The following is a 183,080-nucleotide window of genomic DNA, read 5'->3' on the forward strand; positions in this document are numbered from 1 at the left end:
AGAAGGCACGGCCGTGCATGCGGCACGGGAGGGACGGGTGGTCTTTGTCGAGCAGGGCAATTGGAGGGGGGGCGTCGGCCGGCGCTTTGTGGGCAAGGAGAATGCCATTGTTGTGCAGCACAGCGACGGCAGCTACGGTCATTACCTTCATCTGCGTTACCATGGCGCCTTGGTGGCACCCGGCGATTCGGTGCAACAGGGCCAGCAGATCGGTTGGAGCGGCAGCACGGGATTCAGTGCTTTTCCGCACCTGCATTTCGAAGTGACCGAAGGCCTGCAAAAAGCAAAAAAAGAAATACCGGTTCGCTTTTGGACAGAAAAAGGCGCCGTCTTTGTTCAGCCCCTTCGCCGCTACAAATCCATTTAAGGCAGATACGAAACCGCAACGTACAAACGGACTTCAGAGGTTCTGAACAGCTTTCGGTGAGGTTCCTGTTCATGGCAGATGGCGGATGATAGCGGGAAGCAAGGCGTACTTTTTTTCTTCAGACAATCGGTTCATTCTGAAGGCAGGGTGGTTTCGGATGTGAGGAACTGCTTAATTTTTCCTTTTGACGTTTGGATTTCGACTTCGCCTTAGGTTTGCGCTGCCATGCAGGAAATCATTCAGCACTTTATTGCCGAAATTCAAAAAACCACACTGCTCGAATACATTGCCGTTTTTACCGGCATCATCAGTGTCGTGTATTCCCGCATCGAGAACGTGTGGGTTTATCCCACGGGGCTGATCAATACCATCATTTACATTTATCTCAGTTTTCAGTACCATCTCATCGGCGAAGCCAGTGTCAATTTTTATTATACCGTGATGAGTATTTACGGCTGGTGGCTGTGGACACGCAAAGACCGGAAAGAACAGCCGCTGGTGAAAGTGACCTCTTCCAGCACCAACGAATGGATGCAACAGATTGTTTTTTTCCTGGCGTTTTATGCAGTCATCTTTTTTGCACTCACGTACCTGAAAAAGTATTTCTCCGGCGCCATTCCATGGGCCGATGCCTTTGCCTCCGCAACGGCCTACACAGGCATGTGGCTGATGGCCAAAAAGAAAGTGGAAAGCTGGTGGTGGTGGATTGCCACAAATATGGCTTCCATTCCGCTGTATTATGTGAAAGGCCTGGTATTTACCAGTGTGTATTACGTGGTGTTGCTGGTGCTTGCCATCTTTGGCTTGCTTGAGTGGCAGCGCCGCGGAAGAGCAACTGCGAATGCCGCTACTTTTGCCATGGAGAATACATGAAAAAAATTGTCGTCATAGGACCCGAGTCGACAGGCAAAAGCACCTTGTGCGAAGAGCTGGCTGAACACTACGGAACCGTGTGGTGCCCGGAGTATGCAAGAGAATACCTGCTGCGGCAGGGAACCGATTACACCTACCACGACCTGGCGGCCATTGCCAGGGGGCAACTGGCACTGGAGACAGAGACCCACGCAAACGCAAACGGGAGCCTGTATTTTGTCGACACGGATCTGTATGTGATGAAGGTCTGGTACGAAGTTGCTTTTGGACACTGTCCCTCCTGGATACTCAAAGAGATCACCCGTTCTTCCTGCGACCTTTATCTGCTGTGCAACATCGACCTGCCCTGGGCCCACGACAGCCTGCGGGAATACCCCGACCTGAAAATGCGGCAACGTCTTTTCAACATGTACAAAGACATCATGGTCAACAGTGGCCGTCCCTGGGTGGAGATTGGTGGAACAGAACGGCAACGCCTTCACAACGCCATCGGATCGATTGATACCTTCCTTCAAACTAAATAAGCGCACTTGACGACGTTTGTTCAAAAGCACCACCGGAAAATTTTTTACACTGCCTGGTTTTTATTGAACCTGTTTCAGGCTGTCTTTACAGAGCTGCAGGACGATGAAGCGTACTACTGGGTGTTTTCCCGTTACCTCGATTGGGGCTATTTCGACCACCCGCCGATGGTGGCCCTGCTGATCAGGATCGGGACCTTATTTTTTGGCGGAGAGCTGGGTGTGCGGCTGTTGCCGGTGATCCTGAACACGGCCACCATCTACCTTACCGAAAGGCTTACCGACAGGAAAAGTCCGTTTTTGTTTTACGCCATTGTGCTGTCGGTTGCGGTTTTGCAGATCAGCGGTTTTGTGGCCGTGCCCGACATTCCGCTCCTGTTTTTTACGGCGTTGTTTTTTTTGTTGTACAGAAAGTTTTTGGCGAACACTTCGTGGCTCAATATCCTGTGGCTGGGGCTTTCGGCTGCCGCACTGCTGTACAGCAAGTATCACGGCGTGCTGGTGCTTTTATTTGTCGTGCTGTCGAACCTGAAACTGCTGCGCCATCCAAAGATTTATGCGGCCGGATGCATTGCCTTCCTTCTTTTTGTGCCGCACCTTTACTGGCAGTACCAGCACGACTGGATCAGCTTTCGCTATCATTTATTCGAGAGCAATGTCAACCCCTACAAGTTTTCTTATACGACCGATTACATCCTGGGGCAGTTACTTCTTGCCGGTCCCATTGCTGGTTTTTTCCTCTGGCCCGCGAGTTTTCTTTACCGCACCAAAAACAGTTTTGAAAAAGCGCTGAAGTTCACGGCCGTTGGCTTTTTTCTTTTCTTTTTACTGAGTACCATAAAAGGAAAAGTAGAACCCAACTGGACCGCCCCGGCGATCATTCCTGTCATGGTGTTGGCGCACCAATTTCTCCTGCAAATGCAAGGCTGGCGAAAATGGCTGCTGCGCCTTTTACCGGTGACGGTCCTGCTGGTGCTGGCGTTTCGTGTGATCATGGTTGTTGACCTTGTGCCGGCCGAAGCCATCGTGGAACGCTACCATGCCTGGAAGGGCTGGCCACAGGCGCTGAAACAAAAAACAAAAGGCTACCCCGTTGTGTTCAACAACAGCTACCAGCGGGCATCCAAGTACTGGTTTTACACCGGGCAGATGACGTATTCGCTCAACAAATTCGATGACCGCCGCAACAACTACAACTTCTGGCCGGTGGAAGATTCGCTGCTGGGCAAACCTGTTTACATCCTCGATATCTTTAACCTTCCCAACTTTCCCGACTCTGTGAAAGCACCGCTGTTTACGGTAGGTTACCGGTTCGACAGCAGCCTGCATTCGTTTGCAAAAGTGCAGTTCCGGAGCAACGATTATCGTGTACGTCCCACCGATACCTTGCGCCTTCGCTTTACGGTAGACCTGCCGGAACAATACCGTCATTACTTACAAAATCATCCCGGTACGGATGAAAAGGTTGCGATCGTCATATTCAAAGACCGGGACCGCGTTGCGGTGACGGAAGCACCGTTTACCCTTCAGCAGGCCGTGCGGGGCCAGGTATCCGGATGGTCTCTTTTCCCGGCCCTGCCCAGGGGACATTATTTCTTCCGCTTTGGAGTTATGTCGGACAGTGAATTGTATACGCATAATAGCGAGAAGATCGGGCTAACGGTTGACTGACCTGCGTTTCAGGGGAAGAAGCCGCAACCGGAATGCGGTTGGCCATCCCATTTCGCAACAAATCCGTTCAGCAGTCGTTCCGCTGTTTTGCCCTACTTTTGCCGCGCAATTCTGGATTATGAAGCTGTCACATTTATCCGAAACATTGATCGGCTCAGAGATCGTAAAACTGGGTGGAGAGATCAGGGAACGTATCCGCAAAGGCGAACGCATTTACAACTTTACCGTTGGCGATTTTGACCCGAAGATTTTTCCCATTCCAAAAGATTTGGAAGACAACATTGTGGATGCTTACCGCAATCACTTTACCAATTACCCTCCCGGCGAAGGCAGCCTTGAGCTGCGGGAAGCGCTCAGCCGTTTCAGCAAGCAATACCAGGGCCTGGACTATGGTGTGGACGAGATCCTCGTCGCGTCGGGTGGCCGTCCCCTGATCTATGCCTTGTTCAGGGCTGTGGTGGACAAAGGAGAAAAAGTGGTGTATGCCGTTCCCTCCTGGAACAACAACCACTACACCCATTTTGTCGAAGCCGAACACGTTGTGGTGGAGGCCAAAGCGGAAAACGCATTCATGCCAACGGCGGATGACCTTCGTCCGTATATCGGTGAGGCTTCCTTCCTGGCGCTTTGCTCGCCGCAAAACCCTACCGGCACCACCTTCCGGAAAGAGGAACTCGCTGCGATCTGTGAAATGGTAGTGGAAGAAAACAAACGCCGCGGCGAAAAGAAAAAACTGTACGTGATGTACGACCAGATGTACTGGCACCTCACCTACAATGGCATTGAGCACTGCGACCCGGTTTCCCTGAATCCGGACATGCGGCCCTACACGATTTTTATCGATGCGATCAGCAAGTGCTTTGCGGCTACCGGTGTACGTGTCGGTTGGAGCATGGGCCCTGCCAGTGTGCTCAATAAAATGAAGGCGATCCTTTCGCATGTCGGTGCCTGGGCGCCGATGCCGGAGCAAAAAGGCCTGACCAAATTCCTCGGACAAACAGATTCGATCAATACCTACTTCACCCATTTCAAATCGGAGATTGAAGAAAGACTTCGCCGGATCTACGATGGGCTGATCTGCCTGAAGAAAGAAGGCTTTGCCGTGGACGCAGTAGCGCCGGAGGCAGCCATTTACCTGACTATCAAAATTGACCTGGCGGGAAAGAAAACGGCAGAAGGGAAAACGCTTGCCACGCAGGCTGATGTAACCGCGTATTTGTTGCAAAACGCAAGTCTTGCAGTGGTGCCGTTCTATGCCTTTGGAGCATCCAGCTCATCGCCCTGGTACAGGCTGAGCGTGGGAACATGTAAGAAGGAGGAGATTGATGAAATGCTGCAAAAATTAAAAAGCGCCTTGCAAGAGCTTTCTTAATTTTTGTTGATCAGAAAATGAAACGGTTTTAGTTCAGGCCATTCTACAGCTTTTAGAATGGCCTTTGCTTTTCTGGTGATCTTATAGCGGGTTACCAGTTCATGCGCCTGACAAAACACGTCATTCCGTTCCACTGTCATGAGGATACGGTGCAGACCTTCTACTTCGTTTTGAATTAAGTCGTCGTTATACACTTCTTCTTTGTACAACAGTAACAAATCTCGGTTATAGTTTTTCATGGCTCATCTTTTTTCCTAAACCTTGCCGGGACATCCGCAACTGCTTCCTTTACCCGTACCGGAGTAATAATTACGGGAGCAACCGGTCATACCAAGGATAGTCAAGAACAATGCCACATAGATAATCTTCTTCATACTGGGATTTTGAAAATAACTATTTTGCCTACGGGTTTCGTATGCACTTCGGTCAAACATAAAAAATTTAACGTGGATCAAGACGATCTTTCGCCTAAGATTCTGTTGGCCCCGCTGGACTGGGGACTCGGCCATGCCACACGCTGCATCCCGCTGATCCGTGAATTGCTTCGGCAACAGTGTGCCGTTACACTTGCCGCCGATGGCAAAAGCAAACGCCTTCTGCAACAGGAATTTCCACAACTGCCCTTTCTCGATCTGCCGGGTTATGACATTGAATATGCAGCAACCGCCTGGGGACTGGCCCTGAAAATTGTGGCGCAAATTCCCAAGCTGCTCGCCGCGGTCAAACAGGAGCAGGCCTGGCTGGAAAGCCTTGTCGCGGCGCAGCCGTTCGATGCCGTGATCTCCGACAATCGCTATGGCCTGAATCACGCCTCCATCCGGTCTGTTCTGATCACGCATCAGCTACGGATCAAAGCGCCGCTGACCCTTGCCGAAGACCTGTTGCAGGAGACCGCCTATCAATACATCAATCGCTTCAGTGAGTGCTGGGTGCCCGATGCGGAAGGAGAAAATAATTTAGCCGGCGAACTCTCGCACCCGCTTACCAAACCTTCCATTCCCCTGTACTATACCGGGCCGCTTTCGCGGTTCGGACAAAACAAGGCGGAGGAAAAGCCCGGGCAACTCCTCGTGCTTCTCTCGGGCCCCGAACCACAGCGCACCTTGCTGGAAGAAAGCCTGCTCAACGATTTACAGGAATACACCCGGCCGGTCGTCCTGGTACGGGGGCTGCCCGGCGAAACGGCACCGGTTGCCGTGCCCGAAAATATCACCGTTTACAATCATTTGCCCGCAGCAGAACTGGAGCAAACAATCAGGGAAGCCTCCTTGGTGATCGGCCGCTGCGGCTATAGCACCGTGATGGACCTGGCAGCCCTGCAAAAACGAAGCATCCTGATTCCCACGCCGGGACAAACAGAGCAGGAGTACCTGGCCAGGCACCTGATGCAGAAAAATTTCGCCTTCTGCGTGGAGCAAAAAAAATTCAGGCTAAAGCATGCACTGGAGCTGGTTGAACGCTTTCCGTTCAAACCTTTTGAAACAACCAACAACGAATCCTTGCAGCGTATTGTTGGCCGCTTTGTGTCTTCATTGAAAAAAACGGAAACACCGCGTGAATGAAACTCCTTTTTCCTTTACTCCTGTTCGTTGCAATGGCCGGTTGCTGTAAAGAGTTCTGCTCCGGCAACGAGATCATCCTAAGCTTTGAGAAGTTCAGGGCCGTCGATACAGACACGGTTTACGTGGTCCGGTATCAACCCGGTACGCAGTGGACAAAAATCATCGACACGGCCAGGCTGTATAGCAATGTGGCTGCAACGGATACAAGCCGTTCCCGGTTATTTCACACCATCACCGGCGATTTCGACTGGAAAATTCACCTTCCTTCCCTGAATAAATCATACACCATTGCCGACTTCAGCGTGACCAAAAAACGGTGTCCCTGCGGCGGCGATACCTACCGCTCCATCGAAGCATACAAAGTGAACAATGTTTCCAGGGAAGGCTTTTACCTCGCACTGGACTAGCCGCAGCCATACCGCAAAGCGAGGGACTTGCGCCAACAAAAACGCCCCAGTAAGGGGCGCTCTTGTTAACCTTCAACCATTTTTACGGCAGAACATTCAGTTATGCAGTATTCAGTAGACAACCAATAGACAGTAAAACGCTGCATAGGTTTAATAAGGCCTGTACACTGATCCCGGAAAAATTAAATTGTTTCGGCCGATAGCGAACCGGCTTCAGGCGCCGTATCGGTCTTGGTGGTAAAAAGGGCCGGTTGGCTGTAATCGAGCCGGAAGGATTGCCGGTGAAAACGGCAGGGGCCAAATTTCTCCAGGGCTTGCTGGTGTTCCCTGGTGGCATAGCCCTTGTTTTTTGCCCAGTTGTAGTGTGGATATTTTTCGTGCAGCGCCAGCATGTAATCGTCGCGGTAGGTTTTGGCCAGGATGCTGGCGGCGGCAATTGATGCATAGAGGGCATCGCCGCCAACGATGCATTTGTGCGGAATTCGTTTGTATGGGATAAACCGGTTCCCGTCAATGAGAAGCAATTGTGGCTGTACCGGGAGCGATTTCACGGCAAGATGCATGCTTTTGAAGGAAGCCTTTAAGATATTCAGTTTGTCGATTTGCCTGTTGTCGAGTTGGGCCACCGCATGGGCAATGGCATGACGTTCGATGAAAGGACGCAATTCGTACCGCTGCTCCTCGGTAATCAGTTTTGAGTCGTTCAGCAAGGGGTGCGAAAAATCCCTGGGCAAAATAACCGCAGCGGCAAACACAGGACCGGCCAGGCACCCGCGGCCTGCCTCGTCGCAACCGGCTTCCATCAGTTCTTCCTGGAAATAAGCGTGCAGCATGGATTCAAAAATACAGCAGCACCAACAAAATCGGGGACGGCTGCCTGATTTTATCATCCATTTAATTCTTTGTAACTTGACGAAGCAGCTTCCAACTATGCGCTCCCGCCGATCAACCTGGTTTCCTTTCTGGATCATCCTTTTGGTATGCATCCTTATCCTGGCCGACCTGTTTTATCCCCGCTTCAAATCCAGGCAATTTAAAACGCCTGCGCCAGCGGCCGCCGGTGAATGGAAGGCGCCCTCCGAAAGCGACCTGGCGTCGGAACCCAACAGCGCATTGATTCGTTATGGCAAGGATCTGGTGGAAAGCACCGCCCATTACCTGGGCCCGAAAGGAACAGTGGCACAACTCACCAATGGCATGAACTGCCAGAACTGTCACCTGCAGGGAGGCACACAAAATTTTGCCAACCCGTTTAGCGCTGCTGCCTCAACCTATCCCAAGTACCGCGACCGGAGTGGACAAGTTGAATCGATCCTGTTTCGCGTTAACGACTGCATGCAGCGAAGCCTTGACGGAAAAGTATTGGACAGTGCAAGTAAAGAAATGCAGGCCATGATCGCCTACATCCGGTGGGTGGGTAAAAGCGTACCAAAAGGAGAGACACCAAAGGGAGCCGGCACGGAAAAACTTAGCTATTTGCCGCGGGCTGCCAGCCTGGAAAAAGGAAAACAAATTTTTGTGTTGAACTGCACCCGTTGCCATGGTGCGAATGGGGAGGGAGTATACCTGCCGGATTCATCGGGTTATGTTTTTCCGCCCCTGTGGGGTAGCCATAGTTTCAACGTGGGCGCAGGCTTGTACCGGCTTTCGCTGCTGGCTGCTTTTATTAAGAACAACATGCCTTTAGGCGTCACGTGGAAAGCGCCGCAACTCAGCGCCGAGCAGGCCTGGGATGTTGCCGCTTACATTGCCTCTCAGCCGCGGCCGGTAAAACCGTTTCCAAACGACTGGCCCAATATCGCCAAAAAGCCCCTCGATTATCCTTTCGGTCCCTTTGCCGATACGTTCCCCGAAGTGGTGCACAAGTATGGCCCGTTTAGCGGGATAAAGAAAAAATGAACCAACACATAAAAAAAGGCAGTCTTCCCTTCGCAACAAGCAATGGCAAAGTGAAGACTGCCGGGTTTTCTGATTTTACACGCGGCAATACGCACACTTGTGTTCCTGTGCACGAGCTACGGCCCAAACACCCGAGGGAACAATCTGAATACCGGGGAGGATTGCTGCTTTAAAATCGTTGTACACTTCTTTCGGATCCATGTTCATCGACTGGCCTATCGCGGCGCTGTACACCGTCATGGCCATGTTACAAACACAAAACATAACACCGCTTTCCTGCAGCTCGTTAATGCCAATGGCCACAGGCCCGATGCCGGGCACCTGGAAATCACCGGAAGCCGGTTTGTAAAACGCATTGCGCATTGCCGATTCTTTTGTTCTGTCATCGGTAATCTTGAAGACTTTTCCGAAGTTATACTTCGTCCAGGCAGAATTGTTCATGGCATATGGAATGGCTTCGTGGCGCAGGATCACCACGACGCTGCTTTCTGCTTCGGGTGTTCCGGTTGCCGCATTGGTCAGCAAAAACACCCGTGGCCAGGCAAACGGAAAGATCCCGCTGGGCTCCACTACATCAAAGACAATCCGGTGCTTGCCTTTGATCTGGTTGAACCAGGCATCCGGGTCTTCGTCACGAGGGGCAATGGGCAGTTCTTCCCTGGCAAAGCCTTGAAGCGGCGTGGCCAATCCTGCCAGACTCATAGCGGCAGCGCCGGTGGCCAGTGTGCCCAGGAACGCACGACGATCGGTAGGGGGGAGATTTGACGGTTCCATACTAAATGTTTTGGTGAAGAAAAAAGGAGTGCCAAAAAGGTACGAAATCCAAAGCCCTGCAACAAGTTTTTTATCCCTGCAGCTAATCAGCTGGTTGCCGCTGCGGTGGTTTTGCGGTAAAAAAGCTGTAAATTTTAAAACCAAAATTGTGCAAACATGAAACGCCTACTCTTCTTCCTTGGCCTGATGGCCGGCAGTCTTTTTTCACTCGCCCAGTCAGTTCCTTACAACGTGGTGTTTGACCTTACAAGCAAAGACACCAACGACCACAAAATGGTGGTACGCTGGCTGAGCGAAATTTCAAAAGAGAGACCCGATGCCAAACTCGAAGTGGTGTTATACGGCCAGTCGCTCGACATGGTGCAAAAAGACAAATCAGCCGTGGCACCCGCCCTGCAGGAGCTTACGCAGAACAAAAACATCGCGGTAAAAGTATGCGCCGCGGCAATGAAGCGTCACAACGTGGAAGCTTCGCAATTGCTGCCCGGTATCACCATCGTACCCGATGGCATCTACGAGATCATCACCCGTCAAAAAGAAGGCTGGGGGTACATCAAAGCGGCACATTAAAGAGAAGATCGGATAAACGAACAAGGAATGTTGAATGATAAACTGGCTTCGGCGTATCATCCTTTCTTCACAGGGGCATCCTGCCGTTGAATAAAAAAATAAACAGCGGAAGAGCCTTCTACATTCTGCATTCTTTACTCGTCTGTTCTGCGGTTGAGTTTTTCTTTCGGTACGCTGCGATTTCCGGTGAATCCATTTTTCCTCCACTTTATCCGCGGTTAGCTTTGCACCGCTATGACAGAGGCTTTTCATCTGCAACAGATAGATGTGATTCGCAGTAAACGCAGCCGGCCGGTTGCCATCTGGCTTTTGGTGGGTGTGTTCATGATCGTTGTTCAAATTATTTTGGGCGGAATCACCCGTCTTACCGACTCTGGGCTTTCCATTACGGAATGGCAACCGATTTTAGGAACGTTGCCGCCGCTGAACGAGGCGCAATGGAACAAAGCGTTCGAAGGTTACAAGCAGATCGCCCAATACAAAAACCTGCATGCTTATTTTACGCTGGACGATTTTAAGTCCATTTTTTTCTGGGAATGGCTGCACCGGCTTTGGGGCCGACTGATCGGGATTGTGTTTGCCATCCCGTTTGTGCTTTTCCTGCTGCAGAAACGGTTCAGCAAGGACATGATCAACCCGATGCTCATTCTTTTTTTGCTCGGCGGCCTGCAGGGTGCCATCGGCTGGATCATGGTGAAAAGCGGCCTCAATGACGAAAACCTCTATGTCAGCCACATTCGCCTGGCCATTCATTTCATTACCGCTCTTGGCTTGCTGGTGTATACCTATTGGTTTGCCCTGCAGTTGTTGGTGCCACCCGGGCAGAAACTTGTGTTGCCTTCTTCCCGAACTTTTCTTTTTTGGATAATCGGGCTGCTGGTGCTGCAATTGATTTACGGTGCCTTCATGGCAGGGCTGAAAGCTGCAACAGCGGCACCAACCTGGCCTTCTATCAACGGTTCGTACCTGCCGGCCGGTATCGGTTCTTACCAGGGTAGGGAAGGCACATTCTTTTCGGCGCTTGTCAACAACCCGGTCACCATCCATTTCATTCACCGGAACCTTGCTTACCTGCTAAGTCTTTTGCTTTTGGTTTGGACGAGCAAAGTGGCCAGGGTGCAGGGCAGTCCCCTGTTTCGCCGGGTGCGATGGATCCCGCTTGCACTGGTGATCGTGCAGGTAGGACTCGGTATCGCTGCCGTTTTAACCAGTTTGCAAAAAAAGCCGCAACAGTGGGGGATATTCGAGTGGAATGCACAGTTGCACCAGGCCGTGGCCATGCTGCTGCTGCTTTCCCTGGTTACGGTTTTATTTCTGCACAAGGCCTCCGGGTCTTCCGAAGGTGCGACTCGTGATGCATAAGGACTGACTTAAGCAAGAGGCTTTTGTTTGCCGAAGAATTCCATCTCTTCAAGAGATGGAATTCTTTTTGCCCCACTTCGTTCCGAACGTTGAACGGAGCCCTTCCTTCGTCAGGATAAACTGTGCAACGGGGGCTCAATGGATATTCTATTGCTGGTTCCGTAAAAAATATATCGCTCCTTCGGAGCTTTATTCACTCTATTGTTCTTTCTTCTATTAACAGGATGCCCCTCCGGGGCAAAAGAAAAGCCGTTGGCGGGGACACCGAATGGCAGCAAAAGCCTCCACCAAAATGACTGATGAAGGCTATGGAGTATCGTACAAAAGCAAGGGTCTGTGCGATAGAAAGCCCTCCCTGGAGGGGTTTGGGTAGGTTACCACTTCCTTCTTTGGCGGGCGGGGAGGCCGTAGCCGTGTGCAGCGAAGTAACCGCCTGGATCGTCTTAAAAGAAAGGTAAAGCCGCTAACTATGGAATACTTTTCTTTCCTGCCCCGTAATCTACATAAGCAGTTTCGCAGTACTTTACAACCGTTGAAAAAGCACATCGCCCTTTTTGAATACCTGCGAGGCACGTTTTATTCCCTGCCTGTACAATTACTGTTTTTGCACTTTCGCAAGTACCAGGTGCTTCTGCTTTTTTGGGGAATGCTGTTTGCAACCGTTGGCGGTGCTTTCATGAAATCCTTTGGCGCGGAAGCGCTTTTCCTGGCACCCGAATACATGGGCGATGTCAATGCGCTGGGAGCGGCGATCGTGGGGATTGCCATCGGTATTTTTATCATGTGCTGGAATGTGACCACCTTTATTTTGTTCAGCCGGCATTTCACTTTTCTTGCGGCAACGCAGTACCCGTTTTTAAAATACTGCATCAACAACAGTGCAATCCCGTTTGGCTTTTTGTTTTTTTACCTGTTCAAAGCGGCTTCTTACCTGCATACCAAAGAACTGATCGCCACTATCGAAATCGCCGTCATAATCGGCGGCTTTCTCATTGGGCTGATCCTTGTCCTAACCGTTTCGTTTTTTTACTTCTTCAGTGCCGACCGAACGATTTTTAAAAAACTGGAACCGCTTTTCAGCAGTGCCAAAAACTATATCTCGCACCTGCAGCCCGAAAAAGCGGCCGGCCGTTCGCTGCTTCATTCCGAGTGGTTCCTGGATTCTTTTTACCGGGTGCGCCGTTGTCGCGATGTGTCGCACTATTCGCACGAGCTAATGGAAAAGATCTTCAAGCGCCACCATTTTGCCGCGGTGCTTTCCATCTTTATCGTCTACCTGTTTTTGCTGATGATCGGCTTTTTTATCGACTATCCGTTTTTTCAATTGCCAGCCGGGGCGTCCATCACTATGTTGTTTGCCATCCTCATTGGCGTAACGGGTGCCATTGTGTATTTTTTTCAAAGCTGGAGCGTACCGGCACTGCTGCTGTTTGTGTTGATCATTAATTATTTCTACAACATCCAGTGGATCGACCCCCGCAACAAGGCGTATGGCCTGAATTACGACAATAAAATTTCGCAGCCGGCCTACACACAACGGAATATCGATAGCATTGCCGCATCGCCTTCGGCGGAACAGGATAAGCATAATATGGAAACGATCCTGAACCGGTGGAAAACCAAACAGGGTGAAGAAAAGCCCCTGCTTGTGGTGGTAACGACCAGCGGTGGCGGCACCCGCAGCGCCACGTTTACCATGAATGTGCTGCAGCGGCTCGACAGCATCACCGGCGGCACCATGATGAAAAAAACATTTCTGTTTACCGGTGCGTCCGGTGGCATGATCGGTGCTTCGTATTTCCGCGAACTGTACCGCGAACGGCTCCGGAATCCTTCCGTCAATTTGCAGTCCAATGCCTATGTCAACAACATTGCATCCGACCTGCTCAATCCCACGTTTACATCGTTTGTGGCAAGAGATGTGTTTGCACCGGAGCGCAAATTTTCTGTGGGCCCGTATTCGTATTTACGCGACAGGGGACTGGCCTTTGAAGAAGCCCTGAACCGCAACACCGGCAAGGTACTCGATAAAAAACTGGGCGACTACGCAGCCGACGAATCGGCGGCTAACATCCCGTTGATGCTGTACCATACCCTCATCACCCGCGATGGAAAAATGATGACCATCAGTACGCAGCCGATGCGCTTTATGATGGAGCCGCCGAAGGACAGCACGCAAAGCCTCGCCGCCGCCGATGCCATTGACTTTACATCCTTCTTTGCCAAGCAGGATCCCTACAATCTGCGCATGCTCACCATCCTGCGCATGAACGCCACTTTCCCCGTGGTGTTGCCCAACGTGTGGATGCCGTCGGAACCGGTGATCGACGTGATGGACGGCGGGCTGAGGGATAATTACGGCGTGGAAACATCGCTGCGTTTTTTGCTGCACATGCAGAAATGGATTGAAGAAAATACGAGGGGCGTGGTGCTGGTGCAGATCCGCGACCGCATGGACGGCGGCTGGGACAACCCGTACGAGTTTGACGACCTGGTGCAAAATGCCACCAAGCCTTTCTTTCTGCTGCAGCACAACTGGTACAAGATGATGGAGTATTTTCAAAAAGACATGGCCACCTACTTTTTGAGCAACAGCCGCTTCCCGGTGCACAATATCTCGTTCCAGTATATACCCCGTAAAGAACAACACAAGGCAGCCCTGAGTTTTCACCTCACCAAGCAGGAAAAACTGGACATCGCCGGTTCGTTGCAATCAGGGCACAACCAGCAAAGTTTTAAACAGGTGCTGTCACTCTTTAACGCTACGGGTAAATCAGCAAAAAGCAGTCTTTCACAATAGCAAATCGCATTTCTTCCATGGTCTCCACCGGGTCGCCGTCAATGTGCAGCGGTGCGCCACGTTCGTTGCTGATTTTGAGTGTTTCAGTTTGAAAATAAATCAGGCTGCTTCGTTCATCGACAATGTCCACGCTCTTCACTTTGTTGAAACCGCTGATCTGTTTGAGTGTTTGAAACAACACGCCCAGTTTGTTTTGTTTGGTCATGATCACCACGTCCAGCAGGCCGTCGTTGAGCGATGCTTTTGGCGCAATGGTAAAGTGATTGCCAAACTGGTTGCTGTTGGCCACCGAAATAAAAAACGCTTCCGTACGAATTTCTTTTTCGCCGGTGGAAAGCGTAAACGGGTAAGCTTTGGATGTCAAAAAATTCTGTATGGTTTTCTTTACGTACGTCGTCAAACCCCGCTTGGGTGCATTGGCAAAATCGTGTGCCACCTGTGCATCAAAACCCAGTCCGCACAACATGCAGGCAAACTGGTTGTTGATAGAAAAGCCATCGGTCAGTTTGCTGCGGCCGTTAAAAACTGTGTGCAGTGCCTTTACCGGGTCTTTGGAGATCCCCGCGCTAAAAGCAAGGCCGTTGCCCGACCCGCAGGGAATGATTCCAAACTGCACCCCCAGTTTGCGAAGACTGTTGACCGCCTGGTTGATGGTGCCGTCGCCGCCGGCGATCACCACGTCGGTGAACTTTTGTTCTTTGATGATGGGATAAAGAAAGGCATAATCACCGCCGGCCACCGAAGGGTAGATGGCAAACGAAAAACCGGCCCGCCGGGTTTCCTTTTCAATGATTTCCTGTACTGACTTTTTATTTTTTGTTCCCGAAATGGGATTTACGATGTAAAGGATTTTTCGGTGCACTACACGTCCGTATTAATTGGCGCAAATGTAGGTTGCAAAAAAAACTCTGCCGCTCAAACAATTTGCCGAGGAACCGATTGCTGCAGGCGCTTTTGCAGTTCGGCTTCATCGGTCAGGTCGAGTCGCAGCGGCGTAATGGAAACATAGCCGTTTTCCACCGCCCACCGGTCCGTGCCTTCTTCGGCCGGTTCCAGCGGGATTACCGTAAACCAGTAGTGCTTTCGACCCATCGGGTCCATGCCCGGTTCGATGCGGTTGTCGTACAGCCGCACGGACTGCCTTGTCCACATGATGCCTTTGGGCTTTGCCGGGAAGTTAACGTTGTACAGTGCCAGGCGGTCGTCCTGCAGCAACATTGTCAGCGTTTCTTCCACGAAGGGCGCCAGCGCCTCAAAATCCGGCTCTTCTTTTCCCACGGGTGTGCTCAGCGCAATGCCTTTTACACCGAGCAACACAGCCTGCTTGGCGGCTGCCAGCGTGCCGGAGTGCCACATGGCGTTGCCCAGGTTCGGGCCCATGTTGATGCCGGAAAGCACCACATCGGTTTTGGCCAGGTGGGTACCTAGCGCGGCGCAGTCGGCCGGTGTTCCATTCACTTTGAAGGCCTGAACGCCATCCACGGGGATGTTGGCTTTTTTAAACGAAATGGGCAGGTGGGCCGTAATGGCGTGGGAGGCGGAAGAACGTTCTACATCGGGCGCCATGATGCGCACCTCGCCAAATTTTTTGGCCACCTGGGCCAGCGCAGCCAGCCCCGGGCTGTAAATGCCGTCGTCGTTTGCGATCAGGATATTCATGCAAAAACCTGCAACATTATTATGCCAATCTCTCGCAGGCCGGTCTTTCTGCGATCTGGTATGCTTTTGTTGAGCCTTGGTGCATAGAAGATAAATTATGCAAAGAGTAAAATTGATCCACAATCCAACGGCAGGCGATGAGGCGCATAGCAAGGAAGCGTTAATGGAAGAAATAAGAGTAGCAGGGTTTGACTGTAGATACGCCTCTACAAAGGTCAAGGGCTGGAAGGAGATAGAAGAAGACACGGAGTTGATCGCCATTGCCGGCGGCGATGGCACGGTGCGCAAAGTGGTAAGACAGGTTCTGAAGCAGAAAGCCCTGGCGAAAAACCTGCTGCTTGGTGTGCTGCCACTGGGCACGGCCAACAACATTGGCAAGACCTTTAACGTTAGCAGCGACACGGGGAAAACCATCCAGTCGTGGAAAGAGGCTAAGATCAAAAAAGTGGATATCGGGCTCGTGGAAAATGTACCCGACGTATCGTTTTTCCTCGAAGGCTTTGGCTTTGGACTTTTCCCCTACCTGATGAAAACCATGAAAGAAAAAGCCGAGGTGTACGACTCGCCGGAAGAAGAGCTGAAAGGCGCCCTGAAAGTGCTGCACAATATCCTTTTGTCCTACAAGCCCCGTTATTGCAAGCTCGAGATCGACGGCACGGACCACTCGGGCATGTTCTACATGGTGGAAGTCATGAACATCCGCTCCATCGGTCCCAACATGGTGCTGGCACCGCTGGCCGACCCGGGTGATGGCGAACTGGAAGTGGTGCTGGTACCGGAAGCCAACAAGGAAAAGTTTGCCGAGTTTCTGCTGCACAAGCTCACCGAAGGCGAAGATGCCTACCAGTTTCATACACTGAAAGGAAAAAACATCTCCATCCGCTGGGATGGCACCCGTATACATGCCGATGATAAAATGCTCAAGCTGCCAAAGGAAACAGATGTTCGCATTACCGTAAAAGAAGGAGCTTTGCAGTTCATTGTTCCGGCCGATGAACCAGCAAACGGGTAAATACATCATTGTACTTGGCGCCGTGATCGTTTTGATCGGCGCCATTGTTTATTTCTTCGGCAACAAGCTGCACTGGATTGGCCGGCTGCCCGGCGACATCCGCATCGAGCGGGAAAACATGCGTTTTTATTTTCCACTCACCACGATGATCCTTTTCAGCGTGCTGCTGACGCTGATCGTGAATCTGCTTCGGAAAATTTTATAAGGCGAATTTCTTTTTGTTTCGCCATTGCACCAGCAGCCAAATCACTTCGGCGCTGCACAAGGTCGCCAGCGCAAACAGGGCGGGTTTTAGTGCTTTTTCCATGTTGAGAAAGGCGCCGGTCAGCGCAAGGGCGTAGACGGTGAAGGGCAGGAGTGCCATCAAAGCCAGCCCGGCCCTGTTGAGCGGGATTTTAAACGGGCGGTGATCGTGTGCGGCAATTTTCCGCAGGCGAATTAGCGCAATGTATTCCAGGCAAAGGGCCGCGCCGTAAAGTGTGATATCGATGATGATCAGTTCGCCAAAGGTCCAGAACACCATGCCGCTCACGACAATGGAGCAGCAAAGGATAGACACGTAAGGGCTTTTGTATCTTGGATGAAGCGCATGCAGTTTGGCGGGCAGGAGGCCGTCGTCCGACATCACTTTGGGAATGCGGGAAACAGAAAGCAACACGGCGGAATACAGGCCCAGCGCACTGGCCATTCCGCCCAGGGCGATGATGGCGCCCAGGGTTTTTCCACCCAGTAACTGGCCCAGCGACGGAAAGCCTGTTTCGGAAAGGACCGTTGCATTAATGCCGGCATTGATGGCAATGAGTACGGCCAGAAAGTAAATGCAGAAAACGGCCACAAAGGCCATCAGCACCGAAAGCAGGTAGGAGCGGACCGGCTTGGCCACTTCTTCGGCATAGGTGGTGACGTTGTCCCAGCCAATGAAATTCCACATCACAGTGTAAAGCCCCAGGCTTACCATCGAAAAATTCGATTGCCGCAAAGAAGGCGTTGGTATGACCAGGTGCCCGTTGTGCTGCACCATCGACCAGCCAAAAAGAAGCACAAACGGTATCAAAACAAGCACGCTTAAAACAAGCGACGTTCTTCCCACCGGCACAATGCCCAGGATGTTGATGCCACCGGAGACCCAGATAACCAGCAGGCAAATGGGAATTTTATACGCTTCCGCTTCGGGAAAGAAAAACGACAGGTACTGCACAAAGAGCACCGGGTAGATGGCAAGATCTGCAAAGGTGTATAGCCAGGTCCACCAGCCCTCGTAAAACGCCCAGCGAAGGCCGAGGGCACGCTTTACCCACTGGTAGTACCCACCGGTTACCGGCATCATGCTATTTAGCTCCAGGATGGTGAAGATGGTGGGAATGTCCCAGGCCAATGGCGTCAGCAGCAACAGCAGCAGGGAGGCGTTAGCGCCGGTTTGTTCCAGCAGCGGTTCCAGGCCATAAGGACCGCCGGAAACGGTCAGGAAAATGACGGCAGCCAACTGGATGGGTTTCAGCTTTCGTTTTGCAGCAACAGACATGGCGGTAAATGTAACGGGAATTGTTTTTTGTAGCGGCCGCTTTCATTTATCGGAAAAGTGAGCGCTGGCATCCTTATCTCCGCAATCTGCTGTCTCACCGAAAAGTTTTTGTTAACCTTCCCCCTTCTTCTGGCTACCCCGGTCGAAAGGTGTACCTTCGCGCCTCCTAAAACAGCCGCAAGCTGTTGGCGACAAGCCGCAAGCTTTTTTGCACCGCTTGAAGCCGATGGCTTGAAGCTTGCAGCTTAATCGTTATGGATATCAGAAACATTGCAATCATTGCCCACGTTGACCACGGTAAAACAACCCTGGTTGATAAGATCCTGCACGCCACCAAGGTGTTCCGTGATAACCAGGAAACCGGTGAACTCATCATGGACAACAACGACCTGGAACGTGAAAGAGGGATCACCATCTTTAGTAAGAACGCAGCCGTGACCTACAACGGCGTTAAAATAAACGTGATCGACACGCCGGGCCACGCCGACTTTGGCGGCGAGGTAGAACGGGTGTTGAAAATGGCGGACGGCGTTTGCCTGCTGGTCGATGCCTTTGAAGGCCCGATGCCGCAAACCCGTTTTGTGCTGCAAAAAGCACTGGCACTGGGATTAAAGCCCATAGTGATCATCAATAAAGTAGACAAGCCAAACTGCCGTCCGGACGAAGTGCACGACGCGGTGTTCGAGTTGTTCTTCAACCTCGATGCCACCGAAGAGCAGCTGGACTTCCCCACCTACTACGGTTCGGGCAAGAACGGTTGGTTCAACGACAGCCTGACCGAGATCGATAACATTACACCCCTGCTGGATGGCATCATCAAGCATGTTCCCGCACCGAAAGTGAGCGAAGGAACGCTGCAAATGCAGATCACCTCACTGGACTACTCTTCTTTCCTTGGCCGTATTGCCATTGGTAAAGTAGCCCGCGGTACCATCAAAGAAAACCAGCCCATTTCCCTGATGCAGGCCGATGGCGTCATCAAGAAACAACGTGTTCGCGAACTGTATGTGTTCGAAGGCATGGGCAAGAAAAAAGTGTCAGAAGTCGTTGCCGGCAACCTTTGCGCCGTGGTTGGCCTGGATGGTTTCAACATTGGCGACACCATTGCCGATTTTGAGGCCCCCGAAGCCCTGCCGGTTATCAGCGTGGACGAGCCCACGATGAACATGCAGTTTTCCATCAACAACTCGCCTTTCTTTGGTAAGGACGGAAAATTTGTGACCTCCCGTCACCTGCGTGACCGCCTGATGAAAGAAACGGAAAAGAACCTGGCCCTTCGTGTAAAAGATACCGACAGCGCCGATAGCTTCATGGTCTATGGCCGTGGTATCCTGCACCTGGGTGTGCTGATCGAGACCATGCGTCGCGAAGGCTATGAACTGACCATCGGTCAGCCGCAGGTAATTACGAAAGAAATTGACGGCAAAAAATGCGAGCCCTTCGAAACCCTGGTGGTGGATGTGCCGCAGGAATACGCTTCCAAAGTGATCGACCTCGTTACCCGTCGCAAAGGCGAAATGCTGGTGATGGAAACCAAGGGCGACATGCAGCACCTGGAATTTGAAATTCCTTCCCGCGGTCTGCTGGGTCTGCGTACCAACATGCTGACCAACACCGCCGGTGAAGCCGTGATGAACCACCGCTTCAGCGAATACAAACCCTGGAAAGGACCGATCCCCGGCCGTAACAACGGTGTGCTGATTGCCAAGGAAGCCGGTACAACAACCGCCTATTCGATTGATAAATTACAGGACCGTGGTTTCTTCTTTGTCGACCCGGGTGAAGAAGTGTATCGCGGGATGATCATCGGTGAGAACAACAAGCCTGGTGACCTGGTGGTGAACCCGAACGAAGGAAAGAAGCTCACCAACATGCGGGCCTCCGGTTCCGATGGTACGGTCAGCCTGCCGCCCAAGCGCCTGATGACCCTGGAAGAATGCATGGAGTACATCCAGCAGGACGAATGCATCGAGGTCACACCGAACTACATCCGCATGCGGAAGGTGATCCTGGATGAGGAAGAAAGAAAGAAGCAGCAAAAGCGCATGAGCGCCGAAGCCGTGTAAATAGAAACGCCATCCCGCACTTGCAGGATGGCGTTTTTCGTTAAAGACCGAACAGGTTTCGAAACCTGTTCGGTCTCTTTTTTAAAAAGCCTTCGGTACCGCTTTTTGTTTTTCGATCTGCTGCCGGATTAGTTCCTTGTCCCCAACCATCACCTTGGTCATTTTATCATACTGGATATAGTTGCGAGTCATTTCCGAAACTTTTTCGGGTGTCACCGCGTACATGTTTTTGATGTAGTTGGTAAGGTAGCTGTCGTTGAGGCCATAGAGGTCGAGGAAATTCAGCTGGCTGATAATGCCGCCGGGCGAAGAGTTGCGCAACACGAAAATGCCGGCCTCGTAGTTTTGAATGCCCTGCAATTCTTCTTTTGACGGTGGACCCGCCTGCAGGCGGTTGATCTCTTTGTGAATCTCCTGCAGGGCATCGATGGTATGTTCACTGGTCACATCGGCCACTTCGTACCAGAGCGAGCTGCCTTTGCGGTTTTGCACCGTACTGAAAGGCGAATAGGTGTAGCCTTTGTTTTCGCGGATATTGCTGGTGATGCGGGAACCAAACGAGCCGCCCAAAAGCGAATTGGTCACCAGCAGCGGCAGGTAGTCTTTGTTATCGGGTGTTGGTACCGGCATGCCCACCATTACCGTGGTTTGCGGCGCCCCTTTCCGTTCCACCATCAGCGTGTCGCTCACCGGGCTTGCCGTCACCGGCGGGTATTGAACGGGCGGACCGGCCTTCCATTTGCTGAAGGCCGTTGCGATGGCAGCGTCCACGGCCGCCTCGTTAAACTTGCCAACGACGTAAACCACCGAGCGGCGGGCACCGAAATTCTTGTTGTAAAAATCCTTTACCATTTCCAGCGAATAGCTATTGATCATTTCTTCCGTCGGGAACATGCGTCCGTACGGATGATCTTTGTAGAGAGCCTGGAAAAACTGCTCCTGCGCCTGTGCCTGCGGCACCGCTTTTTGCACGGTCAGCTGTCGTTTCAGATCGCCCTTCAATCGCTCCAGCTCACTGGCCGGAAAGGCGGGGTTCATCACCAGGTCCGCTACCAGTTTGATAAAGGCCGGTGCAAATTCCGAGAGAACCGATCCGTTGATCGTGGTTTGGGTCATGCCCACACTCACGTTCAACTCACCGCCCATCTGTGCGGCTTTTTTTGAAAGGGCGGCAAAGTTCATCGCGGCCGTTCCTTCCTTTAGCAGGCGGCCTGTCAGGTCGGCCAGCCATACTTCATTCGCTCCTTCGTGCACATTGCCCGTTTTGATGATCAGACTGATGGTTGCTTTCGGGATGGCACCGTATTGCACAGTGGTGCTCTTTAAACCGTTCGGGTAGGACTTTTCTTTTTTTGCCGAAAGCTTAAAATCTTTGGCTGTGCCACCGGCTGGTGGCGTCTGCTTTTGCGCAAACAGGGCTTGAACAAAGAGCGTACAGACAAGTGCGGTAGTGATCGTTCGCTGTTTCATGGTTGTGCCGGTTTGGGTTCAATAATCAGGATCGTACGGTTGGTGGAACGCAGGTATTCGCTGGCCGTTTTACGTACCAGCGCCGGTGTGATTTTTTTGAATTCGCCTTCCAGCCTGTTGATCTTCGACGGGTCATCGTCGAAGAGGGCAAACGAGGCCAGGAGGTTTACCTTTCCCACACCAAAAAAAGAGCTGATTTCGTCGTAGAGACCCGAGCGCATTTTTACACTGGCCAGTTGTATGTCTTCTGCAGTAACGTGGCTGGCTACATCGGCAACGGCCTTGTCAAATTCGTGGATGATGGAATCGGCCGGCACTTTGGCATCGTAAATCAGGTTGGCCACCCAGAGCATGGGACCGTTGTAGTCGAACATGTTGCCCAAGCCAACGTTGATGCCGCCGCTGACATTGCTGGAATACCCTTTCTGTTGCACCAGCTGCTGGTACAATTTGCTGTTTTGTCCCTGCAACAGCATTTGGTCAATCAGTCCCATGGCATAGTATTCCGGCGTGTTGCGGGGCGGCATTTTGTAGGCCACCGCAATGGCTGGTTTTTTGGCCAGTTTGTCGTCCTTGGTGGCCCGTTTTTCTTTTTGCTGTGCCGGTTCGGTCAGGTCTGGTTTGGGCGGCAGCTTGGCCGCGGGAATTTTACTGAAATACTGGTCAACCCACTTCTTTGCATCCGGTATTTCAAAATCGCCGGCCACCACCAGCACCGCGTTGTTGGGACTATAGTACGTTTTAAAAAAGCTTTCCACGTCTTTCAGGTTGGCCGAATCCAGGTCGGCCAGGTCGCCGTAGAAGTTGTGGGCATTGTACCAGTTTTCATTGGCGTACTGCGGCATGTCCAGCCAGGGAAAACCACCGTAAGGCTGGTTCAGCACGTTCACCTTGACTTCATTTTTTACCACGCCCTGCTGGTTGGTCAGGTTTTCCTGGGTGATCTTCAGGCCCCGCATGCGGTCGGCCTCGGCCCACAAGGCCGTTTCCAGTTTGTGCGAAGGCATCACTTCAAAATAGTTGGTGAAATCAAAACGGGTGGAGCCGTTCAAAATGCCACCGTTTTCCTGTACCAGTTTGATGAATTCCATCTTGCCCAAATTCTCCGAGCCCTGGAACATCATGTGTTCAAACAAATGTGCAAACCCGGTGCGGTTTTTCGGCTCGATGCGAAAACCAATGTTGTAATAAACACCAACGGCCACCGTCGGTGCAGTTTTGTCGGGCGACAAAACCACTTTTAGTCCGTTGGGCAGTTTGTAATACGTAACCGGCACCTGCAGGCCCGTGTTGCTTTGCGCACACAAAGAGCCAAATGCCGCAAAGACGCCGAGCAGTCCACAGAGCGTTGTTCTTGCCGGGAAATAGCGAAGAAAGCGCATAGGCAGTATCGATTTAGTGGTTAAAAAACAAGGTGCTTGGTTTCCTTTCCGGGTCCGGATCAGGCAGTTCAACTCAATACACTGAATATAAGCAAGATTCCGAATGACTTGCGGGAAAGATGAAGAGCGGTTATAAAAATGGCTGGAGTTGAAAACACCTTTTTCCCGGCCAACGGGTCGCAGCAATTGATGAAGGAGGGATGGCAACTCATGGAAACAAAAAAGCAGTTGGTTCTTCCGGGACTTTGCAAGCATTGCCGGTACGTGTAGACTTGCACTGTCCCGTTACGCAAAACCATTTATTATGCAGTTGTCCAGCATTGCTTACAACGATAGCAAGCCGCTCCTTCACCTGGAGCCCGGCACCAAAATCCTCATTGCCAATTTCCCGGCCGACGGGCACTTCAACCCGCTGACCGGACTGGCTGCACACCTGAAGCGCATTGGCTGCGACGTGCGGTGGTATACTTCCGAACGTTACCGGGCCAGGGTGGAAAAACTGGGGCTTCCGTTTTATCCGTTTCGCCGGGCCATCGATTTTTTCACCGACCCTGCAGGAATGGCTTCGCCCAAGCGGGCCCGCTGTAAAACCGCAATCGGCCGTCTCAATTTCGACATCGTGCATGCCTTTGTGCTTCGCGGGGCCGAGTTCTACGAAGACGTGAAAGAGATCCGCCAGGACTTCTCCTTCGACCTCGTGATTGCCGATATCTGCTTTACCGGCATCCCGTTTATCCGCGAAAAAATGAACCTGCCTGTGGTGGCCATCGGCATCCTGCCACTCACCAAAACCTCGAAAGATTTACCGCCGAGCGGCCTGGCCATGACGCCGGACTACAGCTTTGCCGGCCGCCTGAAGCAGGCGTTTTTGCGCAAGCTGGCGAAAACGGTTTTGTTTGCCCGGTCCGACAAAGTGATGCACCGCGAGTTTGCCCGTTACGGCATTGACGTGGAAAATGAATTTTTGTTTGATGTGCTGTACACCAAATCCAGCCTTGTGCTCCAAAGCGGCTGCCCGGGCTTTGAGTATTGGCGCAGCGACCTGGATGCAAAAATAAAATTCATCGGCGCCCTGCTTCCGCGGCCTGTCAACCGCGCTGATACTAAATTCTGGTTTGATGAAAGACTGCTGCGCTACAAAAAATCCATCCTGGTCACACAAGGCACGGTTGAACCCGATGTGAACAAGATCATCGTTCCCACACTCGAGGCATTCAAAAATTCCGATGTGCTGGTAATTGCCACCACGGGTGGAAGCGGCACCGAAGACCTCCGCCGCCATTACCCACAGGCCAATTTGATCATTGAAGATTTTATTCCTTTTGCTGCCGTCATGCCGCACGTGCAGGCTTACGTGACCAACGGTGGTTACGGTGGCGTGATGCTGGGGATTCAGCACGGGCTGCCGCTGGTGGTAGCCGGTGTGCACGAAGGCAAGAACGAGATCAATGCCCGCATCGGCTATTTCGGGCTGGGAATCAACCTGAAAACCGAAACACCCCGGCCGGTGCAGATTCGTTGTGCCGTGGAAGCCGTTCTATCCAACCCTTCCTACAAACAGGGCGTGGAAAAACTCCGTGGTGAACTGGAAGGCTTCGATCCGGCTGCGCTTTGCGAGCACTATGTTGCCCGCCTTTTGCCGGCAAAAAGAAAAATGCCGGTCTCTGAAAAAGCACCCGATACGGAACCGGCACTGGAAGAATAAAGCGCAGGGAGTGGTCAGAATTGCCAAAAAGGTTTTTCCAGATGAGGGATGACAGGAGGAAAAAGGAGTGCTTTTCTTTGCAGGCAATGATTGCATGTTGATTGAGGTTTGGTTTGCGCAACGCATTTTGGCCGGTGCTTTGCAAAGAAAATGGTGATGAAAAGCCTGACCAGTTTCCTTGTGCTTGGCCTTTGTGCGCTTTCTGCCTGCAACATGGTGGAGAATGTCGACACGCCAAAAAGTTCGAAGAAGATGACGTATTCCTATACCTGCCTGGATAGTGCCGTCAGCGGCAGCAGTACCAGCAAGGCCGTCAGCCGCACAACCAGTTTTATCCGCGACCTTGCCGTCAACAAAAAAGAAATTACGGATGCCGTGCAAAACCAGTGGGGGGATGATTTCCACAAAGACGCAATCGAGTCAAAATCCTTCGTGTTGCTGGATGACCCTGCCATACATGCCCAGTTGCAAACCATCCTGAATGATTTGCTGGCCGCACGGGAAAATCCATCCGGCATTCAGTATTCCATCTACCTGATCGACGATAAGCAGATCAATGCGTTTACGTTTGGCGGGCACGTGTATCTCACCAAGGCCATGTACGACCGTTGCAAGAACAACACGGATCTTCTCTATTCGGTCATCGGCCACGAGATTGGCCACTCCGAAAAAGGGCACATCAAAAAAACGATCCAGGAAATGGAGTTGTCCGAAAAGCTGTTTGGACAGGAAGGCATGACTTATTTCCAGCTCAAACAATTGCTGGCCGGTTCCTTTAACCAGAAAAACGAACTGGAGGCCGACTACTACGGGATCGACCTGGCCAATCACCTGAACAAAGACCTTTGCGCTACGGTTAGTTTCTGGAAAGACATGTCGAAAGAAGAGAACAACTACAGCAAGCTCGAAGATTTTTTCCGCACCCACCCGTTCTCGTCGCTGCGGGCCCAGTGCCTGCACGATCATATCCTGCAAAACTTCGGCATCGATTGTAGCGCCAAATAGGTTTGGGTGCCAGATCGGCCTTTGTATTTGCTGCCAATGATTAGCGGAACTTTATCATTTTCTTTGCCGGCAACATCGTTCCCGGGCTACCTTTGCCGCAGGGCTCACGACAATGAAAAACAAACGTTTCTTTTGGTTTCTGCTGGTATGTGCACTGACAGTGGTTTCGTTTGCCGCCAGCGCACAGTGTTCCATTTGTACCCGCACGGCGCAGCAACTGGGCGACAAGCCTGCACAACACCTGAATGCCGGTATCCTATACTTGGCGGCCACACCGTTGGCTATTGCCGGCATTTTAGGCTACCGTTGGTGGAAGCGCAACAACGGCGAAGCATAATCTTTGTTTTTACCTTTCCGCCAAACACACCCGGTTCTCTCCTCTTTCTTTCCGCTTTCATTCTCTATCTTCCACCGCAAATATGAAAAGCAAAATCACAGGTGGCGATACAGCGTTGCTATTCACAGCAAGGGTGCTCGAAAAGTACGATGTAAGCTATTACCGTTGCAAGGATACCGGCTTCATTCAAACCGAAGAGCCGTACTGGCTGAATGAAGCCTATTCCTCGGCTATCACCAAGCTGGATGTGGGCATCGTGATGCGCAACGAAAACCTGATCAGGATTGCACAGCCGCTCCTTTCCCGCTATTTCGATCACAACGCTTTGTTTCTCGACTATGCCGGCGGTTATGGACTGTTCACACGGATGATGCGGGACCGGGGTTTTCGCTTTTATCACACCGACCCTTATTGCCAGAATATTTTTGCCGAATACCAGGACCTGAAAGAGCTGGAGGAGGGAACGAAGTTCGAGGTCGTTACGGCGTTTGAAGTGCTGGAGCACCTGGCCTCACCGGTGACGGAAATCGGGAACATTCTTTCGTACAGCGACAATTTCTTTTTCTCCACCGAGCTGGTGCCACCCAACGTGAACAAAGACTGGTGGTATTTTTCGTTTGAAACAGGCCAGCACATTTCTTTTTACACTAAAGAAGCGCTCCATTATATTGCCAAAAACTTCGGCCGCGAGTATTACACCGATGGCCGCTGGCTGCACTTGTTTACCCGAAAGCCGCTGGCTGAAAATCCCTTCGAGGCTTTGGGCCTGAACAGAAAAGAACCTTTCCTCATCCGGAAGATGCGCAAATTCCTGCGCAGCTACGACAACCGCAAGCAGTTCATGTTACCGAAAGAAAGCCTGCTGGATGCCGATGTAAAAGAGGCCCAAAAACGAATTCGGTAAAAAGTTATTCTTCCAACAGCCGCCTGACTGCGTATTCGAATTGTGGCTGGTAGATGAAATCATTGGCGCCACGGCCTTCCACCACTACGTTGGGAAGTTTGTAATACACTTCCAGCAGCCGCGTAACCTTCAGCGCTTCCGCCAGGGCAAAGGGGAAAGACTGGTTGCCGATAAAAAGCCGGCAACTGTTGATGATGGTGGCCATTTCCAGAAAGTCGTTCACCGGTTGGTACACCAGGTCGGGCAAGGCCTTTTTCATGTCCTCGTATTCTTCTTTTACACCGACGAAAAGCTTGTTGGGATAAGCCTTTAGAAAACTGTAGTCGATCAGCGGCGAACGGTAGCGATGGCTGCGGGCAATGACAATGTTGTTGGCATACTGCGCGTCTTTGGGTGCCCTGAGCCATGGCTGGCTGGTGTCGTAACTGATGCCGTACACATTAAAATACCAGCGGGTGATGCTGCCCCTGTCGAGGTGGAAGCTGTACTTTCTGAATTCATCCAGGTCGTAATCCACTGGCTCGCCTTTATAGATTTCGACCTTCTCGATTTGCGGCTGATACAGGAGCAGCGGTTTTAACAGGCTGATCATTTTTTCGCTCAGCATCACGTTGCCCAGCGGGTGGTAGTTGAAGCTGTACTCAGCCTGCTGCTCCACATGCAGGTAAAGGATTGCTTTGCCGTTTTTCGACAGTTCGAAAACAGCGGGCAGGGCGTAAATGATGTCGCCGCTGTTGCCGCTGTGTTTAAAGCTGGTGAGGGCTTTGTACGCATGCGCCAGGGAAGGGTGCTGGAGCTTAATCGTCTTGTGATAAAACGCATAGTCCTGCAACGATCGCTTGTACTCGATGTAGGCAGACCGGTTGGTATATTTCAAATACCACTTGTGTAATGTCGAAAGCTTTCTGTACGCCATTCACCTTTTTTTGCAAAAGAAACTATTCGGCTGCTATAATCCTGCACCGCCAGGGAATATTATTATCGGCTTTTCGTTCTGTTGCGGTAGAAACCGTTCTTCTGGCAAGCGGGAAATTTTTGTTGAAAAAAGAAAAACGATCACCTGCTCCTTTCTTCCCAGGCCTGTCCGACGGTTCTATCAATGTCAGTCCGATTTGGGGCACAGCCATCGTGTTGCCCGTTCGCTATCAAAAGAGATAACCATTTTGCAGGAAAAAAATGAAAAGGTGAATCTCGTTTCAAAGGCAGGCTTTAGAAAAAGATTTAGTGCTTTTTTGTTGGTAAAGTGAACGGCTGGATGAAACGGTAAAGATTGAAATGTGTGTTGTTCTCCTCCTGTGCCAGTTGTTTTTGTAAGACGGCTTTGTCAATGTCCTTCATGCGGCGGCGCTGAATTAAGTGGTAGGCTTTTTCTGCCAGGAGCCAAGCTTTTCGTTCATTTTTCAGACCCGCCTGCTGGTGTTTGCTGATGGCCTTCTTCAGGTCTTCGATCCCGGTGTGTGCGGAAGCAATCGTTTTGATCACCGGCACTTCCTGTGCGTGGGTAGCAAAGGCCGGCGCCAGCATCAGCCGCAGGTTTTTGACAAAGGTATCGGCATCGGGACGATCGCTTTTGTTTACCACGAAAATGTCGGCGATCTCCATGAGGCCCGCTTTCATCGTTTGCACTTCATCACCGGCTTCGGGCACTACGACCACAACCGTCGTGTCGGCCAGTCCGGCAATCTCGATTTCGCTTTGTCCCACGCCAACCGTCTCCACGATCACATCATCAAAGCCGGCGGCTTTTACCAGTTCGGTGATCTCAATGATTTTCGGGTGAAGACCGCCCATGGAACCGCGGGTCGCCAGGGAACGGATAAAAACATTTTCGTTGGTGTACCAGTCGCTCATGCGAATGCGGTCGCCAAGTACGGCGCCAAGATTAAAGGGCGAGGAGGGATCGATGCACAGTACGGCCAGCTTTTTTCCTTCCTTTACCCACTCGCCGATCAGTGCGTCCACCAGTGTGCTTTTGCCGGCACCCGGCGGGCCGGTGATGCCCGTGATTTTTGCCTGCGGCCGGTGGGGCAGTGCCTGCAGCAACTGCTCATAACCTTCCTGTTCGTTTTCTACGAACGATATGCTGCGGGCCAGCGCTCTTGTATCGCCGGCCAGTAAATCTTTCAGCAGTTGTTGCCACATGCGCTAATATTGTACGTTGTGATGACTGCGTGCAAAAATAGAGGGAATCACGGGAGGGCTCAGTGGAAAGACAAGGCCATTTTCGCTTCGATCCTCCTGATGATCGCGGGCCTGTTTCTGTCGAGGGCCGCTCTCTCCAGCAGTGTCATTCTTTTTTTGTTGCTGGCAATACTTGACAGGGATTTTAAAAAAGCCTGGCGAAGATTTTCTTCGAATCTTTTTTTTCCTGCATTCACCCTGTTGTTTTTTCTTCCTTTTTTCTCGGGCCTGTGGAGCGAAGACAAAAACCAGTGGCTCGACGTGGTGCGGCTCAAACTACCCTTGTTGTTTTTCCCCCTGGCCTTTGCCGGCTGCTGGCAGTTGACAAAGCGCCAATGGCAATGGGTGGCCCTGGTTTTTTTAGGCGGCGTTTTTGCCGGCTGCGCAGCCGGGCTGCTGCACTATGCTTTTCACCCCGATGAAGTGCATGCCGGCTATCTCAGGGCCAAAACCCTGCTCACGCCATTGGAAAATGATCATGTCCGTTTTAGCTGGCTGGTGAGTGTGGCCGTGATCGGCTGCTTTTTCTTTCGTTGTTTTTTCGAGACGCGCTGGATCAACACCGCCCTGCTGGTGCTGGCTGTTTTTTTTGTGCTCTACCTCCACATTCTTTCTGCCCGAACGGGACTGGTGTCGCTGTATCTTTTCGGGCTTTTGTGTGCGGGCAATTTCCTGTTGCGGAAAGAGAAGAAAGCAATGTCGTTTTTGCTGGTAGCGTTGCTCGTTTCCCTGCCGTTGCTGGCTTATTTTTTTGTTCCCACCTTTCAAAACCGCATCCGCTATTTCGTGTATGATTTTTCGTTTGTAAAAAAGGCTGCATACCTGCCGGGTGCCAACGACGGGGCAAGGGTCATGTCGTTAAAAGCGGGCTGGCAGGTGTTGAAAGACCATCCGCTTGGCGTGGGGGCCGGCGACATCATGCACGAAGCCGACAAATGGTATGCGGTCCACGTGCCGCAGGTGTTGCCTACCGATAAATTTTATCCCAGTTCCGAATGGTTGATCCATGGTGCCGTGGCCGGGTGGCCGGGTGTGCTGATTTTTACATTCGTAATGGCGCTTCCGTTTTTTTACCAGCCAAAACAACACCGTCTTTCCTGGACGGCGTTTCATGTGACGGCTGCCTTCAGCTTTCTGTTCGATATGGGGTTGGAAGTGCAGTACGGAATCTTTCTCTATGCCTTCATTACGTTCTGGTGGTGGAGGCTAGCAAGTGGCGAGTAAGAAGAAGCAAGTAGCCATTCAGCGCAACGGATTTCCTGAATGCAATTCTTTACCCAATTTAAGATAGAAACAGAGTGATGCGGTTTCGTTTACTCACCACTCGTTATTCACTACTCGCTTTCGCCAATCAGCTTTCGATAGATCGCATGATACTGCCTCGCGGCTTCGTCCCACGAAAACGAAAGCGCTCTTTTTTTCAAGGCCTGTTTTTGTGCTGGAGTGTTTTCGTAGCGCCGAAGACTCTCGTGCAGGACGCGTTGCATTTCCGCAGCGTCGAAGCCGGGAAAATAATCTGCTGCATCGCCGCCGATTTCCGGCAGCGATGTTGCCGTTGAAAGCAAAACCGGTTTTTCAAAATACATAGCCTCCAGCACCGGCAGGCCAAAGCCCTCGGCCAGCGAGGGAAACGCAAAAGCGGTGCAATGTTTCAGGTACCATTGCTTGTCGTTCTCCCAAACCGGCCCTGTAAAAACAACCCTGTTCTCCACGCCGTGCTGCCTGGCTTCGGCAAGAATTTGTTCCTTGTAGGCTTCGCTTTGTGTAACGCCGGCGATCACCAGCAGGAAATCGTTGCCCGGCAAAAGGCGTGGCAACACGTGGAAATTTTTTTTGACCGTGACGGTTCCCAGCGTGAACAGGAAAGGTTTTGGCGGAACGTACTGCGGCGGGTGCAGCGAGGCGATCTCCCGGATGGTGCAGCCGTTGTAGATCACCGATGTGTCTTTTCCCTGCACGTTCAGGTGCGCTTCCACATCGCTGCGGGTGTACTGCGATATAAAAGCCAGGTGATCCGCCTCGTCGATTTTGCGCTGCACGTCGGTTAAAAATGCCTTTCGTTTGGCGCTGCTTTTCCGGCTGTCGTGCAGGTAATTGAGGTCGTGAATGGTGAGAATTTTTTTCGGCTTTTTGCCAAACGGAAAATAATCCGAATCCTGGTGGGCACAGTGCCAAAGCGCCACCTTGCGGGTGGAGGGGAAAAAGAATTTGTGCAGCGACCGTTGGGGCAGGTAACAGGGCAGGTCGCCAAAGGGTTTGCCCACGGCCGGCGGGGTGTAAAAACACAGCGGCACACGTCCTCCGGTTTTGATCAGTGCCTGCGCCAGTTGCAGGCAAAAATGATAAAGCCCCGTATGCGGGTACTTCATCCGTTCACAATCAAACACAATCGATTTGCCGTCTGCTTTCATGAAGCTGCAAACTTATTTCAATCCCGCATGCCTGCAAGGCTGAATTGGAGGAGCCCGAAAAATGAACGTCATTTGCAGTTTCTTTTTTTGATCGAATCCGCTTCATGAGACCAGAAATTTCCGTGGTAATTGTGTGCAAGAACGAAGAGCACATCATCGGCAAAACACTGCAAAGCGTGCAGTCCTTTGCCGGCGAACTGCTCGTTTACGATACCGGCAGCACCGACGGAACGCTTGCCATCGCGAAGGAATTTGGTGCCCGTGTGGTGCAGGCGCCCTGGGAAGGCTATGGTCGTTCGAAGCAAAAAGCCATCAGCCTTGCCGTCAACGACTGGGTGATGAACCTGGACTCCGATGAAGTGGTGGACGAAGAAGCGCAGCAGCAAATTCGGCAGCTTCCGCTCACCGACGAAAAAATTTGCTACCGATTTCGCTTCCGGAATTTTCTGGGACAAAAGGCTTTGCGGTTTGGCGAGTTCGGATTCGATTCGCACATCCGTCTTTTTAACCGCCGGCAGGTGTTGTGGAACGATGCGCCGGTGCACGAGAAACTGCAGCAGGCCGCCGGTGTGAGAGAGCAAAGTCTAAAAGGACGGATTCTTCATTACACCATGAAGGACACGGCGGAGTTTGTGCAGAAATCGGTGAACTATGCCCTGGCCAACGCAGCCAGTTATTTTGAACGTGGCAAAAGAGCAACCTGGGTCAAGCAATATCTCAGTCCCCTGGTGATGTTTGTAAAATATTATTTTATCCGGTTGGGTTTTTTGGACGGCTGGGCCGGTTTGTTCTCCGCTCGCATGGCTGCCCTGTACACCTACCTGAAGTATGCACGGCTGCGGGAGCTGCAGGAACGGGAGAGGTGAGATGTCAAAGGTGAGACCGGAGAATCATTCGGCCACAGCCTTCTCACTGTGGCTGGTCAATGAACGTGTCAGTTCATAAACTTGCGGACCTATGAACGATTCCCCGTTTCACGTCTTACGTTTGACGTCTCACGTCTTTTGCCCCAAATTTGCAAGAGCTAAGCCATGACGAATTTTATTCCGATATTTCCTCTGGGCATTGTGGTCTACCCGGGTGAGAGCCTCAACCTTCATATTTTCGAACCCCGCTACAAGCAACTGATCAATGAATGCCACACCGGCAACAAGCCCTTTGGTATACCCACGGTCATCGACAACAAGGTGCAGGATTACGGCACCGTTGTTCGCATCAAAGAAATCACGACCGTGCATGAGAATGGTGAAATGGATATCAAGACCGAAGGCGAGAAGGTGTTTCGTGTGCTGGAAGTGATCAAAGAAATTCCCGACAAATTGTATAGCGGCGCCATTGTGAACTACCCGGTGAATCACGAAGCCGGCAGCGCCGAAGTCATGCGCCGCCTGCTGAGCAGCTTGAAAGAAATGTACAAAATGCTGAAGGTGGAAAAGGACTTTAAAAAAAGCGAGGAGCAGTTAAACAGTTATGACCTGGCCCACCACGTGGGCTTTTCCTTGCAGGAAGAATACGAATTCCTGAACCTGATGCACGAACGCCAGCGCCAGGAATACCTCAAGCGCCACCTGACAAAGGTGATTCCGCTGGTGGCCGAAATGGAAAACCTGAAAAAGAAAGTAAAGCTGAACGGCCACTTCAAAAATTTATCGGCCTTCAATTTTGAAGAATAGTTCGCCAGTTCACGGGTTGAATGACCGTTCAAAAAACGTGTGGACCTGCGAACTTGTGAACCCGTGAACTAATTTCGCCCCATGATCACGCTCTGCCTGGACTTTGGTAACACCCGTTTGAAAACAGCCGTTTTTGAAAATGATGATCTGACAGAAGTGATCGTGCTGCGCAGCGATGTTGTGGCGCACCTGCAGGAGATCATTGCGCAGCACCGGCCGCAACACGCCATTCTTTCTTCCGTGATCAACCACGACCCGGCCGTGGAAGCACTGTTGGCACAGCATACCGACTTTCATAAACTATCGAATACGTCGAAGCTGCCGTTTACCATTCCGGTAGGCAAGCCCGAAACCATGGGCGCCGACCGGCTGGCCATCGCGGCATCAGCCGTGTTTCTTTTTCCGGGCCGGAACAACGTGGCGGTAGGCCTGGGCACCTGCATCACGTTCAATTTTATCAACCAGTTCCACGAATTTTTGGGTGGCTCCATCTCTCCCGGTATGGAGATGCGCTTCCTGGCCATGCACCAGTTCACGGCCAAACTTCCATTGGTGAAAGGACACTGGAACATCCCGCTTATCGGCTACGATACAGCCACCAATCTGCAAACCGGCGTGGTGCTGGGCATGGCCAAAGAGATCGATGGCATACTGGATTTGTATCAAGAAAAGTTCGGGAACTTTAACGCCCTTTTAACCGGGGGGGATATCCAGTTATTCAGGCCGCATTTGAAAAATAAGATATTTGCAGACCCTCATTTAATTTTTAAAGGTTTGTATGCAATCAGTCGGTATAACAGTGTTTCGAAATAGAACGTTCCTTGCCGCTGCTCTTTGTTCCTCCATATTTTCCCAATCACTCCACGCACAGGATAACTCGCCGTATTCGCGTTATGGCATCGGTAACCTGTATTCGCGTATGAATGTGATCAACAGGGGCATGGGCGGTGTATCGGCTGCGTATTCGGATATCTTTTCCATCAATTACAACAACCCGGCTTCGTATGCCGGCTTCCAGGTATTCCAGGAGCAACGGTCCAAAAAAGTTTCGTCGGCCCGTGTGATTCTGGATGCCGCCGTGAGCTACGACAGCCGCAAGCTGGCCGAGCCCAACACCACCAGCAGCTTCACGTCGAACGACATCCTGTTTTCGCATGTGTATGTAGGTGTGCCCATTCGCAAGAACTGGGGCCTGGCCTTTGGCATTCGTCCGTTGAGCCGCATCAGCTACGATATTTTGCGCACAGAGCAACTGCATACGCCATCGGGCATGCTGATCGACAGCGCCTTTACCCAATACAGCGGATCGGGCGGAAGCTTTCTGCCTTCGATCGGTACGGGCTTTGGCACCAATAACTTTCGTGTCGGTGTGAACATCGGTTACCTGTTTGGCAAAAAAGAACTGGTTACCCGCCGCGGCTTTTTAAGTGATACGATCAGTTATGCTGCGTCCAACCACACGACCAACACCAACTTCGGCGGCCTGTTTTACACGGTGGGCACACAATGGTCGGTAGACCTGAGCAAGAAAGCGATACTGCGCCTCGGCGCCTCGGGCAACTGGAAGCAGACCATCAACGGAACACAGGACATTCACCGACAAACTTATACCCGCAACTCCTCGGGACAGGAAGTGCAGGTGGACAGTGTGTTTAGCCAAACTGATAGCAAAGGCTCCGTGATTTATCCCGGAACCTACACGGCTGGCTTTATGCTCGACCTGGCCCCCGGCCAGCGTACCAATGGCTGGAACATCGGTGTGGATTATGCTGCCGGCAAATGGAACGACTACCGTTTCTTTGGTGCACAGGACCTGGTGCAGAACAACTGGGAGCTGCGTTTTGGCGCACAGATTACACCGTCTGAAGACGCCCTGCAGAACGGCAAGCTGAAAAGCTACCGCATCGGCTTTTTCACAGGTCGCGACTACGTCAAAGTGGGCAACGACCTGCCGGTGGTTGGATTTAGCCTGGGCCTTGGTCTTCCGCTCCGCAACTACAGCCGCCTGAGCAACCAGGCCAGCGTGCTGAATTTTGGACTGGAATACATCAAACGCGGCAACGACCAAAACCTGATCAAAGAAGATTTGTTCCGTCTTTCGCTGGGCCTCAACTTTACGGACTTTTGGTTTGGCAAGCGCAAATATGACTAAACAGCTTTTGCAAACACATCCTCTCTCTTTCGTCAAGCGTCAAACGTCAAACGTCAAACAAAGGACACTCCTGTTTCACGTCTCGCGTTTGACGTTTTTCGTTTTCGCCTGCCTGGTCTTTTGGAGCTGCGAAAACGACGTGGAAAAAGTAAATGCCACCAACGAACGCAAACCCAATATCGAAGAAGCGTTCAAAATAGAGAGTTTTCTCAGCCAGGCCGGCCTGCAAAGAGCCAAGCTGGTGGCGCCTTACATGAAGCGCTACACGATGGATACGTCCTACCTCGAATTTCCGCGGTCGCTGCACGTGAATTTTTTCGACAGCACCGGCAAAGTGGAAAGCCAGGTAGAAGCGCTTTATGGCAAATACCTGGAAACCCAAAGCAAGGTTTACCTGCGCGACAGCGTGGTTGCCTTCAATGTAAAAGGCGATACCCTGCGAACGCCGGACCTCTGGTGGGACCAGAACACCCGGAAATTTTTTACCGATAAAGTGGTGCGCTTTAAATCATCAACGAAAGTGATCTATGGCGGAAAGGGCTTTGAAGCCGACCAGGATCTTTCGCACTACACCATCTTCCAGCCGACCGGCGTGCTCCTTGTACCCGACAGCATGACGGCACAATAGCCCCCTCGGTCCCCCAAGGGGGAAGTGGCATCCGCACAGATCCTTGCTTTTTCATGATAGTTCAAAGCCTTCATCATTCAGTTTGATGGAGGCTTTTTGCTGCCGGCCGGCGTCCTGCCAATGGCTTTTCTTTTGCCCCGGAGGAGCATCCTGTTAATAGAAAATGTTCATAGAAGAGATAATAAAGCTCCGAAGGAGCGACATATTTTTCTTTTGCTACCAGCAGCAGAATAGCCATGAAGCTTCCGTTGCACAATTTATCCTGACGAAGGAAGGGCCCGTTCAACGTTTGGAACGCAGCCGGACAAAAAGAATTCCATCCCTCGAAGAGATGGAATTCTTCGGCAAACAAAAGCATCTTGCCTAAGCGGGCCCTGTGCGTTGTGGCTCCCTCTTCTTGTGGAGTGGGCCGGGGTGAGGTGTTCTTTGCCTACCTTTAACCATCCTAAAAATTTTATTGAATGGAATACAGAAGAATGGGAAGAACAGGCCTGCAGTTGAGCGTTCTTTCGTTTGGCAGTTGGGTAACATTTCACAAGCAAATCGACGATTCAATTTCGGATGAACTGATGGGACTCGCCTACGACAACGGTGTCAACTTTTTCGACAATGCCGAAGTTTATGCACTGGGTGAAAGCGAAAAAATGATGGGCCGCGTTCTGAAGAAAAAAGCATGGGACCGCACATCCTACACCGTTAGCAGCAAAGCCTTTTTCGGCTGGCGCGGGAAAGAGAACAAACCCAATCAGACAGGTCTCAGCCGCAAACACCTGACGGAAGCCTGCCACGAAGCCCTGCAGCGTTTGCAAACCGATTATCTCGATCTTTTCTTTTGTCACCGGCCCGATAAGAATGTGCCGATCGAAGAGGTGGTGTGGACGATGAATTTACTTATTCAGCAAGGAAAAATTTTATACTGGGGCACCTCGGAATGGAGTGCGGCGGAGATCATGGAAGCCCACCGCGTGGCTGCACAACTGCACCTGCTCGGCCCATCGGTGGAACAGCCGCAATACAACCTTTTCGAGCGAACGAAAATGGAAAAAGACTATGCTGATATTTTTCGAACGGTCGGCATGGGCACGACCATCTGGAGCCCGCTTGCATCGGGCCTGCTCACAGGGAAATACAACGACGGCATTCCCGAAAACAGTCGCTTTGCACTGGAAGGATTCGACTGGCTCAAGGACCGCTGGATTGCCGAAGACAAACTGGGACGGGTAAAAAAACTCACGGCTCTGGCCGGAGACCTGGGCGTTTCGGTCAGTGCCCTTTCCATTGCCTGGACCATCCGTAACCCGAATGTGACCACGGCGATCCTCGGCGCAACGAAACGCGAACAACTCCTGCAAAACCTGGACGCCTTGCAGGCTTTGCCCAAGCTCACGCCGGAGATCATGCAGCAGATCGACGAGATCATGGCAACCAAACCTGCAACGCCGGAATACTAAAACATCCCGCTTATGCACCTGACAAACAAAACGGCACTGATCACCGGTGGCAGCCGCGGCATCGGCAAGGCCATTGCCCTTCGCCTGGCAAGGGAAGGTTGCAACATTGCCATTGCTGCCAAAACCACCGAGCCGCATCCCAAACTCGAGGGCACGATTTACACCGCTGCCAAAGAAGTGGAAGCGCTGGGTGTGCAATGCCTGCCGCTGCGTTGCGACATCCGCGACGAGGTCCAGATCCAGGCGGCGGTGGACGAAACCGTGAAGCAGTTTGGCGGCATCGATATACTGGTGAACAATGCCAGTGCCATCAGCCTTACACCCACCGAACACACGGAGCCCAGGCGCTTCGACCTGATGATGGACATCGAGATCCGGGGTACTTTTTTTATGTGCAGGGCCTGTCTTCCGCATTTGAAAAAAAGCACCAATGCCCACATCCTGAACCTGTCGCCGCCGCTGAATTTAAATCCCAAATGGTTTGCGCAACACCTGGCTTACACCATCAGCAAATACGGCATGAGCATGATCGTGCTGGGACTGGCCGAAGAGTGCAGGCGGGACAGGATTGCAGCCAATGCCCTGTGGCCGCAAACAACGATCGCCACGGCAGCCGTGCAGAATTTGTTGGGCGGCGATGCGCTGATGCAAATGAGCCGTACGCCGGAGATCGTGGCCGATGCGGCGTTTGCCATTTTATCGAAGCCGTCGGCAGAATGCACCGGCAATTTTTTCATTGACGAAGACGTGTTGCGGAAAGAAGGCGTTCGTGATTTCAGCAGGTATGCTGTCAATGCATCGCAAAAGCTGATGACGGATATTTTTGTTGATTAAGGAAAGACCCCGGAGGTTTTCAAAACCTCCGGGGTCTTTCTCGTGTGAAAAGAAACAAAGAAGCCGGCAATTGCTGTCGGCTTCTTTGTTTTTACGAATCTGCTTTTTTCCGGTCGCCCCGGTCACCGTAGCCAGGCTTTGCATCGGTCTTTGCTTTTTGTTTGCGATCCTGGCTCAGGGAGCGGCCCACGTCGTCACTTTCCCGGATCCTGCCTGCGTCATCGCGCCGTATGTACCGTTTATCACCGTTTGGCGCAATGGTCTCCCGTTTGTCTGAAGCATTTCTGCCCGCGGGTTTGTTTGTTTGCTTTGCCATAATTATCTGGTTTGTTGAAAAATGAGTACTATGCTACTGTGTAACAAACAGCGTGCAGATAAATCCCGGCAGTAATAATTTTTTTGGGCGGACTGTGTGTCGTCTTATACAAGGCGTTTGGCGCTATGCGATTGTTGCAAGCCAAAAAAAGAGAGTTGACTGCTTTCGGGTCAACTCTCTTTATCTTAAAAAAGTTCTGTGCTTATCCTTCTTTGATCTTCACCACATCGCCAGCATCTTCTCCACCAAATTTTTCCGGCCGCATTTGCGGGAACAGCAGCACATCTTGGATGGAAGGCTGATTGGTGAGCAGCATGCACAGGCGGTCGATGCCGATCCCGATACCTGAAGTTGGCGGCATGCCGTATTCCAGTGCCCGCAGGAAGTCGTGGTCGATGTACATGGCTTCCAGGTCGCCACGCTCCATCAGGCGCACCTGCTCTTCAAAGCGTTCACGCTGGTCGATGGGATCGTTCAACTCGCTGTAGGCATTGGCCACTTCTTTGCCGTTGATCATCAGCTCGAAACGCTCTACCAGCCCGGCTTTGCTGCGGTGCTTTTTGGTAAGCGGGCTCATTTCTACCGGGTAATCGATGATGAAGGTCGGCTGGATGTAGTATTGCTCGCATTTGCCGCCAAAGATTTCATCAATCAGCTTGCCCCGTCCCATCGTCGGGTCAACGTCAATGCGCAGTTGGCGGCAAACGTCGCGAAGGCCCTCTTCGTCCATAGCACTTACGTCAAAACCCGTGTGTTCCTGGATGGCATCGTAGATGGAGATGCGCTTGAACGGCGCCTTGAACGAAATGCCTTTATCGCCTACCGTCAGCTCCGTGGACCCGGTAACGTCTACAGCGGCTTTTTCCAGCAGCTTTTCGGTGACGTTCATCATCCACTCGTAATCTTTATAGGCCGTGTAAAACTCCAGGATGGTGAATTCCGGGTTGTGCGTCCGGTCCATGCCCTCGTTGCGGAAGTTGCGGCTGAACTCGTACACCCAGTCGAAGCCGCCCACGATGAGGCGCTTCAGGTAAAGCTCGTTGGCAATGCGCAGGTAAAACGGCACATCCAGTGCATTGTGGTGGGTGATAAAAGGCCTTGCAGCCGCGCCACCCGGGATGCTTTGCAGCACCGGCGTATCCACTTCCAGTGCACCGTGTTCGTTCAAAAACTCGCGGATGGAGTTGATCATTTTTGTACGCTTCACAAAGGTCTCTTTTACCGATGGGTTGATTACGAGGTCGGCATAGCGCTGGCGGTATTTGAATTCGGGATCGGTCACGGCATCGTAGGCATGACCGTCCACCTCTTTGACAATCGGCAGCGGGCGGAGCGACTTGGCCAGGAAGGTCAGCTCTTTTACGTGCACCGAAATCTCGCCCATCTTCGTGCGGAACACAAAGCCTTTGATGCCAACAAAGTCGCCCAGGTCAGTGAGCTTTTTCCAAACGGTATCGTACAACGAAGAGTCGCCGTCTTTGACCAGGTCGTCCTTGCGTACATAGATCTGGATGCGGCCCTGCGAGTCCTGCAGTTCGGCAAACGCCGCTTTGCCCATATCGCGGACACTCATGATGCGGCCGGCCAGGCACACATCGGTAAATGAATCTTTGTCTTCTTCCTTAAATGAATTTTTTATAGCGAGCGAATAGTGTGTAACGGGAAACAGGGGAGCCGGGTAGGGATCGATGCCTAGCCTTTGCAATTCGGCCAGTTTGTCGCGGCGAATGATCTCCTGTTCAGATAAATGTGTCGTGTGCATACAAAGTTTTATGGAAGCGCAAAATTAGGGCATTGAGGAGATGGATGGCACACGCCTTTTCGCGGCGGTTGGTTGCAGGACTGCAGTACTGGTTCTATTTTTACCACCATGAAACAAATCCTGACCCTGGCTTTTCTTGCGCTTCTTGCCGGTAGCGGTTGCAACAACGGCACGCACGGAAAAGACACCGGCACAACACAACAGATAACTGCAGCCGAAACCGAAACCCGCAGCACTTCCGGCGGCCACTGGAAGGGCTCTTTTTCCAACGGGCTAAAAGGCGCCAAAATCAGCTTCGACGTCGACGGTAAAGAACTAAAGGAGCTCACCTTCCAGGGCTACTGGCGGTGCAGCGGAAAGCTGGAACTGACCACGCTGGGCCCCAAAGAAGGCTTCGCGATCAAGGGCAACCAGGTGGATGGCATCATTAAAGAGCAGGGCTTTTATTTTGAGCTGCACGGCAATTTTAGCGGTAACAAAGCCAGCGGCACCCTGCGCATTGCGTTTGTAGCCGGCGGCTGCGATACCTATAAATTGAACTGGACGGCGGAGAAGGCGTAAGCGGTAAAAAGGTGGCGGTCGACAGCTGGCAGCCTGGAATAGGGTTGCAAACTGTCAACTGTTCACTGCAAACGCAATTCTGCGGTTACCTTTGCGCCACTATGAGCACAACCGCATTCCGCAATTTCAAAATGGTTGACTACGTGGTGTACGGCCGCGGATCTTTCAGCCAGCTCGATGAGATTTTAAAGCCGCATCGCAAGGACGATGCGCCGATGATTTTCCTGGTGGACCATTTCTTCGAAGGCAAACCGCTGGTGAACCGTATCCCGCTGCGGGGCGATGACAAGATCATTTTTGCCGACGTAACCTACGAGCCCAAGACCACGTATGTTGATTCGATCGCCGATAATCTCAAAGACGAATTCGGGATGGTCAGCGGTGTGATTGGCATTGGCGGCGGTTCTGCCATGGATCTGGCTAAAGCCGTTTCGCTGATGATGACCAACCCCGGTTCTTCGGCCGATTACCAGGGCTGGGACCTGGTAAAACATCCCGGCGTGTACAAAGCCGGCATTCCCACGCTCAGCGGAACAGGGGCTGAAGTGAGCCGCACTACGGTGCTGACAGGACCTACCCGCAAGCTAGGTATGAACTCCGACTTCACACCGTTCAATCAAATTGTCTTAGACCCGGAACTTACGGCCAATGCACCGGTAAACCAACGCTTTTACACCGGCATGGATTGCTACATCCATTGCATCGAAAGCCTGCAGGGTACCTACCTGAATGAGTTCAGCAAAAGCTATGGCGAAAAGGCCCTGGAGCTTTGCCAATACATTTTTCTGGAAAAAGACCACTGGGACGATGAGTGCGACGACAAACTGATGATGGCATCCTATGCCGGCGGCATGAGCATCGCCTATTCGCAGGTGGGAGTGGCGCATGCTGTGAGCTATGGCCTTAGTTATTTGCTCGGGACTAAGCACGGTGTGGGCAACTGCATCGTCATGAATCACCTCGAAGACTATTATCCCGAAGGCGTGGCCGAGTTCAAGCGCATGGTGGAGAAAAATGGCGTCGACATTCCCCGGGGCATTTGCCAGGGTTTGAGCGAAGACCAGTTCGACACCATGATCAACGTGGCGCTGGGCATGAAGCCGCTGTGGGAAAATGCCCTTGGAAAAGACTGGGAAAGGATCATGACAAGGGAAAAGTTGCGGGAGTTGTACGGCAAGCTGTAATTATGAAGAAGGGTCTTGAGATATTGGATAGTAGAAGATTGTTTTTACCTGTTCATAGGGTCGCTTAGAATTGAATAAGATGTGAAACGGAAACGGCTGTTGCAAGAACAGCCGTTTCCGTTTTAATTAATATCCCAATATCTCAATATCTCAATATTCAATATCTCTAACCTTCCTACTGCACCACCAGTTGCTTCACGCAGCTCGTTCGGGTGGCCGCATCGGTGATCTTCACCCAGTAAACACCACTTGCAAGGGGCGCCAGTGGAATGTAATCTGTCGACGCGACCATTGCTTCTTTCATCGCTACCTGCTGTCCCTGCGCATTGGAAACCTGGATAAGCAGTTTGCCTGGCCGCATGTTCACCAGCTTGATGCCCGCCGTGCCGGAGGAGGGGTTGGGATAAACGCCGGTGCCGGCAAAAAGCGGGTTGGTGAAGTCAACAGCCTTTACAGCCGTGTACCGCACATAGCCGTTGGCCCAGTGCTGCCGCACCCGGAAATAATAGCGTCCGTAATCGTTGTCGGGTACACGGAAAGCATAAAGAAACAGGGGGTTGGCGGTGTACTTCCGGTTGAGGGTGACCAGTGTGGAAAAGTGACGTCCGTCGCGGCTCACTTCCACATCGTACGTATACAGGTAGTCGTCATTCTCGCCTTCCCAGGAAAGGTTGGCGGTTTCGGCCGATGTCCTGTTCACGGTAAAGTTTTTCAGGCCGATGGGCAGGGTTACTTTGGGGCATTTGCAGTACTCGAATTTAAAATTGACCAGGGCCGATGTCAGCACCAGGCTTTGGCTGCTGCCGCCGGTGATCGTGGCCGCGGTGGACACGTCGATCTGGTAAGTATACGCCACGCTGTCGTGGCCGTAAAACTGGGCGATCTCCGTCGAATCGGTTAGCGTCCGGATGGTTGTTTTGCGTAGCACCGTATCTCGGGGAATGGCATGGTAATCTGTACCGGCAGTAAAGTCGCCGTCGAACTCCGTGATCGAGTAAGGCCCGTAATACCTGGAGTAGCTGTTGGTCAGCGCCGTCGTCAGGCCCGGCCCCGTCATCTGGTCGTTCCGCACATAGTCAAAACTGGCCGTCTGCGTTTCGGACGAAAGGTTCTGCATCGCCACCGTATCTACCACACCGATCATGGTAACCGTCAGCTTGACGCACCGCAGCATGCCATTTTCCGGGTCGAACTGGGGAAACTTGACAACCGTGGTCGTTGCACCGGTTTTAAATTTAATGGTGGTATCAATCAGCACAGGCGTCGGGTTGGAGCCATCGGCACATTGCGCAAAACTTTTTCCCGGAACGATCCACAGCACAAGGAAACAGATTGCAAATGCCACCAGGTAGTGATTTTTCATAGGATATCGGTTAGAAATTCCCTGCTAAAGTAGACCGGCAAAGCCGCCGCGTCAATTGTAAAAATGCCCTAATATATACGTGTTGCAGATTCGGAAACAACGCGGCCGTGAAAGCAGATTCACGCAACCAGGAAAACTGGTTTTTACGCGTCAAAACGCCCTGCCCGTTCGCAGGAGGCAGGCTTTTTCCTTACCTTTCTTCTTCATTCTTTTTTTATGAAGATTCTGCTGACCTCCGCCCTGGCGATATTTTCTTTTTCCTGCTTTGCGCAAAAAGTCGTTGACGTTGATAAAAGCGATGGTGTTCCAATCAATAGTTTTTACACGGTCAACGGTACGCCGGTTAGCAATGTTCGTTATGTGCGGGTTACCGACGGCACGCCATACTTCCGCGATAGCTGGATGAAGGGCGTGGCCATCTCTGCCAAGGATGCCCGTTACCAAAACCCGCGGGTCAAGCTTGATCTCATGGACAACGAGGTGCATTTTCTTGTCGACCGCGAGTCGGAGCTCATTTGCACCATCCCGCTGAAAGACATTACCCTGACCGACACCATCAACGGGACCTCATATCATTTTGTGTGGTCGCCGGCAGTACCGGGACTTTCATCTGTCAAAAAGGGCTGGTACCTGCAACTGGCCGAAGGGAAAGCTTCACTATACCAGGTCTTCAACAAAACCATCCAGGAATTCAAACCCTTCAATTCGCCGGTGGCCGAGCAAAAAATTGTCACGACCGAAGACTATCTTCTTGCATACAACGGCAGCCTGTTGCATCCCAAAAAATGGAAAGAGATCCCCGCACTGCTGGCGGATAAAAAAGAGGCGCTGGACGCCTTTTTGAAAACCGACCGGATGAAGGAAGGAAGCAATGCCGAACGGATGGCAGCGATCGTTTCTTATTACAATAGCCTGCAGTAAATCTTTGCGGCTTTTGTGTCCAGCGAAGTCTGCTTTTTCATTTTCTTCCCCGTGCGCAGCAGTTTCTTTACTTTGACTGAAATTTAGACTGGTGAAAGCGAAACGTTATATCCGCTACTTGATCCCTTCCTCCCTCTTTGGCACGCAGCGCACAAAAAAGATCGTGAACGTGAACCCGACGGTGCAAACACACCGCCAGGACGCCAAGGAAAGTTTTTTAACGGTATATGATTACAACGAAGAAGGATTTACGGAAGATAAACTGCAGACCGTAGAGGACAGTTTTCGCTTTCTCGACAATCAACACATCAGTTGGATAAATGTCGAAGGCCTGATCAAAGCCGACGTCGAAAAAATGGCGGCCCATTTTGGGATCCATCCGCTGATTGCCGAAGATATCCTCAGCATCAGCCAGCGGCCAAAGATGGATGAAGTGGAAGGTATTTTTTACTGCCTGCTGAATATGCTCTACTTCAACAAGGAACACGGTTGCGTGGAAACGGAACAGATCTCGATCGTGCTGGGAAATAAATTCATCATCACCTTCCAGGAAGATCCCGAACGGGATGTGTTTAATCCCATCAGGGAAAAGCTGCGCATGCACTACAGCAAGCTGCGGCAGCGCGGGGCCGATTATCTCTGTTACTCGATGCTCGATATCATCGTCGACAATTATTTCCTGGTGATGGAAGGACTTGGCGAAAAGATCGAAGAGGTAGAAGAAGAGGTCATCCGCAACACCAACACGCTGGCCCTCGCCAAAATCACCCAGTTGCGCAAAGAATTAATTATCCTCAAGCGAAACATTGCACCCGTGCGGGACATGATCACCAGCATCATCCGCAGCGAAAGCGAACTGCTGGACGAACGCACCATCAAATATTTTAAAGACGTGTACGACCACATTGTGCAGGCACATGATCTTTGCGAGAACTACCGCGATGTGATGGTGAGTATGCAGGATCTCTACATCAACAACGTCAACCTGCGCATGAACGAAGTGATGAAGGTGATGGCCATTGTAACCTGCCTGCTGGCACCGGCCACGGTGATCGGCGGCATCTTTGGAATGAATTTCCAGGAGATACCGCTGCTGCACAATCATATCGGTTTTTGGGTGGCCGTCGGCGCCATGTTGCTAATCCCGGTTTGGATGCTGCGGATGTTCCGTAAGCGGGGATGGTTTTAGAACAGAAAAACAGACGAACAAGAACCGATGAACAGAGGAATTTCTTCTTTTGTTCCTTGTTCCTCTGTCCCTCTGTTCAATTCCTCTCCCTTCCTATCTTTGCCCCTTATCTTAAATTTTAAATCTTAAATCTCATATAATCCTATGCCTGGTTTTGAATTGTGGAGTGATGCCGAACGCAAAGAGTTGATGGACGTAGTGGAAAGCGGCATCCTGATGCGCTACGGTTTTGATGCGCAACGCAAAGGCCACTGGAAAGCCAAAGAACTGGAACAGGCGATCTGCGATCGTTTTGGTGCCAGGCACGCCCAACTGGTTTCGAGCGGCACGGCTGCCTTGACGACAGCAATGGCCGCCCTTGGCATTGGCGCCGGCGACGAAGTGATCATGCCCTCGTTTACGTTTGTGGCGTCGTTCGAGGCCGTGCTCAGCACGGGTGCCGTGCCGGTGCTGGTGGACGTGGACGAAACGTTGACGTTAAACCCTGCTGCTGTTCGTGCCGCCATCACGCCAAAAACAAAATGCGTCATGCCGGTGCACATGTGCGGCAGCATGGCCGATATGGATGCGCTGCAGGCCATCTGCAAAGAGCACAAGCTGCTGTTGCTGGAAGACGCCTGCCAGAGCATTGGTGCTGCCTACAAGGGAAAAAGCCTGGGCACGATCGGTGATGCAGGAACGTTTTCGTTCGACTTTGTCAAAACCATGACCTGCGGCGAAGGCGGGGTGGTGATGACCAACCGCGAAGACGTGTACACAAAATGCGATGCCTTCAGCGATCACGGGCACGACCACAAAGGCGTGGACCGCGGTGCCGATCTGCATCCTTTTCTCGGTTACAATTTCCGCATTTCCGAACTCCATGCGGCGGTGGGCCTGGCGCAGGTGCGCAGGGTCGATGAATTTTTGGCGATTCAGAAAACGAACCACGCAGCCCTGAAAGGTTTCCTTTCTTCGGTTCCGCAGGTTTCGTTCCGTCAACTTCCCGATGCCGAAGGCGATAGCTGCACCTTCCTGAGCTGGTTTTTGCCCACGGAAGAACTGACCCGAAGCGTCGTGGCCGAACTGAAGGCACAAGGAATTTTGGGCGGCAATTTTTACTGGTACGACAACAACTGGCACTACATCCGCAAATGGGATCATTTGAAAAACGCGACCGCACTGTACCCGCTGAATGAAGCACAGCGCACCGCCTTGCTCCACCTGCGCGAACAGGATTTTTCCGCCTCCGACGCGGTGATGGGTCGTTGCATTTCCACGTCCATCTCGCTGTTGTGGACCGAAGAGCAGGTGAAAGAAAAAGGAGAGAAGATCGTCGCCGCCATCAACAAGGCTTTGAAAAACGCGGCCGTGCCCTCGCAGAACTAAATGACCCTGCGTTTTTGCAGGACGAATCCAGCGATAAAATCGTTTATACACAGCCGGTTCTTTTAAAAGAACCGGCTTTTTTTAGCGGTCAGAGAACATCGTAGGTGGCTTCAAAGATTTCTTTTTCGCAGGGATACATTTCGCCTTTGATGCCGATCATCAGGTAATCGCCTGCCTTCCCTTCCAGCGTGCCTTCCATTGTTTCGACCCGGAATGGTTCCTGTATTTGGATGCAGCGAACGGGGATGGGTTTCTTGATCGCTTGTTTGAAATTGTAGTGCGGAATTTCGCCTTTTTTGAAGGTGATCATAAGCTGTTGTTTTGTTTGTTCCTCTAAATTTATCACACCTGAATCAGCTTGTCAAAAAATTGCTTGTTGACTTTCTTCCTGCCTGCTGCCATCGTATGCGTCAGCCAACTTACTTTTGAAACCCTAAATGCATACGAATGAAACTGGTCTCTTACCTGTACGACGAGCATGACTACCTGGCCGTTCTGGTGAACGGAATGCTTTACAACCTCGAAGATGTACACCCGGACCTGCCAACCAACATGAGCATGTTCCTCAACTATTGGGAGGACTCCTTCCCGGTGGTGCAGAATGGCGTGCTGATGATCGACGACGAAAAGATTGCCCGTGGCAAAGGCATCCCTGTCGAAAGCGTGACCCTGCTGGCGCCTGTTCCATTTCCCACCTCCTGCCGCGATGCCTATGCCTTTCGCCAGCACGTGGAAGCTGCCCGGCGCAACCGCAAGGTGCCCATGATACCCGAGTTTGACCAATACCCTGTTTTTTATTTTACCAATCATCACAGCATCAAAGGCCCCGGCGATGTGCTTTGCATGCCCGATCAGTTGAAGAAGCTGGATTTCGAACTCGAAGCGGCCATTGTGATCTGCAAGCACGGACGCAACATCAGGGCCGAAGAGGCCGAAGAATATATCGGCGGTCTGATGATCATGAACGACCTGAGTGCACGTGCCCTGCAAATGCAGGAAATGCTCCTCAACCTGGGCCCTGCCAAAGGAAAAGATTTTGCCACCACCACCGGCCCCTGGCTGGTAACGCTGGACGAGCTGGAAGAATTTGCCGTAGAAGCCAAAGAAGGGCACGTAGGCAGGTGCTGGAACCTGAAAATGACCTGCCGTGTAAACGGTGTGCAGGTAAGCGAAGGCAACCTGGCCGACATGGACTGGACCTTTGCCGAGATCATCGAGCGGGCTTCGTATGGCGTTGATCTTTATCCCGGCGATATTATTGGCAGCGGAACGGTGGGCACCGGCTGCTTCCTGGAACTGAACGGAACCGCCAAGCTGGCCAACCCCGATGCGGAAGAGCAGTGGCTGAAAGCCGGCGATGTGGTGGAACTGGAGATCGATGGCCTCGGAACGCTAAGCAATACCATTGTGGCGGAAGAAACAGACTGGAGCATCATCTCTGAACGCGGATAATGGGGATGTATGGGATGAATTGGATTAAAATGAAAGAGCCGTTCATTTTTGAACGGCTCTTTTTTTATGACGAAACTGATTATTCCAAACTTCCCATGCATCTCACTCATCCCGGTTCAAAGACGGTTTAGATAACAACCTTGTTGTTTTTCCGCATCGGCGCTGCGCCTTTGTTCTTTACGCGGCTCATCATGTTGTCTTTTACCTTCAGTTCTTTTTCGGCATTTACGGTGGCGCCGCCCACGCCGTTGTTTTCAATGTTCATGGTTTGCACCACCAAGCTGCCGGCATCCAGGTTGCCCACACCGTGGTTGGTGAAGACGGCGTTTTGCGCCTTGCCCGCCAGCTTTACTTCGCCCACGCTGGTGTTGTCGAATTTGAGGGTGTTGGCCGAAAGCGCCAGGTCCACTTTCCCTACGCTGGCGTTTTTGATCTGCAGGTCGGAAAAGCTCAATTCCTTTTCGGCATTGACGCTGCCCACGGTGCTCAGGTCGAGCGACTGAAGCTTTTTGAACGAAACAAACACCCGCAATTTGCTTTTGTTTTTCATGTTCAGGTTTTTCAACCCTTTCATGTCAATGACCAGCGTATTGCCTTCGTTGTGCACGTTGAAATATTGCTGGAGATTTTCATCGGCTTCAATCTTCACGGTTTCTTTGTCGCCCTGCGACAACTTTAACTCGTACACGCCGCTTGCTTTTAAGGCATCAAACGACGAAACTGGAACATCACGGGTGACCAGTTTTCCGTTACCCTCGATGGTTTCACGATCGGATTTTTGTGCATTGACAGAAGCCGCAGCAAGAAACGCAGCCGCAGCCAGGAACAAGACTTTACTCATACAGATTGATTTTAGGTTTTGCAAACGAATTGCTTCGTAGAACGAAAGTAAGCCTGCTGTTGTTACACATCCGGTCTTTGAAAGTATGAATGGCAAATACGGTGTACGAGCGGGCAGCCAATCGTTCGTCAGTTCACGGGTTGTTTTTTAGTAGCGGTTTCATGCTTGAAAAGCCGGGCCGATCTTTTAGCACGTGTGAACCCGTGAAGTCGCACACCTGTGAACTATTTTTGTGTATATGATCCTGGATCTGAAAGAGCTTTCAACGGCGGAAAAACAGTATTACCTGCAGCACGTAGTGGCGCCCCGGCCGGTTTGTTTTGCGTCCACCATCAGCAAGGAGGGTGTGGTTAACCTGAGTCCTTTCAGCTTTTTCAATCTTTTTTCTTCCAACCCGCCCGTTGTGATTTTTTCCCCGGCACGGCGGGTGCGGGACAATACCACCAAGCATACCCTGCAAAATGTGCTGGACGTGCCGGAAGTGGTGATCAATGTCGTGAACTACGACATGGTGCACCAGACCTCTTTGGCAAGCTGCGAGTTCCCAAAAGACGTGGATGAATTTTCCAAGGCGGGCTTCACCAAGGAACCGGCGACTCTGGTACGGCCACCAATGGTGCGGGAAAGCAAGGCCAAACTCGAGTGCCGCGTGATTGAGGTAAAATCGCTCGGCAGCGAAGGCGGCGCCGGCCAACTGGTGATTTGTGAAGTGCTGAAGCTGCACCTGGCCGATGAACTGCTGGACGCGAACAAAAAAATTGATCCAACAAAACTGGAGCTGATCGCACGGCTTGGCGGTGACTGGTACTGCCGGGTGTCGAAAGAAAATTTATTCCTTGTTCCCAAGCCAAACGTAAAGCTGGGAATCGGCATCGACGCCCTGCCCGAAAGTATCCGCAACAGCAAACTGCTCACCGGTAATCACCTGGGCATGCTGGGTAACGTACACGAAGAACCGGTTGTCGATCCTTCTTTCGATGACGAACACCTCAAAACGATCTTCCAGTATTTCGCCGTCGATCCGTCTGAAATGGAGCGTGAGGTGCATGCCTATGCCGCGAGGCTTTTGGACCAGCACAAAGTCCACGAAGCCTGGCAGGTGCTGCTGGCAGCGGAGAATGTTGTATGAGTGAAGATGACGGCAGAAAAACCTTGCGCTTTCAACAGTCAGCCAACGCCTACAGGCCCGGCAACCACCCTGCTGGTTTTGCTTCCCCTGATGCATACCCGCGGAAGGCAGGGAAAAAGTTATCGCATGGGTTGACATCTTCCATCATTCTTTCTAACTTGTTAAGCGTTGCACAACCGTGCACGTTATTTCCGGAAACATGGAAATGCTCGGAAGAGCGGGTTTTGATCGTTGCAATTTGTTCCCTGCGAATCGTTCCAGTGTATTCAAACCGGTGTTCGATGCAAACGATAACCTTTTTACAATTTTTCCTGTTTTTGGGCCTTTCTTCGCGGCACCCTTCTTTTGCCTGTGTAAAACAGTGTGGGTTACAAAAAAAACAGCGACAGGCAGCGCCGGGTCTTTTTCACCTTTCTCTTTTTTTACTTTGCTTCTTCGGTGCCACAGACGTTGGGGCGCAACGTATCGGTGCCAGGCTGGGACTGGGCATCACATCGCCGGCTGTTACATATCAACCCAACCCCTATAGCGAACTCAGTGCGGAGAGCAATACCGGGCTGGTTTTGGGCATTTTTACACAGGCGACTTTATCGTCGAATTGGTTTCTTCGGCCGGCCGTGCAGCTTGCGTTTAAAGGCTATATGGAAAAATATGTCTCTAATTTTTCACCCAATTCGAGTCGTTACAGCAGCACCATCACTTACCTCGAACTACCCCTGGATTTTATTTACGCCGCTGGCGCAAAAGGCAATGGCTTTCAGTTGGGCGCCGGCCCGGTGGGTGGTGTGCTGCTGAACCGGGATGCGCAGCTATATGCCCTCAAAGCATTTGACCTTGGTGCCAACGTGCTCGCCGGTTACCAGACGCCGATCGGCTTTTCGGTGCACCTAAGCTATACACACGGCTTTTTCAATGCGGCAAAGGGCGACGCCTTCCTGACGAAGATGAAAAACCGCTTTACCGCATTAACGGTTGGTTACCTTTTTTGATCCGCCTGTTTGAACAACCGCCTTGCCCGCCGAAGGACTGCAATCACTCACCAAACCGATACATTGTATGATCCGCAAAACCGCTAATCTGCTGTTCGCCGTCTTCGGCAGCGTGCTGCTGCTTTCGTCTTGCAAAAACTATTACATGGCCCGCAGGGTGCAACCCGGTCAGGATGCAAACGGGGAAATCGACTCCCTCTACAATCAAGCCCGTTTTTTTGTGTTGCGCACCGGCAGCCAGGCTTTTTACATGAAGACCATGTCGCTGAGCAGCGACCAGAAGACATTGACCACGACGCTCGACACCCTGCCGCCGGAGCACCGGCTGCACCTGGTAAACGGTCGCGGGGGTGAAATGCGCTACAAAAAAGACGACTTCGCGGATGCCGGCGTGCTGAATGAAGTGCACCTGTATGTGCCGTCGATGGACGTCAGGGCAGGTGAAACGGTGAATCTTTCGCTCGACAAGGTGCAGAAAATCGAGGTGCTGGAAAAAGACAAAAAACGAACGACCAATAGCTATGTCCTTGGGGCAATTGGTTTTACCCTGGGCACCCTTGCAGTGGCGGGGGTTATTATTGCAGCGACCAAAAGTTCCTGTCCCTTCGTTAGTGCGTACAACGGACAGGAGTTTCTATTGCAGGGCGAAATATATGGCGGCGCCCTCTACCCGCAACTGGCACGCCATGACTACCTCCCGCTACGGATGCAACCGCTTGCCGATGGTACACTGCAACTCAAAATCAGCAACGAGCTAAAGGAAAAACAATACACCGATCTTTCCAGCCTGCTGGTGATCAAACACGATCCTGGCGTTAAAATTCTCCCGGATGAAAACGGGAAATTATACAGTGTGCGTTCCGCCGCGGCGCCTGTGTCGGCGAAACTTGGCAGCGGTAAAGACCTCCTGCCATTCCTCCTGAAAGAAAACGACCAGGCCGTTGCTTACCTCGATGATCAAACAACCGTTGACGGGAGCAATACCGTTTCCCTGCAGTTCACGAAAGCAAAAAAAGCGAAGCTGGCCAAGCTGGTGCTGTCGCTAAAAAATTCGTACTGGCTCGACCAGCTTTACGGCGAGCTGGCCCAGGGCTTCGGCCGCTATTACGCAACGTACCTGGACAAGCAATCCAAAAAGCCCGCAAGCCAGTTGGTACGATGGACAAAAGAGCAGCAAATCCCGCTCACTGTTTCCCTGTCGGCTGCAGGCGGATGGAAGAAGGTGGCCGATCTTACCACCACTGGTCCGCTGGCCAACCGTTCGGTGGTGGTGCCGGTTGACCTGAGCGGTGTGGAGGGTGACATCGTCAACATCCGCCTTTCCACCGGCTTTCTGTTTTGGGAACTGGATTATGCGGGTATTGACTTTTCTGCCAACGAGGCTTTCGGTGTGGAAGAACTGTCGCCGGCAGAAGCCCGCGACGAAAGGGGGCAGGATGTACTTGCGCCGTTGCAGCGCGAAGACAACCACTTTCTTGAACAACCGCAAATCGGCAATGTGGCCACGCTTGTTTACAAGCCTTCGCCGCGGGACGAATCAAAAAGCTATACTTATATCCTGCATGCAAAAGGCTGGTACCGGCACGTGCGGGACTTTACCGGTAAGCCCAATATTGCTTTTTTGAAACAGTTTACCAGGCCCAATGCTTTCCCGCTTTACGGGAGAACCCGCTTCCGGCAAATCGAATCGCAAACCCTGCGAATGATGGCCGCGAACAACTAACCACAAACAATTTTGTATGGAAACAATGCCCGTTCTTGCGAAATGCATCGTCCCTGCACTGGAAACAGAAATACAGGATGATCGTCTGTCTCCTGCCGGAAGTGTCGGTGCGCTGGAAAGAATCCTTGTCTGGCAGGCCATCCGGTTGCGGCTCTTTTATTTCGCCTGCATTATTTTAAAAAAACCATCGAAGGTGTGGCGGCTTTTCCGGACCATGCTCCGTTTGCGGACCAACGTTTGGGGCGGCGACCTGAAAAAGATCTACAGGCTCGATGGCAAATATTATTTCAACATGTACACACCGGGCTGGCCCTCGGCCGCCTACGATGAACTGATCAAAGCCGAACTGCGTCGTCATTCATCACCGCTGAATGTGCCCGAAAAACTCTCTTTTATTTTCCTGGCTATTACCCGCAAATGCCCCATGCGCTGCGAGCATTGTTTTGAATGGGACAACCTGAATCAAAAAGAGTCGTTTACCAAAGAAGACCTGTTGAAGGTTGTTGATCTTTACCGCAGGGAAGGTGTGCTGCAAATTCATTTCAGTGGCGGAGAGCCAATGGTGCGCTTTAAGGATTTGATCGAATTAATCGCCTATGCCAGTCCAGGTATTGCCTGCTGGGTGCTTACATCGGGGTTCAACTTCACCGCCGAAAATGCAAAGAAGCTGAAAGAGACAGGCTGCAAGGGCGTGGTGGTGAGCATTGATCATTACCTGCCGGAAATGCACAACCTGTTCCGCGGAAGGACAAATGCGTTTGAGGGTGCCGTAAACGCGGTGAAAGCCGCAAGGGAAGCGGGACTGGTAACGGCTATAAGCGTATGTGCGACCAAGGCATTTTTGAACGGCGGCCATCTTGTTCCCTACATGGATTTTGCAAAATCTCTCGGTGTTCAGTTTGTTCAAGTACTGGAACCGCGGGCCGTGGGGCATTATGCTGGTAAGGAAGTGTTGTTGGACAAAGCGCACATTGATTTGCTGGAAAAAACATTTACCCAATTCAATCATGCACCGGCTTACCGTGCGTATCCAACAATGGTCTACCACGGTTATCACCAGCGGCGGGTGGGTTGTTTTTCGGGAAGCCGAAGCGTGTACATCGACTCGGCCGGCGATGTGCATGCCTGCCCGTTTTGCCATACCAAATCATACAACATCATTCCCCTTGTCCGTGCAAATGAAACCGTATTGCCCCAAAAAGAAAACAGGTGCCCGCAGTTTGAAAAAATTGCCTGATCTGCCTTGTGAAGGATCTCCGTTTGCCTTTTTGAAAGCGCATTCTAAAACGTCAAACGCAAAGACATGAAACAACTGAAACAACACAGCAGCCGGCAAAACGGTTTGCCTGCCGCCGGCCGGTTTTTTATCGTCGCACTAACGGCATCGCTGCTGCTGGCAAGCTGCCAAAAAGAAGTGACATCGCCTGCAACAAGCGGCGATGCGGTCGTGAGCAAGGCCGCACCCAAAGCACCATCGGTAGTGGTGCACGCCGGTGGCTCCATCCAGCAAGCCATCAACAATGCCGATGCCGGCTCCGTGATTAAAATTGAAGCCGGTACCTACAAGGAAAGCCTTGTGGTGAACAAGCCCGGAATGACACTGGCTGGTGAAGATGGCGTGATCCTTCAAAACCCGGGCGACGAAGAAGACGGAATCACCGTGCAGGATGCAGGCGACGGCTTTACGCTGAAAAATATCACCGTTCGCGATTTTGAAGAAAACGGCGTGGTGCTGCAACATGTCGACGGCTTTTTGCTTTCGCATGTCACGGCCATCAACAATGGCGAATACGGTCTTTTTCCTGTGTTCAGCAGCCACGGGGTCATCGAGCACTGCACTGCTTCGGGCCATTCCGATACCGGTATTTATGTAGGCCAGTCAACCGATGTAGCCATCAATCAAAACCAGGCGTACGACAACGTGAACGGGATCGAGGTGGAAAACTGTTTGCGGGTGGTGGTGGATAAAAACCAAAGCGTTCACAATGTGGTTGGTATCCTGTCGGTGTTGCTGCCAGGCCTTGTTGCAAAACAAGCCTCAGACATCGTAATTACCAACAACCAGGTTCGCGACAACAACCATGAAAATTTTGCCGAAGCCGGCGAACTGGAGGCTTTTGTGCCCACCGGCTCGGGTATCCTGGTTGTGGGAACGGACAATACGCTTGTAAAAGACAATCATGTCAGTGGCAATCATTTCACCGGCATTGCGGTGGTGAGCACGCTGGTTTTGGGTGCGCTGGCCCACCTTCCGCCGGAAGCCTTTGCCGACATTGAACCCAATCCCGATGGTGTGCACGTTATCAGTAACGTGGTAAAAGACAACGGCGCCGCACCGCCTGTCGGCTTGCCTTTCCCGGGTGTCGATCTTCTTTGGGATGGTTCGGGCAGCAACAATTGCTGGAGCCGGAACAACTACAACACCTCCTATCCGCCGGTTTTGCCGGCTTGTCAATAACCTGAACGGGTAAGGCCAAAAAAGGCTGTCACAACGGGTGACAGCCTTTTTTCTTTCGCTAGGTGATTGTTTGGTATAAAGCAACCGGCCTTGTACGTCTTATGTTTTGTTGGCCCAGCCGAATACTTTTTTCAGGATCTCAGTTGTGCGGGCTACCGGGTTATTGCGGATGTTTACCTCTTCCTGTGCCACCTGGTCGAACAGGGCATTCACTGCTTTATCCACGACATACGAGGGAAGGTCGGGATTGATCTTGTTGAGGGTTGTTGGGAAGCCGTTGTAGGTATTCACCAGGTCTGCATAATATTTTGTTGCGCTGAATTTATCAAGCGAACTTTTGATAAGAGGCAGGAAGGCCGCAACCAGTTTATCGGTTGTTTTTTGGCGGAAATACTGTGTTGCCGCATCCCGCGGTCCTTTTACGATAGCGATGGCATCGGCAATGGTCATTTCCTTAATCGCATCGAGAAAGATGGGCCGCGCCGAACCAACGGCATCCTCGGCTGCACGGTTGATCTGCAAAATGGCTTTGTCCACGAGCGATGAAAAACCAACCTGGCGAAGGGTATTCTCGATCTTTTTTGCATCGGGGGGAAGAAAAAGCTTGTAGGCTTCATTACCGAAGAAGCCGTCCGGCTTGTTCAGGAAGCCAATGCCTTTGCCGGTTCCCTGGTCCAGGGCTTCGCGGATAGCCTGGGCAGCTTCGGCTTGGGTAATGGTGGTGGTTTGCGGAAGGTTGCTGATCACGTCACAGGAAGAAAGACCAAGAAAGAAAAAGCCGGCCAGCAGGATTTGTTTGCGCATCTTTTTACTGAACTCGTTGTCAAATAACCTGCCAAGCCCTCGGGTTATTGACCGAAGCCCGGAAAAGAATTTTGCCGCTGCCTGCAACGTTTGGCCCGGTGAGAACATCAATCCAAAACGGCGGTTGCTTTGGGTCATGCAGATTTGGGAGCAGAGACCGCCACGATGTTTTATCTTTAAGAGAATGCAGGAACAACGCACAGCTGGTTTTGTCCCGACACTGCTTTTGCGAAGACGGATTGGTTCAGGAGGAATCAAGATGGTACCGTTTTGCAGTGCCGTTTTGTTTTTCTGCCTGTTTTTGTTGTCGCTTTGTTCCGCGGCGCAGGAGCAAAAACTGGTGTATACGATCCAGCGCAACGGCGAAAAAGTAGGCGATCTGCATTTTCAAAAATTCAAATCCGGCACCAAAACGACCTACCATCTTCAATCGGAAGTGAATGTAAAAATGCTGCTGTCCATTTGCGTAAAAGCGCAGGAGCAGTCCGTGTACGAAAACGAGGTGTTGCAGTCGTCCGTTGTGTTGCGCCAGGTAAACGGAAAAGAAAAAGCCAACAAGCAAATTCACAACAACGGCAAAGGCCTAACGGTTTCGGATGATGGCGAAAAACGCGAACTCAAAAATTATCTTGTCCGCTACAACAGCCACTGCCTTTACAGCACAGAGCCGGTCTATTACACCAATGTGTTTGCCGACAACTACCAGCAGTTTGTTCCCATCCAGAAAGTGGCAGATCATCATTACCGGGTTACTTTTCCCGACGGCAACAGCAATGACTATTTTTATGAGAACGGCGTTTGCAAAAAAGTGAAAGTAAAGAGCCGTCTTTTCGATGCGGAATTCGTTTTGGTTTCTCTTTGACCTTGTGTAATGAAAACGCTCCAACGGTTAACGCAAAGATTGCGTAGCAGATAAAGAGTATTCCCACAGGGATATGCAACCTGGCGACAGGCAATAAAAAAGGCAGGACGTTCGCCCTGCCTTTTTCGTAAACCCTTCCTGCTTATGCCGGTGATGCGGCAGGAAGGGTTGTGTTGGTAAACATTTTTGCTGCCGTCTTCTGGTCATAGCCGTAAACGTCTTTGCGGAAATTCAGCTTTCTTTTCTTATCCATCCAGGCCGTGTAATAGGTAATCACAACCGGCACCGGGTTTTTTACCGTCACTCGTTGTTCTTTGTCACTGTTCATAGCAGCGGCAATTTTTTCCGGTGTCCATTCGGGCTGGCCACGCAACACGTAATGCGCCAGGGAATCGGGTTTGGCTACGCGGATACATCCATGGCTGAGGGCCCTGTTCTTTTGGGCAAACAGGTCTCTGTTCGGGGTGTCGTGCAGGTAAATGTCAAAGCTGTTGGGGAAAAGAAATTTCACACGGCCCAACGCATTTTCCTTGCCCGGCAGTTGCCGTACCTGTGGCAGGCTGTCGTTCTGCTTCACAATTTCCATGTTCTTTTTTTTCAGGTATCCCGGGTCTTTGTCCATTTCGGGTTTGATCTCCCGTTGCACGATGCTCGGGGGAATATTCCAATAGGGGCTAAAGACCACTTCTGAGATCTGGTCGCGAAAGGCCATGGTGCCTGTGCCTTCTTTTCCCACGATCACCGGCATGTGCATCACCGTTGCCGTATCGCGGTACACCACCAGTTCCAGCGACGGGATATTGATGGCGATCTCGCTGCTGTCCTGTTTTTGCGGCATCCAGAGCACCCGGTTCATATTCACCAGGATCTGCTGCATTCTTTGCTCCGCCGGCACGTTCAATTCTTTCACCAGCGAGTCGGTCGGTTTGCCGGTTGGCAGAAAGCCGTACTGCTCCTGCACCGCTTTAATGGCTGTTGCCAGCGAATCGGTAAAGATGTTGGAGGTATCGCCGGCCGGGTAATCGCCTGTTGCGGCAAGACGCTTTTTCAGCGCGGTCACCGACGGCGATTTGCTGCCTTTGTGCAAGCCGGTTGCCGCCGTAATGGCCGGCCAGCCGCCGTTCTTTGCAGCCGTGTAATACAGGTTCAGGCTTTGCTTCAGCGCGGTGTACTGCGGGTTGTTTTGCCAGAGCGCCGAGTCTTTCTGCTTGTTGAGCAGCGAGTCGGCCAGTTGGGCCGCGTCTACTTTTTTCCGGGGCACCAGCCACAAATAATTATCGGCGGTAACAATGCTGTTGTTCGCGGAAGCCAGTTCCACATACCGGGCTGTTAAGGCAAGTTCTGTCTGCACCAGCGACGTGTCGGCCGTGGAGAACTGCGTGGAGTCGTCGGCGATCAGCGAATCCATCTTTTGCTCGATGGATGCGGCCGGCTCTTTTTTAGTTTCTGCCCCAGACAGGCTCCAGAGACCGCGTCCCTGTTCGGTGATGCCATCCGAGGAAAACCAGGCAAACTGGTTATTGCGAACAAGGTAAAAGTCCCGCATTTTGTCGGCCCTGTCGGCCTGCAGGTTTTCTTTTTTGATATAGTTTTCCAGTGCGACGCTGTCGAGGAAAAGGTCGGAATAGGCATTGTCTTTTGTGATGCTTTCGTCCCGCATCACCTTAGCCTTGTTGCTGCTTTCCGACGTCATTGTCGTCTGCGTACTGTCTTTGCTGCTGTTTGTGCCAAACCACCCCGCCACTTGCTGGCAAGAGCTGAGAACGGCTACAGTTGCCATGCCTATGATCATCTTTTTCATGCCTAGACGGTTACAAAGGCTGTGCCTATCAGAAAGGCCGAGGCGGCCTGCCGCCCGGTGGCAGCAGCGCTGAAACCCCGATTTTAACAGGTTTTCAGAAAATATTTCTGCCTGTCGATCCCTGAATCTGGTCTTTGCACCTTACTTTTGCCGTCCTTTCACAAAATCGCATGGGTGTGGTGACCCGGTGATGAAACCTGAAACAAACCCGGTTCTCCACGGGTGATTTTAGAACGTGAAAAAACTCATTCAATGAAACGTACATTTCAACCCCATCGTCGTCGTCGTAAAACAGTTCATGGCTTCCGCAAGCGTATGCAAAGCGCCAACGGAAGAAAAGTGTTGGCCAGCCGCCGTGCCAAAGGCCGTCACAAGCTGACTGTCAGCGACGAAAAGAAATTAAAATAAATAGCCCCCTCGATCCCCAAAGGGAAGAGGCAAAGCACAGGGCTCGCTTATTTAGACTTCTTGAAAGCTCTCAATCATTTTCCAATGGTGAGAGCTTTTTTCATTACAGGTGATGGTTGAAGAAGCTGGCTGTGCGTAGGCCATCCCCTCCTTTGGGAACGGGGATGCAGTATTTTTATCCCATGGCAAAACGCTTTGGCCTCCCGAAAACCGAACGGCTGAAAAGCCGCAGGCAAATCGACGATCTGTTTGCAGCCAAAAAAGGCTTTGCTGTTTTTCCCATCCGGGTGATGTACCGGTTTTTCCCCTCGGGGGAAGGCGGCGTGCAGGTTGGGGTCACGGCCAGCAAGCGGACGTTTAAAAAAGCGGTTGACCGGAACCGGATCAAGCGTTTGCTGCGGGAAGCCTACCGGCTGCAAAAAGAAGAACTGCGCACGGGCCTGGACGCTGCCGGCAAACGTGGTATTGTTTTTTTCCTGTACACAGACAAGACCGTGGCTTCGTTTGACGTAATCAAAGCCGCCATGGCTAAATGCCTTAATAAATTAAGTGGAATCGCCAACAGTGAAAACCCTTCGTAAAATAGCCTCCTTTCCCTTCATTGCCCTGATAAAGCTTTACCAGTGGATCATTTCCCCGCTGCTGGGCCCCAAATGCCGCTTTACTCCCACCTGCTCGCAATACGGGGTGGAGGCGTTTCAGAAATACGGCCCTTTCAAAGGCTTTTGGCTGACGCTGAAGCGGGTTGGCCGCTGTCATCCCTGGGGCGGAAGCGGCTACGACCCGGTGCCATAATCCCCTGTAGGGTACAGAGGGATCACTTTATCACCGCCTGCACATCAGGGTCTTTTTCCAAAAACAGCATTTGCACCAGGATCCAGTTGCTTCGTCCTCGTACATAAGGGGAGGCCGGCTTTACCGTAAAGCGTTTGGGGTTGGGAAGACAGGCCGCGATCATCGCAGCTTCTTTGCGGGTGAGGTTTTTGGCCGGTTTGCCAAAATAGGCCTGTGAGGCGGCTTCGGCTCCATAAATGCCCGGGCCCATTTCGATCACGTTGACGTACACATCCAAAATGCGTTGTTTGCCCCAGATCCACTCGATCATTTTGGTAAAGTATAGCTCCAGGCCTTTGCGCACCCAGTCGCGGCCCTGCCAGAGGAACACATTTTTGGCCACCTGCTGCGAGATGGTGCTGGCGCCGCGAATGCGGTTGGGCTTCCGCTTGTTGTACTCCATGGCCTTTTTGATATTCTTCCAGTCGAAGCCGCTGTGGTCGGGAAAGATCTGGTCTTCGGAAGAAATAACGGCAAGCTTGAGGTTGGGAGAGATGTCGCCGGCGCCGACATAATCCCGCTTCAGGCCATCACCGCTGATCATGCTGCCGACCTGGGTCAGCGTCAGCGGGGGATTGATCCATTTCAACGCAACGATGTAAAGCAGGTGCAGAACAAACAGGAGCAGGAGAATTCGTTTTATCCGCGACCAGAGCCCTCCCCGGGAACCTTTCTTTTTTGCTTTCATCAATGTCCTCCTGCTTTGCCATAAACCAGCAATCCCCAAAGGAGAACAAGGCCAAATCCAATCAGGATACCGCCGTTGATACGGTTGATGCGGTGAATGTTTTGCGGTGTGAGCTTTTTGCGAATTTTATCGGCCAGCACCACCTTGGTGATGTCGGCCCCAACGGCGATCAGCAGGGCGATGCCAAAAATGATAATTCTCTGCTTGATGGTATGCGATACAAAGGCGGTGGCGGTGGTAAACCAGAACACGATGATGCCGGGGTTCAATAAATTCATCACGGCGCCCGAAAGAAATAATTTGGCGTAGTCGCCGGTATTGAAAATTTCGACCTCCTCTTTTTCCCGGGGCAGCGGCATTTTTTTAAAAAAGAGAAAATACGTGCCGACGGCCAGGAGCAGAATACTGCCGCTGATTCCCAGCGGTCTTTCGTAATGGGAGAGCGCCGTAAACAACTGCGAAAAGGCGTTGCAGCAGATCACCAGGAAAATGTCCGTGGCAAAAATGCCAAAGATGAAAGCCAGTCCGCCCCGGAGGCCGTTGTTCAGGCTTTGTTTGATGACGGTAAAAACAATCGGGCCTACCGAAATGGCGAGCCAGAATCCAAGCAACAAACCTTTGATAACCGCATCGAGCATAAGCAAAATTCCGGCTGCGAAGTTAGCCGGATGAGAGGAGAAAAATACGTTGTGTTGGCCAATTGATTACGTGCTTTTGCCGCTTTGTTCCCGGGCCGCCAGAAATTCGTCCCACTCCTTCAGCATCTTGCCTTTCAGCACCCGCGGAAATTTGTGCTGGCTACCCAGCTTGCCTTCCGCTTTCATAAAATTGAGAAACACCTCTTCGGGCAATACGTCGATGAAGATTTTTTTGAGTGCGGATGTCCGCTCGGTAGCATAATCGTCGTTCAGTTCGCAAAGATGCCGGTCAATTTTCCCGATGAGGGCCTCGGCATCGACAGGGTCGTTGCAGGCGATATACCATTTGTGGGCAAACCAATTTTCAAACGGGAACCCAACCACGGTAAATTCCGGGATACTGACATTGAATTCGTTGCTGACCAGCTCAATGGCCCTGTTCATGTTTTCCACGCTCAGGTGCTCACCCACCAGGCTGAGAAAATGCTTGGTGCGGCCGGTGATCACGATTTCGCAGCGCTCCTTGTCCACAAAGCGAAGCGTGTCGCCGAGCAGGTAGCGCCAGGCGCCGGCATTGGTGCTCATGAGCAGGGCGTAGTCTTTTCCTTCCTCCACTTCGTGGATCATCAGGGCCTGCGGCTTGTCGATCATTTTTCCCTCGCTGTTGAAGTTGGCATCGTCGAAGGGAACAAATTCAAAGAAGATATTGTTGTCGAGCACCAGGCGCATGCCCTTGGCATTCTCGTGGTCTTTGTAGCCGATAAAGCCTTCGCTGGAAAGATAGTTTTCGATGTACACGATGGGCTTGCCCAGCAGCTTTTCAAACCCTTTTTTGTAGGGCTCGAAAGCCACGCCGCCATGCACGAAAAATCCAAGGTTGGGCCAGATATCGTGAATGGTTTGCACGCCGTAGTGTTCAATCACCATTTCCATGCACATCTGGCACCAGGCCGGCACACCAACGATATAACCAATGTCCCAGTCCCTTGCATGCTCTACAATCTCGTGGAGCTTTTCGTTCCAGTCTTTGATCCGGGCAATGCGGCCGCCGGGTTTGTAAAATGTCTGAAACCAAAAAGGGCGGTTCTTGGCCAGGATGCCACTCAGGTCGCCGGCATACCAGCCGGCATTTCCTTTTTGCAGGTCGGTGGCGCCGCCCAGCATCAAAAAGCCTTTGGTCATCGCGTGGCGGGGCAGGTGGTGGTAGCCGAGGAGCGAAAGAAGCTGCCGGATGTAGTTGATGCGGTTGCTGCGCAACATTTCTTTCGTTACCGGGATGTATTTGCTGGCTGCTTCCGAAGTGCCGGAGCTTAAGGCGTAGTACTTGATCTTCCCGGGCCAGGTCACGTCGGGCACGCCATCGAGTGTTTTTTGCCACCACTCCGAATAGATCTTGTTGTAGTCGTGCACAGGAACGGCCTGCTGAAAGGCTTTTCCCGGGTGGCGGCTCAGCAAAATCGTGTCGAAACCATAATATTGACCAAATGCGGTGAAGCGGGCTTTTTTGAGCAGCTTTTTCAGCACCTTCAATTGCTGGCTGCGTGGGTCGCTTCCAGGCAACCGCAGGGCTTTGGCAATCGCTTTCGGAAGTTTAATATCAATGATTCTCGCCATCAGCACGTAATAGGGCAAACGAAGGTACCCCTTAGCTCCCTAAATCAGGATAGTGCAGAAAAATTGTTTTCAGGTCCTGCAGGGGCTCATAATTGCGGGCATACCAGTAGTCGAGCAACTGCCGGTTTTCAACTGCCGTTGACATGGCCTCCTTCCTGCCGCTGGGCGCCAGCACGCTGTTGCGCAAACGCGGCAGGGAGGCGGAAGAGCGGGAATAGCCGACCCAGGTTTTTTTGCCGGCCAGCACGTCGATGCAGTTGCGAAAAAAACGAAGCGGCCGTGACACCAGGAAGAGTTGCAGCGGGAAGGTGAGCAAAAAGAAAATTACCACACACACATCCATCAGCCGTTTGAGCCGTTTGTTCGCGGCCTTGGCCAGTGCAAAATCCGTATCGGCAGAAAGAATTTCGCCGCTGGCGGTGCTGGTGTCGCTACCCACAATGCTGCAACTGCCATAGGCATGAAAGCGGAACTTCAGCCCCGACCGCAGCCGTTCGGTTTGGGCAATTATTTTTTTATACGACAGGGTGCCGGCGCACCAGATCAGTTCGCGGGCATGCAGCACCTTGGCTGTTTCGTTCAGGTTCTCCAGGCCGGCCACGCGGTTCTCCGTGGAGCCGTTAAGGCCCACTCGTCCGATCACCCGTTCGCCCACGCCTTTTTTTTGCAAAAACTCCTGCACGCCGTTGAATTCTTCCTTGGTGGCGGCAATGAGGATGTGGGGATTGCGCGAGGCATCGGGTGGCTGCAGCATCAGGCCTGCCTTGCGCAGAACCGTGCGCAGTACCGCAATCAGGACAAAGGAAAGCAGGGCGCCAAAAACCACGATCGCCCTTGAAAAGCGGAGGGTTTCGGGCAGCAGGGAATAAACGGAGAGAAGCGTCACCGTTGCCACCAGCGTGGAGCGGACCAGATTGACCGTTTTGTAATAACGGTCGTACAGTCCTGCATAGTAGGCTGCCGTCAGATACACGGCTGTAAACGCCGGGAATGAAAGCAGGAGGAGACGGTTGGGATAAACAATGTCGGTGCGGACATAGGTTGCCCATGCCTGCTTTACCAGCCAAAACGAAAACAGGATGGTGATGGCGTCGATCACGGGAATGCCGAAAAATGAAATGACTTTGAGCAGCGCCGAAATCAGGGCCCGGATCCAGATGGCCAGTTGAATGGCAAAGGTGAAAAAGCTTGCCTGTACACCGCCATAGTGCTTTTTGACAAACACACTCATGGCGTAATAAAACATGCGGACATAATTAAAACTTCCCCGCTTGGTGCTTTCGCCCTTGAAGTGAATGATGGTGGTCTCGGCCAGGTAATAGTTTTTATAACCCGCCTTCTGGATGCGGTAACTCAGGTCCACGTCTTCGCCATACATAAAAAAGGCCTCGTCGAAACTGCCCACTTCTTTCAGCACCGCGTGTCGCACCAGCAGGTAAGCGCCGGCCAGCACGTCTACCTCGTGGTTCTGCTCTTTATCCAGGTGACCAAGGTGGTAACGGCTGAAGATGCGTGAATGCGGGAAGAGCCGGGCAAAGCCAAACAGCTTGAACAGCGACGTGAGCGGGGAGGGGAAGGCTCGCTTGCTTTCTTTCAGGAAGGTGCCACTGCCGTCGATCATTTTTACGCCAAGGGCACCACAGTCGGGATGCGACCGGAAAAATTGGATGCATGTGGCAAAGCTGTCTTCCGCCACGATGGTATCGGGGTTCAAAAAAAGAATGTACTCGCCCCTGGCTTCGGCCAGGCCACGGTTGCAGGCTTTGCCAAAGCCGCTGTTGGTGCGGTTCTTCAAAAATCTGACCTGCGGAAATTTCGGCGCGAGGTAGGGCAGGCTTTCATCGGTGGAGTGGTTGTCGATGACAATCACTTCTGTCTCCACTTCTTCTGCAGCCCGCAGCACGGAGTGCAGGCACTGCTCCAGGAAGTATTTGACGTTGTAATTGACTATGATAACCGACAGGGTCAAAGGCAGCCGTTTTTGGGAAATGGACAAATATAAGCACCTCACCCTAACCCTCTCCTCAAGGAGAGGGAATTTCTGCGTACCGGGCCCGCTTGGGCAAGATGATTTTTTATGTCAAGGAATGCCATCCCTCGAAGGGATGGCATTCCTTGACATCCATCTGTGTTCCGAACGCTGAACGGAGCCCTTCCTTCGTCAGGATAAACTGTGCAACGGCAGCTTCATGTCTATTCTGTTGCTGGTGACATAAAAAATATATCGCTCCTTCGGAGCTTTGATTTCTTTTCTCTTCTTTTTTCTATTAACAGGACGCCCCTCCGGGGCAAAAGAAAAGCAATTGGCAGGGACGCCAACCAGCAGCAAAAAGCCTCCACCAGCATGACTGGTGAAGGCTTTGAAGTATCGTGTAAAAGCAAGGGTCTGTGCGGTTGTAAGCCCCTCCCTGGAGGGGTTTGGGGAGGCTTTTGAGGGATCAAGGCCCGGGGTTCGGTTAATTCATCCTGATCACATTTCCCCGCGGCATGTTTTTGCGCATTTCCTCCATCATCTTGTCCCGCTCTTTGGAAAATTCGGCTGCCGTGAGGCGCTTGCCTTCACTGGGTTCCTTGATCTTGCCGGCAGACACCTTGGGTGAGAACTCGATGGCCCTGGTGATGTTCTGGCCTTTGTTGACGTCGAGCTCCAGAATCAGCCCGGGCAGCTGCCCCTGGAAATCGGGACCGGCCGGAACGGGAATTTCAGTGGTGTACCAGGCGACAACCGGAAGCGTGTCGGTGACGGTTTCGACTTTGAATTCACCATTTTCCATGGACCGGCGTTGCCGGGTCACAACGCTGGTACCCGTTGCTTTGCGGGCCGTAAAATTGAGGATTGGCTTGGTTTCTTCGCTCAGTCGCCACTGCAGTTTTGTGACGGTGTCGGTGACCACAAAGCTTTTTTCAAACATCTCCCGCTGGTCGATGCGGCTGCCTTTGGCATAGTCGACGTAGGTGGCTTCGCCGGCACCGCCGGCCATGCGGATCACCATCCCGCCTCCTGCAAACGTGTTTTGATCGTCGTTGGCCGCATTGGGCAAAAACTGCCAGAGCGAATGCTCCGGCGTAAAAAGAAGTTCGTATTGCATGGTGCGGGATTTGGGCATCTGGGCCTGCACATCAGGTGGCAGGTTGCCAAAATTTCGTGTCGGCATTTGCACGGTGCGTTCGTACACAATGCGGCCTTCTTTGGTTTGCGCCTGCGCCAGCAAGGCAACGGCGGAAGCGGCCAGCAAGAATAGTTTCTTCATAACCCGTTTGGTTTTTCTCAAATGTAAAATCCCTAAACTGCCTTAGCGGTTAATTCACGTTGAAACCACGTTAATAATAGTTAAGGGAATGATGAGCGGTAAACAGAAGAATTATTTTTGTTTGGATGGGTGTTTTAAAAAACAGGAAATGGATGCCGGTGCTGATGGCCGCCACGATTTTGGCGATTGCCGGCTTCCAGGTCTATTGGCTGAGCAAAGCCTATGAGCGGGAAGAACGAACGCTGGACATGCGGACGAATTTTTTGTTTCGCGAAACCATTCGCTCCATCCAGGCCTCCAAGATAAAACTCGACAGCCTCGCCAGTGACTCCACCGGCTCGTTGCGCATGAGCGTGCAGCAGGAGTTACGACACGGGGCGCAGGTGGAGGCCCTGCCCCGCGAAAAAGTGATCGGCATGGTGGACGTGCTGATGCAGCGCACAAAAGATCCGGGCAAACGCAAAATCATCTTCCGCCGCGGCGACAGTGTACGGGTTTTCAACAGCGAAGTTTCGCCCCGGCAAAACCGCATCATGCAGTTCCTTTTCGACATGGACGCCTTGCAGGATTCGATCCGTGTGGCCGAAGTGGAAAAGGCTTATGCCAAAAAACTGGCGGAACAAAACATCGACGTGCCGTTTACCGTGAGCCGTGTGCCCACCGAGGAAACAGAGCCCGAACGGCGCCGGTTCAATGAAGTTACGCTGGGCTTTACCAATCCCGTCACCTACCGGCTCGAACTGGGCAATGCCTTCCCGCTGCTGTTGAAGCGGATCGGTCCTGCCATCCTGTTTTCCGTTTTCCTGGTTGGCTTTACTTTCCTTTCCTTCATGTTGCTTTATCGCAACCTGCTGCGGCAGCGCAAACTGGCCGATATCAAAAACGAATTTATTTCCAACATCACCCACGAGTTAAAAACACCAATTGCCACCGTAAGCGTTGCCATCGAAGCCTTGCGCAGTTTTGGCGGAAGCGTAAGCCCGCAAAAAACAAGAGAGTATCTCGATATCTCGGCCAACGAACTGCAGCGCCTGTCGCTGCTGGTCGACAAGGTGCTGAAGCTGTCGATGTTCGAGAAAAAGGAGATTGAACTGAAGTACGAAACCCTGAACATGCGGCAACTGGTGGACGAAGTGACCAGCTCCATGCGCCTCCAGTTTGAAAAAAAGAAAGCCGATGTAACGGTGCATGCCGAAGGCGATACCACGCTGGAAGGCGACCGGCTTCACCTGGTCAGCGTGTTGTTTAATCTCTTGGACAATGCACTGAAGTATAGCAAAGAAGCACCGAAGATCGACATCTGCCTGAAGGACAACGGACCGCAATTGCAATTGGTGATCGCTGACAATGGCATCGGCATTCCGCAGGAGTACCATCGCCGCATTTTTGAAAAATTCTTCCGTGTGCCGCACGGGAACGTGCACGACGCAAAAGGCTATGGCCTCGGCTTGAGCTATGTGTCGCACGTGGTAGACCAGCACCGCGGCAGCATTGAGGTTACATCGGCAGAAGGAACCGGCAGCCGGTTTATCATAACACTTCCCAAACACAAGGGATGAACGAAGCTGCATGCAACAAACTGTAAGACGCAAGCTCCTTTGTTCACTCATTCCTGACGGGCGGCACGCCCTGATGGACAGAAGATAGCTTGCAACGCGGAGCTGACGGCTTGCAGCTTTTCTCCTTAATTTCACTTCATGAAAAAGACAAAGGTTTTATACGTCGAGGACGAGACATTCCTGGCCAAGATCGTCAGCGAAACGCTGGAGAGCCGTGGCTACGACGTAGTGCTGGAGGAAGACGGCGGCAAGGCGCTGCAACGGTTTGCCGAAACAAAGCCCGATGTCTGCGTACTCGATATCATGCTGCCCAACAAGGACGGCTTTACCATTGCCGATGAAATACGGGAAAAGGATGGGGAAGTGCCCATTATTTTCCTGAGTGCCCGTTCGCAAACGACCGATGTGGTGAATGGTTTTAAACTGGGTGCCAACGATTTCATCCGCAAGCCCTTTAGCATCGAAGAGCTGATTGTACGGATCGAGAATGTGCTGCGCAACAAAACGGTAGTACCCGAAGAGCAGGAAGAAGTGAAGATCGGGCAGTACCTGTTTCACATCCGCCGGCAAACCCTCAACCATCCCGACGAACAACGCAAGCTCTCGTACCGCGAGAGCGAGTTGCTACGGCTCCTGTACGAAAACCGCGACAAGATCGTAGAGCGCAGCGAGATACTGACCCTTCTCTGGGGCAGCGATTCTTTTTTCAACAGCCGCACCCTCGACGTGTACATCACCAAGCTCCGGGGCTACCTGAAACACGATCCTTCGATCGAGATCATCACCATCAAAGGCATTGGCTACCGCTTTGTGATGAGCTAATGGCATAGCTTTTACAGCACACCCGGTATGGTGGCTGCTACAAAACGGAAAAAACTGCGGCGGATTCTTTTCCTGCTGGCGGGTGCATTGCTGGTGTTTTTATCCGTTGTGGCCCTGCTGGCCAACGTCTTTGTGGAGCCGGTGCTGCGCAAGCGATTGCAAACCCTGATCGTCGAAGGCTCCGACAGCCTATACACATACACGCTTGGCGATTTGCACGTAAACTTTTTTGGCGGAGATGTTGGCGTGCACGACCTGGCTATATCGGTGGACAGTAACCGCTATAAGCAGTTGAAGCAGGCAGGCACCCTGCCGGCACTGGTCATGGAGGTGAACGTGAACAGCGCACACATCAAAGGACTTGGCGTGTTTTCGCTTCTTTTCGGCAAAAAGATTTTTATCAACGAAATTTCCTCCGAGGACGCCGACGTTAAACTTAACCGTTTCCCGAAAGACAAGGATACGGTGGTGACCACCGGGGAAAAGCCGCCGTTGTGGAAGGCCCTGCAACCCCGGATCAAATCAGTAGTGGTCAACAAGATCCGGCTGAATGGCATCAAGCTGCTATACAAGAATGCAGAAGGCAGCGAAGGCAAGCTGCAGTTCGACCGTTGCGATGCCCTGTTTGAACACATCCGCATCGACAGCGTGGCGGCACAGGATACCAGTAACCTTGGCTACGTACAAAACTTCTCGCTCCGGCTGAACGATCTGAAGTTTCGCACAACCGACTCCACGTACAAACTAAAAGCGGAGTGGATAACCTACAATTCGGCAAAGCGCCTGTTGGAAATCGACAGTTTTAAACTGCAGCCAACACTTAAGAATGACGAACGAAACGACACGCTGCGCAAATCGTGGTACACGGTCAAATTCGACAAGGTCAGTTTTACGGGACTGCGCCTCGATCATTACCTGCGGCTGAACCACGCCGAAGCGGATAGCGTGATCTTTCAAAATCCTTCGCTGGCCGTTTACCAGGATAAAAAGGGGTGGAAGAGTTATGCCAGCAAAATCGGTCAGTACCCGCACCAGGTTTTGCTCCGTGCAAAGGCAGTTATTGCTATCAAAACGATCATTGCCCGCAACATGCAAATTGCCGTTACCGAAAAAGACGAAACCACGCGGGAAGAAGGTACAATCAATCTTGATGGCGTGAACCTGCAGGTGGCCAACATTGTCAACGACCCGTCGCTGCTGAAAAAAAATCCGGTTACAACCGCCGAAGCCAAAGGCCGCATCATCGGCAGCCCAATAAAGGCTTCGTTCCGGTTTTACCTGGATTCGGCCGATGGCCGGTTTGATGTAAAAGGACGTATCGGGCCGGTAGCGGCTGCACAGATCAATCCCATCTCGACCCGCCTGGCCAACATCGAAGTGCCCACGGTACAGATCTCGTCCATTGATTTTTTTGTGCGGGGTGAAGACTATGAAGCCACGTCGGATGTGCAGATGCAGTACAGCAATCTGGCCCTCATTTTCCGCAAGCGGGATGAACAAACCGGGGCCAATAAAACACGAAAGTTCCTGACCAGGATTTTGAACCGCTATGCAATCAATCCTTCCAACAACGGCAGGGATGTGGAGGCCCGGAACGTAAGGGTAGCACGGCTCACCACCCAATCGTTTTTCGGCATTATCTGGAAGGCTGTTTTTGAAGGAATGCAGCGGATTATGTTGAAATAGGAGTTTGGAGTTTGGAGTTTGGAGTTTGGAGTTTGGAGTTTGGAGTTTGGAGTTTGGAGTTTGGAGTTTGGAGTTTGGAGTTTGGAGTTTGGAGTTTGGAGTTTGGAGTTTGGAGTTTGGAGAAATGGAACCCGGTAAGATAAATAAGGATCACTTTCTTTTTCACTGCGAAGCAGTGCCGTGTTGATAGACAGAAACCAGAACGGGGAACCAGCTACGGAGGAGCCGCGAGATTTAAATTATCACGTAAAAGCAGGTGCAGAGCTTAGCCGTTTACCGTACTATTTTGACTTCTTCTCCCGTAAAAGAAACCTTGGAAAACAACGCGATAGCAAGGCCCATGGCGGAATCGCAGGCGGCAGATGGCCGTCAAATCGGGGAAGATTCGGTGCAGCACAATTTCTACATTCTTATTTGCCTGATAGGCATGCTCTTTGGAGAAGCTAAGGCAAATGACAACAATGGAAATTACAGCAGCTGTGCTATATGGTGGTTCACTTGCACATTATGATGTGCAGGTCGAAAGCGGGAGAGAGTGTTTTGCTCGACTTTCCAGCTACAACGGTAACCCATCGCAACAACCACCCAGCACAATAAAATTACGCAAAGAAGGCCGGCATTGGGTCAGCGACAGCGCTGAGAACGGCCTTTCCGACGACCTGGGTTACGCAGTGGAACTAAAGGCAAAACCAATACTGGAAGGCAGGCGACGCGATGGCAGCCACCCGGCAGGATAAGTGTAAAAGGCAAAATTTGAAAAGGAGTCCTTCATTCATCGGCTCCTTTTATTTTTACAGCCGAATGTATCCACGTGAAAGCGCTACTTCTCATCGACATACAAAATGATTTTCTACCCGGCGGCGCATTGGCCGTACCGGATGGAGATGCAATTATTCCCCTCGTCAACCAGCTCCAGCCGGCATTTGAGCTGGTGGTGGCTACGCAGGACTGGCACCCGGCCGACCACAAAAGCTTCGCTTCCAATCACCCGGGTAAAATCCTCTTCGAGCAGATCGACTGGCAGGGATTACCGCAAGTGTTATGGCCCGACCACTGCGTACAGGAAACGGCCGGGGCAGCTTTTGCCAGTGGTGTGGACTGGCGACGCACGGAGGCCATTTTTCGTAAGGGCACCGATCCGCAGATCGACAGCTACAGCGGCTTTTACGACAATGGCCACCGGAAAGCAACAGGACTTGCCGCCTATTTGAAGGGCAGAGGTGTGAAAGAAGTTTACCTGGCCGGCCTGGCAGCCGACTATTGCGTTTCCTATAGCGCCATGGATTCTCTGGCAGAAGGCTTTGCCACCTTTCTTATTGAAGACGCTACACGAGCCATCAGTATGGAAGGATTGGAGGAGGCCAGAAAAGCGATACGGGAAAAAGGGGGGCAGTTTGTACGAAGCCACAACATCCTGGCAGGATAGTAGGGAAATCTTAAATGAAGCGAATTGCTTTCCTCCGGCTATTAATTATCCAAATCGAAATGGGTAACCAGGCTACCGGGGCAGGTGGCAAGTTGCCGCAAAAAATATCCAATATTTAATATCCCAATATCCCTCCCTCACGCCGGCAGCAACACACGGAATGTTGTGCCTACACCGGGACTACTTTCCGCAGAAATATAACCGTGATGATTTTCCACCACCTTGCGCACAATGGCCAGGCCTACACCTGTTCCATCGTATTCGCTGTTGCCGTGTAGGCGGGTAAAGACATTGAAGATCCGGTCGGCATACTCCTGTTCAAAACCAATCCCGTTGTCGGCAACCTCGATCAGGTGAAACAACTTTTCCGCATCCATTGTAGCCACACTGAAACCAGAAGCACCACCGGTTATAGTATGCGCCGACACCGTCACCACCGGCTCAATGCCTGGTTTTGCATACTTGATCGCATTGCTCAGGAGATTGTGAAAAAGCTGTTGCAATTGCCGCCTGTGTCCTTTGACTACCGGTAACAGACCTACGTCGATCTTTGCTTTTTTTTCCGTCACCATTAGTTCCAGGTCCGACAGCACCAGTTTGACTTTTTTGTTCAGGTCAATATCCTCCATTTCTGCCGCCGGCTGTGCATTCACATGCGCATATTCCAGCAAATCATCCACGAGGAGCTTCATCCGGGACGCTGCCGTTTCCATCCGTTCCATCATGCTCTTTTCTTCTTCCGACAGGCGGCCTTCCAGCCTGCCCTTCAGCCGGTCGGCAAAAAACTGCACCTTTCGGATAGGCTCTTTCATGTCGTGCGATGCCGCACGGGTAAATTCTTCCAGGCTTTCGTTGGAACGCTTCAGTTCATCAAGCAACGACTGCATGCGCTGTTGCGACTCTTTCGCCTGGGTCACGTCGGTCGTCACGCAGATCAGGTGTTCCCTGTCCATTTTCGATGCGGCGCCTTCGATCCATTTGCCGGTTGGCAGCCGGTAATCCGTATAACAGGATTCGCCTGTTTGCAGGGTCATCGAGAGCAAATGGAAAAGCGGGCTTTGCAGAAAAGCCGGGTCAAGTGCCGCATTCGACCGGTTCAACAGGTCCTGCCGGGAAATGCCCGTAAACTGTACGGCCAGGTCGTTTACAAGAACGTTCTGGAAGTCAATAACCTCGCCCTCTGCGTTGCGGATCGCTTTAAGCACCGAAATGCTGCTGGGCGAAAAGCGCAGAATCTTGTCCAGCATGTCTTTCTGCTGCTCCACTTCAAGCGCTGCCTGTTTTTGGTCGGTAATATTGGTAAAGGTGACCACCACACTGTTTTCACCCAGTTTGACGGCGCAGGTGTCGTACCAGCCATCATAGTGATCGCTGCGATAATGGACTTCAAAGCGCTCCGCCTTTCCGGTGTTTATCACAGATACCAGTTTGTCGACCATAATGGTTTGACGGGTCGCCGGAAACTCTTCCAGCAGGTTTTTGCCAATCACGTCTATTTCGGGCCGTACGCTTAGTTCACGGAAGCGCTGGTTGACCTGGACAAAGCGAAAGTCAACAATGTTGCCGGTAGCGTTGCGAACTGCTTCGCAGGTGTAAACTGCATTCAGCGATGCATCGAGAATGTTGTTGAGCAGGTTTTTTTGCTCCAGGATTTGCTGTTCGTAGACCTTTTTTTCGGTGATGTCCACAAAGGAGGAAATCACGCCGTCGCCCAGCCTGGACAGGGAAACCATAAACCATCCATATTCCTCTCCGCCCGGTGTTTTGAACGTGGTTTCAAAGCGAACCGGCAGGCCGCTCTCGACAACACTTTTGTGCAGGTCGAACTGCTCGGAAAACTTCAGGTGTGGCAGGAGTTCAAGGAGTTTTTTGCCAACGGCATCCGGCGGAAACTGGCCCCATTCCAATCCCTTCCTGTTGCAATGTGTGACGTAGAAATCGACAATCCTGCCGGTCTTGTTGCGAATGCTTTTCAGCAGCATCACGCCATCGGCCGAGCTGTCGAGAATGTGCTGGTACATTTTCTCCTGTTCCTGCCGGTCGATCTCCATCCTGACCTCGCGGGTGCGGTCGCGGGAGATGCTAAGAATACCCCCGTCCACTTTGCGCCGTTGTACATTGAAATAGCGTTCGAATCCCGGGCTGTAATAACTGTGTTCCAGCGGTTCGCCGGTTCGCCACACCTCGAGGCATTGCTGAAAGATCAGCTTCACGGAGGGATCGTCGAGCAGGCTTGTCGATTGGAGACGGCCGCCAACCACCTGGCCTGGACTGATACCCAGGATCTGTGCTGCGGAGTGGTTGCAGTAGCGGGCTTCAAAATCAATCACAACATTATTGCCCTCGCTGTCAAAAACAGGCACAAACCAAACCACAGAGTCCGGCTGGCTGTCGAAGAGTTGAGCAATAAGGTTTTCGGTTACGCTTTCTTTCAACATGGTTAAGGAATCACAGAACAAGTTACGAAGTTTTGAATGACCCGCTTTCATCCAACCGCAAGAAAAGGTCTTGTGGCTGTGGCTGCCCGTCGGAAAAGGAAAGGTTCGTTCCTGTTATTGACAAACCGTATCGTTGCCGAAATTTTCTTACTTTCCTTTTTAAAAACTTTGCATGTCCAACCGTCGTCATTTTCTGAAACAGTCTTCCACCTTGCTGGGAGGAACGGCCCTGCTGTCGGCTATTGATCATCCCGCCTTCGGGATTTTGAAATCATCTTTTTCTCCTGCCAACCAGGTCAACATTGGTGCGATCGGGATCAACGGCATGGGCTGGGCCAACGTTACTTCGGCACTGAAGCAGCCGGGTGTAAACCTCGTGGCGCTTTGCGATGTTGATAAAAACGTACTGGATAAACGCATGGGCGACCTGGCCAGGATGAACGTGAATGCAGCCAACATTAAAACCTATACTGATTACCGTAAGCTGCTGGAGCAAAAAGACATCGACGCGGTGATCATCGGCACCCCCGACCACTGGCATGCGCTGATCATGATCCATGCCTGCGAGGCGGGCAAAGATGTGTACGTAGAAAAGCCGGTCGGTAATTCCATTGTTGAATGCCGTGCCATGGTGGCGGCGCAAAAGCGCTATAACCGCGTGGTGCAGGTAGGGCAGTGGCAACGCAGCCAGCAGCACTTCCGCGATGCTGTTGACTTTATCGGAACGGGCCAACTGGGCAACATCCGCACGGTGAAGGTGTGGTGTTACCAGGGATGGATGCGACCCGCACCCGTGGTTCCGGATTCCGCGCCACCTGCCGGCGTGGATTACAAAACCTGGCTGGGACCGGCCGAAACAAGGCCGTTCAACAGCAGTCGCTTTCACTTCAACTTTCGCTGGTTCTGGGACTATGCCGGCGGCCTGATGACCGACTGGGGCGTGCACCTGCTGGATTATGGCCTGCTGGGTATGAATGCACCCGTTCCCAAAACGGTAGTGTCGCTCGGTGGCAAGTTTGCCTATCCCGAACTGGCGCAGGAAACTCCGGATACGCTGACGGCTCTTTACGAGTTTGACAACTTCAACCTGGTGTGGGACCATGCAATGGGAATCGACAACGGCTCGTATGGGAGAGACCACGGCATTGCCTACATCGGCAACAACGCCACGCTGGTGTTGGACCGCGGCGGATGGGAAGTGCTGGAAGAAAAGAACAGCAAAACCAAAGTGAGCAAACCCCTGGTAAAGCCGTCGGACAATGGCCTGGACAAGCACTGGGAAAACTTTGTTTCCGTTGTTCGCTCCCGCAAGATGGCCGACCTGCATTGCCCCGTAGAAGCGGGGGCACATGTGGCCACGGTGGCGCAGATGGGCAACATCAGCTTCCGTAGCGGCCAGCGGGTGGTGTGGGACAAAGGTGCCGGGAAGTTCACCGATGAAAAGCTGAATAAGGACTACCTGCTGAAAGAGTACCACAATGGCTATAAGCTGCCGGTGGTTAAAGCATAAAAAATTGCAATAAAGAGAAAGGGTCTCCGTTCAATCGCTGCCCAATAAAATTCAAAACCTCGCCGGTTCTTTACCCGCGAGGTTTTTTTATGCGCCGATCAATTGACGATGCCTTTCCAGGTGAACCCGGGCAGCCGGGTGCTGCCATGCAGATTCGTCGGGGAAGGGAGCTTTTGAGACAAACGATTTACGTGTGTATGGAAACGATAGCGGAATCAGTTTGGGCGCATCCTGGTGGCTAAGTGTTTTCACATATTTCTATTTTGCGCCCTGCCTTTTAACTTTGCTCCCTTTCCGCTTCCAATCCTTTGCAAAGCCCCGTTTCCTTTCCTTCTGAAAATGCCTGAAAAAACTATTTTCATGACACTGTCAGCATTTCAGGAACTCGACTACAAAGGCAGGACGGCAGTTACCGGCCGGGGCGTTTGCGTTGGCGGCAGAGCCGATAGCGAACACATTATTTTGCTCTACCAGATCGAAAGCTTTTACATCGAAGTTTTTTTCCACAAGAAAAATCACTACATCACGAGGTTTTTTGGCTTTGATGACATGAACCTCCTGGACCCGTACCTGGAAAAAATAAATATCTGCATCCCTTACTAGGATAGGGTATCTTTTGCCGACGGGTACATAAACTGTTTGTTTTTTAAACGGGAATTTGCAATAAGAAGAAACAGGTTACGTCTACGCTATCGCATTTAATTTTTGCCAGGAACTCCTCCTTTGTAAACTATAGGGTGGCCGACCAGGAAGCAGGCTCTCTGCTGCCTATCCTCTGTGTGCGCCCAGCGATCTGCCCGGGTGGAGTACAAGATGATAAATCATATCGTCAATGAAGTAATTCCAACACCTGTTTCATCTCAACAGCGCTACCGATTCTTACGTGTTTTTGCTTATTGCATAACGGAAGGATACGTAGTATGTTTGCGGTACACCCACCGGACTCATGTATACTGTGACGTACTATAAACTAGGAAAACATTGGTACCTGGATGCGCCAGACTATATCGCCCAGGGAGGCGAGGCGGATGACCTGGAACGCATTGGTGCCTTCCACGATTTTTTGGAACTCGCTGCCGAAGGGGCAACTACGGTTGTTTTTCACATGGACACAAATGCCTTTAACGATGCTGATTTTTTTGAACTGGTGGCATCCAGCGGTGGCCGAACCGGCGGGCATTACCACCTGCATAGCTTCCAGGGCCAGCCGGTCGACCTGGAACTCTGGTTCAATTCCATGATCTTCTCCGGCCTCGCAACACTGCCGCAACGGATTTATTTTAAAAAGGTCGCCCATTCCATGTTGTAACAAATCCGCAAATGTCCACCTGCCAAAAGACGTTCCGCCAGGATCTTGCCCCGGATATTCTTTGAGAAAAACGGGTGCACCATGAAAGCCTGCGACGTGGATTTGGGGCTGTGTACCAACAGCTTGTGCCGCCCATTCTTATCATAAAAACCGGTAAAGCCGCGCTGCAAAACGCTGGCGCCGCTTTCCTCTTTCCAGTTCCGGCCGCCTTCATGGATTGGTTTTTGTGGTCCATATATCATCGACCATGCGCAGCAAGCAATACGATATCCTGGTAGTAGACGATGATCAAGAGGACCGGATGATCATGGGTGAAGCGTTCTCGGAATTGAGTTGTCACGACCGGGTAACCATGTATGACTCGAGCTCTGCATTCCATCGTGATATGATGGAGTTGAAAATCCTTTCGCCCCTGCCGTTTTTGGTTGTTTTGGATTACAATCTTCCCGGATCTGACGGGGCCGTCATTCTTAGCCTTTTGAAAAACGACCCGGTATTAAGTACCATTCAGGTTGTGATGTATTCGACGGGAATGAGCAACACACAACGGCAGGACTGCCTTCTCAAAGGTGCCGTCAACTGCTTTGAAAAAGGCATTACCTACCAGGATGTGCTCTCGTTTTGCAAACAGGTGTGCAATGTTGCGTTTGGTAAATCAACGCCCGTGTAACGAAACGGCTGCTGCAGCCTCGCTGGCGGCTTGTGGCTCGAATTTGTGTCCTTCCAAAAGAAACGTACATTGCCATTTAACGAAACTCCAATGAACCTCTTTCGAATAGCCATCCTTGTTATTGGCCTGGTGTTTTGCAGCCACGTTTCTGTTGCACAGACGGTCCGAAGCAAAGAACTTCTTCTCCACCTTTCAAAGGAAGACAGGTATGCGTTTTTGATGTACAAAAGCAAAAGTGAAAAGTCGAAAGCCATCGGCGCGGCCATCGCCGGCCCTGTTTTATCCGGCCTGGGTCTTTACCTCCTGGGCAAAGAAGGCCCGGTTCCAAACGTGCAGAACGATTCGCCTACGCGGCTGTATGGCGTTCTGCTAGGCAGTTTGGGCCTTATGGTCAGCATCAGCAGCATTTCCTTATTTTATTCCGCAGCAAAAACGAAAAGGCAAGCCCAGTTGCTTTTATCGGCCACTTCTACTTCGCAGCTTACCGGCGAGTTCCTCGCACCTGGTCTGCGGATCCGCATTGTTTTTTGATTGAACGATTCTTCGCAAGGCCAAAAGGTTTCATCGGCGCTATGGATTCTGTGTAGAACGGTGGCGTTCTGTTGTGGGCCTGGTGCCCGCCGCAGATGCCATACAGGGGCATTTGGGATGGGGCCAAGGCGCTTGGAAAAGGTTGTTATTCCGTTCGTTATCTTTGATTACCCAATTCGTACTGCTTATGAAAGTCAATCTTCTGTTTACCCTGTTTATTTTGATTCTTACCGAAGGGGCAGTAGCCCAAACAAAATTCCGAAAAGCTTCAGTGATTACATCCAACGGCGATACGCTGCACGGCTATGTTGAAAGTATGGAGTGGGTGCGGACGCCGGATTTTTTTTCGTTCTCTCTTTCTCCAGCTAAAACCGAGACAAAAAACTTTACGGTTCGTGAGGCCAAAACCGTGATGATTGAGGAGGGCCTGGTATATCAACGGTTTGTCGTATCCATTAGCATGAACCAAACCGAAGACGCGAAGCTGGATTTTGTAATCGATACCACCAAACGAACAGAGGTTGTGTTTTTGAAACTGCTGGCGCAGGGTGACAAGATGAACCTCTATGCTTATCGGGACAAATTAAAGGACCGCTACTATTTGCAAACGCCTACGCAGGAAACCCCGGTTGAACTAATCTGGAAAAAAGAGCTGAAGGATGACCAGATCCATACCATTGATTTCTACCGTCAGCAATTAACAGACGCAGCCATCAGGAGTGGCACTTTTACGTCTTCGGCGGAAAAACAAATTGCAACGGTTCGGTATTCCGACAAGTCCCTGACCCACCTGGTGAACCAATTAAACGGAAGACCTGAAGTGGCACTTACTAGGGGCGCAAAAGCTCCCCGGCAAGGCCGGTATTTTGTGGGGCTGGGAATCAACAACAGCGTACTGACGTTTAAAGGAGAAACGCTGATCAATGCCGATGGATTGGATGCCAATGAGAACACAGCTTACAGGTCGGAGGTCAGAACAAAATCCCTGTTGCCGGTTGTTTGCGGAGGCTACGATGTGTTTTTTCATCCATCGCTGGAACGGACTTACCTGCGTTTAGAAGGAGCTGTGACGGCCATCCAGGCAAAAACCACATCCGTCTTTAAATTTTCCCGGCCCAGTGACGAAGAGCTGACGAACCGGTATGAACTCTTTGGTGTTTTTGTTTCGCTGGCGCCGCAACTCATTTACGAGGTTTACCAACGAACGAATTTTCGGCTGTTTGCCGGCGCCGGTATCATGCTGCGGCATGCCATCTATCCAAAGCAAACCCTGTATCAAACCACCAATAAACATGGCCAGGGGTATGCTGACCAGGTTATTGAAGAGTACTTCCGGTTTTCTTCTTTTGCAGGTATACCCATGGGGAAGGCTGGTGCCACCATTCAAAATAAGTGGAGTGTTTGGGGTTCCTGGCTTGCTTCTCGTTACCTGACCCCTTCGGATAAAACGCTGATCAAATCGGTCCGTGAGTCCTCCTGGCAGGCAGGTGTGAGTTACCTGTTTTAAGCTGTCATTTGTTTCGCTTTTCAAAACAGGAGGTCCGGATTTCTACGACAGGCTGTTCCCGTCTTTGCCATGAGTCATTCACTATAGCAAATGGCGCCTTCGCTAATACTCCCGGATCTGGCCACCAGGCCAGTGGTTGGAGCAGGCTGCGAAGAGCCCAGGTGAGAAGCAGTTGCTGTTCGCCGGGAACAGCAACTGCGAATACCGGGACCATACACCGGGAAAGAACACCGGAATTATCTCGGGTTGATTTTTAGAAACCGCACGGTTTCACTGCCTGCCTTTAGCAGGTAAACACCTGTGGGTAAACCCGAAAGGTCGATGGCAGTCGTCACGTACCCCTGCTGCTCCACCGGTATTTTTCGCACAATGGTTCCTGCCATATCCTGCAGCCGGATTTCCGTAGCCTGCGTACTATTCAGTGATACATTGATCACCGAACCTGCGGGGTTGGGAAAAACTGCCAGTTTCTTTTTGCTATCGGGCCGCACCAGGACAACCAGGCTGTATCGCACAGAATGATCGGCATCCACCATTTTCAGGCGGTAATAGCCTGCCGGTGTTAACGGCTGCCCGTCCTGGCATTGGTAGCTTTGTTCACTGCTTGAATTTCCTGCGGCAGCCACCGTGGCAATCGTTTCGTAGTGCCGGCCGTCGCGACTCCGCTCTACCTCAAATCTTGCTGTGTTTTGCTCAAAGACTGTTTTCCATTGCAGTTGGACAATGTCAGCCGTGCTGGTCGCTGTAAATGACACCAGGGTAAGCGGCAGCGGTACTGTTTCGGAAACCTTCACCAGGAAAATATCATACGAGCCCGGACCGGTGAGAGTATAAACGCCGGCACCCGGGTTAAAATCGCCTGCTCCCTGGAAGTAACCGCCAACAAACAGGTTACCGGTGGGGTCCAGGACCATGGCGGACGGAGAATCATTGTAGCCACCAATGGATCCGGCCCACAAAAAGTTTCCTGCTGCGCTGTACTTGGCAATGTACATATCGGTGCCACCGCTGGACGAAAGGTTGAAGGTGCCCGCTCCCGGGTCGAAATCAACAGTGCCGGAGAAAATCCCGGTGGTGTAAACGTTGCCGGAGCCATCGACCTTAACGAGTTTTCCCTGGTCGTAATCCGTATTTCCCATGCCGTGTGCCCACAGGTAGTTGCCTGATGCGTCCAGTTTGAGCGTAAAAAGATCGGTATTGCCGGCCGAGGTACGATTGACCGTACCGGCACCGGGGTCAAAATCAACAGTTCCCTGGAATTTACCAACGGTGTACACATTGCCGGAGCCATCGACCGTGATCGATTGCCCCATGTCGTCACTGGTGCCACCAAACGATTTGGCCCATACGTAGGAGCCGGAGGTATTCAGCTTGGAAACAAAAATATCTACAGTGCCAGCGGCTGTTCGTGTGGCCGTGCCGGCACCGGGGTCAAAATCGACGGTTCCGCCAAAAAATCCAGTTGTGTAAACGTTACCCGACGCATCCAGGGCAAGCGAATAACTTTCATCCTGCCCAGTGCCTCCCAATACTTTGGCCCATACATAATTGCCGGAGGCGTCCAGTTTCGAGAGAAACACATCGGTAATCCCGGCAGAAGTCAAGGTAACCGTACCGGCACCGGGATCAAAATCACCCGACAACCAAAACGACCCGGTGGTGTACACGTTACCCGAACCATCGACTGCAATTGCATTGCCGTAGCTATCGTCAGCGCCACCCATACCCCTGGCCCACAGGAGTGTTCCGGCCGCATCCAGCTTTACCACAAAATTGTCATAACCGCCTGCCGATACCAGGTTGGTGGTGCCTGCACCCGGATCAAAGTCTGCGGTGGTTTGAAAGCTACCTGTCATATAAAGGTTCCCGGTAGCATCAATGGTAATAGCGTTGCCGAAGTCATAGTCAGCGCCACCCATGCTTTTCACCCACAGTAGATTCCCGGACGCATCCAGTTTTTGCAAAAAAATATCGCTTTGGCCTACAGCAGTGAGGGCGGTAGTGCCGGGGCCGGGATCAAAGTCCAGGGTGCCATAAAAATAGCCGATGTTGTAAACATTTCCCGATGCATCGGTGACCATGCCACGCATTTCTTCGGTACCGACATCGCCAATTGTTTTTGCCCAGTGGAGATACGGCTGGGCCAGGGCCGTTACAGAAAGAGCGAGCAAGCCCGCCAACAAAAAGCCAGTTTTCAAAGTTCTCATAGTCTTGTTTTAGTTCCCCTCATCCCACCGGTGCCGGCGAGGACGTAGCATGCTGGCCGGTGCAGGATGTGTAAGGCTGCGCAAGATAGCGGCCACAAAAGGAAATTCAAACATGATCGGGAAAATTAATACGGGCAGGCCGGCTGTTCAGGCACAGTGCCCATGTGGCCTGGCATGGGTCCGGGCAGCGGCGAGGGAGCAGGCTCCCTTCAAAAATCCCGCTCTACCTTCGTGGCCTTCAAAACAAGGAATGCATGAAACTTGACGAAGGCCTGCTGAAAAAATATGCACAAGTGATGGTGCACTATGCCCTCAACGACGGCAAGGGGATCAACAAAGGTGATACGGTTTTCCTAGTGGGACAGGAGTGCACCCGTGACCTCTTTATGGCCATGGCAGAAGAGATCTATGCAGCCGGTGGTAACCTGATTTCCAACTACCAGCCGAACAACCTGCGAAGCGGCAGCCTTGCCCGCTACCTGCTGCTGCAGGGAACGGATGAACAGATCGGGTTTTTTGCCACACCCTACTGGAAAGGAATCGTGGAAGCCACCGATCATATCCTCTTCATCGTTTCGGAGCCGGACGTGCACTACCTCGAAGACATCCCGGCTTCTAAGATCAGCCGCATGAACAGTGCCCGTGCACCGTACATGAAAATGCGGGAACAGAAAGAGCAGGCCGGGAAATTATCCTGGTCGCTTTGTCTCTACGGCACGCAGTCGATGGCCGACGAAGCAGGACTTTCGCTGGAAGAATACTGGGAGCAGATCATCGAAGCCTGTTATTTACGCGAAGAAGACCCGGTAGGCAAATGGAAGGCGGTACAAAAAGAGATCGAGACGATCAAAGACAAGCTGGATGCGCTGGAAATCGACACCCTGCACATCAGGGGCGAAGACGTGGACCTGGCCGTAAAGATTGGCGAGCACCGCAAGTGGCTGAGCGGCGGCGGCAAGAACATTCCCAGCTTTGAAATTTTTACCTCACCCGACTGGCGGGGCACGAACGGCACCATCCGCTTTAACCAGCCGCTTTATTATTCCGGCAAACGGATCTCGGGTGTGTCGCTGGCGTTTGAAAACGGGGTGGTCACTGCGGCTTCGGCTAGCGAGAACGAAGAGGCGCTGAAAGAAATGATCGCCCAGGAAAATGCCGACAAGGTGGGAGAGTTTTCCCTCACCGACAGGCGCCATTCGCGGATCACCCGGTTTATGGCCACGACTTTGTTTGATGAGAACAGGGGCGGCGAATTTGGCAACACGCATATTGCCCTGGGCAATGCCTACAAGGATACCTTTACCGGCGATATGGCAACCGTGAAAGAGGAGGAATGGGCCGCCATGGGTTACAACAGTTGCCCGAAGGTGCATACGGATATCATCAGCACCAGCGACCGGACGGTAACGGCTATACTACGCAATGGAACGGAAAGAGTGATTTACCGGGACGGGCAGTTTGTGCTGGATTGATTTCTCTTCTCTGATTCATCTTTGTAACCGGCCCAGGAAAAAAGCTTTTCGGATTCATTGGGGAAGGAAACAAGAAATAATACTCCCGGGGTCTCGCCACTGCGCCGGCGCACGGGTCTTGCCGCGAAGACCCCGGGTGGACAGCAAGAACCCGGGTGAACGATAAAATAACTCCACAAGTTGATGAGAAACTTTTTGGCGGATTCAGAAGCCAGGTATGTCTTTAGTGCAGGAATGGAATCCCATTGATCTCCGTTTTGGGAATTCCGGGCAGTTTGTTTTTTAGCGACGAATCGTCAATCAGTAGGTTCGGCAGATCGATATTGGGAGAGTTTTTCATCTCCAGTGTCACCACTGCGAAACCATTAGCAGGGTGCCGGCTGGATTGGATCTTTTCGGTTACTATCCGTATAATGTCGCTTTTATCGTATTTGAACGGATTTTCTTTTTCACCGAAGTAAAACGTGGGGTTGCCTCTCGACATCACCAGTAGCTTGCCTCTGGCGTTTTTGTAGTAGCCGAAAAAGAGCCAAAGGTTCAACCCGCCACCCATAAAGAATATCGCAAGGCATAAGATAAGAATTTCAATAATGGATATACCAGCGCGGTGATTGATGAACAGATACGGAAGAAGAAAGAGAGATAAAATGAAATTGATTCCACTTGTCGAAAGCAGAAACTTTCGAATTCTTTCAGGTGTCAGGGTGTAATGAAAATCCGCGGTTTCAAAATGTACCCGGTTATGCTGAAACGGGGTAGGCTCTTTTTTGAATCCGATAGGCGTGAAGGGGGATGCCGCAAAAAAATCTTTTACGAAGGGGAATAGCTGCTTGTAGTCAATCGCACTCCTGGTAAAGAGCCGTTGCGCATGGTCGAAGTAATACAGAACATATTTTCCATTGTAATAGGGTGCAAGTTTAAGGTAATCGTTGTTTCTTCCCTGGATGGCGACGGATGGATTGGTAAGGCTGATCACAATTCCTTTCCGCTCTTCAGCCCATGGAAACTGCTCAATCAGTGCAAGTGTCTGATCAATGGTCCTCGGTGTTTCTTCTATGAACTCTCCCGGTTCAAAGCTGCGCAATTGCAGTTTGACGATTAGTTGAACAGGGTGGATTTCAGCATTCATAAAGACGCTGAAAATACAGGAAAAGTCATTGCCATACTGTTGTCATTGCACAATGTAAGTTCACTGTTCACCCGGGGTTTTCGTAGATGGCCTGTGTTCTGATATTGTGGCAAAACCCGGGGGAATGAAAAAGCCGGCGCACGGGTCTTGCCGCGAAGACCCCGGGTGGACGGTGAGGACCGGAAGGATCGATGCATCCGGAAAGGAAGAACGGGTATTTCGAAAGCCTTTTCCCGCTAACTTTAGAAGTATGACTGAAACCAAAAAAATCCTGATCATCACCGGCGATGCCGGTGAAAGCTTTGAAGTGCTGTTTGCCTGCCACCGTTTACGCGAAGCAGGGTATCAGCCGGTGATTGCCGCCCCTGCCGTCAAGCGGATGAACTTAGTGATACATGATTTTGAACCGGGCTGGGATACCTATATCGAACGCCAGGGTTATGGGGTGGAATCCGACCTTTCGTTTGACGAGGTAGATCCTGCCGACTACCACTGCCTGCTGATTCCCGGCGGCCGGGCCCCTGAGTTTTTGCGCAACGACCGGCGGGTCATCAACATTGTGAAAACGTTTTACAACAGCAACAAGTACATTTTTGCCATCTGCCACGGCGTGCAGATCCTGGTGACGGCCGGCCTGGTGTCCGGGCGGAAGATCGCCTGCTACGAACACGTGAAATTCGAAGTGGAATCCTGCGGCGGCATCTATGTAACCCCTGACGAGGCGGTGCAGGATGGGCGGATCGTGACCGGCAAAACCTGGCAGTCGCACCCCGCGTTTTACCAGCTTGTTTTTGCCTGCCTCGAAAAAGTAAAAGCGGAAAGCCCGCAGGTTGTTCTCAGTTAGCCGAAGGTGTTTGACGAACCATCATACGACCCCGCTTTGCTCGACAGCCAGTACAACAACCGGCTGCATGTGCCCGATTACCAGGATTACCTGGACCGGTGGGAAAAGCAAAGCCGGGAAACCGAAAAGTCGCTGCGGGTTTTCAAAGACATTCCGTATGGCGATTTACCCCGCGAACGGCTGGATGTATATCCTTCATTAAGGCCGCATTCCAAAACACTGATCTTTATTCACGGCGGGTACTGGCAGATGCTGGACAAAACCCTGTTTCATTTCATTGCCGGGGGCTTTCAGCGGTACGGCATTACCACGGTTTTGCTCACCTACCCTTTGGCGCCGGAAGCTTCCATCGATCAGATAGTGCTTTCCTGCCGGAAGGCGGTGCAGTGGTTGTACGGCCATGTGGCTGACTATAACGGTGATCCCCACCAGCTTTACGTGGCCGGATACAGTGCCGGCGGACACCTGACAGCCATGCTGGTAGCAACGGATTGGGAACGTTTGGCCACCGGTATTCCGGCCAATGTGCTGAAAGGAGCTTGTTTCATCAGTGGCTTGTTTAACCTGGTGCCGATCCAGCATTCTTATCTCAACGCCGTATTACAAATGGATTCGGAAACCGCGGTACGAAACAGTCCCGTAGGTCTTACACCCCTGGCCGCATGCCCGTTGGTGGTAGCCGTAGGCGAAGCGGAAACAGCAGCGTTTCAGGAGCAGAGCAATGAATTGTATGAATGCTGGAAAGACAAAGGAAGTGCGATTGAGTTTCTATCATTGTCTGGATTGAATCATTATTCGGTTGTAGAAGCGGTGGTTGACAAGAATGGTGCGCTTCATGAGGCCATTTGTGGTTTGATGGGAATTTACAAGTGAATCGTTGCAACGGAAATTTACGATTTAGGCCTGGTTATATAGGAGAGCATTGTTTTTTGTTCCCGGCTTCAAAAAGATATATGCTTGCAGGTAGGTTGTTGAAATAGAAACAAAGAGGAGCGACGGACACAGAGCCGATAAGTCCAGCATAGAAAGTTTCGAGTTGTTAGTCTCAACGGCGGAGACTCATCGGGGAAGGAAGAGTGATTTATCGTGACGGGCAATTTTTTCTGGGTTGATTGCCGTTCCCTTATTCATTTCCGCAACCGGCTTTGGAAAGAAACTTCTTGGGTTAATTGGGAAATAAAATAGTGAAGCAATAATCCCGGAGTCTCGCCACTGAGCTGGCACACAGGTCTTGCAGTGAAGAGCCCGGGCGGACAGCAAGGCCTTTGCTAGGGAAATCAACGTTTTAGATGATTCTATCACTTTTGCTCAAGTTGTGTCTTGCACAAAGCAGCTGAATATTTTCTGTCTTAAGCGAAGTTCCTCCTTTGGAAAAGGGTAAAATATGGTCGAAGTGTAAATTATCGGTACTACCGCATTCCACACATCTGCCTTTATCTCGTTTCCAGACTTCAAGTTTTACGGAAGTAGGAATCATTCTGTTATGGTCCAAATCTTTTAATTCCTCAACTCTTCTTTCCTTTTCAAGAATGGTTTTATCAGTGACATGCAATTTGAACTTAAAAACATTGCGATTGATATCCTTTTCTATCCATGCATCGACTAATTCAAATACACCATTGTAAACCCAGATGCCATCTTTTATTTTTTCATAAACCTTTATCAACTCTGGACCTTGCAATCCTTTTTTAAACTTCTCTGCAGCCTCGAAAAATTTCCCGTTTTCAGTAAGTGCACCTTTGGGAGTTTGGTAAGGTTGATCCACAGACTTTGGATCGCGAGCAAGATTTCTTGGAACATCATGCCCTTCATAAACTAGAGTTTCTCCATTGTCTTCGACCATATCTGCGTACGGTGCTCCTTTGCGCAAAGACATTAGAATAACAGTTACTCCTCCTTTCAGTCGAAAGTTCATTCCCTTTTGTAGACTGACGCCTTCTTCCATACACATCTCAGCATGAGAAATAATATCACCTGGATAAATAGCCATTATTTCTTGAAACTTTTAGCATCAAAGAACTCAGCGAAGGAAACTTCAAGAGCAGCAATAATCTTTTCCAGGATTTCTATAGAAATGTTGCGGCGACCGTTTTCAACATCCGTCATATACGTGCGATCCACTTCTGCTTTATTTGCTAGTGCTTCTTGGGAAAGTTCTAACTGGCGTCGTAGCTCTCTTATTCGTTGACCAACTTTTTCTTTGATATCCATTCAGGTCAAACATAGAGGGTTGTGGCTTTTAAGTCAACGGACTATAAGTGACATAGCAAAATACTTTGCTTTATTTATCTTGTGTGCCGTTCCCATGAATGCACTTTCGAGATACGTTCAAAAATTTAGCAAGCTTAGAGTTGACCGCTCCAAGGGAAAGCCTGCCCCACACAAGCCAATTCTGTTGTTATCAATAATTGAAGGGCTTACAAAAAATGAAATAGGAGAAAACAAAATTTACATCACTCCTGAACTGGTCGCAACCTTTAAAGACTATTGGCATCAATTGGTCTCTGATACAAGATTTACCCCGAACTTTTCTTTGCCTTTTTACCACTTGAAAAGCGATGGCTTCTGGCATTTACAAACAACCGTAGGCCGTGAATTGCTTCTGACGAGCTCTCATTCTATCAAAAGTTTTTCGCAGCTCAAACAGGTGGTTGACTTCGCCTACTTCAACGAAGACTTGTTTGAACTACTAACAAACGCACATACACGGCAAATCCTGAAACAGACGCTCCTTGATGTATATTTTAATAGTGCCAGACTGGACGCTTCCCATCAGCTAATAGGAGCGATCATCGACCAAATCCTGCATGAGCCTTCTGTCGTTTACAAAACAAAAGCATCAACTTTCGATGAAGAAGAGGTCTTTGTCAGAAGTGGTGTATTCAAGAAAGAAATCCCAAAGATTTACAACTACACCTGTTCGATATCTGGCATGCGGATCATTACAGACCGCGACATTCAAATGATTGATGCCTGCCACATTGTTCCGTTTTCTGAGTCACACGATGATACCATTAAAAACGGTATTTCGCTTTGCCCAAATCTTCACCGGGCATTTGACCGGGGATTGATTTCTTTAGACGCTGAATACAGGGTGCTTGTCAAGCCTTTTACCGAACAGGAGAACTTTTATTCGATTAAGCAGTTTGCAGGAAGGCAGATTTTGCTGCCAACCAACAAAAACTACTTCCCTGCAAAGGAGAATCTGGCTGCTCACCGGCTTAGACACAGCTTCATATAATGTAGAATCATTTTTTGAAGTGTGCCAAGATGGACCTGAGACACAGTCTCAGGTCAGCAATTATAAAATTTGAAGAACTCTACGGGTAGCGGGGGACGGAGTGGTGCCAGGCACCGGTCTTATTGTTGGTGAGCCTGTGCCCAGGAATTAAACCTCAACACCAACAATGACAATAGATGAATGAGGGTAAACCACTAGCTGGTACGGGTTCTCGAAATTTATAAAACAATATTTAATAGCACTTTGGCATAGTTGAAAGTTTCCTATCTCACTAATAACTTATGCTTGATACTTTCTTCTTCAATCCAATATTCAGGAATTAACTTTTCTAGCAATTCGACTGCTTCTATTGAAAATAAGGAATAATCAATCTTTGTTTTCCAATCACTTTTTACTTTTGACAACTTTATTGGTTCTTCTGGAATAAGTAATTGAATAGAGGGAAATAAATTTTTCTTGATGTCTTGGTAAATCTCAATACCTCGATTATCCCAGTCACACAGATAGTAGAATGACACCTTAGGCTCAGGAACAAACTTTAGCTTCGCTGTATTCCTGCCACCTGCAAACCAAAGCTCGATATCATCCAGTCTTGGCTTTCTTAACTGGTTATCATTCTCACAAAGAACAACAATTTTAGGTATTTTATTTTTGCAGTGTAATACATGTAGATATTGTTGGTCGTGTTCATCAATTGGCAAGGTTTCTACATCTAAAATCTTTAATACTGCTTCATACAACTTAGTGCCCCTCTTGAGATATTTAGCATCATCAAAATATAGAGTAGAAATCTCTTTCATACTTTGTGAATCCAATAATATCGCCCCCTTATTCAACTCAATCTTCACTAGTGCTATTAAATCTGTTTCATTGAAATTGGTGTCCTGTAAGCTATACTTACTTATTAAATCCTGAAATTGTTTATAATTTCTAAGTAATGTACCAGAATAATAGCCGTCAAAAAGGTTAGTCTTGAATACTCTACTCTTATTAGAATAGACTATATATTCCATTTCCAACATTCTCTTAGCGAGAGGGATATCCATTATTTCTTTTGAAGTTTCACCCTTCTCGAATAACTCATTTAAGAGTTTTATCGACTTCCAGTTCATTTTGTTCCTGCTTATACTGCGTTAACTCAACTTTTCTGTATTTCGTCTTAAAGAAACTCATGGGAGTATAGTTACGTTCTTTATCCTCCTTTCCTCTAACTAGCATGTGTAAGTACCATTCCTCATCATTATAGGAGCCAAAGGGTTTTGGTGTCATTGTTATTAACTGATATCCAAACTGCTTCGATATCTCTGGAAAAATATTAAAGTTGGTGTCATCAATATTTGACAACTCTTCAATTATTATGAACTTAACTCCCTGGTTTTTTTCTTGATGTTTCTGGACAATTGACAACCTACCAATACAGAGTAAGGCTAAAGCAGTGTATGCTTGTCCCCCACTACCTGAATTTGACTTACCTTTTTCGTCCTCCATCATTACCTTAAGTTTGAAATAAAACTTAGGATTTAATAACTCAGACGGCTCTGCATTTACAGAATGATAAAATGTACGTGCAATATTTTTTATTAAGTTTTCTGGGGTATTCCCATTCTCAGGCAAGTTCTCCGGTAATGTAAATAAGTCAGGACCTAGCTTTTGAACCCTAGCCTTCTCCTTCATTTTTTCAATCCAGTCAATATTTATATCTTTTCTTGGTTCAAATTCAATTCTAAACTGAAAAAGATTACTTACTTTATTTTTCTGAAAAAAGAAGTTTAGCCGCCTTACTGTTTCTTCATTCTCTTTATACTGCTTTTCAACAAGACTAAAAACTTCAGTCAAAATTTTCAACTGCAAATCGCCTAAGGTGATAAGTGTATCATTAAGCTGTTTCAACTCTTGTGTTAAGCCTTCAACTCCAATCTTACCACAAAGAATATCAACTAACGTTTGAAAGCTATAAGTAGGAAGGCCATTTGCCAAGTAGATTTCTGGATTATTATTTACTTGCTTAGTTTCATCAAATAGTTCACATACAGTTGTAAACTCCCTTTCATAACTCCTTTGAGCAATATCATACTGCTCATTTAAAGTGGAAATAATATCTTCTGTAATATTACCTAAGGAAAGTAATGAATCAAACATCAAATCAGTTTGCTCTTCTAACTCAGATTTAGATTGATTGAATGATTTTTCAGCACTAGACTTGTTTATACTTAAAACTTTGTCCTTCTCTTTACATACCTGATAAATCCGGTCTAATTCATCTTTCTTTTTTCTGATTGAGTTTCTAGCTTTATTAATTGTATCCAAGTCCTTAGATAAATCATCCCTTAAATCGATAAGTTGATTCTTACTTAAAAAGGAAATATCACTTTTTTGAAGTTCAATTGGATTAAGCAGTTCCCCTCGGATGTCTCTAAGCTCAACATAGATATTTGCAGACACTCTATCATTCTGCTTATACTCATTTTCCAAAGTAGCATTGTTACCAATAGCCTTTGTTATGTACCCATCTAACTTATCTGCTTCCTTTTTTATAGATTCTATTCTCTCAAAGGAATCAAAGCTTCGTTCAATAAAGTCTAAATTCTCTTCTGTAAGAAGCTTATTAACTTCAAAAGCTTCTATATTATCTCTGTTACAATATACTTCACAATATTCCTGGTTGTAGCCTAAATTCAGCAACTCTTGATTAAGTCTTTTTATATCCTCTTTTTCTTGTTTAAGCTCACCTACTTCTGCAACTACATTATCCCTATTGTTTTCCAAAGCTTGCTTTAGCTTATCCTTATCACTAAAGATTTGTTTTTGAACAAGTGGGATATACTCACATAAGTCTCCTAGCATAACCCATACTCCCTGACCTTCTCTTTCAAAAGAATTCAACAAGAACTTAGGGTTCAGAGTAAACCTTAATCCTTTATTTGGGGAAACACGACTTATAAAGACATCTTTAAATGCCATCAAGATGCTTTCCTGCTCAATACTCAAAGAGCTACCTTCACTGATTGCCCAATTGAAAAACGAATCTTTATTGCCCTCGTCATATAACTTCAAGAGTTCATCATGAGACTCTAAAAGCCTATCAATCTCTTGTAACCTGGCATTATAAAACTCATAGGCACTAGTATAATCATTTGCCCACATGGAACTTTGGAACTTCCTGTAAAGAGTACAGGCTTTTAGTTTTGAGAGCCTCCTCTTTCGGTCTTTCATTTCTTCTTGATGTTCAAAAGCAGCATTTATTTGTTCAACTGTTTTATACTTATAAACAGTTGGCTGTAACATTTGCAGTCTTTCAACTTCACTCCTTAAGTTTTGTAGCTTCTTCTTTTGGGCATCAATATGTTGAGCATCGGATTCAGCTTTCTGCTCATCAAGTATATCTTTTATCCGTTGACAAGTTTCTTTCTGCTCTATTAGCTTTGAATAATACAATTGGCTTTGTAATTCATATTCAGCTGTAGAATTTTTGAAATCACTAGCAGCCTTTTCCATCTTTGCATTATTCTCGTTATAGGCCTTTAAACTTTCGGTATAAAGGTTGAAATGAAAATGAGCTTTTTTAGTCAGGTGCTCACCCTTTGATTTCAAATAAAAGTTATACGTATCTTTTAAATGTGATAGCTGTTTTTGCTTTCTTTCTAAGGTTTTAATTTCTAAATCAGCTTTATGAAAGTTCCGTATGTGCTGGTTTAAAACTTCTTTTTGTAGGTCAAATGATGTTTTAATATCGTCATTATCTTCAAACAAAAAGTCTTGTAAACTTTTGGACTTATTTACATCCAACGTTTTAGCCCTAGAAAAGGATTGTAACACCTTAGCAAAAGATTTAAAATTGTTCTCTTTTGTTAAGTCAATGGGTAGAATTTGATTCTTATATAGAAGGTCAAAGTATTCATTTATCTGGTCCCTCTGATAAAAGTCCTTAAGGAAAAGATTGTAGTTTTTGTTTAAGGCTCTCTTTAACTCAGCCAAGTCATAAATATGCAGATTATCAGCAAGAAAGTCAGAATAAGATAATATTTGCTGAAAAGGTCTTAATGGCACTTTTTTATTCTCAAAGTCATCCCCCGCCTGGATTATAAAAGGTCTTACGGGCAACCTTGAACTTTTAGGAATAAACACACCAATAGTAATAAAGGAAGATTCAGACTTCTGTATGTTTATGAAGCAATAAGCATGATTTATCCACTCCTTATCTAAGGGAATACTTTCTATTCTTCTTTTATCCTTATCTAATCCTTCTGTCCCCGGTTTCCATTCATCTCTTAAGGGTATAAATACTAATTGCAGTAAATCGGCTATTATAGACTTACCTAATCCGTTATTCCCAGTAAAGTCAGTCCTAACAGAATGCAAAAGGAAGTCAACATTGTCATGCTGACGAACACCAACAGTTGATATTGAATATATTTTAGGGTAACTACTCATTTTTTTAAATATTCTTCTATTGTATCAACATTCTTAATAACATCACTATATAGTTTGCTTATTCTCTCAATACTCGGCATTATTTCAAACCGCATTTCATCATTATCTTTAATTACTATCCAGCCTAACTTTTCGAAATCATTTAAGGCCCTCTTGACCTTGTCTTTTACTGCTAGTTCCTCATTTGGTGTATAATTAGGCTTGACCTTACCATAAAGCAGATTTTGCCAGAGTTCTCTCTGTTCACTTTCCTTAAAGATTTGTTCAAGCTCCTGCCATTCAAACTCTTTAGCTTCAAAGAATTTCTCTTTGTATAGGTTAAGCATTAGAATAAGAAAAATAACTTTTTCATCTTCTAGCTCTTTACTTCTGTTATCCTTACCAAACTTGCCTTTGCTATCTTCTGGAAACTCTAAATAATAAAACCGTTCATTATCACTTGAGTCTTTTGCCAAGTTCATCCCAAAGAAATCACGATAATACTCCCTTAATCCTTTATCATAATATTCATCGATAAAAGAAAACAACCTAGTATCACTACCATAATCTTGGATATGCCGACCTTGCTTTAAAACAATATCAGTATCTGCAAAGTACCTTCTTGCCGATTCAGAGCTTAAGAAGGAGTAGACTGTAACTTCATTCTCCATAAAGCAATATTATACAGGGTCTTTTCAACCTTTTCTTTTTGAATTGAAATGCTTTTATTATTAGAATTATTGTAAGACTCAATTAAACCAAAGCAAACTTGTATTGGTACTTCCAAGTTCTTCTCCTGAGATAAAATCTTATCAAACCATAGGTCAAAATCCACTTCAACACCACTTTCTATCTCCTGGCTAATTTTGTCTATCCATTTTGCAGTTGATTCCTGAACTTCTAACATTTTCAAGCCTTTTTCTCGTTCCATCTCCTCATACTCTTTATCAACTACATTCTTCTCTGGCTCAGATTTAGAATAAAATTGAAAATCTATATTTGGAACTGCTAAAAACTTTGTTGGTATAAAAGGCAACAACTTTTTAGGAAAAACTTGATGAATACTTATCTCGCCTTTGTCTACCGTGCTTGTTCTCAGCATAATCAGCAATAGCTTTTCAATATTTATTTTGAAGTATTGCTTATGTTTTAGAGTATCTAATAAGTTCCTTAACCTTTTAGATGCTAACTGTATTTTATGATTGATAGCTATAATCCTTCTATCAATACTTTGAAAAAAGAATTCTATCTCATTTTGCATCCGGCAAAACTCCAAGTAGGCCTCCTCTTCAAACAAGAATTTGTCCTTAGACGACTTTATTTTATTGAGAGTGTCGTTCTTATGATCAATTGTATTAATCAAGCCAGAAGTTTGATTTTCTAATTCTTTAAAGATTTCCAGAAATGAGTTTATTAATTCCTTTGGATTTTCAACGTCAGGCTTTAGCAGCGTTCTTAAGTCATTTAGTCTCAGCTCAATGGAGGTTTGCAGCAATTCTGTATGTGCCAGTATCTCGTTCCTTGCTGGGCGAAAGTTATTATCAAACCAGTATTTTAAATTATCTATATTCTCAAGGTCACCATCATGAAGTGGTAATGTCCTCTTAAAAACGTGATATAGTTCCAGCTTTTTAAGTTCTGGCTGCACTTGGGTAAGTACTAATTTACAGAATTCCTTGGCATATACTGTGAGATGTATTTGATACTTATTTCCAATCCTTTCGGTGATGAAAAAATAGCTACTTAGCTTACGGGAAAGGTTTTCCTTATTCTTTTCAGTTTCTATCTTTAGAAAATCTACAATTTCATCAATTGTATCATTCAAATCCTTTTGCTCGAAATCCTCATTTATGTAATTCTTTTCTACCTTTCTATATAACCAAACAATCAATAGTAAAGATTCTTTGTTTTGAGGTAAGAGGTCTGAATAGCTTTTTGATAATGAAATTAATAACTCGTTTTGCAAAGCAGTAGCAGTTGGTTTATATATCAATAGTCAAAATAAGCTTAACTTGTTAGAAATGACTTGCTTATATAGAAGAAGATGACAAGTACAAACTGAAAATAAGAAAAGGTTTAATCATTTCCCATAAACGCAAAAGAAAGAATTCTTCGGCAAAAGAGTGTTGTTATGTTCAAATATTTTGTGCGTACTCCTAAATATTGGACGGTTAAGAATTTAAGTAGAATACTTCAATTCAACAACTGTCATAATGAAGCAATCACGATTTACTGAGACCCAGTTTGTGGCCATTTTAAGCAGCAGGAGTAAGGACTTAGTTCTTTAGAAGATCAAAATGACAATGTTAATGTTCTCAAAATTGAAAAGGCTAAAAGGGTATAAATGTTAAATAATAAATCAACAACCAACGCACCGGCCCTCTAAATAGAAAACCCCTAAGTATTTATATCTAAGTTTTTAGCTTTTTAATTTGGGTGTGGGGCGGGATCGAACCGCCGACACAAGGATTTTCAGTCCTTTGCTCTACCGACTGCTCTACTTTATCACATCATTCAAAAAACAGCTAACATGATTCACATCCTTAAAACCTAAGTCCAAAAGTGGACTTTTTGACTTAGGTCGAGTTATTCATATATCAAGTTCTGATAGAAAAAGCAAAAGAACCTTTGCATAAGGGTACTGCTGATGGCTGTCCGGCAAATAAAAAGCCCTCAGTAAATACCGAGGGCTTTGTTGTGGTGTGGGGCGGGATCGAACCGCCGACACAAGGATTTTCAGTCCTTTGCTCTACCGACTGAGCTACCGCACCAGCCTTCCGCGTTTGCGGGCAGCAAAAATAAGGGAATCAACCCGATAAAAAACCAAACAGGGCCAAGAGATTCTTAAAAAATTTTGGGGAAGGGGGAGGCAATAGGCATCAAGGCAGAAAGGCAATAAGGCAAAGAGGCAACGAGGCAGAAGGCAACGAGGCAACGAGGTATGGCGGTGGGAAAAAGAAAAAGGAGAGACGAGCCAAAACTCTTTCTCCCCTTTCAATCCTTTCTCTCTTAGCGCCTAGTTGCCGTACACGCTCAAAAACTTGATCCGCATGATCTTCAACTGCTCCCAGTTGTAGTTGCCGTCGGAAAGTTCCTGCTGCGCCACGTCGAGCGAAGAGGTTTCGCAGCCCTTGAAGTATTCCAGGATCTCTTCCTGCTCGTATTCGTCGAGCATATCGGAGATGGCGTAGTCCAGGTTCAGCTTTGTGCCGGAAGCGGCGATGGTTTCCATTTCCTCCAGCAGGCTGTCGAGGCGCAGGTCCTTGTTTTTGGCGATCATCTCCAGCGGGATCTTTTTGTCCACCTGCTGGATGATGTGTACCTTGTTGCTGCTCTTGTTCACCACGCTCTTCATCACAAAGTCGTCCGGCTTTACAATATTGTTGTCCTCTACGTATTTCGCAATCATCTCGATGAACGGCTTGCCGTAGCGGATGGCCTTACCCTTGCTCACGCCCTGGCATTTTTCCAGTTCGGCGGTGGTGGTGGGGTAGAGGGTCGCCATGTCCTGCAGGGAGGTTTCGAGGAAGATCACAAAGGGCGGCAGGTTCTTTTTCTTGGCCTCTTTCTGGCGAAGCTCCTTCAGCATGCCAAAAAGCTGGTCGTCCAGCGCAGTGGCCGTGGCGGTGTCGGCCGGACCTTCTTCATCATCCTCGTTGGCGTTGTCGTAGAGGTGATTGACCACGACTGGGAATGACTTCGGCTTTTTGAAAAAGTCTTCGCCTTTTTTGGTCATCTTCAACACACCGTATTCCTCGATATCTTTTGTCAGAAAACCTTCCAGCAGCATCTGGCGGATCAGCGAATTCCAGAAATGCTCGTTCTGCTCTTTGCCAAGGCCAAATTCGGCCAGGCCGTCGTGGCGGAACATCTTGATCTGCGGCGTCAGCTTACCGATAATAATCGAAACCGTGTAATCGGTGGCAAAGCGTTCGTCCAGGGCTTTGATCACCTTGATGGCTTGCACCACGCTGTCTTTTGCCTCCACCTTTTCTTTCGGGTGACGGCAGTTGTCGCAGTTGCCGCAATTGTCTTCTTTGAATTCTTCGCCGAAATAGCTCATTAAAATCTTGCGACGGCAAACACCGCTTTCGGCATAGGACACGCTTTCATTAATCAGCTGGGCGCCCACCTCCCGCTCGGAGAGCGGCTTGTCACGCATCAGGTGTTCCAGCTTGGAAACGTCTTTATGCGAATAGTAAAGAATGCATTTTCCTTCGAGCCCGTCGCGGCCGGCGCGGCCGGTTTCCTGGTAATAATTTTCAATCGACTTCGGGATGTTGTAGTGGATCACAAAACGGATGTCCGGCTTGTCGATGCCCATTCCAAAGGCGATGGTGGCCACGATCACCTGCACGTCTTCGTTCAGGAACTGGTCCTGCCGCTCGGCGCGGAGCTTCGAGTCCAGCCCGGCGTGGTAGGCCACGGCTTTGATGCCGTTGGCCATCAGCATATCGGCCAGTTCTTCGGTGGTCTTCCGGTTCAGGGTATAAATGATGCCGCTCTTGCCCTTGTTCTGCACGATGAACTTCGTCATGCTTTTCAGGGTCTGGTCTTTTTTGACCTTGGGCAGAATTTCGTAATAGAGGTTGGGACGGTTAAACGAGGAAATGAAAATGTTCGGCTCCCGCAGGCCCAGGTTTTTCACGATGTCGCTCTGTACTTTGGGCGTGGCGGTGGCCGTCAGCGCAATCACCGGAGAGGCGGGGGAGATCTGGTCCATCATTTCCCGCAGGCGGCGGTACTCGGGGCGGAAATCGTGTCCCCACTCGGAGATACAGTGCGCTTCGTCCACGGCAAAAAAAGAAATCTCCAGGTCGGAGAAAAAATCAAGGTTGTCCTGCTTCGTCAGCGTTTCCGGCGCCACGTAGAGCATTTTGGTATTGCCCGACTTCAGGTCGTCGTGCACTTCCTTGATCTCTTTTTTAGAAAGGGTGGAGTTGAGGAAGTGGGCCACATCGTCTTTGCTGCTGTAGCCGCGGACAAGGTCCACCTGGTTTTTCATCAGCGCAATCAGGGGACTCACAACGATGGCCACACCGTTGCTGATCATGGCCGGCAACTGGTAGCAAAGGCTTTTGCCACCACCGGTGGGCATGATCACAAACGTGTCCTGGCCGGAAAGCAGGGAATTGATGGCATTTTCCTGCTGGCCTTTAAAATCTTTAAACCCGAAATATTCCAGGAGAGGGCTTCGTAAATCGATTCCGTTTTTTGGCGTGGTGGTTTTCGTAGTCCTGGTTCTGGTTGTTTTTGTTTGGTTTTTCTTTACAGTAGGCATCTTCTTAGTTTTAAAGCTTTAAAAAGCTATCATTCAATCACACTTCACTTTTATTCAACAGTAAAAGAACAGGTTACCAAATTGTGACGACCGCGTTTTAAATAGGTACGGTATTCTGGTGGCTCGGTTGGAAAGCCGTTCTGACTGTTTCCCGAAGGGTCAGCGAATTTACTTCACGAAATTTTTTTTCAAAACAGTAAATAGTTAAAATGACAACTATTTACCATGGAGTGGTTTGATTATTAGCCAGATAAGGTTTTACCGGTCAGCAAATCCCGTTCCTGCGGCGGTGAGGCGTTGATCCTGGTCATAAATTCTCCCGGGTTTGTGCAAGCCGGCGGCGCAACCAGGGCCCAACCGGGAACGGTTTTGCCGCAGGCGCTAAAATCCCATTCAACCTTTCGGGAAATCCTGCCAATCAGCGGTTATTTTTGCCCCCTTGAAGACAATGGATACAATACGAACAGCGGCGGTGCGAACCATCGAGATGGAGGCTTCCGCTATAAAGGGACTGGTGAAACGGCTGGACGAGACCTTTGAAAAAGGCATCGAGTGCCTCGCGGGCTGCGGGGGGCGCATCGTTATCAGCGGCATTGGCAAAAGCGCCATCATTGCGCAAAAGATCGTGGCGACCCTGAACTCGACTGGGTCGCCGGCCATTTTCCTGCATGCCGCCGATGCCATTCACGGCGATCTTGGCATGGTGCAGCAGGACGATGTGGTCATCATCATCAGCAAAAGCGGCGAAAGTCCCGAGATCAAGGTGCTGGTTCCGCTGATCAGGAATTTTGGCAACCGCCTTGTTGCCATCACCGGCAGCACCGGTTCTTACCTGGCCAAGAAAGCCGATTTTGTTTTTGACACCACGGTGGAACAGGAGGCCTGTCCCAACAACCTGGCGCCGACGACCAGCACCACGGCCCAACTGGTGATGGGCGATGCCATTGCCGTTTGCCTGATGGAGAAGAAGGGGTTCAACATCGAGGATTTTGCCAAGCTGCACCCCGGCGGCACCCTGGGCAAGAAGCTTTACCTGCGGGTGGGCGACCTGTCGGGTGAAAACGAAAAGCCGGAGGTCCGGGCCGACCAGTCGGTAAAAGAGGTGATCATGGAAATGACGCGGACAAGGCTGGGGGTAACGGCCGTTACCGGCTCCGGCGGAAAACTGCTGGGAATCATTACCGACGGCGACCTGCGGCGCATGCTCCAAAAAAGCGACAGCATCAGCCATATCCTGGCCCGCGACATCATGACCATCAATCCCAAAACGGTGCGGCCATCGGATATGGCGGTGAATGCGCTGGACATCATGCGGAAAAATGAGATCACGCAGTTGGTAGTTGCCGAAAATGATAGTTACCTTGGCATCCTTCATTTGCACGACCTGGTGAAAGAAGGATTGATCTGAATAGCCACCGGGTGCATTGAATGCCAGCCGAAGTCAAAATCAAAATTCAAACGGGAAAGAAGAGGTGTAATAAGAAGACAGCTTTTTGATGACCGATAAAACAGTGAAGCGTTGAACAACATGAACAAAGACACCTATGTGGCCATTATGGCGGGTGGTATCGGCAGCCGGTTTTGGCCGGTAAGCCGCGTGGGGCATCCCAAGCAATTTCTCGATATTCTCGGCGTGGGACGAACCCTGATCCAGCAAACCTTCGACCGGTTTGCCCGGCTGGTGCCCGTTGAAAATATTTACGTCGTTACCGCCAACGAATACCTCGACATCACCCAGGAACAACTGCCCCAGCTACCCGCAGAGAACATCATCGGTGAGCCGTTTCGGAAAAACACGGCGCCCTGCATTGCCTATATTTCGTTTAAGCTGCAGCAACGGAACCCCGAAGGCTCGCTCATTATTGCGCCGGCCGACCACCTGATTTTGCAGGAAGATAAGTTCCTGGAAGTTTGCAACGAAGCCCTCGATTTTGTAAACAGGCACCACGCCCTTCTCACTATCGGCATTCAGCCCACCTATCCCAATACCGGCTATGGCTATATCCAGCATGGATCGGCCGAAGCGGCACCCGGGGTATACAAGGTGAAAACCTTTACCGAAAAACCCAACCTGGAACTGGCCCGGACCTTCCTGTCGAGCGGCGATTTTCTCTGGAACTCGGGCATTTTTATCTGGAAGATTAAAAATGGGCTGGAGGCCTTCCAGCAGTACATGCCTGAAATGTACGAGCTGTTTTCTGCCGACGAACCCAGGCTGAATACAGGGGAGGAAAAGGCGGCGATCGAAGCCATCTACCCGCAGTGCTCCAACATCTCCGTCGACTTCGGCGTGATGGAGAAAGCCAACAACGTGTTTGTGATCCCGGCCTCTTTTGGCTGGAGCGACCTGGGAACCTGGAACAGCGCCTGGGAAAATATGGAGAAGGATTATTTCGACAACGCCGTAGCCGGCGACAAGGTGATCGTCTTCGACAGCAACAAATGCGTGGTGCATGTGCCGGACGAAAAACTGGTGGTGCTGCAGGGGCTCGAAGATTTTATCATTGCCGATACCAAGGATGTGCTGCTGATCTGCAAGAAAGAAAAAGAGCAGGCCATCAAGGAATACGTGGCAGAAGTGAAACGGAATACGGGAGAGAAATTTTTGTAGGTGGCCTCCCCAAACCCCTCCAGGGAGGGGTGATCCAAGCGCAAACCTCGCTTACGCACGATATGTTTTAAGCCTCCATCATTCATTTTGATGGAGGCTTTTTGCTGCCGTTTGGCGTCCCCGCCAACGGCTTTTCTTTTGCCCCGGAGGGGCATCGTGTTAGTAGAAACAAGAATAGAGGGAAGAATAAAGCTTCGTAGGAGCGGAATATTTTTTATGTTGCCAGCGATGGAACGTCGATTGAACACCTGTTGCGTCGCACTCTTCAGCGTTCGGAACACAGCCGGACAAAAAAGAATTCCATCCCTCGAAGGGATGGAATTCTTTGGTAAACAAACGCCTCTTGCCGTAGCCGGCCTTCGTGCATTGTGGCTCCCGGAGGGCGGGGCTGTGCATAAACTCTTTTTTAGTTTTTGCAGGCAGCGTGTAGCTTGCAGCTTATCGCTAAATTGGCGCTCATGAATTTCAACAATATCTTATTCATCGATATCGAAACCGTTTCGCAGGTGGAAACATACAACCACCTCGATGAGGACTGGAAAGAACTGTGGGATCACAAGGCGCGGTCGCTTATTCGGGGAAGCGATGTCGAAACGAGCGAAGACGTGTATCACCGGGCAGCCATCTACGCCGAGTTTGGAAAGATTGTTTGCATTTCCTGCGGCTGCCTGCAGGGCAATGGCGAGGGTAAAAAGATCGTCATCAAATCCTATTTCGGCCACGATGAAAAAAAGCTCCTCCTCGATTTTGCGGCCATGCTGCAAAGCTGGAGCGGCAGCCCCGATAAATTCCTCTGTGCGCACAACGGCAAGGAGTTCGACTATCCCTACCTCTGCCGCCGCATGGTGATCAACGGTATCGAGATCCCGGAAATCTTAAAGATCTCTGGCCGTAAACCCTGGGAAGTGCGTCACCTCGATACGATGGAACTGTGGAAATTCGGCGATTACAAAAGCTTTACATCGCTGAAGCTCCTGGCCAAAGTGCTGGGCATTCCTTCGCCTAAAGACGATATCGACGGCAGCATGGTGCATTCCGTGTACTGGGTGGAAAAAGACCTGGAACGCATCGTGCTCTATTGCCAGAAAGACGTGATCACGATGGCGCAGGTGCTCCTCCGCTTTCATTGCGAGCCGCTGATCCCGGCCCCGAACGTTGAAATCAAAACGCTGCGCAAAGCAGATGTTTGACCGGTAGCATGACAAGCTTTCAACATATCCATTCGGACGAAAAAATCCTGGGCGGAAAACCCTGCATTAAAGGCACGCGGATCACCGTGCAGTTGATCAAGGAACTGACGGATTCGGGAGCGACGGTAGAAGATATTCTCGCCGCCTACCCGCACCTGACGGCAGAAGCCATCCGCGAAGCCGTTGAATACCCGCTTGCCCGGCGAACCAACTACAGTTCCGGTGCCGTATGGGAAGACAAAGTGGGCTACAGCCGTGCGGTAAAGGTGGGCGGTCACATTGAGGTCAGCGGCACCGTGGCATCGGATGACAACGGTAATGTTGTGGGCCGCGACGATGCCTACGAGCAAACGAAGTTTATCCTGCAAAAAATAGAGACCATTCTTCACAAAGCCGGTGCGACGCTGAAAGACGTTGTTCGCACCCGGATGTTTGTCACCGACATTTCCCGGTTTGACCAATACGCCAAAGCGCATGGCGAGGTGTTTGGCAGCATCAGGCCCTGCACGTCGATGCTGGAAGTGAAAGGCCTGGTGGCGCCGGAATACCTGGTGGAAATTGAAATAACAGCGATCCTCACACAATGAACATCGAAACCCTTCAGCAATATTGCCTCTCCAAAAAAGGCGTGACGGAAGAAACACCCTTCGGCCCCAATACCCTGGTGTACAAGGTCGGCGGCAAAATGTTCCTGCTGGCTTCACTCGACGCTGTTCCGTTGCAGTTCAATGCCAAATGCGATCCCGAAGAGGCCATCCAGTTGCGTGATGCCCATCCCTGTGTTTTGCCGGGCTACCACATGAACAAAAAACACTGGAACACCATCCTGGTTGACGGCACTGTTGGCGATAAACTGTTGCATCAATGGATCGATGATTCGTATGACCTGGTCGTTGACAGCTTGCCCCGGAAAACCAAACAAGAAATCTCCCGTTAACATGATTGTATCCAAACTGCCCAACGTGGGCACCACCATCTTTACCACGATGAGCGTACTGGCCGCGCAACACAACGCCATCAACCTTGGCCAGGGCTTTCCCGATTTTCACATGAGCGAGGAGCTGATTGCCCTTGTTGACGAAGCCATGCGGAAAGGCTTCAACCAGTATACGCACATGAACGGCTACCTGCCCCTGCGGGAATCCATCGCGGAGAAAGTGGAATTTTTATACCGCACGAAAATCAATCCCGATACACAGATCACGGTGACTCCCGGCGGCACCTATGCGCTGTACACGGCTCTCACCACCATCCTGCAGCCAGGCGACGAGGTGATCGTGTTTGAGCCGGCTTACGACTCCTACATTCCTGCCATTGAAGTCAACGGTGCCAAAGCCGTTGCCATCCAGCTTACGTTCCCGGACTACAGGATCGACTGGACCGAAGTGAAAAAGCGGGTGACGGAAAAGACCCGTGCCATCATGATCAACTCGCCGCACAATCCCACCGGCAGCGTCTTGTCGGCCGAAGACATTGCGCAGTTGCGGGAGATTGTAAAAGACACGCCGATCATCATCATCTCCGATGAAGTGTACGAGCACCTGATCCTCGACGGCTACCAGCACGAGAGCATTTTAAAACATCCCGACCTGCTGGAGCGCAGCTTTGTGTCGTTTTCGTTCGGCAAGGTCTACCACTGCACGGGCTGGAAGCTGGGCTACAGCATTTCCTCGGAATTTCTGATGAAAGAGTTCCGGAAGATCCACCAGTTTAATGCCTTTTGTTGCGACACGCCCAAGCAGGTGGCGCTGGCGGCGTTTTTAAAGAAAAAAGAAAGCTACCTGGAGCTCGGCCCTTTCCTGCAGAAAAAGCGGGACTATTTCCAGGCCGGTATGGCGCAGACAAAGCTGCAGCCGCTTCCCACCCGCGGCAGCTATTTCCAGATCTACTCCTACAAAAACCTTTCGGATGAAAGCGAGAAGGATTTTGCCATTCACCTGACCAAAGACGTTGGTGTGGCCACCATCCCGGTGTCGGCCTTTTACCAGCAGGAAGTGAATCACCTGGTGTTGCGCTTTTGTTTTTGCAAAAAAGACGAAACGCTGGATGCGGCCATTGAGCGGCTGGTGAAACTGTAGTGGCTCGTGTTGCATTCAGAAGGCGGCAGGCGCTCTTCGCATCTTTCCTTTTTAGTTAGTGTTTGTTCCTTTTTGGCATTGCTCTAAAAAGATCTATGCCGCCCTGAACGCTCCGCGCAGGCGGCCGGGCCTGCGCACAACAGCCATTTCTTACAGGTCTGAGGCTTTTCCTTTGTTTTCAATCTTTCTTCTTTGGTGCGATCTGCACGATAAGTGGTAAATCTATGTGATTACAATCTGCTTTCGGCGCAAGAGCCTGCAGGCGCTGTCTTGCGCCTTTAGAAATTAAAATCTTTTCCGCAAGTGCGGGTGGCGCAAAAAGGCGCTGGACGAGAAAGGATCACCAATTTTTTGAAGAACAACGAAAGCCAGTAGCAACAGTCTTTTAGGCTGAAGCCGCAGAAGGATTTTATGCGCATTTCATTAGGCTGTTTGGCATTCACGTGTAGGGACATGCCGAAGGCACGTCCTGCTTGCGAGCCAGCGGTTTTCAAAGTCTCCGGGAATTTTTTCAAAATGAGAAAATGCCTTTCATCATAAAAATTTTTTTGGTGCGGGTTCTATTATCGTATATTTACGATATAAAATAAAACAATGGCGTTTCATAAGAAAGAAGAGTTTGGCAAAAAAGAACAGGAACTGGCCGAAGTGGCCAAGGCACTGAGCCACCCGGCCCGCATCGCCATTTTAAAAGTGCTGGCGCAGAAGAACGAGTGCATCTGCGGTGAGATCGTGGACGTATTGCCGCTGGCGCAATCGACCGTTTCGCAGCACCTGAAGGAACTGAAAAATGCCGGCCTGATCGAAGGCACACTGGATGGACCGCGGTCCTGCTACTGCATCAACTGGAAAGCCTTTGAGAAGTTCACCGCGGGGATCAACAGCCTTTTTACGAACCTGAAAGCAAAGAACGAGAAGGCCTGTTGCTAGTGGGATAATGTGCAAATGTGAAAATGCTGAACAGAATAAGGATTGCCAGCTGCCATTTTCACATTTTCTAATTTTCTAATTTTCAAATTCATTACAATGAATAACGAAACACAATTAAAAGAACTGGTGAAAGAAAAATACAGCCAGATCGCTAACCAGTCGCTGGCGCAAAATCTTACCTCCTGCTGCGGCGCTACGTCGCCCTGCTGCACGGACGAAGCGTACACCATCATGTCCGATGATTATACAAAGCTCGAAGGCTACAATCCCGATGCGGACCTTGGCCTGGGATGCGGCATTCCTACGCAGTATGCAAAGATCAACGAGGGTGATACCGTGCTTGACCTTGGCAGCGGCGCCGGCAACGACGCTTTTGTGGCCCGCCGCTACGTGGGGGAAAGCGGGAAAGTGATCGGCGTTGACTTCAGCGAAGCCATGATCGAAAAAGCAAGGGCCAACGTGGACAAGCTTGGCTTCAACAATATTGAATTCCGCCAGGGCGATATCGAAAAGCTGCCGGTGGCTGCCAACAGGGCCGATGTCATCATCAGCAACTGCGTGCTGAACCTGGTGCCGAACAAGAAGGCGGTATTTGCCGAGATCTTCCGGGTGCTGAAGCCAAAGGGGCATTTTTCCATTTCGGATATTGTGCTGGAGGGACAGCTTCCGGAAAAACTGCAACAGGCCGCCGAGATGTACGCAGGTTGCGTGGCCGGTGCCATTCAAAAAAGCGATTACCTGGCCCTTGTAAAAGAAACGGGTTTCCAGAACATCGAATTGCTGAAAGAAAAAAAGATCATCATTCCCGATGACATCCTGCGCAACTACATTTCCGAAAGCGAATTGCAGGAACTAAAGGATTCTGATCTGGGTATTTACAGCATTACGGTGTATGCCGAAAAGCCCTGCTGCGAACCGAACACCGGCTGTTGTTAATCGCCGGCAATTTTTGATTTCTTCATTCCGGTAAATTCGCGAACCATGACCGTCTCACCTGTATCAACCACGACGTACGAAAACGCCATTGACCTGTTGGCCAGGGCCAATCTTCCTGTGCAGGACATCGGCGAGCACACGGAGCTTTTTGAACTGAAAACAGATGCCGAAATCATTGGCACGATCGGCCTGGAGCACAACGGAACGGTGGGCCTGCTCCGGAGCCTGAGTGTGGAGGAGGGCAGCCGCGGAAAGGGATATGGAGAGCAACTGGTGGGCTTCCTGGAAGAAACGGCAAAGGCAAGGGGAATCGAAACGCTCTACCTCCTGACCACAACTGCTGCTGCGTTCTTTTCCAAAAGAGGTTACCTGGTCATTGGCAGGGAAGAGGTGCCGCCGTTTGTCAAGCAAACGACGGAATTTTCTTCCGTCTGCCCTTCTACCGCCACCCTCATGAGAAAACAGCTTGTTTGATAAATCCCGGAGGTTTTCAAAACCTACGGGGATTCATTTTAAAAAGTACCATATGCCCGTTAAGATCCTTTTTGTTTGTGTGGAAAACAGCAACCGCAGCCAGATGAGTGAAGCCTTTGCCCGGATTCTTGGCGGCAGCGAGGTGGAAGCCTACAGTGCCGGCTCAAAGCCTTCGGGTGTCATCAATCCCAAGGCCATTGCAGCCATGAAAGAGCTGGGTTATGATCTCACAACGCACCATTCCAAGTCGCTGGATGAAGTAAAAGTCCATGCACCTTTTGATGCCGTGGTGACCATGGGCTGCGGCGATGCCTGCCCGTGGATGCCGGCCAGCCAATTTATCGACTGGCAAATTCCCGATCCAAAGCACATGAACGAAGAAGACTTCAGGGGTGTGCGGGATTTCATTGCGCAAAAGGTAAAGGAACTGCTACCGCAGCTAAGCAAAAACTAAAAGGCAAAAGGGAGTCTTGTGGCCCGGTTCGCCGGTTTTCCTTTTTCCTTTTGAATTTTGATTTTCTCCCCGGTTAGCTTTGCCAAAATTTTGTTTGTGCAGTCGACCGTTTTCTCCCGTTCTCAGTACCTGCTGCTTTTTTCCCTGCTGGGCGTTGTATACATCATCGGCCTCTTTGTGCCGCTGATGGATAACGACTCGGCGCACCATGCCGACATTGCCCTGCGCATGTACCTGACCGGCGATTACGTGAACCTGGTCGATCACGGCGAAGATTACCTTGACAAACCCCACCTTCATTTCTGGCTGTCGTCCTGGAGCTATTCGGTGTTTGGTGTAACGGGTTTTGCCTACAAGTTTCCCTCTTTTCTCTTTACCATCTTAGGCACCTATTCCACCTTTCGCTTAGGCAAAAGCCTGTACAATGCCGAAGTGGGACGCCTGGCCGCCCTGATGGTGGCTTCGGCCTTTGCCTACATCCTTGCCAACAACGACGTGCGGATGGACGCCATTCTCACCGCCTCCATCATCTTTGCCACCTGGCAGCTGGTGGACTGGGTCAACCACAAGCGGTTGGTCAACGTCGTTGGCGCGGCGCTGGGCCTGGCGCTTGGCTTTTGTACCAAGGGACATATTGCGGTTTTCACGCCGGCCGTCGGCACTTTCTTTTACATCGTGTACAAGGGCGATTTTAAAAGCTTTCTTCACTGGCACTTGCTTGTATTGCTGGCTGCCTTTGCCCTTTTTATTTCACCAGTGGTGTACTGCTATTACCTGCAGTATGATCTGCACCCGGAAAAAGTCATCCGCGGAAAAAGCGGCCGTTCGGGTGTTGCATTTATTTTATGGAAACAGAATTTTGAGCGATTCCAGGGCGACAGCTTTGGTGCCGATGCCAAGAACGATTACCTTTTTTTCTTTCACTCCTTCCTGTGGGCTTTTGCGCCGTGGAGCGTGCTGGCTTTTGTGGCCTTCTTCCACCGGCTCAAAGGCTTTTTTACCCGGCGATGGGAGTGGCTGACGATTACCTCGGTTTTGGTGATTGCGCTGATGCTGACCTTTTCGGGGTTCAAGCTGCCGCACTATCTCAATATCATTTTTCCTGTGTCGGCTGTGCTGACGGCTTCTTTCCTGCTGGACCGCTGGGAAAAGCGAAAGAACCTGCGTCCGCTGCTGGTCACGCAGGTCATCATCTGCACGCTGTGTTTGCTGGTGGCAGGCGTTGTGAATATCTGGGCCTTTCCCATTTTCGGGTTTTGGGTGATCGCGGGATTTTTTCTCCTGCTTTTGGCCGGCGCCTATTTTCTTTTGCGGGTGCGGCTGTCGCTGCCGAAAATGGTGGCGGCTTCCGTGGTGACGTCGCTGCTGGTGTTTTACCTGCTGAACAGCAATTTTTATCCCCAGCTTTTGCGCTACCAGGCTGGCAACGAACTGGCGTTTGACACGAAGGGAAATGTGGATGCCAAACAGGTTTATTTCTGGCCGGGAGTGTACAGTTCTTCCTACGTATTTTACACGGCCGAACTGCGAAAAGAATTTGCCGACTCCGTGCTGCAAAACCCTTCCCCTGTCTGGCTCATGACCGACTCGCAGCACCTGCCGGAGATAAAGCAAAAAGGCTTTTCGTTTCTGCAAACCTACCAGCACAATGACTACGAGATTACCCGCATGCAACTGCCCTTTGTGAACCCGGCAACACGAAAGGGAGAGCTGACCAGGCTACTGCTGGTGCGGGTGAAGTAGGATAGTGGATATTGAGATAGTGGGATATTGGTTGGAGGGATGAAAAAGGGCAGTCCCGATTCTGGGAAAAGAAACCTTGTTACATTTATGCCATGCGTAAGACCCTCCGTGCGGAAAAGTTGTTCACCGGTACCGAATGGCTCTACAGCCAGGAAATTTTGATTGAAGATGATTTGGTCAGGGCCATTAACCCGTCGGCCGAACAGCCGTTTGTCAGTGAAGAGGCAGAAACCTTTATGGTTCCCGCTTTTGTCGACTTCCAGGTATATGGTGCGGCGCAAAAACTTTTTGCGGTCTATCCCACGGCCGATACACTTCGCACCATGAACGAGGTGTTTTCAAAAGAAGGGACCTGCCTGTTTCAACCCACGCTGGCAACCAATACGCCGACCGTTTTCAAACAGGGGATCGACGCGGTTCGGGATTATTGGCAGCAGGGCGGAATCGGCGTTGCCGGTCTGCACCTCGAAGGGCCCTGGATTCATCCGGCCAAACGCGGTGCACACATCGAGAGCCTGATTCATGCGCCGACAGCAGAAGACGTGAAGGCGCTGTTAGCCTATGGCAAAGACGTGATCAAAACCATCACCCTTGCACCGGAAGTCTGCAGCGACGAGGTGCTGGCCCTGCTTCTTTCTTCAGGTGTTCTTCTTTCGGCGGGCCACAGCAACGCCACGTACACGCAGGCCATTGAGGCGTTTGACAAAGGCATCCCGACGGCCACGCACCTGTTCAATGCCATGAGCCCTTTGCATCACCGTGAGCCGGGACTCGTTGGTGCCGCTTTTCAGCATCCCAAGGCCATGGCCAGTATTATTCCCGACGGCCACCACGTGGATTTCGCCGCCATCTCGATTGCCAAAAACCAAATGGGCGAACGCCTTTTCGCCATCACCGATGCCGTGACGGAAACCACCGAAGGTGCGTACCGGCATCACCGGGTTGGCGACAAGTACGAATGCAACGGCACCCTCAGCGGTTCTGCCATCAGCATGTACGATGCTTTTTTTAACCTGGTCGACAAAGCGGGAATTGAACTGGAGGAAGCCCTGCGAATGTGTTCGCTTTACCCGGCGCGGCTCCTTGGAGTCTCGCACCTGTACGGAAAAATTGCGCCGGGTAGTGCGGCGCAATTCGTCGTGTTAAATAAGCAATTACAGATGGTTGATGTTATAGCCTGATCAGCGAACGGAACGACAAGGCTTCTTTGTTGCGCTTGAAATAAAGCAGGGCCCAACTGATGGTAAACGTCGGGATAAAATCAATGCCGGGAATCAGTTCCTCGATAAACGAAAACACACCGCCCAAAAAGCCTTTGCGGAAACCAAACATCCGCCAGAAAATAACAGCCGAAATGGGCGCCCAGATGACTTCACCGGCCACGGGGATCAGGATAACAGCGCTGCCGATGGCATCCATCAGCAAACACATCGCCAGTGAGGGCAGTGGCTTTTGTTTTTCCGTCACGACCACTGCTGTGTTCTTGCGAAAGAGAAGTTGTTTCATTTTCACTTGTTGGCAGAAATTGTTTTAATCCGGCAAGCCGAAATTTCTTTTTGAGAGACGAGCGCATGACCCCTACCGTTGTATGGCCCGGATTTTATTTTGTTAAAGCGTGGATTCGCACATTCATATCGGCACGTCCGGTTGGAGCTACCGGCACTGGAGAGGCTTGTTTTACCCGCAAAAGCTCGCTTCCGCGAAGTGGCTGGCCCACTACTCGACTTTTTTTTCCACGACAGAAATCAATGGCAGTTTTTACCGGCTGCCGACCATCGAAACCGTGGAGAAATGGACGGCACAGGTGCGGGACGATTTTCTCTTCTGTCCAAAGATGAGCCGCTATCTCACGCACATGAAAAAACTGCGGGAACCCGAAGAGCCGCTGGACCGTTTTTTCTCCGTGTTTGAACCCATGAAGCGAAAGATGGGACCCATCCTGGTGCAATTGCCCTCGATGCTGAAATTTACCTATGACGTGGCCGAACATTTTTACCGCCTGCTAAAATTCAGCTACCATCCCTATGCGTTTGTGATGGAAGTGCGCCACCCCTCCTGGTTTGCGGAAGAAAGCCTGACCCTGATGACGGCGTTTGACATCGGCCTTGTGATTTCACAGTCCGGCAACGTGTTTCCTTATTCGGAGATGATCACGGCAAAAAATATTTATATCCGTTTTCACGGCCCGGACGCGTTGTATGCGTCTGCCTACAGCGATGAAATGCTGCAGGAGTTTGCCGGCAAATTCAGGCGATGGGTGGCCGACGGACACGAGGTTTGGGCCTATTTCAATAATGACATCCACGGTTACGCACCGGTAGATGCAAAACGGTTACAGCGGTTCATAAAGTAAAATAGTCACACATTGCTGCGTGACTATTTACAAAGCAATAGGCTACTGATTAAAGGTCGTCTTCCTCGTCTTCGTCTTCATCCAGGTCGTCATCTGCGTCCAAAACCAGATCGTCGTCGTCAATATCGTCCATGTCTACATCATCATCATCCATCTCGATCTCGTACTCTTCTTCGTCGCCTTCCAGTTCGTCTTCGTCGCCTAAAACCAGGTCTTCCTCATCGCCGGTATCATCATCGTCGTCGTCTTCAATGTCATCTTCCGTGTCGGGGAAATAATGTCCGTTCACCTGTGTATTGCCGTTCAGGAGATCGTCGATCGTAATGTCCGATAATTCCGGTCCGTTGTATTTATCTCCTTTCTTCATAGCTTGCTTTTGGTAATCCACTCAAAAAGCTATGCCAAAAAACCGCCGGGAGATAACCAGAAGAAAGTCAGGTTTTTAGTGCATCAGGCCGGACAGACCACCGTTTATGCAAGTGAGGATTTTTTTGCCAGCAGCAGGTCACTGTATGATTCGGCTATAAAATCGTCCTGCTTTACGCCAAGAATATCCTGGTAGTGACTGCACTGCTCTTTCAGTTTTTCGAGGCCGATGGTTCCGTTTTTGTCGATGGCTTCTACCTCAACAAACGTTCCGAGGCCCTCCACCGTGTCGAAGTGAAATTTGACGTTATCGATAAAATAGATCCTGCGTCTTTTATCCACCACGGTTTTAACCCCGAGCGACTGTGCCAGAACCTGCTTCAGCGCAGGGTCCGACTTGTGCTGGTAAAGTGTGACGTCGGACTGTTTGGCACCTGCCACATTGGTGCGCTGGTAAAAGATCAGGGACTGCTCGATGTTGCCCTCCCGTAGCTTCAGGCGGCCATTGGGAACATTGAAATAGGTGTCTACCTGGTGGTCTTCACCAACGAAAAGAGGAGCGTGTTCTTTCAGCCGCTGTTCGGCATCGCCGATATCCTGGTGTCTTGCCTTGAATTCGAAGTTGACATGCATGGCGCAAAGAAAGAGATATTTGGATATTGGATAGCAGATATTGGGATATTGCGATAATTCAAATAAAGTTCAACCAATTCCCGATCCCTACTACTATCCAATATTGGACTATCTTCTCCCTACTGGCATAATTTTTTCCCGACCTTTAGGCAAATTTTTTCGAATGAAAAGAACACAATCCGGTCTCTTCATTGCCCTTTTTCTCGCCTTTGCCTTTACGTCCTGCGTGTCGCAGAAAAAATACAAGGAGTCGTTGTCCCGCGAACAAAGCCTTCTCGATCAGAACACGAAACTGAACGATGAAGTGGTGCGCCTGCGCAGCCAGGTCGACAACCTGCAAAAAGACAATGCCCGCCTGATTGCCCAGATCGACGAAGCACTGAAAAAATATTCGCAGGCATCCGGGCAGGCCAACCTCACCCAAAAGCAACTGGAAGCCGAGCAGAAGCGCCTGCTCGAACTGCGTCGCCTGCTGCAACAACAGGGTGAGGCCGTGGAAAACCTGCGCAAGAAAATGGCCGATGCATTGGTGGGTTTCAATTCGAATGAATTAAGCGTGTTTACCAAGAATGGCCGCGTGTACGTGAGCATGCAGGAAAGCCTGCTCTTCCCGTCGGGCAGTGCGGTGGTGAATGAGAAAGGAAAAGCGGCGCTGCAAACCGTGGCGCAGGCCCTGAACAATAACCCCGACATCAACGTCGTGGTGGAAGGGCATACCGACTCGATTCCCATTCGCAAAACCTACGAGGACAACTGGGCGCTGAGTGTGGCCAGGGCGACTTCCATCGTGCGCCTGCTGACCAATACGTATGCCGTCGATCCCACCAGGGTTACAGCATCGGGCCGCAGCTATTTTGAACCCGTAGAAAGCAACAGTACACCGGAAGGCCGGCAAAAAAACCGCCGCACGGAGATCATCCTGGCGCCGAAGCTTGACCAGATCCTGCAACTCCTGGAGCAAACGAAGACCATGAGTGAAGCCGGCACCAATTAACGGCGGAAACCAAGGTGCAATCAACCTGAACCAACAAACCCTTTTTATGGAAGATCTTTTTTGGACCACACTGCCCATCGATGGCCAGAACGCAGATTACCACATCATTTTTGAAAACGAGACCTACTGCTTTCTTCCCAAAAACACGGCATTGCCCCGGTATTGTTTCCGGCGCACACACGACGAATGGCAGGCTGTTGACGAGGCGTCGGAAGGTGTGAAAGACAACGCCGTTGATGCACTGGAAAAATATTTACTGAAACAACACTAAGCAAAAGACTTCCCGTCAGCGAAATTGTTTCAGCCACTCTTTGGCCGCCTTGTCATCCGTAAAGCTTTTCATGGGAATGGGCGGCGGCTTTAGCCGGAAAAGAATGTTCATGATAAACTGTGCAAGTCCCGGTTTGGACACCATGGCCATGGCCGAATAGATCAGCGGCAGTTGCGTGGTCGAAAATTTCCGGGTTGCCTTGTCGGGAACCGGAGACGGCGACAGGTAGATGAGCAGGGGAACAGGCTTGTTGCCGGTAAGTTCTTTTACCAGCGCCACGTTGCGGGTGATGTTTTCAACTGTGCGTTTGGGGCTTTTGGAAAGCGAAACCAGGATACCGTCGTCGAACCAGTAGGTGGCAATTTCGCCTTCGAAGGTTTGTTTGTCTGCGGGAGGTGTCATACGATGTTTGCCGAACGGAGAAGCGCAACGCGGCTTCCGTAGTTAGAAGACCTGCACCTCGCACCATTACCGGGGCAAAATACTCTTTCTTCCAATAAAAAATCGTGTTGCAAAAGCTGGTGCCAGCAGCTGTGCGATTTACGGCGATCCCCTTTCTTTCTTTGGGTGAATCGAATGCCAGTAATCGATCCATCGATCGGTTATTTGCTCTTCGGACAAACGGTCATACGCAGGCGAAAACAGGGCAATGAGCTGGTTTACCTGCACGAGAATGATATGCCTGATGGCATATTGACTGCCGGCGCTGCAGTAAAATGAAAGAATCGATTCGAATACCGCTCCCCGTCCGAGTACTTGCGCCACTCCTTTGAACCGGTAACCTTTGCGGGTAAACACATCCACCACATTGATTTCGATGGAAGGGTTGGCCAAAAGATTCGCGGTTGTTCCCGGCGAGTGAATATCAGCAAAGGCCAGGTGCTCTTCATCCCAGGCGATCGTCGTTCCCTTCGGTGACAGGTTGGGCGTTCCGTCGGGACAAACAGTTGCAATAAACCCCAGCCTGGCCTGGTTGACAAAGCCCGGACTTCTTGTGTTAAGAGACCCATGGGAAACGTGCTGTTTGCCCAACAAAATTACGCCAGGTAGAGAGGAAGAAGAATTCGGGAAGCGAGCGAATGATTGATCGTGTTTCACAGCTAAGGTTGGGCATTCAATGTTCGTCAACATGTTTTGGCCGCTTGTCTCACTTGTAGAATTATGCAGTGAAAGTCTCCCGACTACATTCTGTCTTGTGCCGCCTTTATTAAACCAACGTGTCACTTGACACCAAGTGTCCGCTTAATGATTTATTGCATTTTACTTTTTTGTTTATAATACCATCGAACCAAAAGAATTCCCGGAATTACAAATAATGTAAACAAGATTGCCCCTTGCATAATTAGCTTGATCAAAGGCGCTTCACTTAAATCTTTTGCTACATAAGCTCTATCAAACCATGTCCGGGAAACTGCAATAAATAGTGCAAAAAACACAATAAAAGCATAGCCATTTTTCATCAAATTCACTTCTCAAACTGGTTTATACTCCTTCCACATTATTACGTCAATAATTGTGATTTGTCACCCAGGAAACGTGACAATCTTAAAGTGAAGCTTCTCTGTTAGCTTTGGTCATACAGGGTGGTTTTAGTTGTAGCTAACGTGAAAGCGCTTTGTGAAGGTGGGTTATTTGGAAATTGGTTGCTCAACTTCTGTACTTTCGAAGATTGATGTTTGCCGCTGAAAATTAGCACTTCAACTCCACTTTTACAAAGCGGTATGTTAGCCGCATCCTTGCTGCTATTTCGTCTGACAATCCAAAAATGAAGCTGTTTATGATGATGCCATTGCTTCAAATCACATTATATTTATAACTATTGGGCTAATTATTTTGTCTGTTATGAGTGATATCTTTCTTATTAAAACATTGATTGTAAGCCTGTTGTCATTTAGTTTCGTAGGTTACGCTCAATCGGCAACCACTCAATCAGCCGCTAAATTTTTAAAAGAAAGAGACGAACGAGTGTTTCGTGATAACAACAACAACTATGGGGTAACCTATGCTGATGTTACAGGAACTCCTTTTTGGAAAAACAGTTATTTAAACGCAATCCTGTTTGAAAATGGGGCTCCGATTGAAACAACTCCTGTTAAAATAAATCTGTTTACCAATGAACTCTATTTTTTAAAAGAAAACCAAGAACTTGTTTTGGCCGATAACAATGTCAATAAAGTCGTATTTGTTACACCGAGCGACACAGTCACATTCATTAGATTTGTCCTCAATCTTTTCTTAAATAGGAAGAAAATGGATGGCTTTGTACAAGTACTCAATACTGGTGAATATCAACTTTTAAAATACATCCAAAAAGAGCTTTTAACCAGTGATTCTGCTTTATCAGCCAAGCGCTATTATTTCAAAGAAACCAATTACTATTTTATAAGAAAAGGGCAAAAGGTTGAACAAATCAAAAAGATGGACAAAGAAAACGTACTTGTTCATGTACCTCTTTCAGGTAAATTGAAAGAATGGATTGATGCAAACCATTTAAATTTTGAAAAAGAAAAAGACATCATTTTATTTTTAAGCTATTATAACTCAAGTGCAGTCCCAAGGAATTAACGTTTTGCTGTGAGCTGTCAAAATGCAGTTATAAAGCTTATATCGTATGGTGCAAATGCAAGTGCAAGTGCTGCCACTTTACGGCTAACAGTTGCATTGCCGAAACTTCTTGCTCCAAAATAGCCTGCCTTCCAATAGCAAACAGCGCATGAATACAGCGCTTAATAATTCACCACCTGTTCCACCATGGCTTCCGGCAGTTCCCGCCACTCGTACTGCTGGTTGCGCAACTGCGGTTCGAAGCCCGCTTCGCGGATGGCCTGCTGGATGGTCCTGGAGGTAAAGCGGTGTGGCGCCCCGGCGGCACTCACCACGTTTTCTTCGATCATGATCGAGCCAAAATCGTTGGCGCCGGCATGCAGGCAGAGTTGGGCCGTTTGCTTTCCCACCGTGAGCCACGAAGCCTGGATGTTGTTGATGTTGGGCAGCATGATGCGACTGATGGCGATCATGCGGAGGTATTCTTCCGGCGTGGTCAGGTTGTGCACACCGCGGATCTTGGTCAGCAACGTATCCACGTCCTGGAAGGTCCAGGGGATAAAGGCCAGGAATCCCTTGGCGCCTTCGGGCTTTTTTGCCTGCACGTCGCGGATCTTCACCAGGTGCTCAAAACGTTCCCGCACCGTTTCCACGTGGCCAAACATCATGGTAGCCGATGTGGTAATTCCGAGCTTGTGCGCTTCGTGCATGATGGCCAGCCATTCGTCGGCACCGCATTTCCCTTTCGAGATCAGGCGGCGCACCCTGTCCACCAAAATTTCGGCGCCGGCACCGGGCAGGGAGTCCATACCGGCTTCTTTCAATGCCGTCAGTACCTCGCGGTGGGTCTTTTTTTCCAGCTTGGTAATGTGTGCCACTTCGGGTGGCCCCAGCGCATGCAGCTTGATGGTCGGATATTCCTGCTTGATCTGGCGGAAGGTGGTGGTGTAAAAATCCAGTCCCAGCTCCGGGTGATGACCGCCCTGCAGCAGCAACTGGTCGCCGCCGTAGCGGATGGTTTCCTCGATCTTTTTTCGGTAGGTGGGCATGTCGGTGATATAGGCCTCAGCATGTCCCGGTATGCGGTAGAAATTGCAAAACTTGCAGTTGGCGATGCACACGTTGGTGGTGTTCACGTTGCGGTCGATCTGCCAGGTAACCTTGCCGTGCGGCACTTTTTCGCGGCGCAGGGTATCGGCTACAGACATGAGTTCCGTGAGCGGCGACTCTTCAAAAAGCGTCATTCCTTCTTCAATGCTTAAAAATTCGGAACGGAGCGCTTTGTCGTAGAGAGAAGAAAGGTTCATAGTGCAGCAAAGGTAAAGCAGGAACTGCAGGATAATGGAGGAGTGGTTTTTTGTTGTGACAAGCTTGTCCTATTTTTAAAACGGATAATCATTCGACTGTAAAGATCATCTTAGCTGTAGCCACTGACTGTGAAGTTTATTTTTGCCTGCATATCAACCCTCCTTTTTTTGCAGAGTACCGCTGCGCAGGAAGAGTTTGTGGTGCCCTCCCGCTTTATCACCAAATTTCCTTTTGTGCAACTGACCGGCGGCATCATCCTGCTGCAGGGACGTTTTGACAAATTCAAAGACACGCTCAACTTTATCCTCGACACGGGCAGCGGCGGCATTTCGCTCGACTCTACTACTGCCGATTATTTCGGCGTGAAACCGGAGCCCTCCAGCCGCACCATCCGTGGCATTGCGGGTGTGCGGAATGTGAGCTTCCTGAACAACAAGAAGCTGCACCTGCCGGGACTCACGATCGACAGCCTCAATTTCCACGTCAGCAATTACGATATCCTGACAGCCGTTTACGGCGAACGCATCGACGGCATTATTGGCTATTCGGTTTTCAGCCGTTACATCGTCCGGATCAATTACGACAGCACGCAGGTCGAATTCTGGACGAAAGGAACGTTCAAGTATCCCCGTGGCGGGCACCTGTTGCGGCCGGCCATCACGGCGCTGCCGGTGCAGGTAGCCCGGCTCAAAGACAACAGGGCTGTCGAAACGCGGTTCCTCATCGACATGGGAGCGGGGCTGAATGTGCTGTTCAGCCGCGACTTCATCAAGGACAGCAACGTGCTGCGGGCCAACCGCAAGCTGTACACCAAAGAAGCCGAGGGCCTTGGCGGCAAGGTCGACATGCAGGTCACCGTACTGAAAGAATTCCGGATCGGTCCGTACAAGTTCCGGAACATGCCGGTCAATGTTTTTGACGACGAGTTCAATGTCACCTCGTATCCGCACCTGGGCGGACTGATTGGCAACGACCTGTTGCGGCGGTTCAACGTGGTGATCAATTACGAACAGAAAGAGTTTCACCTTCTGCCCAACTCGCATTTTTACGATCCCTTCGATTATGCCTACAGCGGCATTGAGCTGTACCTGATCAACGGCCGGATCATTATCGGTGATGTGGCCAAAGATTCGCCGGCTGAAAGCGCCGGTGTGCGGGAAGGCGACGTAGTGGTGGCCATCAACAAAAATTTTATCCAGAATATTTCGCTTTACAAAGCCACCCTGCAAAGCGCCAACGAAGGGGTGAACCTCATTCTCCTGCGCGACGGCCAGTTGCAGGAATTCAAGTTCAAGGTCAAGAACATCCTGAAAAACCAGTAGGGCCATCCTCAATTCGTCGCCTACATAAATAGCCCAATATCCAATATCTACTGTCCAATATCCGGCCAGTAAACCGAAAGTTCTGCCAGGCCTGGCGCTGTCAAGTTTAACCGGTTCTTTTGCGGCTTTTCAGATATTTTTACAGGCCGGTGCAGGCGCACCGGATTAAATCAAAGGAGTATTAGCTGTGGTCAATTTTGAACGATTTACGTTAGCGAACGGTTTGCGGGTACTGGTGCACCAGGATACATCCACGCCCATGGCAGTGGTGAATGTGCTGTACGATGTCGGTGCCAAAGATGAAAACCCGGCCCGTACCGGTTTTGCCCATCTTTTCGAGCACCTGATGTTTGGCGGCTCCGTCAACATCCCGGTCTACGACGAGCCGCTGCAGATGGCCGGCGGCGAGAACAATGCCTACACCACCAACGATCTGACCAACTATTATATCCAGCTTCCGGCCGAGAACCTCGAAACGGCGTTCTGGCTCGAGAGCGACCGGATGCTTTCGCTGGCCTTTAGCGAAAACAGCCTGGAAGTGCAGCGCAAAGTGGTGTGCGAAGAATTCAAAGAGCACTACCTCAACAAGCCATACGGCGATGTGTGGCTGAAGCTGCGCGAACTGGCCTACGATGTGCATCCTTACCGCTGGATGACCATCGGCAAGGAACTTTCACATATCGAGAACGCCAGCCTGCAGGATGTAAAAGACTTTTTCTTTAAGCACTACCGCCCTGTCAATGCCATCCTGGTGGTGGCCGGCAACGTCACAACCGAAAAAGTCAAAGAACTGGCGGAGAAATGGTTTGCACCGATTGAAAGCGGTACGCCGTACAGCCGCCAGTTGCCGGCCGAGCCTTTGCAAAAAGGGGCAAAACGACTGGAAGTGCATGCTGCCGTACCGCTGGATGCGTTTTATAAAACCTGGCACATGTATCCCCGCATGGACCAACGCTATTACGTGTCGGACCTGATCACGGAGATCCTGAGCGGTGGCGGTTCGTCCCGCCTGTTCCAGTCGCTGGTGAAGGAGAAGAAACTGTTCAGCAATATCGAGTGCTACCATTTCGGCACGGTGGATGCCGGCCTGCTGACCATCGAAGGCAAACTGGTGAAGGGTGTGAAGATGGAAGACGCTGAAAAAGCCGTGGAAGAAGAACTCGAAAAGATCAAAACCGAAAAAATTTCTGAGGCCGAACTGCAAAAGGTGAAGAATAAAACCGAAAGCCAGATCGCTTTTGAAGACATGAGCGTGATGAACCGTGCCAACAGCCTTGCCTTTTACGAACTGCTGGGAGACGCGGCACTGATGAACGAAGAGCTGAACCGGTATGGCCGGGTAACCACCGATGACATCCGGAACGTGAGCCGCGAGATCTTCCGCGATGAGAACAGCAGCACCTTGTATTACCACGCCCAGGCGTAAAACGGGCAGGAGGCTTTTGTACCCGGGAAGTTGTAAATTGTGTCAGCAGCTATCCGGCCTTCTTTACACGGAACAAAAAGGGCCGGCATCAGAACGATTGCTTTCGGCAGGCCGTTTTACCAAAAAGCGCACTTGCTTTTTGGTGTCCTGCTGCGGGTCTCGCTCTTCCTTCAAAAGACTCTGAACTATGTTTTACAAAGACGACGATGAAGACTTTACCAGCCACCTGTCCAATGTTTACGATACGGACGACGACATCAAGGCGGCTGCGCTTTTTTTTCATCTCAACGAAACAGCGCCCAACAAAAAACAGTACTACCGCATCGACTACCAGGCACTGAGCCGCGAACTGGCCACCCTTTTTCCGCACCGCTGGCGCGACGACTACAGCGAACAGGAGTTCATCAAGCGGGAAAGCCGTTACAAACAAAAAAATCGGATCTGGTTTTTGCAAAAAGACGTCTGGATTCGCTACCGCAACGATTACGAAAGCATGACGGCCACCCTGTACTACCTGGCCTCGGCCGATGCGGAAACCCTGCAGAAAGCCGAAAACCTGCTGCAACAACTCGTAAAGGAAAAAGACGATGACCACAAGGGGAATTTCAGTTTCATTACCACCATCCACGGCCATTTTCATTTAAAAGAATTCAAGCACATCGGCAACAAGGTGGACATTGAAGACCATTACAACGACGACTTCTATCCCTTCAGTGGACGGGTGATCGAAAAACTGCAAAAGCCCAAAAGCCACGGGCTGGTGCTGCTGCACGGAAAACCGGGTACGGGAAAAACAACGTATATCCGCTACCTCGCCAGCCAGTTGACCAAGCGCATGATCTATTTTCCGCCTTACATGGCGTCGCATATTTCTTCGCCGGAGCTGATCAATTTTTTAATGGACCAGGAAGAAAGCATCCTGGTACTGGAAGACGCCGATAATGTGATTTGCAAACGGGTGGGATCGGAGAACAGCGCCATTTCCAACCTGCTGAACCTTTCGGACGGTTTGTTGGGCCAATGCCTCCATATTCCCGTTATTTGCACCTTCAACATCCAGCAGACTGAGTTGGACGCGGCGCTGCTGCGCAAAGGAAGGCTGCTGGGGATGTACGAATTCAGGTCGCTGCAACCGGCTGTCGCCAACCGGCTGGCGCAAAAATTACAACTGGACGATACGTTCAGCCACCCGGCAACCCTGGCCGAAATTTATAACATTGGAGAAGAGGCCTACCAGCCTCAGAAACACGAAATAGGATTTAAACGATGACACAAACACTCAATCGCACACAACCGCCGCATATAAAAAATGCTGTCGAACTGGAATTGAAGCTGAAGCCCTATGAAAAAGCAACCCTCAACAACGGCGCCGATGTTTATGCCGTCAATGCCGGAGCCGAAGACGTGCTGCTGGTAGAGTGGGTGTATTACGCCGGCAACTGGTACGAAGACAAAAACCTGGTTGCGGCTACCACCAATTTTATGTTGAAGAACGGTACGTCCACCAAATCCGCCTTTCAACTGAACGAGCATTTTGAATACTATGGTTCTTATCTCAACCGCAGTTGTTTTAATGAAACGGCAACGATCACACTGCACTGCCTGAGCAAACACCTGGAAGCCCTGCTGCCGGTGGTCAGGGAAATGATCGTCGACTCGGTTTTCCCGGAAGAAGAACTTGGCATCTACAAGCAAAACATGCAGCAGCGCCTCCGGGTGAACCTCCGCAAGTCGGATTTCGTGGCCGGCCGCCTGATCGACGCCTATCTCTACGGGCAGGAACATCCCTACGGCCGTTACACCAGCTTTGAAGATTTTGATGCCCTGAACCGCGACGAGATCGTGAATTTTTACAGCGATTTTTACCAGAAAGGAAAATTTTTGGTTTTTGCTGCCGGCAAACTGCCGTCGAATTTGATGGCTTTGCTCAACCAGTATTTTGGCGACCTGCCCCTATCGCCCATCCAGGTTGCTGCGCTTCCCACAAAACCGGCAGCGGAAAAAAAATACCGTGTTGCCAACGACGAGCAGGGCGTGCAGGGCTCCATCCGCATCGGTGCGTCGTTTCCCAACCGCCATCATCCCGACTTTGTCAAGGCCCAGGTGCTCAACAATGTTTTCGGCGGCTTTTTCGGTTCCCGCCTGATGAGCAATATCCGCGAGGAAAAAGGGTATACCTACGGTATTTACAGTTACCTGGAAAATCATATCCAGGAGAGCGCCTGGATCATCAGCACCGAAGCCGGGCGGGATGTGTGCGAAGCCACCATTACGGAAGTGTACAAGGAAATGGAAGGCCTGCGCCAGGCGCCGGTTGACGAAGAGGAACTGCTCCTGGTGCGCAACTACATGATGGGTTCTATTCTCGGCGACCTGGATGGACCATTCCAGATCATCAACCGCTGGAAAAATATTATCCTCAACGGGCTGGATGAAGGCTTTTTTGAGCGGCAGCTCGAAACCATCCGGACCGTTTCGGCAGCAGAGCTGCAACTGCTGGCCAATAAATATTTGCAGCCGGAGAACTTTTATGAATTGGTTGTTGTCTGAACCACGATTTGGGGAGATTTGATGGATTTAGGAAAATGAAATGACTCTTTTAGATAAAAAAGGCGTTCTGTGAGGAACGCCTTTTTTATTTCTGACTAAATCTTCTTCAACCACCCAAATCCCGGTTCAGACAAATGTGCTTTCATCGGCGCTGGGACCATAGCTACCGGGAATGGGAATGTCGAGCAGGCGCAGGTACACACCCAACTGTGCCCGGTGGTGGATTTGCTGGCTGAACGACATGCGCAGGATCTCAATCTTCGGGTCCGTGCTGTAAATAGTATCGCCGTTTCGCAAGGTCCAGGGCTTCTCAAGCAGCGATTCGTTTTCCGGTACCAATGCGGACAGGCCTTCTGCATAGCGTTTTTCAAAATAGGCCATCAGGTCCGTGGTCGTATCGATCTGCGGTTGTTCATAGGGTTGGGCAAAATCTATCTGGTCTGTCGTAAAGGTCATGTGTATCCAGCCGGGAAGATCGGCCAGGTGGGTCGCCAGCCGTTTCAGGTCCATGCTTTTTTCATGCGGTTTGTAGTCCCATTTTCCGTCAGGAATGCGGGATAGCATTTTGCGGGTCGTTGTGCCTTCGTCGATAAATTGCTTTTTGAAAAATTCAATGAATGTCATGTCTTGCTGTTTTGTACAACAAAGTAAACAGCCGTTGGTGACAGCCCTATGTCAGCAGGGTTGCGCTGCGTTCAAGTTTTTTTAAAATTTTTTCCGCCAGCGCCGCCACCATTTCTTTCAGCTCCAGCGGTTCGAGAATGACTGCTTCGTCGCCAAACAAAAGAAACCAGCGGGCAAAACCGGTCAGCGAGGCGGACAAAAACGTCATGCGAACTCGGTCGCGATGCGCTTCCTCTTTTACGAAGCCCTGGTAATATTTCTGTTCGCCAAAGTATTTCACAATCTCCCGTTTTACTTCGATCACCACCTTTTGCAGTTCCCGCTTTTCGGTGAGCCTGTTGAGAAAATCCTGCAGCGGCGGGTGGGTCTTCGTCATCTTATCGCCGGTTGGTTCCAGCCGCGAAATCTTGTCGGTGCGGAAATTCCGGTAGTCGTTGCGGAGGTGACAGTAAGCGGCCAGGTACCAGTGGCTACCCTGGTAGTAAATGCCGATCGGTTCCACCTTTCGCTGCAGGTGTTCGTTTTTCCCGATGGACACGTAACTGATCTGCAAAACGGCTGTTGACGCTATGGCCTGCAGGATTTTGGAGAGATGCAGTTCCGCCGGCGGCCTGTAGGCAAATGAGGGGTGGGGCACCACGGCCACATGCTCGTCGATGCCGGCGATGTGGTGCTTTTCGGTTAGCCGCAACACGGCCCGGATCTTATCGAGGGCCGAATGATAGTGGTTGGACGTGGGTGCATCGCTGAGAGACTGCATCAGTTTCGCGGCTGTTAACAGGGCCGAGGCTTCGTCTCCGTTGAACATGATGGGCGGCAACTTGTACCCGTCCATCAACCGGTAACCTGTACCGGCTTCGCCAATCACGGGCACGCCGGCTTCCTCCAGTGCCCGCACGTCGCGATAAACCGTGCGCAGGCTGATGGAAAACCTGGTTGCAAGATCCTGGGCTTTTACCAGCGGCCTGGATTGAAGCTGGATCAGAATGGCGGCCAAACGGTCGATGCGATTCACGGCAATTTTTTGAAGATAACAGCGTGTAAATTACAACTCTGTCCATAGACGGCAAGCAAGGTCCGGAAAGAATGGCGCCGGTAGAAAAAGCAAAAGCCGCTCTGCGCAGAACGGCTTTTATATCCTAAAAATTTCTATGTCTGTTTCAGGTAAACGAAGTGCTGTATCGTGGCGGAAAAAAAAGGCCCGCCCTAAAAAGAGCCGGCCGTTGCTAACCTATGAAAAACACCAAGCTCAAATTTAGGGGAAATTTAATTTGATTACAAGTCGGGGCCATTTCTTTTGTTAGCACGGCCATCGTGGCGTTCCTGCAAGCGTTCGTTGCGGATGTCCTGCACCTTCTCAACAAATTCACGCTCATAGGTAAAGACGTCGTTGCTGCGCTTTTCACCGATAACCGGTTTGACCTGGTCGCGGAAGCGCAGGCGGACTTCAATGACTTTTTGCTGCAAGACAAGCCTGTCGTTTTTGAATTCCTGTTTGGTGGTGCGCAACTGGCGCAGGTAGTCCATGAACAGGGGTTGAAAGCGCTCGGCTTCCGATTTGTTCAGGCCCAGTTTGTTCTGGATGTATTCCACCATTTTTTCCTTGAGGCGGGCGGCTCCCGGTTGCTCCTCCTGTGCGAAGGCTGTTTGCAGGGTGAAGAAAAAAAGAACTGTGTATAAAATTTTTTTCATGGGTTAATCAATTAAGGCCAAATCATCTTCGGCGGTTGGTAATTGCTCCAAAAAGGCGTCGATTTCCTTTTCCGAAACATCGTTCAGCAAAGCTTTGACGGAAGCTTTTTCCGTTGGCTGTGCAGCCGCTTGTTGCTTGTCCGGCACGACCGGAACGGTCCGGATAAATTCATCCAGTTCGTTGGTGCTGGCTTTTTTAATCTCCTGCACAACGCGGGGCTCATTTTTCGCCAGCCAGTTCTGGCTGGTGTCGACCGGTTGCTGGCTGGCTGTTTGATCACCGGCACCGTTGAAGTACTGGTAGCCGCCCAGGAAAACGATCCCGGTAATCACGGCGGCGATAGCCACCCGCATCCAGTTCCGCGAAAAAAGCGGAACCAGTTTTGCTTCAGGCCTTGGCAGTTTGGCCAGTACCTGTTGCGGTACGGTGTCAAAATATCCCTGCGGCACGGCAAAAGGCAGTTCCTTGCCGATGGCGTCCAGAACAGCCGATTTTTTGTCTCCGTCCACAAAGGACAGGACCGACAAATTTTCGTCAAAATAACCTGCGGGAAGACGGTAAGGCATTTCCCTGGAAAGGGAGGCCAGCAGGGGAGAGAGTTCGCGCAGTTCATCGGCAGCCGAAATCTGTTGGCCTTTCAGTTTTGCCAGAACAGATGCTGCCAGCCCGTCAAAATAGCCCTCGGGTACGGAAAAAGGTCCCTGGCTATTGTTCACAGGCAAATCACTGTTCAAACGCCCCAATTCATCCTGTATGTTATCTTGGTCTGTCATTTTCGGGCTTTATGACCTTGCACGGTAGTCAAAGTTTAATGATTCTTGATGAAGTCTTCTATTTTTTTCACGGCGTGGTGATAGCTCGCTTTTAGCGCTCCCTCGCTGGTTTCCAGCACTCGGCTCATTTCTTCATACGGCATTTCGTCGTAGTACCGCAGCGTGAAAACAATGCGTTGTTTTTCCGGCAATTGCTGAATGGCAAGCTGCAATTTCCACTCCAAACGGTTGGGGTCAAAATGCTTGTCGGCCTTGATCTTATTGCTTAGTCCACTTTCCACATCGCTCAGGCTGACAGCCGCCCGTTTTTTCTGCCCTTCCAAAAAGGTCAGGCTTTCATTCGTTGCAATGCGGTAAAGCCAGGTGTAAAGCTGCGATTCTTCCTTAAAATTCTCCAGCCCGTTCCATACACGGATGAAAACGTTTTGCAAAACGTCGTTTGCATCGTCATGGTCTACCACCATACGCCGGATGTGCCAGTAAAGGCGCTCCTGGTATTTTTTAATGATGGCAGTAAAAGCCGGTTCTTTCGTTTGCGGGTTCCGGAACTGCTGGAGTAATTCTGCGTCTGCTTGGTCGGTTAGTGCCATTGCCAGTGAGTTACAAATCTTATGCTACAGGCGTAAAGATAAACGTTCTTCTGAAAGCGGGCAGATGGGCGGCCGGTAAGGACTTTGGATCCGGGTTTGCTTTTTACTTCTGCCGCAAAAAAAAGAGACGCCTTGATGCGTCTCTTTTATCGAACGGCTTTTTGCTGCTAATTCAATACAACCCCGAGGCTTTTTACCACGGCACCAACGCGGACAGCGTCGTGCACCCGCTGTTTTTCACTGCCTTGTTTGACCAGGGCAGCTTCGTGCGAAGTGACACAAAGTGAACAGCCGTTGACGGCACTGACCACAAGACTGATCAACTCGAACATCTCCTTACCCACTACAGGATTGGCCATAATGCTCATGCGGATGCCAGCCGGCGCCTTTTCGTAGAATTCATCATTCATGAAATGACGAAAGCGGTAGTAGACGTTATTGGCATTCATCAGGCTGGTACAGGCGAGCACTTCGGCGATTTCTGCCACCGTTGCACCCTGCTCCAGTGCCTGCTTTTCGAACGACTGCTGCAACGCTGTGTTCTTTTCATTCACCGCTACTGCAAAGGCAATCAGCAAGGCATCTTTTTTACCAAGGCTTTCTGCGTTGAGTGCCGTGGACAGGTTCAGCTTCAGGTCTTTGAGATACCGGCTGCCAGCTGCTTTCAGGGCTGCCAGGTGTGGTGTGAGCGCTGTCTCGTCAAGCCCTAACTCCTTCAGCAAGGGCGCTGCATCGTCCTGCGCGGTTGTATTTCCGAATAACATAAATCTTTTTCTTTTGGAATGAATTCAAAATGGATTAGGCCGTAAGGGTTGCTTCGCCTTTTTGCCAGTTGCAGGGGCAAAGTTCATCGGTCTGCAGGGCGTCCAGCACACGCAGCACTTCTTTGACGTTGCGGCCTACGTTCAGGTCGTACAACGATACCCAGCGAACGATGCCTTGCGGATCAACGATAAACGTGGCACGGTAGGCGATTTTTTCATCAGCTTGCAGGATGCCCAGTTCTTCGGCCAGGGATTTCGAGGTATCGGCCAGCATAGGGAACTGCAGGTTGCGCAGGTCTTCGTGGTCTTTTCTCCAGGCAAGGTGTACAAACTCGCTGTCGGTAGAAGCGCCAACCAATACCGCGTCGCGGTCGGCAAAATCCTGGTAGTGTTTATTGAACTCAGCAATTTCTGTGGGGCAGACAAAGGTGAAGTCTTTGGGCCACCAGAACTGCACCATCCACTTGCCGGCATTCCTGATCTCTTCATAGGTCAGGTCGTAAAACTCCGTGCCTTTTTCGATGGAGACAACAGCCTTTTTCTTGAAATCCGGGAATTTCGATCCTAATGATAATGTCGTGTTTCTCATGTTGTGTCTTTCTGTTTTTTCGAGGCGCAAATTTCCGTGCTGGACGGTTGCCGGCAAAATGGTAGCGAAAAAATTCAGCACATGGAATGTTAATTGATGAAAGAGAACGGGTTGCCGGTCGATTGCGACCGGTTGCGAACTACCGCGGCTCCGCAACCGAAGTTGGGAATGGAAGTTTTAACCAAATGCTTGGCCGTCCTGTGCCGGGTTATTGGAAGAAAATGCCTAACTATGCACGCTTTTTCGATCTGGGCAAGGCTGTTATTCAAAACTAAACACATGGAAGGCGACAGGAAAAGACGGTTTTTCATCTCCAAACGAGTCGATGGTTTTTTTATCATTTTTTCAAATGTCACGTCTTTTATCGGCCGCTTTTTTAAAGAAATGTTCCGCCGTCCCTTGGAGTGGAACGAATTCATTCACCAGTGCTACGAGATCGGTTACCGGTCGCTTCTCCTTATTACCATGACCGCTTTTATTACCGGCGTGGTATTCACCAAGCAGTCCCGCCCGTCGCTTTCCGAATTCGGTGCGCAGTCGTGGCTGCCCTCCCTGGTGGCCATTGCCGTAATCAAGTCGCTGGCGCCGCTGGTTACAGCGCTCATCTGCGCCGGGAAAGTCGGTTCGGGCATCGGCGCCGAACTGGGATCGATGCGGGTGACAGAGCAGATCGATGCCATGGAAGTATCGGCTACCAACCCGTTCAAATACCTGGTGAATACCCGCATCGGCGCGGCGACGCTGATGCTGCCCATGCTGATGCTGTATGCTGCTTTTGTATCCATGATGGGCTCGTACCTGGATATATCTCTGAACGAGCAAACCAGCTTTACCACCTTTTTGCAAAACGCTTTTTCGAAGATCACCTTCCTGGATTATGCTTCGTCCATCATCCGTTCGCTGGTCTTTGGATTTACCATTGGAACGGTTGGCTGCTACCAGGGATTTAACACCTCCGGCGGAACGCAGGGGGTGGGCCGGGCGGCCAATTCGGCGGTGGTCGTGTCCATGTTTTTTATTTTCATCGAGGAGATGCTGATCCTTCAAATCATCAACTCATTCAGGTAATATGGAGAGGACGAATCAACAACGAGAGGCCGTGGTCAGCATCCGCAACCTGTACAAGGCATTTGGGAGCAACGAGGTGCTGCGCGGTGTGGACCTGGATCTTTTTCACGGCGAAAACCTGGTGGTGCTGGGGCGTTCCGGTACGGGAAAGTCGGTGCTCATCAAGATTATTGCCGGCCTGTTGAAACCGGACAGCGGCACGGTGAATGTACTGGGCAGGGAAGTTCCCGGGCTGAATGCAAAAGAACTCAATGCCCTGCGGCTGGAACTGGGTTTTTCGTTTCAAAACAGTGCCCTGTACGACAGCATGAGCGTGAAGGAAAACCTCCTGTTTCCGCTGCTGCACCACCGCCGGCATTTACCCAAATCGGCCGTGGACCGCTCGGTTGAAACCGTGCTGGATGCGGTAGGACTGCTGCAGGCAAAAAACCAGATGCCGGCGGAATTGTCGGGGGGGCAGAAAAAGCGGATCGGCATTGCCCGTACGCTGATCCTGCAACCCAAGATCATGTTGTACGACGAACCAACGGCCGGTCTCGATCCCATTACCAGCAGCGAGATCAATGAACTGATCAACGAGGTGCAGGAGCGCTACCACACCAGTTCCATCATCATCACCCACGACCTGACTTGTGCCAAGGATACCGGCGACCGGGTGGCCATGCTGCTCGACGGGGTGTTTGCCAAAGAAGGAACATTCGACGATGTATTCCGCTCCGAAGACGAACGGATTCAGAGTTTTTACAATTATAATTTTACAGGATAAATGGAAAAGAAAAACAAGCGGGCTGTCATTGTGGGAGCATTTGTGTTTGCAGCACTGGTCATTTTTGTTTTGGGTGTGATGACCCTGGGCGGGCAGAAAAGCCTGTTCAACAAAGGCGCCACTATTCATACCATCTTTAACGAAGTATCGGGCCTGCAGCCGGGCAACAATGTTTGGTTCGCCGGCGTGAAAGTAGGGACGGTGCAGAACCTCTCCTTCAACAAGGAGGGCAAGGTAGACGTGGAGATGAACATCGGGGAAAAATCGCTTTCCATGATCAGGAAAGATTCGAAAGCGAAAATCGGCGCCGAAAGTTTTATCGGCAACAAGATCATCGTGATTTATGGCGGAAGTGCCGCAGCACCGGTGGTGGAAACCGGCAGCACCCTGCAGTCGGAGCAGTCGTTGAGTACCGAGGAAATGATGGCCACCTTCCAGGAAAACAACAAGAACCTGCTGGCGATTACCGAAAATTTCAAGACTATCAGCGGTCGTCTTTTGAGCGGCCAGGGTTCGGCCGGTAAACTGCTGAACGACGACGGTCTTTACCGCGACCTCCAAGCCTCCATGGCCTCCCTGAAAATAGCGGTTGCCAATGCGCAAAACCTCGTGGCCAACGCCAGCGACTACACAACACGGTTAACGGCCAAGGGCTCGCTGGCGAATGACCTTGTTACCGACACGGTTGTTTTTGCACGACTTCGCAGCACCGTGCGGCAGATCGACGCCCTCTCCCAACGAGCCGACCAGGTCATGGCTAACCTGAACACAGCCAGCAGCAACGTCAATCAAAGCCTGGCCGATCCTTCGTCTCCGGCGGGCCTGCTGCTGAACGACAAACAAACGGCAGCGGAAATCAGGACCACGATCAAAAACCTGCAATCCAGCACCCAAAAGCTCGACGAAAACATGGAGGCCCTGCAGCATAATTTTTTACTTCGTGGGTTCTTTCGCAAAAAGGCCAAAAGCCAGGAAGAGGTTCATTAAGCGTTGAACATTGGAAATCAGTAGAAGGAATTGTTCACTGCGCCCCAGGCAATTTGCAAGGTTCAGGATCGAACAAACAGGCCATAAAAAAAAGCTCCGAACGGAGCTTTTTTTTATGGGATATCTTTTCTTGTTTTGTCGATTGATTTCAGTTTGAGTTAATCCTGCCGCCAACGCCTGCCGTTTGCTTCTTGCCAATTACCTATTACCCTTCTTCCGTTCCATGGCTTTTTCTGCGGCCGACACAATGTGTTGCACACTCAGGCCATATTTTTCGAGCAACTGGTCGGGTGTACCGCTTTCGCCGAATGTATCGTTGGTGCCCACGTATTCGATAGGAACAGGGAAATGACGGGAGGCCACCTGTGCCACCGCATCGCCCATGCCACCCAGCACATTGTGTTCTTCCGCGGTTACGGCGCAGCCGGTCTTGCGAAGTGATGCGAGGATGGCTTCTTCATCGAGCGGCTTAATCGTATGCAGGTTGATCACTTCCACGCTTAACCCTCTTTCTTCCAGCTGCACGCCGGCCTGGATGGCCAGCCACACGAGGTGGCCGCAGGCAAAAATGGAAACATCAGTTCCTTCGGAAAACTTCTGTGCCTTGCCGATCTGGAAAGGTTCGCCGGCGTTTGTAAAAATGGGCCAGCTCGGACGGCCAAAGCGCAGGTAAACCGGGCCCTCGTAATCGGCAATCGCCAGCGTGGCTGCTTTCGTCTGGTTATAGTCGCACGGAACTACCACCGTCATGCCCGGCAGCATTTTCATCAGGCCAATGTCTTCGAGGATCTGGTGCGTGGCACCGTCTTCGCCCAGCGTCACGCCGGCATGCGAAGCGCAGATCTTGACATTTTTGCCGCTGTAGGCAATGCTTTGACGGATCTGGTCGTAGACACGGCCGGTAGAAAAGTTGGCAAAAGTGGTGGTGAAGGGAATCTTTCCGCCGATGGTCATACCGGCAGCGATGCCCATCATGTTGGCTTCGGCAATGCCCACCTGTACAAAGCGTTCGGGGCACTCTTTCATAAAGCCCTGCAGCTTCAGCGAACCTGCAAGGTCGGCGGTGAGGGCAACCACGTTAGGGTTCTTTCTTCCCAGCTCCGTCATAGCATCTCCAAAGCCACTGCGGGTATCTTTTTTACCAGTCGGTTGAATGTCTTTCAGCATGGCAGCGAAGATAAGGAAAGCCCCCGACCCCCCAAGGGGGACTGAACACAAAGCCTTGCTTCGGCACAAGGCTTTGTGTTCAGTCCTGTTCTGAAGGCTGAAGGGTGCGACGCAAGAGAGATTCAATCCCTGGTAACAAAAAACGAAAAAGCCTCCATCAAAATGGTTGATGAAGGCTTTTAAATATCATGAAAAGCAAGAGTCTGTGCCGGGCCAATCCCTCCTTTGGAGGGCGGGGAGGCGTTTGGGGAGAATCTAATTCAACTCGGAATTCATCGCAGCAAAAAAGGTTTCATCTTCTTTCAGCTTTACTTCCCATTTCCAGGCCGTGGCCATCATGTCGTCGATGGTCATTTGCGGATCCCAGCCCAGGCGCCCTTTGGCCCTGTCGTTGTTGGCATAGATGGCCACCACATCGCCGGGACGACGCGGCCCGATCTCGTAATTGAGCCTGGCGCCACTGACTTTTTCGAAGGCTTTGATGGCTTCCAGTACCGTAACGCCGTTGCCGGTGCCCAGGTTGAAAACTTCGCAGCCGCCGCGGTTGCGGCCTTCTTCCAGGTATTTAATGGCCAGGGTGTGGGCATGCGCAATATCGCTGACGTGAATAAAGTCGCGAACACAACTGCCGTCGCGGGTGGGATAGTCGTCGCCGTACACCACCATCTTCGGCAGTTTGCCAATCGCCGTTTGCGTAATGGCCGGTACGAGGTTTTGCGGCCTGCCAATCGGCATTTCGCCAATCTCAATGGAAGGATGTGCACCCACAGGGTTGAAATAGCGAAGCAGGATGGTTTGCGTGCCCGCTGCTTTTTGAAATTCGCCCAGGATCTGCTCGCCCATCTGCTTGGTGTAGCCATAGGGCGACTCAGCGGGCTTGGGCGGTGTTTCTTCGGTAACCGGTATCTGGTCCGGGTTGCCATACACGGTGCAGGAAGACGAAAAGACAAACCAGGGCGTACCGAATTCCTGTACGCATTTCAACAGGTTGATCAGGGACACGAGGTTGTTTTCAAAATACATCAGCGGCTTCTCTACCGACTCACCCACGGCTTTATATGCCGCGAAGTGGATGATGCCCCTGATGTCTTCGTTCTCCTGGAAAATCGCGGCTGTGTCGTCAAAATTGCACAGGTCAACTTTATAGTTCTTCACGGTTTTCCCCGTGATGCGCTCCACGCCTTTTAAAATGGCCGGGTTGGAACGGGAGTTATTGTCCACGCTGATCACGTCGTATCCGTTTTTGATTAAATCAACAAGGGTATGGGAACCGATATAGCCACAACCGCCTGTCACCAGAATCTTTGGCATGCCGTAAAAATTGAACGGCAAAACTCGGGAAATAAATTTTAATATTTTGGTCCGGAATGCCCTAAAAAGCCGGAAGGATGCAGCAGATGTGCATCCTTCCGGCTTTTTCTATGATCGAAAAGATCTAAAAGAAGAGGTGTACGACGTGGAAAATACCGATGGCCAGCAGCGCACTGATGGGAATGGTAAGAACCCATGCCCACAGCAGGTTGATGGTGACACCCCAGCGCACAGCCGACAGACGCTTGGTAGCACCCACGCCCATAATGGAGCCCGTGATGGTATGCGTTGTGCTCACAGGGATCTTCAGGTACTCGGTGACAAACAGCGTGATGGCACCGGCCGTTTCGGCGGCCACACCTTCAAACGGTGTCACCTTTGTAATGCGGGTTCCCATGGTTTTGACAATCTTCCAGCCGCCGCTCATGGTGCCCAGGCCCATGGCCGTGTAACAGGCCAGTGGCACCCAGGTAGGCATCTGCTCAAACGTGTGGATGGTACCGTTGGCGATCAGGGCAGCGGTGATGATTCCCATAACCTTTTGGGCATCGTTACCGCCGTGACCGATACTGAAGGCCGCTGACGAAACCAGTTGCAACCGTTTGAACCAGACGTTGGAACTGTGGGCATTCAGCGTGTTGAGCCAAAACGTAAATACCGCCATTACCAGCAGGATCAGGGCCAGCAGGAACCATTTAAAGTTTTCACCAAAAAATACGATCTGCCCAAAGCGGGACGTGTAGTTGGTAATATAAGGCGACGTTTGGGTTACGGTGTCGCCCTTCCGTACCACGGTATAGGTAAAGCTTTTATTGAGGCCGGTCTGCTTGAGAACCTGGTCAAGATCTTTTTTCGCTGTAATCGGCACGTTGTTGGCGCTGACCAGGGTATCGCCTTTTTTAAAGCCCATTTTTTGCGCCGATGAATTGTTGGGAACATCGGAAACCTGCACCAGGCCCTGCTCGGTTTTCACCTTCATGCCCGAAATATCGGTGTGGCTGGTGGTGATGAAGCCTTTCAGGAAAAAGAGAATGCCGACGATGAAAAGCAGCGAAACGATACGCGGCAGGATGTCCTTGCGGAACGAAAACAGGAACCAGAGAGAAATGATAAAGGCCATCAGCATTCCCACCAGTGGTGCCAGGAAGATGAAGGCAGTCGTGCGAACGATGATATCGGTGTTGATGGCGCTGATGCCACCCGCTGCGATCCCCGCACCGGCAAAGCCGCCAATCAGCGTATGGGAAGAAGACGAAGGAATACCAAACCACCAGGTCAGCAGGTTCCAGACAATCGCTGCGATCAGTCCGGCCAGTACTACGACCAGCATGATGTTTTTGTCAAGCAGTTTAATGTTGACTGTCTTGGAAATGGAGTCGGCCACACCGTGGTCTTTAAAAATAAAAAAGGCGGCGAAGTTGAAAATGGCGGCCCATACCACGGCCTGGAAAGGCGTCAGCACTTTGGTGGAAACTATGGTGGCAATTGAGTTGGCCGCATCGTGAAAGCCGTTGATAAAGTCAAAGACCAGGGCCAGGGCAATGATCAGGATAATAAAGGTCATGAAGAAATTTAAAAATTGGCAAATGCGAAAATGTGAAAATGGTCAGGCTTTTAACAGAATGGCCGTCCTGCACCTGCCTTCATTTTCACATTTTCAGATTTTCACATCGTTACATTGACTATGCGTATTTCACAATGATGGATTCAATCACATTGGCGGCGTCTTCGCACTTGTCGGTAGCGCTTTCCAGCACCTGGTAGATCTCCCGCTTTTTGATGACTTCCTTGGCGTCTGGCTCGGTGGCAAACAGGCGCTCAATGCTCATATCGAAAATATCGTCGGCTTCATTTTCCAGGCTGTTGATCTTGACCAGCGAGTCGGTGATCACCCGCATGTTTTTCATGTCTCGCAGTTCGCCAACGGCTTTGCGCACTTCCAGTGTGCTTTGCACCACGATCTCGGCCAGCTTGTGAAGACCAATGTCGTTGGGATTGACGCGGTAGAAGTTGATTTTTTTTGCGGAGGCAAAAACAAAGTCGGCAACGTCGTCGAGAGCGGAAGCGAGATAGTGGATGTCTTCGCGGTCGAACGGTGTGATGAAGTTGCGGCCAAGTTCGGTAAACAGGTTGTGCGTCAGTTCATCGTTGGCATGCTCTACATCTTCCATTTTGGAGATCAGGCCCTGGCGTTTGTCGAAGTCGGGCTCCTGCACCACTTGCAACAGCAATGCTCCCATTTGCTTTACGTTGTCGGCACTTTTTTCAAACAGCTCATAGAAAACTTTGTTTTTGGGAGCAAGAAACTTTGCAAAGATGTTCATACAGAATCGCTTTAAAGATTGGGTGCGAAATTAGAACCAATTATCCGGAGCCTATCCGGTAACAGAAAATTAATGATAACTTAATATAGCCTGGCCATTCTTTCTTCCTTGGCACCTGGCTCTCAAGGCTTCATGTATTATGCCAAGAAAAAAACGTTCATATTCGCTCTTCCTGACATTTGTTTAGAATTCTGGTTTTCAGTGATATGCAACACTGTCAGGCCGGTTGCGACCCACACGTTTAATCCAGGATACGGTGAGGCCGTTTGTCAAACGTTTTCGCAACCGCGCCATCAGCAGGGTACATGCGGTCGCCATTTTCGGTGTGCAAAACCGTGGTGCGGCAACCTGTGACATTGGCCTGAGCCGCTTCTTTACCGGCACCCGACATTCCCGGCATAGGGCGATCCTGCGTGAAACGACAAGACGGCACTTGCGGGATAGTCTGCTTACCCTGCGCATGCGCTTTTCTCAAAGGGGGGTAATGATTTGCTAACAATTTCTTCATCTTTCCGTTACCGGTCTGTGGCTGTTGCTGGATAGCTTTAGGCTTTCTTAGCAGTTTCCCAAATTTTTGAGACAGAACGGCCTTCTATTCTTAGAGGGCTTTTTCATTCAGATCCCGAAGGTTTTCGAAACTCCGGGATCTGAATGAAAGGTTTGGAATGAACATTACCGGATGCCGGCTTCTGCGTAGCGGTTTGGATAATCGCTGATCAGGCCATCCACTCCCAGCGCCACAAGCCGCTTCATTTCAGCAACCGTATTGACCGTCCACGGAATCACCAGCATGTGTTTTTGGTGGCAGGCTTCGATGCGCTCCCGGGTGGCCAGCACGGCAGCCGGGCTGTAAATGGTTGGAACAAAACCCAGCGCCGAGAGTTGCTCATCGAGGCTTCGCCTGTCGTAGTCTTCTATCAGCATGGCCGTACGGATGGCGGGAAATTTTTGATGCAGGTATTGCAGGGTGCGAAAGTCAAAGGATTGAATGATCGTGTGGTCTTCCAGGTTTTTATCCTTCACCACGTCCATCAGCAAGTCGACAAACGCGGATGGCGCCGGGTGATAAACGCCGTCGGTTTCGGGTTTTGACTTTGTTTCGATGTTGAACTGCGGAAGCGGTACGCCTTTTTGCCGGCAGTAGGCCCGGATGGTATCGATCACCTCACGCAGCAGGGGTTTGGTGGCAGCGATTTTTTCCTGCTGCGGAAAGCGGGGGTCGAGTTTGCGGCCCACATCGAAGGTTTGCACCTGCGCATAGGTCATGCGGAAAATATTCAGGTTTTTTTCCTCCGCTTCGCTCACCGGCGAGCCATCGGGTTGGGTGGTGATGGCATGGTTGAAAAACGGTTCGTGCGACAGCACGACCTGACCGTCCTGCGTGATGACGGCATCCATCTCCAACGTCGTCACGCCCAGGTCCACGGCTTTTTTCATGGCGGCAATGGTGTTCTCGGGCAGCAGGCCCCGGCAGCCGCGGTGACCTTCTTTGTCGAAATGCTTTGTTGTTTGCATACCGGGTTGTTTGGTCGTTTGGCAGGCTGCCGCGACAGCCAGCCAAACGATAAGAAAGCAACGGTTCATGAAGTCTGTTTGGATGCGAAAGCTAGGCAAAGTTTTTTGCGGGGCAACGGCAGCGCAAGGCTTTCTATTTTCTTAACACTGCGGTAAGCCTGTGTTCATTTGCCTGTGATTGTTTTGTGCCTGTTCGTCAACAACTGCTACACCATATGCGCAGTTTTTGATTTCGCTGCCGACTTTTTCCAAAAGGAGAAGTCGTTTATACGGCCGCGTTGCCTGCACGGCTCCTTTCACCAATACTGTTTAGCAATGTATACCTTCTACCGTTTCAAAGCGCTTTCGTCCGACATGCAAATTGAAGAACTGAGCCGGCATGGCATCATGCTGGACCTGGCCTACACCATCCAAAACAGGGAAGCGGTTCTTTTTGCCTACGGCGATTTTTATGTAGAGATGGTTGTGCAAAAGTATAGCGACGATATACATGCGGTCCGTTGCTTTCAAAGCATGAAAAGGCTGGAGCCCTACCTGCGCCAGGTGGATATTTCAGAGATAACCGACATGCTTCGTTGCAACCTGTAAAAAATACTGGCTACCCTTTTTCCTGTACATCAGCCTGTTTTCAAAACATGGCATTTCCTTTGAACCAATTCTTGGAAAGTACAGATCATGGTCCAGCAAGATCCTGCACAGAACAATCAGCGCTTTGAAAGCGATACCCAGAAAATTGTTCGCAAGCACCTTTCCGATCCCAATCACGTCATCACGGACGAGGAGATTGCCAACGTTCGCATCGGCATGACTCCATCGGCGGATGTGCCGACACAGCAAGCCCTCGAAGAGAGCGAAGACCGCATCGCTGACCGAAAAGCCGATAGTGAAGACGAGACAATGCCCGGCGCACAAAAAAGCACGCCGTGGGATGTGCTCGAGTAACAGGGAAAGGAGTAATATTCCGGTAACATTGGCTTCACCTTTCGTTAATACAGTCGTAACGTTGAAGTAACGTTTGATGGTGTGCTTTGCGGCAAATTACTGTACATGCATTCTCTGTTACGAAACGTCATTCTGGTTTTCCTCTTCTTCGCATCACCTGCCGTGCTGTTGGCACAGGAAACCACGGCTACACTAAGCGGCCGGGTTACAGACATCAAAGGTGCCGTAGTGGATGGCGCCACCATCACCGCTATTTACGATCCTACCAGTACAAAGGCCGTTACCTTATCGAATGGCAAAGGCCTGTTTGTGCTGCCCAACCTCAAGCCAGGCGGCCCTTACACCATTATCATTTCGTTTGTGGGATACGATGAGCAGCGGCTGGAAAATATCAACCTGTCGCTGGGCAACAACCCCGATGCGAATGTGCAATTGAAAAACAGTGAAAAAAACCTGCAGGAAGTGGTGATCAACACCGCCCGCCGCTCGGTGGCGGGACTGACGGTGGGCCGCGTACTATTAGGTACACTTCCCACCCTTGGCCGCAGCCTTTCCGATTTCACCCGCCTTACGCCCCAATCGAATAACAACTCTTTTGCCGGTACCAATTTTCGGTACAACAACGTAACGCTGGACGGCGCTATTAACAACGACGCCATCGGCTTCAGCAATTCCTTCGGCGGTGTCAGCGGTGGTGGCCAGGCCGGAACGGCAGGTGCCGGTACCCGCACCAATCCGTACAGCCTCGATGTGATCCAGGAAGTACAGGTGCAACTGGCACCTTACGAAGTAAAGCTGGGTAACTTCACCGGCGGCAGCGTGAACGCGGTAACCAAAAGCGGTAGCAATACCGTTCACGGTTCGCTCTATGGTTATGGCCGCAGCCAGGCCCTGATGGGCAAAAGCGTTGATGGACTCAAAACAAAAATCGGCTCCGATTTTCACGACTACCAGTATGGCGCCACCATCAGCGGCCCGATTGTAAAAAACAAGGCGTTTTACATTTTCAATTTCGAACAAACCCGTCGCCAGGAACCAACTTTTTACAATGCAGGCGATCCGGGTGCAGCCATTACGCTGGCCGATGCACAGGCGATCAAAAGCAACCTGCTGTCAAAATATGGATATGATGTGGGCAGCTACGACAGGTACAACGTGTTTACCAACAGCGATAAATTTTTTGGCCGCTTCGATTTCAACCTGAGTCCGAAAAGCACACTGACCCTGCGTGGTATTTACACCAACGGCTGGGGCAATAACCTGGAACGGACCACCACAAACTTCCAGTTTTCCTCTACTGATTTTACCCAAAACACCAAAAACTACAACCTGGTGGCAGAGTTGAAAAGCCGCATCAGCCCATCGCTGAGCAACCAGTTCAATGCCAGTTATATCAACGTTCACGAATACCGCGACTTCCCCGGAACGCTGTCTCCTTTTATAGACATTGGGAGCGGCGCCATCTGGGCCGGTACCTGGCGCGAAGCGTCGATTTTCAACATGAAGCAGCGCACCATTGAACTGACCGATAACCTGACCCTGACCAAGGGGAGCCACAAATTCACGGTTGGTACGCACAATGAGTTTTACAACCTAAACTATGGTTTTGTGAACTCCTGGAACGGCCGTTGGGAATATTCCGGCATGGGTAATTTCCTGGCAGATAAACCGGGCCGCATCCGCGGAGCCTTCACTACCGACCCCAAACTGCCGAACGACCGCAGTTCGATTTACAATAACCCGCCCAATCCATACAAGGTGGCTTTGCTGAGTGCCTATGCGCAGGATGAACTTTCGCTGGCAAAAAATTTCAAGGTCACACCCGGACTTCGGCTCGATTATTCGGCACTGGATAATCAACCAACAACCGACCCGGCTTTGAACAGTGTCAATGACTACAATTCACCAAACCCCACCTTTACCCATACGCCATTCAGGAGCCTTACCAACAAATGGCTCGGTAAAGCGACCCTTTCCCCGCGCCTCGGTTTTAACTGGGATGTGAAAGGAAATCAATCCGTGGTAGTTCGCGGTGGTACGGGTGTCTTCACGGGGCGCATTCCCTTTGCCTGGTTAGGCTATGCTTACACATTGAACGGTACGACGTATGGCAATATTGATTATCGTCCTTCTGGCGGACAATCTGTGCCACTGGCAATTAATCCACTTTACCTGAAAGATACGGTTACTAACTACGGCGGCGCCTCGGCGAGCAATACCCGCGAAGTGGATGTGATCGACAACAACTTCAGAATGCCCACGATCTGGCGTTCGAATATTGCCGTGGATTTCAAGTTCGGCAAAGGGTACAAACTGACCCTGGATGCCTTGTATACAAAAACGCTGTACGACGTAAAATTCCAGCAGATCAATATCAAGGATAGCGTGCAGTATTATTCGCAGGGCCCGACCCAATCACCGGTGTATGTGGGTGGCAAATTGTACGGCCAGTATTCGAACGTCTACCTGCTGACCAACACCACCGAAGGCTACCGGTACAACCTGACAGCGCAGCTTTCAAAAGCAACCACTAACATTCAGATGGGCATGCGCCGTCTCAATACCAACTGGAGTCTTGCGTATACATATGGCATGAGTAAAGACATTGCCAACGGTATCCGCAACTCTTTCCAGTCGAACTACGAGGTAAACCCTGCCATTGTGCCGAGCGATCCGCAGTTGTCCTACTCCAATTTCGACCTGCGTCATCGCATCGTGGCTACGCTGAGCGGCAACCTGCAGTGGAATCAACTGAATGCAACTTCGCTGGCCTTCTTCTATAGCGGGCAATCGGGCAGCCCCTACTCTGTGGTGTATGCATCGGGTGGCGCACCGTTTGGCAATGCCGCCAATGCCAACTTGCCCTATATTCCGAAAAGCCAAAGCGACATTCGTTTGGTCGACAAAGGCGCCTATACCGCCGCACAGCAGTGGACCGACCTGAATAACTTCATTGAAAGTGATGCTTACCTCCGCACGCACCGCGGCCGGTATGCCGAAAGAAACGCCCTGCGTACGCCCTGGAACCACGAAGTGGATATGAAGCTGATGCATGAGTTCAGGCTAAGCAAAAAAGACAAAAGTAAATCGCTCCAGTTAAGCCTTGATGTATTTAATGTGCTGAACCTGCTCAACAATGAATGGGGACACATCAACTTTGTGACGAATACCAATAACTATACAGCAAACCTGCTGACGTTTGCGGTAGACCCCGCCAACACCAATGCGGCCAACCCGAATGGCATTCCGGTTGGCAAGCCTTCGTCGGGCTATATGCCGGCCTTTACGTTCAACAAACCGACAGGGGTTAACAACCAGTACTACACCGTTGATCCCATCAACAGCCGTTGGCAAGGGCAGTTGGGCGTGAAATTTAATTTCTAAATGCCCATCCTCAACTTTCCGGAAAAGGTCGCCGAAAGGCGGCCTTTTTGATTCCTAAAAACAGCGCGAATTGCATTTTTTGGCACTATTTTTTTAGCCGGAGGGTGAACCAATAACGTGTGGTGATGAAAACGAACGGTGTTGCCGGTGGTAAACGGTTTCGGCTAAGGGGGATCAACAGCATACTGGCTCATGCCGCGGCACTCATGCTTTCGGGTGTGCCCGCCGTTTTGTGCGAAACGGTATTGGAAGAGGTCTATTGTTCTGTAAGAAAATCCATTGAACGAATGAAAGTGTAAAAGGCAAGCCGACTTCATTCCTCACTTCTGACTTTCCGGCTTCTTATCCTTCTTTCCTCTTGTCCAGTGTAAACCCAATCGTCGTTCCCACATCCTCTTTGCTGCGCACATGAATGGTGTGGCCGTGTGCTTCGATAATGTGTTTGCAAATGGCCAGTCCAAGGCCACTGCCCTTGATGTCCTTGTTGCGGCCGCCACTGGTACGGTAGAACCGTTCAAAAATCCGGTCGAGGTATTTTTCGGGAATACCAATGCCGTTGTCGCTGATCTCTACCAGGATGGTGTTGTCGTCGGTATTGTACACGCTGGCCACAATATGGCCGCCGGTTTTGCCGTACTTGATAGCGTTGTCGAACAGGTTGCAAACCACCTGCAGGATCTTTTCCTTGTCGGCATACACCACCACCGGTTTTTCGCAACCTTTTTTGAAGGAAAAATCGACGCCGGCACTCTCCGCTTTCAGTGACAGGCTTTCAAAGGCTTCGCGGATTACGTCCTGGATCACGAAATTTCGTTTCACCAGTTTCAGCTCGCCCCGTTCCAGCTTGGAAATGGCGTCAAGGTCTTTCAGCAGGTTGGCCAGCCGGTCCACGTTTTTGCCCGCTTTTTCCAAAAAGCGCTTATTGACTTCGGGGTTTTCGAGGGCTCCGCTCAGCAGGGTGTCGATATAGCCCTGTATGGCAAACACCGGCGTTTTGAGTTCGTGCGACAGGTTTTGCAGAAATTCCCTGCGGTAGGCTTCGTTGCGCTTGAGCGCATCCACTTCGCGGCTTCGTTGCTTGGCCCAGGCTTCCACGTCTTCCCGCACTTCATCGATGCTTTTTTGCGGCAGGATGTATTTGTAATAGGTTTCTTCGCGCCGGGTGGCCTTGGTTTGATGAATGAACTTGTAAATGAGTTTTATTTTCCGGTAGATGAAATTTTGAACGATCGAAAAAATAAGCAGGTAGCTGCCGAGGAAGATGATGCAAAACGAGACCAGTCCGACCAGCCATTGCCCCTCCAAAACATAGATTCCAATGCTGATGGGAACCGAAAGAATGAGTGCCGTCAGGGCCGCGAGCTTTTTGGGAGTAAGATTTTTTGAATCAAACATGGAGAAGGCAAAAGTAAAAGTCAAAAATTAAAATGCGTCCCCTGAAAGCATGCACCAACCCCGGCGGTTGCCGGTCTCAGGTTTGACAGATCACATCTCACATCTCAAACTTATAGCCCACACCTTTTACGGTGGTTATGCAGTCGATGCCCAGCTTTTGCCGGATCTTGCGGATGTGCACATCGATGGTGCGGTCGCCGACGATCACGTCGTTACCCCATACCTGGCTCAGGATTTCGTTGCGCAGGAAAACACGGCCCGGCCGGGAGGCGAGCAGGTAAAGCAATTCAAATTCTTTTTTGGCCAGGATGATTTCCTGCCCTTCGTAGTTCACCACGAATTTCTCGGGGTCGATCTTCAGGGCGCCGATCGTGAGGGTCTTGTTTTCCGAGGGCTTGAGGCGGCGGAACAGTGCATTTACCTTGCTTACAAAAACCGAGGTGCTTACCGGCTTGCTTACGTAATCATCGGCGCCGGTGTCGAACCCCTTCAACTGGGTGGTTTCGTCGCTCAGGGCTGTCAGGAACATGATCAGGGTGTCTTTGAACTGGCTTTGGGCCCGCAGCAGCTCGCACACTTCCATGCCGCTTTTTTTGGGCATCATCATGTCCAGCACAATCAGGTCGGGGGAGGTCAGCCTGGCTTTGTGAAAGGCTTCGTCGCCGTCTTTGGCTGCAATCACCTCGTAGCCTTCCTTTTCCAGGTTGTATTTCAAAATCTCCACAATATCCGGTTCGTCGTCGGCGATCAATACCTTCCGGTGTTTGGATTCCATCAGCGGCTTCTTTGCGGCAAACCTACAGGAAAAGGCCTTAAACCCTGCCGGCTGTGCATTTTTGCCGCGCAGACTTAATGATTTTTTAATACCGGGTTAAACGCTTTGTTACACCGACCCTCCCGGTTTTCGCCGCCAAATGGCTTCTGGTCGTCTCCCTATTAGGAAGTCATTAACCACCTGTTTTTTCTTCGGGTACTAAATTTGCGATATGAGGCGCATGTCCTATCCACTACGAATCTCTCTGTTCAGTGCTTTTTGTTTTTTCTCTTTTGCCGTATCCGCCCAAACTGGTACCGATGCTGGCTGCAAGGTCCCGATCAGTCGTAAGCTTTGGCACGATAACATCGACAAGGCGCAGGCAGCCGCGTTAAAGGCCGGCTTTGTCAAAGGCGATAATCCGGATGTTGTTCATTTTGTCAACAATGCCTTGGTGCACCAGGTGGACGCCCTGCAGTGCCGGATCGACAGGGACAGCATGGGCGACCAGCGGAAAGTGGGTTACCTCCGCGGGCTGGAGCGCTTGCTGCGAAACACCGTGGCCGAATTCAAGGCCCGGCGCTTTACGCCGTCCAACCTGCCGGAACTGCTCGATGCCTACGAAGCCGCCGTCAGGCTCGACAAAACAATTGCTTCCATCGAGCCGGTGATCGAAAAGCAGGAGTACGAAGTGAGCAAAATGCTGATCGCCTCCGAGGCCTTTGTAGGCAACCCGGGTTTGTCGAATGTGAAGCACCGGCTGGTGCTCAAGTTTGCCACGCTTTACCCGGACAAGGTTTTTGCTTCGCTGAAAGACAACATGGACCTGCCCTTCCGCGATAGCTTGATCAAGGTCATTGGCTATAAATTCCCCCGGCAGCTTTACGATTATGCCGCAGCCGACAACAAGCTGGGATATGCTATCCGCGCCATCAACGACAGCTTTGTCCGCACCGTTTCCCGCATGGCCAAGAGCAGCAGCGGGCAGTTGTATTTTCCTTTCCTGGATAACATCGTCAAGGGCCGGCAGACCCTGGATGACATTGATGCCGTGAAGAACGACCCCGTAAAATATTACAGGCTGCTGGTAAAAACCAAGATGGATTATGTGCAGCGGCAACTGGAAGGGGAGAAGATCATGGAGATGAAGGCCCTCAGCGCCATGCTTGAAAAAAAGGCCGTGGAAAATTTCATTAAGCCGATCAACGACCTGCACGAAACGGAAAACGCAGCAGTGCGTTTTGCTGCCCTCAACCCCCTGAATGCACAGGAGCTTTACTACCTGGTGATCGCTGGCGAAACTGACCTTTACACCTCCAGCTATGTCAAAGGCGTTTATCCGCGCATGATGCAAAAGGTCAACAACCGCGGCGACTCGCTTTTGCTGAGCGTGGGCTTCGATCATTTTAAGAAATTTATCAAGATGGCGGCGGGCTACAACACCCTGCCCAATTTCCTGGCATCGTTTCCCGAACAAGACAGGGCCCGGGTGCTGATGACAGCCTTCGTCAACAATCTCGACAAGTCGGAAGGGCTGGAGGACGGTGTGGATGTGGCGGACTCCTATGCCAGTATCTCGGAAACCATGAAGCCCGTGGCCGACCAGATGCTCGAAAACGTCAAGCGCAACTACCAGGATGCGGTGCAGGCCAACAACCGGCGGGGCCAGGTAATGTACGACCTGCTATACAAACTGTTTGAATCATCCACCGATTCCAGCATCGATCTTTCCAAGGAATTCAACATTCCGCCGGTTTATGGCGTCAGCTACAAAACACTGGCGAATGCCACTGATTCTACCGAGGGCCGTGTAGTGATCCAGGTGTTTTTTTATGGCGACAAAGACGGTCGCTTCAACTACGCCAACTTTGTTCCCCAGTTCCCGGCCAGCCTCTGGAAGCGCAATGAAACGAAGCAGTGGATCAGTTTTACCTCTACAAAGGGCAAACCGATCCTGGTTTATGCCAACAAGCCGCTCGATGAAGAATCCGGCGAAGTGGACAGGGCGCAGGCTGCCCTGTGCGATTACCTCACCGAAAAAGATTTGAATCCAACGGTCGTCATTCACCGCGGACATAGCTATTACGCGCCATATACTATCGAGCAATTGGCACCGTCGGCTAAGATTGTATTCCTTGGATCCTGTGGTGGCTACCACCTGATCCACGATGTGCTGGAGCACGCCGAAGATGCCCACATCATTGCTTCCAAGCAAATTGGCAAGCAGGTGATCAACCAGCCGCTGATCGATATGCTGATGGAAAAGCTGCGCAACGGCAGCAACATTGAATGGATCCCTTTCTGGCGGGAGTTTGAAAAGCGCTACAAAAACATTGAAGGCTTTGGCGATTACATCCCGCCCCACAAAAACCTCGGTGCTATTTTCATCAAGGCCTATAAAAATGCGATGGGCGGCGAAGGCATAGGGATATAGAGAAGTTCACGAGTTCACCCGTTCGCGAGTTGGGGTGTTGATCGTAGTTCACAGGAACTTGAAAACTCCTGAACGATATTTGCACTGAATTCTACAAAAGGGAATTTTGAACTTTGAAAATTAACTTGTGAACTCGTGAACGGGTGAACTCGTGAACTACCAACGTATGAGCACAACAGGGGGGAAGAAGTCTTTTTTTGATGTTTCGCTTTTAAAAAGGGTCTTGCAATTTACCCGGCCCTACAAAGACCGGTTTGTCGGGTCTATTGTGCTGGCTGTTGTACTGGCTGCGTTTACGCCGGTTCGTCCTTACCTTATCCAGCTTACGGTGGACCGGTACATCGCCAGGGCCGACCGGAATTTTACCGACAAAGCCATCGACGCCCTTATCTGGGTCACGGTGCTGCAGATCGGGTTTACACTGATCGAAACCCTGCTGCGTTTTTATTTTTCCTATATCACGTCCTGGCTGGGGCAGGCCGTGGTGAAAGACATGCGGGTAAAGGTCTTTGGCAAAGTGCTCCACCTGAACCTGCGCCAGTTTGACAAAACGCCCATCGGCACGCTGACCACCCGTACTGTAGACGACATCGAACGCATCAATGATATTTTCTCCGACGGTCTTATTCCCATCATCGCCGACCTGTTGTCGATTATTTGCGTGCTGGGCATCATGCTCTGGACCGACTGGAAGCTGACGCTGATCTGCCTGATTCCTTTTCCCATCATTGTGATCGGGACCTATTATTTTAAAGAAAGCGTCAACAAATCTTTTCACCGGGTTCGCAATGCGGTGGCCAACCTGAACGCCTTTGTGCAGGAGCATATCACCGGCATGTACATCGTCCAGGCCTTTGCAGCCGAAGAGCGGGAACAGAAAAAGTTTGACGATATTAATAAGGAACACCGCAATGCCAACATCCACGCCATTTTTGCTTATTCGGTCTTCTTTCCGCTGGTAGAGATTGTGCTGGCTTTAGCCACGGGTCTGGTTGTCTGGTGGGTGTCTAAAGAGGTCATCAATACCAAAACAGCGCAGCCCGGAATTATTATTGCATTTATTCAATACCTGAACCTGATCTTTCGTCCGCTGCGGGTAATTGCCGATAAATTCAACGTGCTGCAAATGGGCATGATCGCCAGTGAACGGGTGTTCAAGGTGCTGGACAACGAAGATTCCCTGCCACCTTCGCCTCCCACGGCCTATGCACCGAAGGAAGTGGAAGGCAAAATTGACTTTGACCATGTGTGGTTTTCCTACGTCGACGACCGCTACGTGCTGAGGGATGTTTCGTTCCGGATCGAGCCGGGGCAAACGGTTGCCATCGTTGGACACACCGGCAGCGGTAAAACCACCATTATTTCACTGCTCAACCGGCTTTACCAGGTTAACCGGGGAGCGATCCGGATCGACGACGTTTCCATCGATGAGTATAACCTGGATGTGCTGCGCCGGAACATTGGCGTGGTACTGCAGGACGTTTTTCTTTTCCCCGGTTCCGTGCTGGACAACATCACGCTGATGAACCCCGGCATTCCGCAACACAAAGTGGAAGAAGCCGCAAAGCTGATTGGCATGCACGACTTCATCCAGCAATTGCCGGGTGGTTACAATTACAATGTTATGGAACGCGGCGCTACGCTTTCGCTGGGCCAGCGCCAGTTGCTTTCTTTTATCCGGGCACTCCTGTACAATCCCTCCATCCTCATCCTGGATGAAGCAACGTCCTCTATCGATACCGAAAGCGAAATGCTGATTGAAAACGCCATCAACCGGCTCATTGCCGATCGCACTTCGATTGTGATTGCGCACCGGCTTTCCACGATTCAGCGGGCCGATAAGATCATCGTACTGGACAAAGGCGAACTGAAAGAAGTGGGCACCCACACCGAACTGCTGGCCAAGGGCGGCTTTTACAGCAAATTGCACCAGATGCAGTTCGAACGGAAATCGGCCGTGGTCTGAAAAAATCTTTTGTGCACAGCAATGCAATTCCTTAATAAAAGTTCTGTAAAAAAGCGCTGCTCCGCCAGGGATTTGCAGGGTGCTTCCTTTTTATCCCGGCTAATGCGCTATTGCCGCAACAAAATCCGCCGGGCCCCGATCGTTCTTTTTTAAAAAGTGCAACTAGTCATCAGCGTCATCCCCGGGGAGACAAATTATTTTTATATTAGATAATAAAAGATATTCATTTGTATAAACATTCCAGTAATTTCGGATTCGAAAAGCTGTATGCTTTACCGGTATGGCCGATGAACCAAACACCATATCAGCGCAGGTTGTTGTAAAGACAGATTCGGGCAGTAGCATTGCCGGTGAAACAGAAATTACATCAAAAAACATACAACATCTTTTCCCTTCTGAAACAAACCTGACCCACGCTTTTACCCAATTGAAGGAACATGGTTTTTCTGTTCGGCGCACACTTCCCACGCTGACCATTACCGGAACAAAAACCCTGTTCGAAAAAACCTTCCGGCTTTCCTTCGAAAAGAAAGCACACAAAAGCGGGTCTTATTACGTCCCCACTACCCAGGCATCAATTCCCTCTGAAATGAAAGACAGCGTTGCCGCTGTTGTTTTTCCCGAACCCGTGGAATTTTTTGAATAACCAGTCAGCAATTTGTTTCGCTGGAATTTAAACCATATGTATGGCAAAGGCACGCAGAAAGCAACCGGCGGCGCCGGTCAAAAAACGAGCATCTGCTTCGCAAAAAGTCGCAGTGCCGGACGACAATATATTGCCTCCCGAGGTATTTGCCCATGCTTCCGTTCGGTCAGTTGGGGGCGTATCGCTGTTTGAGTCGTCCAGACAGATCACCAAAGAAACCGTCTTTGATTTTTATTCCCCGGAAAGCCTGGTGGTGCGGGCAGTTGAAAAATTAAAAGCGGCCGGCTTTCGCATCATGGGTGTAAACGGTATCACCGTTTCCATTGCGGCGCCGGCAGCCACGTATGAGGCTGCTTTTCAAACGAAGCTTGGGATCAAAAACAAATACACCATCAAGGAAATGGGCAAGCGGGAACTGGCGCAATTCATCCTGCCGGAAGATGGCAACGTGCCCGGAACCATTGACGTGCGCAAGACATCCTTCCGGGATGTGCTCGAAGGCGTGTCCATTAACGAACCGGTTTATTTTATGGGTAGCGCTTTTCCACCAGCGGTGGATTACTGGCACCTGGCCGTTCCCGGGGATGTATCTGCAGGCTTAAATGCTGATTGGTGCCACCGCAACGGCATTAGCGGAAGAAACGTGCGGGTGTGTATGGTGGATAGCGGCTGGTACCGCCATCCTTACTTTACCCGCAGGGGCTACCGGTCGCGGCCTGTCGTGCTGGGTCCTGCGACGGCCAACCCGCTGGCCGACGAGTCGGGTCATGGCACCGGCGAAAGCGCCAACCTGTTTGCTGTTGCTCCCGACGTTGATTTTACTATGGTCAAAATGCATTTTGCCGATGCGTCCGGAGCATTCAACACAGCAGCGGCACTGCGGCCCGGCGTGATCAGTTGCAGTTGGGGCAAGGACAAGCCCCAGGGCCCGCTAAGCGGCGATGATCTTGTGCTGTCGGCGGCCATCGCCAATGCCGTTGTCAACGGGACGACCGTGGTTTTTTCTGCCGGAAACGGCGGATGGGGCTTTCCAGGTCAGCATCCCGATGTCATAAGTGCCGGTGGCGTGTACATGGACGAAAATTTTTCCCTGCAGGCAAGCGATTACGCCAGCGGGTTTGCCAGTAACATTTATAACGGGAGAAATGTGCCTGACGTTTGTGGCCTGGTAGGATTGCAACCAACAGCAGCCTACATCATGTTGCCGGTGCAGCCCGGCGATGAGATCGACCAGCGAAGGGGCGGAGGCTCGTTTCCCAACAACGACGAAACACAACAAAATGACGGGTGGGCGGTGTTTAGCGGAACCAGTGCCGCCGCTCCGCAAATTGCCGGGGTTTGCGCCATACTGAAGCAGGTGCGCCCCTCCTTAACGCCGGTACAGGTAAAAGACCTGCTAAAAGCAACAGCCATCGACATTACAAAAGGCGCCTCTCATACCAATACGGGTGGTCATCCGGCAAAGGCCGGACCCGACCTGGCTACAGGGAATGGGCTTGTAGATGCCTGGAGAGCCGCGAACGCGGCGCTTCGTTTGGTAAGTCCGCCTGTTCAAACATTTTGGTACTAACCTCTATTGACTATTCTTATTGTTTTACTTAAACCAGAATCGATTATGGCAACCAGTAAAAAAGAAAGCGCTGCCGGTGGAACGAACATCCGGTACGACGCTTTTATCCGGAACGTCAGGCCCGACCCTGCCAATACCGAGCAACTCGTATTGATGCAGGGCTATGTCGGCGAGTCGACCAGTGCCGACAAATTGCGTCTTTACAGCGATGCAAGTCTGAGCAGCTACGTGGAAATTCCACTCGAGGATGTTGTGTACAGCATTCCCAACGAAGATGACCCGCTGGGGGGAAGCATGATGTGGGTTCGGCAGAGCGCCAACCTGCAATACAGCGACCCGCAGGGTTATTCGCAGGGAAATATGTACAACGAATTCATGAACAATGCCTATACGCCGGAAGGCGGGTACGGCGGGTACGGCGAGGCGCAAGCGGCAGCTACGTTGACTGCTGTTTGCGGTCCGGTAACGCTGGTCAATACCTGCCGAACACTGCTGGCCAATTGTCCTTCCCTGCGATGCAGTGTTCCTGTATGGCGCTGCCCGCGTCCGACAATATGGGAATTGCGCTGCCAGGTTTCGATCTTCAGACCCTGCATTACACGAAACAACCTCCGGACCCCGTGTCGTCCTTGTCCCCAAACGCCGCCGCAAACGCCGGGTTTCCCGGGCGGGCTGGTAAATGATCCCTATGAATTCAGCGGTGAATCGGGGTATGGAGATTATGGTGGCTACGGCGACTATACCGGTGGAGAGATGTACAACGATTACATGAATAACGCCTATACCCCCGAAAGCGGCTATGGTGAATATGGCGAAGCACAGGCACAAGCAACCCTTACCGTTATCTGTCAGCCGAGGGTCTCGCTGGTGTATGTCTGCCGGACGGTGCAGGTCAACTGTGCTTCCCGCCTCATTATTTGCAGCCTTCCGGTTTGGCGCTGCCCGATACGAACGATCCGGCGGCCATGCATACCGAATGACTGTCGATTACAAACCCGGATACCGCCTCTTACGCCGCAAAGCATAGCCGGTTGTCCTTCCGATTTCTGCACGCCCCAAACACCCCAAACCCCGCAAACACCGGGCTTAGGCGGCGGTGGCTTTATGGACGATCCTTACGGCGCCTACACCGGTGGTTATGGCGATTACACAGGAGGCGAAATGTACGGCGACTATATGGCCAATGAGTATACACCAACTGCCGGTGGAACGGCTGCTGCTGGCGCCATAACCCTTCAGGTATGGTGCCGCACATCTCCCGCCATCTGCCGCACAAGCCCGATTTACCCACCCTGTCGTGTTACACAGGTGTTTAACTCGAGGTGCTGTTCGCCCAGGATCACAATTTGTCCCACGCGGTGCTGCACACTGCCACAGATTACACCGTGCCGGATCTCGATCCAGGTATTTTGCCCGCGGCCCACGCTGACACCGGCTTGCGGAGGTGTGCAATCCTTGCAATGTGGTGTCAATCCCGGCGGAAACTTTGATGCCGGTTACTATGATCCCTACGGAGAATATGGTTATTAATTCGTAATTTTTAGGCAAGCATGTTGTTCGCAACATGCTTGCTTTTGCTTTTTTAAAAAAACAGCGCATGCTCTTAACCGAACACAATCTTTTTTACTACCTGTTGGATAAAGGAATGGTCGACAAAGACAAGGTGATCGACGGAGAGTTCACCGTACGACGAAGCGACAGCCGCAACAACAATTTCCTTGTCAACCGCGAGTACGATCACCATGCTTATTTTATCAAACAGGTCAAAGCCTTTGATGCCGAAAAAACCGAAACCCTGCGTACCGAGGCGCACTGCTATCAATTGGCCAACACCGACTCCGGATATCAGGCACTAAAACAATTTCTGCCTGCATTTTTTCACTACGATCCGCTTAGCCATGTACTGGTTACCGCACAGGTGAAAAATGCGGTGTCCGTTTTTGATTTTTACTATCGCTCTGTTAACAGCAAAATACCTGAGATCATTGCCGACATTCTTTCTTCCTACCACGGCACTATTAGCACAAACTTGTTACAGCAGCCAGCCTTCACGCATTTTCGGCAGCAAAAACCCTGGGTTTTTTCAGTGGCCACCACGCCGCCGGGCTTTTGGTCGCAGGAAGGCCAGGCAGCTGAGCAGCAAATGATGCAGTTGATTCATAAAAACCGGGATTATGTGCGGTTGCTCTCGCAGTTGGAGCATGAGTGGCATCCGCAAACCCTTGTGCACAACGATGCCAAGTTCAACAACTTTCTTATCAGCTACGACAGTGAAAAAAACGACATCCATTTTATCCAGCTGATCGACTGGGAGCTAGCCGATATAGGCGACCCGCTCTGGGATGTGGCCACCATCTTTCAAAATTACCTTTCGCTTTGGGTAGCGAACGATGTGCCGGAGCAAACAGGAGCAAAGGGGTTTGCTATCACATTGGCACAGGTGCAGCCGGCCATACAACAATTTTGGCGGCGCTACACAGCGCAAATGAAGTGGACGCCGGAACAAGCGGCCGGCCTGCTGCTCAAGGCGACCCGCTTTTGTGCACTGAAGCTGATACATGCCTGTTTTGAGACCGCGCCGTATTCACCCACCCTGCAACCCATAAGCGTAAAGCTGCTCCAACTAAGTTTCAACATCCTTCGGTCGCCGCAGGATGCAGCCATTAAACTTCTGGGGATCACCAATACATTCCGAAATGAATCTCACTTCCAATATGCATAGCCTGCAACACATCGTGCAGGCCATCGACATTTCCCCGCAACGAACCGTGCTTTTACACGGGAAACCCGTCGGTGGCGAATTCTCCAACCCATATGTCCAGCAGGCCAGTCAAAAAATGTTGTTTCAGTCGCTGGAAAAAGTTGTCTATACTGTTTTCTATTCAAAAAACAAACAGGCGTTTAACCCTGGGGCCACCTACGCAGACATGCAGCAAAGCCAGGCCTTCGTACGGACACTGAGCAGTGCCAATTCATCGCAGGAGCGGTTCGATACGGGCTGGGTCATTGAACAGGTAGACCTGCAGCGTCAGGTTATTGCACAAAAAGGCAGCCTGAAGCGGGCAGTTTACCCAGGCGAGTTTTTAAACGAAAGCGGGTTTCACCAAATGCCCGTTGCCAACGGCGAGATCCGGCTGGTTGCCCGAAAGGAACACAAAGACGGCCACACCGGTTTTTATTATGTTTTCGGTAGCACACTGGGGGAAGACAATTACGACCAGTTTGTTCGAATCTATTTCAACCTCCAGGCCGAAGGCGCTGCAAAGCTGGTAGAGGTCATTACGCAGCAATTGAACGGGCACCAGGTACCGTTCCAGTTCAAATGCCTGAATGACCCGACACTTTATACTCGCTGCGATACGGCCGTTCTTTATTTTGAAAAACGCTACAGCGATATCGTGTTCTACCTGTTGCCGGACATCTACGTCCAGGTTAAAAACAGCCTGAACGAAGAAACGCCCCTGTTTACACGTCGGTTGGCAAAAGGCATGGCGTTTGCCGAAAGCCCGCTAAAACAGGATGAAAGTTTTGGCACACATTGCAGCAAGATGATTGCGCAAGGCATTCTGCAGGCACTGCAGAAAAACCTGGGCAAGCAGGCCTGGCCAGCCGAAATCGCCGAAACGATCCGACAGTGGCACGGCTATACCGATCTCGAAACGTTGTTTCTAAATCCCGGTTCGCAATACCCGTATTCGTTTCCGCAGCTTTCCTGACAGCTATTACATCGGTACTGGCCGGGCCGGTTTATTTTTCACAGACCATTTGCTCTTACGTTTTATTTGTTTTTACCTTCTTCAGCCAGGTTTATGGTACACCAAAAAGAATTATATAAACAAGCTGCCGCTACCATCGCCACCTCTATCTGTCGCGACGCGATCTGGAAGGGAACCCGGTGTAATTGGATCGGTACCAGTTCGGAAGACTGGTACGGTATGCCCAGGGGCTATGCCAAAGCGCTGGGCACTTCGTTTTACGATGGCACTTCCGGTATTGCTTTTTTTTTGTTGCAGTTGCGGCGTGTTCATTCCAATCCACTGCTCGATAAAACCCTGCGTGGTGCGCTGGAGCAGGTGATTTCGGTGGAAGGCGATCGCCAAAAAAACGCTTCTGATGCCATACTTGGTTTTCACGCAGGACTGGCCGGTTGTGCCTACGTACTGCATCTTGCCGGCGAACTGCTGGGAGAGGAACGGTACCAAAAAGCAGCCACACAATTCATAGACTGCATCTGCAACCTGCCCGAAGAAACCTGGGGCCTGGATGTAATTGACGGTCCGGCCGGCGCCATACCTGTTTTGCAGTTTTTATACAAAAAGCAACCTGGTGAGGCGCTTCGACAGTTTATTCTTCGTTTGGCCGCCTATTTAATTCGAAAAGCTGACAAGCAGACCCCGGGCTGGAGTTGGGAGACTGTCCCCGACCGTTACCATAACTTAACGGGGTATGGACACGGGGCGGCCGGTTTTGCAACGGCCTTTGCCGAACTGTATGCATTTACAGGAGATGAACAATACCTGCAAATTGCCCGGTCTGTCGTGGGTTACGAAGATTCGCATTTTGTTTCCGGTCAGCAGAACTGGCCCGACTACCGCCGGTTTGATCAGGAGTACGGAGTCGAAAAAGCCGTTGCCGAGCCAGCCTGTTCCATCGCATGGTGCCATGGCGCACCGGGTATCGGCCTGTCGCGGCTGCGTATTTTTGAGTTGACGAAAGACCCGCAGGCAAGGCAGGATGCTGAAATCGCTCTTCAAACCACCCGTAAGAATTTACACCTGGACGTGCTGGGGAACTACTCTCTCTGTCACGGCCTGTTTGGTAATGCGGAATTGCTGCTTTACGCAGCCGACGTTTTCAACCGGCCACAATTAAGGAGTGAAGCGGAGCAGGTGGCGGATGCATGTATACAGGAATTTCTGGATAAAAAAGTCCCGGTGCCCAATGGCCTGCAGCTTCCTGCCGAAACGCCGGATTTTATGCTGGGCAGTAGCGGCATCGGCTATTTTTTTCTGCGGGTACTGGACCCCGGTATGTTTCCGTCGGTGCTGGTGTTCCGTTCCTGAGCCAAACAATTTTTAGCAGCCTGTTTTTCCAGCTTTATAAGAAGGCGAAATTTTCACAAAACAATCTTCCAACTTCCTTCCCTGAATTCGTCTCTACCTCCTTATCTTTGCGCAAAATTTCAGAAAACGTGATGGCTTTCGGACGATTCAAATCCTTATCAGTAGCGGTTTTCGGCTTATTGTTGATGCTTTTTTCTACTGCATCTTTTGCGCAGGATAACCCTGACAGCGCAAGTCACCTGCAGCGCGAAGACAAAGCCGCAGAGAAAGCGGACGAAAAAGGCGGTGCCTTCAATGCCAACGAAGTCATTTTTGGCCACGTAATGGATGCCCACCAGTTCCACTTCTTTTCCTGGAAAGGCAGTGAAGGCGAGCAGCACCATGCGATTATTCCACTGCCAATCTTATTGTACGAACCCGGCAGAGGCGTTTCTTTCTTTAGCTCTTCGAAATTCCATCACGGCGAGGAAGCCTACAACGGCTACCGTGTTGTCACCGAAAGCTACCGCGAGAACCTGAAGGAAAAGGGAATGGAAGAAGACCAGATCCGTTTGTTGCAGGACGAGCAGATTGTAGCCGTAGACAACAACGGCACCCCGATCTCTAATATCAAAGTGTACGATCTTTCGATCACCCGCAACGTTGTGCAAATGTTCATTGCGCTGACGATCCTCGTTTTGCTGATGACGTCTATTGCAAAAAGATACCGCACCGGTCAGGGCCTGACTTCGGCCCCGAAAGGCTGGCAAAATGCCGTGGAGCCGGTTATCCAGTTCATCCGCGACGAAGTGGCCAAACCGAACATCGGCCACCGCTACAAGCGTTACATGCCGCTTTTGCTCACGATTTTCTTCTTTATTCTTATTAATAACATCTTTGGATTGATCCCCGGCTCGGCCAACGTTACAGGAAACATCGCCTTTACGGCTACACTGGGTGTGATTTCTTTCCTGGTCATCACGTTCAGCGCCAACAAGCATTACTGGGGACATATCTTTAATCCGCCGGTTCCCTTCGGTATCAAGTTTATCATGGTACCCGTGGAGATCCTGTCCATTTTTACCAAGCCCTTCGCCCTGATCATTCGTCTTTTTGCCAACATGCTGGCCGGTCACATCATCATCATCTGTCTGGTGTCGCTGATCTTCATTTTTGGCAACCTGAGTACCGGGGTAGGGATTGGTTTCTCGCCGATCTCCATTGCGTTTGCGGTGTTTATTTATGTGATCGAGATCCTGGTGGCGTTCATCCAGGCCTTCATCTTCACCAACCTGACCGCCGTGTTCATTGGCCAGGCCACCGAAGATCATCACCAGCACGAAGCGGATGCCCACCATGGCAATCCGCCCACTGAGCCGGTGATCATTTAGCAGCAAGCCACAAGCGGCAAGCTTCAAGCCGGAGAGAACCTGCTTGCAGCTTGTGGCAATAAGCTTGCAGCTTTTAACAACGTGATTTTTTTATCATTATAAACAAAACAAAACATGGCTTTATTATTCACATTGTTGAGTACAGTAGCTTGGGCAAATGCCGGTGGTGCTATTGGTGCAGGTTTAGCTGCAATTGGTGCCGGTATCGGTATTGGTCAGATTGGTCGCGGTGCAGTTGAATCAATTGCCCGTCAGCCGGAAGCTTCTAACGACATCCGTGCAAACATGATCCTGACAGCAGCCTTCATCGAGGGTGTTGCCCTGTTTGCGGTAATTGCCGGTATCCTGGCGATGTTCGTTTAAAAAAACAAAGCGGCACCTTAAGCACAGGGCGGCGGGTGCCGTTTTCAATTTGCCAATGTGCAAATCTGAAAATGTGAAAATGACGGCAATGCTTTTTGTTTTCACGTTTACTAATTTTCAAATTTTCAAATTACAATATGAGACTACTGACACCTGAATTGGGTTTGATTTTCTGGACAGCACTGGCTTTTATCATTGTCTTTGTTGTACTGCGCAAGTTCGCCTGGGGCCCGATCATGAGTTCTCTTGAGCAACGGGAAAAAAACATTGCCGGTTCGCTGGAAACTGCCGAGCGGGTAAAACGTGAGATGGCCCAGCTGAAAAGCGAGAACGAAGAGCTGATGGCCAAAGCCCGTGAAGAAAGAAGTGCCATGCTGAAAGAAGCCCGCGATACCAAGGACCGCATCGTAGCCGAAGCCAAAGAGCAGGCGAAGACAGAAGCGAATAAGATCATCGCCGAGGCGCAACAGCAAATCAACGCCCAGAAAATGGCTGCGATTACCGACGTGAAAAACGAAGTGGGTAAACTGGTGATCGAAGTGACCGAGAAAATCCTGCGCCAGCAGCTTGCCTCCACCGATGCGCAGGAAGCGCACATCAAAGGGTTGATCAACGATATTAAATTGAGTTAAAAAGAACTGTCAGCGGTCTGCTATCAGCTATTACCTAATCAATGAGGAAATGCTGAAAGTGAAAAGCTGAATGCTGAAAGCTATATACTATGTCCAATCCAAGAGTTGCATCCCGGTACGCAAAATCGCTTCTTGACCTGGCTATTGAAAAAGGCCAGCTGGAACCGGTTTATGCCGACATGCTTTATTTGCAACGCCTGACAAAAGAAAGCCGCGATTTCCTGAACCTGCTGCGTAGCCCCGTCGTAAAAGCCGATGCCAAAAACAGGGTCCTTCAGCAGATTACCCAAGGAAAGGTAAGCGAGCTGACGGCGGCTTTCATTAACCTGATGGTGAACAAGACCCGCGAATCCGTGTTGCCGGAGATCATCACCGCTTTCATTAGCCAGTACAGGGTGCACAAGGGCATTCAGATCGTTAAGCTGACGACGGCTGTGCCGGTAAGCAGCGCCGTAAAGAATGCCATTCTGGAGCAGGTAAAAAAATCGGTCGATGGCAAAACGGTGGAACTGCAGGAAGTCGTGGATCCCAAAATCATTGGCGGGTTTATTTTGCAGGCCGGCGATAAGCTGATCGACGCCAGCATTTCGTACGATCTTCTCAATGTGTCGCGCCAGTTCGAGAACAACGATTTTATTTACCGGGTAAAGTAAACATTCGAACTTTTTATAGAAGTAAAAAGCGGCTGAAAAGTCGCTTTTTTCATTTACGGGATGGGCGGATTGAAACGGACATTCGGTACATGTTAGAAAAAAGTTCTATTTCCACTGTAAACAAGAGAAGAAAACCCTGAAAAAGAAAGCTTTCGCCAAATTTTTCAAGATTGTGCCGATCTCCTTTTGATTCCTGCTAAATCATTTTATTTTAGACGTTTAGAAAGTCCAATAGTATGAAAAAGTGTGTGCTTGTCTCAGTGGGGTTGGCAGCCGGTCTATTAACCTATGCACAGCCGTCCCTCCAAAATATGGCCGAAACATTCAAAAAGCAAAAGCAGGAAGACCTCTATTCCCTGCGCCTCACCGGCCAATCCCAGGGAAGCCTGCGGTTTTCCCCCTCTTCCCGGATGATGAAATCAGGAGCTAAAACCTGGCTTTCATCGGCTCTTGGCCTGCGAACGGGCAAGGATGAATTGCGAAAAGCACCGGCCCTTACCTCTGCTCCAAAAGACATCGAAATTGAAAAATACCAGCAATGGTACCAGGGTATCAAAGTCGAACACGGCGCAATCAGCGTTGTGAGCAAGGCGGCAAAAGTAGAAGCCGTTCAGCTGGAATTTTATTCCCTTGATGATTCGTTTTCCACAACGCCCAAACTCTCAGAAGAAGAGGCCCTGCAAAAAGCAACGGCTTTTGTCGGTGCTGCCAAATATGCCTGGGAAGGATATGCCGGCAACGACCCGCAGTACAAAAAACCTTCGGGGTCGCTGGTGATTGTCGAAGACTATTATGGAAAAAAGGGCAAGATGAACCTGGCCTACAAATTCGAGATCTATGCCGAGCAGCCTTTCAGCCGGTCGAAGGTTTATGTCAGTGCCGTCGACGGGTCGGTTTTGCTGGTCGACCGGATGGTAAAGCACCTGGGGCCGGATTTCAATCATAGTGATGTCTCCATGCGGGCTGGCGTTCCGGCGGCAATCGTCGCCAATCAAAACAATCTTTTTGCCAACGCAAGCGCCACGGCACAAACGCGGTACAGCGGCACGCAACCGATCATTACAGACGACGGCAGCGCTGTTGCCGGGAAGCCTTACCGGCTGCGGCAGGTGCGCAACGGTCACAACATCACCACGCTCGATTACCAGCGTAAAGTGCAAAGCACGACCAACGACAACGCTGCAATCGACTTTACAGACAACGACAATAACTGGACGGCATCCGAACGCAGTTTGAACTATGACGATGCTGCACTGGATGTGCAGTTGGCGATGCAGTACATCAGCGACTACTGGCGAACCGTTCATAACCGCTTTAGCTGGGACGACCTGGGATCGGAAATGAAAAGCTATGTCCACGTGCGGTCAGTTGCCAATGCCGGTTTTGACAATGCCTACTGGGATGGTTCTGCCATGTATTACGGTGATGGGTCTTATTATTCAACCGACGGCAGCGGAACGATTGCCAATTCGTACGGCTTTAAGCCACTGACAGCCCTCGATGTTTCGGCACACGAACTGGGACATGCCGTTTGTCAATCAACGGCCAATCTTGTGTACCAACGGGAAGCCGGGGGCATCAACGAAGGATTCAGCGATATCTGGGCCGCTTGCGTTGAAAATTTTTCGGGCCTCCCGAAACTTCCGTTCCTGATCGGCGAAGAAATTTATCCTTCTGTTGGCGCCTTGCGCAGCATGCAAAACCCAAAGGCCCTGGGCGACCCGGATACGTACGGCGGACAGTACTGGGTTCGTGTGTCACTCGCTTCCTGTCCTCTTCCCGGCAATTCAAACGATCAATGCGGTGTGCATTACAACAGTGGTGTGCTGAACAAATGGTTCTACCTGATTACAGCCGGTGGCAGTGGCACAAATGATAACAAGGACACGTACGCGGTTACCGGCCTGGGTTTTTCCTGCACCGAAAAAATTGCTTTTCTGACCGAGCAGAGCCTGACACCCAATGCCGACTACGCAGCCGTGCGCCAAGCTTCCATCAATGCGGCAGCAACATTGTATGGTGCCTGTTCAAATGAAGTGGTACAGGTAACCAATTCCTGGTTTGCCGTTGGCGTCGGTGCCTCGGCCAATTGCCTGCCCTTGATTGAATTTGGCAGCACCAATACAACGGTTTCGGAAGGATCGGGTCTGGCCGGAAATTGCACCAGCACCAAGACTGTTTCCGTGCCGGTAAAACTGGGCGCCGCAGCCACGCAAAAAACCGATGTGCTGTTCAACTTTGGCGGAACCGCTGTTCAGGGTGTCCATTATACCGTAGCGTCGTCCAGCCTCTCCTTTGCAGCCGGTGAAAGCGGGACAAAAAATTTGGACATCACGATTCTCGACAATGCTACCGCCGAGGGAAACAAAACCATCCAGCTCAGTTTTACCATCAATGCCAACGGGGGCAATGGCGCAGCCGGTACCAATAACCAGGCGTTTACTGTCACCATCAGCGACGATGATGCGCCGACCCTTCCCATCCAGGCCGGTGCGATTTCGACTGTTACCTTGCTGAACGAGAGTTTTGAATCGGTGTCTGCCGGTACAACCTTCCCGGCGGGCTGGGACGCTTCGCAATCGTACACGGGTGGCGCCAGTGCCACCAACGTTTGGGCGGTTGGAACAAATGCAGGGCTTTCCGGCAATGCAGCCTATATCACCAACACACCGGCAGGTGCGGTTGGTTACGCTTACGACCCTACCAGCACAACCGACAGGTTGTTGCGGTTGCCGGTTTTAAATACATCGGGTTTGACGGACATTCAACTGCGCTTCAATTACAAAGTTGGGGGCGAAGCCTATCCCTTGAGCCCGTCCAATTCCAACCCCAATTACGAACCCGCCCTGTACGATTTTGGCCGTGTGGTTTACGACGCTTCGGGTTCCGGTACTACCGGCTCGTTCAGCACCTTGTTCAATACCACGGCAAGCGACCATGTGGCCTTGTATGGAAATGGAACAACGACCCAAACCTTTGGTACTTTCCGCCTGCCTTCCTCCATGGAAAACAAGGCAGCCGTTTACCTCGGCTTCCGGTGGACCAGCGACAATTCTGCCGGTAACGGAATCCCTCTTGCCATCGATGATATCGTGGTGACAGGTAAAACACAGGGAACCTCGATCGAAACAACGGCAGGACAGTCCAATTCAGTGAAAGTGATCCAGGGAAATATGGATACTTATATCGCCAGTGGCGGCGGTGCAAATCTGCTGGCAAAACTTTCCACTGTGAGCGAAAGTCTTTCCTGCCTCACGGCGACTGTAGCGGAAGCCGGCAGTGGCCGCACAACGGTCAATACCAGCAGCGGCAGCTATTTCCGTACGCAAAAAGTTATCCAGCTATCGCCGGCTGTTCCCAATACAACGGCCACTTACCAGGCAACGTTTTATTACACTGCAGCGGATCTTAGTGCATGGTCATCAGCCGAGATCCCGCAATTGAAAATTCTAAAGGTCAAAGACGGCGTTGACCTGGCCGGAACACTGACGGCAGCAGATGTAGAATTGGTTACGCCTGTGTTTTCTGATAATTCGGCCAACGGCTACTATAGCTACACCGGCAGCTTTACCGGTTTTTCCCGTTTTATGCTGGTGTCGCCTTCATTTACCCTGCCGGTAAACTTGTTGTCATTCGACGCCCAGCCGCAAAAAAACCGCGTGGTACTTTCCTGGCAAACAGCGTCTGAACAAAACAGTAAAGGATTTGATGTGGAGCGCAGCAACGGCGGTGCTGATTTCGCCGCCATTGGGTGGGTGAAAGGTGCCGGAACGGGCAACCAGAAAAAGGACTATTCCTTTACCGACAATTTTGCGCAGCCCAATGTGGCTTACCAATACCGGTTGAAGCAGGTCGACATGGACGGGCACTCCCGTTATTCGGCCATTCGCCAGGCAAAGATTGTCACCGGCAACATCACTGTGGCGGTGAGTCCCAATCCTGCACACACCACACTCACAGTATTTGTAGCTGGCGCTTCCCGCCCAGCCGATGTCCGTTTGGTTGATGCAAAAGGACAGGCCGTGGCAGTTTGGAAAGAAGCCAATGTCCGTTCAGCTTTTTCTGTAGATGTCAGCCGTTTTAGTCGCGGCGTTTACACCCTAATTGTGCATTTGCCCGACGGCGATCAGACGGTCCGTGTACTGTTGCAATAAGACAAGAATAGCCCTGATTTGCGGGCGGACAAAAGAATGTAAGTGAACAGCGCGGCGGGTTTGATTTCAAAAGCGTTAAAAAGGTCAGCAAGGGCTGACCTTTTGCATTTGGAGGCTCAAAAATTTCTCCTTTTTAGCGGAAACAAGACCCTGAACACTTACCTTTGCGCCACTAAAAATTTGTGTAATGGCAGATATTGAAATAAAACCAGATGAAATCAGTGCCATCCTGCGCCAGCAGTTGAGCGGTTTCAATGCCGGTGCAGACCTGGAAGAGGTAGGAACCGTGCTGCAAATGGGCGACGGAATTGCCCGTGTTTACGGCTTGGGCAATGTACGTGCCGGTGAGCTGGTGGAATTTGAAAACGGTGTTCAAGGTATCGCCCTGAACCTGGAAGAAGACAATGTGGGTGCCGTATTGATGGGTGAAATGGGCACTTTACAGGAAGGTTCAAAAGTGCGCCGTACCGGCCAGATCGCCTCTATCAAAGTGGGTGAAGGCATGGTTGGCCGCGTGGTGAATACGCTGGGTGAACCCATTGATGGAAAAGGGCCGATCACAGGCGAACGTTATGAAATGCCGCTGGAGCGCAAGGCGCCTGGTGTTATTTTCCGTGAGCCGGTAAAAGAGCCGCTGCAAACCGGTATCAAGGCCATCGACGCCATGATCCCTATCGGCCGCGGTCAGCGTGAGCTGGTGATTGGTGACCGCCAAACTGGTAAGACTGCCATTTGTATCGACACGATCATCAACCAAAAAGAATTCTACGAAGCAGGCAAACCTGTTTACTGTATATACGTTGCCATCGGTCAGAAAGCATCAACCATTGCCGGTGTGATGAAGACCCTGCAGGATGCCGGCGCTATGGTGTACACAACCATCGTTGCTGCCTCTGCATCCGACCCTGCGCCACTGCAGTTCTATGCGCCGTTTGCCGGTGCGGCCATCGGTGAATTTTTCCGTGATACCGGACGTCCGGCCCTCATCATTTACGATGACCTGTCGAAACAGGCTGTGGCTTACCGTGAGGTGTCGCTGCTGCTGCGCCGTCCGCCGGGCCGTGAGGCATATCCCGGTGACGTATTCTACCTGCACAGCCGCCTGCTGGAAAGAGCTGCGAAAGTGATTGCCAATGATGAAGTGGCAAAGCAAATGAACGACCTTCCCGAAAGCATCCGTCACCTCGTAAAAGGTGGTGGCTCGCTGACGGCGCTTCCAATCATCGAAACACAGGCAGGTGACGTATCGGCCTACATCCCGACAAACGTTATCTCGATCACGGACGGACAGATCTTCCTTGAATCGAACCTGTTCAACGCCGGTATCCGTCCTGCGATCAACGTGGGTATCTCGGTAAGCCGCGTCGGTGGTAACGCCCAAACCAAATCGATGAAAAAAGTAGCCGGTACGCTGAAGCTTGACCAGGCACTTTACCGCGAGATGGAAGCGTTCTCCAAATTTGGTGGTGACCTCGACCCGGCGACCAAGCTGGTACTCGACAAAGGTGCCCGCAACGTGGAAGTGTTGAAGCAACCGCAATATGCACCGGTACCCGTGGAAAAGCAGGTTGCCATTATCTACCTGGGTACACAGGGTTTGCTGCGTGATGTTCCGGTAAACAAGGTGAAAGAATTCGAAGAGCAGTTCCTGATGGAGATGGAAACCAAGATGCCGGATGTGCTGACAGCCTTCAAGAAAGGCAATCTTCCGGAAGAAGGGCTGGCGAAGATGACCGAGCTTGCCAAAAACATCAGTGCACAGTACAAAAAATAAGCAACGAGTTTTTGTTGATAGAAAAGCGGCCTTGTGCCGCTTTTTTTATTGCCTGCCGTAACCGTTTACGTTCGTTCCCCGGAAGTTTCCTGGCGGTTGATGCACCGGTCGTAACTGCTGGTGTATGCCATTTTCCAAAGATGATGGAGAGGTGGATATTTTCTGCGATCACTATCGCTCTATCCAAACAGTTAACCAATCTGAAAACGGGAAAGATGCTCTACTCGTTTGTAAAGAATTGCACAGCATTCTTCTGCCATCTGTCATCGAACAAGCATTTAACGTGTGTAAGTAACCGGTGAAAATCGGGCTTAACGAAAAATATTTTTCAACTTTTTTAAGCCCGGTTTTCAGGAAAAAAAGAAACAAAAAAAGCAAAGCCATCGATCCCTGCCAATCCTTGCCCCGCTTGCTTTTACGCAAATATGTACCGTAAAAACCTGCCATAATTTGCGGAAATTACAACTATGCGATGTGTGTAAAATACGGTCAAAAAGAAAAGTTATTTCGTAGAACTACTTGCAAATTCAAAACACGGGACGTATGTTTGCGTTCTCGTAAGCGATAACACTTACCAATCCTAAGGAAAAGCAATAAGAAATCCGTACCGGCCCCTAAACAAGAAAACTGCCTGCCTTTACTCATTTCTTACACTTTTCTTCCCGTCCAATATTTCTATGGGTTAACGAAAATTTTTAATTCTAATCCCTAAGAAATGAAACAAATCTTTACCCTTCTGTCCGCTGCTCTTTTCACTGCAACGATTGCTAACGCACAAATCAACGAACATTTCGAAAACAACAGCACCTTGCCTTCAAACTGCTGGCAATTGATGGCTACCCACGACGTAACCGGTACTGCTGCCATCAACGGTGCGGCGAGCATCGCTTCCGAGCCTGCCGCCAATTCCGAAATCAGAACCCCTTACCTGGACATCACCGGCCCTTGCCAGGTCTCTTTCAGCTACCTGCTGAACAACAAGCTGAATAATAATTCTATCCGAACCGTTGAAATCGGAACAACCGATAAAAACGGAACGTTCGTTGCCGCAACAAGTTTTGTGTTGAACAAAAACACGAATTTCAACACCGTGTTTTCCTTTAATCAAAGCCTTGCACTAACGACCGGTGTTCAGCGGTTAACCATCCGCGTAAATTCCGCTAGCGGCGATGGCAATTCCTTTGTCACCATCGACGATTTGACCGTGTCATCGGCTACCTTGCATTACGGTGCCGCACCCTGCAACACGCCGCCCGTGTCTACCGATGCCAACTTCTTTACAGCGAGTTCGGGTCCTTTCAACGGCAGCATTGCGTCAAAAGCAAGTGACGCCAATGCAGGCGAAACTGTTTCCTTCGTGCTCGATACGCTTTACACCGTCAACGGTACGCTTACCCTGCGCAGCAATGGCACATTCACTTTCACACCGGCCGGAAATTTTGCCGGTGGAACCGTAACGTTCAAATACAAAGTAACAGACGACGGTTACGACCCACTGACCTCGAATGTCGCAACAGTGACAATCAACTACCCGGCGCTGGCTCCCCTGCCCGTTTTCCTGACCAGCTTCTCGGCGAATGTTGGCGGTGGCGCGGCCCGCTTCTTCTGGAGTGTTGCGCAAAACGAAAACGGCAACCGCATTGACCTGGAAAAAAGCAGTGACGGAAAAACCTTTTCAACGGCAGCCGTGATTCTGACAACCATGAAGACCGGTGCGGAAAGTTACCAGTACAACGATGCAACGTTTGAACGCAGTACTTACTATCGTCTGCGGATCGTGAACAACAACGGCGGTATCGAATATTCCAGGACCATCTTCCTGCAAAACGCTGCCCTTGCCCAGGCATCAAATCTGACCATCCTGCAAAACCCGGTTTTGTCGACGGTGAACTTTGAGTACACTGCCGCGGAAGCGGGCCTAAGTACGGTAACAGTCTATAACCTGAACGGGGCAAAAATGCTGACCACGCAGATCAGGATGTACAAAGGCAGAAACACAATGTCGGTGAATTTGGACAGCAGGGTTGCTCCGGGTTCTTATATCATGGAAGTGACAAACGGAACCGACAGAAGCATTGCAAAATTGATCAAACAATAACGATATTTCTTTGGACGGAAATAAAACCAATGGTTTTTCAAAAGCGGCAATTTGCCGCTTTTTTTTGTGCTTTTCCTGATGATAGTCTACAGGAAAACCATCAGAACGGTGGTGATTTCTCTTTTTTTCTTGCTTTTTGCAGGCCGGTTTAAGTGGCTTTAACAGGCAGTAAAACGTATTTGCCGATCATTCTGTTTTGTCGGACGGATGACAAACAAATTCTGGTGACCGGAATCTTTCTTTACGGCCGCTTAAAAATCGATAAACCAAAACCATTCCTATGAAGAACGGTGTGCTTATGAGAGCGTGGGCTCTTTTGTTTTTTCTTTTCCTGAACAGCAGTTTTCTTTTTGCGCAGGGTACCGGCATTATAGTTCGGACAGCAGGCCTGCCAGCCAGTCAAACCGTTCTTGATCCCATTGCGCCATTGGGTTATACGTCTAAAACAACCGCCGGTTTTGCCGGTGATGACGTTGGCAATTCCAAGTTGCCGTTCAAGCCCCTTCCTTCTTTTTCCAACGAACCGTTTGGTGACCTTCGCCGCGGGCCCAACCATCTTTACAGTGATTTTGTTCCGGATGCCAACGGCAGCGGTGTGTACGTACATTTTGACGGCACCTATTTTTTGTTTCGCATGCGCCTGGGCTCTATTGTTCCCGGTGCAAAAGGCTACAGCATCCTGATAGACGCCGATGGAAAATTTGGTGCAACCGGACCTAATGCCGATCCTACCTACCAGGCTGCCACAACCGGAACCAACGGCAACCCCGGTTTTGAAATCGAGGTCGATTTGTTTACGCAAAACACCACGAGTGCCGGTGTGGTTATTTACGATGTGGATGGCCCATCCGGCCCTGTGCAGAAAAAAACCTATACCAACTGGCTGGATTATTCGCAGGTATCCATTGCAGGGACCAACGACAACGGCGACCCGGATTTCTTTCTGGATTTTTACATTCCGCTATCCGACCTGACAACCTATTTTGGTGTAACGGCCAGTACGCCTTTGCGCATGAATGCCACTACGGTAATGGCGCCGCAGGCGTCAATTGGTGGTCCCAAATCGGATTTGTATGGCCTTGCCGACAGCGGCTACAAAGACGTGAACGCGGAATGGGAGGCCTACATGAATGCACAGCCATCATTTACGCCAACCTCGCTGAATAACACCAGCACGTCGGTCGTAGGAGCCATGTGCACGGCGCCGCCCATGCTAAATACGCCGATTACAACCGGCGCTACATCTGTGTCGGGCACGTGGACAATGTCCTCGCTGCCGAATGCACTCGGCACCGCCACGATTAAAATTTATATAGACGGGGTGTACTCGGGTCAAAGTGCTCCGGCCACGTCGGGTTCCACCTGGACGGTGACAGGCCTTTCGCCTTTAGCGGCCAATAAAGTCATTACCGCCAAAGCGTATAATGCAACCGAAAGCGAATGCCTGAGCAGCAATTCAGTCACGGTTACAAGCTGTAACAAACTGACCAAGCCAGCCACACCCACACTCTCCTGTGCAACGTTTCAAAAAGGTCTGACCGGTACCAACAGGGGCTCTACGAATTCCGCGCTGTGGGTGGTGCACGTTGACAACCTCTCGACCAATGACCTGCGAAACAGTACCAGTGACCAGACAAATGCCTACTTCAGTAACATGTCGGGTGCCAACTGGGATTTCTCTTCGGGTTGCACAACAGGCAGCCAGATGACCGCCGGCAGCTACAAAATTTATTATACCGACAACACCGGGTGTAATTCCGAACCCCTGTTCATCTGCGTCAGTCCCGGTAAGGCCGGGTCGAACGTTGCCGGCACGCTGGGAACACCAACGATTACTTCGCCGGCAGGGAGCGTGTTTACCACCGCCGTCAACGCCATTGCCGGAACCACGCAGGCAACAACAAACGGCACACTGATGACGCTTTATGTCGACAATTTTCCGACATTAACCACAACAGCTACGGCAGCCGGCGCTTTTTCTTTTTCGAATCTAAAACTGCTCCAGGGCCAAAGCCTTTATATCACCAGTGAGTACAACACGGGCACACAAACCACCAGCTATTGCTCCGCAAAAACATCCGCGTACACCGTAACCTGTTTCACGGCCGTGCCGGGAATCAACACCGATGCCACCGGCCAATTGGTAGCAGGCGCACCGATTACTGGTACCTCGGGAGAGCCGTCCGGCACAACGATTAAAGTGTATACAGCGGCAGGAACGCTGGTGGCAACGACAACTGTCAGCGGCACCGGTACCTGGACAACCGGAAGTTATACCGCCGTAGCCGGAACTTCGTACTATGCCAATGCCGCCAACGGAACCTGCGGCGTAAGCGGCAACACAGCCAACGTGTCCACGCCATCGACTGTAACCAGCACCAGCCGCTGCGGAACCATCGACGGTGGCCTGACTTCCTCTTCCACAACGGTCAGCGGCACGATCGTTGGCTCTGCCGGTTCGCCCATCGCAGCCGGAACGAAAGTGAACGTCTACCAGGATGGAATGAACATCGGGACCTACGTGTTTCCGTTGTCCTCTACCAGCGCATCGGCAATTTGGTCGATCGCAATATTGTCCCACACGCTGTATGCCAGTGGCGTGGTGACCATCGGCATACAGGAAGCCGGAACGGCCGGCGAAGTGATTTGCTCTGCCAGCGCAACGGTGACGTGTGCCGGACCGCTCAACCCAAGCTATACGCAGCAATCGAGCAATGGAACATCGGGTTCGGGTGCAACCGTACCGAAGGGTGGAACCATGACCTATACGATTACCAATCTTTCGCCCAATACATTCTATAGCGTAGCCGACGCCACGAGCGGCCAGTCCTACGCGTCCGGCGTTTGGACCAGCAACGCCACAACGGCAAGCAATACAATCAGCATCACCACCAACCCGCTGACAACATCGGGAACGTATAACGGTATGATCAAAGCTACTTCTGTAACGTCGACGGATATGTGTACAACGATGGCTGCGCTTTCTTCGTTCACGGTGTTGCCGGTTACGCTGACGGAATTCAGGGGCGAACATACCGGCCGTGCCAACGTGCTTCGGTGGAAAGCAACCGGTGAGAGCAAGACCGTTCGTTACGATGTGGAGCGCAGTACCGACGGTACCCTTTTCTCCGTGATCGGCAGCGTGGCGGCGAATGGAACTGGGGCGTATGTTTTCAACGACAACAAGCTGTCTGCGCCGGCCAATTACTATCGCCTGCGACTGGTGGAAGGCGATGGCAGGGTTGCGCTCAGCAAAACCATACTTCTGCAGGAAAATGGCGCCAGCCTTGTGTTGGGTGCCGTGCGTCCAAATCCCTTTGTCGCTGACCTTGCCGTTAGTTTTTCGACCGCCAGCCCGCAAATCATGACACTGACTCTGGTGGATGCGACCGGACGAAACGTGGTGCAAAAGCAGGTGAAGACCGTACAGGGCACGAACGACGTGCGGCTCGACGGCCTGGCCCATTTGCCGAAAGGCATGTACGTGCTGAAACTGCAGTGCGACGATGTTCTCTTTCAGGAAAAGCTGCTCAAGGCGCAGTAACAAAAAGAACGTTTTACCGAAGCGGCGCCGGGTACCGGCGCCGCTTCGTTTTTTGTTGCTTCTGTAACCGCAAATGTGCATCCGCAACCTTTTTTCGCTGTGCGTTCTGCGAAATTTTTATTCCCGGTAAAAGCAAAATGCAGGCCTGTAAAATCGGGTGTAATCGGCTTACATTTGCGCCATGCAGGAACTCGTAAATGCCGTATCGCAGTTATATAAAAGCTGGTGCAATTGTGAACCGACGCAGGTCGATGTGTTGCCGCAATCGGGCAGCGACCGGCGGTATTTCCGCTTGTACAACGACAAGGGCGAAACCGTTATTGGTACCTATGGGGTGAACGTTCCCGAGAACGAAACCTTTATTTACTTCTCGGGAAAATTTTTCCAGAACGGTTTGCCTGTGCCCGAAGTGCTGGCCGTGAACTACGACAAGACCGTTTACCTCCAACAGGATTTTGGCGATGTATCGCTGCTGAACATCCTCGAGCAAAAAGGCTTTGTTCCCGAAGTGTACGACCTGTTCAAGGAAAGCCTCCACCAGCTGGCAAGGCTGCAAGTGCAGGGTGACGAAGGGCTGAACTATGAGAAATGTTTAACCAACAAGGAATTTGGCAAGCAGGCCATCATGGCAGACCTGCTTTATTTCAAATACTATTTTCTCGATGCGCTGCAAAAGCCTTACGACAAGCAAAGCCTCATTGATGATTTTGAAGCATTGAGTACCTATCTCACGCATACCGAGTACAAATATTTCATGTTCCGCGACTTTCAAAGCCGCAACATCATGGTAACGGGTGACAAGCAGGTGCACTTCATCGACTTCCAGGGTGGTATGAAAGGCGCTCCGCAATACGACGTGGCCAGTGCCTTGTGGCAGGCAAGAGCCAATCTTCCCGACGAGTGGAAGGCCAGCCTGCTGGAAGATTACATGAACAGTTTCGAAAGCATTATCGGAACGGGCATCGACCGCGACGTTTTTCGCAGCCAGTACAACGGCTATGTACTGATCCGGCTTTTACAGGTGCTGGGCGCCTACGGGTTCCGCGGTCTTTTCGAACGCAAGGCACAGTTCCTGACCAGCATCCCGCAGGCACTGAAAAATTTGAAGTGGTTTGTAGACAACAATAGCCTTGGCATTGCTGTGCCGGAGTTTAAAAAAGTCCTGCAGTTTTGCATTGCCGACGAAGTGATCGACCGCTACACACCTGTACAGGCAGATGAAAGCACACCGTTGGTGGTGAAGGTCTGTTCTTTTTCGTATCGCAAAGGCATACCCGAAGACAGCAGTGTTCATGGCGGTGGATTTGTATTCGACTGCCGCGGCATCGACAATCCCGGAAGGCACGTGGAGTACAAGGAAATTCATGGCCGCGACCGGCCCGTAATGGAATACCTGGAACGCCAAACCCGCATGCAGGATTTTTTGAACAGCGCTTTCGACATCGTTGACATGACCATTGAAGAATACATCAAACGCGGCTTCGATCACCTGGCCATCAACTTTGGTTGCACCGGCGGACAGCACCGCAGCGTCTACGCAGCCGATGCCATGGCCCGCCACCTGCACAACAAGTACAAAGTGAAGGTGGAATTGTGTCACCGGGAACAGGAGGCCAAGGGGTGGAAGAACCCGCTGCCGAGCCCACCGGCCCCCCAGGGGGGGATGGGCTGAGGCGCAAAGGCCAGCTTATTCAACCATCCATTTCAGCTCAAATACTTTTTCTTTTTCATGGCAGATAAATTGAACGGGAAGATTGAAGCTCCTATGAGTAGGGTCAGTGCGATGGCCAATCCCCCCTCAGGGGGCAGGGGGCCCAGGGCAATGATTTTTTGTGCCGGCCTGGGCACACGCTTTAAGCCGTGGACCGACACGCATCCGAAAGCCCTTGCGCTTGTCAATGGCAAATCACTTTTGCAGCGCAATGTCGAATACCTGCAGCAATACGGATTTGACGACGTGGTGGTGAACGTGCATCACTTTGCCGACCAGATCGTCGACGCTATTGAAAAGGCAAAGGGCTGGGGCAGCAAGATTACCATCAGCGATGAGCGGGACGAAGTGCTGGAAACCGGCGGCGGTCTTTTAAAAGCAAAAGAACACCTGCAGGGCAACACCTTTCTTACGATCAACGTGGACATACTCACCGACGTCAACCTGAAAGACTTTCTTTCTTTTCACCGGCAACAGGGGGCCGCTATTTCCCTTGGTGTCACCGGCCGCACCACATCGCGCTACCTTCTTTTCAATGACTCCAATCGCCTGTGCGGCTGGCGCAACACGGCAACAGGACAGGAGCGCATTGCGATCCCGCAGGAATCCTATCAACAAAAAGCCTACAGCGGCCTGGCCCTTTTTGAGCCCAGTGTTTTTGATGCCATCACACACCGTGGAAAGTTCTCACTGATCGATGTGTATCTTTCATTGGCGCCAACTTTTACGATCGTTGGCTACGACCATAGCGAAAGCAAAGTGATCGATGTAGGCAAACCGGAAAGCGTGGTTAAGGCCGAATCAATGTTTCCTTAAATTTCAGGCTCTTTCATCGGCACAACTTTTATGTGCATGTAATTCCTGTAATTTGGAACACAAAGATTTTACCTCGATGAAAAGAATCCCTTTCCTGGCGCTGGCCAATTTGTTTTGGCTGGCTTCGTTTGCACAAGCCTCCAAGTTCAATCCCCGTGACCTGTTTGCTTTAAACTTTTATCCCAATACCGGTAACGAATACCGTTCGGCCAACGGGGCACCCGGGCCAAAATACTGGCAAAACCGGGCCGATTATAAAATTGCCGTGACACTGGATACGCTGCAACACAAAGTCTCCGGCGATGTGGAGATTGCATACACCAATAACAGTCCCGACGACCTGAAATATTTATGGCTTCAACTGGACCAGAACATCTTCCGCGCCGACTCCCGCAGCACCGGCACAGCGGCGCCTGCCGGTGGCCGTTTTGCCAATGTTGGCTTTACGCAGGGCGATGTCATCAAGTCGGTTTCCCTGGAGGTGGACGGGAAAAAATACACGCCGCAATTCACCGTCAACGATACCCGCATGCAGGTGTGGTTGCAGGAGGCATTGAAAGCGTCCGGCGCCAGGGCCAAACTTTCCATTGCCTATGAATTTACCGTACCCGAATACGGCACCGACCGCATGGGACGGTTAAAAACCCGCAACGGGTGGATCTATGAAATTGCGCAGTGGTATCCCCGGATGTGTGTTTACGACGACCAGCAGGGATGGAACACCTTGCCCTACATTGGGCAGGGAGAGTTTTACCTCGAGTACGGCGATTTCGATTACACGGTTACAGCCCCATCCAACCTGATCGTGGTTGGTTCCGGTGAACTGGTCAACGAAAAAGACGTTTATACATCGGCGCAGGTTTCGCGGCTGTCGCAGGCCCGCAACAGCGACCAGACGGTAATGATCCGGGCAGCCAACGAAATCGGCGACAGCAAGAGCCGGCCCTCGGGCAGCAACCTGACCTGGCACTTCCGTGTTCAAAATGCAAGAGACGTAGCCTGGGGTGCGTCGCGGGCATTCGTGGTGGATGCGGCCCGCATCAACCTGCCCAGCGGCAAAAAATCGCTGGCCATGAGTGCTTACCCGGTGGAAAGCATCAAGCCCGATGGCTGGCAACGCAGCACCGAGTTTGTGAAAGCCACGATTGAATACAATTCGAAGCAATGGTTCGAATATTCGTACCCGACAGCCGTGAACGTGGCCGGCATTGTGGGCGGAATGGAATACCCCGGCATCGTGTTTTGCAGCTACATGTCGATCGGTGCCGACCTCTGGGGCGTTACCGATCACGAGTTCGGGCACAACTGGTTCCCGATGGTGGTGGGTACCAACGAACGCAAATATGCGTGGATGGATGAAGGGTTCAATACCTTCATCAATGGTCTTTCTACAAGGGCCTTCAACAAAGGCGAGTTCAATACGTTTTCGTATTTCGGTGGAGAGGAAATGCTGAAGTTCACCTTCAACGACAAGATGGACCCGCTGTACACAAAGCCCGACCAGATCACCGAGTTTAACCTGGGCACGGCCGCGTACGACAAGCCTTCGCAAATGCTCAACGCCCTGCGTGACGTGGTGCTGGGTCCCGAACGTTTCGATGCGGCATTTCGCGAATACATCCGCTCCTGGGCCTTCAAACATCCCACGCCCTGGGACTTTTTCCGCACCATGGAAAATGCCGCCGGCGAAGACCTTGCCTGGTTCTGGCGGGAATGGGTTTTCAACAATTACAAATTCGACGTGGCCCTGCGCAGCGTCACGCCTACCAGCACCAAGCCGGAGCAGGGCGTTGCCATCCGGTTGGAAAACCTGGAGCAAATGGCCATGCCGGTGCCCATCCTGATTAAGGAAGCCAACGGGAAAACACAAAGCCTTGTAGTGCCGGTGGAGTCGTGGATGCGGGGAAGCGAAGCAACATTTTTTGTCTATCCCACCAGCAAGATCACGGAAGTGATCGTGGACCCCGATAAAAAACTTCCGGACCTGAATCGGAAAAACAATTCCTGGAAACCAGCGATGTAATCGGGAACCGATACCGCCTTGTAAAGGGACATGCCGCCGGGTATGTCCCTTTGTTTTTTGCCTCTGGAAAAATCATTCGCCAGGCCCTGTGTGGGTTGAAAGCGTACCATTCCCGGGAAAGGAGAGTGTTCTTTTTTGATGGTTGGTGCAGGCGGCGGCTGTTTCCAGTTGCTGCCACCACGAAAAAAGCCCGGGAGAACCGGGCTTTTTACAATGTCTTTTTTATGCGGTTATCGTTTGGACATCAGTTCCAGCATGCTTTCCAGTTCGGCCACGCGGCTCATTTCCGATTTCAGCTTGCGGCTGGCTTCGGCCATGTTCATCATTTCGCTGTTTGATTCTTCGAGAAACTGTACTCTCCGAAGCAGCTGCTGCCGTTGCAGGTTGGATTGCGACAATTTCTCTTCCAAAGCCTGGAAGGCTTCGTGCAGGTGCTGGTTTTCCAGGGTCAGTTCGCGCAGCTTTTCTTCTTTTTTGTGCAGGGTTTTTTCCAGCTGGATCTGTGCCTGCTCGGCATGTTCGAGCTGAATGGAAAGTTCGGCAGCCTGCCAGGCCTGCTTTTCCATCTTTTGCATTTTTTCCTGCAGGCTTTCAAATTCGTCCTGCATTTCCTCGAATCGTTCCTGCACTTTTTGCGAAAGCAATTCCTGTTGACGCAGGCGTTGAATTTCCGTGTCTTTTTTACTGAGCTGCAACTTCAGGCTTTCCAGCCGCCTTTGCTCTTCGAGCAGTACTGAGGTGCTGCCTTCCTGCGGTGCACTTCGCTGGCTGACCAGGGCCATTTGTTCCAATGCCCTGGACAGCTCCTGCTGTTGCTGCTGCAGTTGGTTGCGCAGGGCTTTGATCTCCTGCTTCGTGCTGTCGGAAGGGGTGGCGGGTGCGGGCCGGCTAAAAACCCTGCCTGTGCCCGGCGCTGTTTTTTCCACTGTTTTCGGAATCAGGAAGCCGCTGCGGTCAATGCCGAAAGGCAGAACCTTCGACGGCTGGAAAAGGCCCGGAAACGATTCTTCCAGGCGCTTGCGGCTTTCGATAAAAAAGCGGACAGCGAAAACAAAGACGACGATGGCCAGTACAAAAAAGGCGATCTCGATATATCCGGTTGGTAAAAAAAGAAGTAACATGTAGTTTTCCCATGCAGTTTTGCGGGGACAAGCTAAATCATTTTTCCTGAAAACTATACGTAGATGCCCTTGGTAGAAATACGATTACTCGGAAACGAGTGTCCCTACTTTTTCTCCGGTTACTACGCGACGTAAATTTCCTGGTTTGTTCATGTCGAAAACAACAATGGGGAGGTTATTTTCCATGCAAAGCGTGAAGGCCGTCATGTCCATGACGTTCAGTTTCTGGGTGATGCATTCCTGGTAGGTGATCTTTCCAAACTTGGTGGCAGCGGGATCTTTCTCGGGGTCGGCTGTGTAAATTCCGTCCACCCGTGTTCCTTTCATGATCACGTCGGCCTTGATCTCGATGGCACGCAGCGAGCCGGCTGTATCTGTTGTGAAATAGGGGTTGCCGGTACCGGCGCCGAAGATCACCACGCGACCCTTTTCTACGTGGCGAATGGCCCTGCGGCGGATATAGGGTTCGGCAATCTGCTCCATTTTAATCGCACTTTGCAGGCGGGTGAACACACCGATTTTTTCCAGGGCGGCCTGCAGGGCCATGCCGTTGATCACGGTGGCCAGCATGCCCATGTAGTCGCCGTGTGCCCGCTCGATCCCCGTTTCGGCTTCGTTCATGCCGCGGTAAATATTGCCGCCACCAATCACGACAGCGACCTGCACACCCAGCTCCGTTACCGACTTAATGTCTTCGGCATACTGGCCGAGAACAGATGTGTCGAATCCGAAACTTTTATCACCCATCAATGACTCACCGGAAAGCTTTAGCAGAATGCGTTTGTATCTTGGAAGCATAAATTTTTTATTAGCGGTGCGAAGATAAGAGAGAATGGGTTTGGTGTTTGGAGTTTAGCGTTTGGGATGTTGGCCGCAACTTTCTTACTTGTCAACTGTTGAGAGGGCATGAGCAAAGTGTATGTATTGTACAGCCGGCAGCACGTTCCCGCATCACTGGATGCGGTGTGGACTTTTTTTTCCGATGCCAATAACCTGCTGGCCGTAACACCACCCGGCCTGAACCTGAAAGTGACCAACGAAGTGTATGGCAAAACCGTTTATGCAGGACAGGTGATGACCTATACGGTAAAGCCGCTGCTCGGCATCCCGCTGGCCTGGATGACGGAGATCACGCATGTGGTGGAGAAGAAATATTTCGTGGACGAGCAGCGTAAAGGACCCTACACATTGTGGCATCACCAGCACCATTTCAACGCCGTTGACGGTGGCGTGGAAATGACGGACCTGGTGCATTACCGCCTGCCCTTTGGCCCGCTGGGCAGTCTTGTCCACAGCCTTGTGGTAAAAAAGGAGTTGGAGAAAATCTTTACCTACCGCTACCAGAAGATTGTTGAACTGTTTGGCGGGTGGAAAGGCGAGCGGATGGAGATTTTGATTCAATAGCAATTGTTCCAATAAGCAATGCGCCGGAAGAAAAAGAAACAGGCAAAGAGGTTAACCTTTGCCTGTTGCCCATTGCTCGTTGTCGATTGACCTTTATCCCGGGATGCGGGAAATATATTTTTCGATTTGCTTGATCTGGTCTATGATCTGCGGCGTGGTTGGCTTGGCTGCTTTGGCCTTGCGGAAGAAATCCTTGGCCGCACGAAACTCCCGCTTGTTCATCATGATGGAACACATTTGCAGGTAGGCAGCCGCCTGGTTTTCTTTATCGGGCAGGCCTTTGCGCAGGGCCTGGCGGATATAGCTTTCGCCGCCTTTCATGTCGTTCTTTTGGAGGGCCAGCATGCCCATTTGCAACAGGCTGGCGCCTTCGGCTTCCTTCATCGGCATGCCCAGGTCGAGCCCTTTCTTCATGTTCTTTTCGGCGCCTTCAAAGTCCTGCTTCATCATGGCCAGGTTGCCCTTGAGGGTATAATAAACGGAACGGATCGGTTTGTAAAGGAGGTTGGGAAACTGGATGGAGTTGACGATTTTTTCGGCTTCGTCCATGTTGCCTTCTTCCATGTGCACCTGGATGAGCCGCAGGGGGCCGAAAAAGAAATGCCCTGCGATCAATACCACACCAACAAGATAAAGTGGGAAAACAGGCCAGAAACCACTCACCGTTACATTCAGCAGCACTCCCGCCACAAGCAATACCAGTCCAATATAGAGGCGGTATTTAATTAGCCAGTTGTAAAACTTCATAGAAAATTTAATCCAGGCGCAAAGATAAGACGGCAGGTGTACAATTCTTTGTTATTTTGCGGCCCTCAGAGCAGGCCCGGACAGCAGGGAATCTACCGCTGTTGGTCTTTGTTCTTGCGGCCCCGTAGTTCAATGGATAGAATAAGAGTTTCCTAAACTCCAGATACAGGTTCGATTCCTGTCGGGGCTACCTGATTGGACAACTCTACGTTCGGTAAGAGTTGTCCTTTTTCTTTTTTGCTGAAACCCTTGTCTGTGGTGGCGATCAGCAACACCGCTTCGTTGATCTTTTGGGTTCGACATCCATTTTTGGAAAGCACGAGTTTCTCCGGAAAGATCGAACCCACTACGTCTCGTTTTGTTTGGCCACTGCTTTTCTGATAAAAAACCGGCAGATTCTCCAACATGTGAATGCCCCTCTTTAAGAACTGTTGAAACTCGCTTTGCGATGAACCCTGCTGCGTCAGTTCTGTTTGTAGTTTTTGCAGTTGTGCACTGTACCTGCTTTTAACGCTTGCATAGGTAGCAGCATCGATCACTTTGTCCATGAGGTTATCATCCAGCGTTTGCAGTCTTGTTTCAACCTGCTGCAGGTCAGCTTGTATGCTGGCCAGCGGTCGTGTCTCTGTTTTCCGTTTTTGCAGGAGCTTTTTCACCATCGCTTCATAGAGCTTTTTTGCCGGGCTGTTGACCTTCAGCCCTGAGAGGATCTCGAGCATCATGTCATGGGTTTGTTCGGCCCGTAACCGCTGCGTTTTGCAATTGTTGCAGTGATAGTAGTAATGCCGATCACCGGTATGGCTTCTGGAGGCGCTCCCTGTTAAGTTCCGGCCGCAGTTCTCACACAGAAGCAGGCCACGCAAGGGAAGTTCCTCGCAGAAGGCTTTGGGCTTTGCCAGTTGCTTTACCCGGTAGTTACCCTGAAGAAGCGCTTGCACCTTTTCAAAAACATCGGTTTCAATAAGGGGCTGGTGCAGGCCTTTGACATAGTAGCCGCCTGTTTTGCCCCCTCCCTGCCGCACGTGGATTTCACCAATGTAGACCCGGTTGCGGGCAATCACCGAAAAGGTAGCTCTTGGGATCACCACCCCTTTTTTCTTTAAGACTTCTCTTACTTCTGCCTGTGACCTTCCGCTGGCCAGTTGGGAATAGATCTCCTTGACAACAGCGGCTTTGTCGCTGGGCACGATGATGGGTTTATTCCCTTCATCTCGTGCATTCCTGTAACCATACGGCGCTTTGCCTTGCCAACGGCCAGCGGCTGCTGCGGCCCGCACCCCTTCGGTGATCTTGATGCTGCGTCTGCGGTTGTCAATATCAGGCAAGTTGAGATAAACGCCCAAAATGAGCAGGTTTTCGGGAATGGAGAGGTCCAGAGGCTGTTCAATGGCCTGGACTTCCACACCCAGTTGCTTTAGTGTGTCCAGCACGGCATAGGACTCGGTCACATTGCGCGAAAACCGGTCCCAGGTCGTGACGAGCAGCAGGTCCACTTTGCCCCGAATGGCTTTTAGCTCGCTCAGGATCTTTTTAAACTCCGGGCGGTTGAAGTTTTTGGCCGAGTGGTCTTCGCGGTAAGTGTTGATAATCTGAATGCCTTCCCTTGCACAATGAGAGGAAAGCTTGTCTACCTGGATATCGAGGCTATAGCCTTTGGCCTGTTCATCAGAGCTCACGCGGGCCATCAGGATTGCACGTTTCATGTGGTGTGCTGATTTGATGATTGTTTTTTGTTATTGTTTGTTGTCGTTCAACAATTCTTCGTAGGTCTCAACGCTAAGCTCGGCAAAGCGCCAGAGCAGCTCACTGATCATCTTCACTTCTTCTTCTTTGTACTGTTCTTCACCCTCAGTGAGGATCTGCTTGCAGGTGTGGATGTCCAACATCTTGGTCGACGGTTGTGCAGGCAATCCTCCGTGTAAGGTAAGCTGCGGGTGCGACCATCACACCTGATGGGTTCAGGGTGGTTGTTGTTTTCATTTGATCTTTTTTTGTTTTTTCACCGAAACCGGCTTTCCGTTCTGTGTCACGATGGTAATGGTTTCATAACTGCCGGCGGCAATGATCTCCGAAAGACGGGCCTCCAGCTGCACTTTCTTTTTTTTGGTGACCTCCATGTGCTCTACATGGCCGTCACCGCTAAACTTGACTGTAATGGCGTCTGGCTTTTCGTTGCGGATGGTTTGGATAATCTTCCATTCGTCCTTTGAGAACACCGCCTCCTTTAACGAATCCTGGATGTAGTCTTTGGAAAGAAAAAAGCCAATGACGCTGTTTAAGTGTACACTAAGATGAGGGGATTTGAAAAAGTCCAGAAACTCCTGATCGTTTTGTAAACCATTTTTGAATTCGTTTTCCAGGAGCAGGTGCATCTCGCCTTCTTTGTTCAGCAGGACGAACAGGGAACGTTTGAGGTAAAGGGCACTGTTGATAAGGCTTAGCAAGTAGGTCGCCTGGTACTCGGTAAACGAGCGCTTGTTCTGCAGGGTAAAATCAATCAGTGCCTTGACACCGTCGGGCGCCACCCCGGACTGCAGCAGGACCGCTTCCATGGCGCTTCTGTTTTCCTGTAGTTTCTGGTATAGAAATTCCGCGTCAGTCTTTGCCAGCAGGTCCTGCTTTAATTTAAACAGCTGACGTTTGCTCACACCCAGATCCCGAAATTCCTTGACAAGGCCCAGCCATACCAGGTCGTGAAAAGAAAACCGGTGATGGCCGGGGTTTTCCTCCGGCAGCAGGCTTTCTTCGCCTTCCGACCAGTAGTTCAGGGTACGTGAATGGTTGTTGATGTAGGCGAGGGCTTCGCTGGTGTAATCTTTTTGGGTCAGTATCCAGGCAATCTCCACCACCTTTTCATCCGGGTCAGGCAAGTCAATCTTCGGTACCTTTTGCATTTATTTTCACTTTTCGTGAATATAAGAAAATTATTTACACAAGCGTAAAATTTGTATATTCGGGAAGCACAGGTCAATCCATGTTCGTTCAGCGGAAGAATAGCGGAGACTTGGCAGCAGTGGCAACGCTGATGCGCAGCCTGAACACAAAAACAACAAGCATTCATTCTACTAAATTCCTCAGTCATGAGACAAAGCCTAAAACAACACGCGAAAACCTGCCAGTGGTGTAAGCAAGCGTTCATTGCCCAGCGGAGCGATGCAAGGTTCTGTACCAGCTCCTGCCGCTCTTATGCGTACCGCCGTGGTGGTGAAGTCAGTTCCAGTGTGGAAGATGTTAGCGTTGCGGCAGCCAGTGAGGAAGCAGTGGCAGCAAACCATCATGCGGCAATCATCCATAAAGTTGTCCTGGAACCACAGAAACGACACGGCTCGTATCCAAAGCCCGGCCGCATCGAAGAGACGATCCGGCGCAGGCAGATCCTCCAAGACAATCCCTGGCAGTACGGGCCGCCCGGTGAATATGTGAACAGCCCGTACAGCATACTATCTTTTGACGATGAAGTAGCGCGTCAACTTTATGTCACGGTATATCGACGGGAATTTGAAGACGACAGCCCTCTTCATGTAAAGGACAAAAAGCTGTTTCTACCCACTGCAGATCTACACCACCTACTGGGTGGCGCAATTCAGCGTTACTATTTCCAATCGAAATTGTTTGTTTATTAAAAGGGGAAGGGAGCAGGTAAAAGGCGATGCACCAAAAATAAACCAGGGATAAAATCGCACTTCTGGTCCCGCAACTGCAGCGCCTGGATTGGAAAGGGAATAAAGATCTTATTGCCGTTGTTATTTTGTTGTCTTCAGTCTTCAGTGTTCTTTTTAGTTGTGATTTATTTGTTTTTAGTACTTTTTATCTCAGTTAACTCACAATGATCCGTTATTGAATTTCCTCTTTATTGGAATTAGCATTCTGAAAATTCATTCATCTTCTCCAAGTAAAGCGTTTTTCTTTCTTTTTTTACAATACACCAAATGCAGGCAGGTATTTCTGGTTTCAAAAGCAAAGCTGGTACCGCTTTGTTAACACAATCGGGTAGTGAATAAACGTTTATGATGGCAGATGGCAAGCGCGAGTGAAATCGGGATTTCTTTTGCGTGTTTGCAAAATGATCCCCAAAAATCGGTGCTGGATTTTCGGTCGTTCATCCATTCCATTTTCGGGAATTTATCCGATTTATGAGATTTTGTGCCATGCATTTTTTGATCAAGTGCGTTGCAAACCGTTAGAAAAATAATCGTTTATTTTTCGGAAATAATGATAAAAGCACAATTTACTGTTTGTCGTCAGTTTTGGGGAATTTCCCCATTTTGCCGGTGTAACGATGTAAAATTAAAAACTGTTCAGTGAAGACCTCTGGTAGTAGTGATCGAATTTGTCAATGGTGTAGAATCGAGTAGAGGAAACACGCTGATTATTCTATTGCAAGAGACGCATTAATTCAAAGCCTTTCTTGAAAACGACAGGGCATTCAGCCTTGGAATTCAAACTGGCAAAGGCGATAACCCGGGCACTGCTGAGGAGGGGTGGCCTTCCGAGGTACCTGGTGAAGAAAGAGCCTTGCCTTAGCTCACCTGCAATTGCCCTTGCCCGAGAGGGATGGGGGCATTCCCCAAAGGAGGTATTGACCTGGAGAGATTGTTCAAAGGTAGCAACGGCATCCGCCAGGTGTTCAAAAGCCAGGTCGGTGTTGTTCGCTTCGCCATAGATTTTTTTGTAAAGTGGATAGTAATTGGCGCTGCGCAGTTTGGCAATCACCATGGCGGCATCGGCGTTGTTCATTTCCAACTTGTTGAGAAAAGGCTTTTTTGCCTGCTCCTGCAGCGAGTTTACTATTCCATCTAAAAAAGAATCCGCCCACATAAACCGAATCGATGGTATCAAAATGAAAAAAACGGGGCGAAAGAACTGTATGTAATAGAGGGGCAATTGCGATTGTTGAGTAGGCCTGAAACCGCCTCTTGAGAAGTAATGCCGTGTGCAGGATCGCTGAACGCCGCTTCGGGACTGTGACAAGAAGCACGTGACTGTCCAATGGGGTTGGAAAGGTTTTTATCAAAGAAGAGTTGCCTTCCCAACTGCACTTTATCAACTGGGATAACCGTAATCACGTCGCTGTCTTTTGAACAGGCAGTCAGGATAGCAATACTGGTAATGATAGCTGAAAGAATAAGCAGCGTCTTTTTGTTTTGCATGAATTAGAGTTTTACAGATAATCCAATATAGACACTTCTGCCTACGGCAGGGATAATGCCCGGACCGGGATACTCGTCGGTTCTTCGGGTGAAGTAGGCCTTACCGGCCAGGTTGTTGATACCGGCTTTGAGTTGATAGTTGCCTGTTTTGTACGTGGCACTAACATCCAGGACGCTGTACGCCGGGATGTAGCCTGCTACCGGGTCGCTACTGGTGCGGGCATTGGTGGCATCGCCAAAGGCA

At 50.7% G+C, this 183,080-nt stretch carries 174 protein-coding genes and 2 tRNA genes (1 of these 176 running past the window's edge); 107 read left to right on the forward strand and 69 right to left on the reverse strand.

Annotated features, from left to right (window positions below):
- The 5 genes from D6024_RS04075 to D6024_RS04095 form a co-directional block, all read left to right on the forward strand.
- Positions 1-367: the 3' portion of a M23 family metallopeptidase gene (locus D6024_RS04075; RefSeq protein WP_121353198.1), read on the forward strand. The gene continues 212 nt to the left of window position 1, outside the view; 367 of the gene's 579 nt are visible here — the last part of the coding sequence; the start codon falls outside the window, past its left edge; it ends in the stop codon at positions 365-367.
- 225 nt (positions 368-592) lie between these two features.
- Positions 593-1,240 (forward strand): nicotinamide riboside transporter PnuC, encoded by a 648-nt coding sequence (gene pnuC / locus D6024_RS04080; protein WP_121353200.1) that lies wholly within the window; start codon positions 593-595, stop codon positions 1,238-1,240.
- The gene (locus tag D6024_RS04085; RefSeq protein WP_121353202.1) at positions 1,237-1,764 is read left to right on the forward strand and encodes an AAA family ATPase; all 528 of its coding nucleotides are present in this window, start codon (positions 1,237-1,239) and stop codon (positions 1,762-1,764) included. Before pnuC ends, D6024_RS04085 begins: the two co-directional genes overlap by 4 nt.
- Positions 1,765-1,770: 6 nt before the next feature.
- Positions 1,771-3,432 (forward strand): ArnT family glycosyltransferase, encoded by a 1,662-nt coding sequence (locus D6024_RS04090; RefSeq protein WP_121353204.1) that lies wholly within the window; start codon positions 1,771-1,773, stop codon positions 3,430-3,432.
- 118 nt (positions 3,433-3,550) lie between these two features.
- Positions 3,551-4,804 (forward strand): pyridoxal phosphate-dependent aminotransferase, encoded by a 1,254-nt coding sequence (locus tag D6024_RS04095; RefSeq protein WP_121353492.1) that lies wholly within the window; start codon positions 3,551-3,553, stop codon positions 4,802-4,804.
- Here D6024_RS04095 and D6024_RS04100 read toward each other — a convergent pair.
- Positions 4,801-5,043 carry a hypothetical protein gene (locus D6024_RS04100; RefSeq protein WP_121353205.1) on the reverse strand — a complete coding sequence of 81 codons (243 nt, stop codon included), beginning with the start codon at positions 5,041-5,043 and terminating at the stop codon, positions 4,801-4,803. The two genes, D6024_RS04095 and D6024_RS04100, sit on opposite strands and share 4 nt — an antisense overlap.
- Before the next feature lie 207 nt (positions 5,044-5,250).
- Here D6024_RS04100 and D6024_RS04105 point away from each other — a divergent pair, with 207 nt between their 5' ends.
- Positions 5,251-6,366, forward strand: coding sequence for a glycosyltransferase (locus D6024_RS04105; RefSeq protein ID WP_162944514.1), 1,116 nt, complete (start codon positions 5,251-5,253; stop codon positions 6,364-6,366).
- Complete coding sequence (locus D6024_RS04110; protein ID WP_121353209.1) at positions 6,363-6,773, forward strand: hypothetical protein; 411 nt, start codon at positions 6,363-6,365, stop codon at positions 6,771-6,773. Before D6024_RS04105 ends, D6024_RS04110 begins: the two co-directional genes overlap by 4 nt.
- Positions 6,774-6,955: 182 nt before the next feature.
- Here D6024_RS04110 and D6024_RS04115 read toward each other — a convergent pair whose 3' ends face one another.
- Positions 6,956-7,606, reverse strand: coding sequence for a ribonuclease HII (locus D6024_RS04115; protein WP_121353211.1), 651 nt, complete (start codon positions 7,604-7,606; stop codon positions 6,956-6,958).
- A gap of 76 nt (positions 7,607-7,682) precedes the next feature.
- On the opposite strand from D6024_RS04115, the gene D6024_RS04120 reads away from it, so the two are divergent.
- Positions 7,683-8,672 carry a c-type cytochrome gene (locus tag D6024_RS04120; protein ID WP_205573217.1) on the forward strand — a complete coding sequence of 330 codons (990 nt, stop codon included), beginning with the start codon at positions 7,683-7,685 and terminating at the stop codon, positions 8,670-8,672.
- Positions 8,673-8,747: 75 nt separating this feature from the next.
- Here D6024_RS04120 and D6024_RS04125 read toward each other — a convergent pair whose 3' ends face one another.
- Positions 8,748-9,446, reverse strand: coding sequence for a hypothetical protein (locus tag D6024_RS04125; RefSeq protein WP_121353494.1), 699 nt, complete (start codon positions 9,444-9,446; stop codon positions 8,748-8,750).
- 156 nt (positions 9,447-9,602) lie between these two features.
- On the opposite strand from D6024_RS04125, the gene D6024_RS04130 reads away from it, so the two are divergent.
- The 3 genes from D6024_RS04130 to D6024_RS04140 all read left to right on the forward strand — a co-directional run bounded on the left by D6024_RS04130 (position 9,603) and on the right by D6024_RS04140 (position 14,178).
- Complete coding sequence (locus tag D6024_RS04130) at positions 9,603-10,016, forward strand: DsrE family protein (RefSeq protein WP_121353212.1); 414 nt, start codon at positions 9,603-9,605, stop codon at positions 10,014-10,016.
- Positions 10,017-10,283: 267 nt separating this feature from the next.
- The gene (locus D6024_RS04135) at positions 10,284-11,378 is read left to right on the forward strand and encodes a COX15/CtaA family protein (protein ID WP_240409929.1); all 1,095 of its coding nucleotides are present in this window, start codon (positions 10,284-10,286) and stop codon (positions 11,376-11,378) included.
- Positions 11,379-11,910: 532 nt separating this feature from the next.
- The gene (locus D6024_RS04140) at positions 11,911-14,178 is read left to right on the forward strand and encodes a patatin-like phospholipase family protein (RefSeq protein WP_162944515.1); all 2,268 of its coding nucleotides are present in this window, start codon (positions 11,911-11,913) and stop codon (positions 14,176-14,178) included.
- Here D6024_RS04140 and D6024_RS04145 read toward each other — a convergent pair.
- Together D6024_RS04145 and surE are read right to left on the reverse strand one after the other, a co-directional pair.
- Positions 14,141-15,040 carry a diacylglycerol/lipid kinase family protein gene (locus tag D6024_RS04145; protein WP_121353218.1) on the reverse strand — a complete coding sequence of 300 codons (900 nt, stop codon included), beginning with the start codon at positions 15,038-15,040 and terminating at the stop codon, positions 14,141-14,143. The two genes, D6024_RS04140 and D6024_RS04145, sit on opposite strands and share 38 nt — an antisense overlap.
- A 53-nt stretch (positions 15,041-15,093) precedes the next feature.
- A complete protein-coding gene (gene surE / locus D6024_RS04150) occupies positions 15,094-15,837 on the reverse strand; it encodes a 5'/3'-nucleotidase SurE (RefSeq protein WP_121353220.1) in 744 nt (247 codons plus the stop codon).
- Between the two features lie 97 nt (positions 15,838-15,934).
- Between surE and D6024_RS04155 the strand changes: the two genes are divergently transcribed.
- On the forward strand, positions 15,935-16,849 hold the full coding sequence (locus D6024_RS04155) for a diacylglycerol/lipid kinase family protein (protein ID WP_121353222.1): 915 nt from the start codon (positions 15,935-15,937) through the stop codon (positions 16,847-16,849).
- Positions 16,830-17,054 (forward strand): DUF2905 domain-containing protein, encoded by a 225-nt coding sequence (locus tag D6024_RS04160; RefSeq protein WP_121353224.1) that lies wholly within the window; start codon positions 16,830-16,832, stop codon positions 17,052-17,054. The genes D6024_RS04155 and D6024_RS04160 overlap by 20 nt, the downstream gene beginning before the upstream one ends.
- On the opposite strand, the gene D6024_RS04165 is transcribed toward D6024_RS04160, so the two are convergent.
- Positions 17,049-18,371 (reverse strand): APC family permease, encoded by a 1,323-nt coding sequence (locus D6024_RS04165; protein ID WP_121353226.1) that lies wholly within the window; start codon positions 18,369-18,371, stop codon positions 17,049-17,051. The two genes, D6024_RS04160 and D6024_RS04165, sit on opposite strands and share 6 nt — an antisense overlap.
- 254 nt (positions 18,372-18,625) lie before the next feature.
- On the opposite strand from D6024_RS04165, the gene typA reads away from it, so the two are divergent.
- On the forward strand, positions 18,626-20,437 hold the full coding sequence (gene typA / locus D6024_RS04170; protein ID WP_121353228.1) for a translational GTPase TypA: 1,812 nt from the start codon (positions 18,626-18,628) through the stop codon (positions 20,435-20,437).
- A gap of 81 nt (positions 20,438-20,518) precedes the next feature.
- Here the strand turns inward: typA and D6024_RS04175 are convergent, their stop codons facing one another.
- Together D6024_RS04175 and D6024_RS04180 are read right to left on the reverse strand one after the other, a co-directional pair.
- Positions 20,519-21,907, reverse strand: a complete 1,389-nt coding sequence (locus tag D6024_RS04175) for a M16 family metallopeptidase (RefSeq protein WP_121353230.1) — start codon at positions 21,905-21,907, stop codon at positions 20,519-20,521.
- The gene (locus D6024_RS04180; protein ID WP_121353231.1) at positions 21,904-23,289 is read right to left on the reverse strand and encodes a M16 family metallopeptidase; all 1,386 of its coding nucleotides are present in this window, start codon (positions 23,287-23,289) and stop codon (positions 21,904-21,906) included. The genes D6024_RS04175 and D6024_RS04180 overlap by 4 nt, the downstream gene beginning before the upstream one ends.
- 304 nt (positions 23,290-23,593) lie before the next feature.
- Between D6024_RS04180 and D6024_RS04185 the strand changes: the two genes are divergently transcribed.
- The 4 genes from D6024_RS04185 to D6024_RS04200 all read left to right on the forward strand — a co-directional run bounded on the left by D6024_RS04185 (position 23,594) and on the right by D6024_RS04200 (position 27,240).
- Positions 23,594-24,994 carry a glycosyltransferase gene (locus tag D6024_RS04185; protein ID WP_121353233.1) on the forward strand — a complete coding sequence of 467 codons (1,401 nt, stop codon included), beginning with the start codon at positions 23,594-23,596 and terminating at the stop codon, positions 24,992-24,994.
- 156 nt (positions 24,995-25,150) lie between these two features.
- Positions 25,151-25,999, forward strand: coding sequence for a M48 family metallopeptidase (locus tag D6024_RS04190; protein ID WP_162944516.1), 849 nt, complete (start codon positions 25,151-25,153; stop codon positions 25,997-25,999).
- Between the two features lie 112 nt (positions 26,000-26,111).
- Positions 26,112-26,336 (forward strand): hypothetical protein, encoded by a 225-nt coding sequence (locus tag D6024_RS04195; protein WP_240409930.1) that lies wholly within the window; start codon positions 26,112-26,114, stop codon positions 26,334-26,336.
- An 82-nt stretch (positions 26,337-26,418) separates the two neighbouring features.
- Positions 26,419-27,240, forward strand: coding sequence for a class I SAM-dependent methyltransferase (locus D6024_RS04200; protein WP_121353237.1), 822 nt, complete (start codon positions 26,419-26,421; stop codon positions 27,238-27,240).
- Positions 27,241-27,244: 4 nt separating this feature from the next.
- Here the strand turns inward: D6024_RS04200 and D6024_RS04205 are convergent, their stop codons facing one another.
- Positions 27,245-28,156 carry a hypothetical protein gene (locus D6024_RS04205; protein WP_121353239.1) on the reverse strand — a complete coding sequence of 304 codons (912 nt, stop codon included), beginning with the start codon at positions 28,154-28,156 and terminating at the stop codon, positions 27,245-27,247.
- Between the two features lie 10 nt (positions 28,157-28,166).
- Here D6024_RS04205 and D6024_RS26505 point away from each other — a divergent pair, with 10 nt between their 5' ends.
- Positions 28,167-28,487 carry a hypothetical protein gene (locus D6024_RS26505; protein ID WP_162944517.1) on the forward strand — a complete coding sequence of 107 codons (321 nt, stop codon included), beginning with the start codon at positions 28,167-28,169 and terminating at the stop codon, positions 28,485-28,487.
- On the opposite strand, the gene meaB is transcribed toward D6024_RS26505, so the two are convergent.
- The gene (gene meaB / locus D6024_RS04215; protein ID WP_121353244.1) at positions 28,462-29,382 is read right to left on the reverse strand and encodes a methylmalonyl Co-A mutase-associated GTPase MeaB; all 921 of its coding nucleotides are present in this window, start codon (positions 29,380-29,382) and stop codon (positions 28,462-28,464) included. The genes D6024_RS26505 and meaB overlap by 26 nt on opposite strands.
- Positions 29,383-29,403: 21 nt before the next feature.
- Between meaB and D6024_RS04220 the strand changes: the two genes are divergently transcribed.
- Complete coding sequence (locus tag D6024_RS04220; RefSeq protein WP_162944518.1) at positions 29,404-30,645, forward strand: O-antigen ligase family protein; 1,242 nt, start codon at positions 29,404-29,406, stop codon at positions 30,643-30,645.
- Between the two features lie 110 nt (positions 30,646-30,755).
- Here D6024_RS04220 and D6024_RS04225 read toward each other — a convergent pair whose 3' ends face one another.
- Positions 30,756-31,832, reverse strand: a complete 1,077-nt coding sequence (locus tag D6024_RS04225; protein WP_205573218.1) for a glycosyltransferase family 4 protein — start codon at positions 31,830-31,832, stop codon at positions 30,756-30,758.
- 104 nt (positions 31,833-31,936) lie between these two features.
- Here D6024_RS04225 and D6024_RS04230 point away from each other — a divergent pair, with 104 nt between their 5' ends.
- From D6024_RS04230 to lptC, 5 genes are all read left to right on the forward strand, one after another.
- Positions 31,937-32,698 (forward strand): glycosyltransferase family 2 protein, encoded by a 762-nt coding sequence (locus D6024_RS04230; RefSeq protein ID WP_121353248.1) that lies wholly within the window; start codon positions 31,937-31,939, stop codon positions 32,696-32,698.
- A gap of 165 nt (positions 32,699-32,863) precedes the next feature.
- The gene (locus D6024_RS04235) at positions 32,864-33,505 is read left to right on the forward strand and encodes an LON peptidase substrate-binding domain-containing protein (protein WP_121353250.1); all 642 of its coding nucleotides are present in this window, start codon (positions 32,864-32,866) and stop codon (positions 33,503-33,505) included.
- Between the two features lie 81 nt (positions 33,506-33,586).
- The gene (locus D6024_RS04240) at positions 33,587-34,318 is read left to right on the forward strand and encodes a type III pantothenate kinase (RefSeq protein WP_121353252.1); all 732 of its coding nucleotides are present in this window, start codon (positions 33,587-33,589) and stop codon (positions 34,316-34,318) included.
- 106 nt (positions 34,319-34,424) lie between these two features.
- Complete coding sequence (locus D6024_RS04245) at positions 34,425-35,657, forward strand: hypothetical protein (protein ID WP_121353254.1); 1,233 nt, start codon at positions 34,425-34,427, stop codon at positions 35,655-35,657.
- Positions 35,658-35,745: 88 nt separating this feature from the next.
- Positions 35,746-36,285, forward strand: coding sequence for an LPS export ABC transporter periplasmic protein LptC (gene lptC / locus D6024_RS04250; protein ID WP_162944519.1), 540 nt, complete (start codon positions 35,746-35,748; stop codon positions 36,283-36,285).
- Between the two features lie 73 nt (positions 36,286-36,358).
- On the opposite strand, the gene D6024_RS26510 is transcribed toward lptC, so the two are convergent.
- Positions 36,359-36,523: a hypothetical protein gene (locus tag D6024_RS26510; RefSeq protein ID WP_162944520.1), complete on the reverse strand. Its 165-nt coding sequence runs from the start codon at positions 36,521-36,523 to the stop codon at positions 36,359-36,361.
- 223 nt (positions 36,524-36,746) lie between these two features.
- On the opposite strand from D6024_RS26510, the gene D6024_RS04260 reads away from it, so the two are divergent.
- Together D6024_RS04260 and D6024_RS04265 are read left to right on the forward strand one after the other, a co-directional pair.
- The gene (locus D6024_RS04260) at positions 36,747-37,736 is read left to right on the forward strand and encodes a potassium channel beta subunit family protein (RefSeq protein ID WP_121353260.1); all 990 of its coding nucleotides are present in this window, start codon (positions 36,747-36,749) and stop codon (positions 37,734-37,736) included.
- Positions 37,737-37,748: 12 nt separating this feature from the next.
- Positions 37,749-38,570, forward strand: a complete 822-nt coding sequence (locus D6024_RS04265) for an SDR family oxidoreductase (protein ID WP_121353262.1) — start codon at positions 37,749-37,751, stop codon at positions 38,568-38,570.
- 91 nt (positions 38,571-38,661) lie between these two features.
- Here D6024_RS04265 and D6024_RS04270 read toward each other — a convergent pair whose 3' ends face one another.
- The gene (locus tag D6024_RS04270; protein ID WP_121353264.1) at positions 38,662-38,886 is read right to left on the reverse strand and encodes a hypothetical protein; all 225 of its coding nucleotides are present in this window, start codon (positions 38,884-38,886) and stop codon (positions 38,662-38,664) included.
- Positions 38,887-39,088: 202 nt separating this feature from the next.
- Positions 39,089-40,648: a lysine--tRNA ligase gene (gene lysS, locus D6024_RS04275; RefSeq protein WP_121353266.1), complete on the reverse strand. Its 1,560-nt coding sequence runs from the start codon at positions 40,646-40,648 to the stop codon at positions 39,089-39,091.
- A gap of 108 nt (positions 40,649-40,756) precedes the next feature.
- Here lysS and D6024_RS04280 point away from each other — a divergent pair, with 108 nt between their 5' ends.
- Together D6024_RS04280 and D6024_RS04285 are read left to right on the forward strand one after the other, a co-directional pair.
- A complete protein-coding gene (locus D6024_RS04280) occupies positions 40,757-41,209 on the forward strand; it encodes a hypothetical protein (protein ID WP_162944521.1) in 453 nt (150 codons plus the stop codon).
- A 101-nt stretch (positions 41,210-41,310) separates the two neighbouring features.
- A complete protein-coding gene (locus D6024_RS04285) occupies positions 41,311-42,393 on the forward strand; it encodes an iron-containing alcohol dehydrogenase family protein (RefSeq protein ID WP_205573219.1) in 1,083 nt (360 codons plus the stop codon).
- 175 nt (positions 42,394-42,568) lie between these two features.
- Here the strand turns inward: D6024_RS04285 and D6024_RS04290 are convergent, their stop codons facing one another.
- Positions 42,569-43,756: a choice-of-anchor E domain-containing protein gene (locus D6024_RS04290; protein WP_121353270.1), complete on the reverse strand. Its 1,188-nt coding sequence runs from the start codon at positions 43,754-43,756 to the stop codon at positions 42,569-42,571.
- 216 nt (positions 43,757-43,972) lie between these two features.
- Between D6024_RS04290 and D6024_RS04295 the strand changes: the two genes are divergently transcribed.
- The 3 genes from D6024_RS04295 (at position 43,973) to D6024_RS04305 (ending at position 47,234) form a co-directional block, all read left to right on the forward strand.
- A complete protein-coding gene (locus tag D6024_RS04295) occupies positions 43,973-44,677 on the forward strand; it encodes a hypothetical protein (RefSeq protein WP_121353272.1) in 705 nt (234 codons plus the stop codon).
- 91 nt (positions 44,678-44,768) lie between these two features.
- On the forward strand, positions 44,769-45,866 hold the full coding sequence (gene corA / locus D6024_RS04300) for a magnesium/cobalt transporter CorA (RefSeq protein WP_121353274.1): 1,098 nt from the start codon (positions 44,769-44,771) through the stop codon (positions 45,864-45,866).
- A gap of 144 nt (positions 45,867-46,010) precedes the next feature.
- Positions 46,011-47,234, forward strand: coding sequence for a DegT/DnrJ/EryC1/StrS family aminotransferase (locus tag D6024_RS04305; protein WP_121353277.1), 1,224 nt, complete (start codon positions 46,011-46,013; stop codon positions 47,232-47,234).
- 88 nt (positions 47,235-47,322) lie between these two features.
- Here D6024_RS04305 and D6024_RS04310 read toward each other — a convergent pair whose 3' ends face one another.
- The gene (locus tag D6024_RS04310; RefSeq protein WP_121353279.1) at positions 47,323-47,544 is read right to left on the reverse strand and encodes a hypothetical protein; all 222 of its coding nucleotides are present in this window, start codon (positions 47,542-47,544) and stop codon (positions 47,323-47,325) included.
- Between the two features lie 137 nt (positions 47,545-47,681).
- Here D6024_RS04310 and D6024_RS04315 point away from each other — a divergent pair, with 137 nt between their 5' ends.
- Positions 47,682-48,686, forward strand: coding sequence for a fumarylacetoacetate hydrolase family protein (locus D6024_RS04315; protein WP_121353280.1), 1,005 nt, complete (start codon positions 47,682-47,684; stop codon positions 48,684-48,686).
- Between the two features lie 127 nt (positions 48,687-48,813).
- Here the strand turns inward: D6024_RS04315 and D6024_RS04320 are convergent, their stop codons facing one another.
- Entirely contained in the window at positions 48,814-49,527 is a 714-nt protein-coding gene (locus D6024_RS04320) for a head GIN domain-containing protein (RefSeq protein WP_121353282.1), read from the reverse strand.
- 238 nt (positions 49,528-49,765) lie between these two features.
- On the opposite strand from D6024_RS04320, the gene D6024_RS04325 reads away from it, so the two are divergent.
- From D6024_RS04325 to D6024_RS04345, 5 genes are all read left to right on the forward strand, one after another.
- Complete coding sequence (locus D6024_RS04325; RefSeq protein WP_121353284.1) at positions 49,766-50,656, forward strand: flavin reductase family protein; 891 nt, start codon at positions 49,766-49,768, stop codon at positions 50,654-50,656.
- 281 nt (positions 50,657-50,937) lie between these two features.
- Positions 50,938-51,645 (forward strand): porin family protein, encoded by a 708-nt coding sequence (locus D6024_RS04330; protein WP_162944522.1) that lies wholly within the window; start codon positions 50,938-50,940, stop codon positions 51,643-51,645.
- A gap of 67 nt (positions 51,646-51,712) precedes the next feature.
- The gene (locus D6024_RS04335) at positions 51,713-53,368 is read left to right on the forward strand and encodes a hypothetical protein (RefSeq protein WP_121353288.1); all 1,656 of its coding nucleotides are present in this window, start codon (positions 51,713-51,715) and stop codon (positions 53,366-53,368) included.
- A gap of 16 nt (positions 53,369-53,384) precedes the next feature.
- Positions 53,385-54,605 carry a radical SAM protein gene (locus D6024_RS04340; protein ID WP_121353290.1) on the forward strand — a complete coding sequence of 407 codons (1,221 nt, stop codon included), beginning with the start codon at positions 53,385-53,387 and terminating at the stop codon, positions 54,603-54,605.
- A gap of 66 nt (positions 54,606-54,671) precedes the next feature.
- Entirely contained in the window at positions 54,672-55,826 is a 1,155-nt protein-coding gene (locus tag D6024_RS04345; RefSeq protein WP_121353291.1) for a parallel beta-helix domain-containing protein, read from the forward strand.
- Positions 55,827-55,925: 99 nt separating this feature from the next.
- Here D6024_RS04345 and D6024_RS04350 read toward each other — a convergent pair whose 3' ends face one another.
- Positions 55,926-56,630: a DUF4197 domain-containing protein gene (locus tag D6024_RS04350; RefSeq protein WP_121353498.1), complete on the reverse strand. Its 705-nt coding sequence runs from the start codon at positions 56,628-56,630 to the stop codon at positions 55,926-55,928.
- A 184-nt stretch (positions 56,631-56,814) separates the two neighbouring features.
- On the opposite strand from D6024_RS04350, the gene D6024_RS04355 reads away from it, so the two are divergent.
- Positions 56,815-57,492 carry a DUF6134 family protein gene (locus D6024_RS04355; protein WP_162944523.1) on the forward strand — a complete coding sequence of 226 codons (678 nt, stop codon included), beginning with the start codon at positions 56,815-56,817 and terminating at the stop codon, positions 57,490-57,492.
- 142 nt (positions 57,493-57,634) lie between these two features.
- On the opposite strand, the gene D6024_RS04360 is transcribed toward D6024_RS04355, so the two are convergent.
- Positions 57,635-59,293 carry a L,D-transpeptidase family protein gene (locus D6024_RS04360; protein WP_121353295.1) on the reverse strand — a complete coding sequence of 553 codons (1,659 nt, stop codon included), beginning with the start codon at positions 59,291-59,293 and terminating at the stop codon, positions 57,635-57,637.
- A gap of 252 nt (positions 59,294-59,545) precedes the next feature.
- Between D6024_RS04360 and rpmH the strand changes: the two genes are divergently transcribed.
- The 3 genes from rpmH to yidD all read left to right on the forward strand — a co-directional run bounded on the left by rpmH (position 59,546) and on the right by yidD (position 60,496).
- Positions 59,546-59,701, forward strand: a complete 156-nt coding sequence (gene rpmH / locus D6024_RS04365) for a 50S ribosomal protein L34 (protein ID WP_121353297.1) — start codon at positions 59,546-59,548, stop codon at positions 59,699-59,701.
- Positions 59,702-59,883: 182 nt separating this feature from the next.
- Positions 59,884-60,282 carry a ribonuclease P protein component gene (gene rnpA, locus D6024_RS04370; RefSeq protein WP_162944524.1) on the forward strand — a complete coding sequence of 133 codons (399 nt, stop codon included), beginning with the start codon at positions 59,884-59,886 and terminating at the stop codon, positions 60,280-60,282.
- Positions 60,266-60,496, forward strand: coding sequence for a membrane protein insertion efficiency factor YidD (gene yidD / locus D6024_RS04375; protein WP_121353300.1), 231 nt, complete (start codon positions 60,266-60,268; stop codon positions 60,494-60,496). The genes rnpA and yidD overlap by 17 nt, the downstream gene beginning before the upstream one ends.
- A gap of 22 nt (positions 60,497-60,518) precedes the next feature.
- On the opposite strand, the gene mtgA is transcribed toward yidD, so the two are convergent.
- From mtgA to D6024_RS04400, 5 genes are all read right to left on the reverse strand, one after another.
- The gene (gene mtgA, locus D6024_RS04380; protein ID WP_121353302.1) at positions 60,519-61,223 is read right to left on the reverse strand and encodes a monofunctional biosynthetic peptidoglycan transglycosylase; all 705 of its coding nucleotides are present in this window, start codon (positions 61,221-61,223) and stop codon (positions 60,519-60,521) included.
- Positions 61,223-61,861 (reverse strand): LysE family translocator, encoded by a 639-nt coding sequence (locus D6024_RS04385; protein ID WP_121353303.1) that lies wholly within the window; start codon positions 61,859-61,861, stop codon positions 61,223-61,225. The genes mtgA and D6024_RS04385 overlap by 1 nt, the downstream gene beginning before the upstream one ends.
- A gap of 66 nt (positions 61,862-61,927) precedes the next feature.
- Positions 61,928-63,475 (reverse strand): GH3 family domain-containing protein, encoded by a 1,548-nt coding sequence (locus D6024_RS04390; protein WP_121353499.1) that lies wholly within the window; start codon positions 63,473-63,475, stop codon positions 61,928-61,930.
- A 31-nt stretch (positions 63,476-63,506) separates the two neighbouring features.
- Positions 63,507-65,444 carry a glycosyltransferase family 2 protein gene (locus tag D6024_RS04395; protein ID WP_162944525.1) on the reverse strand — a complete coding sequence of 646 codons (1,938 nt, stop codon included), beginning with the start codon at positions 65,442-65,444 and terminating at the stop codon, positions 63,507-63,509.
- A gap of 487 nt (positions 65,445-65,931) precedes the next feature.
- Entirely contained in the window at positions 65,932-66,726 is a 795-nt protein-coding gene (locus D6024_RS04400; RefSeq protein WP_121353307.1) for a GLPGLI family protein, read from the reverse strand.
- Between the two features lie 125 nt (positions 66,727-66,851).
- On the opposite strand from D6024_RS04400, the gene D6024_RS04405 reads away from it, so the two are divergent.
- The 5 genes from D6024_RS04405 (at position 66,852) to pncA (ending at position 72,219) form a co-directional block, all read left to right on the forward strand.
- Entirely contained in the window at positions 66,852-68,285 is a 1,434-nt protein-coding gene (locus D6024_RS04405) for a sensor histidine kinase (RefSeq protein ID WP_121353309.1), read from the forward strand.
- A gap of 138 nt (positions 68,286-68,423) precedes the next feature.
- Positions 68,424-69,107, forward strand: coding sequence for a response regulator transcription factor (locus tag D6024_RS04410; RefSeq protein ID WP_121353311.1), 684 nt, complete (start codon positions 68,424-68,426; stop codon positions 69,105-69,107).
- Positions 69,108-69,137: 30 nt separating this feature from the next.
- Positions 69,138-70,793, forward strand: coding sequence for a hypothetical protein (locus tag D6024_RS04415; RefSeq protein ID WP_162944526.1), 1,656 nt, complete (start codon positions 69,138-69,140; stop codon positions 70,791-70,793).
- Between the two features lie 461 nt (positions 70,794-71,254).
- Positions 71,255-71,530: a hypothetical protein gene (locus tag D6024_RS04425; RefSeq protein WP_121353315.1), complete on the forward strand. Its 276-nt coding sequence runs from the start codon at positions 71,255-71,257 to the stop codon at positions 71,528-71,530.
- A gap of 74 nt (positions 71,531-71,604) precedes the next feature.
- Positions 71,605-72,219 (forward strand): bifunctional nicotinamidase/pyrazinamidase, encoded by a 615-nt coding sequence (gene pncA, locus D6024_RS04430; RefSeq protein ID WP_121353317.1) that lies wholly within the window; start codon positions 71,605-71,607, stop codon positions 72,217-72,219.
- Between the two features lie 137 nt (positions 72,220-72,356).
- On the opposite strand, the gene D6024_RS04435 is transcribed toward pncA, so the two are convergent.
- On the reverse strand, positions 72,357-74,657 hold the full coding sequence (locus tag D6024_RS04435) for an ATP-binding protein (protein WP_162944527.1): 2,301 nt from the start codon (positions 74,655-74,657) through the stop codon (positions 72,357-72,359).
- 172 nt (positions 74,658-74,829) lie between these two features.
- Between D6024_RS04435 and D6024_RS04440 the strand changes: the two genes are divergently transcribed.
- The gene (locus tag D6024_RS04440; RefSeq protein WP_121353321.1) at positions 74,830-76,167 is read left to right on the forward strand and encodes a Gfo/Idh/MocA family protein; all 1,338 of its coding nucleotides are present in this window, start codon (positions 74,830-74,832) and stop codon (positions 76,165-76,167) included.
- 87 nt (positions 76,168-76,254) lie between these two features.
- Here the strand turns inward: D6024_RS04440 and D6024_RS26515 are convergent, their stop codons facing one another.
- Positions 76,255-76,419: a hypothetical protein gene (locus D6024_RS26515; protein ID WP_162944528.1), complete on the reverse strand. Its 165-nt coding sequence runs from the start codon at positions 76,417-76,419 to the stop codon at positions 76,255-76,257.
- A 108-nt stretch (positions 76,420-76,527) separates the two neighbouring features.
- On the opposite strand from D6024_RS26515, the gene D6024_RS04445 reads away from it, so the two are divergent.
- Both D6024_RS04445 and D6024_RS04450 read left to right on the forward strand, forming a co-directional pair.
- Positions 76,528-76,770 carry a hypothetical protein gene (locus tag D6024_RS04445; protein WP_121353323.1) on the forward strand — a complete coding sequence of 81 codons (243 nt, stop codon included), beginning with the start codon at positions 76,528-76,530 and terminating at the stop codon, positions 76,768-76,770.
- A 343-nt stretch (positions 76,771-77,113) separates the two neighbouring features.
- Positions 77,114-77,476, forward strand: coding sequence for a DUF6717 family protein (locus tag D6024_RS04450; protein WP_121353325.1), 363 nt, complete (start codon positions 77,114-77,116; stop codon positions 77,474-77,476).
- Here the strand turns inward: D6024_RS04450 and D6024_RS04455 are convergent.
- The gene (locus D6024_RS04455; protein WP_121353326.1) at positions 77,443-77,718 is read right to left on the reverse strand and encodes a hypothetical protein; all 276 of its coding nucleotides are present in this window, start codon (positions 77,716-77,718) and stop codon (positions 77,443-77,445) included. The two genes, D6024_RS04450 and D6024_RS04455, sit on opposite strands and share 34 nt — an antisense overlap.
- 5 nt (positions 77,719-77,723) lie before the next feature.
- Between D6024_RS04455 and D6024_RS04460 the strand changes: the two genes are divergently transcribed.
- The 3 genes from D6024_RS04460 (at position 77,724) to D6024_RS04470 (ending at position 80,184) form a co-directional block, all read left to right on the forward strand.
- A complete protein-coding gene (locus tag D6024_RS04460; protein WP_121353328.1) occupies positions 77,724-78,146 on the forward strand; it encodes a response regulator in 423 nt (140 codons plus the stop codon).
- 90 nt (positions 78,147-78,236) lie between these two features.
- Positions 78,237-78,677 (forward strand): hypothetical protein, encoded by a 441-nt coding sequence (locus D6024_RS04465; RefSeq protein ID WP_121353329.1) that lies wholly within the window; start codon positions 78,237-78,239, stop codon positions 78,675-78,677.
- 187 nt (positions 78,678-78,864) lie between these two features.
- A complete protein-coding gene (locus D6024_RS04470) occupies positions 78,865-80,184 on the forward strand; it encodes a hypothetical protein (RefSeq protein WP_162944529.1) in 1,320 nt (439 codons plus the stop codon).
- A gap of 236 nt (positions 80,185-80,420) precedes the next feature.
- Here the strand turns inward: D6024_RS04470 and D6024_RS04480 are convergent, their stop codons facing one another.
- A complete protein-coding gene (locus tag D6024_RS04480; RefSeq protein WP_121353332.1) occupies positions 80,421-82,391 on the reverse strand; it encodes an SBBP repeat-containing protein in 1,971 nt (656 codons plus the stop codon).
- A 254-nt stretch (positions 82,392-82,645) separates the two neighbouring features.
- Here D6024_RS04480 and D6024_RS04485 point away from each other — a divergent pair, with 254 nt between their 5' ends.
- Positions 82,646-83,863 carry an aminopeptidase gene (locus D6024_RS04485; protein WP_121353333.1) on the forward strand — a complete coding sequence of 406 codons (1,218 nt, stop codon included), beginning with the start codon at positions 82,646-82,648 and terminating at the stop codon, positions 83,861-83,863.
- A 223-nt stretch (positions 83,864-84,086) separates the two neighbouring features.
- On the opposite strand, the gene D6024_RS04490 is transcribed toward D6024_RS04485, so the two are convergent.
- Positions 84,087-84,992: a hypothetical protein gene (locus D6024_RS04490; RefSeq protein ID WP_162944530.1), complete on the reverse strand. Its 906-nt coding sequence runs from the start codon at positions 84,990-84,992 to the stop codon at positions 84,087-84,089.
- A 250-nt stretch (positions 84,993-85,242) separates the two neighbouring features.
- On the opposite strand from D6024_RS04490, the gene D6024_RS04495 reads away from it, so the two are divergent.
- A complete protein-coding gene (locus tag D6024_RS04495; protein WP_121353500.1) occupies positions 85,243-85,836 on the forward strand; it encodes a DJ-1/PfpI family protein in 594 nt (197 codons plus the stop codon).
- 6 nt (positions 85,837-85,842) lie between these two features.
- Entirely contained in the window at positions 85,843-86,709 is an 867-nt protein-coding gene (locus D6024_RS04500) for an alpha/beta hydrolase (protein WP_121353335.1), read from the forward strand.
- 412 nt (positions 86,710-87,121) lie between these two features.
- Here the strand turns inward: D6024_RS04500 and D6024_RS04505 are convergent, their stop codons facing one another.
- Together D6024_RS04505 and D6024_RS04510 are read right to left on the reverse strand one after the other, a co-directional pair.
- Positions 87,122-87,826 (reverse strand): HNH endonuclease, encoded by a 705-nt coding sequence (locus D6024_RS04505; protein ID WP_121353336.1) that lies wholly within the window; start codon positions 87,824-87,826, stop codon positions 87,122-87,124.
- A complete protein-coding gene (locus D6024_RS04510) occupies positions 87,826-88,047 on the reverse strand; it encodes a helix-turn-helix domain-containing protein (protein ID WP_121353337.1) in 222 nt (73 codons plus the stop codon). Before D6024_RS04510 ends, D6024_RS04505 begins: the two co-directional genes overlap by 1 nt.
- 94 nt (positions 88,048-88,141) lie before the next feature.
- Between D6024_RS04510 and D6024_RS04515 the strand changes: the two genes are divergently transcribed.
- The gene (locus D6024_RS04515; RefSeq protein ID WP_121353338.1) at positions 88,142-89,077 is read left to right on the forward strand and encodes an HNH endonuclease; all 936 of its coding nucleotides are present in this window, start codon (positions 88,142-88,144) and stop codon (positions 89,075-89,077) included.
- A 263-nt stretch (positions 89,078-89,340) separates the two neighbouring features.
- On the opposite strand, the gene D6024_RS04520 is transcribed toward D6024_RS04515, so the two are convergent.
- The 6 genes from D6024_RS04520 to recQ all read right to left on the reverse strand — a co-directional run bounded on the left by D6024_RS04520 (position 89,341) and on the right by recQ (position 98,768).
- Entirely contained in the window at positions 89,341-90,189 is an 849-nt protein-coding gene (locus tag D6024_RS04520; protein WP_121353339.1) for a hypothetical protein, read from the reverse strand.
- Entirely contained in the window at positions 90,158-93,508 is a 3,351-nt protein-coding gene (locus D6024_RS04525) for a hypothetical protein (RefSeq protein ID WP_121353340.1), read from the reverse strand. Before D6024_RS04525 ends, D6024_RS04520 begins: the two co-directional genes overlap by 32 nt.
- Positions 93,505-94,158, reverse strand: coding sequence for a condensin complex protein MksE (locus D6024_RS04530; protein ID WP_121353341.1), 654 nt, complete (start codon positions 94,156-94,158; stop codon positions 93,505-93,507). Before D6024_RS04530 ends, D6024_RS04525 begins: the two co-directional genes overlap by 4 nt.
- Entirely contained in the window at positions 94,125-95,453 is a 1,329-nt protein-coding gene (locus D6024_RS04535) for a hypothetical protein (protein WP_162944531.1), read from the reverse strand. Before D6024_RS04535 ends, D6024_RS04530 begins: the two co-directional genes overlap by 34 nt.
- Positions 95,454-96,185: 732 nt before the next feature.
- Positions 96,186-96,258 (reverse strand) — tRNA-Phe (locus D6024_RS04545).
- A gap of 245 nt (positions 96,259-96,503) precedes the next feature.
- Entirely contained in the window at positions 96,504-98,768 is a 2,265-nt protein-coding gene (recQ, locus tag D6024_RS04550) for a DNA helicase RecQ (RefSeq protein ID WP_121353343.1), read from the reverse strand.
- A gap of 448 nt (positions 98,769-99,216) precedes the next feature.
- Between recQ and D6024_RS04555 the strand changes: the two genes are divergently transcribed.
- The 12 genes from D6024_RS04555 (at position 99,217) to nagA (ending at position 110,365) form a co-directional block, all read left to right on the forward strand.
- Complete coding sequence (locus D6024_RS04555; protein WP_121353344.1) at positions 99,217-100,176, forward strand: KpsF/GutQ family sugar-phosphate isomerase; 960 nt, start codon at positions 99,217-99,219, stop codon at positions 100,174-100,176.
- A gap of 120 nt (positions 100,177-100,296) precedes the next feature.
- Entirely contained in the window at positions 100,297-101,379 is a 1,083-nt protein-coding gene (locus D6024_RS04560) for a mannose-1-phosphate guanylyltransferase (protein WP_121353501.1), read from the forward strand.
- A gap of 458 nt (positions 101,380-101,837) precedes the next feature.
- The gene (locus D6024_RS04565; protein ID WP_121353345.1) at positions 101,838-102,569 is read left to right on the forward strand and encodes a 3'-5' exonuclease; all 732 of its coding nucleotides are present in this window, start codon (positions 101,838-101,840) and stop codon (positions 102,567-102,569) included.
- 8 nt (positions 102,570-102,577) lie between these two features.
- The gene (locus D6024_RS04570; RefSeq protein WP_121353346.1) at positions 102,578-103,156 is read left to right on the forward strand and encodes a Rid family hydrolase; all 579 of its coding nucleotides are present in this window, start codon (positions 102,578-102,580) and stop codon (positions 103,154-103,156) included.
- Positions 103,153-103,506 carry an MmcQ/YjbR family DNA-binding protein gene (locus D6024_RS04575; protein WP_121353347.1) on the forward strand — a complete coding sequence of 118 codons (354 nt, stop codon included), beginning with the start codon at positions 103,153-103,155 and terminating at the stop codon, positions 103,504-103,506. Before D6024_RS04570 ends, D6024_RS04575 begins: the two co-directional genes overlap by 4 nt.
- Before the next feature lies 1 nt (position 103,507).
- Complete coding sequence (locus D6024_RS04580) at positions 103,508-104,647, forward strand: methionine aminotransferase (protein ID WP_240409932.1); 1,140 nt, start codon at positions 103,508-103,510, stop codon at positions 104,645-104,647.
- 594 nt (positions 104,648-105,241) lie between these two features.
- Positions 105,242-105,577 (forward strand): ArsR/SmtB family transcription factor, encoded by a 336-nt coding sequence (locus D6024_RS04590; protein ID WP_121353350.1) that lies wholly within the window; start codon positions 105,242-105,244, stop codon positions 105,575-105,577.
- Between the two features lie 96 nt (positions 105,578-105,673).
- Complete coding sequence (locus D6024_RS04595) at positions 105,674-106,513, forward strand: arsenite methyltransferase (protein ID WP_121353351.1); 840 nt, start codon at positions 105,674-105,676, stop codon at positions 106,511-106,513.
- Between the two features lie 45 nt (positions 106,514-106,558).
- A complete protein-coding gene (arsN2, locus tag D6024_RS04600) occupies positions 106,559-106,987 on the forward strand; it encodes an arsenic resistance N-acetyltransferase ArsN2 (RefSeq protein WP_121353352.1) in 429 nt (142 codons plus the stop codon).
- A gap of 52 nt (positions 106,988-107,039) precedes the next feature.
- Positions 107,040-107,441, forward strand: coding sequence for an arsenate reductase ArsC (locus tag D6024_RS04605; RefSeq protein WP_121353353.1), 402 nt, complete (start codon positions 107,040-107,042; stop codon positions 107,439-107,441).
- A gap of 96 nt (positions 107,442-107,537) precedes the next feature.
- The gene (locus tag D6024_RS04610; protein WP_162944532.1) at positions 107,538-109,184 is read left to right on the forward strand and encodes an ArnT family glycosyltransferase; all 1,647 of its coding nucleotides are present in this window, start codon (positions 107,538-107,540) and stop codon (positions 109,182-109,184) included.
- A gap of 92 nt (positions 109,185-109,276) precedes the next feature.
- Positions 109,277-110,365, forward strand: a complete 1,089-nt coding sequence (nagA, locus tag D6024_RS04615; RefSeq protein ID WP_121353355.1) for an N-acetylglucosamine-6-phosphate deacetylase — start codon at positions 109,277-109,279, stop codon at positions 110,363-110,365.
- Here the strand turns inward: nagA and D6024_RS04620 are convergent.
- Positions 110,355-110,690 carry a hypothetical protein gene (locus D6024_RS04620; RefSeq protein WP_240409933.1) on the reverse strand — a complete coding sequence of 112 codons (336 nt, stop codon included), beginning with the start codon at positions 110,688-110,690 and terminating at the stop codon, positions 110,355-110,357. The genes nagA and D6024_RS04620 overlap by 11 nt on opposite strands.
- 109 nt (positions 110,691-110,799) lie before the next feature.
- On the opposite strand from D6024_RS04620, the gene D6024_RS04625 reads away from it, so the two are divergent.
- The gene (locus tag D6024_RS04625) at positions 110,800-111,537 is read left to right on the forward strand and encodes a DUF72 domain-containing protein (RefSeq protein WP_121353356.1); all 738 of its coding nucleotides are present in this window, start codon (positions 110,800-110,802) and stop codon (positions 111,535-111,537) included.
- Between the two features lie 49 nt (positions 111,538-111,586).
- Here D6024_RS04625 and D6024_RS26520 read toward each other — a convergent pair whose 3' ends face one another.
- Entirely contained in the window at positions 111,587-111,904 is a 318-nt protein-coding gene (locus D6024_RS26520) for a hypothetical protein (RefSeq protein WP_162944533.1), read from the reverse strand.
- Positions 111,905-112,008: 104 nt separating this feature from the next.
- The gene (gene cyaB / locus D6024_RS04635) at positions 112,009-112,536 is read right to left on the reverse strand and encodes a class IV adenylate cyclase (RefSeq protein WP_121353357.1); all 528 of its coding nucleotides are present in this window, start codon (positions 112,534-112,536) and stop codon (positions 112,009-112,011) included.
- Positions 112,537-112,699: 163 nt separating this feature from the next.
- Here cyaB and D6024_RS04640 point away from each other — a divergent pair, with 163 nt between their 5' ends.
- Both D6024_RS04640 and D6024_RS04645 read left to right on the forward strand, forming a co-directional pair.
- Positions 112,700-113,530 (forward strand): OmpA/MotB family protein, encoded by an 831-nt coding sequence (locus D6024_RS04640; protein WP_121353358.1) that lies wholly within the window; start codon positions 112,700-112,702, stop codon positions 113,528-113,530.
- A 46-nt stretch (positions 113,531-113,576) separates the two neighbouring features.
- On the forward strand, positions 113,577-113,801 hold the full coding sequence (locus D6024_RS04645) for a hypothetical protein (protein ID WP_162944534.1): 225 nt from the start codon (positions 113,577-113,579) through the stop codon (positions 113,799-113,801).
- A 15-nt stretch (positions 113,802-113,816) separates the two neighbouring features.
- On the opposite strand, the gene D6024_RS04650 is transcribed toward D6024_RS04645, so the two are convergent.
- From D6024_RS04650 to D6024_RS04660, 3 genes are all read right to left on the reverse strand, one after another.
- Positions 113,817-114,203, reverse strand: coding sequence for a DUF7793 family protein (locus D6024_RS04650; RefSeq protein WP_121353360.1), 387 nt, complete (start codon positions 114,201-114,203; stop codon positions 113,817-113,819).
- Positions 114,204-114,341: 138 nt separating this feature from the next.
- Positions 114,342-114,899 carry a pyridoxamine 5'-phosphate oxidase family protein gene (locus D6024_RS04655; protein ID WP_205573220.1) on the reverse strand — a complete coding sequence of 186 codons (558 nt, stop codon included), beginning with the start codon at positions 114,897-114,899 and terminating at the stop codon, positions 114,342-114,344.
- Positions 114,900-115,051: 152 nt separating this feature from the next.
- Positions 115,052-115,270, reverse strand: coding sequence for a hypothetical protein (locus tag D6024_RS04660; protein ID WP_162944535.1), 219 nt, complete (start codon positions 115,268-115,270; stop codon positions 115,052-115,054).
- 373 nt (positions 115,271-115,643) lie between these two features.
- Between D6024_RS04660 and D6024_RS04665 the strand changes: the two genes are divergently transcribed.
- Complete coding sequence (locus D6024_RS04665) at positions 115,644-116,366, forward strand: hypothetical protein (protein WP_162944536.1); 723 nt, start codon at positions 115,644-115,646, stop codon at positions 116,364-116,366.
- A 161-nt stretch (positions 116,367-116,527) separates the two neighbouring features.
- Here D6024_RS04665 and mqnC read toward each other — a convergent pair whose 3' ends face one another.
- Positions 116,528-117,652 carry a cyclic dehypoxanthinyl futalosine synthase gene (gene mqnC, locus D6024_RS04670; RefSeq protein ID WP_121353364.1) on the reverse strand — a complete coding sequence of 375 codons (1,125 nt, stop codon included), beginning with the start codon at positions 117,650-117,652 and terminating at the stop codon, positions 116,528-116,530.
- A 168-nt stretch (positions 117,653-117,820) separates the two neighbouring features.
- Here mqnC and D6024_RS04675 point away from each other — a divergent pair, with 168 nt between their 5' ends.
- The 4 genes from D6024_RS04675 (at position 117,821) to D6024_RS04690 (ending at position 122,951) form a co-directional block, all read left to right on the forward strand.
- Complete coding sequence (locus D6024_RS04675; RefSeq protein WP_240409934.1) at positions 117,821-118,975, forward strand: aspartyl protease family protein; 1,155 nt, start codon at positions 117,821-117,823, stop codon at positions 118,973-118,975.
- Positions 118,976-119,162: 187 nt separating this feature from the next.
- Positions 119,163-120,401 carry a M16 family metallopeptidase gene (locus D6024_RS04680; protein WP_121353366.1) on the forward strand — a complete coding sequence of 413 codons (1,239 nt, stop codon included), beginning with the start codon at positions 119,163-119,165 and terminating at the stop codon, positions 120,399-120,401.
- A gap of 187 nt (positions 120,402-120,588) precedes the next feature.
- Positions 120,589-121,671 carry an AAA family ATPase gene (locus D6024_RS04685; protein ID WP_121353367.1) on the forward strand — a complete coding sequence of 361 codons (1,083 nt, stop codon included), beginning with the start codon at positions 120,589-120,591 and terminating at the stop codon, positions 121,669-121,671.
- On the forward strand, positions 121,668-122,951 hold the full coding sequence (locus tag D6024_RS04690; RefSeq protein ID WP_121353368.1) for a M16 family metallopeptidase: 1,284 nt from the start codon (positions 121,668-121,670) through the stop codon (positions 122,949-122,951). Before D6024_RS04685 ends, D6024_RS04690 begins: the two co-directional genes overlap by 4 nt.
- A 126-nt stretch (positions 122,952-123,077) precedes the next feature.
- Here D6024_RS04690 and D6024_RS04695 read toward each other — a convergent pair whose 3' ends face one another.
- The 7 genes from D6024_RS04695 to D6024_RS04725 form a co-directional block, all read right to left on the reverse strand.
- Positions 123,078-123,575 carry a DinB family protein gene (locus tag D6024_RS04695; RefSeq protein WP_121353369.1) on the reverse strand — a complete coding sequence of 166 codons (498 nt, stop codon included), beginning with the start codon at positions 123,573-123,575 and terminating at the stop codon, positions 123,078-123,080.
- A 46-nt stretch (positions 123,576-123,621) separates the two neighbouring features.
- Entirely contained in the window at positions 123,622-124,590 is a 969-nt protein-coding gene (locus D6024_RS04700; RefSeq protein WP_121353370.1) for a helix-turn-helix transcriptional regulator, read from the reverse strand.
- Between the two features lie 260 nt (positions 124,591-124,850).
- Positions 124,851-125,267 (reverse strand): hypothetical protein, encoded by a 417-nt coding sequence (locus tag D6024_RS04705; protein ID WP_121353371.1) that lies wholly within the window; start codon positions 125,265-125,267, stop codon positions 124,851-124,853.
- A 3-nt stretch (positions 125,268-125,270) separates the two neighbouring features.
- Positions 125,271-126,041: a hypothetical protein gene (locus tag D6024_RS04710; RefSeq protein WP_121353372.1), complete on the reverse strand. Its 771-nt coding sequence runs from the start codon at positions 126,039-126,041 to the stop codon at positions 125,271-125,273.
- Positions 126,042-126,076: 35 nt separating this feature from the next.
- Positions 126,077-126,631 carry an RNA polymerase sigma factor gene (locus D6024_RS04715; RefSeq protein ID WP_121353373.1) on the reverse strand — a complete coding sequence of 185 codons (555 nt, stop codon included), beginning with the start codon at positions 126,629-126,631 and terminating at the stop codon, positions 126,077-126,079.
- A gap of 167 nt (positions 126,632-126,798) precedes the next feature.
- The gene (locus D6024_RS04720) at positions 126,799-127,395 is read right to left on the reverse strand and encodes a carboxymuconolactone decarboxylase family protein (protein ID WP_121353374.1); all 597 of its coding nucleotides are present in this window, start codon (positions 127,393-127,395) and stop codon (positions 126,799-126,801) included.
- Positions 127,396-127,429: 34 nt separating this feature from the next.
- The gene (locus D6024_RS04725) at positions 127,430-127,984 is read right to left on the reverse strand and encodes a peroxiredoxin (RefSeq protein WP_121353503.1); all 555 of its coding nucleotides are present in this window, start codon (positions 127,982-127,984) and stop codon (positions 127,430-127,432) included.
- 86 nt (positions 127,985-128,070) lie between these two features.
- Between D6024_RS04725 and D6024_RS04730 the strand changes: the two genes are divergently transcribed.
- Genes D6024_RS04730 through D6024_RS04745 form a run of 4 tightly spaced genes read left to right on the forward strand, consistent with a single transcriptional unit; the run spans position 128,071 to position 130,805 of the window.
- The gene (locus D6024_RS04730) at positions 128,071-128,259 is read left to right on the forward strand and encodes a hypothetical protein (RefSeq protein WP_121353375.1); all 189 of its coding nucleotides are present in this window, start codon (positions 128,071-128,073) and stop codon (positions 128,257-128,259) included.
- A gap of 4 nt (positions 128,260-128,263) precedes the next feature.
- On the forward strand, positions 128,264-129,052 hold the full coding sequence (locus D6024_RS04735) for an MlaE family ABC transporter permease (RefSeq protein ID WP_121353376.1): 789 nt from the start codon (positions 128,264-128,266) through the stop codon (positions 129,050-129,052).
- A 1-nt stretch (position 129,053) separates the two neighbouring features.
- A complete protein-coding gene (locus D6024_RS04740) occupies positions 129,054-129,818 on the forward strand; it encodes an ABC transporter ATP-binding protein (protein ID WP_121353377.1) in 765 nt (254 codons plus the stop codon).
- The gene (locus D6024_RS04745) at positions 129,819-130,805 is read left to right on the forward strand and encodes an MlaD family protein (protein ID WP_121353378.1); all 987 of its coding nucleotides are present in this window, start codon (positions 129,819-129,821) and stop codon (positions 130,803-130,805) included. It abuts the gene before it with no gap.
- 198 nt (positions 130,806-131,003) lie between these two features.
- Here the strand turns inward: D6024_RS04745 and D6024_RS04750 are convergent, their stop codons facing one another.
- The 6 genes from D6024_RS04750 to D6024_RS04770 form a co-directional block, all read right to left on the reverse strand.
- Positions 131,004-131,972 carry a transketolase family protein gene (locus D6024_RS04750; RefSeq protein ID WP_121353379.1) on the reverse strand — a complete coding sequence of 323 codons (969 nt, stop codon included), beginning with the start codon at positions 131,970-131,972 and terminating at the stop codon, positions 131,004-131,006.
- Between the two features lie 255 nt (positions 131,973-132,227).
- Complete coding sequence (gene galE, locus D6024_RS04755) at positions 132,228-133,283, reverse strand: UDP-glucose 4-epimerase GalE (RefSeq protein ID WP_121353504.1); 1,056 nt, start codon at positions 133,281-133,283, stop codon at positions 132,228-132,230.
- Between the two features lie 124 nt (positions 133,284-133,407).
- A complete protein-coding gene (locus D6024_RS04760) occupies positions 133,408-134,847 on the reverse strand; it encodes an inorganic phosphate transporter (RefSeq protein WP_121353380.1) in 1,440 nt (479 codons plus the stop codon).
- Positions 134,848-134,965: 118 nt separating this feature from the next.
- Complete coding sequence (locus D6024_RS04765; protein ID WP_121353381.1) at positions 134,966-135,607, reverse strand: DUF47 domain-containing protein; 642 nt, start codon at positions 135,605-135,607, stop codon at positions 134,966-134,968.
- 241 nt (positions 135,608-135,848) lie between these two features.
- Entirely contained in the window at positions 135,849-136,115 is a 267-nt protein-coding gene (locus D6024_RS26525) for a hypothetical protein (protein WP_162944537.1), read from the reverse strand.
- Positions 136,116-136,279: 164 nt separating this feature from the next.
- Complete coding sequence (locus D6024_RS04770) at positions 136,280-137,191, reverse strand: glycerophosphodiester phosphodiesterase family protein (protein ID WP_121353382.1); 912 nt, start codon at positions 137,189-137,191, stop codon at positions 136,280-136,282.
- A gap of 246 nt (positions 137,192-137,437) precedes the next feature.
- Here D6024_RS04770 and D6024_RS04775 point away from each other — a divergent pair, with 246 nt between their 5' ends.
- From D6024_RS04775 to D6024_RS26530, 4 genes are all read left to right on the forward strand, one after another.
- Positions 137,438-137,710: a hypothetical protein gene (locus D6024_RS04775; RefSeq protein WP_121353383.1), complete on the forward strand. Its 273-nt coding sequence runs from the start codon at positions 137,438-137,440 to the stop codon at positions 137,708-137,710.
- 87 nt (positions 137,711-137,797) lie between these two features.
- The gene (locus D6024_RS04780; protein ID WP_121353384.1) at positions 137,798-138,064 is read left to right on the forward strand and encodes a hypothetical protein; all 267 of its coding nucleotides are present in this window, start codon (positions 137,798-137,800) and stop codon (positions 138,062-138,064) included.
- Between the two features lie 105 nt (positions 138,065-138,169).
- Positions 138,170-141,448: a TonB-dependent receptor gene (locus tag D6024_RS04785; RefSeq protein ID WP_121353385.1), complete on the forward strand. Its 3,279-nt coding sequence runs from the start codon at positions 138,170-138,172 to the stop codon at positions 141,446-141,448.
- A gap of 125 nt (positions 141,449-141,573) precedes the next feature.
- Positions 141,574-141,747, forward strand: a complete 174-nt coding sequence (locus D6024_RS26530) for a hypothetical protein (RefSeq protein WP_162944538.1) — start codon at positions 141,574-141,576, stop codon at positions 141,745-141,747.
- A gap of 43 nt (positions 141,748-141,790) precedes the next feature.
- On the opposite strand, the gene D6024_RS04790 is transcribed toward D6024_RS26530, so the two are convergent.
- Positions 141,791-142,843, reverse strand: a complete 1,053-nt coding sequence (locus D6024_RS04790; RefSeq protein WP_121353386.1) for a sensor histidine kinase — start codon at positions 142,841-142,843, stop codon at positions 141,791-141,793.
- Between the two features lie 97 nt (positions 142,844-142,940).
- Positions 142,941-143,618, reverse strand: a complete 678-nt coding sequence (locus D6024_RS04795; RefSeq protein ID WP_121353387.1) for a response regulator transcription factor — start codon at positions 143,616-143,618, stop codon at positions 142,941-142,943.
- Between the two features lie 211 nt (positions 143,619-143,829).
- Between D6024_RS04795 and D6024_RS04800 the strand changes: the two genes are divergently transcribed.
- The 14 genes from D6024_RS04800 to atpA all read left to right on the forward strand — a co-directional run bounded on the left by D6024_RS04800 (position 143,830) and on the right by atpA (position 164,222).
- On the forward strand, positions 143,830-146,031 hold the full coding sequence (locus D6024_RS04800) for a hypothetical protein (RefSeq protein WP_162944539.1): 2,202 nt from the start codon (positions 143,830-143,832) through the stop codon (positions 146,029-146,031).
- Positions 146,032-146,197: 166 nt separating this feature from the next.
- Positions 146,198-147,997: an ABC transporter ATP-binding protein gene (locus D6024_RS04805; protein ID WP_121353389.1), complete on the forward strand. Its 1,800-nt coding sequence runs from the start codon at positions 146,198-146,200 to the stop codon at positions 147,995-147,997.
- Between the two features lie 280 nt (positions 147,998-148,277).
- Positions 148,278-148,643, forward strand: coding sequence for a protease pro-enzyme activation domain-containing protein (locus D6024_RS04810; RefSeq protein ID WP_121353390.1), 366 nt, complete (start codon positions 148,278-148,280; stop codon positions 148,641-148,643).
- Between the two features lie 40 nt (positions 148,644-148,683).
- Positions 148,684-150,213 carry a S8 family serine peptidase gene (locus D6024_RS04815; protein WP_121353391.1) on the forward strand — a complete coding sequence of 510 codons (1,530 nt, stop codon included), beginning with the start codon at positions 148,684-148,686 and terminating at the stop codon, positions 150,211-150,213.
- A gap of 45 nt (positions 150,214-150,258) precedes the next feature.
- Positions 150,259-151,743 carry a hypothetical protein gene (locus D6024_RS04820; protein ID WP_121353392.1) on the forward strand — a complete coding sequence of 495 codons (1,485 nt, stop codon included), beginning with the start codon at positions 150,259-150,261 and terminating at the stop codon, positions 151,741-151,743.
- A 67-nt stretch (positions 151,744-151,810) separates the two neighbouring features.
- Positions 151,811-152,935, forward strand: coding sequence for a phosphotransferase family protein (locus tag D6024_RS04825; protein ID WP_162944540.1), 1,125 nt, complete (start codon positions 151,811-151,813; stop codon positions 152,933-152,935).
- Entirely contained in the window at positions 152,910-153,929 is a 1,020-nt protein-coding gene (locus tag D6024_RS04830; protein WP_162944541.1) for a T3SS effector HopA1 family protein, read from the forward strand. The genes D6024_RS04825 and D6024_RS04830 overlap by 26 nt, the downstream gene beginning before the upstream one ends.
- Before the next feature lie 93 nt (positions 153,930-154,022).
- Positions 154,023-155,276 (forward strand): lanthionine synthetase LanC family protein, encoded by a 1,254-nt coding sequence (locus tag D6024_RS04835; RefSeq protein WP_121353395.1) that lies wholly within the window; start codon positions 154,023-154,025, stop codon positions 155,274-155,276.
- 131 nt (positions 155,277-155,407) lie between these two features.
- Entirely contained in the window at positions 155,408-156,646 is a 1,239-nt protein-coding gene (gene atpB, locus D6024_RS04840) for a F0F1 ATP synthase subunit A (RefSeq protein ID WP_240409935.1), read from the forward strand.
- Positions 156,647-156,760: 114 nt separating this feature from the next.
- Positions 156,761-157,009, forward strand: coding sequence for an ATP synthase F0 subunit C (gene atpE / locus D6024_RS04845; RefSeq protein ID WP_121353397.1), 249 nt, complete (start codon positions 156,761-156,763; stop codon positions 157,007-157,009).
- 137 nt (positions 157,010-157,146) lie between these two features.
- Positions 157,147-157,641: a F0F1 ATP synthase subunit B gene (gene atpF, locus D6024_RS04850; protein ID WP_121353398.1), complete on the forward strand. Its 495-nt coding sequence runs from the start codon at positions 157,147-157,149 to the stop codon at positions 157,639-157,641.
- 89 nt (positions 157,642-157,730) lie between these two features.
- Positions 157,731-158,294: an ATP synthase F1 subunit delta gene (gene atpH, locus D6024_RS04855; protein WP_121353399.1), complete on the forward strand. Its 564-nt coding sequence runs from the start codon at positions 157,731-157,733 to the stop codon at positions 158,292-158,294.
- A gap of 236 nt (positions 158,295-158,530) precedes the next feature.
- The gene (locus tag D6024_RS04860) at positions 158,531-162,448 is read left to right on the forward strand and encodes a M4 family metallopeptidase (RefSeq protein WP_121353400.1); all 3,918 of its coding nucleotides are present in this window, start codon (positions 158,531-158,533) and stop codon (positions 162,446-162,448) included.
- A 187-nt stretch (positions 162,449-162,635) separates the two neighbouring features.
- Positions 162,636-164,222 (forward strand): F0F1 ATP synthase subunit alpha, encoded by a 1,587-nt coding sequence (gene atpA, locus D6024_RS04865; RefSeq protein ID WP_121353401.1) that lies wholly within the window; start codon positions 162,636-162,638, stop codon positions 164,220-164,222.
- Between the two features lie 171 nt (positions 164,223-164,393).
- On the opposite strand, the gene D6024_RS26535 is transcribed toward atpA, so the two are convergent.
- Positions 164,394-164,669 (reverse strand): hypothetical protein, encoded by a 276-nt coding sequence (locus tag D6024_RS26535; protein WP_162944542.1) that lies wholly within the window; start codon positions 164,667-164,669, stop codon positions 164,394-164,396.
- 268 nt (positions 164,670-164,937) lie between these two features.
- Between D6024_RS26535 and D6024_RS04870 the strand changes: the two genes are divergently transcribed.
- The 5 genes from D6024_RS04870 (at position 164,938) to D6024_RS04890 (ending at position 174,414) form a co-directional block, all read left to right on the forward strand.
- Positions 164,938-166,320 (forward strand): Ig-like domain-containing protein, encoded by a 1,383-nt coding sequence (locus D6024_RS04870; protein ID WP_121353402.1) that lies wholly within the window; start codon positions 164,938-164,940, stop codon positions 166,318-166,320.
- A 280-nt stretch (positions 166,321-166,600) separates the two neighbouring features.
- Positions 166,601-169,864, forward strand: a complete 3,264-nt coding sequence (locus D6024_RS04875; protein ID WP_121353403.1) for a T9SS type A sorting domain-containing protein — start codon at positions 166,601-166,603, stop codon at positions 169,862-169,864.
- Positions 169,865-170,045: 181 nt separating this feature from the next.
- On the forward strand, positions 170,046-171,536 hold the full coding sequence (locus tag D6024_RS04880) for a RapZ C-terminal domain-containing protein (protein WP_121353404.1): 1,491 nt from the start codon (positions 170,046-170,048) through the stop codon (positions 171,534-171,536).
- 57 nt (positions 171,537-171,593) lie between these two features.
- Positions 171,594-172,391 carry a nucleotidyltransferase family protein gene (locus D6024_RS04885; RefSeq protein ID WP_240409936.1) on the forward strand — a complete coding sequence of 266 codons (798 nt, stop codon included), beginning with the start codon at positions 171,594-171,596 and terminating at the stop codon, positions 172,389-172,391.
- 76 nt (positions 172,392-172,467) lie between these two features.
- Positions 172,468-174,414 carry a M1 family metallopeptidase gene (locus D6024_RS04890; RefSeq protein WP_121353506.1) on the forward strand — a complete coding sequence of 649 codons (1,947 nt, stop codon included), beginning with the start codon at positions 172,468-172,470 and terminating at the stop codon, positions 174,412-174,414.
- A gap of 230 nt (positions 174,415-174,644) precedes the next feature.
- Here D6024_RS04890 and D6024_RS04895 read toward each other — a convergent pair whose 3' ends face one another.
- Together D6024_RS04895 and pyrH are read right to left on the reverse strand one after the other, a co-directional pair.
- Positions 174,645-175,535 carry a hypothetical protein gene (locus D6024_RS04895; RefSeq protein WP_121353405.1) on the reverse strand — a complete coding sequence of 297 codons (891 nt, stop codon included), beginning with the start codon at positions 175,533-175,535 and terminating at the stop codon, positions 174,645-174,647.
- A gap of 84 nt (positions 175,536-175,619) precedes the next feature.
- Positions 175,620-176,333 (reverse strand): UMP kinase, encoded by a 714-nt coding sequence (gene pyrH, locus D6024_RS04900; RefSeq protein ID WP_121353406.1) that lies wholly within the window; start codon positions 176,331-176,333, stop codon positions 175,620-175,622.
- 108 nt (positions 176,334-176,441) lie between these two features.
- Here pyrH and D6024_RS04905 point away from each other — a divergent pair, with 108 nt between their 5' ends.
- The gene (locus tag D6024_RS04905; RefSeq protein WP_121353407.1) at positions 176,442-176,939 is read left to right on the forward strand and encodes an SRPBCC family protein; all 498 of its coding nucleotides are present in this window, start codon (positions 176,442-176,444) and stop codon (positions 176,937-176,939) included.
- A 93-nt stretch (positions 176,940-177,032) separates the two neighbouring features.
- On the opposite strand, the gene D6024_RS04910 is transcribed toward D6024_RS04905, so the two are convergent.
- Entirely contained in the window at positions 177,033-177,686 is a 654-nt protein-coding gene (locus D6024_RS04910) for a tetratricopeptide repeat protein (protein ID WP_121353408.1), read from the reverse strand.
- A gap of 118 nt (positions 177,687-177,804) precedes the next feature.
- Between D6024_RS04910 and D6024_RS04915 the strand changes: the two genes are divergently transcribed.
- Positions 177,805-177,876 (forward strand) — tRNA-Arg (locus tag D6024_RS04915).
- Here the strand turns inward: D6024_RS04915 and D6024_RS27555 are convergent.
- From D6024_RS27555 to D6024_RS04930, 3 genes are all read right to left on the reverse strand, one after another.
- Positions 177,839-179,389: a recombinase family protein gene (locus D6024_RS27555; protein WP_394338453.1), complete on the reverse strand. Its 1,551-nt coding sequence runs from the start codon at positions 179,387-179,389 to the stop codon at positions 177,839-177,841. The genes D6024_RS04915 and D6024_RS27555 overlap by 38 nt on opposite strands.
- Positions 179,390-179,419: 30 nt before the next feature.
- Positions 179,420-179,572: a hypothetical protein gene (locus tag D6024_RS26540; RefSeq protein WP_162944543.1), complete on the reverse strand. Its 153-nt coding sequence runs from the start codon at positions 179,570-179,572 to the stop codon at positions 179,420-179,422.
- 90 nt (positions 179,573-179,662) lie between these two features.
- The gene (locus D6024_RS04930) at positions 179,663-180,580 is read right to left on the reverse strand and encodes a MerR family transcriptional regulator (RefSeq protein ID WP_121353409.1); all 918 of its coding nucleotides are present in this window, start codon (positions 180,578-180,580) and stop codon (positions 179,663-179,665) included.
- 186 nt (positions 180,581-180,766) lie between these two features.
- Between D6024_RS04930 and D6024_RS04935 the strand changes: the two genes are divergently transcribed.
- The gene (locus D6024_RS04935) at positions 180,767-181,309 is read left to right on the forward strand and encodes a hypothetical protein (RefSeq protein ID WP_121353410.1); all 543 of its coding nucleotides are present in this window, start codon (positions 180,767-180,769) and stop codon (positions 181,307-181,309) included.
- A gap of 751 nt (positions 181,310-182,060) precedes the next feature.
- On the opposite strand, the gene D6024_RS04940 is transcribed toward D6024_RS04935, so the two are convergent.
- The 3 genes from D6024_RS04940 to D6024_RS04950 all read right to left on the reverse strand — a co-directional run.
- Complete coding sequence (locus D6024_RS04940; RefSeq protein ID WP_394338451.1) at positions 182,061-182,504, reverse strand: cytochrome c peroxidase; 444 nt, start codon at positions 182,502-182,504, stop codon at positions 182,061-182,063.
- Positions 182,505-182,521: 17 nt separating this feature from the next.
- Entirely contained in the window at positions 182,522-182,836 is a 315-nt protein-coding gene (locus D6024_RS04945) for a cytochrome-c peroxidase (RefSeq protein WP_121353412.1), read from the reverse strand.
- Positions 182,837-182,839: 3 nt separating this feature from the next.
- Positions 182,840-183,080: TonB-dependent receptor (locus D6024_RS04950; RefSeq protein ID WP_121353413.1), on the reverse strand; the 241-nt coding region annotated here is incomplete at its 5' end.

The organism is Flavisolibacter nicotianae (assembly GCF_003628535.1).
Lineage (GTDB): Bacteria > Bacteroidota > Bacteroidia > Chitinophagales > Chitinophagaceae > Flavisolibacter > Flavisolibacter nicotianae.

Excerpts from the sequence above, each read along its gene's own strand:
- D6024_RS04650 (WP_121353360.1), bottom strand. The coding sequence starts at position 114,203 with ATGACACCTCCCGCAGACAAACAAACCTTCGAAGGCGAAATTGCCACC.
- D6024_RS04270 (WP_121353264.1), bottom strand. The coding sequence starts at position 38,886 with ATGGCAAAGCAAACAAACAAACCCGCGGGCAGAAATGCTTCAGACAAA.
- D6024_RS04745 (WP_121353378.1), top strand. The coding sequence starts at position 129,819 with ATGGAAAAGAAAAACAAGCGGGCTGTCATTGTGGGAGCATTTGTGTTT.
- atpE (WP_121353397.1), top strand. The coding sequence starts at position 156,761 with ATGGCTTTATTATTCACATTGTTGAGTACAGTAGCTTGGGCAAATGCC.
- atpA (WP_121353401.1), top strand. The coding sequence starts at position 162,636 with ATGGCAGATATTGAAATAAAACCAGATGAAATCAGTGCCATCCTGCGC.
- D6024_RS04560 (WP_121353501.1), top strand. The coding sequence starts at position 100,297 with ATGAACAAAGACACCTATGTGGCCATTATGGCGGGTGGTATCGGCAGC.
- D6024_RS04795 (WP_121353387.1), bottom strand. The coding sequence starts at position 143,618 with ATGGAATCCAAACACCGGAAGGTATTGATCGCCGACGACGAACCGGAT.
- D6024_RS04510 (WP_121353337.1), bottom strand. The coding sequence starts at position 88,047 with ATGGATATCAAAGAAAAAGTTGGTCAACGAATAAGAGAGCTACGACGC.
- D6024_RS04460 (WP_121353328.1), top strand. The coding sequence starts at position 77,724 with ATGCGCAGCAAGCAATACGATATCCTGGTAGTAGACGATGATCAAGAG.
- D6024_RS04750 (WP_121353379.1), bottom strand. The coding sequence starts at position 131,972 with ATGCTGAAAGACATTCAACCGACTGGTAAAAAAGATACCCGCAGTGGC.
- D6024_RS04905 (WP_121353407.1), top strand. The coding sequence starts at position 176,442 with ATGAGCAAAGTGTATGTATTGTACAGCCGGCAGCACGTTCCCGCATCA.
- D6024_RS04935 (WP_121353410.1), top strand. The coding sequence starts at position 180,767 with ATGAGACAAAGCCTAAAACAACACGCGAAAACCTGCCAGTGGTGTAAG.
- D6024_RS04595 (WP_121353351.1), top strand. The coding sequence starts at position 105,674 with ATGAATAACGAAACACAATTAAAAGAACTGGTGAAAGAAAAATACAGC.
- D6024_RS04495 (WP_121353500.1), top strand. The coding sequence starts at position 85,243 with ATGACTGAAACCAAAAAAATCCTGATCATCACCGGCGATGCCGGTGAA.
- D6024_RS04805 (WP_121353389.1), top strand. The coding sequence starts at position 146,198 with ATGAGCACAACAGGGGGGAAGAAGTCTTTTTTTGATGTTTCGCTTTTA.
- D6024_RS04885 (WP_240409936.1), top strand. The coding sequence starts at position 171,594 with ATGGCAGATAAATTGAACGGGAAGATTGAAGCTCCTATGAGTAGGGTC.
- D6024_RS04480 (WP_121353332.1), bottom strand. The coding sequence starts at position 82,391 with ATGAGAACTTTGAAAACTGGCTTTTTGTTGGCGGGCTTGCTCGCTCTT.
- D6024_RS04195 (WP_240409930.1), top strand. The coding sequence starts at position 26,112 with ATGAAAAACAAACGTTTCTTTTGGTTTCTGCTGGTATGTGCACTGACA.
- D6024_RS04520 (WP_121353339.1), bottom strand. The coding sequence starts at position 90,189 with ATGAACTGGAAGTCGATAAAACTCTTAAATGAGTTATTCGAGAAGGGT.
- D6024_RS26510 (WP_162944520.1), bottom strand. The coding sequence starts at position 36,523 with ATGGCTATTCTGCTGCTGGTAGCAAAAGAAAAATATGTCGCTCCTTCG.
- D6024_RS04160 (WP_121353224.1), top strand. The coding sequence starts at position 16,830 with ATGAACCAGCAAACGGGTAAATACATCATTGTACTTGGCGCCGTGATC.
- D6024_RS04735 (WP_121353376.1), top strand. The coding sequence starts at position 128,264 with ATGGAAGGCGACAGGAAAAGACGGTTTTTCATCTCCAAACGAGTCGAT.
- meaB (WP_121353244.1), bottom strand. The coding sequence starts at position 29,382 with ATGTGGCAACAACTGCTGAAAGATTTACTGGCCGGCGATACAAGAGCG.
- D6024_RS04490 (WP_162944530.1), bottom strand. The coding sequence starts at position 84,992 with ATGAATGCTGAAATCCACCCTGTTCAACTAATCGTCAAACTGCAATTG.
- pnuC (WP_121353200.1), top strand. The coding sequence starts at position 593 with ATGCAGGAAATCATTCAGCACTTTATTGCCGAAATTCAAAAAACCACA.
- D6024_RS04455 (WP_121353326.1), bottom strand. The coding sequence starts at position 77,718 with ATGATATATGGACCACAAAAACCAATCCATGAAGGCGGCCGGAACTGG.
- D6024_RS04345 (WP_121353291.1), top strand. The coding sequence starts at position 54,672 with ATGAAACAACTGAAACAACACAGCAGCCGGCAAAACGGTTTGCCTGCC.
- D6024_RS04720 (WP_121353374.1), bottom strand. The coding sequence starts at position 127,395 with ATGTTATTCGGAAATACAACCGCGCAGGACGATGCAGCGCCCTTGCTG.
- D6024_RS04180 (WP_121353231.1), bottom strand. The coding sequence starts at position 23,289 with ATGCGCTTTCTTCGCTATTTCCCGGCAAGAACAACGCTCTGTGGACTG.
- D6024_RS04910 (WP_121353408.1), bottom strand. The coding sequence starts at position 177,686 with ATGAAGTTTTACAACTGGCTAATTAAATACCGCCTCTATATTGGACTG.
- D6024_RS04220 (WP_162944518.1), top strand. The coding sequence starts at position 29,404 with ATGACTGCGTGCAAAAATAGAGGGAATCACGGGAGGGCTCAGTGGAAA.
- D6024_RS04310 (WP_121353279.1), bottom strand. The coding sequence starts at position 47,544 with ATGATCACCTTCAAAAAAGGCGAAATTCCGCACTACAATTTCAAACAA.
- D6024_RS04710 (WP_121353372.1), bottom strand. The coding sequence starts at position 126,041 with ATGACAGACCAAGATAACATACAGGATGAATTGGGGCGTTTGAACAGT.
- D6024_RS04940 (WP_394338451.1), bottom strand. The coding sequence starts at position 182,504 with ATGTGGGCGGATTCTTTTTTAGATGGAATAGTAAACTCGCTGCAGGAG.
- rpmH (WP_121353297.1), top strand. The coding sequence starts at position 59,546 with ATGAAACGTACATTTCAACCCCATCGTCGTCGTCGTAAAACAGTTCAT.
- D6024_RS04790 (WP_121353386.1), bottom strand. The coding sequence starts at position 142,843 with ATGTTTGATTCAAAAAATCTTACTCCCAAAAAGCTCGCGGCCCTGACG.
- galE (WP_121353504.1), bottom strand. The coding sequence starts at position 133,283 with ATGCCAAAGATTCTGGTGACAGGCGGTTGTGGCTATATCGGTTCCCAT.
- D6024_RS04185 (WP_121353233.1), top strand. The coding sequence starts at position 23,594 with ATGCAGTTGTCCAGCATTGCTTACAACGATAGCAAGCCGCTCCTTCAC.
- D6024_RS04295 (WP_121353272.1), top strand. The coding sequence starts at position 43,973 with ATGAAGATTCTGCTGACCTCCGCCCTGGCGATATTTTCTTTTTCCTGC.
- D6024_RS04930 (WP_121353409.1), bottom strand. The coding sequence starts at position 180,580 with ATGCAAAAGGTACCGAAGATTGACTTGCCTGACCCGGATGAAAAGGTG.
- D6024_RS04815 (WP_121353391.1), top strand. The coding sequence starts at position 148,684 with ATGGCAAAGGCACGCAGAAAGCAACCGGCGGCGCCGGTCAAAAAACGA.
- mqnC (WP_121353364.1), bottom strand. The coding sequence starts at position 117,652 with ATGAACCTTTCTTCTCTCTACGACAAAGCGCTCCGTTCCGAATTTTTA.
- D6024_RS04235 (WP_121353250.1), top strand. The coding sequence starts at position 32,864 with ATGACGAATTTTATTCCGATATTTCCTCTGGGCATTGTGGTCTACCCG.
- D6024_RS04760 (WP_121353380.1), bottom strand. The coding sequence starts at position 134,847 with ATGACCTTTATTATCCTGATCATTGCCCTGGCCCTGGTCTTTGACTTT.
- D6024_RS04315 (WP_121353280.1), top strand. The coding sequence starts at position 47,682 with ATGAAACTGGTCTCTTACCTGTACGACGAGCATGACTACCTGGCCGTT.
- D6024_RS04765 (WP_121353381.1), bottom strand. The coding sequence starts at position 135,607 with ATGAACATCTTTGCAAAGTTTCTTGCTCCCAAAAACAAAGTTTTCTAT.
- D6024_RS04575 (WP_121353347.1), top strand. The coding sequence starts at position 103,153 with ATGAACATCGAAACCCTTCAGCAATATTGCCTCTCCAAAAAAGGCGTG.
- D6024_RS04280 (WP_162944521.1), top strand. The coding sequence starts at position 40,757 with ATGAAACAAATCCTGACCCTGGCTTTTCTTGCGCTTCTTGCCGGTAGC.
- D6024_RS04290 (WP_121353270.1), bottom strand. The coding sequence starts at position 43,756 with ATGAAAAATCACTACCTGGTGGCATTTGCAATCTGTTTCCTTGTGCTG.
- D6024_RS04115 (WP_121353211.1), bottom strand. The coding sequence starts at position 7,606 with ATGCTGCACGCTTATTTCCAGGAAGAACTGATGGAAGCCGGTTGCGAC.
- D6024_RS04605 (WP_121353353.1), top strand. The coding sequence starts at position 107,040 with ATGCCCGTTAAGATCCTTTTTGTTTGTGTGGAAAACAGCAACCGCAGC.
- mtgA (WP_121353302.1), bottom strand. The coding sequence starts at position 61,223 with ATGAAAGCAAAAAAGAAAGGTTCCCGGGGAGGGCTCTGGTCGCGGATA.
- D6024_RS04465 (WP_121353329.1), top strand. The coding sequence starts at position 78,237 with ATGAACCTCTTTCGAATAGCCATCCTTGTTATTGGCCTGGTGTTTTGC.
- D6024_RS04340 (WP_121353290.1), top strand. The coding sequence starts at position 53,385 with ATGGAAACAATGCCCGTTCTTGCGAAATGCATCGTCCCTGCACTGGAA.
- D6024_RS04515 (WP_121353338.1), top strand. The coding sequence starts at position 88,142 with ATGAATGCACTTTCGAGATACGTTCAAAAATTTAGCAAGCTTAGAGTT.
- D6024_RS04260 (WP_121353260.1), top strand. The coding sequence starts at position 36,747 with ATGGAATACAGAAGAATGGGAAGAACAGGCCTGCAGTTGAGCGTTCTT.
- D6024_RS04355 (WP_162944523.1), top strand. The coding sequence starts at position 56,815 with ATGCAGGAACAACGCACAGCTGGTTTTGTCCCGACACTGCTTTTGCGA.
- D6024_RS04265 (WP_121353262.1), top strand. The coding sequence starts at position 37,749 with ATGCACCTGACAAACAAAACGGCACTGATCACCGGTGGCAGCCGCGGC.
- D6024_RS04360 (WP_121353295.1), bottom strand. The coding sequence starts at position 59,293 with ATGAAAAAGATGATCATAGGCATGGCAACTGTAGCCGTTCTCAGCTCT.
- D6024_RS04800 (WP_162944539.1), top strand. The coding sequence starts at position 143,830 with ATGAGGCGCATGTCCTATCCACTACGAATCTCTCTGTTCAGTGCTTTT.
- D6024_RS04435 (WP_162944527.1), bottom strand. The coding sequence starts at position 74,657 with ATGTTGAAAGAAAGCGTAACCGAAAACCTTATTGCTCAACTCTTCGAC.
- D6024_RS04690 (WP_121353368.1), top strand. The coding sequence starts at position 121,668 with ATGACACAAACACTCAATCGCACACAACCGCCGCATATAAAAAATGCT.
- D6024_RS04785 (WP_121353385.1), top strand. The coding sequence starts at position 138,170 with ATGCATTCTCTGTTACGAAACGTCATTCTGGTTTTCCTCTTCTTCGCA.
- D6024_RS04825 (WP_162944540.1), top strand. The coding sequence starts at position 151,811 with ATGCTCTTAACCGAACACAATCTTTTTTACTACCTGTTGGATAAAGGA.
- D6024_RS04385 (WP_121353303.1), bottom strand. The coding sequence starts at position 61,861 with ATGCTCGATGCGGTTATCAAAGGTTTGTTGCTTGGATTCTGGCTCGCC.
- D6024_RS04165 (WP_121353226.1), bottom strand. The coding sequence starts at position 18,371 with ATGTCTGTTGCTGCAAAACGAAAGCTGAAACCCATCCAGTTGGCTGCC.
- D6024_RS04445 (WP_121353323.1), top strand. The coding sequence starts at position 76,528 with ATGACACTGTCAGCATTTCAGGAACTCGACTACAAAGGCAGGACGGCA.
- D6024_RS26520 (WP_162944533.1), bottom strand. The coding sequence starts at position 111,904 with ATGAAGAAAGGAGATAAATACAACGGACCGGAATTATCGGACATTACG.
- D6024_RS04775 (WP_121353383.1), top strand. The coding sequence starts at position 137,438 with ATGTATACCTTCTACCGTTTCAAAGCGCTTTCGTCCGACATGCAAATT.
- D6024_RS04335 (WP_121353288.1), top strand. The coding sequence starts at position 51,713 with ATGATCCGCAAAACCGCTAATCTGCTGTTCGCCGTCTTCGGCAGCGTG.
- D6024_RS26540 (WP_162944543.1), bottom strand. The coding sequence starts at position 179,572 with ATGTTGGACATCCACACCTGCAAGCAGATCCTCACTGAGGGTGAAGAA.
- D6024_RS04240 (WP_121353252.1), top strand. The coding sequence starts at position 33,587 with ATGATCACGCTCTGCCTGGACTTTGGTAACACCCGTTTGAAAACAGCC.
- cyaB (WP_121353357.1), bottom strand. The coding sequence starts at position 112,536 with ATGCATGTCAACTTCGAATTCAAGGCAAGACACCAGGATATCGGCGAT.
- D6024_RS26535 (WP_162944542.1), bottom strand. The coding sequence starts at position 164,669 with ATGGCAGGTTTTTACGGTACATATTTGCGTAAAAGCAAGCGGGGCAAG.
- D6024_RS04450 (WP_121353325.1), top strand. The coding sequence starts at position 77,114 with ATGTATACTGTGACGTACTATAAACTAGGAAAACATTGGTACCTGGAT.
- D6024_RS04245 (WP_121353254.1), top strand. The coding sequence starts at position 34,425 with ATGAATGTGATCAACAGGGGCATGGGCGGTGTATCGGCTGCGTATTCG.
- D6024_RS04400 (WP_121353307.1), bottom strand. The coding sequence starts at position 66,726 with ATGAAGAAACTATTCTTGCTGGCCGCTTCCGCCGTTGCCTTGCTGGCG.
- pyrH (WP_121353406.1), bottom strand. The coding sequence starts at position 176,333 with ATGCTTCCAAGATACAAACGCATTCTGCTAAAGCTTTCCGGTGAGTCA.
- D6024_RS04390 (WP_121353499.1), bottom strand. The coding sequence starts at position 63,475 with ATGGCGAGAATCATTGATATTAAACTTCCGAAAGCGATTGCCAAAGCC.
- D6024_RS04725 (WP_121353503.1), bottom strand. The coding sequence starts at position 127,984 with ATGAGAAACACGACATTATCATTAGGATCGAAATTCCCGGATTTCAAG.
- D6024_RS04085 (WP_121353202.1), top strand. The coding sequence starts at position 1,237 with ATGAAAAAAATTGTCGTCATAGGACCCGAGTCGACAGGCAAAAGCACC.
- D6024_RS04190 (WP_162944516.1), top strand. The coding sequence starts at position 25,151 with ATGAAAAGCCTGACCAGTTTCCTTGTGCTTGGCCTTTGTGCGCTTTCT.
- D6024_RS04715 (WP_121353373.1), bottom strand. The coding sequence starts at position 126,631 with ATGGCACTAACCGACCAAGCAGACGCAGAATTACTCCAGCAGTTCCGG.
- D6024_RS04555 (WP_121353344.1), top strand. The coding sequence starts at position 99,217 with ATGGATACAATACGAACAGCGGCGGTGCGAACCATCGAGATGGAGGCT.
- D6024_RS04470 (WP_162944529.1), top strand. The coding sequence starts at position 78,865 with ATGAAAGTCAATCTTCTGTTTACCCTGTTTATTTTGATTCTTACCGAA.
- D6024_RS04425 (WP_121353315.1), top strand. The coding sequence starts at position 71,255 with ATGGAAATTACAGCAGCTGTGCTATATGGTGGTTCACTTGCACATTAT.
- D6024_RS04485 (WP_121353333.1), top strand. The coding sequence starts at position 82,646 with ATGAAACTTGACGAAGGCCTGCTGAAAAAATATGCACAAGTGATGGTG.
- D6024_RS04860 (WP_121353400.1), top strand. The coding sequence starts at position 158,531 with ATGAAAAAGTGTGTGCTTGTCTCAGTGGGGTTGGCAGCCGGTCTATTA.
- D6024_RS04330 (WP_162944522.1), top strand. The coding sequence starts at position 50,938 with ATGCAAACGATAACCTTTTTACAATTTTTCCTGTTTTTGGGCCTTTCT.
- D6024_RS04835 (WP_121353395.1), top strand. The coding sequence starts at position 154,023 with ATGGTACACCAAAAAGAATTATATAAACAAGCTGCCGCTACCATCGCC.
- D6024_RS04505 (WP_121353336.1), bottom strand. The coding sequence starts at position 87,826 with ATGGCTATTTATCCAGGTGATATTATTTCTCATGCTGAGATGTGTATG.
- arsN2 (WP_121353352.1), top strand. The coding sequence starts at position 106,559 with ATGACCGTCTCACCTGTATCAACCACGACGTACGAAAACGCCATTGAC.
- D6024_RS27555 (WP_394338453.1), bottom strand. The coding sequence starts at position 179,389 with ATGAAACGTGCAATCCTGATGGCCCGCGTGAGCTCTGATGAACAGGCC.
- D6024_RS04770 (WP_121353382.1), bottom strand. The coding sequence starts at position 137,191 with ATGAACCGTTGCTTTCTTATCGTTTGGCTGGCTGTCGCGGCAGCCTGC.
- D6024_RS26525 (WP_162944537.1), bottom strand. The coding sequence starts at position 136,115 with ATGAAGAAATTGTTAGCAAATCATTACCCCCCTTTGAGAAAAGCGCAT.
- rnpA (WP_162944524.1), top strand. The coding sequence starts at position 59,884 with ATGGCAAAACGCTTTGGCCTCCCGAAAACCGAACGGCTGAAAAGCCGC.
- D6024_RS04205 (WP_121353239.1), bottom strand. The coding sequence starts at position 28,156 with ATGGCGTACAGAAAGCTTTCGACATTACACAAGTGGTATTTGAAATAT.
- D6024_RS04320 (WP_121353282.1), bottom strand. The coding sequence starts at position 49,527 with ATGAGTAAAGTCTTGTTCCTGGCTGCGGCTGCGTTTCTTGCTGCGGCT.
- D6024_RS04525 (WP_121353340.1), bottom strand. The coding sequence starts at position 93,508 with ATGAGTAGTTACCCTAAAATATATTCAATATCAACTGTTGGTGTTCGT.
- D6024_RS04440 (WP_121353321.1), top strand. The coding sequence starts at position 74,830 with ATGTCCAACCGTCGTCATTTTCTGAAACAGTCTTCCACCTTGCTGGGA.
- D6024_RS04530 (WP_121353341.1), bottom strand. The coding sequence starts at position 94,158 with ATGGAGAATGAAGTTACAGTCTACTCCTTCTTAAGCTCTGAATCGGCA.
- D6024_RS04100 (WP_121353205.1), bottom strand. The coding sequence starts at position 5,043 with ATGAAAAACTATAACCGAGATTTGTTACTGTTGTACAAAGAAGAAGTG.
- D6024_RS04880 (WP_121353404.1), top strand. The coding sequence starts at position 170,046 with ATGCAGGAACTCGTAAATGCCGTATCGCAGTTATATAAAAGCTGGTGC.
- D6024_RS04945 (WP_121353412.1), bottom strand. The coding sequence starts at position 182,836 with ATGCAAAACAAAAAGACGCTGCTTATTCTTTCAGCTATCATTACCAGT.
- atpB (WP_240409935.1), top strand. The coding sequence starts at position 155,408 with ATGGCTTTCGGACGATTCAAATCCTTATCAGTAGCGGTTTTCGGCTTA.
- D6024_RS04225 (WP_205573218.1), bottom strand. The coding sequence starts at position 31,832 with ATGAAAGCAGACGGCAAATCGATTGTGTTTGATTGTGAACGGATGAAG.
- D6024_RS04325 (WP_121353284.1), top strand. The coding sequence starts at position 49,766 with ATGATCCTGGATCTGAAAGAGCTTTCAACGGCGGAAAAACAGTATTAC.
- D6024_RS04830 (WP_162944541.1), top strand. The coding sequence starts at position 152,910 with ATGAATCTCACTTCCAATATGCATAGCCTGCAACACATCGTGCAGGCC.
- D6024_RS04640 (WP_121353358.1), top strand. The coding sequence starts at position 112,700 with ATGAAAAGAACACAATCCGGTCTCTTCATTGCCCTTTTTCTCGCCTTT.
- nagA (WP_121353355.1), top strand. The coding sequence starts at position 109,277 with ATGCGTAAGACCCTCCGTGCGGAAAAGTTGTTCACCGGTACCGAATGG.
- D6024_RS04285 (WP_205573219.1), top strand. The coding sequence starts at position 41,311 with ATGAGCACAACCGCATTCCGCAATTTCAAAATGGTTGACTACGTGGTG.
- D6024_RS04705 (WP_121353371.1), bottom strand. The coding sequence starts at position 125,267 with ATGAAAAAAATTTTATACACAGTTCTTTTTTTCTTCACCCTGCAAACA.
- D6024_RS04730 (WP_121353375.1), top strand. The coding sequence starts at position 128,071 with ATGTTAATTGATGAAAGAGAACGGGTTGCCGGTCGATTGCGACCGGTT.
- atpF (WP_121353398.1), top strand. The coding sequence starts at position 157,147 with ATGAGACTACTGACACCTGAATTGGGTTTGATTTTCTGGACAGCACTG.
- D6024_RS04740 (WP_121353377.1), top strand. The coding sequence starts at position 129,054 with ATGGAGAGGACGAATCAACAACGAGAGGCCGTGGTCAGCATCCGCAAC.
- D6024_RS04895 (WP_121353405.1), bottom strand. The coding sequence starts at position 175,535 with ATGTTACTTCTTTTTTTACCAACCGGATATATCGAGATCGCCTTTTTT.
- D6024_RS04155 (WP_121353222.1), top strand. The coding sequence starts at position 15,935 with ATGCAAAGAGTAAAATTGATCCACAATCCAACGGCAGGCGATGAGGCG.
- D6024_RS04175 (WP_121353230.1), bottom strand. The coding sequence starts at position 21,907 with ATGAAACAGCGAACGATCACTACCGCACTTGTCTGTACGCTCTTTGTT.
- D6024_RS04125 (WP_121353494.1), bottom strand. The coding sequence starts at position 9,446 with ATGGAACCGTCAAATCTCCCCCCTACCGATCGTCGTGCGTTCCTGGGC.
- D6024_RS04810 (WP_121353390.1), top strand. The coding sequence starts at position 148,278 with ATGGCCGATGAACCAAACACCATATCAGCGCAGGTTGTTGTAAAGACA.
- D6024_RS04405 (WP_121353309.1), top strand. The coding sequence starts at position 66,852 with ATGGGTGTTTTAAAAAACAGGAAATGGATGCCGGTGCTGATGGCCGCC.
- recQ (WP_121353343.1), bottom strand. The coding sequence starts at position 98,768 with ATGCCTACTGTAAAGAAAAACCAAACAAAAACAACCAGAACCAGGACT.
- atpH (WP_121353399.1), top strand. The coding sequence starts at position 157,731 with ATGTCCAATCCAAGAGTTGCATCCCGGTACGCAAAATCGCTTCTTGAC.
- D6024_RS26530 (WP_162944538.1), top strand. The coding sequence starts at position 141,574 with ATGAAAACGAACGGTGTTGCCGGTGGTAAACGGTTTCGGCTAAGGGGG.
- D6024_RS04685 (WP_121353367.1), top strand. The coding sequence starts at position 120,589 with ATGTTTTACAAAGACGACGATGAAGACTTTACCAGCCACCTGTCCAAT.
- D6024_RS04590 (WP_121353350.1), top strand. The coding sequence starts at position 105,242 with ATGGCGTTTCATAAGAAAGAAGAGTTTGGCAAAAAAGAACAGGAACTG.
- D6024_RS04665 (WP_162944536.1), top strand. The coding sequence starts at position 115,644 with ATGAGTGATATCTTTCTTATTAAAACATTGATTGTAAGCCTGTTGTCA.
- surE (WP_121353220.1), bottom strand. The coding sequence starts at position 15,837 with ATGAATATCCTGATCGCAAACGACGACGGCATTTACAGCCCGGGGCTG.
- D6024_RS04875 (WP_121353403.1), top strand. The coding sequence starts at position 166,601 with ATGAAGAACGGTGTGCTTATGAGAGCGTGGGCTCTTTTGTTTTTTCTT.
- D6024_RS04820 (WP_121353392.1), top strand. The coding sequence starts at position 150,259 with ATGGCAACCAGTAAAAAAGAAAGCGCTGCCGGTGGAACGAACATCCGG.
- D6024_RS04695 (WP_121353369.1), bottom strand. The coding sequence starts at position 123,575 with ATGACATTCATTGAATTTTTCAAAAAGCAATTTATCGACGAAGGCACA.
- D6024_RS04230 (WP_121353248.1), top strand. The coding sequence starts at position 31,937 with ATGAGACCAGAAATTTCCGTGGTAATTGTGTGCAAGAACGAAGAGCAC.
- D6024_RS04645 (WP_162944534.1), top strand. The coding sequence starts at position 113,577 with ATGGAAGATCTTTTTTGGACCACACTGCCCATCGATGGCCAGAACGCA.
- typA (WP_121353228.1), top strand. The coding sequence starts at position 18,626 with ATGGATATCAGAAACATTGCAATCATTGCCCACGTTGACCACGGTAAA.
- D6024_RS04410 (WP_121353311.1), top strand. The coding sequence starts at position 68,424 with ATGAAAAAGACAAAGGTTTTATACGTCGAGGACGAGACATTCCTGGCC.
- D6024_RS04130 (WP_121353212.1), top strand. The coding sequence starts at position 9,603 with ATGAAACGCCTACTCTTCTTCCTTGGCCTGATGGCCGGCAGTCTTTTT.
- D6024_RS04620 (WP_240409933.1), bottom strand. The coding sequence starts at position 110,690 with ATGAAACAACTTCTCTTTCGCAAGAACACAGCAGTGGTCGTGACGGAA.
- D6024_RS04200 (WP_121353237.1), top strand. The coding sequence starts at position 26,419 with ATGAAAAGCAAAATCACAGGTGGCGATACAGCGTTGCTATTCACAGCA.
- D6024_RS04580 (WP_240409932.1), top strand. The coding sequence starts at position 103,508 with ATGATTGTATCCAAACTGCCCAACGTGGGCACCACCATCTTTACCACG.
- D6024_RS04890 (WP_121353506.1), top strand. The coding sequence starts at position 172,468 with ATGAAAAGAATCCCTTTCCTGGCGCTGGCCAATTTGTTTTGGCTGGCT.
- D6024_RS04780 (WP_121353384.1), top strand. The coding sequence starts at position 137,798 with ATGGTCCAGCAAGATCCTGCACAGAACAATCAGCGCTTTGAAAGCGAT.
- lysS (WP_121353266.1), bottom strand. The coding sequence starts at position 40,648 with ATGCACACGACACATTTATCTGAACAGGAGATCATTCGCCGCGACAAA.
- D6024_RS04570 (WP_121353346.1), top strand. The coding sequence starts at position 102,578 with ATGACAAGCTTTCAACATATCCATTCGGACGAAAAAATCCTGGGCGGA.
- D6024_RS04565 (WP_121353345.1), top strand. The coding sequence starts at position 101,838 with ATGAATTTCAACAATATCTTATTCATCGATATCGAAACCGTTTCGCAG.
- D6024_RS04095 (WP_121353492.1), top strand. The coding sequence starts at position 3,551 with ATGAAGCTGTCACATTTATCCGAAACATTGATCGGCTCAGAGATCGTA.
- D6024_RS04870 (WP_121353402.1), top strand. The coding sequence starts at position 164,938 with ATGAAACAAATCTTTACCCTTCTGTCCGCTGCTCTTTTCACTGCAACG.
- D6024_RS04350 (WP_121353498.1), bottom strand. The coding sequence starts at position 56,630 with ATGCGCAAACAAATCCTGCTGGCCGGCTTTTTCTTTCTTGGTCTTTCT.
- D6024_RS04110 (WP_121353209.1), top strand. The coding sequence starts at position 6,363 with ATGAAACTCCTTTTTCCTTTACTCCTGTTCGTTGCAATGGCCGGTTGC.
- D6024_RS04305 (WP_121353277.1), top strand. The coding sequence starts at position 46,011 with ATGCCTGGTTTTGAATTGTGGAGTGATGCCGAACGCAAAGAGTTGATG.